We start from the raw sequence: 230,686 nt of genomic DNA on the forward strand, positions 1-230,686 counted from the left end.
TGCGGTGATCAGCAAGCGGGTAAAAGAAGCTGGCCTTATCCATTATTCTGAAGCACTTGAGAACGGCCGTCCGACACTGGGTGACGGCATGCGTATTCGCCGGAACGCGGACGTTCCGATGGCGGCTATGTGGTCTTTTGATACTGATGACCAGGTTGGTCCTCAACCACAATACTGGGCGGACATCCGGGAAGCCGCCTCTGTAGCGCACGTGTACGGGCAAAACCTGGTCGCCGCTGAGTCACTGACATCGGCCTCTTCTCCCTGGGCGTTCGCACCCCGGGATTTGCAGCCCATGATCGACATGGAATTTGCGCTGGGTGTAAACCGCCCCATTATTCACACATCGGTTCACCAACCCAAAGATGAAGGCCCGGGTCTGAGTTTATTTGTGTTTGGTCAGTACTTTAACCGCCTGGAGACCTGGGCTGATTATGCTAAACCCTGGGTAACTTATATCAGCCGCAATGCCTACATGTTACAGCAAGGTCATTTCAAAGCAGATGTGGCCTATTTTTATGGTGAAGATGCTCCTCCAACATCCCTGTATCTGGATAAGCCATCTGAAGATGTGCCACTGGAGAATGCTTATGACTATGTGAACAATGATGTCATAACGGATTTACTGCAGAACTGCGGGGCAGAGCTGTGCACAGATTCCGGCCAGCGCTATGCCGTGTTGTATCTTGGCGGCACCTCGCAATACATGACGCTGCCGGTTCTTGAACGCATTGCTGAACTGGTAGCGAATGGTGCCACCGTTATCGGCAAAAAACCACTGGCCAGCCCGTCGCTGGCAGACGATGTCGCCCGGTTTACCGATCTTGCCAATAAACTGTGGAGCGGCAATACCGGTAAAGGCCGTGTGATCAATGCCGACGACGTAGAGAGCGGTATTAAAGAAGCCGGTGTCACACCGGATTTTCGCTATGCAGGTAGGCATAATGATACCACCTTGTTCTTCGTTCACCGTCAGACAGACAGCGAAGAAATTTACTACTACACCAACCGTAAAAACCGTGAAGAGCCGGCCACCCTGTCGTTCAATGTGTCTGACAAGAAACCGTATCACTACAACGCCGTTACCGGTGCCATTACTGCATTAAACAGCACAGTAAAAGACGGGCGCACCGTGATTGAAAAGACGCTGGCGCCTTACGAGTCTGGATATGTGGTGTTCGGTGATTCGCCGGCGAACGTGGATAAAGTGGCCTCATCATTCAGTAATACAAAAACGCTGAAAGACCAATGGCAGGTGACCTTCCAGAAAGACCGGGGCGCGCCAGCCAAAGCCACTTTGTCTGCCGGGAACTGGGCTGAGTCTGACGACACCGGTATCCGTTACTTCTCCGGCACCGCCAGTTACACCCAATCTTTCAACATCGATAAGGCTATGCGGGGCAAACCTGTACAGCTGCATATTGAAGATGTGCGCGATGTGGTGGAAGTGGTAGTGAACGGACAGGTGGTGAATACGCTGTGGAAGCCGCCCTTTGAAGTAGATGTATCGGACCACCTGACAGCCGGTGAGAATACGGTAACGCTGAATATCACGAACCTGTGGGTGAACCGCTTAATCGGTGACGCCCAGCCGGATGTGAAGCAAAAGTACACCTTCACCACCCTGCCCGCCTACGTGCCGGATGCACCGCTTCGACCTTCTGGCCTGTTGGGCGATGTGTCGCTGAAGTGGTAAATGTTTTTGAACTTAAAAAGCCCCGGCCTTCACCGGGGCAACACCACTGACACATGGGTGCAAAGACGTTTTTAAACTCAATGTGCGTAATCGTTCAGGGCCAGGCGAATGGTAATGGCAGCAACAAGCCCCCCCAAACAAATCCCCCAGACTGTTTTCACTACAGCGGCTGTACTGAAAGCGAGGGCTTCGATATTTGCAGCAAAAGTGAGCAATGCAAAAAAGCTTAATGACAGTGCCGCACCAAAAACAGCAAATACCAGTGCGCGAAGCACGGGATGAGACGGTAGCCAGGATGTGTGACCGGATTGTCCATTGATGTGCAACTGGCCGTTGCGGATACGCTTGCGGGTAAGAAATGAGGGAAAGAACGCCCCCATAAAGCCGATTGCCAGCCCCTGAGGAATGCTGTCAATGAACAGACCGCTGTCGCCCTGCATGGGCACCACGTCCAGCCCGCCAAAGATCAGGAAAACAAAAAACAAACTGAATAAGCCGTTGATGACCGCTCCTACCACGGTTTCAAGGCTTTTGTAGCGGTTCAGGGTCATATCGCTCATTTTGTTATTATCCTTTTCAAGTTTTTAACAAAATGTAACTTACGTAATTTCTTCAATACGAACAAATTATTTATTTGATGCCATGTATTGATAAAAACTATAGATAAAAAATCCCCGAACCGTTCGCCCTGCTTGCTGAATGTGTCAGGTTTAACCATTAACCCAAACTATACAACCGCCAAAAATGATTATTATTCCTGAAAGTTGATTCACGTTATTTTTACAGTTGAGAAATTAATTTTTGACATCAGGACGTAACATGATCAACCGCAGACAATTCCTTGCCATGGCCTCTGCCACAATGAGCGCCCCGCTTTTTGCCAAAGCTGCCTCTTCATCTTTACCGGCTGGCGGTCAGTTTCCCGACAATTTTCTATGGGGTGCAGCCAGTGCGGGTCATCAGGTTGAAGGTAATAACGTTAATTCAGATATCTGGTTACTGGAGAACGTAAAACCCACGCTTTTTAAGGAGCAGTCCGGTGATGCCTGTAACAGTTTTGAGTTGTGGGAAACCGATTTGGATTTGTGCAGCAATCTGGGATTCAGCGCTTACCGTTTTTCCATTGAGTGGGCACGCATTGAGCCGGAACCGGGCCTGTTCAGCCAGGCAATGATTGACCATTACAAACGCATTATCGACGGCTGCCACAAGCGCAACATGGTACCTCTGGTAAGCTTTAATCACTTTGCCAGCCCGATATGGTTTGCAGCCCGTGGCGGCTGGACCAAGCCGGAAGCGCCAGCCCTGTTCGCCAACTATTGCAGTAAAGTTGCCGCACAGCTGGCTGATGGTATTGGCTACGCAGTTACTTTTAACGAACCTAACTTACTTCGCCTGCTAAAAGTGCTCGGCGTCCCGCCTTTCGTGTGGGATATGCAGGAAAAAATGCTGGCAGCGGCAGGCAAAGCCACGCAATCAGAGCATTTTACCGGCCTGAATGCTGCGCGCTTACAAGATTTAGATGTAATGAACCCTATTCTTATTGAAGGACACAAAGCCGCGCGTCAGGCCATTAAAGCAGAACGAAGTAACCTCGACGTGGGTTTTACCCTCGCGATGCTGGATGATCAGTCTACAGGACCGGATTCTGTGCGTAATGAGATGCGTAAATATAATTACGGCGACTGGCTGAAAGTTAAAGAGACTGACTTCATCGGCGTACAAAACTACGAGAGAGTAGTGTGGGACAAGAACGGTCATGTCCCTACCCCCGACGATGCTGAGAAGAACTATTCAGGCAGTTGGATAGACGCAACTTCTCTGGCCAACTGTGTTGCCTACACATACGCGGAAACGGGCAAGCCAATCATTGTTACTGAACATGGGATCGGCACAGATGATGACAGTCAGCGTGAACGCTTTATCTCTAACTCACTTAAACATCTGCAGAGTGTGATTGATAAGGGCGTGCCGGTAAAAGGTTACATTCACTGGACGCTGCTGGATAACTTCGAGTGGGTTTCTGGCTACGAACCGAAGTTCGGCCTGCACACTGTGGACAGAAAAACCTTTGAGCGGAAGCCAAAGCCCAGCGCGCTGGCTTATTCCAAAATTCTCAAGCAGAACCGTGTGTAATCCGGCATGCTGACTCTATGCGCCTCGCCAGGCGCCTGCTCTCAAATATCCATCGTTATGCTGGAAAAAGCGCAGACAAATTATGCCCTGCGTGCGGTACATCTTGCTAAAGGCGACCATAAAACGGCGGAGTATTTAGCTGTAAATCCTAAGGGAAAAGTACCGGCTCTGCTGACAGATACAGGCGTGATTACAGAAACCCCGGCCATATTGCTGTTTCTGCACGCACACTATCCGGATGCAGGGATACTGCCCGCTGACATCAACAACGTGGAAGCAGTGAGCGATCTGGCCTGGTTTGCCAGCTTCGTTCACCCGCTGATCACGCGATATTGCAAGCCTGATTTACTGGGTGTGACAACTGACGTTGATGCAGTAAAACATGTAGCAGCATCGCAGTTAAAACCGGCATATCAAACCGCAGAGAAGCGGCTGAAAGCCACGCCTTACTGGTATGGTGACGACTGGAGTGCTACAGACGCTTACCTGTTCTGGACGGTAAACCGGCTGAAACGTGCTGGCTTTGATTTTTCAGAGTTTGAATACGTTATTCAGCACTATCAGCAAATGCTGGCAAGCCCGGTGGTTAAACGGGCACTGCTGAAGGAAAAAGCGCTTTAGCTTAACGTATACCGGAAATAAAAACGGGACGCCTGATTAGCGTCCCGTTTTCGTTTTATACGATATCAGTAACCTGTCACTGAGGAGACAAACGAACTGATTTCATCCCGCAAACGGGTATCGGACGTACCCAGATGGCCGGCCACTGAATAGTGATTGTGGCCTGACAGGAGCATGCTTCTGTCGAGAATATGATTTACCTGCAACCGCTCTTGCAATAAACCGATGCATTCCTTCTGAAAGCGTTCGGGGTCGAGCTCTGTACAGGCAATGAATAAGGGCACAGTCGTTGAAATAAGTGCAGGTAAAGGCTTACGTGAGTCATATCCGGCTGCATCACCATAGTACAGGGTGTCGCGGTCATCCAGCGGGGTAATACCGTACAAACCTGACAGTAACACCGCACCGGTGATGTCTGCTTTACCCGGGTTCAGTTGAAGATACGTCGCCACATGACACGCGCCGGCGGAGGTACCGCACAGTATGATGTTATCAGCATCACCGCCATACTGAGCTAAATTGGATTTAAGCCAGCTGACCACGCGGGTAACGTCTTCACCACCGGCAGGCCAGGTAAAATCAGGGGCAAGGCGATAGTTGATGACGATACCCAGCCAGCCCTGCTCTGCTGCCATACGGCCTACGCAGGCGTTATACCAGCGCTCGCTATCGCCCTTATCACCTTTCAGAAAACCGCCACCGTGAACAAAAGCAAACACCGGCTTTGACACACCGTTTTGGCTGCCTGCGCCATAAATATCCAGCACATGACGCTCGTGGTCGCCATATGCCACATCAACAGCACTGGCGGGCTGTTTTGCCACCAGCTGACGTTGCTCGTCACCCAGAATGGCCAACAGACCTTCCATCACGGGCGGGCCGAGTTCACGACCCAGACGGCGGATTTGTTCACTTACCGCGGTGTTTTCCATGGTTTATTTTCCTGCCTGATGCTTAACAACTATTCAGCGGTGATGGTATTCACCAGCTTGCCCATAGGACCAATTTCCACCGACACCGTGTCGCCCGGCTTCATCCACAGTGGCGGATTGCGTTTCGCGCCAACACCGCCCGGTGTGCCGCTGGCAATCACGTCACCGGGTTTAAGCGGTGTGAAGCTGGAGATATATGCAATTACCGTTGCGATTGGGAAAATCATATCGCCGATGGGCTGTTGTTGCACGATATCGTCGTTCAGACGCGTAGTGACCTGGACCTCAGAAAGGTCGCCGGCTTCGTCCGGCGTTACCATATAAGGACCGAAGGGACCGGTAGTCGGGAAATTTTTGCCCGGTGTAAACTGGCGGGTATGCCACTGCCAGTCACGTACAGACGCATCATTGAAACAGGCATAGCCGGCAACGTGAGACATGGCATCCTGCTCAGAAATATAACGGCCACCTTTGCCGATGATCACAGCCAGTTCACCTTCGAAATCCAGCTGCGTTGACACCTTTGGCATCACGATGGGCTGATTGTGACCAGACAGGGAATCTGCAAAGCGCACGAAAATTGACGGATGCTCAGTGGCAGCGCGGCCTGTTTCCTGTCTGTGAGTCTCGTAGTTATGACCCACACAGAACACTTTATCAGGATTCGGCACAACCGGACCTAATGTGACATCAGCCAGGCTGAGCGTCGTTTCGCTGTTCAGCGATGTCAGGGTGCCTTCAGTAATGGCCGTTTTTAAATCAGCTGCCTGTGCAGATAAATCGGTGATCACATCACCGTCAAGCCGGCCAAAGCCCTGTTGGCCACTGGCAGTAGTAAAACTTACGTATTTCATAAAATAAAATTCCTGAGTCGGTTAATTCAGCGGCGAGGGTTGCCATGTACGGTGAAAGCGGAATGTTTCTTCAGCCACTTTCAGCCCGGCGAAATCTTTGTCAGACATGCCCCATTGATCGATGCGGTTTTCCGGCCAGGTCCAGTCTTCCGGCGCACCCACTTTGTAATCTTCCGGCACTTTCTCAACGGCGGTAGAAAACTCTACAACCGCACCGAAAGGCGCGATGTAATAGGCAAACACATTATCACCCGGTCCGTGACGGCCCGGGCCCCAGGCAGGAGTGCGATTATCGTCACGCAACCGGCCGACACCGCGCATCACCGCGTCCATATCCTGCATCTCAAATGCAATGTGGTTCAGAGAGCTGAACCCTGCGCGGGCAAAAGCCGTGCTGTGATGGGAATCGTTGCAGCGGACGAATACCATCCCTTTTGTGCGGTCTGACACGCGGAAGTTAAGCACTTCTTCCACAATGTCAGCCGTGCGTTCTGCATCGGTGGCATTGAATACCACATGCGTCAGTTTTACCGGCAAATCGTGATCGTCCAGCGCATCAACTTCTTCTGCATTCACCAGAAAACGTAATAACTCACCTTCAGGCAGCTCAACAACAATGCCCTCACCACCGCCTAAATCGGTGCACGCTTCAGGCCGGCAAGGGAAACCGGACTGAGCGACACGTTCTTTCAGGGCAGTCAGTTCATCGCTTTCACACACAAAGGTGACGCTGCGTACATACTTGCTGTCGCCTTCTTCCAGCGCAACCAGATAGGGGAATGTGCCGGAGCCGCGAATGTAATGTGTGTTGTTTTGCACAGCTGCAAGTCTGGTGCCCCACACATTCACAAGGAAATCTGCGGCTTTATCTGCTTCCGGCAGCACCATTTCTATACTGCGTAGTTTCATGCTTTACTCTCCAGTTCTCCGGCAACGGCATCTATGCCGGCAAGAGCGCAGTGCTCATCGACTTCACCGGTGTCACCGCTTATTCCCACAGCACCAAGGATATTGCCCTGACTGTCTTTAATCAGATTACCGCCCGGTGATAACGCCAGCTCAACCCCGCTGATAGCGGTGACACTGGCAAAAAATACCGGATTATTCTTCGCTTTCTCTGCAATGCCACGGGTGTTGAATCCCATGCCGAGAGCACCTTTTGCTTTCGCCATGGCGATGTCGAAGCGGTATAAACTGGCCTTATCTTCACGCTTGAAAGCGACCGGATGCGCACCGGCATCAAGTACAACAACCGCCAGCGGGTTCACGTTATTTTCTCTGGCATAACGCAGGGTGCCATCAATGATCTTATCAGCGAGGGCTAATGTTAATGTCATGCTATGGATTCCTGTTGTGGAGTGGCAGCGCAGGCACCATCAAGCTGGTGTTTCAGCTGCTGTAAAAGAGAGGCACAGCATTCACTGGCTGTACCGTAAACGTAGTAGTCAGGGCGCAGCAGTACCGCTCCCACACCGGCTTCTTCAAACCAGGCGGTCAGTTGCGGGTCGCGCCACTGGCTTAAATCGACCACTTCGATGTTCAGGTCCGGCAGGATACTCTTAACCTGAGTTAACGCTTTGCCCGCCACTTCCAGTCCCGAAACCAGTAGTCGCCAGTCGCCATGGGTTAAATCATCAAATAACTGTTCCGAGCCGTTAATATTCAAACGGGGCTGAATGAAGCGGCGGCCGGCCTGCGAAGTCTCTGCTGCAATAATGCCGTCTGTAACTGGCGGGATAAGATCGGCGGCCGTTGTAGGCAACTCACCTTTTTTCACCTTTTCCCGTATGTCGATATCTCGCTGCGCGGCCTTTTCCCGGTCCAGCATGCAGATATAACGACCTGCACCGACTGCGGCAGAGATAACAGCCCGCACATGAGGGTCACGCTCAGGCTGATATGTTTTAAGCAGGGATTCATTTGCCAGGCCTTTAGATACCAGGTCCAGTTTCCACGCCAGGTTGGCGACATCACGGAAACCATGGCACATGCCTTGCCCAAAAAACGGCGGAGTCTGATGGGCTGCATCACCGGCTAAAAAGACATTGCCGCATTTCCATTGTTCCGCCACGAGGCCGTGGAAACGGTAGGTCGCAGCCCGCACAATGTTATGCGGAACGCCGTTAAGATAAGGCGCAAGTAACTCTGCGACTTTTTCCGGCTGCATCATTTCCTGATCATCTTCACCGGGCAGCAACATTAATTCCCAGCGGCGGTGGTTACCCCTGCCGGGCACAACAGTCGCCGGACGTTCGGGATCACACATCATCACAGACAACTGCTGAATATTGGCATCGTCAGGTAAACCGGTCAGCGGCGGGAACTGGATCTCCCCTTCCACTTCAGCATCCACCACCAGCCAGGGCTCTTCAAACTGCAAATCGTCCAGCTTTATACCCAGCGATTTCCTGACCACGCTGCGGGCACCGTCACAGGCAATGACCCAGCGGGCCTGAACAGTTTCCGCTTTATCGCCGGTGCGGGTTTCCAGCGTTACGCTGCGTTTACCGGCGGTATCAGTCTGCTGACTGATCGAAATACATTCCGTGCCCAGACGCAGCGATACGTTGCTGAAACGGGACAGCGCATTTCGCAAGTGATCTTCCAGCTCAGGCTGATAAAAGAAGTAATCATTCGACCAGCCGTAAGGACGGGGCTTGCCCACTGTGCCCATATACCGGATGACACCGTGATCAGCGCCGATATGCAGATGACCGTCGGTGTCGCGCATATCTTTTAGAATGGTGTCGTGTAAGCCGACAGACTGGAATAAACGCACCATCTCATGGTCGAGGTGAACGGCGCGGGGTAACGGATACGGGTTCGCCTCTTTCTCCAGAACGACGACATTAAGCCCCCGTTTTCCCAGAAAATTGGCCGCAAGAGCCCCTACCGGCCCGCAGCCAATAATTGCTACATCATACATTGTAAATTTCCTTATGGCGGGCTAGCTGTCGCGGGCTGGCGTTTTGTACAAACGGCCTTCTTGCATAATCATCGCGATATTTTGCTTGTTCTGCATAATGGTGACGTCTTTGGTGGGGTCGCCGTCAATCAGCAGTAAGTCAGCCAGGTAACCTTCTTTTACCAGACCAAGCTCGTCACCCATCCCCATCAGCTGACCACCTAATTGTGTGGCTGCGTGCAGGGTTTCGGCAGGGGTATAACCGAAGTGCTCAACCCATAATTCCAGGTCGCGGGCATTGCGGCCGTTTGGGTTGAAAGGGAATCCGTAATCGCCGCCGGGCAGCATTCTTACACCTTTCGCTTTCAGCTCAGGTACCAATGCTTTAAGCTTAGACAGCACAATGGCAGCATCTTCCTTCATATGGGTCATGTCCATATGCGGCGGCGGGTTTGCATCCAGCGTGGCCTGAATAATACCGATAGTAGGTGCAACGAACATTTCGTCTTTCTTCGCCACCAGCATATCAATGGCTTCATCATCGGCGTAGGTACAGTGATACAGAATGCGGAAGCCGGCTTTAATCCCGAATTTCACCGCATCGCAGGCATGAGCATGACCGGTAAGCCACACATTGCTTTCTTTGGCCTGCTCACCGGCTGCCATTAATTCTTCTTCGGTATACAGCAACTCCAACGATGCACCGGGTTTCAGTGCGCTTTCGCCGCTAATAAGAAACTTGATGGCTTTCGCACCAATATCCGCACAGTCTTTGACGAACTCTTTGACACCTTCCGGACCACGGGAATGCAGTTCAACATGACCGGGATCGAGTTCAGAATCGTTGGGCGGCTCGCGCTCTACAGAGGAAGGAATTAAACGTGGACCGGGCAATCCACCGGTCACCAGGTGTTCATTTAATGAAATTTCCAGGGTTTTGCTCAAAGCGCCTGCAGAATAAGCACTGGTAAAGCCATGGTCGAGAAGAATACGGGCATTACGGGCTGCTGTCAGCGCCAGTTCCTCAGGGGGAAGGAACATGCCCGGTACAAATTTTTCCACCGACGTTGGCCAGGTAAGGTGAGCATGGGCTTCAACCATACCAGGCATGAGCGTTTTGCCCTTTGCGTCGATAACAATATCGTCTTCCTGAGCAGGAATGGCTGCGTCACTGATTTGAACAATACGTTTGTCTTCAATGGCAACAGAGCCGGAAACCAGGTCACTACCGCTGCCGTCGAAGATATTGGCGTTATTAATTATTGTACGCATAAGCGTCACCTATTCTTCTGGATATACGCTTATGTTGGCACTCTCAGTTATTTGTTCAAATATTTATTTTTTTGTTAAATATAGGTAAAAACTATACATCCAGGCACTGCACGGTATGGTCGATGAATGCCTGTGCTATTGCCGGTAACTTTCGTTCTGCCAGCCATAACAGGCCCACCTTGCGCTGGAAGGCAATTCCTTCAATTTTAATGGCCCGTAAAGAGCCGTTTTCCAGCTCAGATTTCACCACTTCATTAGGCAATATGGTGATGTAATCTGACGAGCGCACAATGGATTTTGTAGTAAGCAGCGAGTCACAGGAAATAGCATTGCCCGGCAGTGCTGCATTACTGTTGATAAACAAGGCATCAATTTGCCTGCGAAACCCGCCAACCTTGTCTGGTAATACCCAGCGCGCTGCTGCCAGTTGCTTCAGATTCATCATATCGGGAAGATCTTTATTCGCCTGCCCGACGATAATCGAAAACGGATCAGTCATCACCGGCAGTTCACAGAAATCTTCCGGCGAGTCCGTCATACCTGACGTCAGAATGGCCACATCCAGTTCGTAACTTTTCAGCAGACGCTGGGCTTTAGCGTCGTGACACTCAATAATTCGCAGATTAAATTTCGGATATTGCTCGCTGAAACTGTTAATCACCTTCCCCATCACAGACGCCAGCGCGCCTGGTGTTCCGCCAATATTCAGGGGACCGCCGATATCTTCCGCCAGCAGTTTGATTTCTTCCTGCGCAGAGATCAGCAGGCTGTCTACCGCCTGCGCTTTTATCTTCAAGGCTTCCCCTGCCGGGGTGAGCAGAATTCCCTGCCGGTTACGTTCAAAAAGCTTGGTTGCAAGAACACGTTCCAGCTGATTAATCGCTACGGAAACGGATGGTTGGGAAAGGTGCTCCGCCCGGGCAGCACCACTGATGGTGCCCTCCCGGCAAACCGCCAGGAAAAGACGCAATGTGCGGGGATCGATACGCATGACTCACTCCTATGCATTAAGTGCACTTATACTTTTTTATATTCAGGCAATAAAAAGCAATAGATGTAGTGTCGGCGATCACGCTTAAAAAAACAACGGTAATGAAAAAGGCCACGGTGCTGCCACCGTGGCCTTCCTCTCAACAATCAGGACGATTACTTAACAGTAAGCGTGCCTTTCATTACGCCGATGTGGCCGGGGAACGAGCAGAAGAACGTGTAGTCTTCGCCTGCTGCCAGAGCCTTAACATCAAAAGTAACGGCTGTTTCTTCGCCACCACCGATTACATCGGTCATTGCGATAACACGCTCGTCACCTGCTTTAACGTAGTTGTTTGCCAGACCAGCAGCAACACCGTCTCCGGCAACTGCCTGGGCATCTGCAGTTTTAGATAAAACCCAGTTGTGACCCATGACTTCTTTAGGCAATGTACCCGTGTGCTTCAGCGTTACTGTGTAGCTGTCGCAAGAAGCTGGTACTGTCATTTCAGATTTATTGAATTGCATCATATCAGTGCTGTCGATAGTGGTCGCACATTCTTCGCCAAAAGCGAAGCCACTAAACAAAACTGAGATCGCAACAATCGTTTTTTTCATCATTTATTTCCCATTGTATTAATCAATTACGTTTTACCAGACATTAACTTTTTTGTATAGATCTGGCATCACAACAAAATGATAATGAAAACAATTATCATTTATGATTTAATGAATTTGTTTGGTTATGTGTACGGTTTTGTTATGCAAAAAGGTTTACTGGAACTGGAGAGTCATATCCGCAAAGGCGACGAGCCGGACAGCCCCCTGCTTGTCGATACCTACTTGCGCCGCATTGAACATGCATCTTCTTTATTGCTTTCCACGTATGAGAAAGTGAGTTTGTACATCCACGCAGCCAGGTTGTTACTCGACACCGTATGCGACTGTTTTGTGGTGACGCACTGGCGGCACCACTGCCTTAACCAGATATACCGGCCGTTGTTAGCAGCACAACGTATGGTGACCTGCGACGACGAAGACCAGTTAATCCGTCAGTTCCGGCGGGAATTGAACATCCTGGCTCAATATTTTTTGTGAAGGACACAACATGTCAGAATATCGTATCGAAAAAGACAGTATGGGTGAACTTGAGGTACCTGCAAAAGCACTTTACGGCGCGCAGACTCAACGGGCAGTAAATAATTTTCCGGTGAGCGGCCAGCCAATGCCCCGCCCTTTTATTGAAGCGCTGGTGACCATTAAAAAAGCCGCCGCCAAAGCAAACTTATCTTTAGACTGTATAAACGCATCCACCAGCCACAACATCGTTAAAGCCTGTGATACTTTGCTGAACGATGATCAGATGATGCAGCATTTCCCGGTGGATGTGTTTCAGACCGGTTCCGGCACCAGCTCTAACATGAATGCCAACGAAGTGATTGCCACTCTGGCGAATAAGGCCGGCAGTGTTAATGTGCACCCCAACGACCACGTGAATTATGGTCAGAGCAGCAACGATGTGATCCCTACCTCTATCCACGTCAGCGCAGCAATTCAGGTACACCGCGTATTGCTTCCGGCGCTGACGCATCTGTCAGAAACCATCGGTGAAAAAGCGCAAACCCTGAAGGGTTATTGTAAAACCGGCAGAACTCACCTGATGGATGCCATGCCGGTTCGCATGGATCAGAGCCTGGGTGGCTGGAAAGCGCAGATTGACGCGCAAATCAATGCAATTCAGAACCTGCAGCCTGCCCTGCAAACCCTTGCTCTGGGCGGAACTGCGGTAGGTACCGGTGTGAATGCTCATCCCGATTTTTCTTTTGCATTTAACCGTGAATTGTCTGCTCTTACGGATATTGACTTTCAACCCGGCGACAACTTCTTCGCGCTGATTGGCTCCCAGGACACCGCCGTTTCACTTTCAGGCCAGTTGAAGGCCACCGCCGTGACAATGATGAAAATAGCCAACGATCTGCGCTGGATGAACTCAGGCCCGCTGGCCGGACTGGGTGAAATCGCGTTGCCTGCTCTGCAACCGGGCTCATCTATCATGCCGGGCAAAGTTAACCCGGTTATTCCGGAAGCTGTTGCAATGGCGGCAGCACAGGTCATTGGCAACGATGCGGCAATCACCATTGGTGGCCAATCAGGTAATTTCGAACTGAATGTGATGCTGCCTGTGATTGCGTCCAACCTGCTGAACAGCCTGACACTCATCGCAAACAGCGCCACCATTCTGGCTGACAAAGCCATCGCCGGTTTCACAGTAAATCAGGAAACGCTGGAAAAAGCCCTGCACCGCAATCCGATTCTGGTGACCGCTCTGAACCCGGTCATCGGTTACGCCAACGCCGCAGAAATTGCCAAGAAGGCATACAAAGAGCAGCGTCCTGTGGTAGATGTCGCTGAGGAAATGACAGACATTCCCCGCGAGGAACTGATGAAGCTTATGGATCCGATGAAGCTGACAGAAAATACCGGAGAATAAAATGCACAGCGCCCGTTACGGGCGCTGTCTATTAAAGCTGTGGTCAGGATGGAACCTGAGCAAGGTTGTCTTTAAGAAACTCGGGAGCCAAATCTGCTCCGTTGGGCCAGGCAACGGTTTCCAATTCCTGATCGACAAATACTTTTGCGAAATAGGCTTCTTGCTTTAGGGGATCGAAAACCGGACCACTAAGCTTTCCCCGAAGATCCACTTCTCCTGCAGTTCCGTCGTTAAAACATACCCACAATTTAAAATCTTCCAGATATTTCGCACTTACTACATGAAGCATAACGTTACTCCAGCGGTTTGATTTTATTGAGCGGCTTACCACACTGTGCCCGGTGCCAGTTTTCAAGTAACTCCACCCGGTGAGCGGAAATCCACTCGTTAATTATATTTACCGCACGAACCGGCAACTTGCCACTTATTATAGTACCGTCAAACGCAAAAGGGATTTCTGTTAAACCTGTCCTTATTTAATCCTTTCGTACAGCAATACTCAGCGGCTGCGCCACAGAACTTTGCCAATGATATCTGCCGGTTTTACCCAGCCTATTTGTTCAGAAGTGATTGATTCAGCAATATTGTCGCCACCGAGATAGAGCCCGAGTTCAGGTTCCACAGAAATAACCCTTTTGATAAGCAGGCCGCGGGACTGACAACGAAAAGCGACAATGTCGTTAATGCGGGGGAGTCGCCAGAAAAGATGGCGCACCAGCACGAACGTACCGGCACTCAGTGCCGGCTCCATGCTGCGGCCATCGACGACGAGAAGTTTCAGCATCAGGAAAGTTTAGGATAGACCACTTGCTCTGCAGGCGGATACGGGCACGTAGCTGTGTAGGTTGCAATATCTTTGGAAGCCCAGAAGTATTCCGCAAACTGATTGACCAGATTAAGCAGCTCCACACCTTTGTCGCGACTGGTATGTTGCTTACAGGCAGAACCGGCCATCATGATTTTGTGTGCCAGTTCATGAACATCAGGAAATTTTTCAATTTGTGGTGCTTTAAAATAGTCACCCCAGATCACTCTGATTTCCTGTTTTACCTTTTCCGCATGTATTTCTTTTTCACGTACAAGTCGAACAAGCTGAGCCGGATTTTCACCGTTTAACTCTTCAATCAGATCAGCAAAGCGGATAACACTCAGCGCAGCCAGCTGTGCGCTGACGGGATCATAAATTTTGCAGGGAATATCACAGTGGGCACTGGCGCGCTCAAAATTGACCAGAGCATCCACTTTTTCAAGCAACTTATGGAACATGATTAATCTCCCTGCGTTAACGACTGGCGCTTGACGACTTTGTAAATCGCAAAGGCACATGCTGCGGCCGCTGCGGCAATGGAAGCATAAAACAGAACATGAAGAACTGTACTCGTCCAGTGGGCGTGATCATGGCCGGGGTGTGCCCATAAAAAAGGGCTGAACAGAACCAGCGATAACGCCAGTTGAAGCTTAAAAGACAGGTGTCTTAACATGCGGATGCTCCTTGTTAATTAATGTAGAGACCTTTGGTGGGTACTGATGTCGTCAGGTTTTATGGCGATGAAAGCAGGTCTCTGAAATTCTTCCGCTTCGCCGTGTCGCTTTTTAAACAGGTAGAGTTGTTCTGAGGCAATGCGCTTGCCCCAGACGGGCGCTGTTTCTGCAGGATTCGCCCTTTGAAGATATTCAACATGCTGAAACACGCTGGTCAGCGAATTCAACGCAAAGAGCGGATAGCCGTGCCGCTCGTAAAGATCGGCCAGATTGTGATAACTCACCAGCAATGCACCGATGGTAGGCCGGATGCTGGGTTCGCTTTCGACCATGGCAACGGCTAATTCGACTGCGCGTAAATACTTAAGCCGCGCGCCTTCGAAAACATCCGCGTCAAAGTCTCTGTTTCCGTCTTTAATGACACGCTCCCAGATAACGTAATGAGCATGACATTCCTTATTCATAACCTCGCCATCAGGCATGCAGCACCGCCACATTGTAATAAGGCATAGTTGAAAGCAATCCGGCAGCCCGTATTTCAATGGCGCTCTTATAATGAACTAATCCGAGCTTGAAATATGCATCGCTAAGTAAGTCACCGAGCGACTCCAGCTTCAGTCGCATAGCGTCATTATCTCCCCCGTCGACTTCCAGCAAAATGGCTGCAATATCAAACGCACACCCAAGATAGGCAATGGCCTCTCTGTACTGGCCGTCGGCATATAACATTGAGCCCTGATATTCATCTCTTGCCAGAAAGTGGACAGCCTGTTCCGGGTGGCTGTACACCCATTCAGTGTGTTTTGGACACAGGAAGGTAATATCCATAATGACATCCTCTACGGTGAACAAGATTAGGTGATTTCCCGTTTTCTTAAGTCTACCTTAGATGTGAATGGATAATAATGCAAATGATAATTGTTATTATTTGATGGTAAATTTTGCACCCCTCCTGAGCGCCTGGGATCAGAGCTCAAACAGGAAGTAATATCCGAAACCAACCAGGAAGGCCGGAATGCCAGAATAGAGCGTTGCCAATAGCGCTGCGCGGGGTGAAAGCGCAATAGCAGGAAACAGCGCGTCTCCGTCGTTACTGATTGCGTTACCCAGTTGCGCAGAAAACGGCAGTGCGCCATTGAGGTACAGCGTGGTAACAAGTATTTGCGGACCACAACCGGGTAAGAAGCCGATGAGAATAGCCAGTGCCACGGCACTTGCTCCCATAGACTGAAATACATCGACTAAATCTACACCGAAGACCAGCATACTGATCTCAAAAAGCATGAACGCCATGATCACCCACACCAGCACGAACTGAGTGTCCAGGGCAGCCTTTCGTTTCCAGTCTGGTGGCTGTGACCCCGGATCTTCACTGGTTAATGAGGAATACCCCGTACCCACACTTCCCGTAGCCCAAAGCGTAACACTCACGATTGCGAGAACAGCGCCTGACAGGGTAAGCTGTTGCTCAGAAACAGGTAAATAGTCAGCAGGACTAATTTGCAGAGCCAAAGCCATGGCGATAAGCAGTACAGGAATACTGATCACCAGCCAGAAACGTGTTGCCAGGCCGGTCAGTGCTTTGCTTACTCTCATGGTCGCAGAAGTGTGACTGTCGTCCTGAGGACTGCTGAACTCATCTTCAATAAGTTTAGGCCGGTAGTTGTGAAAACGGTTCACAATGATTCCGGTAAGTGACCCCACCACCATGCCGACGGCCATCACTGTGAGACCATCTGCCGGCTGCCGCGCCAACAGTAAAAATGCCGCATCCCCCATTGTACTGGTGAGCACCGCCACAACGGAACCGAAGCTTGCTACTCCTCTTGTGTATTGAGTAACAACAATGATTGCGCCACCGCAGCCGGGTAAAGCTCCCAGAAAAGCGGCAATGAAGACTTCATAAAACGGATGGCGGGCAATGAACCGGCTGATGGTCTCTGCGGGCACCCGTAATGTACACAGATAATACAACGCCAGAGATGCGTAAACAAAAGCCCCCACCTGAAAGAACGCGTCAGCAAGAACCTGCTGAGTCGTCTCACGGCTGAAAGGCCACCATAAAAAAGAAAGCAGAATAACAGGCAGAAACAGACGCTTGTTCACAAGCCAACCGTGTGATTTCAGTGCAATACGCATCGTTTGCATTGTAGAAACAGATTCATTCATTTTGCTTCTCAAAAGCCTGCCCGCAATTTAACCCATTGATATGGATTACCCCTGAATAGAATCATAGGATCAGCTGAGATAAAACTCAAATAAAAATCATTATCATTAGCATGAATTCAACCTGTACTAGATGAGTGAAAATCATTATCATTACAAATTAGGCTTTAGTTTATTTTGCATAAGATTTCAGGGACCGACATTCATGCTTTTCTCCTTAGTTGCCTTTCTCACTGCGCTGGCGGGAATGGCCTTACTGTACTTTTCCAATAAAAACCAGCGGTTTGCGTCTTCGCAGGGAGGTCCCGCTTTCAGGTACGCCGGCTATATTTTCCTCGGCGCTTCCCTGGTGATCTGGTTACAAATCATGACTGTCGCCGCAGCCATATTTACCTGGGCTCTTCTGCTGGCGGTGCTGTCCGTCATTGTGCCTGTTATGACGTTATTTAAAGCGGGAAAGGTAACGTGATATGAGCAGGCTTAAGCAAGAACAAAAAATCCGTACCGACTGGTGGAGTAAGAGTATTGCCTGCTGCTTACTTGGCCTGACTTTATCCTTCGTAATTATGGGACTATTCGCCTGGTATGGCCCGGGCGGGATCGGTGCCGTTAATAAGGACCAGTTTACCATGTGGATGGTCCCCTTCATCTGGTTGATAATCGTGGCATTTGGTTTTCTGTTTAAATCTGGCCGCAGTGCCTTTCTTTGGCTCGGAGCAGCAAACCTGGCTTGCTGGGGTCTTTTTGCCTTACTCAGGAGCGCAGTATGAAAATCCGCAGCGACATTATCCGTATCTATCAATCTGTACATACCTGGACAGGCATAACATCGGGCCTTGTACTCTTTATTGCCTTTTTCGCCGGTGCACTGACCATGTTCAAAGCCCCCATTACAGAATGGGCTATACCCGCTGATACGCATTTACCTCAGGTAGAACTGAACGAATATGATACGTTGATTCAACAGGCCGCCCAGGCGCATGAAAATGTTATCAAAGGTTTTACTGTCAGCCTGGAAGAAAATCAATCTCCGCTTTTCTGGTATGAACAAGGTGGTGGAAGGGGTGTCTCTCTGACCAGTGTGATTCGCAGTGCCTCGTTAAACGAACATGGTGAAGTGTACTCCAGCGTCAGCGAACAAAATGTGCTGGGAGATCTCATCGATCAACTGCACAGAACCGCAGGCATTCCCGGCAAAGTCGGACATGAAGATCTCGGCGTGGTGATAATGGGCATTGCCTCTGCACTCTACTTTGTTGCGCTGGTATCAGGGGTTATCTTTCTGCTGCCGACACTGGTGAAAAGCTTCTTCTCGCTTCGCCAGAAAAAAGGCGCCAGCCGTTTCTGGCTCGACACCCATAATCTGCTCGGCATCACCAGCCTGCCCTTCCACCTGATCATTGCCTGGACTGTGGTTGTATTCGCTTTTCATGACGTCATCTATGACGGACTGGACTATATTTACGGCGATGAGCCCATGTTTCAGCGCGGCGGCCAGTCTTCTGACGTCTACCCGCTTTCTGCCTTACCGCCGATGTCCAGTTTCATACAGAAGGTGAATGAAACCACAACAGGGTACCGGGTCAAACAACTCAGCTTTTCAAATCTGGATACAGAAAGAGCATCTGTACGCATTGATGTTGCAGGGGAAGGTGTGCTCCAGCGTACTGCCGATTCTGACGTGATCTTAATGCACCCTTTCACACAACAAGTTACCTACTCCACACTCAGCAGTGATGAAAATGGCGGATACTGGCCGCTGGTAAAAAGCTTATTTGCGCTGCATTTTGGTAACTTTGCAGGTACGTTTGGCCGCTGGGTATACTTCTTTTTAGGCCTGATGGGTGCAGCATTGTTCTACACAGGAAATTTACTGTGGCTGGAAAAGAGACGAAAGAAGCAGGCAGTGCAATCCACATCTAACGCGGTCATGGCAAACCTCACTGTTGGTGTGTGCGTGGGGTCAATGCTGGGCGTGGCAGCAACATTACTTTCTTCAAAATGGATGTACATATTCGGACAGCCGGTAAATCAGTCATACCTTTGGGTTTATTTCACTGTGTTCCTGCTGGCGTTGGCCTACAGCTTCCTGAAAGGTGCTGCACGCAGCGCCATTCATTTGCAACTCTTGTTGAGTTTATGTTGTGCTTGTATTCCTGTCACTACGCTTATCAGTCTCGTTTTACCCGCAGTATCGTGGCGGCTCACAGCCAGTAACCTGTGGATTGAAGCGACAGCCTGTATCTTCGCTTATGTATTTTTTAAAGGTGCTTTGAAGACCCGTGCGCGGGCTTTACGGGGAGAGAAAAATAGCATCTGGTATATAAAAGACGCTTCCGTTGATTCGCCTTCCGCGTCTGGCAAAATAGTGACGGAATGATAGCCATGACTATTGAAAAACAGCGGCAATTCGGGTCACGCCCCCAAACCATGAAAACGGCTCATACAACCATTAATTAATATCAATATTCATCATAGTTAACTCGCCCTACAATCAGCTCAACACATTAAATGTTGGTTTTGTTTTGAGCATGGGGCACCAGACTATTATGAGTAGCGATTTCACTTATTCCATTAAGACCGTTCGCTTTGATGAGCACTACTCTCCTGCGGACGATACACGTCTTACCACGAACTTTGCAAACCTGGCCCGTGGTGAAGCCCGCCGGGAAAACCTGCGCAAAGCAATTAACATGATCAATAACAACTTCAATAGTCTGGCACACTGGGATAACCCTAAAAAAGACCGATATTCCGTTGAACTCGATATCGTGCATGTCGACGTTGATGTTGAAGGCAATGGTGAGACCTTCCCGACGATTGAAGTATTGAAAACCAGCGTTGTCGATCATTATACGAATAAACGTATTGAAGGCATTGTGGGTAACAATTTCTCGTCTTATGTGCGCGACTACGATTTCAGTGTGGTGTTACGCAAGCACAATGAGGGAAAAGACCATTTCTCTGTACCGGATAACTATGGTGAACTACACGGAAAAATGTTTCAGGACTTCATCAGTTCCGGCGCTTACAAAGAGAACTTCAGTAAACCGCCAGTGATCTGCCTGAGTGTTTCAGACAACAAAACCTATCACCGTACCAGTAATCAGCACCCGGTGTTAGGCACGGAATATAAACCTGATGAAACATCGTTAACGGAGCAGTATTTCAGAACCATGGGTATGAAAGTTCGTTATTTTATGCCTGTTAACAGCTCGGCGCCCTATGCGTTCTTTTTCTTCGGCGATCTGTTGAACGACTACAGCTTGCTGGAGCTCATCAGCACGCTGAGCACCATGGAAACCTTCCAGAAGATTTATCGCCCGGAGATTTACAACACGAACTCTGTCGCCGGTGAAGTGTACAAGCCAAGCCTAAGAAATCACGATTATTCAGTTACTCAGGTGGTGTACGACAAGGAAGAACGTGCCCGCCTTGCCATCGAGCAGGGCAAATGGTGCGAAGAGAACTTCATTCAGAAACATCAAAATACGCTTCAGCAATGGGCCTCTGGCGTTACTGCGTCCGCATTCTGATTTTAAGGTACAGGTAGTATTACAATGACAAAATTATTCCCGACCTCCACCGCCGGAAGTCTGCCAAAACCATCGTGGCTGGCGCAACCTGAACAGCTCTGGTCTCCATGGAAACTTGAGGGAGAAGCCCTCGCTGCAGGTAAAAACGATGCCCTTCGGGTGACGCTGCAAGAACAGGAAAAATCAGGTATCGATATTGTCAGTGACGGTGAACAGACCCGTCAGCACTTTGTCACAACCTTTATTGAAAACTTAAGCGGCGTTGACTTTGAAAATAAAAAGACAGTCAGAATTCGTAACCGCTACGATGCCAGCGTGCCCGGTATCGTCAGCCCGGTAAGCCGCCAGAAACCTGTGTTCACTGACGATGCTAAGTTCCTGCGGGCGCAAACCGATCGCCCCATCAAGTGGGCACTTCCCGGTCCGATGACCATGGTTGATACGCTCTATGATGATTATTATAAAGATCGTAAAACGTTAGCTTTCGAATTCGCAAAAGCGTTGAATGAAGAAGCTAAAGAGCTTGAAGCCGCAGGCGTGAATATTATTCAGTTTGATGAGCCTGCCTTTAACGTGTTCCTCGATGAAGTTAATGAGTGGGGAATCGAAGCGCTGGAAAAAGCCTGTGAAGGTTTAAAATGCGAGACTGCCGTTCACATTTGTTATGGCTACGGGATTAAAGCCAATACAGACTGGAAAAAAACTCTCGGTGCAGAGTGGCGTCATTATGAAAAAACGTTCCCTGCCATTCAGCAATCAAGCATCGACATTATTTCACTGGAGTGCCACAACGGGCGTGTGCCATTTGAAGTCCTTGAGTTACTTAAGGGTAAGAAAGTTATGGTTGGCGCCATTGATGTGGCTACCCCGGAAATTGAAACGGCAGAAGAAGTGGCAGCGACTATCCGGGAAGCACTGAAATACGTTGATGCGGACAAGCTTTATCCTTGTACCAACTGCGGCATGGCTCCTCTTTCCCGGGACATTGCGAGGGGTAAGCTTGAGGCCCTGGCAGCGGGCGCTGATATTGTCAGAAAAGAGCTATCTGCTTAATATCTGTTTTCTTGGGGATTGAAGCACATTAACCGGTAATGTGCTTCCGATATATTTTTTGCCCGGCCGGCGAGACTTATAAATTAAATGCTGATAACGGGTGGGCGGATTGCAAGGTGAGTAATACCCGCTGCTCCGGCATTACTTTCAATTCATGAGACACTCTTACACTCACAGTTTCCCCCGAATCCAGCGCAGCGAACAATAATCTGCTGCCACCTTCAAAGCGGCTGCGTAACACCGTCGCGTTTGCCTGCTCCGGCTTTTCGGTAATAATCACATCGTCGGGCCTTACCAGCAATTCCACTAATTCTTGCTGATTGTCAGCAGAATAAACCGGTGCGCTGCCGATAGCGGTTTCTACTTCATTGCCGGAAATACGCCCTTTGAGAAAACTGGCTTCACCAAGAAAACGTGCAACAAATTTACTGGCAGGCTTTTCAAAACACTGTTCTGGTGTATCCAGTTGTTCAAGCACACCTTTATTTAAGATCCCCACTCTGTCACCGACCGACAGGGCTTCATCCTGATCGTGGGTTACCCAAATTGCCGGTACACCCGCCTTTTTGAGGGCATCACGAATATCCCATCGTAAGCTGTCTTTTAATGCTGCATCCAAATTGGAGAGCGGTTCGTCGAGTAATACATAAGCAGGCTCATGTGCCAGCGTTCTGGCCAATGCTACCCGCTGCTTTTGTCCACCGGATAACCGTGCTGGCTTAGCGTGCCGGAAGTCACTCAGTCCCAGTAATTCCAACCAGTGATCAGCCAACATATTGTCTTTCAATCTGAACTGAACATTTTGCTCTACGGTGAGATGGGGAAAGAGTGCAAAGTCCTGGAACACCATCCCCACGTTGCGTTTTTCCGGTGGTACCGATTTTTCTGGCGTGGAAACCCATCCACCCTGAGCAATTTTCCCTTCAGTTACGGGGATCAAACCCGCGAGTGCTTGTAAAACTGTCGTTTTTCCACAACCGGTGGGCCCGACTAACATTAAGATCTCGCTTTCGTTAAGCTTAAGATCTAAATTTCGCACTACCCGATTAGATCCATAATCGACTGATAAACCATTAACTTCTAGCATCAGGAATGTTGACTCTCATTAACTGAAAATTCTGCTTTTCGCTCGCCGGTAAGCATCAGGATTAACCCGAGCCCGGAAATAAACACCAGACATAAACCAGGTACGGCTGCACGTCCGAAATAGCCAGCTTCATAAACACGCCACAGGTACGTTGCTAACGTTTCAAAACCTGTAGGCCCGAGCATCAATGTTGCCGGTAATTCACGCATCACTTCAAGGAAAACCAATGCGGCACCTGCAATCATGCCCCGCGCAGTCAGAGGTAAGGTAATACGGAAAAACGCTTCTCTGGGCGAAGCCCCCAGTACCCGCGCAGCGTTTACCAGGCCACCATCCTGATTCTCAGTAGTACTGCGAACTGTACTCACAGCCAGCGGCAAAAAGCGCAATACATAGGCAATCACCAGCAAGCCCAGCGTCTGATACAGTACCGGAATTTGTAATCCGAGATAAACCAGCGCTGTGCCCATTACAATGCCGGGGACACCGAATCCAAAATACGTTATTCGCTCAAAGAATCGCCCTACCCGGCCGGCAATAGCGGCATGGGCAACGGGAATCGCCAGAATGACTGCGACAACCGCGGCCATCATGGAGGCGTAGGCGGAATTCCATGCATAGGTAATATCAAAGCCTTCAGCTCCCTCCCGGGCCAGCCACAGCACAAAAATACCAAGAGGCAGAACCAGAGACAACAGAATAACCGGTGAGAACAGACTCACAAAACCAAGACTTTTCGCCGGATGAACATGTATTTGAATGTGTTTGCCCGGTCGTTCTTTAGCACCACGGATTTGAGATTCGATGAAGAGAATAAGCACGACTATCAGCATTAACTGCAGCGATAGCATGGCTGCCTGACTGAGACCAAAGGCGTTGTATTCCACGAATATTACCCGGGTAAATGTATCCAGCCCCATGATTGCCGGCGTCCCGAAATCCGATAGCGCATACAGCGCCGCCAGCAATGCCCCGGCGGCAATACTGTTTACGACCCGTGGCAAAACGATGCGCCAGATACTGGCAGTTAATGATAATCCTAATGTACGGGCAGCGTTTATCTGGCTGGCATCAAGGCTGAGCAGCGCGGAACGGGTGGTCATCATCACAAACGGATAAGTGTACAACGTCATGACCAGCCCTGCCCCCCACAGTCCTTCCAGGGATGGCATGGTCAAACCGGTAAAGCTCTCGATTTCGCCGCCCCGGCCGAAAGAAAAATAGAGGGTAAATGCGCCGAGGTAACTTGGCATAGCCAGCGGTGCTGCAAATAAAATTAGCCACAACCGCTTTAAAGGCAAACTGACATATGCTGTGAGTAACGCCAGGGGCACCCCGACCATCACAGCCCCTGCCACCGTGAGCCCCATCAATGCCAGCGTATTCATTAATACAGTGATATTTCTGGTATCAAAAAACGCAGCATCATCAGAGGCAAGGGAAAATAAAACCCCGACGGGTAAAATTGCAATCACCGCAATGATGATTGCAAAGGGGTACGATTTAGGCAGGTTTTTCACAGAACGCCAACATTCCTCATTAAGTCTAATGTCGGTCTTATATCAGCTAACTTACGAAGATCCAAATCAGGAGGAGAAATACTGCTCAGAGGCGTGAGACCATCAGGCGGCGCTACGCCGCCGACCAGTGGAATTTCATAGGCTTCAGACGCCAGATAAGATTGCACTTCTCTGGTCAGCAGGTAACGGATAAAGTTTACCGGTAAATCACCTTCAGTGAGCGAAATAATGCCGGAGGCATTCACCAGGGACCCCGCATCACCTTTTGTGTAGGCAATATCTACGGTGGCATCCGGCTTGCCGGACTTAAGCCTTAACGTGTAGTAGTGATTGGCAAAGCCCAGGTCCACCTCACCACGCTCAACCCCCATCACCACACCGAGTTCACCGGCATATTTCTTCGCCCGGCTATTCACACCTTTCAGCCAGTTGGCCGTTGCTTTCTCACCTTCGAGAATGCGCATTGCGGTGACAAAAGACTGAAAAGAGGCATATGCAGGTGCCCAGCCCAGTTTCAAATCTGTGTCGGCAAGGGCCATCACACTGTCAGGGATCTGGTCTGCACTCACCCGCTCAGTGTTATAAGGTAAAGTGCGGATACGTCCGGTTACCGGCGACCACATAGGGTACTGAAAACCCGGTTTCAGCTGATTAACTATGTCGTCTGGCAGGGGCTTTGCCATCCCCTGATCAGTAATCATACCTATAGAACCGGTATCTACTGCCCAGAACAAATCCGCCCGTTTCACGCCGGCTTTAGCTTCGGCGACCAGCATATTGGCCAGCTCTGCCGTCGCACCGCGACGAATTTGTAAATTCAGTTCCGGGTTCTTTTTCTTGATCGCTTCAAGGACATTTTCGTAAAGTCCGCCCTCGCCTCTGCCAAGATAAAGCGTGAGGTCGCCTTTCAATTTTGGCAGTGAATCAACAGATACCGCGGTTGCCGGATTAGCGAAGGACATGCCGGGTAACAGCCCGAGACCGCCAGCTAAACCAGCCAGTCCCAGGCCCCGGACGAATGTTCTGCGTTGCATAGTGATTCCTTAAAACACGCTCTTACGATTTTTTTCTGCTTCTGCCAGCAACGCATAGGCTTTATCTAACTTAACCTGCATGGCGTTGACAACTTCACGCACTGCATCCACGCCTTTGTCTTGCTCGATAGCTTGCGGTAAAGATACGTTAAAATCTTTCTCAAGATCTTCAACCAGTGGCGCATCCAATTCAATTAGCGCACCTTCAATACCTTCAAAACGTTGCAGGTAGGTATCAAACACCAGTGTGGTTGCCACTTCAGACAACTGTTCTGCATACTTTGCTACTACGCGGTCAAGACGTACTTTGATGTCATCAATGACTTCTGTTGGCGTTGTCGGTTCAGCTTCGGTGGTCTGAACCTGCTCGATAAGCCCTTTTTTCTGATATTGAGAGGCCAGTTTTACCGCCCCCAGGCCCTGCCAGAGGGCATGTACCAGTTTTGCCTCTTCAGCACGGACGGCTGTCGTAGCGGCCCCGCTATCGATGGCTGTTTTTACACCGTAAATGCCTTGCCAGATTGTGGCGTAAACAGGCACATACTGTGTCTCAATGGCTGAATGGAAATCTACTTCTTCCCAGTACTCAATCATTACGTCAGTATCGACTTTTCCTTTGCCCTGCTTTTCGTAGGCATCAACGACGGCACCAAATTTATCTTCCAGCCACTGCACTTCTTCTGAGTATTCGCCCAGGTGCGCGTGAAGGTTATTTACGTGATCACCGATAGCACCATTTGCTGATACCTGAGAAGAAAAACTGCCGGTAGAAAGTGCCAGCACTAAGGCAATTTTACAACGGGTTGATCCTGAGAAAGTCATGATTAATCCTTAAATGTTCATTTTTTTGAAAATGATACTTATTATCAATTGGCAAGTAAAGCCATAGACGTTATGTGTTATAACAGTCAAACATACTCTGTCGCAGAAGAAAATCCCATGAATGCAAACACAAGTGAATGCCGCAATGAACGCAGCAGATGGGTGAAAGTAGCAACAGGTGCGGCGGTGTGCGTGGCTTCCCTGCTCTGCCTGCTAAAAATCGGCGGCTGGTTTATCACTGGTTCTGCTGCCATTCTCGGCTCACTTGCCGACAGTGGTATCGATTTACTGATCAGTGTTGCAGCCGCAGGTGTGGCCTCATATGCCGCCCTTCAACCTGATACCAATCACAAATTCGGACACCATAAAGCAGAAGCGTTATTCGCTCTTGGCCAGGTCGCCCTGATAAGTGCTTCGGCATCGCTGGTATTGTGGGAGTCGGTGCATCATCTTGTGGATCCGGAACCGGTTACCCGACCTGACATTGCGGTTGGCGTACTTCTGTTTTCGCTGATTGCAACCATTCTGCTGGTATCATTCCAGACGCTGGCATTAAAGCGAACCCGTTCATTAATCATTCAGTCTGACCGGGCTCATTACATTGGCGACATCTTTGCTATTACCGGTGCGCTGCTGGCAGTATTCACAGGTAGTTACTACGATATTCCAAGACTGGATGCCGTGGCCGGTTTGACAATGGGATTAGTTCTCACACATTCCGCCTGGCAGGTAACAAAAATAGCCATTCCCCAACTCATGGACGAAGAGTTGCCTGCCGAAGATAAAGAAACCATAAAACAAATTCTTGAAGCCAATTCCAATGTTCTGAGCTATCACGCTTTGCGTACCCGCCGCGCCGGTGATAAGAGCTTTATACAGCTCGACATTCAGCTTGATGCCGGACTGTCTTTCCGCGAAGCCCACGACATCACCGATGAAGTTGAATTGCAGATAGAAGGTGCATTTACCGACGCCGACGTAATTATTCATGCTGATCCCGAGGGCGAAGCCAGACTTGAACGCAGGGTCATCGAGGATGTAGAGGATTATCCGGCGTCCGGTTCACAGTGATCAGGACACATCACGAAAATAAAAACAATTATCATTTGGATTTAACTTAAGATAGAATTAGGCGCTTTCATACTTGCTGCCTCTGGCGATCCACGGTAGTCACTCTTCTAAAACCAAGTATTAAGATTATGTTTTCACGCTTCAGAGACAGTATGACCTGGCTGCACACTTGGACAGGCCTGATATTGGGCTGGTTGCTGTTCGCTGTGTTTGTTGCCGGTACGCTGGCTTTCTTCCAGTTTGAAATATGCCGGATTTCTGTTTTTAACCCTCTCGCTAATCCTTTCCTGTGAAAGTAAAGGCATTGCTGAGGGCATCGTTTACTGGTGCTACGAAATGACCGTTGGCGCATTACTGGTAGCCCTTTACATATCAAATAATCAGAGGCGCAAAGCCCGGAAATAACTACAACACTTTGGAGACATTATGAAAACACCTGAAAACCGCTTAGCACCCGTGGCAACGGCTGTAATGCTGTCACTCACTCCCGCTCTGGCGATGGCGCAGGAAGCTGCTCCTTCCGATGACACCCTGGAACACGTTGAAGTGACCGGTAAATATACCGTAACAGAACGAATCGATACGGCCACAGGTCTGGGCCTGACGCTGCAGGAAACGCCGCAATCAGTGAGCGTTATCACTAAAGAGCGTATTCGTGACCAGGCGCTGGATACCGTCATTGACGTAGTACAAAACACAACAGGTGTGTCTTTCCGCATGTTGGATAATGTGCGGAACACCCTGCAGTCCCGTGGTTTCGATATCACCACTTACCAGATTGACGGCGTACCGTTACCCTGGAGTCTGGCGGCGGATTCCGGTGAAACTGTCGCAGATGTGGCGATTTTTGAGCGGGTTGAATTTGTACGGGGTTCTACCGGCCTGCTAACCGGTGTGGGCGATCCTTCCGGTTCTATAAACCTGGTGCGCAAGCATGCAGACAGCACTGATTTAGCGGGTGACGTGAGCTTTGCACTGGGCACATGGAACAATTTTGAAGTCATGGCAGACGTATCAACCGGACTGAATGACGAAGGCACTATTCGTGGCCGTGTAGTGGCCAAGTATGAAGACAGTGAATCTTACCTGGACATCTTCACAAACGAATCTACCGTACTGTACGGTGTTGTTGAAGGTGACATCACCGACAGAACGCTGGTGCGCGTAGGCATGAGCTACCAGAATAACGTACCAAAAGGTAACTTCTGGGGTGGTCTGGTAGGTTTATACAGTGACGGCACGCCGACAGACTGGGACGTATCAACCACCACGTCTGCTGACTGGACCCGCTGGGAAACGAAAAACACCAACATCTTTGCCAACGTAGAGCACACCTTTAACAACGGCTGGGAACTGCGTGTTAACTATAACCGCATGGATTACAAAAAGCCGGATGTCAGATTGCTATACGTGTACGGTTCACTGGATAAAGAAACCGGGGCCGGCCTTATTGCATGGCCCTACCGTGCAGAGGGCGAAAGCTCACTGGACAGCCTGGATATTCAGTTAAAGGGTGACTACAAGCTGTTTGATACCATGCATGAATTCGTTATTGGCGGTTTGTACAGTGACCAGTCTGCCATCGCTGAAACCTACTCTGTTGTGAGCAGCGACCCTCTTGCCATCTCTGATTTCTACACCTGGGGCAATGAGTGGAGCGAGCCGGTATGGACTGACGCGCCGGACACTGTTGCTCAGGACATGGATACCGAACAGAAAGGCTTTTACGCTGCCACCCGTCTTAACCTGACTGAGCAGTTAAAAGTGATTGCCGGTGGACGGATTGCCAGTTGGGAACGTTCCGGTAACAGCTACGGCACACCTACAGATTTTGGTGAAACAGGTGTATTTATTCCTTACGCCGGCCTGTTGTATGACGTAACAGAGCAGCACCGCGTTTACGCAAGCTACACCGATATTTTCCAGCCTCAGAATGCGGTAAACCGTTACGGTGAATACCTGGATTCCCTGCAGGGCGTTACCTATGAAATAGGTCTGAAGAGCCGCTTCCTTGACGAGCGTTTAAACACTGCTATCTCGGTATTTAAAATTGATCAGGATAACCTGGCTCAGGACGACATCGCTGAAGACGGTACGCCTTATTATGTTCCTGACTCGCCGGCCACCATTGCCCAGCGGGAAGCACAGGGTACTGAAAGTACCGGTTTTGAAGTGGAAGTGGTGGGTCAGCCCGTGGATGGCTGGAACATCAATGTGGGCTGGTCACAGTTTGAAGCCGAAGATGCGGAAGGTAACGACGTTAACCCAAGCTATCCCCGTAAGCAGTTCAAACTGTTCACTACCTACAACTTTATCGACAGCATGCCGGGCCTCACCATTGGTGGTGGTGTGAACTGGATGGACGAAGTGTCGCAAAGCGGTGTTACCCAGGAAGCCGTTGCCATTACAAACCTGATGGCAAAATACAGCTTCAGCGACCGGGTCGACGTTCAGCTTAACGTAAACAATCTGTTTGACGAAGAGTACTACAACTACATCTCAAGCAACGCGCAAATCCAGTATGGTCAACCGCGTTTCACACAAGTGAGATTTAACTACTCGTTCTGATAACAGGACAGATACGCCCGGCACATGCCGGGCGTTTTATTTATTCTGCTGACTGGCTCTGCTGAGAACTGTTTTCTAATAATCGGGTAGCGGTATATTCGTTTGTGATGAGACCGTTTAGCAGCCCTGATTTTAACGCGCCGTTTATGGCTGCGATTTTTTCTTCTCCGGCCGCAATGCCAATAATGGTAGTTCCGGCGAGATCCTGCAGCGACATACTGGTGACACACCGGTTAATAGGACTGTCGATTAATTGCCCCTGACCATCAAATATCCAGCTTATCATTTCACCTGCCGCACCGGCAGTTTCCAGATTATCAAGCGTGTCCTTTGCTATAAACCCGTCGATATGTAGCGGTGACACGGTCCCCAAATGACCTATCCCGACGAAAGCAACGTCAGCTTTTAATGCCAGCGCTCTGACATTACTGACATGGGGCAAATTATGCCATTGCTGCTTGTCCTCCTCAGAGGGCGCAATAACCGGCAATGGCATGGGAAAGTGTCTGGCTCCTGCCCGTTCTGCGACGTGCACGGCGACATCATAACGGCTGGCAGATCCATCATGTGCAATATTGCCCACCAGCGAAACAATGTTGTGCTGAGGGCATTGCAGTGCTGTTAACTCGTCGGCGCAGGCCCGCAGAATTCTTCCGGTACCAAGAGCGACAGTTCTCGGGTGCTGACCTTTAAGATACCGTTCCAGTTCGGCTGCGCCTGCCTGAGCCAGACCTGCTGTTGAGTGCGGATTATCCGCATCACTGGGCACAACTTCGCACTGGTGTAACCCGAAAACCTCTTTCAACTGACTTGCCAGTTCCATACACCGCTTCACAGGGTGCTGGAGGCGTACCTTGATCAATCCCTCTGACACAGCAAGCGCGACAAGCCGCTGAGCAGATTGTCTGGATGTATGTAACTGTCTGGCTATTTCATCCTGTGTTTTTCCGGCGACATAATAGAGCCAGCCAGCTCTGGCAGCATCTTCGTATTTTTGTTGAGCTGCAGATAAAGTAGATGACATGGGCGCCTCTAATCTTTAATCAGTTCCGGGAACTGAGCTTTAAAATCGTGCCAGTTTGCCAGCGTCTCAGATGGTTTACCATCGGTTTGTTGCAAGTGACTGCCGCCGGTGAAATGCCGCCAGTGCATGCCGGCCGAAACCGCAGCTTGTAATCCCGGAGCAGAATCCTCAATGACCAGACAATGCGCGGGAGCCTGACCGGCACTGGCCGCTACATGTAAAAATAAGTCCGGTGCAGGCTTGCCCCGTGCAACGTCTCCGGCAGTAAAAATCTGAGGTTCGCTGAAGTACCGGTTAAGCCCTGTCGCTGCCAACGCCACAGCCGTCCGCGTCCGGCTGCTGCTGGTCGCCAGTGCATAAGGTACTGATAAATTTGACAACACTGTTTCCACACCGCTCACCGGTTGCAGACGCTCAGTGAACGCAATTTTCAGCTTCTCATCAAAATCAGCCTTGATTTGTTCTGTCACGGTTAACTGGAACTGCTCCGCCAGCATGTCTTTTACATGGCCAAAGCTGCGCCCCAGAAAGTGCTGCTGAAAAAACGCTGTCTCCAGAGAGATATTCTGCTTTGCAAGCAATTGCTGCCACACTTGCATGCTCAGGACTTCGCTGTCGATGAGCACTCCGTCACAATCAAAGATCACCATTGAAATACTTGCCACAGCACCTCCTTCGTAACAGCTTTCTAACCGGTAGTATGTTTCATCTGCACGCACGCTGCGCGCACTACGTTGTAACCTGCAGGTTACGGAATAGCAAAAAAATCGTATGTAAGACAGCCCCCTTTGTTAACGACATGTTGACTTAATCAGCACAATCTGGGAATATGCCCACACAGTTGGCATTTGCCAAAAAATATATAATGCGGCGACTTTGTCTATGACCAGAAGCAGTAACGAAGTAAATCTACATCAACTGGAAGAAGAACAGCTTCCGGTTGCAGAACATAGTCTGAAAGGCTGGCGACATTTTCTCGGCTTGTATGCCGGTGAACATGTTGCAGCCTCTGAATTCGTATTCGGCGCAACCTTTGTTGCTCTGGGTGCCTCAATGACAGATATCCTTATCGGTCTGTTGATAGGCAATATTCTGGCTGTACTCAGCTGGACATTCATCACCACGCCGATAGCAGTGGAAACCCGGCTCAGCTTGTATACATACCTGCAAAAGATCGCCGGCGACTCTATGACCAGACTCTATAACTGGGCAAACGTGATTATTTTTACTGTCATTTCAGCAGCTATGATTACGGTTTCTGCAACAGCAGTACGTTTTGCTCTGAATATACCGGCCCAACTTAACTGGTATCCCACTAACCCGTGGTTCGTTCTCGTTGTTCTGGCTGTGGGAATCATCGTAGTGCTGGTTGCCATGTATGGATTCAACGCAGTATCCAATTTTTCAGGGATCTGTGCCCCCTGGCTTTTTGTCATGTTTATCAGCGGACCGCTCGTCCTCATGCCGGAACTGGCCAATGCCGTTACCGGTGATACGCGGGTATCAGACTGGGCTGAATTCATGCACATCGGCAGCATTTCAGTATGGACAGGACTCGATGCCAACGGCAATCCCGGCATAGGCCTGATGGAAGTTATCGGGTTTTCATGGGCAGCCAATACGATAACGCATTTCGGCTTAATCGATATGGCACTGCTACGCTATGCAAAAAAGCGGAGCTACGGTCTGTGCACCTCGGCGGGCATGTTATTCGGTCATTATATCGCCTGGATTTCAGCCGGTATCATGGGCGCTGGTACAGCGGTACTGGTACAAAAATCAATCACAGAGCTGGACCCGGGAGACGTCGCATTTCATGCATTGGGCTTGTCAGGTCTGGTGATTGTTATCGTAGCCGGATGGACAACAGCGAATGCCAACCTTTACAGAGCAGGCCTGGCTGCCCAGGCGATTTTTAGCAATCACTCCCGGAATAAAACCACGTTTATGGTAGGAATAGTCACTGTCGTCATTGCCTGTTTCCCGTTTGTTTTCACCAAATTACTCCCGCTGTTAACTTACGCAGGTTTGTTAGTGGTGCCGGTCGGCGGCATTGTGTTTGCCGAGCATTTTGTCTTTCCCCGCCTGGGTTTGACTCGCTACTGGGCACACTACAGAAAAATAACCCACAGTAAACCCGCTGTTACCGCCTGGGCAGCAGGTCTGGTATTCGGTTTCGGACTTAATGCGCTGGATGTTATCTCTTTCTATTACCTGTTTTTGCCGACCTGGATTTTTACCATCTTGCTCTACACCGCAATGGCGAAACGTCATGGTGCAGCAGAAAAATACCCGCAGGAAGAAGCAGACTTACGCACCTACGATGAGCAGGTCGAAACCTTTCAGGCAAAACAAGCTGAACAACTGCCTGTACAGCAAGACGATAATTCGCTCTTCACGAATGTCCTCACTGTGCTTGCCCGGGGAAGCCTGCTAATCACGGTACTGCTTGCCGGCTATACCATGTTTTTCTCAGCCGGAATGGAGCAATACGTTACCAACCGTACTCTGTTTTTCAATGCAGGCTTTGCCTGCACTCTGGCCTACTTCACTTCTGCTTACTGGGCGATGAAACGCCGGCAGCGCACTTCTCTTTCTTCATCTGTGGAATAACTATGTCTGTTCAACCTGTAAATCTTAACAATGCGGCTCTCTCTTCATTGCCGCCCCACATTCTTCGTCCTGCCTATGACAGGGCAGCATTACGCACGGGCATTGTTCATGTAGGGGTCGGTGGTTTCCATCGCGCTCATCAGGCTTTTTATACCGATCAATTCATGGGCAAAAGTGGCAATACGAACTGGGGGATCTGTGGTATCGGCCTGAGAGAAGGTGACAGTAAAATCCGTGATGTGCTTAAGAAGCAGGACTATTTATATTCCTTATTAGTGAAAGATCCGGAAGGTTGCGCATCTTTACAGGTCATCGGGTGTATGACCGGTTTTCTGATGGCAAATGAAAACCCGCAGGCCGTTATTGATAAAATGGCCAGTCCGGACACGAAAATAGTCTCACTTACGATTACCGAAGGTGGATACAACTTTATCCCCTCTACCGGCGAATTCGATTTTTCCCAGGCTGATGTACAACATGATCTGGCCAATCCTGATTCTCCCAGGCTGGTATTCGGCTATCTTGCCAGCGCTCTGAAACAGCGCCGGGCATCCGGACTTGCTCCGTTTACTGTGCAGTCCTGCGACAATATTCAGCACAATGGTGATGTAACACGAAAAATGCTGACCAGCTATATCAGGTCTTACGATGAAGAAATGGCAGACTGGGTGTCAGAGAATGTCGCTTTTCCTAATGCCATGGTTGACCGCATTACGCCTGTCACCACAGCAGATGATATCGCTCAGGTAGCAGCGCTGGGTCTGATTGATGAGTGGCCTGTAACCTGCGAACCGTTTCATCAGTGGGTTATTGAAGAACGCTTCTCTGACGGCCGTCCCGGCTGGGAGAAAACAGGCGCTCAGTTTGTGGAAGATGTAACGCCTTATGAAACCATGAAAATCAGACTACTGAACGCCGGCCACACGGTATTAGGTATCCTTGGATCACTACATGGCTTTTCTACGATTGATGAAACTGTCGCTCACCCTGTGTTTGCCTCTTTTGTCCGTCGCTTCATGGACACGGAAGCCACACCGGTGCTTTCGCCGGTAGCAGGAATTAACCTAGATGAATATAAGAACACTCTGATCGCCCGCTTTGCAAATCCTTTTATTAAAGATAGCCTTACGCGGATTTGTTCCCAGAGTTCTTCTAAGATATCTACCTTTCTGGTACCCACGATTAAGGAAAACGTAGAGCAAAAAGGACAAACAGAATGCGCGGCACTGGTTATTGCAGCCTGGTGCTATTACAGCTACTACCGTGCAACACAGCAGGGAACAGCTTTAGAGGTGATTGATGATCACGCAGAAATCCTTCAAAGCGTTGCCGGAGGCTCTGAAAGTCAGGCCAGAGCATTTATCGGATTAACCGGTATCTTTGGAAATCTGGCAAAAGAGCCCGCTTTCGCGGCCCCTTATTTGCAGTATGTCAGTTCACTGTTTAACGGTGAACCGGTTCAGGCGCTGATTGAGAAGACAAACAACCATTTCAGCTAAGATAGGGCCCGGTGCTACGCTGTCCATAGCACCAGGCCAAACTTCACGCCAAATGACTCTCAAACGTGCTGCCATGGTACTGTTTTTTTGCCAACCCCTTTTTCTGTAGCGCCGGTATGAGTTCGCTGCACACTCTTTCGAAGCAATCCCGGCTCCCGCCCGGCAATGCGATGAAGCCATCAATGGCTCCGCTGTTGAACCATGCTTCAATTTCATCTGCAGCCTGCTGCGCTGTACCGATGATGATCCAGTGGCCTGAGCCTGCTACCTCCGGTCTTGCCATAAGAGCTTCGAGTGTAACCGGCCCGTTTTTTACCACGTTGCGGATTAGCTCACTGTGAGTTTTGCTTCTTACCTGTCTCACGGGTTGCAATACGGACTCATCCAGAACCGTCATACTGAGCAGTTCACCGACCTCTAAACCCAACGAAGAGGCCACCAGCTGATGATGGCGGTGGGTGAGCGTGTTGTCCCTGGTTTCGCGAAACAGCTTCAGCGCTTCTTCGTATGAACCGGCTAGAAACAGCGATAACCCCGGCAAAATCCCGATGTCATCAGCCTGTCTTCCGGCCTCCTCAGCCCGCTGCCGTAGATCTGCCCGTAACGCTTTCGCACTGTTCATATCCGGCGTTGCAGCGAATACTCCCCTGGCGATTTTAGCGGCGAAGTTTTTCCCGGTTTCCGATGCCCCGGCCTGAAATAAGGGCACGTCTCCGGCACTGTGACCGCTTAACGTCAGAGGACCTTTGCATGCCAACTGTTTACCCTCAAAATTGATTGCCTTAATTTGCGACGGTTCGGCATAGCGCCCGGCTTCTTTATCATGGAGCAGCGCCCGGGGCGGAAAGCTGTGCCATAACTGCTGCACCGCTGATACAAATTCATCCGCTCTTTCATACCGGCTTTCTGTACCGGGCATGGCCGGCAGACCAAAGTTCTCGTGTCCGTCGAGTGCGGTAACCACGTTCCACCCTGCCCGCCCGCCGCTGATATGATGTAACGACTGGAGTTGCCGGGCGATAACATAGGGAGAATGAAATGTTGTCGATGCCGTGGTCAGCAAACCAATTTTTGATGTGCCCATGGCTACTGCGGTGAGCAGAAGAGTCGGATCCAGTCCGCTAAAGCCCACCGAGCTGGCCAGCGCTGACGGGTCAATAAACAAAGAGTCCGGCCTGAAAACAAAGTCCATGCAGGCAGATTCGGCGAGTTGCGCCAGCCCTGTGTAATAAAGCGGGTCATACAGCCTTTCCACTTCACTGTCTGGCCTGCGCCAGGCATTGCCTGACATCCAGGTAACGGCCAGTGACATACCGGTGAGTAAAGTCCTGTTGTGACGGGTCATGCGGGCATCCTTTTAGCGGGGTAAAATTAAAGGGGAATAATGAACGGGATCTTCCATCACAAGCGCATCTATGCCGAACAATAGCTGCATGTTGCCTGACGTACATACTGATGCAGGTGCGCCGCTTGCCACTATCTCTCCGTCCTTCATCGCAACAATGTGATGGGCATACCGTGCCGCAAGATTGATGTCATGCAGCACCATTACGATGGTTGTGCCATCTTCCCGGTTGCGCTTTTCGCACACATTCAGCACGTCGATTTGATGACCGATATCTAAAAATGTTGTGGGTTCATCAAGCAAAATCAGCGGCGTTTGTTGGGCCAGTACCAGTCCGATCCAGGCGCGTTGACGCTGACCGCCGGACAAAGTAGCGATTTCCCGGTCTGCCAGGTCACTCAATCCGGTTTGCAAAAGTGCATCATTAACCGCTTTTTCATCATCTTCATGCCACTGGCTGAAGAGTGTTTGCCAGGCATACCGTCCCCGTGAAATCAGCCCTTTTACCGTCATGCCCTCAGGGGAAACATTGGTTTGTGGTAATAAACTCAGTTGTTTTGCACGGCTTTTCGGGGTGAATGATGACAGCGGCTGCCCCTGCAACGAAACCTCACCTGAAGAAGGCCGGTACAGGCCCGCAAGTAAGTGTAAGAGCGTTGATTTACCGCATCCGTTTGGCCCTATAATCACGCTGATTTTGCCGGCAGGAAACTGCACCGACACATCATGAATAATGGTGCTTTTCACATAGCTGAAGCTCAGCGATTTTGCAGCAAGCGCTGCCGCGGAAAATGTATGTGGTTCAGGAAGAGTCGACATCAAAACGCCCCTTTTTTATGTTGTCTGAGCAATAGCACAATGAGATATACGCCGCCGAGTATCGCGGTGACTCTGCCTGCCGGTAACTGGCTGGCTAAAGGCAATACGGCGCTTACTCTGTTCGCAGTCAGCAGTAAAACCGCCCCGCAGAGTGAGCTGGTGAATAGCGGTAAGGAAAGACCGGTAAGCGCCCTGGCAATATGGGGCGCACCTAAGGCAATAAACGCCATCGGGCCGGCGGCAGCGGTAGCCAGAGAAACCATCAGCACAGAAATAGCCAGACCGGCATGACGGCTTAGTTGCACATTAACTCCTAAGCCAAATGCCACCGCATCGCCCATTTCCGTTAAACGCAAAGATTTCGCCAGCAACATCAACACCGGCAAGCCAGTGAAAAGCCCGGCCATAACGGTGAATACATGCCCCCATTGCCTGCCATCCAGACTGCCCAGCAGCCACAAATTGGCCAGCATCGCGTTATCAATATCCCCTTTTACCAGCAATAATCCGGTAAACGCGGTAAGCGTTGCACCTGTGCCAATGCCCACTAAAACAAGCCTTCCCGTTTGCAGCACCTGTCCTTTAATGGCGAACAGATAAATCACCAGCGCAGTAAAGCAGCCCCCCAGAAAAGCAAAGCCCGCTACACCGGCGGGTGACTGACTGATAAACACCAGGTGATAAACAGCCCCTGTCGCAGCTCCGGACGTAAAGCCTAAAATATCAGGAGAGCCTAAGGAGTTTCTTGAAACAGACTGAAAGACCGCACCGGCAGCTCCTAAGCAACCACCTACACCCAGGGCGGTAAGGACAACGGGTAACCTGATATCGATAAGAATTTTAGCGGGCAACGGCGCGAGACCATTGCCAGCCATCCACCCCGTTACATCCTGCCATGTGAGCAGATTGCTGCCAGACATCAGGCCATGAAGACAAAGAGCAGCGAGTAAGAAGAACAGCAGACACTGCACCAGCAGAACACGCTGGTAAACGAAGAAAGAAAATGATCCGGCGCGCAGTAAAAACGGGGCCGTCATGAGGTTGCCCCCCGCACATTTCTGGCAAGTGCAATAAATACCGGACCGCCAAGAATAGCCATCATGATGCCGGTACTGACCTCACCCGGTGCAGCCACAACACGGCCCGACACATCGGCGAGCAACAACACTTCCCCGCCGATAACCGCGCATAGCAGTAGCTGCCGCCGGTGGGTAACAGGTGCAATACAACGGCACAAAAAAGGCACAACTAAGCCGGTAAAGAGTATCGGGCCCGCCGCCGCTGTAGACGCGCCGGCCAGTAACGTGATGACCGTCAAGCAGCCACGGCTGAGCCACTTTTCATTTACGCCTAATGCCGTCGCCAGATGGTTACCCAGCATAAGCACATCAATGCCGGGAGCAATATACAAAGCCAGCACAAGTGCCACCAGCCAGCACCCCATTAACGGCCAGAGTACATCAAACCCTTTGCCTGCCGTTGCCCCTACCATCCAGTGCCGGTATTGCTCAAACACGGAGAGATCGGCAGACGCAATCACTAACTGCCCTGCCGCCAGGCACACTGCCGAAAATGCCACGCCGGCCAGCACTAATTTATCCTGCGAGAAACGATATGGTCCGGTACCCAGCTTTACCACCAGTAAAGAGCAAAGCGCAGCCCCTGCCGCACCGGCAAGCATTTTGACGAATGCCGTTTCAGCCCCGAAAAATGCAATGGTGACAATAACAGCCAGACTCGCGCCGGCATTAACACCTAAAAGACCCGGTTCAGCAATGGGGTTTCGTGTCATGCTTTGCATGATGAGTCCGGCAATAGCCAGTGCACTGCCACAAAAGAAAGTGACGAGTGTGCGGGGAACACGTAATTCCCGTACCAGCAAATGCGCCGTGTTTGATGCATCGAACTGAGTAAATGCCGATATTGTCTCATGCAGTGGAAGCACCTCCGGGCCAATGGCGACACTGGCAAAAAGCAGCACTGCAAGCACAATAATCAAACATGGTAAATCAAAGTGTCGCGAATACACCTTCATGGGGAAGAAAACAAGTTTGCAATGATATCCACCGTCTCGGTGGCGCTGTAAAAGTCCATGCGGAATGAGTTTTCTCCCATACCCCACACTTGTTTGTGTTTCACTGCCGGTAAGTTTTGTAATACCGGGTCATTGAGCAGTCCGTTTACATCATCAACGCGGCGACGCAGTAAAAAAACAGAGGCTGCGTTCAATCTGATAAGTTGCTCATACTCGCTGCGAATAAAATCGCCCGCATCTTCGGGGCTACCCTTCATGATGCCAGGTGGTGTAACAACATCGAATCCAAGCGCCCGTAATAACTTACCGTGGGTACCGGTTGCCGTACCAACAGGATTGATAATGCCGGGCCCGTTGTAACTGACAATATTCACCTTTCCCTCTGGCAGATGAATATGCTGACGAACGTTTTCAACATACTGATTAAATGATGTAATACGTTGCTGCGCGGATTGCTCAAGCCCCAGAGCCCGGCCTAATGTTGTTGCCAGACCCTGCCAGTCAGTCACGGCATAATCCACAATGAGCACCGGTGCGATGGCACGAAGCATCTCCACATGGGCCATGGCCGAATCGGCGCCTCCGGCAGAGACAATGATGAGGTCGGGCCGGACGGCATAAGCAGCCTCCAGATTGATACGCCCTGCTGGCCATACATTGGTGACCTCTTTTACTTTCGCCACCTCCTGCCACTGCGCAAAATAGGCATTGGTTGTCGCCGATGCACTGGCGACAACCGGCGCATCAATCGCCAACAATGTACCGGTAACGGTTACTGTGGTAGACAAAATCCTTTCAGGCCTGGCGGGAATAACAACCCGGCTTCCATCACTGTTTACCAGCGTCTTTGGCCAGGCATCAGCTTGCTCCGCGCCGGCATAAACGGAGCAGGCGTAAACAACGCTTAACCATAAGCAGGTTATGTACACAAAGCGTCGCCGCCAGTGCTGCATTTTTATCATGATCATTTCCGGAGAAAGTACGGTTTACAACACATAAAAAAATGCATGAGCCCGAAAGGCTCACGCATCAGAGGTTTAAAAACGATAAGTGACCGATACACCCACATTGCGGGGATCAGCAATAGAAGCAAAGCCGGCAGGATAACGGGCACTTACCGGTTCCTGACTGACCAGCGCTGTCTCATCGAAAAGGTTGTCAATGTAAGCAGTAATGAGCCAGTTATCTGCGGTGTAATTAGCGTTAACTCTTACCAGCGTGTAATCGCCGGCAACGCGCTCTGCTGTATTGGTGAAATCACCATAGTACTCACCGATATAGCGGGCGGTGGCACCTGTACTCCACTTATCATTAAACCAGTATGTGGCGCCTAAGGTCGCATTAAATTCAGGGGCGTTATTTAACTCGTTGCCTTTCACCGTGGCATAACTTTCACCGGGGTCTTTAATGTCCGACTGCAACAAACCAATCCCGGCATTCAGTTCCAGATCTTCAGTAAGTAAAGTATGAAGCTCAAATTCTGCACCGTAAGTAACAACCTGAGGAAGGTTCTCAATCACCCGCGACGAGCTTACAGCCTGATACCCGTCGTAGTCGTTGTAGAATACATTAGCGCTGAAATACCCTTTCCCGTCAGCAAACTGAGTGCGGCTGCCCAGCTCGAAGGTATTCACTTTTTCATCGTCGAAATAATAGTATTCCTGCGCCGTGAAATTCAGTGCGCCGCCGGCTGCGTTATAGCCTTTACGGGCACTGGCAGAAACGGTGGTGGCATCAGTCCAGGCATACTGCAGTGCGACTTTGGGCAGGAATATATTTGTGTCCTGATCGAGAATGGCGTCGATTGCACCGTAAACAAAGTGTCTGTCCTGGGTTTCACGCTCTAAACGGACGCCGGTGATCAGCGTAAACTTGTCGTTCAACGGGAAGGTAGCTTCACCGTAAACAGCCACAGAGTCACTTGCATCATCACCGGTGTAGGCAGCAGAACCGGTGCTGAGTATGCCCTGATCTCTGTCAAAATAGTACACACCAACAAAGCCACTGATACCCTTTCTGCCAGACACGTAGTTCATCTTCGCATCAACAGTAATATTGGATTCATCAAACCCGAGCTGCTGTTCAGCCTCGGGGGTAGCCTCGTAACTGTCGAAGCCCCACTGGTAATCCATGTAGGACACCAGCATGTCGAAAGACCAGTTGTCATTGATGGTGTAGTCAGTATAAAGCGTCGTAGTAGACGCTTCAGTCTCGATATCACGGAAGTAGATGCGCTCACGGTCATCTAAATTTTCCAGCGCATAAAAAATCCGGCCAGTATCTCCCGCCTCATCATTGTAAGTGTGAGTGAGCATGAAGCTTAAGTCATCTGAGGGCGTCCACAGTAACTTACCGCGAATACGGGTGGTTTTGATTTTATCCAGATCATAGTCCGGCGGATTGGTTTCGTAGCCGGTGTCATCAGTAATGGTATCGGCATCGAGATGCTGCACACTCAGGCGGAACGCAAGGGTATCTTCAACCAGCGGGCCCGAAACAACACCGGATGTATCAATGTATTGATCCTGGTTTCGGTAGCCGACGCGGGCAGCGCCTTCCCAGTCTTGTGAAGGATCTTTGGTTTTGATGAACACAGAACCACCGATACTGTTCCGGCCGTTACTGGTAGATTGGGGACCGCGATAGACTTCAATTTGCTGCAGATCCCACATACCGCTGTCGCCGCCTAAATCGGCAACGAAGGGTTGCGCTACACCGTCAATTAACGTCATCACACGGCCTTTTGCACCGCCGGCGATAGAATTGAAGCCACCGGCTGCACCGTTACCGGACACACCGCGAATATCCGGCAGGCCACCAGTGGGAATAACCACGTTGGCAATTTCAGACAATGCATCCGATACCGATTTGTACTGCGTATCGTTTAATGCATCTTCAGAAATAACTGACACAGAAGAGGTGGCATCTTTCAGGCTGCGGTTGGCTTTTTCACCAATAACGACAATTTTCTCAATGTCCTTTGCATCCCTGTCCGGAGCCTGATTTACCTGTGCAGAGACAGCACTGGCGATACTTAATGCCATGGCAAGCAGTGATACTTTGAATACGGGTTCGCGCTTCATAACAACTTAGTCCTTGATTTGAATGTGTGATTAGAGTCATCAGGGACCATGAAGAGAAATTCGTCGTAAAAACTGCGCAGCACAATGTCTCAAAAGCAAGGGTGCCAAATGCAAGGCATTAGCCTGTGCCCGCCTGAAAGATGACGACATGTTGTAATTATTGTTATGCGGATATACGACAGTACGGTGAACAACTCAACGTTCATGATCGACCGTTTTGATAACGATTCTCATTATCTTTAATGCAGACCGTGTCGCTTTACTTAAAACGGCATTTTGTTTTGTTGAAACCGCATTTACGGTTGCATGACAAGGGAAGCAGCATGCCGGGTTCTGGCCTGAGAAGGCGTCATACCAAATTGCTTCTTGAATGCAGTACAAAAACTGGCGCTGCACCCGTAACCCACATCCATTGCGATACTGGTGATCGGCTGAGAACCGGTAAGCAGCTTCTTCATGCCAAGTTCAAGTCTGGCGCTGTGGATGCAATCAAATACCGTTTCGTTAAAAAAGACTTTGAATTTGCGTTGTAACGTACTGGGGGTGGTGCTCATGTGACCGGCTAAATAGTCGATGGTTAATGCACTGGCTGCGTGGGAGATGATCCATTCACGAAATAGCATCCACTTTTCAGGTACAGGCGTTTGCACGCAGGAAAAGCGCTCCTGATGTTCTGCGTTCACTTTATGACACTGACCAAATGCTTCGAGAAGCAGTGACAGTGCCCTGCTTTCACGCACAATACCGCCCAGCTCCGGTGGCCTTTCAGAGATATCGAGCATTTCCTCTGCCATCATTAAACTGGAAGCAGACGCCTGCCAGGCTGCCACATCCAGATGCCGCCAGCGTTTATTCAACAAACGCTCTTCCTGCACGCTGGAAAACGTGTGCGTTAACCATTCCCCGGAAACACCAATACTCAAACGACGGCAATAGTTACCGGCAATTGCATGACGGGAAAACGATTCTGAAGTTTCCAGAGAAACCAGTGCCATATTGGGGCCGGGTTCTGCATCGCTGCCTCTCCCGAGTATAAGCGTTTTATGCCCGAACCGTATTTCAAGATAGCCGTCGAGAACTAAAATCAAACGAAAACGGTCATGCACTTCACCGTGCCAGTGGCGGGTTTCCTTATCAGTGGTATCACCAAAATGAAAATTAAGGCCGGGCCGCAAACACACATCCCGCGGGGGATGATTAACGTGCCAGGGGACTAATGAATTATCGGGCACCTTTCGACCTTGAAGTAATAACCGTTCCTTATCCAAATGATAACAAAACTCATTTGCACCGCAACTATTTACCGTGTTGAATGAACCCAAACCGGCATATTCATAGTATGCTCGTTAAGCAATGTGTTACCCCTTACCCCGAACAAGGATAAAAACAATGTGCGACAACCATACAGAATCCGACATTCACGATTTTAAGAAAAACGGCGGGCAGTTAAACCGTCGTGACTTCAGTAAACTCGTAGGATTAGGCGCTTTGTCTTCCGCCTTTCCTCAATTTGCCATGGCCTCCGGCGAGGTACAAACGCAGCAGGTAATGGTGAACACACCCGATGGCGTGGCCGACTGTTTGTTGGCGAGCCCGAAAAGCGGCAAACATCCTGCGGTGGTAATGTGGCCGGACATTATGGGTCGCCGCGCGTCATACGATTTAATGGGTCAGCGTCTGGCTGCCGCCGGATATGCTGTGCTGGTGGTAAACCCCTTCTACCGGGATGTAAAAGGTGCAGCCCTGCCCGATGGCATCAGTTTTCCGGCTCCGGAAGCCCGCGAAATTTTAGGACCCATGCGCGCTAAACTCACGCCGGATAATACCAACTCTGACAATCGCGCCTTTTTCGACTTTTTAAACGAACAGTCTGTGGTGGATGCAAGCGCACCAAAAGGCGTGCTGGGTTATTGCATGAGCGGCACCTTTACGATGTACGCAGCCGCTGCTTTCCCTGAAGAAGTGGGCGCGATTGCTACCTTCCACGGCGGCGGCCTGGCCACGAAAGAAGACGACAGTCCCCATTTCACCGTTGCTGACTCAAATGCACTGGCACTACACGCCATCGCAGAAAATGACGCCCAACGCAGTCCGGAGATGGAACCTTTACTCGTTGAAGCTTATAAAGAAGCGGATTTGCAGGCAGACATTGCGGTGTATCCCGGCACGCTGCACGGCTGGACGCCACCGGATTCAAAGGTGTACAACGAGGAACAGGCCGATGCTGCCTGGAACAGAATGCTGAAGATCCTGGACAAAGGCCTTCACGCCTGAGGAAGGAATATGCCCAAAGGATGAGAGGCAATTAAAAAACAAAAAGCCGGCTGTTTTGATGAACAGCCGGCTTTTTTACAGCTGATTATCAGAACGTGTAGTTCGCCGACACCAGGTAGCTGCGACCGGGCTCGTTAAAGGTATTTGCACCGGCACTGGAAGCCTGTGTGCCTTCACGGCGGACTTCAGTATTAATGAAGTTCTTCACTGACAGGTTGAAGCTCAGATTATCATTAAACTGATAAACCGCATTCAGGTTAGCAATGGTATAGGCATCGCGATCTTCACCGGTAATTGCCTGACCTGAAGTCTGGCTCTGTTCCGGACTTTCAGTCTTACCATAGTGCTGACCACTCAGTACCAGTTGGATCTGCTCTGTTGCCTGCCAGGTCAGCATGGCATTAACCGTGTAGTCCGGCACGATTGACAGCGGTATGCCGGTTTCTTTGTCTTTCGTTTCCAGCATAACAGTAAGGTTTGTCGACCACTGAATACTGTCAGTCAGGTTAAACTGCAGGTTACCTTCCAGACCACGTATTACGGCTTCAGGAATGTTGTACCACTGGAAAACCTGAACATTGGCTTCACCACCCTCTTCACTTGGCAGGATGTATTCCGGTGCCACGTTACCGGTACCGATGCGATTCTTGTAATCGTTGTGGAAGTAAGTGATACCGGCGTTAACACCTTCGTCGTTGGTATAGTTAATACCAATTTCTTTGTTCACTGAGGTTTCGTGTTCAAGATCAGGGTTACCGATAATGTGACAGCCGCCCCCCAGGCTTGAGAAGTCCAGCGGACAGCCATTACCACGGGTGTAATACACGTAGTTAGGGTTCAGCTGATAGAGGTTAGGGGCTTTAAACGCACGGCTGATACCACCCTGTACAACAATATTCTTTGTTGCCTGCCAGGATGCATTCAGGCTGGGCGATAAATTGGTGCCGGCTTCGCTGTGATTGTCAAAACGGATACCCGGTGTAACTGTCACGGAATCAGAAAGCAAAATGTTATCTTCCACATACACACCAATCAGTGTGGCATCGGTTTCAGACGGACGGCTTTCAGGATCGGCAGTAGCCCCGGGAATTTCGCTCTCATCAGCCACGTTTAAAGTAAGCTGATTACTCACTGCATCATCCAGCGTTTCGCCGCGGAATTCTGCACCGAATGTTGCCGTTTGTGCAAAACCTCCCAGCTCTAATGGTACGTTCCATTCCGTTTTAGCGGTAATGTTAGACAACTTGATCGTAGTTTTCTCAAGGCTGTTGATAGCACCTTCACCACCACCGGCAGAACCTTCACCTAAGCGACTGTTTGTTGTACCTTCGTACTGAATATAGCTGAACGAGTCACCGAAATCGTACTGACCCGTGTGGGTAACACCCAGCGTGCGGCGGTACATCACCAGGGTTTCTTCACCAATCAGTGCCAGCGCATCGGTTTCGCCAAGCTCATCTTCCGTGGGAATAATCGGGTTGTCGTTTTCATCTACGCCGTAACGGATCCCCTGGAAGGCGTTATCACCGGCATATTCATTACCCTGGCGGCTGAAAGCACCTTCGAAATCCCAACGATGTTCTTTACTTTGCTGGAAACGAACCAGTGTACGGAAATCCATATTCTCCACACCTTCACGACCTGCACCAACCGCTTTGGCCGCGCCGCCACGACCTACGTTTGTGTCGGTGACTTCAAGGTTCAGTTGCGGATCATCCGCTTCCTGTTTGTTGTAGTTAACAATGGTGCGGTGAGAGAAGCGGTCTGACAAAGGCGCGCTGCTGACTACGTTGATACGGTAATTACCGCCTTCATATTCATTTTGCGGAATTTCCGTTTGCAAAGACACGGTGGTTGATGCCACTTCAGGGGATTTGGTGATGATATTAATCACACCACCCGATGCACCTGAGCCATATCGGGCAGCTGCCGGACCACGAATAACTTCGATACTCTCAATGGCTTCCGGCGGCACCCAGTTACTGTCACCACGGGTGTTCCGCTCCCCCGAGCGTCCCATTTTCACTGAGTTACGTGACAACACCGGCTTACCGTCAATCAGGATCAATGTATTCTCGGGTCCCATCCCGCGAATATCAATCTGACGCTTATTGCCGTACTGACCTGAAGATGAGTTACCGGTCAGGTTAATACCCGGCATGGTACGTACGATTTCTGAAATATCATTGGTGACCGGACGGCGCTTGAAGTCTTCTTCTGTGATAACGGATACACCCTGCGCCTGCTTCAGTTCCTCTGCAGCGGCTTTTACAACGGTGACATCCAGCGTTTCCGGCTCATCCTGTGCGAAGGCTGAAAGTGAAAAAAGAGAAGTGATAGCAGCGGACACAGCTGTGCACACAAACTTCCGGTTTGTTTTAAACATGCGAGATTCCTATTTAAGTATGGCCTTTTTATTAATGATAATGATTCTTATTATTTTTATTGAGCGCATTATACTTAAGTGAAGCTGTGTTTCTACCCCGCAAAATACTTTTCAGGGAAATTTGGGTCAAAGTTGAGTGAAAATTTTACGAAGAACAGGTGAAACGCACTCTGCATGAAACAGTCAGCGTTTAAGGAAAGCTAGCTGATAGCGGTTTTTAATGCAGAGCGGTAGTTGATTAATGTCGTCCGGCAGGCGTGTGCCACTGCCCCTTCCTCTTTGCCCTTCAGTTTCAGCAAATCGACAAGGTCAAACAGCGAATTTTGTTGCTGCCTGCTGTTTTTCTGTAGCAGATAAAAGAAGCGCCGGCTTTTACTGATGACTGCGCCGATAAACTTGTCCATTCGCCGCTGTTCACCTTCGTACACATCAGTAATAAGCTGGCTCGCCATCAGCCTGCCGATACAATCGGCGGCAGAACAGTCTTGTTTATTACATTCCGACACCCAGGGGCAACAGGCACATAAATCCTGAATATCTGCCCGCAAGCAATGCATAACTGGTAACTTACGATCTGACTCCAGCCATGCTGACAGCTCTTTGGGCACAGGTGTTGCTGCAAGGTCCATCAAAAACTGATAGTGATGAAGCAAAAGCGCACCGACCCGTGATTTGTTGTAGAACACTTTTTCTGTTTTGAGAAATTGCCTGAAGGTGGAAATTTCAACGGCCGATGCACTGCAGATCCGCCGGGATCTTGCATCGTCGTATAATAAAACGAGCGCCATGACTTTCTCCGTATACCACGTAAAGCGCCTGGATGTTTGGCTAGTTTGCGGAGGCTTACTCTGTTTCAGAGCGACCTAAAAAGCGAACCAGTAAACCACATGATGCAGCTGTGCCCGCAGACAACAGCAAAAAGATAATTGCTTCCATCGTTCGACTCCCACTGAATGTTAAGGTTATCCGGCAAGAAAACAGGCCCCTGTACCGGGGCAAATGCCTGAAATGTGATCATTATTATTATGATAGGGACAGTTTTAAGATACACCGCAAAACTCAATAACGCAAATGATAATTATTACCAATTAGAAATTAAAATCATTTAAATTGCTTTATCACATTGATATTTGTCACGAAGTCTCTAATACTAAAGTCGACAATTTGTTCTCAGTAGCATGCCCTGACAAAGACGTTTTACTTTTTTAGAAGGAGCACTGCGGCTTTGCCCAATGGCGGGCATCAGGCGTGTTTCTGACGATTCCTTTCTTTGTCTGTCAAAAATGTTGTTAATCCGTCACCGGAACTCGCTGTTCTTCGCAGTCTTACTATACTTTGCTTAAAAATCCATCAAGCAAATCGTGTTGTATTGCTCCGCTTTACTTTCTCAATTGAAATGCGAGGAACGCAACTTGAATTGGTTACATCGATTTTCTCTGGTTCAGCTCACGCTGATCAGTGCCGCACTATTGTTTGTCTTTGCTTTTTTCCTGGTTGGTAAAGATGTGAGTTATACCCTCGCACAGCGCTCAGGTGCCGGTGACGATACGGCTCTCATCCAGTTGCTCGACCGGCTGGAAAAAGTGGCCCATCATCATGCCGTTGAACGGGGACTAACAGCAGGCTTCTTGGGCTCAGGCAGTGATGACGCAAAAGCGAAAGTAGACGCCCAGCGCATTAAAGCTGATGCGGCAGAACAACAACTTATGGCACTGCTATCCGGCCAGTGGCCGGAAAGCTTCAATGTGCCGCGAAAAGTCGCTTTGTTGCATGAAACCTTGAAAGCTAAGCCTGCGATCAGAAAAGAAGTGGATGCCGGCAATGGCAAAAATGCCTTTGGCTTTTACAGCAAGCTGAACAAATCTGCTCTGGATGCAGCCTCAAACCTCACTCTGAATATTCATAGCAGCGAAGCGGCCACAGAACTTACCTATGCGATTCAATATGCGTGGCTAAAGGAGAGGCTTGGACAAGTACGGGGCAAAGTGAATGGCGTGCTTGCTAAACGCGCCGTAAATCCTGCCGCGCTTAACGAAATTTCTGCCTACGAGCAGGATATTGGGTACATCACAAAGCAATTGAATAATTTGCTCAGCGGGAATGACCTTTCAGCATTTAAGCAGGTTGCAGGCTCTACAGACGCCGGGTTAATGAAAAGCGTAGTGGACGCCTTACAATCTGACCCCGTTAATTTTTCCATTCTGCCGGCGCCGGCTGACTGGTTTCAGGCCTCCACACGGCAAATCGGTCAGGTCAAGCAACAGCTGGACAAGCAATGGCAGCGTATCAACAGTATGGCCATCAGCAATAGCGATATGGCTAACAGCCAGCTCATGTTGATAATCGGGTTTTCACTGGTTGTCGTGCTGGTCATTGGCCTGCTCTATTTCTTTATGATTTCTCTGTTGCGCCAGCAGTTACGCAGCCTTTCAACCAACCTTGACAAGGTATCCGGCAATGGCGATCTGACAGTCAATATAAGATTGCCGGACGATAACGAACTGGGGCAGATTTCCGGCTACATCGATAAGACCATTCTCACATTGCGGGATTTACTGCAAAGCGTGAAAGAGTCAGTGAGTATTTCAAACCGCATCAGTGACGACTTATATAAGTCGACTTCTGTGGTATTAAAAGACGCTGACGAGACATCCGGCAAAGCCATGACGATTTCTTCTGCGATAGAAGAAATGGCAACCACCAGCGAAGAGTTAGCCCGCTCAACAATGAAAACACTGGAAGCCAGCCAGTCATTGAAAGGTATTTCAGAACGCTCTCTGGCCGCAAACCGGGAAATTAAAGTCGCCATGCAGGCGTTAACCAAAGACATGGACAGCGTGGCTGCCGAGGCACAAACCATGGGTCAGCAGGTGTCTGAAATCAGTACGATTCTGAATACAATTAACACCTTGTCTGAGCAAACCAACTTGCTGGCTTTAAATGCAGCCATCGAAGCCGCACGGGCGGGCGAACACGGGCGCGGTTTTGCCGTAGTCGCCGATGAAGTAAGACAACTCGCCACTGCCAGCCGTGCTTCGACGGATAAAATTTCAGATTTACTGGAAAACCTCACGAATGTGAGTAATACGGTTATCAGTGGGATCAGCAGTAACAATGAGCGGGCCATGGAATCCCTGAATGTCACTGCTCAGGGTGAACAGGCGGCAGAAGAAGTGAAACAGGGTGCCGGCAACGTGGAACTGCTTGCTAACACCATGTCGGCAGCCACCGAAGAGCAGTCAGTTACTGCCCGTCAGATAGCTGAAAATATCCTTGGCGTACAGGATGCCGCTGCTCATGAACATACATTGGCGCAGGAACTGTATAAGCTGGCAGAGAAGCTCAAACAAAACAACGAGGTACTGCAATCGAAAATGCACAAGTTCCGTGTTAACTGATGGATAAAAATTGGCTTGACTAATTTACCTGTCTCCCTATGCTTTTACGGTTAAGCAGACAGAAAATCAGAATCAGGCCATGAAAGTAGAAGCGGTAAAAGTACGCAGACTTTATATCGAAGTCGCCACACAAATAGAAAGTCAGATCCGCAGCGGAAATATCAAACCGGGCGAGCGTTTACCCTCAGAGCGTGACCTGGCAGTACGGTTTGAAGTGAGCCGCCCCACTATTCGTGAAGCGATGATTGCCCTTGAAATTGCCGGCCTGGTGGAAATTCGCACCGGGTCAGGCATTTATGCTTTACCGCTGAATGAACTGGATGCAGAACAGCTGGATGATGTACCCGGCCCCTTTGAAGTTCTGGAGGCCCGCCTTCTGGTAGAGCCTGAAGCGGTTAGTCTTGCCGCCGCCAGAATAAACAAAGAACAGCTTGCGGTACTGGAAAACGCCCTTCGCATCATGGAAGACACCAAATCCAGTGAGAAAGCCAAAGAGCAGGCTGATGAACTCTTCCATTGCACCATCGCAGCAGCGACCGACAACAGCGCACTGGAATCTTACGTGAAATGGCTGTGGGGATTGCGCAACCAGTCAGTGCTCAGTTCCACATTTCACCAGCGGGTACGGGATTTAGGCGTTCACCCGTATGTAGATGAACACCGTAAAATCCTCAATGCACTGAAACTCCGCGATCCGTCCAGGGCCCGCAATGCCATGCACGCCCATATCTCCAACGCCATCGAACAGGATATGGATGTTTTGCAGCTTGACGGGCGTAGTTAATTTTTTACCTGTGTACTGATAGTACTTTCTGCAAAACCGTATCTTATTGCTTTTGCTGACAAGTGACTCTCATCATCAATAACAAGGTGACCAGTATACAGGTGCCAGTGTTTTTGTTCAGGGTCGGTAGAATAAGTGATCGACGCACCTTCGGTCTGACTGCTCAGAATCACTTTTTTCTTATTTCCGCTAACTTCTTCAAGTTTAATAACCGGAGCTGAAGTTTGTGGTTGATTGCCGCCGGGCCACATTGCATTAATTAACATGTCTTCCGATTCGTACTTGCCGTCATCAACAACATCCATCCAATTATCCAGTGCAGACTCCAGCTCACTTTGGATCTCCCAGACATCTGGCTGACCAGCGATGTTATTGATTTCATGCGGGTCGTTCAATGTGTCGTACAGTTCAATTTCAGCCCTCGGAGCCGAGAAATATGACTCCTGAAGAGGTGTCAGCAACCCGGCCTGATGACGTTCATTTAATTCCTGCATAGCCGGAAACCAGTCACGGAAAGGAAGCGGGCGGAAATAAGGTTTATCAGCTAAGTAGTTACGGATTAACTTATACCGTTTATTCCTGACAGCCCTGACTTTGTCTTCAACCTGGTCCATCCGATCTCTTGCTGCATAGATATAGTCCCTCTGATTACTCAGAAAGTTTCTCCCCTGCATGTAATCAGGTACCTCTACTCCGGCCATGGTCAATACGGCAGGTGCAATATCGACCATTGATACCAACCGGCTGTCGACAGTATTCGCGCTAACGCCGTCAGGAAACCTTAATATCATAGGTAACTTAATACCTGAGTCCAGTACGGCTCTTTTGGCACGCGGGAAACCATCACCGTTGTCAGTGGTCCAGAGTATAATCGTATTTTCCAGCAGACTGTCTTCTTCGAGATTGCTTATGATACTACCCACCTGAGCATCCATGTAATGGATCAGATCATACATTTGCGTTACAGATTCACGCACTTTAGGCGTATCAGGCAAATAAGGAGGCACAGTGACATCTTTTGATTGCGTCACCTCCTGTACATTCTGGCTAACCCACCCCCCCATTGCTTTTAAGAATCCTGCGTGAGGACCTTCAATAGTTTCCTGTGTCTTCCTTGGAGCCAGCCTGCTTTCGTGGGTTGAGAGCAGATTGATCATTGCGAAAAACGGCTTCCCGGAAGGCAGCTTTCTCCAAACCGCTAAATCCGGCTCATCCATGAAGCCATTTACGTCCACATCCCAGATACTAAAAGGTTCGCCAAACTGATAGTCACGCTTTGCCACATTCGCTGTCGCATATCCGGCACGTCTGAGCAACTCAGGATATGCTTTGACATGAGGAGGGGGCACAGCCCGGTAATTTTTATCCTCCGTGCGCATATGTTGCGCGCCGAAAGATATTGGATACATACCTGTAATATGAGCAGCCCGGCTGGGGGCACAAACACCGGCAACGGTGAAGAAATTCGTATAGCGGATGCCCCCGGCAGCTAATTTATCTAAGTTGGGAGTCTGCGCGATACTGTCACCAAAAGCGCCGACCTTGCTACTTACATCATCAGCCATGATGACAATAATATTAGGGTGTTCTGTTGCTGCAGTTGCAGGTTGAAAAATGAGGACGGTTAAAAGCAATAAGCTTAGAAGTAAAATTCTGTACATAGCAAATTCTTATGGAAAGATCATAGATTACCGTTAACATAATCTTTACTCATTCTATCCAGAAGCCCAGTTTATCAATATGAGCTATTGAGAAAATAGATTCCCGCCGGAAAAAAAGTGCCGATGTAATACAATGATATCGCCATTAGCGTAACGCTAATGTGACTGAAGAACAGGCGGGATGTTTCAGGTGAATCATTGACAGATAAATCAAAAGCAAGCGTCTGTCCGGACATACCAATAGCCTCGTAAAGGCGCTATTTAGTGTCCCGGCCCGTTGTGCAGACAACAATATTCAGAAGAAGATATTACTGACGAAAAATGACTTCGCCAGGGCGTTCAGGCTGTTTCAAAAACAGCCTGAACGTCCTCAGTATCCACCAATCGACACGAAACGGTCAACCATGAGTAGAGCGGCGATACCGGCCATATAACAATAAGGAATAGGATCGCGCACGACCTGCGATGTGTATTCTCTTGCACGACGAAAAGACTGATTCATAACCATCTCCTGCGTAACGTTTTTATTATTCTTTATTCAATTAGTGTATAGGGCGTTCCGGTCCAACCCGAAACTTACACTCAATATACAACTTATTAACACAGTGCAAAAATTAGTCTTTTGGATACAATGTATGGAGAAAATCGTTAGATAGCGTTACAGGTATCTGTGAGGAAATCGATGAAGGCCCGGGATTTGTTTAATATCCCACTTCTTCAACATTGGTTGATATTTCGGTAGTTATCGAGTCGCCGGATATGGACTGGAAAGTAGCACTGGGCATTAACAACGCCACCGATGAGATTTACCGCGTGTCTGGTAACTCGTCTTTAGGTTCAGGCAGTGGCTATGCAGAAACCACCTATGCCAGACCAAGAATGGTAATCGCTAATGTGAGTTACGAGTTCTGATAAGCGAATTTTTACCCGCAATGATCAAGGTGCGCTGATACAAAGCGCACCTTTTTTTATCGCTGAATAGCGCTTAAAGCGGCTGCGCCATCGCAATGGCAGAATCACGCATAATGCCGGCGTGCTCCATTTTGTCACCGCCCTCAATTTCGATTTCAGCAAGGCGACCGGAGTTTTCAACCACAAGGCGACAACGCTCCCACCGACGGGTCTGGAATGCGCTTAATGCCTGAGACAACGTGGCTTTGTCATCCAGTTCTTCTGCCAATACAATGGCATCTTCAAGTCCGATACAGGCACCGGATGCCAGGTGCGGCGTGGTCGCATGCACGGTATCACCGATTAACACTACGCGGTTTGAATACCAGGGTGCACGCATCAACATGCTTTCCAGCGGACGGTAGTGAATCATCGACTTGTCATGCAGCATGCCTTTCATTTGCTGTACAACCGGGGCCGGGAAAGACTCCAGCAACGCAATAAAGCGCTCTTTGAAAGTAGCCGGTTCAATAAACTCGTTGTCCGCCCGGTTTTCGGTAATGAACATGTACATTTCGTCTTTCGACATGGGGTTCACACCCACTTTCACATTCTTACCCATCCACATGTGAATGTTTTCAATTTCAGGAATACGGGGCAAAACTGCACGCCATACACCCTGGCCGATGTAAGATGGCTTGGGTGCATCAGGGAACAATGTGGTTCTTACCGATGACATCAGGCCGTCTGAACCAACCACCAGATCGTATTCGCCACTGGTGCCGTCGGTAAAGGTCACTTCTACGCTGTCGCCTCTATCGTTGATGTTCTCAAACGTAATGCCGAGGCGCACATTCACGTCGTATTCGCGGGTTTTGGCTGCAAGAATTTTTGCCAGTACCGGGCGCATAATGGCACCTTCACAGGGAGCTTCGTTGCCCGCCACTGGCGGCGCAGGAATATGCGCCAGATGGGTACCGTCGGGCGCATGAACATCCAAACCGGCGTGGGTAGCGCCCTGCGCTTTAAATTCATCCAGTACACCGATTTGACGCAGTGCCCTTATGGTGGCGCCGCCAATGCTGATCCCGGCACCGTCAGTACGCCAGTTCTTATCAATCTCAACGAGATCAACCTGTATACCGCGCTTACTCATTTCGATAGCGGCAGACATACCTGAGAAGCCACCACCAATAATTAATACTTTATTTACGCATGCGCTCATTGTTCTTTTCCTCGTGATTCACAGAGTAAAACGACATCCTGTTCAGCGGTTACCGTGATGTTCAGGGGCGTTAAGAAATCGCCCCTGCACGGCCCTTTCACACACTCTCCGGTGTCGGGTGTAAATAACGCGCCATGCGCCGCACAAACGATGTAGTCACCACCGGCATCCAGATAAACATCTTTCTTCCAGGGTAAGGCGGTATCGCCATAGTGCGGACAAATATCGCTGTAGCCATAAAGCTTGCTGCCACGGCGCACAATAAAAACGGTGTCCTGACCCCGGGCATCAGGCAAAAAACCCCGGGAACTATTGTCGGGTAGTTCATCTAATTTGCAGAGCAGGACACCTTGGTTCATCACAATCAGCCTTTTGGTGGCGGCGGGCCCATTGGTGCCCACTTTTCGCGGTACTGCAGCAGGAACACCTGCGAGTTATCCGCACCCGGCAAGGCTTCGCGTGCGTCCCAGTTGTCGTCGTGGAGATCCATGTCGGCATCGAATTCCATGTTGCAGCCAAACGGGCTCTTGAAGTACCAGAACCAGTTAGAACCGAAGATGTGACGGCCCGGCCCCCAGAAGCTCTGGTAACCTTTTTCCACCATGCGGTTACCGGCCTGCACCACCGCAGTCGGGCCAGACATGTGGAAGGTAAAGTGCTCAATACCTTTCATGTGCGGCGGCGTGTTCAGGAAGAACAGCGTATGGTGATCGGTGGTACCTGCAGGACGCATGAAAGGACCCACATGACTGAAGCGGTCGGTGGTGATAAAGCCCAGACGTTCGGCGTAAAACGCTTCCGCTTTTTTGTAATCCGGCACGAAGTACACCACGTGAGACAGAGTGCGCGGCTCCGGCGTAAAGTCTTTCGATACACCAATTTCATTAGCCGGACGCTGTGCAGGTGCACCCGGTGCATTAATTTTCTCTGCTGGCATATCCAGCAGCTTGCGCATAGTGACCTGGAAGCCCAGCACAAAACCCATGTCATCCACAGCTTCAATACTGCCGTCATCCAGACGTTTTACTTCACGGTCTTTCGACAGTTCGTCGTAAATGGCATCCACGGTTGCGGTATCTGCCACGCCGTAAATGGTTTTGCGGATACTTGAACCCGTTTCCAGCGGCGCAGGCAAACTGCTGTCGTCTTTGCTGTAAATCTCAATACCCGTGCCATCAAGGGCAACGAAGCGGTGTTCAGATGCCTGCGTTAAACCGTAATCCAGCGCAAACTGTTTACAGGCTTTCACATCATCAACACCAAAAATCAATAAATCCGGTCCAATAATATTCATGATTTTATCCTTCAATCGATGTGCGGGCGTTGAACGTTTCCGCTACCCAGTCAGCAATGTAGTGACCGGCGTTGATGCTGTTGTCGAAGCTGGAGTGTTGTACACCGCCTTCACGTTCGGTGAACACTTTCAGTTCACGCTTAGGACTGTTTACCAGTTGCTCGTAGGTGCGCTCTGCCCACTTAAGCGGGATTTGTGAGTCTTTCGAACCGTGGGTGACCAGGAAAGGCACTTTGATTTTTTCTACTTCACCGTCCAGGCACACGTTTTCAGCAATGGTCATGAACTCGTCGATGTCTTTTGCGCCCCATACCCAGCACACATGATTCCAGTAATGCGGTACCGGGAAGTCGCCTTCTTTTTCCAGGCGGCGCTTCTGCACATCACGCCAGTCATGGTTTGCCCCCCAGCACACACCCAGTGCCAGGCGCGGCTCGTTGGCCACCGCACGCGGGCAGTAATAGCCGCCTAACGACACCCCTTCCATACCAATGCGACTGTTATCCACTTCAGGGTGCTGCTCCAGCCAGTCAACCACCGGTGATGCCCAGTGTTCGCTGTCGAAACGGGCGTTAATGTTCTGCAGACGTAATGCTTCGCCGGTACCCGGCTGATCCAGTACCAGAGACGACACGCCGCGATCGGCCAGCCATTGTGGTAAGCCAACGAGGTATTTCATTTCTTTGGTGGAATCCAGGCCGTTTACCTGAATTAACAGCGGTGCCGGGCCGTCTACGTTTTTTGCTTTCACGTAAAGACCGGACAAGTGTTTGCCTTCATAAGGAATTTCAACGCGCTTACAGTTCGCACCTTTCAGCGCCATGCCACGTTCGAACAATTCCAGTTCGCGCTTGTACAGCTCAAGACGACCGGGGGCATTGTGAGCCTGCAAACGCTCACAGGTGATGAGGTACGAGGAAGCGCGCATGTACTTTTCACCGGCAGAAATCATGCGGCCAGCCTGCTCGTCTTCTTCGGCCAGCACACACAGCTTGTCTGCCATGTTTGCCCATGTATTGCGGAACGCTTCGGTACCCTCTTTGTCTTTTTTCTTTGCGGCTTCCTGCAGCGGTGCACACATCTCTTCGATTTCACCGATTCGGGCGCCCATTTCAATGGCGAGGTCGACTGACAGGTTCCACACATAGTTGGTGGGGAAATACTTAAACATGATAACTCCTCTTAAGAATTCGTCTTTTTAGGCACGAACGCGACGGCGCGAACAAAGCCCGCCGATGCCTTTTTAATTTTGTAAGGGAAACAGGAAATCCAGAATCCGGACGCTGGAAGTGACTCAAGGTTTGAAAGCTTTTCCATTTGCCCGTAGCCGATATCACGGCCGGCTTTATGGCCTTCCCAGATAATTGACGCATCGCCGGATTCAGCGAAGCGTTCGCGGGTATACTTGAAGGGTGCATCCCAGCTCCAGGCATCGGTGCCCACTACCCGCACACCTTTTTCAAGGAGGTACATGGTGGCTTCGCGGCCAAGGCCCACACCGGCTTCGAGGTAACCCGGCTCGCCGAAAATGGCACCGGCGCGGGTATTCACCACCACGATATCCAGTGGTTGCAGTTCATAGTTAATGCGCTTCAGCTCAGCTTCGATGTCTTCGGCGGTCACCACGTAGCCGTCTTCCATGTTGCGGAAATCCAGCTTCACACCCGGACGCATACACCAGTCGAGAGGCAGTTCATCAATACCAAAGGCCGGCTTGCCGCCGTCGGTAGTCGATGCGTAATGCCATGGTGCGTCCATGTGCGTGCCACTGTGAGTGGTGATTTGCAGGCGTTCTGCTGCCCAGGATTCGTTGCCCGGCAGTTGGTCCAGTGTGAGGCCCGGAAACATAGCCTCCATTTCCGGCCAGCCTTCCTGGTGATCCATATAATCAATCTTTGGCAACAGCGGCGGCGGATCGGTGTGGGGGTTATTGTCCAGCGTGACGGACAAATCTACGATGTCAAAATCATTGGGGCTGAACATGTTAGCCTCCTTTTACTGTTTGATTGATTTCGCCGAAAAGCGGCTGGCCCTGCTTGTCGCGGCACACCATGTGTACCGTTTCACCCTCGCTTAAAAACGGGGTTTGCGGCTTGCCAAGCCTTATCAGTTCTTTTGCGCGAAGCTCGGCGATACAGGCCTGACCGGCTTCCGGGTTTGTATTCGAGACCGTACCGGAGCCGAACACCGTACCGGCTTTGATAGGACGGGCTGTGGCGGCGTGGGCAATGAGCTCATGAAAGCCAAAATGCATTTCACTGCCCGACGGGTTGCCAAACCATTCACCGTTGCGGGTGATATTGAGGGTTAAATGGATTCTGCCGTCTGCCCAGCTGTCGCCAAGCTCATCCGGCGTTACCGCGAACGGCGCAAAAGCGGTTTCACCTTTGGCCTGCACAAAACCGAAGCCGGTTTTCATTTCACGGGGCGCGAGACCGCGATAGCTGATGTCATTCAGTTGCACCACCAGTTTGATGGCCTGCATGGCCTCACCGGGCGTAGCCCCCACTGGCACATCCGTGGTCAGAACACCGAACTCACCTTCGAAATCTACGCCATGGGCCGAGTTATACAGCGCGATGGTGTCATTACATCCGGTGAAGGCATCGCCGGCGCCCTGGTAGATCAGCGGATATTTGTCGGCGTCTTCGATGGGATCGAGATTAAACGCCTTTTGCATCAAATGGCCGTGATTCATAAACAACGAACCATCCAGCCACTGATACGTGCGGGGTAACGGTGCTAAGAAACAGGCACCGGCAACCGGCTCGGCCTGTTCACAGGTGCCGTTGTTCAGTGCGTTGCTGATATCCTGAAGTACCGGAAGCACACTTTGCCAGTCAGCCAGACACGCCGCCATGGTGCCTGCAGAACCGTGTACCCGACACATTTGCGCAGTATCTTTTGAGATAACAACCAGTTGGCCATCCGCACTACCGTTATCGATTGAGGCTAGTTTCATCGCCGCTCCACAAACCGAACAGAAATTCGATTTTTTATTGTTAAAAATATTTAAATTAATGGAGAAACAATGTTAAATGGGCGCTGACCAAACAAAAAATTGAATGTATAGATGGTTTGCATCAATTTCATAGATACCTAAACAGGCAACGAGGGCGTTATGCGGTTTGAACAGCTGGATCTGAATTTATTAGTAGCATTAGACATACTGCTGGAAGAACAAAATATCACCAGAACAGCTGACAAGCTGCACCTGTCACAGTCGGCCACCAGCAGTATTTTATCGCGGTTGCGGCATTATTTTGATGATGATTTGCTGGTGCAGATAGGCCGTAAAATGCAGCCCACGCCTTACGCACTGGAACTGCAGGAACCGGTAAGAGAAATGCTGAATATTGTGCGCGGTTCGATTACCAATAAACGTAAACTGGAGCCCGCCACCAGCCAGCGACATTTCCGCATTGTTGCGTCAGATTATATTATTCAGGTATTCCTTGCCGGTGTGCTGGCGAAAGTGCAGAAACTGGCGCCTGGCATGACTTTCGAATTTCTTTCACCTTTCACCGTTGAGGTGGAAACCATGGTGAAAAGCGGGATTGATATTGTGATTGCGCCGGAAAGTGAAACCGTGGACGGTTATCCTCACGCCTTTTTCGCCACTGACGAAATGGTTTGTATTGCCTGCAAAGACAATCCGGACACGCAGGGTGGCCTGACGCCGGAAATCTTCTCATCACTGGGACACGCTTCGGTGGGATTCGGCCGTGTCAGCCTTTTAAGTATTGAGCCATGGCTGGTTAAAGAGCGCAACATTGAACGTAAAGTCGAAGTGATCACCAACGACTTTACCTCACTGTGCACCACAGTGGTCAGCACCGGCAGACTGGCCATTATTCCCCGCCGTTTTGCTGAACTCATGGCCACTATCATGCCTATTGATATTCTATCTATGCCCTTTGATTTTCCCGATTTGCGGGAAGCGATGATGTGGCACCCGACCGTAGACAGCGACCCTATTCATCGCTGGCTGCGCACACTGATTTTAGAAGAAGCGGCCATGGTAAGTAGTTGATGTCGTGAGGTGATTAATCACCTCACATTTCTCATCCTACTTTCAGCAGCACCACTCCGGATATGATCAAAAATACGCCGATATAACGCAGCAGTGATGTAGGGTCGCCAAAGGCAAAAACGCCCACCAGAAACGTACCGGCAGCGCCAATGCCGGTCCATACAGCATAGGCTGTCCCCAGTGGAAAATCCCTTTGCGCCAGATACAGTAAGAAACCGCTGACACCCATAAATGTAATCGCCATGGCGATGCCACCCCATTTGTACTGGCCGCTTTGAGATAATTTCAGGCCCAGAGGCCAACCAATTTCGGTTAACCCTGCCAGCACCAGATAAACCCAACTCATCGTTTTCTGCCTGCGACCGCAAGACAGGGAAAGTGCAGCCGGCAGTAATTCAGGCAGTCAATAATCTTAAAAATGAAGCAAATAGACATGGTTTTTGACCATAAAACGCGGAGCGTGCCGGTAGACATCATTTCGCCAGGCGGCCGCCAGCACGGGCCCGTAGCGGAATAGTTTAGTAATGAGTTGAAAAGACGCTGGCGGAGGAATTCTGAGGATCAGATTATCCTCAACTCTTATCTTTTTCGCCCACTTCCGCCACGACCATCCAGTACAGCACCAGCATGACGACGACAAAAACAATTGTGAAAATCATACCCAATACCGTGCCTCCACCTGCATGAGCCGGCGCAGCAAGAAAGAAAGACAACAAGAGTAAATACAGTTTCATAACGTCCCCTTTGACATTGTGCGGATTTCGGGCCAGACCACGACTGGACGAAACTCTTAATTGGCAGAATCAAAAGTAAACCCGCAGAGGAACAATAAACAGGTACAGAAAGCGTACATTTTTCTATAACAGATCGTTTATTCGCTTGTTATAATCTGATGAAGCTTTGGCCGGAGTAAGCAATGGCGAAATATAAAATTTTAGCCGGGCAAATAAAAGAGCAGATCGAGCGGGGGATCTGGCTGGAACATGAAAAGCTTCCGTCGCTGCGCAAGCAGGCCCGCCAAACAGGTTACAGCCTGATGACCGTGCTCCATGCCTATCAGATGCTCGAAAGTCAGGGTTTGATCAGCTCCCATGAGCGCTCCGGCTTTACAGTTACATCAGCAGCCCGCCCGGCTGATGAGAACAAAGTACAAACAGCGGAAGCGGTCAGCATTAATGATTTTGTTTATGAAGTGCTTCAGGCATCCCGCGACCCGCATATGTTTAGCCTGGGGTTTGCTTATCCCGATCCTGCTCTGTATCCCAGACACCACCTGAATAAGTCCATCGCCGCAGCTGCACAACAAATTTCTCTGACCAGTGCAATGGACAATCTACCCCCTGGCAATCCCGAGCTCAGACAAATTATTGCAAAACGCTATGCTGCAAGGGGTATGAACATTTCCCCGGATGAAATTGTTATCACGGCAGGCGCACTCGAAGCACTCAGCCTGAGTTTGCAATCCTGTACCAGGCCGGGTGACTGGGTAGTGATTGAATCTCCTGTATTTTATGGCGCCATGCAGGCACTGGAACGGCTTGGGTTAAGGGCAATTACAGTGACAGTCTCGCCACGGAACGGGCTGGATATTAATGCACTGGAGCGGGCTTTTCAGAGTCACCCGGTGAAGGCGTGCTGGTTAATGAGCAGCTTTCAGAACCCGGTTGGCTACTCACTTGACGATGACAAAAAGCAGCAGATTGCGAGGTTACTCAAAACCTACGAGATCACCTTAATCGAAGACGATGTTTATGCTGAATTGTATGCAGGTCAAACACCACCGTTGCCCATCAAGCACTTTGTCGAAGACGGCAACAGTTTACTTTGTTCGTCTTTTTCCAAATCACTGGTAGCAGGCTACCGCATAGGCTGGGTGGCAGCCGGTCATAAGTCGCTGGACATTCAGAAACAACAGCTGATGAGTACATTGGCTACCAGTGCGCCTGTGCAGTTGTCGCTGGTTGACTATTTGTCTACCAAAAACTACGAGTCGCACTTAAAGCAACTTCGTAAGAAACTGATCACCAGGAAAAAAGCCATGCTGACCTGCCTTGAGACACTTTTGCAGGACGTTGCCACGATTCATGCGCAAGAGGGCGGATATTTTTTATGGATAGAATGTCAGCCCCATGTCAATGCGATGGAAATCTATCGTGAAGCGTTACGCCTGCACATTACGATTGCCCCCGGAAAGCTGTTCAGCCTGCATGATGAATTTAATCATTGCTTCCGGCTGAACGCCTCGTTGGAACTAAACGGGGCGCGTCGTACGTTACTTAAGAAACTGGCGAGCTATATAATTGATATCACTCAGTCAGGGAAATAGCTGCTAAGAAGCAATCTTCCTATAGGTACTTATATTCTCAGTAAAACGCCGGTAAAAGGGAACGTAAAAACCTAGCTTACAATTAACCCAAGAGGACTGAGCAGGGATTCCTGCTGCCAATCACAAATTTTCACGCCAGTTAAATCCATTCTGCGGATGTCGAGTCCATGTAAGTCCACATGCCGGAGATCACAGTTTTTCAAGCTGAACGTGCCCCAGTGGTCTGAAGAAAAATCGCCACGGCTGAGATCTGCGTCGTCCATACTCACGCCGCTGAGGTTCGCGCCGCGCCAGATGTTTTCTGATAATTCGCACTTCTCAAGCAGCTGTCCTTCGAAATCCGCATAACTCAAATTACAACCGGTTATCACTACAGAGCAAAAGAAAGACTTCGTAGTGATAAAGTTCGCAAAAGAAGCTTGTCTGAAATCAGCACCTTTTAAATCACAATCTCTGAATTCAGCACCAAATCCGTCGGCACCACGGAAACTGGCCAGTGCCAGACGACAATTACGGAAGCTGGTATCGCGAATGTCAGCAAAAGAAAAGTTGCAACCTTTTTCGCCGTCTGAAGTGGTAAAGGCACAACCTGATAATTCTGCGCCTGACAATTTTGCGCGGGTAAAGTCGCAATCGATAAACCGGCAATTTTCGAATTTTACAGCTTCGAGATCTTCATCAAAATGTTTTCCCTCAAACTGCTCGCCTTTGTAATGCATATTAAAACTCCACGAATATTTCTTTGCCAGGTAACCATGAATCCGCAACAAGCGAGAGAACAGCCCTGTTTTCAGCCAACGTCAGGCACAATCACATAGGTGAAGCGCCTGAATGTCAATACGAAGTTAGTAGCAGGCTCATTTTCAATCCATAAAAAAACCGCACCTGCTCAACTATCAGGTGCGGTTTCAACGGTTGTTACAACTTCAATCAGAAGCTATAACGGGCACTCAGTACAAAACGTCTGTCCAGTTCCTGAACAAAGAACGTGTTGTTTTGTGTACGGCCATACTGACGCTGACCTTCTTCCAGCAAGTTGATGACATCGAGGCTCATGGTGAAGTCATCTGTGAAGTCGTAACTGACGTTCAAATCTAACTGCTTGTATTCATCAATGAACAGCGGGTTACGCTGTGACGATACAGAACGGTTAACTTCTGCCAGGAACGCGTCACGCCAGTTGTAAGCGATACGGGTAGACAGGCCATTCTTCTCGTAAATTAATACGAGGTTAGCACTGTCACTTAAGCCTTCCAGAGCGAACTGCTCGATAGCTGGGCTCGCACCTACATCGTAACCGATATCACCGTCTACGATGGTGAAGTTAGCCTGGTAACCGAAGCCACTGTCGCCAAAGAAATGCTGCCATGCGAACTCGTAACCTGAGATACGTGCACTCTGGTTGTTCACAGGTTGAGTCACCTCAAACTGCATTTCCGGGTCTCCGGCTTGCGGCTCAACGTTGTTATTGGCAAATACTGCATCAGCGAATGCCTGACCTTCTTCGAACTCATCAGCACCACCAGGGAAATTATCCGGGTTGGTTAACAGAGCTGTCATGGTAAAGAAGTTACGCTCTGTCACCTCTACACCACGGGCTTCCAGTTCAGCAATCGCTTCAGCAGATACCGTACCGGCAGCACCTGATGTAGGGTCAAGCAGACCGAACAGACCTTGAGAAACCTGCTGTGTACCTACGAAGTTGTCTACGTCTTTTCGGTAGTAACCCACAGACACCATAGACGCATCACCGTAGTAATACTCTAATGACAGGTCGAAGTTATTTGATTCCAGCGGATCCAGCGCGGCGTTACCACGGCTACCGGAACCCTGGCCACCTAAATAGGTAGGACGACCCGGCGCCCCCACTGTGGTAGCAGTGTACATCTGGTTGTAGGCCGGACGGGCCAGCGTCATGCTGTAAGAAGCACGGGCTTTTAAATCGTCAGTCAGGTTGATCGAGAAGTCAATATTCGGCAGGAACGCTTCATAAGAGTGTTTCTGCGACAGTGCCTGTGTTTCGTCACCCAGTACAGTACGGAAGTCGTTGTCTGATACCCAGTTGATTTGCAGTGGGACGGTTTGTAAAGAAATCGACTCGACGTCTGTTTTTTCATAGCGTGCACCGACTACCAGGTTAGTCTCGAAACCACCCAGTTCGCCGTCCATTGACGCCATACCGTATAAAGACAGAATGTCTTCTTTCACTGTGTTATCAGCTGAAGAAATCGCATTGAACGTATCCAGAGTGTAACCGTACATAGGCGCGATGCTGTTAACCAGCTCTACTGCATTACCCTTGAACGACACGCTACCCAACGGAATAGTTGATGAGCCGGCCGGAACAGCCATGGCGTCAGCACCAGCTACGCCAGTGATATTCGTATCTTCAAACGCACAGGCAGTACAAGTGACTTCCAGCAGACCTTCCGGAATATTACCTACATCAGCGACACCCCAGCCACCAAGCTGCGCTTCGGATTCGAAACGGTTCTGGTTCATCTCGGTTGAAATATAGCCAACACCAAAGTCGATTTTCACGTCTGCGCCCTGATCCCAGGTACCGTCAAAACGGACCTGATCAACAGTTTGCTTCTGATTGGATTCAATGGCGCGTGCAACCTGAGGGCCTACATCCGGCATATCGAAAATACCGTTATCGTTACCCTTAATGGAGTCGTCTACCACGATACTCACTTGCGGGAACCCTGAAGACATGTCAACTGTCTGCCAGCCTGCAGTTGCACCGGCAACGTTCATTCGCACAACGTTTTTACCGGAAGGGCCGTCACCACCACTTTTTGCTTCTGATGACGCAACGTCAAAGCGCAGGTTTAGTTCATCAGACACCCACCAGTTCGCATTTAAGCCGAAGGAGTGCAATTCATCTTTCGCGGCCAGCGCCAGGTTCTGGAAGAAAAAGTCTTTACCACCGTCGATGTCTTCGCTGAAACGGATAGGTGTGGCAACAACAGGGTTACCATCGAACTCCATATCAGTGAACTGACGGGCAAACCAGACACCGTCCGTGATAGACGTGGCCTCCATGGTGTTACTTGCGTACGTCGCATCAGCAGTAATGGTTAACGTATCTGACGGTGCATATTGCAACGTAACCATACCGTTTAAACGCTCACGGTTGTTTTCGTTAACACCGTAACCTACGTTAGTTGGCATCGCTACCAGCTGACCTTCTTCCGGTGGATTGGTCACATTCGCACCATCGACCAGACCAAAGGTACCCGGTGAAGTGGAATCCCAGTTAAACAGCTGATACTGAGACACGTTCATCACGCGGCTACCGGAATTACGTTCCTGATAAGAACCAAATACTGCTACACCCAGGGTATTGTCGTCGTTAGACCAGTTACCCATACCACTCAGTTCCGGCGTTACGCCATCACCACTTTCGTCTTTCATTGCCTTAGCACCGAAAGACATGCGGTTTTCACCCTGAGACAGTGGTTTAATGGTGTTAATGTTAATTGTTGCACCGATACCACCTGACGGTACTGCTGCACGGCCGGTTTTGTATACTTCAATACCGCTTACACCTTCAGAGGCAAGGTTAGAGAAGTCGAATGAACGGGTAGAGCCGGAGGCCCCCTGGTCATCTGAGTTACCGGTAATTGATGCTACGTTTGCAGCCGGCATCTGACGGCCGTTTAACGTGATTAAGTTGAAGTTACCACCAAAACCACGCACGGTAACTTCAGAACCTTCACCGTTTACACGGTTAATTGATACACCGGTAATCCGTTGAAGTGATTCTGCCAGGTTAGTATCAGGGAATTTACCCATGTCTTCTGCCGAAATGGCATCAACAACACCTGATGACTGACGCTTCACGTTCATAGATTGAGACAGTGATCCCCTAACACCACGGACTTCAATCTGTTCCATTTCTTCAGGCGCTTGCTGAGCAAAGGCCTGAGACGCAACCACAACGCTTAGAGTACCTGCCACCGCGCATGACAGTTTTGATTTTTTAAACATTATTTGGTTTCCAATTGAGTTTTTGTGACACAAATGAAATGCATGTCCCTTACTGAGCGCCCGTGATATCGATGTCATTATGGTTTCACGCTTTGGCTCTCAGACCCCATCACACATTTCGCGTATCGGGCTATTTCTCTCTTCATCGCCCTTTTTGTTGCATTAAACGACTGAAAGGTTAATTTAATGTAACAGGTAGGTTATATATTAAACATGCGTTTGATTGCAAGCATTTTGTAAAGGCGCTTAACAAATGATATCGATAGCCAATTTTATTTTTAGGGAGAAAAAGCCGGAAGGAGATATGGCGGACAACATGTCCGCCAGGAATGAGAATTGATTGAGTTAATGGTTTCGAAATTACGAGGATACAGTCAGTTTGATGATACCTTCGTATTTACCTGGCTTGACTGGCGTAACTTTTCCGTCAACAGTCATTGATAACTTACCGTTTTTAGCTTTCATTTCCGCGCCTTCTGCAATAGTCAGGGAGGTGATAATACTCTCCCCTGTTACCAGCCAAACTCCCGTGTCTTCAAGCACAACTTCGATATCGTTGACACCATTGAAAAAAGGCTTGTTTTTAACATGTCCGAGATAATAGTACTCAGCATCAGTGAATTGAGTGTTCTGGTCCCCATGTTCATCGATATGAATAGCGCTCGTACTACTGATAGCACCAATGATGATGGACCTGTTACCCATAGTAACTGTGAGTTTATCGCCCGGTTGGTTTCCAAAATAACCTGTCGCGTTGTAAAGGTCACCTTCAAGCTTAATGCCTTCTGCTTTTAACGTCACATTGGCGCGTTTTTCATCAGTCACAGACTCAAGTGAATAGTCGATACCGGGATAGCCAGCTTTCTCGGTGAACGTAGTATTAAAGTGAAGTGCAACCTGAGACTCAGGATCGATACCCACCAGCATGTCATCGTTGTCCATCATTTGAAGTAATACCCCGTTCCCCGGAGTGAGTTCAGACCGATCTTTTACTGTTATATCAACATTACCGTCTTTAAGCAGGAAGGTACTTTTGCCGGTCTTCACTTCTGTACCTTCGGCTATCACCAATTTGCCATCGCCATGAGACATCCAGCCAAAATTGTCTGAATAGATGTAAGACTTTTTACCTTTCCCGGTGATCTTTGAAAACGCGGGCGTTTCATCAATCTGAATATCAAATACCTGTTGTTCGTTGCCGAAAAAATCAATGAATGTTTCACCCGTTGGAATTTGTAAACGGGGATAGATATTTAATGGCTCGTCAAACGTCGAGTCACCGTAGTAAGCCTCACCTTCCCGCACAATTCCACCGTAGGTACCGGCGTGAATGGTTACACCGTAATAGAAGTGCTCAGATCCCAGAATATAACTGCCATAACCGCTGCCATAACGGGTACTAAAGAGGTCTTTTTCACCATTTAATGTCAATGAGGAATCTACAATAGTCATCAACATTGCAGCGCCCATATCAGTAGACAACACCCCCCAGTTTGCAGCTTCAGCTTCACTACGCACCATGGTAAACGTCGTACGGTTTCCCATCATGTTAGTGCCACGTGCGCTACCTTTGATACCCAACACCCAGGGAGGAGCAAGCATCGCAGAGAAGTCAGCCGAGTTAGGGTACCCTTCATAAAGTTCCCCACCATCTACTTTGAATGTTGAGTCTGTGATCAATAAGTCTGCATCTTCATATGCATACAGGGCCAGACGTGCCACACCCGACACATCAATGTTGCTGTTTGAGATAGCCAACCGGGCGCCGTTATAAGCTGCAAATGCTGCACCATAGCCGGAAAAATCGCTGTTATCACTGCCATCGGCATCAGAGCGGAAATCAACGTTTGCACCGTCAACACGATAACTCACGTTGCCATCGACCATCACACCATTGAAATTTCCGCTATCAGATACCAATGTGATGTCTTTCGCCTCCGACGCAGAATATTCGCCGCCCTGAATGGCTTGAATGACTGAACGTTTTTCATCAATCCCTTTCCCGGTAATTAGCAAAGCTGTGCGAAAATTGTCGACTCCACGGTCATTTTTACCTGTAGGGCTTTGGTAGAACTTATCAGTAATGACCAGTTCCACATTATTATATTTACCCGGCAACATGGCGGTTTCCTTGCCGTCAACCAACATCGTAACGGATTTGCCAGGTCGCTGAATAGCCGCGCCTTTTTCCAGAATGAGTGTGTTAACGCGAGTATCCTGGAAAATCTTCCACGGCTCGCCGGCCTTCACGTGCTGCTCATTTACTGAAACATCGAAAGCGTGTGTCGCTCCCGCGAAAGCAATAAGGGTCGCTAAACAGGTTTTTCTAAAAACTGAAGGTAGAGTCATACATATTTCCTGATAAATTAAATAGTTTCGATTATGAGATTGCCGCCAGAGGGCTGATTGATTTTCCCGGGCTTCAGATGAGATGAAAGAATAGTTACCGTTACTCCCGGGTTGGTTTGTATTTGCTTGAGGCCCATTGCATTGTCCAGCTCAATAACGCTGTTACCTGTTGCATGCCAGGCGCTCGTTTCATCAATGCTCAATGTCACATTGGATAACGCACCATTTAGTACCGATCGTTTATTCAATGAAACTACGAGTCCTCTTTCGCTGTCCTGATTGACGACATCACCCGATAGCTTGCTGTTTTCAATCGACAGAGCTGTTCCGGGTACGCGGGCTCCGTTTACCTGGGTACGGAATTTGTCCTCATTGACTTCGGCCAACAAAAGCACACCAGATTCAGACACAATAGAGGTGTTTTTTAAGGTGATGACTGCGTTCGCGCTTTTCACCCAAAATGCAGCATCTTCTGCATTGTGTTTCCCGCCATCAACAACTAACCGCCCTTTTTCCTGCGGATTGCCCATGACTGAGTGAATCATGACTACGTTGCGACCCGAGCTGGATTCGCTATTAAAAAAGGCCATTTCAGCCTCTCCCGCAATCACGCCAGCGTACGTTGCCACATCAAATACAGTACGGTTTGCCACCACTTTTGCACCAAAATCTGCATAGGCGCCATATCCGCTATTATTAACAGTGACCTGACTGTCGTTCACTTCAAGGTAAGCTTCTCCGCCAGCGGCATCCGTAGACAATGCACCCCACCCATCAGCAATGAATTCACAGTTGTAGAAATAGCTCCGGGCATTACTCATGGTAAGCAATGTTCTGGCGGTACCGGTAATACCCAGCGGGGCCGGAGGCTCTTTCATACCGGGACCAATGACCGGCACGTAATCTTCAGGCAGCTGTCCGCCATGAGAAACGAACTTACTATTAAACCCTTTAAGCGTTGCACGCTCCGCAGCCACAAGTGCACTGGATACCACACCCGACGTTATAATTTCACTGTCATACACATAAGCCACGCCACCGGTAACAAGTAAGCCCGCCCCTTTGCCCAGAAAGTCGTTGCTGCCGTCTCCACTCAGGTTGACAGATGTATCGCTGATTTTGACTAATGCGCCCGGTTCCTCAATGATGATGGCATTGAAGTCATCTTCATGTGATTTTAGCGTTAGTCTATTGATTGCAGATTTGCCTACTTCACCGCTAACAGTTACTTCTGCAGTTTCGCTTCTTTGAACCGCTTCACCTGCGATTGTTATATAGCTTTTATACTGCGTGTCTTGAATACGCGGCATGGCCGGTGGAGGGCCAGGAGGCCCGTTTGGCACCTGTTGCGCCAGGGCACTTCCTATCATCACGACGCCTGCCAGCAGCGCGAAAACGCTACTGGCAGATTGTTTGAGCTTACTACCCGTTAAAGTATTCATCTTCGTTCCTGAAAAATTTAAAAGCGATAGTTTAGTGACACACCAGTAGTTCTTGGTGCTCCGCCGACCACATACCCTGTGAAGAAACCAGTCTTGACAGCTTCATCAGTAAAGTTTTTCACATAGCCTGAAACACTTAATTTATCTTGTGCATCATGCCAGGTTACGGTTATATCTCCTGTGAAGTAATCACCTTGCAAGGCAATATCCTGATTGCTTGGAGCAACGTATTGCTCAGTGACGTACCTCATTTCGATTCTGGGGATCAACAGCCAGCCACCGTTACCTTCATAAATGTATTCGTAACCTGCTTTGATAGTCAGATCCGGTGAATGTGGTAGCCGTTCCCCCTTAAAGTTAATCGCATTGGCCCCTAACCCGTCACATTCTGCGTCTGCCGCGCCGGTGTACCCGCTTGGATTAAGACAAAGGTCTGACTCAATTTCAGAGTTTAAGTAAGCGAGAGAGAAGTTGATTCGGTGGGCGTCAGAGGGAATTGCCAACATTTCCAGTTCAGCTCCCCAGTTCACCGCGTCAGCATTGTAGAAACTTAGATTAGGTCCCGTGGCTGTGATAAAGAAATCAACGATTTGAAAATCGGAATAATCGTAATAGAACGAACTGGCATTAAGCTGTAATGCACCATCCCATAATCTGGATTTGATACCTGCCTCATAGGATAAAAGCTCCTCGGGGATGATGGTATTACCGTCAAACGGATTTACGCCACCGGGACGGAAACCGGTTGCAGCCTGTACATAGACCAGTGCATTATCAGAAAGGTCATGCTCAAGTCCCAGCTTCCAGTCGAAAAAGTTATCGTCCCTCGTACCTGCGTACCCATAAATTGGAGCTGGCGCAGTTCCTTCTGATTCTCTCTCGTCCCAGGTATAGCGCGCACCTGCAGTTATCCTCCAGTCTTCTGCGACAGGGAAGGTTACCTGACCAAACAACGCATCGGAATCACCACTGGTAAAACTTGAATCTTCAACACCACTGGTTGTACCGTCTGCATATAATTCCTCGGCGACCAGGCTCTGCTCATAATCGTAATGGAAAAAACCCACAATCCATTCAATGTCTTCGCCAGGAAGACTGCCATAGCGCACCTCCAGAGCATTTTGTTCTACATTTTTAGGATCGTAACCGGCAGTCCCCCTCCCGGCAAAAATTGCCTCATTCGTACCATCTCCAGTCTGATATGAAGGCAGAATAGTGAGTTGTCCGGGCCCCACATTCCATTGCAACTTGGCATAATACTTATCCGACGTATAATCCTGCCCATCACCAATTCCCGAATCATCAGTGGTGTAGTAGTCACCACTCTCCCAGTAGGCACTTTCAGTGGCACCCGCTCCCATGCCATCCAGATGGATCCGGTCATACCCCAACAATAAACTAAAATCGTCACTGGGCTGATATAGCGCCTTGATACGCTGACCATCACCTTCTAAATCGTTATGCCCGTTTGATAAAAAACCATCTCTTTTTACGATTGTACCCGCCACGCGCACCGCAAAGTCCTCAGACACCGGTATATTGACGGCCCCCTCTCCCCGGCGAAAATTGTAATCGCCGGCGCTTACTCCAACATGGCCACCAAACTCTCCCAATACCGGAGAGTGTGATATAAAGTTAATCACCCCGGCTGTAGCGTTTCTTCCATAAAGTGTCCCCTGGGGGCCGCGCATGACTTCGACTCGTTCTAAATCATAAAACCCTAGCTGACCAGCTTCCGCACGAATGGAGTACACCTCATCGTAATTGGTAGATACCGAACTTTCGCCAACACCCGGGGGTAAATCGGAGCCCAGGCCGCGAATAGCAAACACTTTACCTCTGGCTGCTCCCTGCACTTCGACCCCTGCTACATTGGCAAGCACGTCATCTGCTGACACGCGGGCAGCCTGAGCCAGACGCTCGCCATCCACTACAGAAATAGCAGCAGGGACTTTTTGCAGAGGTTTGTTCGTTTTCGAAGATGTAACCATAATTATTTCGAGGTCTTCTTTTTGTTCTGCAGATTCTTGCGCTGTGGCGGTTGCACAAGTTGCAGATAAAACCGAAATAGCTACAGCACTCAGAAAGAAGCGATATTGCTGTTTTTTCATCTCAGACGTTCCTTTATTTATTCGAAGATCACTGACGCAGAATGATTAAAATTAAACCACTGCACATATGTATTTTTTTATTTAATTATTTGTTAATAACCGCATTTTTATTTTGCTAAATTGAAACGAAATTTAGAATTCGAATTAACAAATAGAGAGATTTTGCGGAACGAATAAAGGGGATTGATAAAATAGAAATAAAAAAGGGCGACCTTTTATTGAGATCGCCCAAGGTAAAGTTAATTTTACTTGCTAGTGAGGAGAACCCAGTGACCGTGTTTTCCCATCAGATGTATATGTAAAATCCAAATAAGATACCGTTAGCTTTTTAATTTTCCCGAGATGATTAATTTTATAAATAATGGACCCGTAGTAATCAAAGGCATCACCTTTTTTAATCTTACCGAACGGTGAATTTTCATCATCCCGGATAACGGTAAAATGAGCATGCAGATCAACAGCAAGGGTATCGCCGTCAAAAACAAATTCATTCACAGTTAAGTCTTCTTTCATCAATGACCAAAGGCCGTGATAGTGTTTTTTTACCGCGGGTATACCTTCTAATACCAGGCCTCCATTTATATACACAATATCATCAGAAAAATAAGCTTCGAATGCCTGAGGGTTTTTCTCATTGAACAGTTTTATGTAATGCATATAACTGGCTTTGTTTCTTATACCGAACGTAGGTAAATCTTCGTCATTAATCGTTTCCATAGCACTGGCAGAAACAGGAAACATTGAGAATACTGCAAGAAAAAATACTACTTTAATTTTATTAAACATTATTACTTCCTTTATATTATCGAGTCTGATCACGCGCCATTTTTAATGACAGAGTTAATACCACTATTATTTTTTGGTAGCGTTACTATAGAGATAACAAACATGGCCAGCGCTACACCGGCAAAAACTCTAAAGCTTTCAAGGTGACTACCATTTGCCAGGTTCGCGAGCACCCAGGCAAAAACGAGCGTTGTTACGAACTGGCCGGTGGCAAACGTGGATTGCCAAATACCAGCGCCCCGCGCCCGAACAGCATGACTCAGCGGTTTAACGGCCCAGGTAAGCATGGTGGGAAGCAGCATGCCGGCGCCAAACTGGTTCAGGAACCCGGCAGCTACGAAAATTTTGTAGTCAGGTGCACTGGCCATCGAGAAGAAACCCAGCGCCAGAATGCCAAATTCGAGTGCGATAAGATTTTTAAGACCCAGCCACTGATGTATGTAACGATATGCAATTGCTCCCATAGGCACGCCGATACTGGCGAATGACAGTAACCACCCGGTGATAGCTGAATTGTCTATATCGAACTCACCCAGAGCTGCAGCCATTTGAAATTGAAGCAGGTAAAAAAGAATACCGCCGATTAAAGTAAAACCGCACACTGTGCCCATGTGCCCCCAAGGAAACCTATTTACATGCTTAGTAACGCGGGCTTCAGATTGGACTTCCTCATCTGACTGAGAGCCAGTTTCCCACGTAAACAAAATAGTCATTACCGCTAATGGCAAGCTAAGCGCGTACAGTGCGAAAGGCCCTTTCCAACCATAGGTGGCACCAAGATATCCTGCGAGAGGAAACAGACACATAGCAGTGAGAGAGGCAACGGCAGCCTGACTTCCTAACCATTTATTCCTGTCATCGCCCTTGAAATAGTCCCCGATTAACGTTGTGGAACACGTCATCAAAAAGGCTTCACAGACTCCAACCAGTAACCTGGAGCCAAAAACCATCCAGTAACTATCAAGAAATAAGGGAGATACGCCACAAACCGCGTAAACAAACATACTCGCAATCAGCAATTGACGGCGTCCGACTTTATCAGCGATATAACCGGCCAGAGGAGCACCGAGTGCGATGCACAACGCTGGCAGAGAAAGAAGTAGAGGTACCCAATAGTTTGCATTTTCAATATGCCCAAATGCCTGCATGAGCTGCGGCACAATAGGAGCGAGAAGCACGGAACCCATGGTACTGAGGGTAATAGGTAATATTAGCACGATGCCCTGAAGGGTACCGGCTCTGCGATCTTTAATCATGGATTTGCCTTTTGTAGCTTTAAGTTATTAATTACCAGCCAGTCGGAAAAATGCGCGACAGTATTCTGCTATAGCATTTGAGCAGGCGAACTATTCAGGACAAGACTAACTGCAGTATCAGTGTGCCGACAAATTCGCCTTACGAATAAGGTTCATATAAATAACAAATTGATAACAAATAAAACCGAAAGAACAGAATATTTACAATACTGATAATGTCATTCCGAACAATCGATAGGGTCTTAATTGTGTTTGTAAGATTCGATGAGTAATCATAGTGCAGATAACTACTGACTAATTAGCCACGACACGCACAAATCGCTGTCGATACAGGAGCACGACATGTTTGAACCGTTCAAAGGAAATTACGTCTGGAATCTTCAGGTTAATCTCGCCCTTGCATGCGGAGGGAATCACGGCGAAGTAGATGCCGCCTGTCGCCCTATTTTTGAGGCCGCCGCCAACGGTGAAGATGCGGGTACAGAGTTACTTTTTGACAGCTGGATTGCCGTCGCAAAGCAAGTAGAAGAGAACGCCCGCAAAGATGAAGAACAAGGCTATTTTTTGTCTGCCGGAACAAAGTACGCCCGTGCATCCGGTTACTATCTGTCTGCCGAACGCATGCAATCCAGAGATTATGCTCCGCGTTGGGAAGCCTACGACAAAGGCCTGGCGCTGTACCGTAAGCACGTAGAGTGCAGCGGTTTGCATGTGGATTTTTTGGATATTCCTTATGAAGGCACGTCTTACCCCGCTATTTTCGTTCACGATGGCAGCGGCATTAAGCGCCCGGCGCTGGTTTCGGTAAATGGCCTGGACTCAATGAAAGAACAGGTGAACATGGCCGGTCATGGTAAATCTAACCTGGACCGGGGCATGTACACTTTGTTTGTCGATCAACCAGGTACCGGTGAAGCACTGCGTAAACGTGGCCTGACTGCAGTGTACGATACAGAAAAATGGGCAACACCGGCATTCGACTATCTGGCATCCCGTGATGATGTGGATGAGAATCGAATAGGTATTTTTGGCCTTTCTCTGGGTGGCTATTATGCGCCACGCGCGGCTGCGAACGAACCCCGATTTGCACTGTGCGCAGTAATGGGCGCTAACCATGTTTGGGGCCAGAGACAAAAAGAGCGTATGGAGCGTGAAGGCGAGAATCCGGTGCCACACTACTGGGATCATGTACTGTGGGTATGGGGGAAGGAAAACCTTGATGACTTTATGGCCTATATGCCAAAAGTCACTTTGGATGGCCAGATCGAAAAAATGAAAATGCCGTTTCTTATTACGCATGGTGAAGGTGATCGCCAGATACCAGTAAGCAACGCTTATCGATCCTACGAGCAGGCAGTATATTCAGTTAACCGTCATCTGCGAATATTCACCACCAAAGACTTTGAAATAGAACACTGTGGCGCAGACAACGGCACCGGTATGCGGGATTATGTTGCCGACTGGTGCGCAGCGGAATTTGAGAAAATGAAGTAACTTCTTTTAAACTGAGCATCAAAAAGCACACTGGAATCCTCGCCGGTGTGCGCGTTCTATCTGTCTCACCAATTGTTTATTTCCTGTATCTGAGTTGTAAATAACCTTCATCCAATCAAGCAATTTCAAACCTGCCGCCCATCTCTCTACACTGCTTTTAAGTTTAAGAAATAATGGATTTACCATGAATATAGTTGGTTTAGACGAACTGGTATTCGGTGTTGACGACGTACAGGCCTGTTGCCAGTACCTCACCGATTACGGCCTTGTTCCTGTGGGTGTATCTGATAAGGGTGGCCGCTTCGAAGGACAGGATGGCACCGCTGTTATCATCAGGCACAAAGATAATGAAAATTTGCCTGCCCCCTTACCTACTGCATCAATGCTGAGACAAACCGTGTATGGCGTAGATAACCAGGCCACACTGGATGCTATCAAAGCGGAACTGAGCACTGACCGTGAAGTGATCACCGGTGAAGACGGTAGCCTGTCTACCGTGGACAACAGCGGTTTTGCACTGAAGTTTCAAATCACTTGCCGTAAAGCGTTTACCGGTAAAAATGAGCAGATCAATTCTCCGGGTTTTGCACCACAGCGTCCGGTTAATGAACCCGGCGCAGATGACAGCTACGACATCATTCCTGCCAGCTTGTCCCACGTCGTTTATTTCGTTCCGAATATTAAAGAGGCAGAGTCTTTTTACATCGACAGGCTCGGTTTCCGGGTTGCCGATCGTTTCACCCGGTTAGGGCCGTTTCTGCGCCCGCAGGGCACCCTTGACCACCACTCACTGTTTCTCATCGATACCCCGCCACATATGCAGGGTTGTGAGCATTTCACTTTCCACCTGGCCGGGCCTAACGAGCTGCTTCTGGCGGGCAAACGTTTTCAGGATAAAGGTTACGAAACCTTCTGGGGTCCGGGCCGGCATATCTTCGGTTCAAACTACTTCTGGTACTTCAACAGCCCCATGGGTGTGCACGTTGAATACGATGCAGACATGGATCTGCATGATGACAGCTGGACACCACGGGAAGCCATGGCCAGCGCAGATGCCTCGCAAATTTTCAATTTCACCCTGGTGAAAAAATGGATGCCCGGTGGCGATCCGCACTGATGGCATCACCCTGTGTGCGCTGGACGATATTCCGCTGAATACCAGTAAAGGCTTCAGCACCGGCGCACAGCAGGCAGCGTCTATTTTTGTTGTGAGAACCGGCCATAGCAGTATTGCTGCTTTTCGTAACAGTTGTCCGCACAAGGGCTACGAACATGCATCCATGGCCTGGAAAAAAGATGCTTTTCTGGACGGGTCTGGCCAGTTCATTAAATGCGGTTCACATGGCGCACTGTTCGAACGCAACACCGGTTTATGTATTTCCGGCCCCTGTAAAGGGAGTCACTTAACGCCGGTAAAGGTAGAAATAAACAGTCACGGGGATCTGGTCTGGTACCCGGACTCAGAAACAAAAAGAGCATGAACATGACATCATCAGTAAATAAAGTGCTAATTGTCGGTGGCGGCTTCACCGGCATGTCTACAGCCATCCTGCTAAGTAAACAGGGAATAGAAGTACACCTTGTTGAGCTGGATGAAAAATGGAAAACAGACGGTGCCGGTATCACCGTAAGCGGTCCGTCGCTGCGAGCCATAGAGCAGATTGGCCTGATTGACGAATTCCGCCGCCACGGTGCTATTTGCCAGAACGTCGACATGCTCACTGCAGACGGTACATTCCTGCGTCAAATTGTTACCCCTGCGGTGCCCGGCTCAAGTATTACCGGAGGCGGTGGCATCATGCGCCCGGTACTTGCCGGTATTCTGGCTGAAAAAGTGCAGCAAAGCGGCGTGCATGTACACCTTGGCTGCACCTACGAAACACTGACAGAGCAGGAAGACGGCATTAAAGCCATGCTGACAGATGGCTCTGAGCATGTGTTTGACATGGTACTGGCCGCAGATGGCGTATTTTCTAAAACACGAGAGCAGTACTTTAAAGGTGCACCCGTGCCTCAGTATACCGGTCAGGTGGTGTGGCGCGCGGTGGTGGAACGTCACGGTCTGGAACGTCCGGCATTGTTTTACGGCAGCAATGGTAAACTCGGTTTTACCCCGGTGTCATCCACCCACATGTACCTGAACTACACCGAACAACGGCCACAAAAGTCCCGCATCGCTGATGACGAACTGCTGCCTTACCTGCAGAACCTGATTGCGCCTTTTACTGCACCGGTGATTGAAGCTGTGAAAGCAGAACTCTCTGAGTCATCCAGTATTCTGGCACGCCCGCTGGAAGGGATGATCATGCCCCGTTCCTGGTTTAAAGGCCGGATATTGCTGATGGGGGATGCAGTTCATGCCACAACACCCCATCTCGCCTCGGGTGCAGGTATGGGCCATGAAGATGCTGTGGTTATAGCCGATGAAATTGCATCAGGTGGCACGGTAGAAGAGATCTTCACCCGCTTCGAGAATCGCCGCTGGCCCCGATGCAGCATGATTGTGACTAACTCAAAGCGCTTAGGTGAAATTGAGCAAACCGGCGGTTCAAAAGTAGAGCATATTCAGGTTATGGCGTTGACCATGAGCGCATTAATGGCGCCCATTTAACACCTGCTTATCAGTAATACGAAAGCCTTAAGTAAAATAATGTTTTCTTTGTTGTAATCATATAGTTAAAAAATGATACTAGTGCTTTAGGGCTTTCATGCAGGTTTTCTCATGCGTTTAAACAGACTCGACCTCAATTTACTGGTGGCACTGGATGCCTTGCTGACCGAACGAAGTATTACGCTGGCGGCTGAACGTATTTGTTTAAGTCAGCCTGCCACCAGTGGTGCACTGGCGCGGTTGCGGGAGTTTTTCAATGACGATTTACTGGTACGGGTGGGTGCAAAAATGCAACCGACGCCATTAGGTGAGAGCCTCGCAGAGCCAGTTCACAATATCCTTTTACAAATTCAAGCCACCGTCGATCGCGGTGTAACCTTTGATCCGTACACCTGTAACAGAAAATTCAAATTTATCGCTGGCGACTACAGTAGTACGGTATTGCTTACCGCGGTAGCTAAGCAGATTAATTCACTTGCCCCGGGGATTCAGTTTGAATTTTTTATTCCGAGCAATAAGCCTGCAGAAGTATTAGACCGGGCAGAAGTAGACTTCATGATAATGCCGATGTCGATAAAGGTTGATCATCATCCATGTGAGGAATTATTTTCTGAAAAATTTGTATGTATTGCATGTGAACAGAACGATGCAGTTCATGAAAATATAACACTGGACGATTTTTTGAACCTTGGCCACGTCACTGTAAAATTTGGTACGAGTCGCGTAACCAGTCAGGATCAAGTACTCATGAGGGATAAGTGGGGAAAAGAGCCAAAAGTAGAAATTATCACATCGACTTTTAATGCAATTCCTCAATTTTTACCCGGCACAGCACGCGTGGCAACTGTTTATCAACATCTTGCTGAGCACTGGCAGGCACTCATCCCCATCAAAACCGTTCCGCTTCCGGAGCCTTTACCTGAGATATCGTGGGCATTGCAATGGCATAAATACCGGGACCAGGATCCGGCGCTAATCTGGTTAAGAGAACAGATAATAGCTACTGCCCGTAAGACCTTTGCCTGACACCACTGCCGGATTATTGGCAAAACAAATAGTCCGGCTTTACCGAATCAAATATTCCGCCTCAGGTGTGCCTGTTACACTTTATTCACAATTTTTTGTGGAGAAAGAAAATGCCGGGACATCAAAACAGAATTGCAGTTATTACGGGCGCCGCCGGTGCGTTAGGACGGGAATTCGCTCTGGCTCTGGCATCACGGGGATGCGATATCGCTATAGCGGACATTCAGGATGCCTCCGCCGTGGTGGCAGAAATTCGTGCCACCGGTCAGCGGGCTTACAGTGAAATTGTTGACTTGTCAGACGCAGAACGGGTTTCGCAGTTTGCTGATAACGTACTCAGTGAATTCGGTCAGGTAGACATTCTTGTTAATAACGCGGCTTTTATGCCGGTAATACCGCTGGCTGAACTTGATTTAGCAACGTTCAGAAAATTTGAAGCCATTAATGTTGAAGCGGCATTCATTCTGGGCAAAACCTTCGGCATGGGTATGGCAGAAAGGGGTTACGGACGCATCGTTCAAATCGCTTCCAGCACCACCGGCACGGCTATGCCCGGGTTTTCAGCTTACGTGACAACCAAAATGGCGGGGATCGGTCTGACCCGCGCACTGGCAGCGGAATTCAGTTCCTCAGGGATCAGAGTCAATGCCCTTTCGCCCGGACTTACCCGTACGCCGGAATCAGCGAAAAACCTGCCCCCGCAGTTATTCGATAACGTGAAAAATAACCTGCAACTGATTAAACAAACCGAAGAGCCTCAGGATTTAACCGGCGCACTGTTGTTCCTGACATCCGAAGAATGCGGCTTTGTTACCGGACAAACGATTAACTGCGATGGCGGTGTTAACTTTTAAGGAGAATGCGATGAAACTGGCAACACTGAAAAACGGCACCCGCGACGGAACCCTTGTAGTGGTATCCCGTGATTTAACCCGGACAGCAGACGTTTCCCATATTGCTAAAACCATGCAACTGGCACTGGAAAACTGGGATGCGGTGCTTGCTGATCTCACCGCCGTTTACGACAAGCTCAACGATAATGCGGTTTCAGACGCATTCACGTTTAACCCTCAGGATGCTATGGCTCCCCTGCCCCGCTGCCACCAGTTCATTGATGCTTCGGCATTTCTAAACCATGGCAACATTATGGAAAAGGCCTTTGATCTGGATGTGAAGAAAGATCCGAACATCCCTATTCTTATTCAGCGTCAGAGCGATGACTTTATGGGCCCCTGTGAAGATTATGCTTTCCCTTCTGAAGAAGATAACGCCGATTTTGAAGGGGAATTTGCGGTGATTACCGGCGATATTCCTATGGGGGCGTCCGCCTCTGAAGCGCTGGATAGGGTAAAACTGGTCACCATTTTAAATGACATGAGCATGCGTAAGCATCTTTTCCGTGAATTACAAATGGGCTTCGGCTTTATATTGGCAAAGCCGGCGACGGTGTTTGCACCGGTGGCGGTTACCCCGGATGAACTGGGTGATGACTGGAAAGAAGGACGTGTGCACCTGAACATGGAAGTGAGACGCAACGGGGAATGGTTTGGTCACCCTAATGGCGGCGAAATGGACTTTTCTTTCGGGCAAATCCTTCAGCACATCACGTACAACCGCAACATCAAAGCCGGTATGATTTTAGGTTCGGGAACGGTATCCAGTAAAGACTGGAAAGAAACAGGATCGGCCTGTCTGGCAGAGCGTCGTGCACTGGACATACTGGAATTTGGTGAAGTGAAAACCGATTTTCTAAAATACGGTGAATCCCTCAGCTTCGACGTGAAAGATCACCTGGGTCAGAGCGTATTCGGCAAAATTGACCACACCATGGTAAAACCATGACCGCTAATGTCCCTTCCCTGTTCAGCGTTGAGAACAAACGCGTGGTGGTGACAGGTGCACTGGGCGGGATTGGCAGTGCCGTTGCCCGCCTTTTTCTTGAGGCTGGTGCAAAGCTTATTCTGGCCGACCGTGAGCACAGTTTCCCGGACACGCCGCCCGGCACAGTGTATATTCCTGCGGATTTCAGTGCTGAAGGCGGTGCTAATTCACTCATTCAGCATATTCAGAATGCGCCTGTAGATATTGTTATTCACACTGCCGGCATAGAAGGTCATGTGGGAAGCATGGACGACTGCGCTGAGGCCGACTGGTTGCGCACCATGAGAATTAATCTGCTGTCAGCCCAGTTGCTGTCTGCTGCCGCTGTAAAAGGTATGCAGCAACGGGGGGGCGGCCGGCTGATCTACGTGGGCAGTATTGCAGGCAAACGGGGTACATCGGCCTTGGGGCTGTATTCGGTCACAAAGGCCGGGCTGTCTCAACTTGCCCGCAACTACGCAGTACAACAAGGTAAATATGGCATTACTGCCAATTGTATTTGCCCTGGCCTGATAGATACGCCGTTATCAAAACATCTGCAGGCCGACGCGGCGTTTATGACCAAACGTATGCAGCAAACACCCCTTAAGCGCCTTGGCACAACAGATGAAATCGCCGCTACCGCACTTTATCTGGCCAGTGCTGCCGGTGGCTTTACAACAGGTCAGGATATTGTGGTGGACGGGGGAACGCTGATCTCAGATTGTTAGCTGTTACCTGCCGGAAATAACGGTATAGCCATACTGTTATCATATGAAGCTAATTAAAAACCCCGCTACAGTAAGTCTGTCGCGGGGTTTTAAGTGTTGTACTACGGATAATGTGCATGCTCAATATGCCCGAAGGCCTGCAAAAGCAACGGCATGATTGGCGCTAACAACCCGGCCCTCATCACGGCGATGTGTAACAGAAAGGATCAGAATAATTTCCTGTATCGTACCAGCCTTTCTGGTGACCATGTTGCGTCTTCCGGAGCCTATCCGTAGTAGAATTATCATTGTTTAGTCTTTGCTGAACAGCATTTTTACGATTGTCATGAACTTCGCCGGAGACAGCGCCATCTTAGCGGCTCTGCGTAAATCTCCGGGCCCCAGGCGGGCAGTCAATGGCATGGTACCGAAGGTTTTTCCCCGCACCACCAGCTCATCATCTTGTGTGTCAATGCTGTCCACCGTCATCAGTTCAGCATCGTTTTCGTCAAACAGTCGTACCGCACCATCATTTGGTGCCTGTGTTCTGGCTTTCGTAGTATTTGTAGATTTACTTTCGCCGGTCTGGAACGTGCTGTCGAAGTCCATACCCAAATCTTCGAACATCACCATGGCAGCGGCGCGCCCAGCGCCCACAACACCACCTGCAGGCGGCATTGACGGGCCAACCAAATACAGTGAATCGATTCCCGGTACTTTAAACTGACCAAGATCCGGCGTAGGACGATGTCCTACACTTTGGTAGAAGTACGGTGCCACACCGTGAACATCACCTTCCACCATGGAGTTCGGCGAGTTTCTTTCCAAATCCAGTGGCGTGTAGAATTTGTGGGCGATGATATTATCGCTGTTAAGGTTCGACACGAACTTACCTTGTTGCTTCTGGCGTTCTTCACCATAAGCTTCACGTATTTCATCCCAGCGGCTGCTGCCACCTTCAAGAAGATTAAACGGAGCAAAGCCGGTGCTGTGCCACATGCCGGCGCCTTCCGGTACGCGAGAGGGATCCGTTTTGGACTCATCGTTGCCCGCAGAAAACATCATGTCGGTCAGCTCCCCCCGCTTTACAGCATCAAAGTCACGCTGCATATCCGCCATGGATTCATGCTGACAAAGGGTAAGCATAATGGCTTTTTCCACATCTTTTTCTGCAGTACGGAATTGCACGGGTTCGCGAAGATCGTAGTGGGCAACAAACAAACTGAACGCCGCCAGACTGGCATTTTCAGCACGCTTGAGTACGGGTTCAGACACGCCATCAACAAACTGACGAATTTTATGGGGGTGCATGGAGCCGATGACAGCGTCACGGGCCATGATTTTCTCGCCGGTAACCAGCTCAACGCCTTTGGCTTTACCGCCTGACACCAGGATGCGCTTGATTTCGCTGTTGTAGCGAATTTCGCCCCCGGTAGCTTCGATAGCTCTCACCATAGATTCTGACAATTTACCTGAGCCACCCCAGGGTTGGGCTACGCCGTAGGTGTGCATGAGCGCCGTAAACATCACAGTCCCCATACCAGTGCCCAGCTCATCAGGTAATTGCAGGTTTTCAGACACCGCACGGGCAATGTGCATTTTGATTTTATCGTGAGTAAACCAAGTATTGATAATATCCATGCTGCTGCGTTGCATCATGTCCATCATCACGCGGCCTTCTTCACTGCTGTCCAGCATTGCCATCAGCGCGCCCAGAGGAGGCTGAGGTTTGTACATACCCGGCATAATCATCGGCAGCATGCTTTGGCCCAGTTCCACGAAACGGCGGTACGCTTCAGCATCACGCTGAGAAATTTTAGCCATGCCTTCGCAGGTTTTATCCAGGTCTTTATAGGTCATCAGCGCCGTCTGGTCAGCAAAAATAGTGGCGTGGGGTACGTCTGAATATTTGTAGTCCATGCCATATTTTTTGAACAAATCCAGTTCATCATTGGTGATAAGCGGGTTCGCCTGAATCATAATATGCACACTGGAGTGCAAATCGTGGTGGTAACCCGGCGTCAGGATTTGCTGTGTGGCTGCACCGCCACCGGCGTAGTCATGACGCTCCAGCAGCAGTACTTTCTTTCCGGCTTTTGCCAGATATCCGCATGTTGTCAGACTGTTATGGCCTGCGCCCATTGCGATTACGTCAAAATCAGCCATTTTTTATTCCTTCTAAGGGTGGATTTCCGGCAAAGGTTCACCGTTAATTTCGACCGGCGTTGCTTCTGTGAGTACAAAAACAATACGGCATACTTCGTTCTCAGAAGGATTCCGCCATAAATGGATAGTGCCCCGCTGTACTACGATATCACCGGCATTAAGCAGGGTTGTATTGCCATCATCCAATTCAAGTTCCAACTGGCCCTGCATCACAATGCCATAGTCCAGACTGTTGGTGCGATGAAAGGGCGACGCCGATTGCGGCAGCATATCCACCACACGGATCACAGAACCGCCGTTCAATGTGAGTCCGGCATCACGGTTGCGACCGTCAGTTTCATCATTGTTTTCCACCGGTAAATCAGGTGCTGTCCAAACAAGTGTAAACTCGGCATCACCACTGGGAATTAGTCTTGTTTCAAAAGCCTGATCGTCTTTGAAAATCGATCTGCCATTCTCATCGTGCCCCGTTACCACACGGCGTACATCTTTAAGTCGTCCCATCGCTAACCTTCATCTGAACATTTATATATTATGACTCAAAGTGTACTTACAGGCTGTATGCGCACAAATCGGTTATGCAGATATCGCACATTCCAATAACAAATGATTCACAAAACCGGCCCAGTTTGCCTGTGACATCACACTATCTGTAATGGGAATTCAGCTCATCAGCAACGCAAATTTTCAAATTTTCGCAACATTTTTTACACTTAGTTTAACTATTACAGGGGAAAGTATATGCATAACGAAAGTACCAGCATTTCTGAACAAAACGGCCGTCTGGCAGGGAAAACTGCACTTGTTACAGGCATCGGCGATGGCATCGGTAAAGGTTGCGCTCTCATGTTCGCCAGACAGGGCGCAACGGTTATTGGCACAGATATAAATGAAGAAGCGGCCTTGCGCACTGTAGAGGAAGCGCAGTCACAAGGCCTGTCTTTGCAGTTCGCCTGTGCCGCTGACCTCACCGATGAAGATGACATCACCAATTTGCGTGAAAGAGTGACGACGCTAACCGGATCCCTAAATATCATCGTCAATGCTGCGGCTACTGCTGTGTTTAAATGGATTGAGGATATGACCTATGCAGACTGGCAACTAACCTTAAAAGCAGAGTTGGACTCGGTATATCTGGTCACCCGGGCATTCTGGCCACATTTGAAAGCATCCGGATCCGGTTCTGTGATTAATTTTGCTTCGGCCAACGCTTACCAGGCATTAAAAGGCTCTGCCGCACTGGCGCACTGTGCGGGCAAAGGAGGTGTGTTGGCAATGACCCGCCAACTGGCGATGGAGGGTGGCCCTCATGGTGTTCGGGCAAATACTATATCACCCGGGCTCATTGTAACCGGCGCCACAGCTCCGGTGATTGACGATGAAGAGTTCCTCAGTAATGTCATGGCAAAAAACATGCTGGGCCGCTTAGGCAAGCCGGAAGACATTGCCTGGTGCGCCACCTATCTTGCCAGTAACGAAGCCAGCTTTGTCACCGGCGCAGATTTTTCTATTGATGCCGGGGCCATTGCCTGGTAAGTGTCGTCTGGCGAATAGCGGGCAAAACATTGCCCGTATAACCCGCTAATAAAAAACCCCGCTGCCAGTTAACTGTCAGCGGGGTTTTCTCTTATCTGTATATCAGAAGTTGTACTTAGCTCTGACACCGTAAGTACGTGGTGCTTTTAGTGCTGCATAAGTAGCGGTTGATGCCGGGCGATGTATTGCGGCAGTCAGTACCGTTTCGTCAGTAATATTGTTTCCGTACACAGTCACTGTCCAGGCCCCGCCGTTGTCTAGTGTAAATGATAGATCTGTGACACCAACAGCATCCTGTTTTTGTGAATCTTCGTAACCAATATCTAGATAGCGTTCTGTTTCGTAGTGATGCCAGACTGAGCCCACCAGATAAAGCCCGTCACTGAGTTCGAATGTGTGTTCGTACCCCAGATTCAATGTCCATTCAGGACTATTGAGTGCCGGTTTACCGGAACAATCAACCACCAGAGTAGTACCGTCATCATCGGGAGTAGTTGCACACGTGGTTACTGTTGTGTCTGCTCCTGCTCCGTCATAAATGAACTCATCGTAACCGGCATCCAGATACTGAATATTCGCTTTCAGCAAACCGTAATCGCTGACAGCATACTGAATATCTACCTCTGCCCCCTGCATGGTGGCAGCACCGGCATTACGGGTGAGAGAACCAAATGCGCCAGACGGTAAGTAACCCAGATAAGTCACCTGCTGATCTTTATAGTCCCAGTAAAAAGCTTCAATGTTCAGCTGTAGCTGATTATTCATAAAGCGATTTTTACTACCGGCCACCAGCGCGCCGATTTCTTCCGGTTCATAGGAGTTATCGACAGAGTCAGCAAAGAAGCCGCCCGATTTAAAGCCGGTTGTGTGGTTTACATACAGCATGGAATCTGCATTCACATCGTATTCAATTCCCGCACGGTAGGTGAAGTTGCTGAAAGAGCGCTCGTCTTCAGCCTGCACAGTGTCGGGCGTATTGTTAAAGTCGTATAAGTTATACGTTTCCAGCGTCAGCGGGGACTGACGCACCTGCATCTCTTTTTCTTCTTCTGTGAAACGGGCACCTAAAGTAAAGCGAAGGTCATCAGTGGCAGACCAGGTCATTTGTCCGAACACCGCCTGACTGTCTGTGCCTAGATCAGAGTAAACATACTCACCAGCCGGCCCCCATAATGAAGCAGCAAAGGAAAAAGGCGCCGCCCAGGACAAAGATTTTTGATCTTCAGCGTAAATGAATGCACCGGCAACGTACTTAATTGCGCCGGTATCGTTTGAGGCGAAGCGCACTTCCAGTGAACTTTGCTTATTCTCGTCCTGATTGATAACCGGAAAGCCAGGCAAGTAGAAGGTTGTGTCAGGCTCAGCCACGCGGTAAGAAGGAATAACCGTCAGCGTGCCACTGTCAAAGTGAGCGTTGATAGTGGCGGACACCCCCCAGAAAGTACTGTCCTGATAGCCTTCGTAATCAACGCCCTCGTCAGCGTCATAGAAATTGAAGGTCTCAAAATCCATGTAAGTACTGACAAACTCAGGGCGGCTGAGGAAAAAGGAGGTGGGTTGGGCTGCTTCAAATGCCGCTATACTTACCGGATCGGCACCACCAATCCGCTCATCAATTGCCGGCGCGCCGTCAGAGATCAGCACACTACCCGCACCTGTGCCGCCAGCCTTGTAGTAGTCACCGCTCAGCAATACGTCATATTTATCATTGGGGGCATACAGGTAGTGCACCCGCAACGCTTTTCCGTCTTCGTCATCATAACCGTCTGATAAATACCCGTCGCGGCTGACCCACTGCCCGGAAATGCGCAAAGCTGAGTTGTCACTGACAGCAACATTTACCGCGCCCGCCAACTGACGTGAATTATAATTTCCAACACTGCCGCTAATGTAGCCCTCTGTGTAGCCCAACTCAGGCTTGCGGGAAATAACATTGATAGCACCGCCGGTAGCATTACGGCCGTAAAGCGTTCCCTGAGGTCCTTTCAGCAGCTCAAGTCGCTCAAGGTCGAAAAAAGTTCCCACCACAGAGCCCGGACGGCCAATGTAAACACCGTCGTAGTTGAAGGCCACCGCGTTTTCAGCAAACGCGTTCGTTCCCTGTGTACCCACGCCCCGTACATAAAAACTGTTTCCTGTACCGCCGGTTTTGTTGATTTGCAGTGCAGGCACTAAAAATGACAATTGATCAGGCTGCGTGATACCGCTCTTTTCCAACTGCTTTGTGGAAATGGCCGATACCGCCAGTGCTGCTTTCTGGACATTCTCAGTACGGTGTTGGGAAGTGATTTCAATGACTTCCAGGCCGGACTGAACGTTTTCATTGTCTGACTGGGCGTAAGCCGGGGTCACGGCAGCAGCTACAGCCAGGGCGAGCATGGTAGGGATTCGCGTTTTGTTCACAGGTTTTTACTCCAGGTTCTCTCATCCGTTTGTGAAACGCCATACGATTTTTATTTTCCTGGCGACGAGATAGTGCGCCGGTTAACCGCTTGAAGCATTCACAACCCTTTAACAACTCAACAACAATAGAGAAACGGGAGAATTAAATTAAATCGCCATTTCGGATGACATATATCCGTAATTGCAATAGTGAATTCCGGGCGAAAAAAAACGGCAGTGTAACAATCACACTGCCGTTAGGGTCAACAGAAACGCAGGCAGTCAGCTTCTGTTTTCTTCTACAAATTCAATAAGGTTTCCTGCACAATCGCGAATAAAGCAACCTTTACCAAACTTCTCTCTGACCACGAATGCAACATCCGCCCCCCGAGCTTCCACGGCTTCGAGAAAGCGTTCCAGATCAGGTACTTTAAACGCCACATGCTTATTGCCGTGGGTCTTTACATCTTGCGGTGGATGTCGCCTTTCTTCAGGTAATGAAGCCGCCCCTTCCACTTCAAATATTTCGAAGCGCAAATCGCCCCGTCGTACCATGGCCACTTTCGCCTTTGCAGCCTCAATGTAAAATTCCCGCTCGGTGGCGAAGTCCAGCACACTGGCATACCATGCTTTTGCCTGCTCAAGATCAGGTACACTTACACCGCCATGATGAAATATAAATTCCGGTAATACGTTATCAGTCATATTTACTCCGCTGTCCAGCCACCATCAACTACCAGGCTGGTGCCAGTCATTAATGCGGATGCGTCTGATGCCAGAAACAATGCCGCGCCCATAAGATCCTGTACTTTCCCCAGCCTGCCGATTTTGATTTTCTCAAGCACAGAAGCCAGAAAGGCTTTATCTTCAAAGAAAGGTTTGGTCAGCGGTGTTTCAATAAACGTGGGAGCAATTGTGTTAGTGCGGATCCCGTGCGGAGCAAGATCAAGGGCCATGGCTTTATTCATGCCTTCCAGTGCCCATTTCGATGCACAGTACAATGAGCGGTTGACGCCGCCCACATGGCCCATCTGTGAACCGATATGAATTAGTGACCCTTTGATGCCACCTTCAATCATGCGCTGAATACAGGACTGTGCGACAAAATAAGCGCTTTTCACATTCAGATTGAGTACCGCATCGTAATCGTCTTCTGTGACTTCAGTGACCGGTTTTGGCCGGTTTGTGCCGGCGTTATTGACCAGTACATGAAACGGATCGCTCCGTTTAAAGAACTCTCGTACCGCGTTGAGATCGCTGACATCCAGTACCTCAGCCTGCGCCTTATCTCCCCGCGCACAAATTGACTCTGCCGCAGTTTGAATTTCGCCAGCCGAACGGGCAACCAGTGTTACCGATGCCCCTGCTTCCGCCAGACCGGCAGCAATGGCCAGGCCAATGCCCCGCCCTGCGCCGGTAACCAGCGCCCGTTTACCGTCCAGACGAAAGTCCGGTAGTGCCGGTAAAGTACTGTTTGTCATAATGACTCCTAAACCTTCGTTTTTGCGGTGGGTGTAACCGTTCCGGCATACGGCACATCAATATTGCCGTAACGACGCACCCGCAGATTTGCCTGTTCACCATGACCGGCAAAACCTTCCAGACCACACAAGCGGGAGCAATATTCTCCGATTAATGCAGAAGCATCATCAGTAACCACTTTCTGGTAAGTACAGGTTTTAATGAATTTGCCGACCCACAACCCGCCAGTATACCGGGCCGCTTTCTTCGTTGGCAGCGTGTGGTTGGTGCCAATGGCTTTGTCGCCATACGCCACATTGGTACGCGGACCAAGGAACAGCGCGCCGTAGTTAGTCATGTTCTTGAGGAAGTAATCCGGATCAGCCGTCATCACCTGCACGTGCTCACTGGCAATCTCGTCAGCAATCTGCACCATTTCTTCGTAGCTTTCTGCCACGATAACTTCACCGAACGTTTCCCACGCTTTACGGGCATGGTCAGCAGTAGGCAGAATTTCCAGCAAACGCTCAATTTCTGCCATGGTTTCTCTTGCCAGTTTTTCTGAATTGGTCAGCAGTACACCCGGGCTGTCCGGTCCGTGCTCTACCTGACCGAGAATGTCAGTAGCGCACATTTCACCGTCTACCGACTCATCAGCAATGATCAGGGTCTCTGTAGGACCGGCAAATAAATCGATACCCACGCGGCCAAATAACTGACGCTTCGCCTCAGCAACGAACGCATTCCCCGGGCCAACCAGAATATCCACACCACTGATGGTTTCTGTGCCCAATGCCATTGCGCCGATAGCCTGAATACCACCCAGCGCATAAATTTCATCCGCACCGGCCAGTGCCTGCGCCGCAACAATGGCAGGAGCAGGTTTGCCTTTAAAAGGTGGGGCGCAAGTTATTACACGGGGAACACCGGCCACTTTTGCTGTGATAACCGACATGTGAGCGGAAGCCAGCAGCGGATATTTACCACCCGGCACATAACAACCGGCAGCGTTTACCGGTAAATTCTTGTGTCCCAGAATCACTCCGGGCAGAGTTTCTACTTCTACATCTTTCATGGAGTCGCGCTGAATTTGCGCGAAATTACGCACCTGCGTCTGGGCGAATTCAATATCTTTCAGATCTTGCGGGGACAGCGAGTCCATACACGCCTGAATTTCTTCCTTTGTCAGGCGGTAGTCTTCTCTGTCCCAGTTATCAAACTTAACGGATAAGTCGCGGATAGCCGCATTGCCCCGCTTTTCAATGTCTTCAAGTGTCGCTTCTACAATCTCGCGTACTTTGCGGTCAGCATCTGCTTTAACCTGCGCTTCCGCGCCCCGCTTTAACCAAATAGCCATGGTGGTCTCCGTTACAAATAGGGTAATTAAAAGCCGTCTATCACTGTTCTGGTGTGAACCACCGACGGCGGGGCAATAAAGAACTCAGACACCAGCGACCGCCAGGCAGCAAAGCCTTCAGACTGCCGGAAAGTTTCCATATGTGCTTCGACAGAGTCCCAGCGCACCAGCAAAACATATTCGCCTTCGTTCTCAATCACTGCATCCAGAGCAAAGCTGTGGCAACCTTCGGCTTGTTTGAAGTGCTCCATAGCCAGAGAGACCGCTTTTTCAAAACGACTCTTGCTCTCAGGAGAAACGACCAGTCGCGCCATTTCTGTCACCATATTTTCACTCCAAAATTCCCAGGTTAATTGCTTTGTTAATTCCAGACATATTTGCCTGATAAACAAATTCACGCAGTCAACAGTTATAAATCAGTGAGTGTATTTATAAGAAATTAAGGCATGAAATCCGAATCCGAATTATTAATAAAATGTATCTGGAAAACGAATATTTAACCTTTGAAAGGTGTTTTACTATTTGTATCCACAATGAGGAGAAGGTGAATGAAAATGAAAAAAGTGGTGGTAACCGGTGCTGGCGGTTTCGTAGGGCAAAAGTTGTGTGACGCTATTCTGGCAAAGCCCGACTGGCAGCTGACTGCCATTGATATGGTATTGCCCGATTTCCTGAAAAATAATAGCCGTGTTGCGGCGTTTGAAACCCCTTTTTCTGATGAAACCATGCTGTCAGAAGTGTTCTCATCGCCCTGTGATATTCTGTTCCACCTTGCAGCCGTTCCCGGCGGTGCAGCAGAACAGAACCCTGCACTCTCCAAAACGGTAAATCTGGATGGCACACTGACCCTGTTTTCAAAAGCGTGCGAAAATGGTCACCGTCCGCGTATAGTGTATACCAGTACGATAGCAGTCCTCGGCGCTCCTATGCCTGACGTGGTAGACGACAATGCCCCGATTGTACCGGCCATGACCTACGGTACTCACAAAGCCATGATTGAATTGGCACTAGCTGATTTTTCCCGCCGCAAACTGGCCGATACGGTCACGGTAAGACTGCCTGGCATTGTTGCCCGTCCACTTGCCAAAAGTGGCCTCAAATCGGCATTTCTAAGTGATGTTTTCCATTTGCTGAAAGCAGGCCAGCCTTATGTTTCCCCGGTGTCTGAACAGGCAACTATGTGGCTGATGTCGGTAAACCAGTGTGTAAATAACCTTATGAATGCCGCCGTGCTGGACAGCTCAAAAATGCCGGTATGCCGAGTGGTTACGCTGCCTGCAGTAAGAACCAGTATGCGTGAATTGGTGAAGGAAATTGCCACGCAGACAGGCGCTTCAGAAAAACTGGTCAGCTGGAAGCCGGATGCAGCGCTGGAAGAAGGGTTTGGAAAACAGCCTCCCTTGTTTACGCCAGCCGCAGAGCATGCCGGATTCAGTCACGACGGTGACATTACGGCACTGGTAAAAAACACACTCCTGTAAATTTTTTGTTTTACTCTTGTAAAGCTATTGGTGCAGCGGTATATTCGGTACATCTTACAGACGGGAGACATTCCAAATGATGTATTTTCTTTGCGATATTTTAACGATGTGCAATCCGGAAATTATTGAAAAAAATGAAGATGCGGAATCACCGGAAATTTCAGAATCGCCGTCATCATAAATGCGAAAAGAATTAAAAAAAGCAGCTTTATAAAGCTGCTTTTTTTTGATTTAAAATTCACTCAACACATATACAAGAGATTTTTATCGAAAAAGCCAACTCCCGGCGAGTTGGCTAAGGATGAGATTAAAACGCCCAGGAGGCTGCCAGGCCAAGAGAGCGCACTGAGTTGAGCCCCCATGTTTGCTGAATTGAAGTTAAGCCACGGTTATTTTCACCGGCATCAAAGGCCATAGAGACGGGGTATTTCTCATCAGTACAGTTATTACAGAATACCCACACTCGTAAGCCCTCATCGGTTTCAAAACCAGCGCTAATATTAAATGTAGTGATGGCATCCAGTTCAGTTGAAGGCGATGCAATACCGTAATTAATATCAGACCGGTAATATACGCTGGCATTCAGGAATCCGTAGACCGTAGCCGTGATTTCCTGCTCGTATTGCGCTTTCAGCGTGGAAGTGAAATCTGCCGCCAGTGGTGTGGAATATCCGGATGCATCGAAGAAAGCATCGTCGGGACCACACTCTGTTGAGTCCGGTGTACAGGATGCCTGTGCAAATTCATCGAAGGTTGAATCTAACAGGGCTGCGTCCCAGTAAAAGGTCAGGTTATCACTGGCCAGTGCTCTTACTGAAATTTCAGCGCCCCGCGAGGTTACAGTAGCAGCATTCTGTATGATAAACGCCTGGGCATCGAGATTAAACGACTGCGCCTGGTAATTATCAAAATCGGTATTAAACACAGACACATTGAAGATCACCTTGTCATCAAGCACTTTGCTCTTAAAGCCCGCCTCAATGGTTGTCGAAATTTCATCTTCTACTGCGAACGGAATCGCTTCGTTATCCTGATTGTCGGTATTGAAGCCCGGCGCTTTGTAGCCTTGTCCTACAGAAACATACATCATCAGGTCCGCGTCGTACTGATACTGAGCGCCAAGCTTCCAGCTCAGATTAGTGTTATCTACCGATTCGTAGAATTGACCACGGGGTCCACCGATACCTACAAAATAGTCTTTCTGCATTTGCAGCACATCAGATGAGACCTCATCCTGCGTAACCCGTGCACCTGCGGTAGCAGTAAGCTTATCCGAAAGATAAAAATCGAATTGCCCGAATGCGGCATAACTGGTTTGCGTCAATGTAGTAACAGAGTCATTTCCCAAAAAGACATCGTTGCTATAAGGACAGCCCGGCGGCGGACCAGAAATCTCAGCTTCCACACAGAATGGGAAACCAACGGCCACAAACGGTGGCGGCCCCTGCACTTCCAGACTGTTTGTCATGTTCGATTCTGAATCAAAATAGAATAAGCCCACCTGACCGGAATAGTTTTCAGTGGCAGGTAACACCAGACGCAACTCGTTAGAGAACTGTTCATACTCGTTTGTGTTCGGGTTATTTACGATATCAGGCAATGATGAAAAGTCGTTATGTAAGTTAGCGTCACTGTCGAAGTAACGCCATGCAGCAATGTTGATAAGCTCCATACCGTTATCAAATGCGTAAACCACCTCTCCCTGCAGACCACCGGTTTCTACGTCCAGAAACATTTCACCATCGGAATTGTTGGTCATGTTTTCCGGTCCCGCTACAATATTATCTGCCTCCAGCAGCGCAACGATCTCACTGTCAGGATCAACTGCACGGAACGTTCTGGCATAGCGCTCTCCGGTGCCTTCATTCTTATTGTAATCACCAATAAAATAGAGGCTCAGCGGACCATCTTCATACAGATACTTCACCTTAATCCCAGACTTTTCCTGATCTAAATCCGTGCGTTCAGTATTGGGATAAACGTTGTCAATAATACTGTCTTGCATCGAGTACAAGGCGTTAATACGCAGAGCAGAATTTTCGGATACCGGCAGATTAATAGTGCCCTTGGCAATTTTACCCGTAGCATCTGTTGGCGTGGTATCTCTTAAATTGTATTCAAACGAAATATTGCCAGAGGTTTCATCAATTACAGGGCGCTTTGTCGCAATATTGACAAGACCTGCAGACGCATTTTTACCAAACAGTAACCCTTGCGGTCCGTTCAGTACTTCCACTGAGGCGATGTCGTTGAAGGGCTGGCCGGCCAGCGCATTTCGGCCCAGGCTTACACCGTCAATTGCCAGCGCTACACTGGGGTCGATAGTCTCGGCAAAAACCTGGGAACCTATGCCACGAATGGCGTAGGTGTTATCCTGCCCCACCTGCAGCGTGGGCGCCAGAGCCGAGAGTTGTGTCAGTTCATTGATATTCTGTTCTGCCAGATCAGAGCCATAGAGCACCTGCACACTCACCGGGACTTCCTGCAGATTTTGTGTGGTTCGCTGCGCTTCCACAAGGATAACTTCAAACCCCTCAGACTCTTCCGCTTCAACAGCATCCTGGGCGTAAAGCACCGGACTGGCGATCGCTGCTGCCAGCGCCGTTACTTTGAAAATTTGCGTGTTTTTCATTTTGGTTTCCTGTTTGTCTTCACCTGCAAATGCCATTAGCCGGGTTACCGCGATCTTTGCTGCGTTTCACCATGCCACCGGACATTACTCACATCGCCTTTGTTAAACCCGTGTTCCTAATGACACATTCGATTAACAAAAAAACAAAATACAGGATTTCCCGCTATCTAAAACGCGAATTTAATGATGAGAGGTATCAATGAAATTAATACCATCATAGATAAAAAGAATTTTAAAAATCTAAGAAAGAAGAAACGGCACTCAGATTGTACCCTCTTGCAGCGCTTTCACTGCTTAACCTGCGGAACTGGCTGTATGTCCCATCCAGGTATGAACAGAGTAGAATCCGGGGGCTCTCTGAAATACTTGCTTCAGGCCGAAGACAATAATTGAAACTCAGGGGAAACGGTTGCGAAAGTGAACATAAGGGAAGTCCGTTTTCGCAACCGCTATGGGTGACACGCAGGTCTGACGACCTTCAAGACTCAACTGGAATGATAATCTTATAGTCACTGTGATAATATGACTAAAATGCTGGCTGATTAGAAATTGATTCTTTAAATAGTATCAATTAAAAAGTGCAATGCTGATTTCATTTTTTAACTTTCTTAAAGTGACACCGCTTTTAATGCCAGTAAGATCAACACCCCGCCAGTGACTTTATCAATAATGCCTGCTTTGGCCTGAATCCGTTGTACTACCACCTGACTCGACATCACCACGGCAATCAGCGTGTACCAAAGCCCGTCAATTAATGCAGGGGTTGCAACGATAACCGCTGTTTCCGCCATGTTGCCGGCCACACCGATAAACTGACTGAACAGGGCAATGAAAAAGAGTGCTATCTTAGGATTGAACAATGATATTGCCAGGCCATCCCCCGCTGCTGCCAGCGCAGAGACTTTTTTGCCAGACTGCATTTGCGCCTGAATGCCGCCTTTCGACATCAGCGATTTTACACCAAGCCAGGCCAGATACCCGGCTCCCAGCCAGGTGAGTGCTTTAAACAACACCGGTGAATGTTGCAGTAACACGGCCAACCCTGAACTGGTTAATAACGCATAGAAGAAAACGCCCGACGCATGAGCCCATGCAGTACAAAGCCCGTTAAAGCGCCCGCCGGACAGCGCATGTTTAGTCACAACCGCCAGACTCGGACCAGGAGACATGGCTCCCAACAAACAAACAGAAAATAAAGTGAAAAATACAACGATGGTCATGATGCCCCTCCAATTTCCGGCATTGTAGAAGCATCATAAGCATAACTGGAAATCATAAGATATCATTACAGTTATGATTTAGAGTAATACCAAAAGCGGTCAAAGTTGGATTGAGCTTTCGCAATGGGCAATAGCGTCTTTTACCTGCTCCCGCGCCCATTTATGTCTGATGTCGTTATCATATTTTGGATGCCAGATAAGCCAGTACTGGTTTTCGTCAACGTCGAAAGGCAGTGGCTTGTGCACAATTTGCCAAGTGTCAGCAAGGCTCTCAGCAATGTGCTCTGGCATCACCATCAGCCCGTCGAATACTTGTAAATGGCTTAATGCCGCATTGAAGAAGGGTACCCGCAAATGAACCCGACGCTGTAAATCATGCTGCCGTAGCATGTCATCAACAAAGGTATCTTTGTCAGCCCCACCAGTAATTTTAATATGCGGATAAGCAATCAATTCATTCACGGTGACATGCTTTTTTGAAGCCAGTGGATGTGACTGGTGCATCACCAGCACCGAATGGTCCGCGCCAATGCGGATACCAGAAATGCCATCCGGCTTTTGCGGCAACATGGTGGAGGCGATATCGATATTGAGTTCGTGGAGCCGGTGAATGTATTCGGGCTCCCATAGTCGCAAACTCACCGCCAGATTTGGCGCCTGCGTATTGAGCCGCTTGCATACGTCCGGCATGACATACTGGGCGACATAATCACTCGACGACAGCACCAGCTCGCCAAACCAATTTTCAGGGTCGAATACGGTTTCAGCCAACAGCAAATCGAAATCGTCCATCAGCGTGTCGAGCTTCGCTTTGAGCATTTCGGCTTTGGGCGTGAGGATCAGCTGGTTGCCATTTCGCACCAGCAACTCGTCCTGCCAGATATCCCGAAGCTGTGCTAACTGCCTGCTCACCGCTGACTGGGTGATATGAAGACGTTGCGCTGCTTTGCTCACATGGGCTTCCTGCAATAATACATGTAACGTACGAAGCAAGTTGAGGTTGGTATTTCTGAGCATGATAACGGGCTCTGGTGCGACATTATGTCGCATTGTAGCAGACCCTGTGAGAAGGAATAATCCGCGCTGATTTTTAAACTTTCGGTCAGAGATTTTATGCCTTTCAAAAACGCCCGCTTTCTTCCTGTTTCTCCCGTTTTGCTTTTTCCGCTTTCCACTTTGTTTATCGCATTATCGCTGAACGCTCAGGAAACGGATGCGACAAATGCAGACAATAGCCGCAAAGGCGACATAAGCTTTTCTGTTGGTGAACGGATTAAAGTTATAGCGAAAGCATCTGCAGACGCCAGCCGGATGCTTACCTCTGTAGACCGTTTATCCGGAGATGCGGTTCGTCAGCCAGATATTGATTATGCCTGGCAGCTGGCGGGCAGAATGCCCGGCGTGGTACTGACCGAATTTAACCAGGGCACCACCAGCGGAAAGCTCTCATTTCGTGGATTTAACGGCGAGGGCGAAGTGAATGCGGCCAAACTATTAATCGATGATATTCCGTCAAACGCAAACAGTGGCAACATGCCCTATCTCGATATGATCCTGCCCATCGAGATTTCCACCCTGGAGCTGGTGCGGGGCACGACTGACCCACGCTACGGTCTGCACAACATTGCAGGCAATGTGAACTTCATTACCCGCACCGGTGGCGATTACACCGACGCAAGACTGTCTGCAGGTAGCTTTGGCAAATGGGCTCAGGCGCTTATCTTATCCCGCCTCGCCAGACCAATCTGGAACCTTCAGTAAACCGCGGCTGGGAAGCGGGTATCGCTTACAAACCTGATGCCAGCACGAGTGCCCGCCTTACGCTTTGGAATCAAACGGCCAGCGGCGAACTGAAACGTCGACTGAACGATCCAAATGGTGATTTTGAAAACCTGGGGGCCACTGAACGGCAAGGTATTGATTTGCAGGGTGCATGGTCGCCATCGAAAGATTCTTCTCTGTGGGCAACACTCGCCTGGCAGCAAGCCGAAATTGAGACGCCCTCTCCGGATCAACCCGAACTGGAGGGCAACGATATTGATCATGTTCCTGAGTGGGTTTACTCTGCCGGTGCCGATTATTATCTGAATGAAGAAATCATGCTGTCAGCGGTATTCCGCGGCCAGACAGATTACGAACTGAACTCTGCCAATAACGCCGGAACATTTGGTGATTTCACTCTGCTGAATCTGCTTGCCCGATACCGCGTGTCAGAGAACACCGATGTGATGCTGGAGTTGAAGAACGTAACTGATGAATATTATGAGTATGTTTGGTGGGATGGTAGCCAGAGTCTGCATAGTCTGGGTGAAGGGCGCGCCGTCGCAGTTTCAGTCATGCTGAAGTTCTGACGACATGGGCATCAACTGGCGAAAGGTTCACAGACGAATCCACCTGTGGTTGGGTTTGTCTGTGGGAACACTATTTACCATCATCGCGCTATCCGGCGCGATACTCGTTTTTTATAACGAACTCGACAGCGCTATAAATTTGCCCGCCAGGCAGCCACAACAAGCAGCAGCCTCGCCAGACTATGACACCGCGCTTAAAACACTGCGTGCAGCCTACCCTGATAAAACCCGTTCATGGCGCTTTGAAGTCACGAACGACGCTGATGTTATTCCGGCCCGCTATTACAATCCCAAAGAGACGGCAGGAGAAGACTTTGCACCTATGATGGTGTGGCTAACCGCCGACGGGACCACCGTTTTACGGCGTGACTTCTGGGGGCAGTATTTCGTTACCTGGATTTACAATCTGCACTTTCGTTTATTGCTGGGTAAAACCGGCGGCATCATAGTGGGATACCTGGGGCTTGCATGCACATACTTGCTGATAAGTGGCTTGATTGCCTGGTGGCCCAAACGGGGACAATGGGCGAGGCAACTGCGTTTTAAGCGCAAGGCGAATAAAATCGGGCTGCTATACGACTGGCACAAAACCCTGGGTTTATTCAGTGCTATTCCGCTTCTACTACTCTGTGTGACCGGCGTCATGCTGGCACTACCTGAAGAATCCCGCTTTGTGCTGGAACCTGTTTTTGGCCAGTCGCAGTACGCCAACTTTGCCTCTGAGAATGCCACGTCTGCACCACCCGTTATCTCTCCGGCACAGGCATTGGCTATCGCAAAGCAGGTATTGCCTGACAGTAAAGGCGCCTGGATTGAGACACCGGATGCCGAAGGCTCCCGCGCCCACTACCGCATTCGTTTGCAAGTATCAGGCGACCCTTCCCGCCGCTTTCCTCACAGTTATGTATATATCGATGGTGCGTCCGGAAAGGTACTGGAGGTGTTTGACTATCAGCTACAAGGCGCGACAAATACCATCATGAACTGGCTGCATCCGTTACACGACGGTACCTATTTCACTCTGGCAGGCCGGATATTGTGGTTACTCACCGGCATGCTGACACTGGCGCTTTTTGTGCTGGGTACCTGGCGCTGGATGCTGCGCGCCCGCCGCTGACATATTGATAATAATTATCATTTAACTTAAATTGATGCTTTGTTCAGGTTAATTGGATAAGTATGTCTACTCCCCCCGAAACTATTTCCTATTCTGATGGCAGACCCGGCATACTCGTTATTGAAGATGACCAGTCTCTGAATGATCAATTATGCGAATTTCTGAACAACCATGGCTATCTGACGACACCCTGCTTTCGCGGGGATGAAGGTCTCAATCTTGCAGTCTCCCGTACATTCAACCTGATCCTTCTCGATATCATGCTACCAGGCCAGGATGGCCTCACTGTATTGAGCATTCTGCGTAGCTGTAATGACACGCCAGTGATGGTTTTATCCGCCAAACATGCAGAAGAAGAACGTATTCGTGGCCTGAGCGCCGGCGCTGACGACTACCTGTCAAAGCCATTTAATACAGAAGAATTGTTATTACGGGTAGATGCCATACTGCGACGCTCTATGAAAGGAAATTCGCTACAACATGGTGAGTTGCAAATCGATGATTTAAAAACCGTTAGCAGGCAACAGGAAATTTTTGCAAACGGGCAAGCATTGCAGCTTACACCCACTGAATATGGCCTTTTGACTACCTTAATGCGAAATCATACTCAGGTGCTCAGTAAGGTATTTCTTTATCAAACCATTTTGCACCGCGCATTCAGTCAGTACGACCGGAGTTTAGATATGCACATGAGCAGAGTCAGAAAAAAGCTAAGCGGGGCCGGATGGGATGGTAGCCGCCTGCAAACCGTCCACGGCAAAGGATATTGCCTGAGATGAACCGGATATTGTTCTGGAAGTTATTTCTTATTGTCGGCACGGGAGTGGTCGCGCTTTTCTATCTTATTGATATCGCAGTGACGCAAATTGAAAGTGACATGAGCATGTTGCAGGAAAGTGATGTCACCCGGCTCAATGCGTGGCGTGACAGCGCTGAAAAGCTCCTTGAGGCCGGGAATGATGAAGCACTTGAAAAATGGCTTTCTGAACTGCAGCGAAAGGAAAATATCTGGGCTGCTGTCACGCGGGCGGAAATTACACACCTTGCAGGAAATACGTCCCGCAGAGATGAATACACTGGCTACAATATGGGCCGGAGTACCGAATGGCAAATTCACCTGTATTTAGATTACTTTCCCATTATGGAGCTTCCATTCTCGGACGAAAAAACCAGTCTTTTGGTTGAACTGCCTGAGCGGATGAGGCCGGGCTCATACTGGACAATCACGCGGGTCTCCTTGCAGGTATTTTTGCCTCTCATTTTACTGATTACGCTGAGTTATGTGCTTTACAGACATATTATGTCTCCCCTGAAAACGCTGGAGAAAGCCACCCGCGCATTCAGTGCCGGAAAATTTGATGTCAGAGTAAGAGAGCATTTAGGTAAGCGTGATGATGAGCTGGCGCACTTATCCACGACTTTCGATAAGATGGCAGACAGAATTGGTGACTTAATTATTCACCAACGGCAGCTAATTACGGATTTATCACATGAACTGCGTACACCGTTGACGCGGCTCGACATTGCCATCGAAAACCTGCTTACCAACACCCCCCGTTCTCCACAAGAAATGCAAACCAAACTGACACGGGTTCATAGAGAGTCTCAGCACATACGCAAGCTGGTCGACGATACGCTAACGTTGTCCTGGCTAGAAAACGAAGCGCCGGAATTACGTAATGAATCTATCGACTTAGTATCTTTGCTCGATGTGCTCATCGAAGATGCCAGATTTGAATTCCCTGATCGCCAGATAATTGGCTCACTGCCAGAAGAAGCAACGATTTATAATAGTAACCATCGTGCACTGGGTCAGGCCGTAGAGAACATTTTACGAAATGCTCTGCGCTACACGCCGGCCGGAAAAAGCGTACATCTTAGCCTGGAAAAAGCAGTGGATGGTTACCGCATTACAATCATCGACGAAGGACCGGGCGTGCCCACCGAATTCCTGAATGCCATTTTTCGCCCGTTTTTTCGTGTAGATAAATCAAGGCCTGCAGAGAGCAACAGCTTCGGACTAGGTTTATCACTTGCTGAGCGACAATTAAAAGCCATATCGGCCGCAGTATCAGCATCTAATGGCGCTGGTTCAGGTCTTATAATGACTGTGGATTTACCGCAAATGTAACAAATGTAAAAGTCCTGTCTCTTGCCCTTAAGGTTAATGATAATAATTCTTATTCATAAAAGAAAAGGACTCAACCGTGAACAAAATCGCGCTTGCCGGCTTCATTTGTGCGACATCAGCCCCTACATATCATCTCTATGCGCAAGCACTCCCTGAACAGCAATCCGTTGAAAAAATAACGGTTGTCGGAGCGGCTACCAATCTGAGCATAACGGCTGAAGACATTGAGCATTATCAGGCAAACGATTTGGAAGATATTTTCCGCTATTCGCCCTCAGTAAGCGTTGGCGGCTCGGTGGGAGTAGCGCAAAAAATCTACATTCGCGGCCTGGAAGATGCGCTGCTGAACGTGACAGTGGACGGCGCACAACAGACTTCTACTTTATTCCACCATATTGGACGTGTAACGCTCGACCCGGATTTACTCCAACAAATCGATATTCAGGCCGGAGCCGGTGAAGCGACGAGCGGTCCGGGGGCTATTGGTGGTTCTATTCGTTTTAAGACGAATGATGCGAATGATCTTCTCGCTACAGGTGAACAGTTTGGCGGCAGGCTGAAAGCCAACTATTTTACGAATGACGGGCGCAGATTAAGTGGCACCGTCTATGGCAAGCTAAGTGATTCCTGGGGCGTACTTGGTTATTACAGTGATATTGATCGTAACGATATGGAAGATGGCGAACGCAACGCGATCCGCGGGTCATCAGCGGATCAAAGCATGCTTTTCATCAAAGCCAGCGGCAATATTTCGGCAAACCAGTATCTTTCCCTCAGTGTTGAACAACGTGACGAAGAAGGGTTGTTCTCTGCCCGTCCTAACTGGATAGTTCAACCAGAGGACCCGCTTTATTCCAGTGAAGCAAAACGTGACACCTACGTCGCAAACTACCGCGTGAATGTGAATACACTGGTGAATATAGAAGCGACTGCTTACTCGACCAGTTCCTCTTTCCGTGGCGGGCGCTTCGACTGGCTGGCTGAAATTGACACCTATGGGTTCGATATCCGCAACACCAGTGATGTTCAGGCCCACCGGTTTATTTATGGTGTTGATTACCGCAATGATGAAGTAGACAGTGGCTATGCCGTTGCACAACCTGAAGAAGATCACGGAGAAACAGGAAGTGTCACAGGCATTTACTTTCAGGGCTACAGCGACATAACCAGCGACTTACTTTTGAGCTACGGCGTGCGTTATGACAACTACCGCTATGAGCAAAAGATCTTGCTTGACGATTATTACGGAACACCGATAACAGAACCTGCAGCAAAACTTAACGACACAGAAATGAGTTACAATGCGGGACTGGCCTATTCGCTCACAAAGGCATGGACACTGGGGCTCAGCTATGCCGAAGCGGCAAGAGGCAAACAAATCGGTGACGGCTTTACCATCGACAGCTATTTGTACGATCGCTCTGAGAACCCGGTCGTCAACGACGGGTTAAAACCAGAAACGGCAGAGAATATTGAGGCGTCCGTAGAATATCAGGCGAATAACTTACATGCCCGTGCAGCCGTTTATCACTCTGCGATTAATGATGTCATCTATGACGGAGCCAACAGCACCTCTGTCTACAACAATATCGGCACCATCGATTCAAAAGGCTTTGAATTCGATTTAGCTTACCGCTGGTCTGACTTTGACTTCTTCGTTGGCTTTTCTTCTATGGATGCAGAGTTATCGCCGAGGAGTTCGCTGTACTCAACAGATTACGGCAGTATTGATATCAATGGTTATGAGTTTTTAGGTTTAGGTAATAGCCGTGGCAATACCTGGGTAGCGGGCGTCGAATATTTAATCAATGCCGACGCGACTATAGGGGCAACGGTGACCAGAGTAGACAGTTTAACCATTGACACTCTGCATGCCGATTTAGATAACGGTTGGGTTGATGCATTGTACGCATTAGAGAAACCAGGCTATACCACTTTAGATCTTTTTGCCCAATGGCAGATATCTGACAGCTTCATCGCCAATGTTGCTCTTACTAATCTGTTCGACAAATTGTATCGCGATCACTCCAGTGTCGGTGATTACAGTGGCGTTGCAGGATACGAACTAGTGGTTGGCCCCTACGAAGCGGGGCGCGATATTCGCCTCACGGTCACGTACGATTTTTAATATCAGTACGCTTTACCAAAATTAGTCCTGAATAAGGCTGCACTAAGATATGCAGCCTTCTTTGTTTTCACTCTTTACCCCAACCACTGATTCAGCACCACGTGGGTTTTGATTTTGATAATGTCGTCGATGGTATCGATATGTTCGCGGATTTCATGTAGCCGGCGCATGGTTTCTGCTTTTATCAGCACAATCAGGTCGCACTCGCCGGTAACACCGTAGCACGACACTACCTCAGGAATGGCGCGAAAATAGGGCACCACATCCGCGCACCGTGCCCGCTTGTGTTGGATTTCCAGATAGGCTGCAACGCCTTCTTTTTGCGATTCTGACAACATAACCTGATAGCCGCGGATCACATTGTTCGATTCCAGCTTCTTAATTCGTTCTGTGACAGCGGAACGTGACAGGCCCACTTCATCAGCAATAGCTGAAATACTGGCCCGGGCATTTTGCCGGAGCTGAGCAAGAATAGCCTGATCGAATTTGTCCATCGTGATTCCGTCATTTTGCAGGTAAAAAGTCTTTCTGCCGTCAAAGTGACGGCAACAACGCGCTGAATGCACGCAAAGTAACACGTTATGAAGCGCAAAAACGCAGTATATTACGCAATTGAAATTAACGCAGTACGATTGGGTTTGTTTATCACCATGCACGATGCAAATAACAAAATTGGACGCTGGCAGGGCGCAGGGCTGCTGACCACCACTTTGCTGGGTACCAGCGTATTTATTCTGCCACAGATGACCATCAACACCGCTGGCCACTGGGCGATGATCAGCTGGCTTGTGCTGACAGTGGCAATACTGCCCGTTGCCATGGTGTTTGCTAAGCTCTCCTCCCGCTACCCTCATGCGGGCGGCCCGGCCTATTTTGTTGAAAAAGCGTTTGGCAAATCTGCAGGCAGAACTATCGGTTTGCTTTTCTTATTTGTGGTACCTATTGGCGCGCCCGCGGCCATCATTATGACGTACTGGTTTATCGAAACGCTGTTTGGTCTCTCACCATACTGGGCGCTGCCCGTTCAACTGGGCATCATCGCGCTGCTGTTTGCGCTTAATTATCGGGGTATTCAGTTTTCTTCGACCCTACAGCTCATGCTCACGCTCGTTATTACTCTGGTAGTTATTGCCATGCTGGCAGGTCAGCCTGTGGCGTCGGGCGAACAGCTCCATGAGGCAACGACGACGCCCTTTGATATGAATCCTATGCTGGCTGCCATGGGTATCGCGTTCTGGAGTTTTCTGGGCATAGAAGCCATTTCCCATCTGGCCGACGATTTTAAAAACCCGGGGCGGGATTTAGTCCCCGCAATTATGACCGGCACATTACTGGTGGGGTTAATTTACCTGGGCTGTACCTGGCTGCTCATCGACACGCCAGTGTCTGATGCTTTGAGCATGGTCATCGTATTTGATCAAATTTTCTCCGGTGGCGGTGCGGCGGTTATCGGTGCACTCGGTGTGGCTGGGGGTCTGGCAACCGTGAACGTATACACAGCCAGTCTGGCCCGGTTAACCTGGAGTTTAAGCAACGATAAAGTTTTTCCGGGTTACTTCCAAAGCCTCAACCAGTACAACGTGCCTCAACGGGCGCTGCAATGCGTACTTGTCGTCATGACACTCACCCTGGTTATCACGCATTACGGTGCGTACAACCTGGAAGACCTGATTGGTTGGGTAAACGGCGTATTTGTACTGATTTATCTGGCAAGTATGCTGGCGGCCGTCCGCCTTTTATCAGCAAAGCACCGTCCACTGGTAATGCTAAGCTGCCTGTTCTGCGCCACCATCGCCGTGGGACTGGGCACAAAGATGCTCTATGCACTGGGATTGTTCTGCGTGTGCGCGCCACTGCTTTGGTATCAGCAGCGCCACCTGCAAACGAAGCTCAACAGTTGTCAGTGAAAACAAAAAGAAAAGGCCGCCTGTGGGTTTGGGCGGCCATTGTTATCGTTAGTTGCTCTTTTCAGGCGCAAAAACAGGCATTTTACTCAGCTCGCTTCTGTCGAAGGCCGGCGCTTTAAATAAGTACGGATAAAAGTATTTCCGTAATGATTCATGGTAATCGCGCACTTGCTGTTCGTAATGCCATGCCGCTACCGGATCGGTTTCCGCTAGCCGGGTAACACTTCTTGAAACCCAGCTTGCTGGCGACAATACCGACAACCAGGATGCTGCCTCGTACTTCTGTTTCGCCACTTCGCGGTATGCGAGAGACAAAGGCTCTGCGGCCTGATCACCGGTCTGCTGAAATGCGTAATACCATTTCCAGTCCCACAATGAATCCATCTTTGTATAAGGCTTCCACTCGGGGTGACGGGCGGTAAAAGCATCCATTGTAGTTTCAAACGGGAGCTCCCATGCACCGTTTACCGCTTCCCTTTGAGTCATCAAGATTTCGCCGCCCTGTGGTCCTGTAAACATACGCTCAATGGCCACACTTCCCAGCGCCGGCAAAACGAAGCTGCTGACCAACCATAAGCCCAGAAGTGCAGACGCCAGATGAGGTGCTGAGGAGTCTTTCTTACCAAACCAGTAACAGAGTGCTGCCCATAATGCGATGTGCAATATGGTGATCAGCGACACCAGAACAATATGGATAGCCAGCGCCCCGTTCCACACCGCGCCAATCCAGAACGGGATCAGCAGCGCCAGAGACAGGAACGACACCATGGAAACGGTTCTTGGCAACCACAAACCAAACTTGCGGCGGGCTGACACCACCAGCAATGCATACCGGCCGGACGCACGTTCGGCGGCGCGGATATCATGCAATAACAAGATGGTGATCAACGGGGCAAGAATACTAATGACGAACGTGAAATCGATACGCCCTGCCATAGCCATTTCGGGATTACCGGTATCAGACTCGTAAATTTGCCCTTCCAGTGCAAGCGCGCGGATGCGGTGCTTCCATGGATAAGAATCACGGCTTCCCAACCCGGCGAATGCGAGGTTTGAAGGCGGATCGTAAGTCAGACTAAAGGCATAGTATGCCACACTGCCATAACCGGTTTTCTGTTCCAGCACTTCAGCGCGGTCGATGCGGTCGGCGTCGATAAGCCGTGATATTGTCTCACGCTGTTTTTCTACTTCCTGCGTGCCTGTCCACACCGAAAATGCCGACAGAGCAAACGCAACAAACAGCAAGAAAACCACACTCTTTTTAGTCAGGATAAGCCCTGATTCACGCTTTAAATCCGTCCAGTTCATGCGCGTCTCCCTGCAAAAAATACGGCACCAAATAAAACAACAATCAACACACCTAACTGAAAAAATGCCGTACTGCCAGAGGCCAGTCTCTGTGTCACGGATTCGGGCTCAAACGTATAGGCTTCCAGCATTTTCCAGTTTGCAGAGTCGACTTTTGCTTTCTGACGGTTTGCTTCACTCTGGTACTTATTCGCGTCATCCGCATAAGACAAAGCTTCGGCATGGAGTTTGTTCAATGACTGCACAAAATCGTAACGCACGGCTTCTGCTTCTTTCAGGAACCGGTGATAGTTTTCCAGATCGGTTGCTGCAAGTTTCATCGATAAGGTCTGGATAGCAATGGTAGGAGAAATCCAGCCAAACTGGCGGGCAACATTAGCCTGCGCCTGCTCCTCATTCATGCTTTGCGACGCAAACCGGTTAATCACTGCGGTGAGGTCTGCTTCTGACTTTTGTGCTACAACGCCTTTGAAGTTAACCGGCAAGTCCTCAATACTTTCTACATTGTATTTAGCCAGCAAATCACTTTTAAACTTCTTAAAAGCAGGATCACTGTCGTCGTGAGCGTCGCCTAATGTACGTAATTCCTCGAGAACAGCAAAATCAGTCTCCAGCTTCCCGGGCGACGAGACGGCCATTGTGGCTGCACTTACAGAAACTCTTGGCAGAACAAGACAAATAGCGATCCAACTGAAAATCAGAACACCAAAACTGCTCCGGTTGGTTGTGGCAAGCACGGAAACCAGCATAACTAACGCCACCCAGACCATCAGATAGAGTGCGTAACCCGCTAAGAATGAAAGTGCAGCAACGATACCCGCGCCCTGAAATGCAGCGTAAAGCGCGCCAAGGGCCAGCGGTAACAGTACCACCCCGGCGGCCATGAACAAGGCCAGGGTCTTACCGGCAATCAAAGTGAGTGGTGATACACCCTGCACTTTGAGGAATGTGAACGTACCCGCCTCTTTTTCGCGGGTAATCACGCTGTAGCCCATGACAATAAGTAACAGAGGCGCAAGTATTTGTAAGACGGTTGCGGGCGATAGTTTACCCAGCCAGTTAAGTCCGGTACTTTGCTGCTGGCCCGAAAATGTCGCGCCGTTCTGACGGTGACCTTCTAAAAAGATGGCAGTACCTGTGTATGTATCGATGCCCGGGTCAATGCGGCCAAGAGGTGTTGGCGTACGAAACAAATAGTGACCGAAATGCACCATCCGGTGAGGATGGCGGTCTGGCTGGTCTTCAAAAGCGTGCTCTGACTCAGACTGCAGAATATGGCGGCTATGGTTATCTGCGTCCACCGTCATTGCAGTAATCACCACTGATGCCAGCGTAAGAATAACCGTAAAAATTAATACAGTAATCGCCAGTTTCGTCCGGAACCAGTATCGCCATTCATCTTTTGCGATAGTAATTATTTGCCTGCTCATGCTGCAACCTGTCCCTTCGCGAAAGCTGCGTGTACCGCTTCAGTATCAATACTCTCGCCGGGGTTAGCAGTGAACGTTCCTACGATTTCGCCGTCACGTAACAGGCCAATCCGGTGTGCCACATGGCAGGCACCATATACATCGTGAGTAACCATCAGGATGGACTTACCTTCACTGGCAAGCTGGCTGATAAGGCGGTTCAGTTCATCGATAGCAACGGGATCTAAGCCAGATGTGGGCTCATCCAGAAACAAAATGGGCGTATCGCGCAGCAGCGCAAGGGCGATAGCTGTCTTCTGACGCATCCCCTTCGAATAATGGCTCATCTTCTTGTGCCATGCGGTACTTTGCAGTGCCACACGTTTCAGGGCTGACTCTATATCGCCGGTACTGCGTGTCAGACCTGCCAGAGAAATGAAGTACTTGATGTTCTCAATAGCACTCAGGTGCTCATAGAGCATGACTGATTCCGGCAAATAAGCCACTTTCTCGCGGATGATCTCCGGATGTTGTGCCACTTCTTTACCCTGCACTTTCGCAGAGCCGGAAGAGGGTGAAATAAGACCCAGAAAGGTTTTCAAGGTTGTCGATTTTCCCGCACCGTTCCCGCCTAACAGCGCCAGCACTTCGCCCTTTTCAATATGAAAAGCGATATTTTTTAATATTTGTTGCGTGCCGAGCGTGACACACAGATTATCTGCCTGTAACGCATATGCTGTTTGTTCCATTTTCTCTGTTCCGTTATCACACTAAAAAGAAAATGTTATAACGTAACGAGTTGTAACCACAAGCAGCTTATCGCACATCTCGCTATATTAGACGCGCGAGGCTTAGCTAAAGCCTCGAATGAATAGCACTGCGATAGGCGTCAATTGCGGGCAACAACGAGGTAATAAGCGTCGCTACTACCACAGCACCAATAACCATTGCGCTGTGCGTATTAAACACATTGGCAGATAAAAACAGGCCGTACTCACTGGCCAGCCAGCCTTTCGCGCCGGCAAAAATGGATGTGACTAACCCCAGTGACACCACACTGGCACCGACAGCAATGACAATGGCTTCGGTTAAAATAAGTAAAAACACCACGCCGGCTCCGGCACCTAATATACGGAGCACTGCAATCTCTTTTTCCCGCTGCTGCATGGAAGCCAGCAGCATGGTAGACAGCCCGAATAATGAAGACACCAGGATCAGTACGCTGATCACACGCAGAATATTCTCTACCGTGCCCATCATTTTCCATAACTCAGCCATGGCTACGCCGGGCAGAATGGCCATGAGTCTGTCATCTTCATAATTGTTCAGCGCCCGCTGTAAAGTGAACGTGGCAAATTTCGATTTTAGTCCCAACAACACGGCGGTTACGCTGTCTGGCTGAACCAGTGGATTGGAAAAATCATCGGGGTTTGCGAGGATGTCTTTCAGTTGGGAAGGCGCCAGATGCATGGCCTCGATACCCGCTAAACTCACATGTACGGTTTTATCAACCGGTGTGCCGGTAGGCGCGAGAATACCGGTAATAGTAAACGGCGACTGCTCATGATTGGTAAAGCTTACGGCTCCGGTACCATGGGCAATAACAATCTTATCGCCGACCTTATAGCCCAGCTTCTTTGCCACGTCCGCACCAATGACTGTGTCGAATATGCCTTTGAACGATTCGCCGTCAGCAAAGGCCAAATGCTGCTTATTGCCGTACTTATACTGATCGAAGTAGGTTTGATTGGTACCTAACACGCGGTAACCGTGATGAGAGTCTCCCAGTGCGACTGGAATTGCCCAGCTTACCTGTTCGTTATTTTCGAGCATTTCAAAACTGTCGTATTCCACGTTATTGGTGGGGCTGCCCATGCGGAAAATACTGTAGAGCATGAGGTTCATCTGTCCGCTTGGCGCACCGACAATTAAGTCCACACCGGACACCGTGCGGTTGAAGCTGGCCTCTGCCTGCAAACGGATGTGCTCAACACTGAGTAATACACTGATACTGATGAGCAACGAAAGAAAAGTAAGCAGCACTGACTTCGCGCGGCTTCGTAAACTGCTTACTGCAAAAGATAACAACATTATGCCACCTCACTGAATGAGCATAACGACTGCAAAGACACTGATGACGACAGATACTGCGCGAGGCTTTTGTCATGACTGACGAAGATAAGCGTAGTGTGATGTTGTTTACACAGATCAATCAGCAGAGTCATAAATGCATCACGGGCATCGGTATCCAGCGCAGAAGTCGGCTCATCCACCAGCAGAATTTCAGGTTCATTGATGAGCGCGCGGGCAATGGCCACACGTTGCTGCTGTCCCACACTTAAGCTTTTAGCTGACTGGGTTAACACTTCTTCAGACAGTTTAAGGGCGTTAATTAAGCCCGCTGCTTTGCTTTTGATATTGCCATTGTTGCCACCGAAATAAGCGGCCAGTTCGATGTTCTTCAATACACTGAGATGAGGCACCAGGTTAAATTGCTGGAATACCACCCCGATGTGCCGGGCACGGAACCCGTCGCGCTTACCGGATGACAGTGAAGAGAAATCCTCGCCCAGCAAGGTAATATCACCGCTGTCTGCGTTCAGTACACCGGCCAGCATATTCAATAACGTGGTTTTCCCCGAGCCCGACGGGCCATGCAAAAAGATGCGGTCACCTTTTTCCACTGTCCATTCCGGCAGTGTCATGCGGGTTTTACTTTTCGGGTACTGATGAATCACATCTTTGAGATGTATCGCGACAGAAGCCGACGAAGTGCTTGTATGCTGACTATTCAAACTGAACTCTTATCGTTATTATAGAATCTGGTGATGTTATAACATCGGATATTTTATCTAACCAATAGCGACGCTTTTAATGAAACGAATCCTGAGACAAACCGCAATTTTAATGTGTATAAGTGCGTGTCCCTTCAGCGCGTCACTATCTGCTGCCGAATATGAAGAAATAGAGTGGACTGCGTTGATGCCGGCAAGTGATTTGGCGGCGCTGCTGGACCCACCTGACTATCTAAGCAATGTTAAGGACGGATCTCAACAAGATTCTGTAAAGGCATTCACACAGAACTCGTTTGAAGATGAGAAAGTAGAGCGTTTCAAGCAGGCGTTAAGCTCTGTGCAGGTCATTCCTGAATTTGACGGCCGTTCAATTAAAATTCCGGGCTACGTGGTCCCCCTTCAACAAAATGAAGAAAAGTTGGTGACCGAATTTTTCATCGTTCCCTACTTTGGTGCCTGTCTGCATATGCCACCGCCACCGCCTAATCAGATTATTTATGTGAGCTACGAGCAGGGACTGGAGTTAGAGGATTTACAGCAGCCTTTCTGGTTCGAGGGCGAAGTGGATATTCAAACCCGTCAGCATGAATTAGGCACTGCAGCTTACACACTGAAAGTGGACAATTATGAACTATTTGAATAAAGCGCTGCTGATTCCGGCAGGAGTGATGAGCATTGTTTGCACCTCCGGCGCATCAGCCTGTGATTTTCACGGAGAAGGTATGGCAGGTTTTGCTGCTTACCACCCTATGATGCAGCAACACATGCAACAGACGCGATTCGACAATATCAGTGTGACTGTACCCGGCAAGGCAAGTACCTCAACAGGGGTAGAAACAAACAGCGAATTAGCCTTCTTTGTGCCAACATCTTTCTACGATGTCAGTGTCAATATCAAAGGCAGCGAACATATAAAATTACTGTCGGAAGAATCAATTCGCATTGCCGGGATAACAAAAAAATCAACGATGATTTTCCGTGCCATGGAAAAAGGAGAGCATACAATAACCGTGATCCTCACGGCTAAACGGGGCTCAACACCGGTGGAAATTGAGAAGACGCTTAAAATTCAGTCGGTGTAGGCAGGCCTGAAATGCACGCTAAAGCAGGATTAATCGTTGGCCTGGCTTTACTGGCAGGCGTAGTTGCCGGGTTTCTCCTGACCGGCGGTTCACCATTTCCGGCTGAGTCATCCGGCCTCAGCAAAAATGCCATTTTTGTAAGCAGCAATGAAGATTTGCGAAGTCAGTTTGAAAATGAAAAGCCATGGCATGCAGGTTGGAAAGACTTACTGCCGGAAAACGAAGCATCCCTCATAAAGCAGTACCAGCCCGACAAAACAAAGCCAATGAATGAACAGGTTTTCACATCCATTCAGGCGTCTTTCGATGCTGACTACCAGGCAACGCTGACATCTACAACTACCGTGAAAACGTTGCACAACAGAGCCGTTACAATCAACGGCTTCATCGTACCGTTAGAGGTGAATGACCAGCGTGAAATCCTGTCTTTTTTTCTTGTCCCTTATTTCGGCGCCTGTATTCACTTCCCTCCCCCGGCACCTAATCAAATGATTTATGTCCGCTCACCTGAGGGCTTTACCATGGACGGCAGCAGCGATGCGTATACCATTAGCGGAATTCTGCAGGTGGCCATGTTTGAAGACCCTGTGGGGACGTCTGCTTACCTGATGGACGCTGTAAGTATTCAACCTTTTTCAGGTAAACCCGACGACGTAAGGGATCACGAGTTTCAGACTTACTGAAATGCCTTACATAAAATCCAGTGTCATGATCAGGCGTTTTTCACCGCTTTCCAGCAACGGTGATCGGTGCACAATGGCTCCGTGCTCATTGCCTTCCCATGCGGAACCTTTCAACAGCGCGATGTCGCCTGCCTGCATGGTTTGAACATCCAGCGCAGATTTCATTAGCCCTGACTGATCGTCCGGCAACCCTTTACTGGCATGCCCCAGCATGGCGCGGTTAACCGCATGATTCGCTAACCATTGTGTGCCTTTGCCAGCGTAGGTCGTGATAAAACGGCAGGGCACACGGTCGATATGAAACCGGGGACACATGGCACTGTCCAGTGTCCGGATCCGCAGGCCAACCCGTTCAATGTCAAAGAGATAGGCAAACATCTCTGTCATCCGGGCGATATCGTCTGATAAGGCACTCCCCCAGGCTTTCAGCTGGTCAATTTCATCAAGCTGCTCTGGTATCTTGCTGGTTATAATTTCTTCGGTTACGTTGAGCTTTTCACCCTGTGCCAGCCGCGCTTCTAAAAACTTAAGCAATTGCGTATTAAGGCTGCGCTCCCAAATTACAAGGTTATTGTGATCCCGGTATATTTCCGCCAGTACCTCCGGCACCTCGCCGGTAACACACTGGCGGATGTCGTCAAATTGCAATGCTGCACTCATGATGCTGCCTCCCATTTTGGAAACGGATCATCGAGCATTTGCCAGACGGCTTTTCCCTGCACCATCATTTCATCTTCCAGCAAACAGTCATTCAGTGCACAGGTAATCGCCTGCTCATCAAGATCCTGCCCGATAAAAACCAGCTCCTGTCTCATATCGCCGAAAGGCTCTTCCCATTGCTCAGCAATACTTTTCAGGTAATCTTCATCATCCGGCCACTGGCTTTTATCAATGGCTTTCCAGAACATGCCGCCGAAACCATAACGGGCAATGCCTCCTGCCTGACTCCACTGTCCTGCAAACTCCGGGCGGCTGGCAAGCCAGAAAAATCCTTTCGAGCGCAATAACTTCCCGTAATTTTCACTGCCATGTAAAAATTGATAGAACTTGTCCGGGTAGAAAGGCCGGCGCGCTTTATAGGTAAAGCTGCTTATGCCATATTCTTCGGTTTCAGGTACGTGCTCTCCGCGTAGTTCTTTGAGCCAGCCCGGCGCTTGTTGCGCTTTGGCGAAATCAAATAAACCTGTTCCCAACACCTCACGAATATCAGTCTGACCATTTGCAATGGGCAAAATCTTTGCCGATGTATTCAGCGTTCTGAGGATAGCAGTGAGCTTCTCTGTTGCCTGCGGCTCAACCAGATCGGTCTTACTGATCAAAATGACATCAGCGAACTCCACCTGATCGATAAGCAAATCTGATACGCTTCGCTCATCATCATCGCCCAGTGATTCTCCTGCTTCCTGCAAGTACTTCGCTTCATCGAAGTCACGTACAAAATTCACCGCATCCACCACCGTCACCATGGTGTCTAGGGTGGCGACATCAGACAAAGACACGCCGTCTTCGTCGGCAAATGTAAAGGTTTCAGCTACCGGCAATGGCTCTGAAATGCCCGTAGACTCAATCACGAGGTAATCGTACTTGCCGCTTTGCGAGAGCTCTCTTACCTCAATCAGCAAGTCTTCACGCAGCGTGCAGCAAATACAGCCATTGCTCATTTCAACCAGCTTTTCTTCGCTGTGATTCAGTGATACGTCACTTTTAAGCAGCGAGGCGTCGATGTTGATTTCACTCATATCATTCACAATCACCGCCACGCGCAAACCATCGCGGTTATTAAGAATATGAGTTAAAAGAGTCGTTTTTCCTGCTCCCAGGAAACCCGACAGTACAGTAACGGGTAACTTATTGTGGTGCATGGTGGTGGTGCCTGTTCTGAGAGTTTAACAATTGGTATTTCAGGAGTGCTCACAGCGGGTGAGGTTTCGCTTTCGGAAGTTCTGAATATGTGCGATGACGATAAATAATGAGGCGATTATGGTTAACACCGTCTCCCCCGCCTCCCCGACAGTGTCATGAGCAACCGTGCCGGCGAGGGTAAGCAGTAACAAACCTGCCAGTCCGCAGGAAAGTACTTTGCCATTCTTGTGGTGCCGGTAACCGGCAAGTAACGCCACAAGACCTACCGGTATAACAAAAAACAGCAGGACCTGATGGAAGACTTCGTGGTCGAGGATTGCCAGCCCGCCGAAAGTGGGTAAGGCGATGATTAATAATGGTGTGAGTACGCAGTGAACAACGCATAAAGATGAAAGTGCGATAGCGATTTTATCGCCCACTTCCTGAATCCGCGGCATAGTATTTCCGTTGTAGAGAGGAGTATTTTGCATGTGATATTTACCAGCTTACTGTTGCGCTCTGAGGTGTAGCGTCAGCCATCCCCTGACCTTTGTCGTTTACCCACTGAACTTCCAGGGCTGACAATGATGGCGCCAGACGAAAAAGGGTTATCGTCATTTCAGAAATGTCGTCACTACAAGATAATTGATAGGCTAACGTAACATCTTCGTGATGGTGCGCATCATGATGATCCTCGTCGTGATGATCCTCGTCGTGATGCTCCCCGTCATGGTGTTGCTCATCTTCATGCTGCAGGCCATGAGTTTCATGGCCGACGTCGTGTTCAGGAGAGTCGTGGTCGGGAAAGTCGACCTCCTGACTGACCAGCTGGCAATTTCCGTCTACAGAGAAAACGTTGCTGTACTCACTTATTTGTTTTTCGATTTGATGTACCTGCTGCATCTGTTCATCACTTTCCGGTGCATGCTCGAAACCCAGTAAATCCGCTGCAGGAATTGAAAATTGAAGCTGCCAGTTACTCTCATCCTGGGCAACGAGTAACTGTCCGTGTCCGTGAACATGCTTGCCTGCCAGAGCATAGGCTGCAGAAAAAGGAGCTAAACATAAAAGAGCGGCTGCGGATGTGGCTGCAAGCCCTGGTGTATGACACAAAGAAAACATAATTTTGCTCCTGAGAGTTAGTTTGAAGGAATACGTCGCATTCCATTTGGTTTTACCGGTAATGCGACGCCCGGGGGTTACAACATGTTACTCGTGCTCAGCGGCAATCCCGAGCCAGCTTAGAGAAGCAGGAACGAAACCAGGTTCAATTTCTCCGCTTACAGCAGCAGATTCGATATCTACAATCACAATATGAGAAGCAATCGGGTCAGCGACATAAACCGTCCCCGCGCTCTGAGAAACTGTCATCGAGAAGTTAAGGCCGTCAGGCATGGTGGAAATATCCGCGTCACTGATATCCACCCGCGCCTCAAGCTCCCAGTGCATATGGTCATCATGGGCGTGGGCTGCCATTACCGACAAATAACCCTGACTATCTAAGATAAGAAAATGCACACCATCATAGGAAAAGCCGTAAGAAACCGGGGTGGCGTCCGTTTCCGGCTCCCAGTCAATCTCTTCCATCTCATCGTCATCAGCATGAATGGCCGTAATAACGGCGGCACCGCCACCGTGACCGGAAGCAATACCAACAAAAGACGCGGCGTCATGGTGGGTGTATACAGACCCGATGCGCATGTCACCCACGGCCTCAATGTTGGCAATTTTCGATGATGAATACACTTCATCAGTTGCCGAAAGAACAAGTACACCATCATTGCATCCGAAAACAGCAAAACTGTCATTCATTGCTGCACCATGCAGATCAGGACATTCACCGGCAAACAGTTGCTCCTGCTCATAAACACCGTCATGCAAGTGATAAACGCCAACACTGTCTGGCAGCACCGGGTTCGCTGAAGTGGTTTCGCTGTCATCCCGTCGAACCGTACTTATCAGCATGTCACCTGTTGGTTCAGCAACACCGTGCATATTAACATCGTAAGTCAGGGTATTAACGGAACTTGCTTCAGCTGCAATGTTGGTATCTGTTACCACCTGAACGGATGCAGGTGAACTGCTGTCAGCATCACCGTCAAAAAACACTGCAAGCTGGCCGTCGTGACCCACTACATGGGTAGGACGACTGCCTGTCAGCGCAAAAGTCGTCATCGCCGGTGCTTCTTCATAGTCATGCAGGTGCTCAACATGATCTTCCCGCCAGAGGCCGCCATCCACGAATTCAACGAGGTCATTGGTGCGGCTGGTGATAACAGCAAACCGGCCTCCAGCTGACGTAGCCAGCGCACTGTCGCTGTAGGTTGTTGAAAAGGTGTCAAGAAGGCTGTTGTCGTCGAGATCAAATATTGCCAGCGTGTTTGATTCTGCATCAAGAACGGATAACCGGCCGGCACTAACAATTGTATACCCGTCATCATGATCGTGATCGTCATCGGACTCATCCACTATAGGATCCTGCTCAATGATGGTGGTTTCTGCGTCACCGCAACCGGTAAGAAATAAGGCACTGATCACGCTTGCAAGAAAGCTGAGCTTTTTCGTTGTATTCATTTTCGATTCCATTGATGAATTCAGGTTTAACATTAGAAGTAACCTCTCAGACCAACACCAAAGCTGCGGCCTGGACGGGGAGCAAGATCTTTAAGAAATGATGAGTGGACTCTTGCTTCCGTATCGGTAAGGTTGCTGCCTTTCAGGTACAAAGACACGTCCTGAGACAAGACTTGCATGTCGTAAGACACAAAGGCGTCCACAAGGGTGTAACCGTCAGTAACGGTTTCATAGTCTGCAATGCGGTCTTGCTCAGCGTAACGGGTAATATCGAGGTTTGCGGTAATCACTTCCGACTGATAGCTGAATTGTGCTCCGAATCTCAACGGTGGCGTTCGGGGTAAATCACCGCCATCTTTCAGGCGGGCGCGTACATAATCCGAAAATACCTGCGCCTTGAACTCGTCAGTCACCTGCCAGGCAACCTGCGCCTCAAAACCATGTAAAATCGCATCATCTGATTCAAACAGGTAAACCGGCAACTCACTGCTATGATCGTGAGCCTCCTCTGCCTCTTCTTCACCATGATCATGACTGTGACCACTTTCGGCAAACAGCCCCGTATCGATTTGATAGTAGTAATTATCTATCTGGTTATAGAAAGCATTAAAAATGAAGCCAATGTCACCATCAGTTTTTCTGAAGGTCACATCGATGTTGTTTGCCGTTTCTAAATCGATGGCTTTTGAAGCCAGACCTAACGCACTTTCTTCATCACCGGTCAATTCAAACAACGCACCGATCTCATAAGTACGGGTACCGATATGAGGACCAAATGACAATAACTCTGATGCAGAAGGTGCACGCTGAGAGCGGGATACTGAAATACCAATGTTATAGCCGGGTGTAAAATCCCACACTAAACCCGCTGAAAGTGAGACTGGCGTGAATTTCTGATCCACACTAAACACACGGGTAACCGTTGTTTCACTCTCGTGATCATGGTCATGTTCGTCTTCAGCTTCTTCTTCATCATGAGCATGAGCAGAAAGCTGAGGCAACTGCACCTGAGCAGCGTCGAGAGTAACCCGTTCAATCCGCGCACCGAGTTGTAACAGGAAGTCGCCAAAGTGCCTTTCTTCCATCAGGCCCAGAGCAATCATTTCCGCTTCAGACGGAGGAGTAAATGCTTCCTCCCCCTGCGCGGCCACTTCACTGTTTTTATAGTGAAGACTTAAGCCACCCTGCCATTCAGAAAATGGCGAGTGCATAATATCGAAACGGATTTCGTCGGTAGTGTTTTCAAAAATTGTACCGGCAGCGCCGTTTTCAATTTCGGCATGTTCGTAATCGGTATGGCCCGCGCGAAACTGAACGCGGTCAATCCATTCTCCTTTTAGCCGGTACTCACCAAGAACCTGTACCTTTGTTTGCTCAAGATCAGCAAACACATTTTCTTCGGCTTCTTCGCCACCATGAGAATGTCCGGGAATACCGTATTCACGGTTAAACCGTTCTACCGCCACACCCACGTAGCCGTTATCCATCAGATAGCTGCCGCCGAGGGTCAGCCCGTCAGACTTTTCAGCACTGTTTTTAACAACATGTTCAGCATCCTGGCCGTCTTCATCCATGTCCGGCGCAACGGGCGTGTCGTAGTCGTCAGACTCCCGCCAGTAGCCATCTGCATAAACGGCAAATTTATCAACGCCGGTGGTAACATTAAAAGAGCCCAGTTTCTGGTTATTCACCGAGTCAGTTTCGAGCAACCATTCGCCCCGGGTATCATTGTCTGTCGGGATCCGGCCGTCTACCACATTCACTACACCGCCGATTGCACCGCTGCCATAAAATAATGTTGCCGGCCCCCGTAACACTTCTATCTGCTGAGAAGTAGACGCTTCAGAGGCAACGGAATGATCAGGCCCCACGCGGGATACATCACTGACATCCAGACCATTTTGAGCAATCAAAACCCGTGGCCCGCTTAATCCGCGGATGATGGGTGTACTGGCTACATTGCCATGAAAATTCGACTGTACGCCCGGCAGGTTCTCCAGTGTATCGCCCAAAGTAGCTGCCTGTTGACGTCGCAATGACTCTCCGGAAAGAACACTGACCGGCGCCGCCGACTCCATGGATGAAAGATGCATGGGCGTTGCAGTCACATCAATAACTTCGATGGCACTTCTTGTCAGCGCCAGTTGAATATTTGCTGGTGACTGCTCTCCTACCGATATGGTTTTGTGCAAATGAGCATATCCGGGAGCAGAAGCATGGATGACATACTCACCGGGTTCGATTTCCGGAAACACAAAGCTTCCGTTCGCATCAGCGACAACCTCAAGCCCTAATGCTTCAATCTCAATGGTTGCCTTAGCCAGCGTCTGCCCTGACGCATTTTTAACTGAACCCTGTACCCCTTGCGCATTCACGACAAAGGGAATGACTGTCGCGATGGCCGCAGCGACATAACTTAGCTTAAACATCCACTCTCCAAAGAAATGTTATATTATAACAATTAATAGAATGTTATAATGTAACAAGTGCAATTACAACAGGAAAAGGATGATACGCCGTGACCTCACCACTCATACCACAAAGCTATCAGGAATGGGTGCACTGCATTACCGTTGAATGTGGTCTGCAACTCGACAGTCAATTTATAGCTGCCCGTATCGGGGCACTGAGCAATGAAAAATCTGAACACACACGACAATTCATACAGTTGTATGGAAGAAGTCATCACACCCGGATTTTAGGTTGGTTCCGGCAAGCTGGTCAGGAGGAAAAATGAGGGAACTCACAAAAGAGCAAATACTGTCCGCGTCCGAAGATGAGTATATGAACGATGCGCAGCTCGCCTTTTTCAAATCGTTACTGCTCGAACTTAAAGACAAGACCATGCTTCACATTGAAGATGTAAAAGAGTCATTAAGCTCTCCTCCCGAATTCAGTGATGATGTAGACCGCGCACAGTATGAAGAGGAATCCAGACTGGCCCTGAGAATTCTGGACAGAGAACGCATGCTTCTGGGCAAGATAGCCAAATCATTAAAGCAAATTGAAAACAAAAGTTACGGCTATTGCCTGGAAAGTGGCGATCCCATTGGTATACCCCGTTTATTGATCAGGCCAGTTTCAGAATATTGTGCTGACATCAAGCAGATAAACGAAGGCAAAGAGCAACACTTTTACTCAGGCAGGAAATAATGCGTATTAACCGGATATCGGCGGCGGTACCCACCAACATCATTACCGGTTTTCTGGGTGTGGGGAAAACGTCCGCTATTCTGAACTTACTCAAACAGAAGCCCGGACATGAGCGCTGGGCGGTACTGGTTAACGAATTCGGCGAGGTAGGTATTGATGGCAGTTTAATGCGTGGACAATATTCTGAAGAGAAAGGCGTGTATGTTAAAGAAGTGCCCGGCGGGTGCATGTGCTGTTCAGCAAAGCTGCCAATGCAAATTGCTTTAAATCAGCTGCTGGCGAAAGCCAATCCTCACAGGTTGATTATTGAACCTACCGGGCTCGGACACCCGAAAGAGGTGATTGATATTCTCAGCGAACCTCACTATCACGATGTCATTTCACTGCAAAAAACAATTACGCTGGTTGATGCCAGAAAACTGTGTGACAGGCGGTATACAGAACATGACACGTTTAACCAGCAAATTGATATTGCGGACCTTATTCTCGCTAACAAGCAGGCGCTTTACTCTGATGCCGACAGGAATGCACTCAGAGGATATATAAAACAGCGAAAAGGAGATATGTTCACTACGCTGTTTACTGACTTTGGCGAAATAGCCGTGAATATCCTCGAAGGAAAAACACAGATATCACAAAGGTGGGGTCACATTTCGGGCCAAACTAAATTTCCGCTGCCGGACACTCAGGGTGCTCCGGACGTCCTTCTTCCTGAAAACGGGATCCTCAAATCTGAAAATAGCGGCGAAGGATACCGGTCTGTGGGCTGGCAATTTGACGTCCGCTATACCTTCAGGCGTAAAGCATTCAGAGATTGGGCTGTGACGTTTAAAAGTAGCCGGATTAAAGCTGTGGTAATCACAGATGAGGGTGTTTTGGGGCTCAACATTGAAGGCGATGAAATGACGGAAATGTTTCTTGATGACTGCACTGAGAGTCGTATTGAAATCATTGCTCCGCAGACAGATGACTGCCGGGAGCAACGATTACTGGACTGTATTAAAGCTTAGCGACATCCTGGGTTTTCACACCGCATGCACCATGACTGCGTTTTTCATGGAAGGCCACTTCCAGTGACTGCATCATCGGAGCATGATGGTCGATAGTCAGCAGATGTTTTTCTACCCGTCTGGCATCAAATGCTGTAAAGAATGATTTCAGGAATACTTCGTTGGTATCGTCCTGCACCAGCACCCGGGCACCGGTCTGCACGATAATAATGTCATCGTCTTTTAAGTTGTAGCGTTTCGCCAGAGACTCGATTTTACTCAGATACGCTTCGGCTTTTTCCGGTGAGTTAGCAAGGATAGCCGGAATTTTAGCGGCTTCAGACAAAGGGATTTTTTCTTTCCCTAAGATGTACATATTGTCCTGCGTGAAGTGTACCCAGTTTTTTGAAGCTTTTTCTACAATCGCAATTTGTGCAGCGTTTTGCGCCTGTTCAAGATAACTCAGTCCTGTTTCAGGATAGTCTGCCAGTAATTCCAGATTCAGTTGCACCTGCGACTGAGAGTTATTGCCGATAACGGTAAGCAGCTTGTTCTGGCTCACATTTTCGGAACTGGCGGTTTCACAAAGATCACTTGGAAGATAATAATACTCACCCTCGCTGATGGCGCTGACGGGTGAAGACACGGCGGCGAACGCCAATACTGCTGCACTACATAACTTTTTCATAATCTGTCCTGAATGGGTATCTGCATCGACTGATTAAAAATGTAGCACAACAATATCGTTTTTATGGTTCTGGAAAAAGATACCTTTGGATGGGATTTGAAAACTTTCAGGTATGAAATTTTATTCGTTTAGGTTCTGCCACTCTCGTTCAGACGGCGTACCATTTCATCATCCAACCGCAGCAAAGCCGCTAATTCTCTGAGGTAGACCTTCTCCATATGGTTCTGTTCATCGATTACCAACAATGATGCCAGGTATATTTCTGCGGCCATTGCGGGTGAAGTTGCCATTGCCGCCACGAAGGTAATTAAGTTTTGTCACTTAACCGGCTGACAATACAGCTCAGCGTACCGGAGAGAGATTAAGCGCGCCAACCTACTGGAAACCATACCAAGGCCGGCGCCAGGGACTGTTACGTTATTGCAGAGAGTTACCTACGCCGATCACCAGCGTGGCAAGAACAAGTAAAGAGATACCGGTCAGCAGCAGCATACGACTCTTTTTATTGCTGCCTTTCCATTCCATCAACGCTAATCCCCACAGCGTGGAGAAAATGATGATACTGGCCATATGAATGGTCCAGCTGGAGAACTCGTACTTACCCATGTTGCTTTCGCCCATGGTGTAAAAGAAGAACTGGAAGTACCAGAATGCACCGCCTAATGCAGCCAGCAGATAGTTTTTCACCATCGTGTTGCCCTGCAGACGCTCAGTGCCTTTGGCGACCTGACCAAAAAACTCTTTGGCAGAACCATTTTTCGCAATCAGATAAATACACCAGACGGCGTTAGTCGTTAAACCACCCAGCAATACAACACACAGTACAGGCAAACCCTGCCAGAGATGATCGGTGCCGGCTTCAAGAGTCAGTTCACGGATGGGTTTACCCGCCGCAATACCGAAAGCAAAACAGGCAGACATGACGCCGGAAAACGCGGCGATGGCTAAGCCTTTTTTCATATCAATGGTTTCGGCTTCTTCTGTGGTGCCGAGACTGCGGTTCTTTTCAGCTGTCGCCCTGGCAACAACAATAACTCCGACGAGGGTCATCAACGTACCGCCTACAGCAAACTGGCCACTGGTGGTCGCCAGTACGGCACCGATAGTGCCATCAAATATAGGTGGGCCTAACGTCCCTAATACTGTGGTAAGACCCAACACAATAGCCATGCCGGACGAGATCCCCATGTAGCGTACAGCCAGACCAAAGGTTAAACCGCCAAAGCCCCAGCCCAGACCCCAAAGGAAACATTGCTGCAATGTGCTTGCCGGCGTACTGCCCAGTACACCAAATAAATCTTCGGTCTGGACCATCGCGAAAAACCACGGGCACAGGAACCAGCTGAAAATACCACCGGTCAGCCAGAAGATTTCCCATGACCACTTTTGAATGCGTTTGTACGGAACATAGAAACTGGCAGAGAACAAACCGCCCAGCCAGTGAAACAATACCCCTAGTAATGGATTTGGTGTCATGCCTTTACTCCCGGTACACCACCCGCATGTAATTTTTAAGTAACGGGTTTACATCATTTAAACAATACAATTGCCAGCATACACAATAATTTTATGTAAATCACACACTTTTAATCATTTCCAATCACAAATATTCAAAAGTAGTAATCATGAGGTGCAGGGATACGCATACAGTGATGTATTTAAAGGAGATCCGTAGAACTGTTAACGGATTGGGTCGGGCTTAAAGAAGAGAGGGAGAACAACATAAAGATTGCACACAAGCTAGCCTGCATGCGTGCTTCATTTTACAAAGCGTACAAAACGCTTATCTGAATCGCACGTGGTCGCGGTTCAGCTCGCTGATTTTGCTGCAGCCCATCAGGCGCATGTCCCGTTCGATTTCAGCCACCATTTGCTGCATCGCACGCTCTACGCCCTTCTGACCTGCCGCTGCCAGAGCATAAAGATAGTAGCGCCCCAGTCCGACTGCTTTCGCACCCAGCGCTAATGCCTTGAGTACGTGCGTACCGCGCTGAATACCACTGTCGAACATAACATCAATCTGGTCACCGACGGCATCAACAATTTCAGCCAGGTGATCGAAAGAACTTCGGGAACCATCAAGCTGACGGCCACCGTGGTTTGAAATCACAATGCCGGTACAGCCGATATCAACGGCACGTTTAGCATCGTCGGCACTCATAATGCCTTTGAGACAGAACTGGCCGTCCCAGAATTTCACCATCTCTGCCACGTCTTTCCAGTTCATCGACGGGTCGAGCATATTTGTAAAGTAGTCACCGATAGAGCTGGTTGAACCGCCCATATTAATGTGGGCATCAAGTTGCGGCAGCGAAAATTTTTCATGGGTGACATAGTTAATGCCCCACGCCGGCTTAGTCGCAAACTGCCACAAGCCCGCCAGATTCAACCGGAAAGGAATGGAGAAACCGGTACGTAAATCCCTCTCGCGGTTACCGCCGGTAATGGAATCGACGGTAAGCATCATCACTTCAATACCGGACTCTTTCGCCCGCTCCATCATGGCTCTGTTGAGACCGCGATCTTTATGGAAATAGAACTGATATACCTGAGGCGTATCGTATTGCTTAGCAATTTCCTCCATGCTGACTGTGCCGAGGGACGACACACCAAACATGGTGCCGAATTGCTCAGCGACCGCTGCTACAGCCCGTTCACCCTGATGATGAAACAAACGTTGCAGTGCGGTTGGTGACAAATAAACCGGCAACTGCAGTTTTTGCCCCATCACTTCAACGCTTAAATCAATATCTTTCACGCCGGTGAGCACGCGGGGGATCAGATCACACTCACGGAAAGCCGACGTGTTGCGGCGTAACGTGGTTTCATCGTCAGCACCGCCATCGATGTAGTTAAAAATTGGCCCGGGCAAACGCTTCTGCGCCAACTTACGAAAATCATGAAAATTATGACACTGGCTTAATCGCATTATTGTTTTCCGTTCTCATGCTACAGATCCACAGCCCTCAGATACAAAACAGCCCGCAAACGCGAGCTGTATCTTCAGGCCAGATTCACAGTCCGTCTGAATCAGACGATACCAGAACCGGTGGCATTAGGGTCGCGTGGACGCTCTTTTGCCATGGTTTCACGATAACCAACACCGCGGTAAACACCTAGAGGATTGATAGGTGAACCTTTGCGGTAACGCGCCATCGCCAGAATAGGTGATACATCCAGGTTGAACGCGTTTTTCAGCTCAAGTGACGCCATCAGTGCATCATTGTCTTCCTGAAAACCATACAGGGCTTCACGGTTAACCAGCAATGCTTTGACGTAAGAGCGCTGTACCTCAATGGCTGAATTGATCAGGCTTTCTGCCGGGTCGGTCACGTTGTGTGACTGATCAAGCATGTACGCCGGCCCAAACTCGTCCTGCTGACGATATTCAGCATCAACCAGTTCATTGAAGATCAGGAACTGCTGATACGGATGCAGTGAACCACTGTCCAGGTCATCGTCGCCATATTTGCTGTCATTGAAGTGGAAACCGCCCAGCTTCTTGAACTGAATTAAGCGGGACACAATCATTTCAATGTTGGTATTCGGTGCATGGTGACCCAAATCAACCAGAGACTTACACTTAGGTCCCAGGTGCATAGCAGCCAGCAGGTTTGAACCCCAGTCCTGAATGATAGTGGAGTAGAATGCAGGCTCGAACATTTTGTGTTCAATGTGCATTTCCCAGTCATCCGGCAGGCCTTTATACACTTCTTCCATGCTGGCAAGGTAACGCTCGAATGCACGTTGGAAATGCTGCTGACCGGGATGGTTTGAACCGTCGCCAACCCATACTGTCAGGCTTTTAGCACCGAGTTGCTGACCGTAGCCAATGACATCAAGGTTGTGCTGAATCGCCTGGTCACGGGATTCTTTTTTGGTGTTACTCAAACTGCCATATTTATAAGAGTGTTCCTGACCACGCTGGTCCTGGAACGTGTTTGAGTTCACCGATACCCACTTCAAACCATACTCATCTGCTTTTTGCTTCAGCTCAGAGAAATCGTCAACCACGTCCCAGGGGAAGTGAGGCGATACGCTGTCAGTACACCCTGACATTTCGTTGATCACTGCACAGTCTTCCAGCTTTTCCCAGATATTGCGCGGCTCGCCTTCACCCGGGAAGCGGGCAAAACGGGTGCCGCCGGTACCTGTACCCCATGAAGGTACGGCAACCTGGAATTCGCCGGCCAGCTCAGTGATTTTCTCAATATCGATATCCTGGCGTGCCAGTTTGTCTGCAAGTGCAGCGTAATCTGCTTCTAAGTGCCCTTTCAGCTTTTCGTTGTCATCGCTGATAATGGATGCATCAATTCTTCTTAACATAAGTCACCTCTTATCTCAGGAAAGCTTCATGCAGACCGCCGTCTACACTGATCACTTGCCCGGTTGTTTTGCTCAGTTGACCGGATACAAGAAGATAGGCCGCCTCGGCTTGATCATCCGGTGTGATAGGTTGTTTGGTTAACGTGCGCTGTGCATAGAATTGCGCCAGCTTGTTACGTAATTCTTCCGTGCTTTCACTTTCATCATGAGCAATATCGTACTTGGTCAGTGATGAAATCACGCGGTCTCTCGGGAACATGTTACTGCCCTGCACAACTGTTGCCGGTGCCAGTGCATTCACGTTGACCAGCGGTGACAAGGTAACCGCCAGTTCACGAACCAGATGGTTTGCCGCAGCTTTACTGGTGTCGTACGCCAGAGAACCTTTCTTCGATACGGCTGCATTCACGCTGGTAGTCAGTACCAGTGCGCCTTTCAGGCCCTGCGCTTCCCAGATTTTCTGAGCCGTTGAGCCAACGACATAACCGCCTTTCACATTCACGCCGAAGCTCAGGTCGAAGATTTGATCATTCTTCGCCATGTCTGCGCCTTCTGCGATGAATACACCGGCAGTCACAATCACTTTATCCAGACCGCCATACGCCAGCAGTACCTGTGTGAACAGCGCTTCAACGGTTTCACGTTTAGTGATGTCAGCCTGAAGTGCCACAGCCGGGCCACAGGCAGAAATTCCAGTACCGGCTACACCAATTCCCTGACCATACTTGTCGGTAAGTTCTTTGGCGGTGCGCTGTGCATTCTCAAGATTAAGGTCTGCACACACTACGTGGGCACCTTCTTTAGCAACACGGTGCGCTGTCGCTTTACCGATACCGTCACCGGCACCAATCACCACAACCACGTCGCGGGCCAGTGGCGCTTCTGCCGGCATACGCTGAAGTTTTGCTTCTTCTAACGCCCAGTATTCAATATCAAACGCTTCCTGAGCTGGCAGCGCGGTATATTCAGAAATCGCTTCTGCACCACGCATTACTTCAATAGCACAGTTATAGAATTCTGCAGTAACGCGGGATTCACTCTTGTTCTTGCCCCAGGCAATCATACCTACACCCGGGATCAGTACAACAGTCGGGCTCGGGTCACGCATAGCCGGAGAATCTTCACGTTTACAGGCTTCGTAATATGCCGTGTAATCTTCACGATACTTTTCCAGACCAGCTTTAAACTTAGTGATCAGGGTATCGAAGTCATCATTCTGCGGATCGAAATCGACAAACAGTGGCTTAATCTTGGTGCGCAGGAAATGGTCAGGACACGATGTACCTAACTCAGCCAGACGGGGCGCATCTACGCTGTTTACGAACCGCAGTGTGGCATCGTCAGTTTGTACAGTACCGATGAACTTCACTTTATTAGAAAGCAGACCACGGGCAACCGGTAAAAAGTCTTTTAACAGACCTGTACGGGCCGCATCGTCCAGAGACTGATACTTCTGACCGCCAAAGGTCATTTCGCCTTTGTCATGCTCTTCAATGTAACGTGCCGCTGTTTCGATAACCCATAAAGAGGTCTCGTAACAGCTTTTACTTTCAGATGACCAGTTTGTGTGACCGTGCTGACCTAACAGAATACCCCAGATGTCAGGGCTCGCAGCGTAAGTGTCTTCACACAGTTTCGCCGCTTCCCAACCGGGACGCATCCACGGCACATAGGCCAGCTTGCCGCCCCAGATCACTTCAGTCAGTTCTTTCTGCGCCTTACAGGATGCAACGGAGATAACTGCATTCGGGTGCAGGTGATCAACGTGCTTTTCGTCAATCATTGAATGCAGAGGCGTATCGATAGACGAGGCCCGTGGATTCAGGCAAAAGTTACAGTGCTTGAACATGCCGACCATGCGGTCTTCACCGGCAGACTTATAGCCTTTATCTGAATAGTCCTGATACACGCCGTCAAGTGCGTTCAGTTTGTCCTGGTATAAAGAAGAGAAGTTTTCTTTCTTTGATGTACGCAGGTCGCCACCGGAACCTTTTACCCACAGCACTTCAGTTTCTTCACCTGTTAACGGATCTTTTTCCATTAACTTAGCCGAAGTATTACCGCCGCCGGTATTGGTAATACGCTGGTCTTCGCCCAGCTTATTCGAGCGGTAAACCAGGTTTTCTACGGGATCGAGTTTATCTGCAACCTCGTCTTCCCACAGATATTTAACGTGTTTGTATTCATCTGGCTGATAAGGCATTTATAGGCATCCTGTGAAGTTAATTAATTGAAACTGGTCTTTTGTGAGACTCATTAATTCATTAATGATTCAATATACATCCAATACAATCTTTGTCAATCATTTCCAATCACAATATAACAGAATTGTTACAAGTATTTTAAGGGTTGTATAAATCTATTCAGGAATGACGCTTTGCGGATGTTTAGCAGTTGTTAATGAAGGCAGGGCTGATTCAGAGACAGAAGCTGAAAAGAACGCGGAAGGATACCGCGCTCAGTTTGTACGAGTGGTAAATCCTAATCGCAGGCCTCGACCACAATCACATTCACACCGAATTCGCGGATTTTATCCAGTGCTTCCGGTGCTGCATTGCTGTCGGTGATGACCGTATCGACTTCAGACAATCCGCAGAAAATCAGATTACCTTTCACACCAATTTTACTGCTGTCAGCCAGTACGATAAGTTTATCGGCCCGCTTACGGAGTTTTTGCTCCGCCAGAATTAACAACGGATCGGTTTCCATGACGCCGAATTCACTGACACCGGGTGAACCCATGAACATTTTACTGCCACGGTAGTTTTGTGTTGTATCGTTTTCAAATGAGCTGAGAATGATACTTTGCTTGCGGTACACTTCCCCGCCGGGTAGGGTTACCTGATTCTGACTGTTTTCCAGTAGCTCATGTGCAAGTACGAAGGAGTTCGTCAGAATGTTCATGCGTCTTTCGGCGAGAAACTCAGACATCATGAACGTGGAGGTACCGCCATTGATGATAATAGATTCGCCGTCTTCACACATGTCAGTGGCCGCTTTGGCAATGAGTTGCTTGGTACTGGTATTGCGCTCTCTGTCCACCAGAAAAGCATTACCGGAAAGGCGGATATTAGACACGGTCTTACTGTCTAACACCTGCGCGCCGCCGCGAATTTTTTTAATTTTCTTCGCATCAGCCAGTTTGTTTAAGTCTCGACGAATGGTCGCTTCAGACGAGTTAAGTTGCGCGCACAAGTCGCGCACACTCACAAAGGTGCTCTCATCAAGGATATCCAGAATGAGCTGGTGACGTTGCTTCTCCAGCATGGTGTTGCCTGTATAATTGTTATTCGTGTAAGCGATAATATAGTCACCTGTTCAAGCACAATCAATCAAAAAACCAAGTTTTTGATTGAATATGATAGATTCATCCCATCGATTTGTACCACTTTTCCCGGTACGCTTCCAATTTATCAAACGCAGAAGGTTCACAGGGCACTAAGTCCAGTTCAGCTGCAGCCTGCTTATCAAAGTGAATTAAACTTGCCGCGCCCATTACTGTTCCCGTGTTATCACGGGAGAGCATGACAGTCTGGTCCGGACGCAGCTGTGCGACTAACTTGCATAACATGGGGTTCTTCAGGAAAGCCCCTTCTATATATATTGTGCCGGTTGAATGCAGATCAGTTAACCGTTGATCAATCATCAGCGCACAGTACAGCGTCGCAATAGTCTGAGGAGCAGGCGGCGCATCCGGACATAATTGTTTCGCAGTAAGGCCACCGAAGGGGCCATTCCCCTGACTGTAATCCGGCGTCACCATCCAGCCTTTATCCAGCGCCTGCTGAATATCCCCGGCTTCAGCACTCATGCGAATGTTGCCGCCCAGAGAAGTACAGATGCTTTCGTATTCCCGTCCGCCCATGAAACGTGCGCAACTGACCGGGTTAGAGAAAATATCCACGTTGGCCAGGGTATCTTTATAGCTGGCAAGTTTGCCGGTGTTACCGTTTGCCTGCATCAGAATGGTCCAGGTTCCGGTAGAAATCACGTTGAAACTCTCGCCGCTTTTCGCCAGTGACAAATAGCGCAGCAGGCTGGCATTGCTGTCGTGGATACCGGCAAAAATCTCGCACTGTTCAGATAATCCGGTTTCCTTTGCAACCTTCGCTGACACGGTGCCAAGACAATCCCATGCGTTTTTAAGTGCCGGCATTTTTTCCCGCCAGCCACACTTATCAATCAGCGAAGAGTAGTCTTTTTTCTGAGGTTGCCACATATCAGTATGACACCCCAAAGATGTTACTTCTGCAGCCGGTGAGCCGCCGAGACGCCAGGCCCAGTACTGCGGGTAAAGCAAAATGGTTGAGGCTGAGTCGAACGCCTCTTTATACTTCTGCTGTAACCAGAACAATTGTTTACCCAGATTCAAACCTGCAGGCAATGCGGGGGATAAGGTTTCTGAAAAGTCAGGATGCACACTTTCATAAGCATCAGAGCAACTCTCTACGCCCTGAAATTCATAATCAAGGACCGGCAGTGCCAGTTGATCCCCTTCAGGGGCGTTCGTATTCACTAACGCAGCCGTCGCTCCGTGAGTGGTGACGACAAAAGCGTTGATATCAGGCGTAAGTGTGCATGAGCGTAAGGTTTCTGCCAGCCAGTTCCATATGCCTTCCACATCTGCCTGAGGATACATGCCGGCAATGGGCGCATTCTTACAGCTGAAGCTGGCGCATTCTTTACCGTTATCTACCAACAGCAATTTAATGTGGGTTTTGCCTATATCCAGAACGGCTTTAAGCATGATTTTTCTCCTGCATTTATTGTGTTCCGTCATGTTGCTTTCGTCAGTACTCAGGCCATTATTAAGCCTTACTTTGAACGACAAAAGGCGGAGTCTGCAGACTCCGCTTTCAGTTCATGCACTGAATTACATCTTCAGATTCAGCCCCAGATAAATAACACGGCCCAGTGTTGAACCACTGATAAAGCCGTTTGCATCATCATAGTAAACTGCATCTTCGTCGAACAGGTTGTCTACGTTTACAGTAACAGATGCTTCTTCCACAAACTCATATTCGCCTAAATCGTACTTACCGAACAGATTTACTGTGGTCAGAGAGTCTGCTGAAGCAACCGCGTTTTCCCAGCCATCGGTGTGAAGAATACGCACAGTACCCAGCATGTTTTCGTAAGTCGCACCTACCTGAGCTAGCAGATTGTAGTCACCACGCTCATCGGTACCTTTTTCATCCTGATACGCCGCGCCCTGTACAGGCTGGAATGTTCTGTCCAGTGTATAAGAGCCGGCAACGCTGGCATTCACGCTACCAAAGCTGGTTTGCCATTCTTTAGCGATGTCGAAATCGATACCCGACAGTTTTGTGGCCGTCATATTTTTACGGCGGGCATCGAAAAGGACGTAGGCTGAATTGCCGTCAGCGTAAAGACTTTCGATTGACTGACCGTCAATGCGCATGCCGTCAGCCGCTGCCAGCGCCTCATCCAGTGTTGGATTGATTGTGTAGTAATCCGAGTAACCTTCCGTACTGAACAGTACGCTTGGCGTATAGAACGGCGCAAGGCTGATAGCACTTGAATAGTCCACATCGAAATAGGTCATGCTGACTTTCAAACCCTCAGAGAACTCTGGTGTCCAGTCGAAACCTACGCTGTATGACTCAGATTCTTCAGGCTGCAGCCCGTCGCTACCACCGGCCAGAATAATAGTACCGCGATAGAAATCGCTGGCTTCGCTATCTGGTGCCGTCCAGGGGCTCACACCCAGAGTAATAGCGCGGGTATCAACGGCTGCACCGGAGTCTGCCAGACTTGGCGCCTGGAATGAGGTACCCCATTGTGCACGCAGACGTAAGTTGTCAGTAGGAGAATAATCCACACCAATCTTCGGATTAGTTGTACTGCCCACATCGTTGTAACTGTCGTAACGGATGGATGCAGTAAAGTCGATAGTACCGGCATCGATGTCATCCATCACCGGCACAACCACTTCACTGAAAACAGACTTCACGTTACGTGATGCGGATGTTTCTGTCATTTGCAGGGCATCTGCTGCGCCACCGCCGAACGACACGTCGTAGTTTTGCTTAAAGTATTCGGTACCCACAGCCAGCATCACATCACCGGCCGGTAAAGAATAAATAGCACCATCCAGTGTCAGACGGATCTGATGGTGAGTTTGCTTGGCATCGCCCAGTGTACCGTAGTAAGAAAGGATACTGCTCAGTACCGCAGGATCTGTTGAAGCTACATCGTACGGGTTCAGCGCTGTAGATACATCCGTTCCGGCCAGCGCAGTAGCAACGGCAGTCGCATTTACGCCGGTTTCTTCGCCGTGGGTTTCCGCCCAGCCGTAACTGTATGCGGCTTTCAGACGCCAGTAGTTCGGTAATTCTACGGTCAGCTCCGGCATGAAAGAGAATGCTTTAAAGTCGCTGCTGTTTTTCGCGCCCGGGCCAACTACGTCAGAAAAATTGAAGTCGACAGTTTGCGAAGTTTCATCACCGATAGCAGTAAAATAAGGGTTATCTGATGTAATTGTGCCTGAAGCACCCAGATCCGTTAACGCGTTGGTCGCATCGCCGGTAATATCCACGCCCCAGTCACTGTAGTACGTGTTCAGATTAAGGAAAACGTTGTCAGAAAATTCCTGCTCCAGAGCCAGGAAAATGGTGTCCTGCTTTTGCTCCGGTACATAAGAAATACCATCGTTAGGATCACATAAGTTACTGCCTTCGGTCAGCGTGTCCATGCGGTAACTGGTCCCGTTTGCCGTGATATTGCCCGGGCTGCACTGACGGGTACGGTAGTCACCGCCGCCGTTGCTTGTACTGTCAGCAGTAATAAAATCACGCTCAGAGCCCATCACATCACCGTTTTCCGCATGATAGAAAGACAACATCGCCGCACCGGAATCCCATGAAGTGCCGGCAGTCAGGTTAAGGGAACCTGCGGTATAACTGTCACCGAATCCACCTTCGAGGTTTACGGTCACACCATCTTTCGGACGCTGGGTGATAAAGTTAACCACCCCGGCAATGGCATCAGAACCGTAAATGGAAGAACCACCATCCATTACCACTTCTACCGTGCTTAATACTGATGGAGGAATGGCCGCAGCATTTGGTACGGTTTGGATAATACCGGAACCCGGTAAACGTAAACCGTTCAGCAGTACCAGTGTCGTGCTACCACCACCGGTACCGATATCCCGCAGTTTCGGCATTGGCATGCCCTGACCAATATCAGTCGCCATAGTAGGACGGCTGTTGAAGGTGCTGGTCATTTGCGGAATTTGTGCAAGAAGTTCGTTACTGTCAGGCACACCAATTTCAGCGACATCTTCTTCTGAAATCCCTACAACGTTGGTACCTACCGGTGTTGCACCGCGGATAAGGGTACCGGTTGCTGAACCACGAACTTCAATGGTTTCTACCATTGGATCCGGTTCAGATTGTGCAGACTCTGCTTCCTGTGCAACTGCACATTGAGAAAAAGAAGCAGTGATAAGTGCCGCGAGTACAGAACGGCGGAAAACTGGTGTGGTTGTCAGTCCTGAAAATGAAGCCATTTTCAACTCCTTGCGTGGTTGTGTCAGTGATTTATCTAATTTTTGGCAGCGTGTTATTTTTATTAAAACTGCTCGATATTAATTAACATCGAGTCAACAAAGTACATCGACAATCATATGCAGTCAATAACAATCACAAGCAAATATGATTAATACCAGCTATTGATAAAATTTGTGAATAAAAAACAACCAATTTTTTATGGACTGACAGATTGACGCAGAACTGAATGTAAAGTTGATAAAACACGCTTTGCAGCGGACCTAAAATGCGCTAATCACTCTACAGAGCACTACACCGGCGCGGGTTATTCAGTCCGGTTGGTACCACTCACACGCCTCCAAAACCTTTCGTTTCCGGTGACCCGCCGTTAACACATTGACAACATCTATGTGCTTAGGGCAACATGCCAATCACTTTCAATCATAAGGTTTCAGAAAAACTGAAGAAGAATTCAGTTTCACCTGAACAGATTGCCATCAGGTATGTACCGGAGATTTGCATGCGCAAACTTATTCTCACCCTTGCTGTTGCAGCACCCGCCACGTTACTTTCAGCTTGCGGAGGAACTGGCAGCGTTGGAAGTGTTACTGATCAGTTTTATCTTGCAGCACTGGAAACTGAATATCGCACTCAGCCCATTGGCATTGACGTCACCGCGCCCCGTTTCAGTTGGCAGATGTCTGCTAAAGGCGGAGCTAAAGGCCTTAGCCAGTCTGCTTACCGGATCCGCGTAACAGATGAAAACGGCGCGCAGGTATGGGACTCCGGCAAACAAAACTCCTCAGAAGCACTGCATATTACCTATAAAGGCAAACCTTTAAGCCCCCGTACACAGTACACCTGGCAGCTGACGGTATGGGACAGCGAAGGCGATGCGAGTGAGGCCACGTCTACTTTTGAAACAGGCTTACTCGATACATCTCTGAATGCCTGGAATGGTGCGACCTGGATTGGTGGCGATGACAACGCCCTCCCCCTGTATGGCGATTATCTGCCTCTCTTCCGTATCGGCGCAGACATCACCATTGCAGAAGGTGGCACAGCCGGCGGTATTGTTTATGCGGCTAATGACCCGAGAATGATGGATAAGTATAAGAACATCTATCAGGTAGAAAGCGGTGAAGACGAGAGTTATTTTAAGATTGAGCTGGACGTGGAAGGTGTTGAAAACGGTGCACCGGCAAAATTAAACTTTTACCGTGCAGGTTACACGCCGGATGACAACGCAGATACGCCGGTAAAATCTTTCGATATTAAGCAATCATTGATCAATGCTTACAACCGTTTTAAACCTCACCACCTGCTTATCAATAATGAATTCGGCAATGTTACCGTTCAGTTAGATGGCAGCCCTGCATTCTGGGTGGGTGCAGATTCTGAAGAAAAATCAGGATTCCAGATGATGTTTCCGCCACTGGTGGAAGGGGCAACGGTACAGCTGAATCCTCTGGGTCACAACCACGACTACGTCACCTATGGCATGCTTAACGATATCGGTGTAGCGGCAGATGCTGGTACAACCGTCACAGTAAGCAACCTGACGGTGAGCAACATGCATACGCCGCACAGCGTGCTGTTTAATGGCGCTGAGCATGGCGCTGAATTCGCAGAAAAATCTACGCAGGTCAGCGATACCAAGGCAGGGATTACTTTCACCGGTTCTGATGACAGCCAGCTGGTTGTTGTTGATACCCAAAGTAACGGTATGCCGCAACTGCGTACTGAGTTTGATGTGGCAGAAAAGGCCGTCAGCAAAGCCCGTTTGTATGTGACCGCGCGGGGCATTTACGAATACTACGTAAACGGTGAAAAGGTCAGTAACGATTATTACAACCCGGGCCTTACCCAATACAACCTGACCCACCTTTATCAGTCTTATGATGTCACCAGTGCCATTCAAAAAGGTGAAAACGCCATGGGCGCACGGCTGGGCGAAGGTTGGTGGAGCGGTATGCTGGGCTTCGGCAACACCTGGAATGGCTTCGGCGATCGTCAGTCATTGCTCGCGCAACTGGTCATTACCTATGAAGACGGTTCTGAGAGTATTGTGGTTACCCAACCGGGCAGCTGGCAGTTCAGCGACACGTCACCGGTAGTGTACGGCAGTTTGTCTATGGGTGAAGTGTACGATGCCCGAATCGCAGAAGCGCAGGCAGGCTGGGCGACCCCGTCGTTTGAAGGCGAATGGGAACCGGCAGCCGAAATTTCTCTTGAAGAAACAAAAGCGCAGAATGTGCAGCCAAATATGATGCGCCCTGCACAAACGCTGTCGTACGACAATATGAAGCTTATCGGGCAAATCGGTGAACCGGCCCGTGAATTTACCACCGTTCAGGCAAAAAGTGTGGAAGAGGTGCGACCCGGCGTGTTTGTCTATGACCTTGGACAAAATATCGTTGGCGTACCTCGTCTGCATTTCCAAAACGGCAAATCAGGCGAAGCCGTTACCGTACGCTTTGCCGAAATGCTCTATCCGGACTTACCGGAATCAGGCCCGAACGTGGGCATGATCATGACAGAAAATTATCGTGCCGCACTCAGTCAGGATATCTATATCATGGCGGACGGCGAACAAACCTTTGAGCCGCATTTCACTTCTCATGGTTTCCAGTACATTGAAGTAACAGGCATTGAAAAACCTCTGCCCCTTGAAGCGGTTAACGGCGTTGTAGTGAGTTCTGTGCAGGCGCTGACTGCCAGTTACGAATGTTCAGACGACAAGGTTAATCAGCTATGGTCAAACCTGACATGGTCTAACGTAGATAACTTTCTGTCTGTACCGACTGACTGTCCCCAGCGAAACGAGCGTATGGGCTGGTCCGGCGACATCAACGTGTTTGCCCCTACCGCAACGTATGTGAGTGATGCCTCACAGTTTATGCGTCGCCATTTGCAAGCCATGCGGGATACTCAGGCTGACAGTGGCCGGTATGCAGACGTTGCTCCTGTTGGCGGCGGCTTCGGAGGTGTGCTGTGGGGCGTAGCCGGAATTACCGTCCCGTGGGAAACCTACTATCAATATGGTGATAAAGGCTTACTCGCTGAACACTATGCGTCTATGAATGAATACATGACATTCCTGCATGACTCCATCGACAGCGAAACCGGCTTAAGCACTGACTCAGGTTTAGGAGACTGGTTAGGCCCGCAGAACAATCAGTTAGGTGCAGATTATCTGGCTACTGCTTATCACATTTATGCGCTGGATATTATGGCGCAGGTAGCAGCGGTACTGGGCGATGATGCGCAGGCCCGCGAGTACCGCAAACAGTATGATGAACGTAAAGCCTTCTTTAACGATAAGTTCGTTAATGATGAACAGCAAACCGTTGGTCTGGTAGGCGGCCCAAGTATGTTTAATCCGGTGGCTCCACCGGCAGAATGGGCAGTAGCAGACACCCAAACCTCCTTTGCGGTTGGTCTGGCAATGAACGCATTCAACGAAGACAACGCTGCAGCGATGGCAGAGAAGCTGACCCGTTCGGTATCGTCACAAAACGTTGACGATGCAGGGAAAACCCGCCCCGCTTACTCCCTGATGACCGGCTTTATCGGCACGGCCTGGATCAGCAAAGCGCTGTCTGAGAATGGCTATACCGGTGATGCATACCGCTTATTACTCAACGACCAGTATCCGTCGTGGTTGTATCCTATCGACCAGGGTGCGACAACAATTTGGGAACGCCTGAACGGTTACACGGTTGAAGACGGATTCGGTGGCAATAACAGCATGAACTCCTTCAATCACTATTCATTCGGTGCTATCGGTGAATGGTTAATCAGTCACTCAGGCGGTATTCAGCGACTGAGCCCCGGTTTTAAAACCTTCGCGTTGAAGCCGGAGTTTGATCCGCAGAATGAAATTGACTGGGTAAAAGCAGAATATGATTCACCTTATGGAAAAATTTCGAGCCACTGGCAAGTAAAAGATGGTAAGTTTAACTACCGGGTAACCATTCCTGCTAACACGACAGCAACAATTTCGTTACCCGGCGCGCAACAAGCATTGAAGATTGATGGCGAGAGTGTGAATGCCAGTAAGTTCGTAACTAACGTTTCCCGTGCCGATGAAATGAACATCTTTTCATTAGGCTCTGGTACTTACCAAATCACAGGCGCCGTGAACGAATAATTATCCGGTCAAGGACACGATTAATGAAAAAGCATACAGCAACATTGGGTAGTGCCTGCCTTATCACTACCGCTATGCTTACTGGTTGTGGCGAGAAACCCTCGCCCGGCCAGGTTGAGCAACCGAAGAAAGATAGCGCCCCCGTAAGCCAGGTGGCGGTTAAAACCACCAGCAAAGCGGTTATCGAACAGGACGGCCAAACCTTCCGCGATTTGAATGCCGATGGCAAACTTACCCCGTATGAAGACTGGCGTTTGCCGGTTGAAGAACGTGTGGCCGACCTGGTTGCCCGCATGACGCTGGAAGAAAAAGCCGGTGAAATGGTGCATGGCACCCTTCCGGGTAAAAACGGATTTGCCGGTTTTTCTCAGGACGGCTATGACATCGATGTCGCCACTTCCCTGTTCAAAGACAAACATATCGGCAGTTACATCAGCCGCCTGAACATGTCTCCATCAGATCTGGCCGTCGAGAACAACAAAGTCCAGGCGCTGGCAGAAACCACCCGGTTGGGTATTCCAGCGATTATCAGTACCGACCCGCGTAACCACTTCCAGTACGTGTTAGGTGCTGCTGAGTCTACCGATGGTTTCACGCAATGGCCTGAGCCTCTTGGTTTTGGTGCGCTGAACGATCCTGAAGTGACCGAACAGTTTGGTGACATTACCCGTCAGGAATATCGTGCAACCGGTTTCACCATGGCGTTATCACCGCAGGCTGATTTAGCCTCCGAGCCCCGCTGGCCCCGTATCATTGCCACCTTTGGTAGTGACGCTGGTGAAGTGAGTAAGCAGGTGGGCGCGTACATTCGTGGTTTCCAGGGCAGTTCTGATGGTATCACGCCGGAAGGCGTATCAACCGTTACCAAACACTGGGTGGGTTACGGTGCAGCGGTAGATGGTTTTGATGGCCATAACTACTACGGCCGCAATGCACAGCTGGACGATACCAGCTTTGAAGATCATATCCGTGCATTTGACGGTGCTTTCGAAGCAAAAACCACCGGCATTATGCCCGCGTACCCTATCTTACACGGCATCACTGTAGACGGTGAACCGGTAGAAGCTGTAAGCCCGGGCTTCAATAAACAAATACTGCAAAACCTGCTGCGCGGCGATGCCGGCTTTAAAGGCGTTGTGGTTTCAGACTGGGCGGTAACCCGGGACTGTAGTGAAGAATGTAAGGCACCGACGAAACCACAAGGCGTGCGGGAAATTGCGACGCCGTGGGGGGTGGAGGATCTGACTATTCCTGAGCGTTTCGTGAAAGGTATTACTGCAGGTATCGACCAGTTTGGCGGTGAAGACCAGCCTGAGATCATCGTTAACGCGGTACATGAAGGCAAACTGACAGAAGCGCGCATCGATGAGTCGGCCACGCGTATTCTCACGCTGAAGTTTGAGCTTGGTTTATTCGACAACCCCTACGTGGATGAAGCTACTGCAGCATCGAATGTGGGTAAACCGGAATGGCGGGCACTGGCACGGGAAGTTCAGGCAAAATCTCAGGTGCTACTGAAAAATGCAGATAAGCTGCTTCCACTGGCAGACTCGATGAAGAAAGTGTTCGTTGATGGCTTAAATGCAGAGGCACTCACCGCTCGTGGCTTTGAAGTTGTGACCGATCCGGCCCAGGCCGACTTCGCGATTTTCCGTTTCTCAACGCCAAGTGAAAAACTGCATCCGAACCACTTCTTCGGCAGCCGCCAGAATGAAGGCCGCGTGTCATTCCGCGAAGATGATGAGAAGTATCAGCAAATGTTGGCCGTTAGCCAGCAAGTGCCAACTATTTTATCCGTCTTCCTGGAACGCCCCATGGTCATGGGTGAATTGAACAATACCGCAGGCGCTATTCTGGCTAACTTCGGTAGTGCTGACGATGCCGTGATTGATGTGCTTACCGGCAAGGTATCACCCACCGGCACCCTGCCACTGGAACTGCCGTCTTCTGATGAAGCTGTAGAAGCACAGAAACCCGGTTACGCAGACGACAGCGAAAACCCGCTGTACAAGCGCCGCGCGGGACTGACGTTCTAATCCTGATGTTTAAGCGCTAATGAAAAGGCAGCTTCGGCTGCCTTTGTTATTTTTAGTGTTCTTCATCTCATTGATGAAGTCAGCTTTGATATCAATGAAATAATAAAAGCAGTCCGCCTACTTCTTCTCGTAGTATCGCTTAAGTACGTCGAAGGCCTGTTTTTTCTCGCCTTTTTCAGACATGAGGCCTTTGCGATTAAAGTCGTCCTGTATTTCGGGAAGCAATCGACGAGGAGAGCGAAAATCGGTCAAAATCCAAGGGGACATACCACTTAACCCGTCAATTTTATCCAACATGGTGACAGTTTTATCGTAAAGATCTGCTTGATATTCTTCTGTCCATCGCTCGTCTTTCTCTCCATGCAGACCATATTTCGCGCCAGCACCAAATTCGCTTACAAACACGGGTTTGTCATAAGGAATACGCCACGAAACTTTCGTAAGTAATTCAGGTGTACCACCATACCAACCAATATATTGATTGAAACTAACAATATCGACTGCTTCCGCCAGCGGATCTTCAACCACTGTCAGGTTTTCAACTTCACTGTCCCAATGGTTCTCCATAGCTGCAGAAATCAGGCGAGTACCATCGAGTTCACGAGCAGTATCAATCAAATCGGTAAGAAATTTAGTCCGCTCAGCTTTAACCGGCGTCTCGTTAGCAATGGACCAGATGATGACATTAGCGCGATTGCGGTCGCGAATAATCATGTCAGACAGTTGAGTCTCCGCATTTTCATACGTCTCTTTGTTAGTCCACGCGATTGTCCAGTAAACCGGAATTTCAGACCACACCATGATGCCGCGCTCTTCAGCCAAACGCACCATATCTTCGCTATGAGGATAGTGAGCTAACCGAATGAAGTTCACTCCCAAAGATTTTGCCCAATCTAGTTGAGTTTTTCTGTCCTCGTGAGAGCTTACTCGTCCCCCGCCATTCTTAGCGAACTCCTCGTGCAGGCTTATTCCTTTTAGAAACACCGGCTCACCATTCAGTAAAATCTGCTTACCTTTTGTCTCAATGGTTCTAAAACCCATTTTGTCAGTGATACTGTCGGTTTCACTCTTTATTTCAACTTCATAAAGCTTAGGTGATTCAGGAGACCACAGTGAAAGCTGTGGTGCCGAAATACTAAACGAAGCTAAACCCTGCTTGTCAGTTTTCACTTTAACCGACTTGTTTAACTCAGGAATAGAGACCGTAATAGCCTGCTTTAATTTCTTACCTGACAGCTGGACCTCACCCTTTATGCTGCCTGACTTATGATCTGTAAGCTTTATCTGGTGGCCTGAAATAAAAGTATCAGGCACAGAAATGAGATCGACATCACGAGTCAAACCACCGTAATTCCACCAATCTGTGTTCAGGGTAGGAATTGCTTCTTTGTAGCGTTTATTATCAACCCTCACAATGAGTGAGTTCTCGCCGTTGCGAAGATGCTCTGTAGCTTCAAAAGCAAAAGGTGTAAAGCCGCCTTCATGCATGCCTAGTTTTTTCCCGTTCAGATAAACATCAGCACGATAATTGGCCGCTCCAAAGCGGAGGAAAGTGCGGTCACTATTCGTTTCTGCGGTGAAAATTTTGCGATACCACAGCGTACCTTCATAGTAATAGAGCTTCTCACTTTGTGTGTTCCAGTCACTGGGAACGGTAATTTCTTCTGCTTTGTCGAAACTATACTCTATAAGGTCAGATTTATTCTGCGGCTTTGAATCCAGGAAGAACGCATCTCGAGTAGGGCTCTCTTTTCGATCCCGCTGCTGCCAGCGATAGTCATAAAACCCCAGTTCGTAAGGATCGACATGATATTTCCATTTCCCGTTCAGACTTTGTTTGTCGTGCAGGTAAAGATCAGGAATTACATCTGCCAGTATTTTTGTGCTGCTGAAAACAGCTATTCCCATAACGATCCAGCGCATCATAATTTTAAATTGCCTTTTTTCCATGATTACATCCTTTAATAAGCATTGTGTTGCTAGCGAGGCGAAACTACGTACTTCCCACCGCTAAGCACAAAAATTTCAGAAGCCTTCTGATTCGTTAAAATAGTACCCTTGTTCAATTCAGCTATAGATATCGTCGCTGAGTTACCCCAGCCCAACTTACTCAAATCAACTTCTGCCAAGACATTGGGTGGAACTGAAAACGTAAGTGGCGAGGCAATACGGGCGGAGTTGTAACTCATTTCAACGATCCCTCTAATCGTCGGCACTGTTATGTCAAACGAGGAAACAGAAGCTGGTGCTGGAGATACCGATATCCTGGCAGCTCCCGCGGACAACACTCGAATACCGGCAAGGAATCTGGGTATGATATTGGCCGGTGCCGAGCCCCACGCATGTGAGAAGGTCGTGTTCGGTTTAATCTCCGGGTCCCAGGCCTCCATGACAATAGTCGCATCGTGTTTATTGATCATATTTAGCCAACTGAATGTGGCATCGCTGGTCATTACGCTAAGAGCCGTTTCATATTGCCCCGTCAGATACAGCCCCTCCAGAAGAAATTGCGCTGCATAGGCACTCACTTGAACGCCGCGCTTTTTAATATCTTTAGTTAGCGCTTCGCCGATGGCAGGAAGCTTTGATTTTTCAGCGACACCTAACGCGAGCGCGAAGATAGTGGCATGCTGTGAAGCGTGTATCGATAAATGCCCGTCAAGATATCGGCTGGCAGCGTCATCGAATAGATACTGATTAATTGCCTGTCGCATTCTCTCTGCAATCTGATTAAACCGACGTTGATCTTCTGTTTTACCTAGCACGCCAGCAATGTTCGCAATTGCGATAAGAGACGCATACTGCCAACAATTAACAACAGTATTCACTTCTTTAAAATCAAAGCTGTCACGGTTAGACATTGGCCAATCCACGAGATCGCCATTAACCTCGCTGGATTCCCCAGGCGGCTTTTGCACGAGTCCAACTGGATTGATGTTCTCTAATAACTGATTCTCTAACATCAACGGATAATCTTCGGCGAGTTGATGCCCGTCACCAGAATGAAGATAGTCTTGCCACGCTAGCGTAGACGTCAGTAAACGGTATTCCGTTGGCCAGGTAGGATTACGAATCAGGTAAGAGACAGAGTATTTAGCCAACCCGAATGAACGCTGAGTATAGTATTCGGATAGCTGGTTAATAATTGCATCCCCCTCATAAGGGCCGCGTTCCCGGGTTGGTGTATCCTGATATAAATCTTGTCGGGTGGCTTTTATTGAGTAATGACAGAGATCCCAGACTTTATTCAGCGATGCCAGGTTGCTAATGAACGACGACTGCGTATCGTCCCACGGCATCTCTAGTACTTCAGCGGTGAGGGATGATGAAATCTCTAAAGGAGCAGTACTGATGACTTCTGCCCAACGAAAGGCCCGGTATCCCCAATGAGAGAGTGACTGATGCCCATCCCGAAGAGTCCACACATCCCGATAAATCGGGAAAGCCCGCAACTTGTAGCGGACAGTACCGTCAGGGTTTAGTTCTTCACCTAAACGAATTTCAACAATTTGTCCTGCAGTTCCATGCCCTGAAAATGCTATTCCTCCAACAACCTCCTTACCGAAATCAAGGATCCAGTGGTGCTTTCCCACCTGCTCGATAGAAGCTGGTAGCCGCTTTGTAAGCTGAGCAGAATCTACCTTAGCCGGACGCATATCTGACAATGCAATATCAGTAACAGCCGCTGAATTCCACTCTCCACTTTGCTTGCCCGCACTTTTCCAATTCTTTGGTTCGTATCGCGCGTCGATAAATTCATTAGGGCCGTGGTAATACATATCAGTAAAGGTGCCAGCATCCGGCATCCATCTTTCAGCCCCCATCACCATCCAGCTTTCATCAGATAAAACTTGCAGGCGAGAACCATTTTTGAACTGAACTATGAGCTCTGCGGTGAAAAATTGCTCATCAATACTGAAACACTGCGCAGCGAGTGTATTGTCGCCTTCTACAATTAAACCCGTGACATCATAGGTATGGAATCGATGTTCCGATGACATTGGTCGGACAGGTCCAACCCCGACAATTTCGCCATTGAGCCAGCATTTGTAAACGTATTGCCTGGAGGGCTTAGTGCTGCCTCCAGACAACTTTAGCCACGCATGCGCTATGCCAATATCGGAGATAGCGAACGTTTTACGAAAGAATGCCCAGTCACTTTGCTTATGTGTCGCCGGCAGCCAAATTGGTTTTGCTGGCCACTGCCCAGTTTGGGGAGCAGTAATAATTTTATATGGTGCCGACCACTGAGATACATTTTTCTCATCCCATGTACGTACACGCCAAAAATAGACAGCATCAGGCTGCAACAGAATATCTTGGCTAAACTCGACCGAGGATGATTGCGCCGAGATACTTTTACCGCTATCCCATAACGTGTTACCAAGCTCTAGCGCTTCTTCTGATGAAGCTATCTGCACCTGGCTAGCTATCTGGATAGCTTGTGATTCTGGTAAAAGCCAACTAAAGCGTAAAGTCTCAGAGTCGATACCGAGAGCTTCATCTCTTAGTGCCAACATCAGCTTACAAGGACGCTCAGCGATAGAACTAGCAGTAGAATTAGACGCACAGCCGACTTGATGTAACACCAGCGCGCCGCCACCGATAGCTAATCCCGCTTTAAGTACGTGGCGTCGCCCATTATCAATTTGCTGTTTAGAACGCATATCGAGCCCCGACGATAACAGTTCTGCCGTCAAAATCAGTTCTTCTGGGACGATTCATATTCCCTTCGAATTCTACCAGCGGCTCTTCCGTTAAATTAAATGCTTCAAAAGTGAGTACTGCATTTTCTGTAAGGTTATAGGATGCTGAGGCGTCTAGCTGTCCTCTGGCATCAACAGAACGTGCAGCTCCCGAGAATGTGCCGCCAGCAGCCATCTGATACTCATCTCGCCAATTGTATGCAAAACGAATGGCATAACTATCAGCCTCGTAAAACACAACAGCGTTGTAGTTTCTTTCAGATACGCCTGCTAATACGGCATCCGTTCCGTTAATTTGCCCACTGACATCAATAAAAGTAAAGTTGAAAAGACCTCCGAAACCACTCCAAAATCCGTCCAGGAAATCTAAATTTTGCTGTATTGATAACTCGGCGCCAGTGACATCAATAGTGTCAGCCGTATTTTGCTGTTGTGAAACAATAATGCCTGTGCCATCTGGCGTGTAACAATCGAATACACCCTCACTATCCAGTACGCCTGTGCCCGTAAGAGAACTAAACGGAAGTCCACCACCATCTGCCGGGCACAAATTCACCGATGTAATAAAGCCGTCAATTTCTTTTTTGAACAGCGCCACGGTAATCGCACCGCCAGGTCGGTTGTACCATTCCAATGACATGTCGTAGGAATTTGCGCTATAGGGTTCCAGATTTGAGTTACCCAGAGTAGCACTAATTGGATTTGGATTAGTCGTGTCTGTTGATACCGAGACAGTCTGAGCTGGCGAGTTATCGCGATTCAGCGGTCTCACAATAGTGTTGCTATAGGCAAGTCGAAGAATAAGGTCTTCATTTAGGTTTATCGCAACATTAGCTGAGGGCAGAAGGTCATCGTAATCATTGGAAGTCGAAATTTGCTCAATGACACCATTGTTATTCCGCAAGGACTGTAGATCGGTGGTGTAATCAACATAACGAGCGCCAAAATTGCCCCGGTATTCAAAACCAGAAATTACGCCATCGAATAATAACTTAGCGTAAACATCCGTGGATTTTGTTTTCGCTTCATAGTTGCCATTGAGTACAGCCCCATCGAACGGATTTATAACCCAGCCAGCGGTGCCTGGCGCATACCCTTCTGGCACAGTTACAGGTTGCAAGCGGCTTTCTAAGACAGACGGATCAATTGATGTCCAGTTATTCAGAGTAGAGAGTTCTCCTCCCATAAAAGAAGCGCCACCAAGATAATGAACGTCATTGACAAAATCGTTATTGATAAATTCTGACGACAGGTTATCGATGCCTAGAACAGTATGTCGCTGACGCATACTTTCTTCTGTTCCATCGGTGTATAAAGCGCCAATCTCCAGTCCATTCACCGCACCGAAATCCAAGTAACGTTTGGCATTAACGCTAAGTACATTCATGTCTGTTTCTATATCACTGTCGGTGTCGGCAATGATGATTCGATTGTATCCGCCAATAGCTGCAGGTGCTTCCAGTACATGCGGAGGTGAAGCAACGTAATCCCCCAGAACATTACCGAGATCCCCTACATCTGCGAAACCAACCCCCGCTCCATCTGTAACATCCATAGAAAACCCTTTCCAGTCGGCGCCGCCTGTAAAGAGATCTGCTACAAGCCCGTTTTCGCCGCCATAACGGTAATCATATTGAATAGTCCGGGTTTCATTTTTACCCCTGGAGTGCGCAATAGCTGCATCAATATTCCAATTGTCCAGCATCCAGTTCCAAGCCCAGTTGATGTTCAAAACTTCGTCTTTCATCGAACCAGGGCGTGGGCCCTGCGTTGTATCAACATTTGTCAGGCGGACATCAGTTACCACATACTCAGGATCTCCGCTTGCGTTATTACCAGCGAAAACAGGATCGCTTAGCGCCTCTACATTTGTCGTGCTTCCCTGATCTGATACAACCCATATGTCAAAAGGGCGATCCATATCTCTGCCCGAATACAAAATTGAAAGCTGAGTTTCTACTTTGTCGGACAATTTATATTGAAGGGCCGTTGAAACGCCAAGATTGTTACCGTCATAACTAGATACGATTTGACGAGCTTGACCTGGATAATAAACGTTTCCGCCGTCAGCCATTGTAACCGGGTTGCCACTCGCATCATTGAGCTGGGAATATCGTGTTACCAGTGTGGTATCGCGACGGTAATTGTCCTGTGATGCTACAACGGCAAAAGTAACACCAAGATCATCATTAATATGCTGGGTTGTAGAAAGGAAACCTGACGGGTTAGTCGATTCCGTCAGTGATTCATATGTCCCTTTCACACCGATTGTTGTCGCACCATCCTTCAAGTCCAGTGGCTTAGAAGTCTTCAAGTTAATTACACCGCTTAGCCCCCCTGCAGGAGTGCTGGCCGTGGGTGATTTCATCACTTCGAGTCCGGAAAATAGGTCAGACTGGAATACCCCAAATGATGTACCACCCTCATCAACGGGATCAGCAAACGGAAGTCCATTTATTAAAGTTCTGGAAAAGTCATCGGGTAACCCCCGGAGATTAATACTTGCATCCCTTGGACTGTTATTGGGGTTCGAATTACTGCGATTAATCTGCACGCCTGTAATTCGCTGTAGTGATTCCCCTAAATTTAAGTCGGGAAATGTCCCCATTGAATTGGCAGAAATTCCATCAACAATAGAGTCGGAATTGCGTTTGTTTTGAAGTGCATCCTGCAGGTTTCGGCTGTATGCACCTCGCACCTCAATAGTTTCGATGTCCTCGTCTGTGACTTCTGCTTCCTGAGCATTAACACTCATCGTAGATACGCTGAGAACCAAACCTACAGAAGCCGCCAAACTACAAATTTTAAATCCATTTTTTTTCAAATTAATCATGCCAAATCCCTCGAATTAAAGGAGCATTGCAGCAAATCAATTCATCAAATTGCTACAATTGTTAATTAAAATCACGCACAAGCAATCACTTTCCATCAAAATTAACTTTTAGTTAACAGTAAATCAAGTGGCTTGACCAATTTTATTTAATTTTTTTCAAATTTGACTGAAAGCGGGTATTGAAGTGACATTTTAGGCAGTTATTCACGAATATAATGCGAGAGGGAAAAATAGGCCTTACCAAAGTAGTAGGATGAAGGAAGTATGATAGGAGATGTTGTGCTCCCGGAATGCTTTTAAAATAAGTATACAGACGACAGCGAAAACCCGCTGTATAAGCGCCGTGAAGGTTAAACGTTCTGATCCTGATGTTTAAGCGCTAATGAAATAGGCAGCGTTCATTCGCTGCCTTTTGGTTTTTAGTGTTCTTCATCCCGCAACGTAAGCACTTCGAACCCGGTTTCAGTCACCAGAATGGTGTGCTCCCATTGTGCTGAGAGCTTTTTGTCGCGGGTCACCACTGTCCAGCCGTCTTTCTTTTGTTTCGTCTTATAGGTGCCCTGATTGATCATCGGCTCTATGGTAAATGTCATGCCCGGCACTAAATGCATGCCTGTGCCCTTGCGGCCATAATGCACAACTTGCGGTTCTTCATGCATTTCACGGCCAATACCGTGCCCGCAGTAATCCCGCACTACACTGAAGCCTTCTTTTTCCACATGTGACTGAATGGCATGACCAATATCCCCCAGCGTCGCGCCTGGTTTTACGGTTTCGATGCCTTTCCACATGGCTTCGTAAGTCGTATCTACCAGCTTTTTCGCAATGGGTGATACTTTACCGATGCAATACATTTTGCTGCTGTCGGCAATAAAGCCATTTTTCTCCAGCGTGATGTCCACATTCACGATATCACCTTCCCGCAGCTTCTTTGCCACCGACGGCACGCCGTGACAGACCACTTCGTTTACCGATGAATTAAGCACATATTCATAGCCATACTGCCCTTTGCTGGCCGGTCTTGCCTGCAAAGTATCAGTGATGAATGCATCGACGAAATCGTTCACTTCCATGGTGGTCATGCCGGCCTGAATTTCTTTGTTCAGTGCATGAAATACGCTCGCCAGGAGCCGGCCGGATTCGCGCATCAGTTCGATTTCCTGCGCATTTTTTATCGATACATTACTCATGAACCAGTCTCACTGTTGATACGTTTTGCTGACGTTTTTCCTGTTCCAGAATTTGTTCATACGTAAGCGTGGGATTCTGCTCTGCAAGTCTCCCGATTTTCATCCAGAACTCTGCCTGTGAATTGATAGAACGCTCCATCACCACACTGTTTTTACGCACTTCTTCATGAAGTTGGTCGGAGATTTTGACAATGCCCATGCCTACACCAATAAAGTATGATTTGCTACATATTGCTACACATTATAAAAAGAGTCAAAAGGAAGTCTGCTTAGTCATTCAAAGCCGTATTTCACGATACCTGCATTCGTCGAACCAGTAGTCATCCGGGTTCAACACTCTCTTCCCCCCAGCCTTGCTTTACCAGCCGGAAAACCGGCATAGTACTGACTTGAACGCAGAAAGATTGCGTCCCTGCCGCGATTTAGCTGATAATTTTTGAACGCACTAAATGACGGTGAAAAAGTCGCTGGAGTACCTGCTTTGGGTGTTATGAAGAAACTACTGGTCTGGTCGCTGGCCATTGTGTCGCTGCTGTTTGTCAGCGGTTTTTTATTTGTGAAGTTGTCGCCGTTATTTGGTGGTAAGCCTGATGATCAGACCCGGACGCGGATGCTGGCTTCCGATAACTTTAAAGACGACATTTTTGTTAACCGCCACCCTGTTTCCGACGATCCCGACAGCCCGAAGCCTCCCATGGGAAAGTGGCTGAATTCGGTTATCTTCCCGCCGGCGGGTAAGCACCCTTCCGGCTTGTTGCCGGCGAAATTGCCGGATTTTGCTGCACAGCAAACACCGTCGTTTACCTGGTTCGGACACTCCACCATTCTTATCAATACCGGTTCAATGACTGTGCTGACGGATCCTGTATTTTACCGCGCTTCACCTGTGTGGCTGATTGGCACACCGTATCCGGCGGATAAAGAGCTCACTATCGACGGTCTTCCGTATATCGATGCGGTGCTGATTTCTCATGACCACTATGATCATCTGGATGCGAAAGCCATCGCAGAGCTTGATAGTAAAACGGGTCACTTCTATGTACCTCTTGCTGTGCGTGCTCATTTACTGAAATGGGGTATCGACGACAGTAAAATTACTGAGCTGGACTGGTTCGGGGATGCCATGCTGAAAGACACGCGGTTTGTTTTTACGCCGTCGAAACATTTCAGCGGCCGCAAACCCGGACAACGCAATGACACATTGTGGGGTTCGTGGGTTGTTCAGGCACCTGAAGTGTCGGTATATTTCAGTGGTGACGGTGGCTACAGCCCCGATTTTGCCGAAATAGGAAAGCAGTTTGGTCCTTTCGATATGGCATTTATGGAAGACGGTGCTTACAGCCCCTACTGGCCGGAAATCCACATGTTGCCGGAAGAGTCCGTGCAGGCATCGCTGGATGTAAAGGCTGAAAACGTGATGCCAATTCACTGGGGTAAGTTTGACCTCGCTTTTCATGACTGGAACGAGCCGGTGATCCGGTTCACCAGGGCCGCCGAAAGCAAGAACCTGAATGTAGCAACACCGCACATTGGCGAAACTTTCACGCTGGACTCGCTGCCGCAGCAAAAATGGTGGTAATGACTAGTTGCTTACACTGGAAAAACATGTCATTAAATATTTTAAATGAACAAAACTATTGCGATATCGTTAGTCGATCTGCACCTGTACCCGAGACAAAATAATGCCACACTCCCCGGATGTTTCAGTTTCCATTATTAAATCAATTGATTCCGTACCCCATATTTTAAAACTTGTGGCTGAAAGTACCGGGGTTGGCTTTGTCTGTATCGCGCACGTAACGCCAGATAGCTGGACCGTTTGCGCCATACATGATGAAGTGGACTTTGGCCTTACAGTAGGCGGCAAACTGGATGTGACCTATACACTTTGCAACAGTGTAAGAGCAATGGAAAAAGAAATTGTTATTGAGCATGCGGACGAGGATCCGTTATATGCAGATCATCCTGTTCCAAAGATGTTTAACTTTCAAAGCTATTTTTCCTTTCCACTTCATGATGAACAGGGAAGATTTTTTGGCACTCTTTGTGGATTAGATAAAAAAGCTCTTGCTTTAAACAATGACAAAGTTTTAAGCCTGCTAAGTTCATTTTCAGCCCTAATCACCAGACAAATCGAGTATGCTGCAGCATTTTCTGAAGCAAAATACCAGTGGCAGCACCAAAAAGAAGCTGTTCAATTGCGCGAACAAAACATAGCGATACTTGGTCATGATCTACGAACACCGCTCTCTACTATTTCCGTTGGATTAGATGTAATAGAAAATATTACGAACGAACCACAGACTGCGAAAGTAGTTAAAATGATGAGAGCGAGTACATTTCGCATAGAAAGATTAATTAGCGATGTAATGGATTTCGCTCATACCCGGGCTAGCCAGGGCGTTATCGTGCAACGAAGAAAGACGGATGAATTGGGAGACAAGCTTTCTCATGTAGTGGCCGAATTATCGAATAATTATCCCGCCGCGAAAATTACCGGCGACATTGTCATTAATGATGTGATCTACTGCGATCCGGATCGACTTTCGCAACTCTTATCCAACCTTCTGATTAATGCATTGATTCATGGTGAAGATGGCCGCCCCGTAACTGTTAGCGCTCAAGCTGAAAAATCAATGCTTTGTATTGAGGTGGCAAATTATGGCCCTACAATCCCGGTGGAAGCCATTGACAGATTGTTTCAACCTTTTTGGCGGCAAGAAGCCGGACGGGAAAGTGAAGGTCTGGGGTTAGGTTTGTTTATAGCCTCAGAAATTAGTAAAGCGCATGATGCAAAACTATTCGTGAGCTCTGAATCTTCTCACACAGTATTCTCTTTTCATATGCCGGTACTACCAGCTTCAATGACCACCACAAACGATAATCACTAAGTCTCACACAGCGTTATTAGTAAAACTCATTAATGCACAGTAATCCTTCGGGTCGATTTACCAGAGCAAAAATGTCACACTAGACGTTTTGCAATGAAAGCCTCACAGCCATGAAAATACATCGAATTAATCCCACCCGACGCTGGTCTGAAGTCACTGTTTTTAACGGTATTGCGAACTTCGTTGAAGTACCGGAAGACGAAAGCGCCACCACTATCGAAGCACAGGTAAAAGCCGTGTTTTCCCAGGCTGAAGCCATGCTGGCACTGGTGGGCAGCGACAAGTCCCGTATTCTTACTGTCACTATTTACATTACCGACTTTGCCAATGTTGACCGCCTCAATGCCGTATGGGACGAATGGTTTGACGAAGGGACAGCCCCCAGCCGCGCCTGTGTGAAAGTGGAACTGGCTGATCCGGACTGGCTGGTAGAAATGGCGTTTACGGCTGCAGCCGGTGAAGACTACCTGTAAATCCGCCACCCGTTTACCCTCTGAGTGGTGCAAATATGTACCACTTTCTTCCACAACTGACCCGTCACTTTTTTTGCAGTTCTGCTTTTTAGCCACTACGCTTTTATCAGGTACAGCAGGCGACCTATGCTCCCCTGCTTTTTGGTTCTGAGCACTGAAACTGATTTGACGTACATGAACAAAGCATTTGAAAATTCATCCTCTCAAACAGATCAGGAAAAGCAGTTTGAATCTGAAAAAATGGATGCAGTGGGCGGACTGGTCGCCGGTGTTTCCCACGAAATCAACACGCCCCTGGGTGTTAATATTGCAAACTGCACGCTGTTGATGGAACTGCTTGACGAACTCAAAAAGGACTTTGACAACGGCGAGCTTGATACCGATAAATTCGCAGAGTTCCTGGAGACTTCTCAGGACATCACTTCCAGTATGCTGAAGAACATGCAGCGCGCATCGAAGCTGCTGACCAGCTTTAAGAAAGTTGCGGTTAAAAAGTCTGAAGAAGCCAGTCAGCTGGAGCAAGTAAACGTATCAGAACTGGTCACAGAATTTATCGCCTCCTATGAGCATCATTCTCAGAATAAAACCATTACTTTTATTCCAAGATTTCCACCGAAAATCATCGTTACCACCTACCCGGCCGTGCTTATTCAGATCCTGACGGCACTCACATCCAATGTGATGATCCACGCCTCAGGCCCGTGTCATGAGCATTGCAAAATTACCATCACCATTGCCCCCGCCGGCGACGGGTATCAGTTTACTTTTGCCGATGACGGTGTGGGGATCACCGAAGAAGAGCTCAAAAAAGTGTTTGAGCCTTTCTACACCACCAAACGGGGTGCCGGAAACGCGGGCTTGGGACTAAGTGTGGTGTACAACCTGGTAAAAGTAACTCTGGCCAGCGACATTTATAATGAAAGCAAACCGGAAGGCGGTTTTGTTGTGTCGTTCAAACTGCATAACCTGATGGCGGAGTAATCACTCCGCCTGAGGCTTTTTAATTCTTTTCCCGCTGCCGACCAGAATTAATGACAATACAGAGAAAAGAACACTACCTGCAAATGTCACCCTGATACCAAAATTGTCGAGCAACACCCCTCCCGCTGCAGCACCCAACAATATAGCGGCCTGAATAGCAGCAACAATAATACTACCCGCTGCCTCTGGCGCATCATCCACATTATGAGTCAGCCAGGTCATCCATCCTATCGAAAGGGCCGTATTGGCAGCGCCCCATAGTGCAAGCAAAAGCCCCACGAAAAGTACCGGTGCTTCAGGCAGAAGCAACCCGGTTGTAACCAGAGCCATAACCATTGGCACGCCCTGCAGAAAACGGACAGTGCTTGTTTGAGCATACCGGCCCCCGAGCCACGTACCTGCAAAACCCGCTATTCCAAGAACCAGCAACAGTTCAGTGAGCAACATTACATCAGCTTTGATGACAGTCTCTACGTAAGGGCGCAGATAGGTAAACATTGAAAATGCACCACACCATGCGCAAACTATTGCGCCGGTTGCCCACAAAAAATATCGGCGTCTGAACAGAGCGAACAGCTCCGAAAGGCGTTGCTTCTGACCGGCAGGCATTGAGGGTAATGAAATCATCTGCCATAAAAGATTTACAGCAACTAGTGGCACCATTGCCCAAAATACGCCTCGCCAGCCAATGATATCACCAAGAAAACTGCCTAACGGTGCAGCAAAAGCAGCGGCAACGGCCTGTCCGGTGTACATGATTGCCAAAGCCTCAGATACGCTGTCTGCCGGAACAAGTCGCATAATGACTGCGGTCGCCAGCGACCAGAACCCGCCGACACAGATTCCCAGTAACGCTCTGGCCACCATCAGAGTAAGAAAGTCAGGCGCCAGAGCAATTAACATCAGTGAAAGCAGCATACACCCTGTCATCGCCAGCAATACCCATTTCCGGTTCAGTGTTCCTGCTACAGTACTGGTTAACAGACTGGCGACAACGGCAAAAAAACCGCTGACTGAAATTGCCTGACCGGCTTGCCCTTTGGTTGCATGTAATCCGTCCGCGATAGGGGTCAACAAGCTGACCGGCATAAACTCAGAGGCAATCAGCATGGCAACACACAGTGTCATTGAGAACACTGCACTCCAGTAACCGGCTTTGTTACTGTTATCGCTTTGATGATTTCTATTCATTACAACCTGCTCGATAAAATACATGTTAATTATATTTGTGTTATTTAGAGGGAACAATTGGCTCACCGTCATCTAAACCATGAATTAATTTCATCAAAGAAGATGTTTTTTATGTTGGCACTGCGTACACTGGATGGCAGATTAGCGAAAGAGATAATGTGATGATCAGAGACGAGCTGGGCGATTTGTCACTTTTTATGGTGGTCGCAGAAGAAAAGAGTTTTACCCGTGCTGCTGTAACACTGGGCGTATCACAGTCGGCAGTAAGCCACGCGGTGAGAAGACTGGAGGCTTCGGTGGGGATCCGCCTGTTACACAGAACCTCTCGAAAAGTGTCGGTAACCGATGCCGGTGAGAAGTTACTGGCTGCACTGAAACCCGGTATCAGCCAGATAACTGCCAGAATAGAAGAACTGCGGATGCTTGGCGATGCGCCCAAAGGAACAGTGCGGATTTCAGCCAGTAAACCTGCCGCCCGTTTTCTCTTGTGGCCGAAGATATCGGGTATTGTCCGGGATTACCCCGAAGTAAATATTGAACTGAACCTCGACAGCCGCCTGAATGACCTTGCTGAAGAACGGTTTGATGCCGGAGTCAGGCTGCGTGAATTTGTCAGCCCGGACATGATTGCAATAAAAATTGGCCCCGCTGTATCACTGGCAGCAGTCGCTACGCCGGACTACTTCCGAAAACATGGTGTCCCCGAACATCCCGACGAACTGGATCATCACGCCTGCCTGTCTTTGCGGTTTAATGCGCTGGCACCGGCCTATGACTGGGAGTTTGAAAAGGACGGTATTGAGATCGTGAAAAAAGTATCTGGCCCGTTCATTTTCAGTGAAAGCGATATGTGTATTGATGCGGCACGTGAGGGCCACGGCATTGCCTTTGTTACTGAACAGGAAGTAGAAAATGAAATAGAAAGCGGTGCATTACGCCGTGTACTTGCGGACTGGTGCCCGCCTTTCGACGGCTACCATTTGTGTATTTCCAGCAACCGGCAGATTAGTTCCGCCATGCGACTGGTTATCGACCGGTTGAAATATCAGGAATAAAGGCGCGGTGATATTCACTGTCACCCCGCCTGCAGAGCGTCTTTTTCACCTTCGATCATTCGCCATTGCGCTTCCACATCCCGCTTCGGAGAGTTACCAAAATACCGCGAATATTCTCGGGAAAACTGGGAAGGACTTTCATAGCCCACACGGTATGCAGCGTCCGAAGCGTCAATTTGTTCGCCTATCATAAGGCGTCTGGCTTCCATCAGTTTAAGGCTTTTCTGATATTGCAGCGGGCTCATAGAGGTGAGCAGTCTGAAATGATGATGGAAGGTGGATTTACTCATTTGCGCACGTTCCGCCAGCTCTTCCACGGTGTAAGATTGCGTAAAATGAGTTTTCAACCAGTCGATGGCTTTCGCTATCCTTAAGCCCTGGCTTCCTGCTGAAATAATATGACGGAGCCTGTCCCCCTGCTCCGAATTCAGAACCCGCCAGTAAATCTCTTTTTTAATCAGCGGAGCCAGCACTGAAAGCGATGCCTTATCGTCCAGCAGACTAACCAGACGGTCGCATGCATCCAGCAACTCCGGCGTAGTATTACCAACGGACATACCACTGTTAGAAGAGGCCAGGGTTTTGGTATCTGCAGACGCTTGCATGAGCAGTTCGCTCATTGTGGTGAAATCCAGCCGCAGCGCCAGACCGAGATACGGTTCAGCACGCTCTGCTTTTAAAATTTGCGCCTGCGCCGGTAAGTCCAGTGAGGTAATTAAAAAGCGGTAGCGGTTATAATGAAAGATATCATTACCCAGCGCCATCCGTTTTTCACCCTGCACCACCAGCGCGATACTTGGTTCAACAAAGCAGGTTGTACACTCCGTCGGCGCATCTTTGCGATAAAAACTGAGTCCGGCAATGTCCGTGATCACATTTGACTGACCGGCGGTGTGCCGGCCAATCCGGTCAGCAAGTTTATCGCTGATAATATCGATGGCTGCAGAGTGAAGCATATTCCTGATCCCGGGTGATAAAAAAACGCTGTTTATAACGTTATTTTTAGCACAACGCAGCCAGAAACGGATAACGTAATTGTCCGGTTTTATTGCCTGATTGTCCGGGGTTCCGGATTTTAGTTACTTTTAATTTCTGCAGTTGCTACCGATTATACTCTGAAAAGCATCAGTTCTATCGCCAGTAAAATACTGAGTGCTATCAAAAAGCAATATACATTCGGGTCGCGAACAACATTGCGAAACCACTGATGCAAACCTGAATATCTGGATTTTTTTATAGCCACGAGCATCATTTGCCTCCGCATTTGTCAGGTGAGAATGAATAAGCGCGAACAAATTGTCGCTTTTTCATACTAAGAAGCTAAATAACTTCCTGTCCTTGACATTTATCAATGCTGAAACAAAAAAATTACGCGCAATCACTAACCCTTTGTATTTAAAGGTACAGAATTATTTCCAGTCAGGATTTAACGTAGAAAGTTCTCTGCGGGTCTGCTCTTCGAGGATTTCCAGCGTTTTACCATGGGGAGCCGGACGACGGGTTTCTTTGTCTATTCGTACGAAAACGATATCGTCAGCCTGGCAAATTGACGTTTTGGTCGCTTTGTTCCTGACAAGGCAGCTCACGGTAATTGAACTGCGGCCTACGGCAGTTGTTTTAAGGCCAAACTCAACAACATCACCTTGTAATGCCGGACTGTCAAAGCTGATTGCGCCAATATGCTTGGTCACCAAGCTGTTTGTCTCTAGCTGACAAGCCGCGTAAATAGCGGCTTCTTCGTCAATCCATTCAAGAATACGACCGCCAAATAACGCGTTGGCATAGTTAAGGTCATTGGGCATGACCAGTCTGCGGGAAAGAAATCTCATTACTACCTCTTGATCTATTGCTATATTTTTATAGCATAAAGATCATCTCAGGTTTTGGCAATGTCAGAACCCGGGGATTTATCCTGCTCCAAAATAGTGCACAACGCCCCAATTAAAAACATTGACATATCATTATGTTTTAACATATTAATAACAAACATGGTGTGCAGGCGCGATTATTACGCGATTTTTGTGCGGTTATTCAGACTGGCGTAAATTATGCTGTAACCGGTCTATGTAAAGTTGGTGAGTTTGACAATTTCGAGCTCAACCTGAATGAGGTTTACAAGATGTCGACGATATTTATTCCCAAACACATCCGGCCGGTTCACTCGCAGCCAGCATACAGTGGCAGCGTGTTGTTCAATGATATGACACCAAACGAACTTGAACAACTAGACATGTGTGCAGAACAAACAAAATGTGGTTCAGGTGAGTACCTGTTCAGGCAACATGATCGTTCGGTTAATGTATTCAACGTTATCAGCGGCACAGTTTCCATAGAACGGGTTTCCAATAATGGCCGCAGACAAATTCTGGGATTTCTCTTCCCCGGCGACTTTGTTGGTGTAACCAGCTCACCGTGCTACGACTACGCAGTCCGCAGTCTGACCAAAGCTGAATTCTATCGCTTTAACCGCAAGAAGCTGTACGATCTGGCAGAAGAAATGCCGCACCTGAAAACGAATCTGACCGAGATTAACTCCCGAATTCTGAACCGTACTATTGATCAGTTATATATCCTGGGGCAGAAGAAAGCCCATGAAAGACTGTGTTTTCTGTTTATGCATCTGCTCGAAAGGCTGCCGGGCGCAAGACCTGACCGCATCGAATTGTATATGACCCGTCAGGATATTGCTGACTTCCTTGGCCTGACAACAGAAACAGTGAGCCGCTCACTGGCAAAGCTGAAGCAGGATAAGCTGATTGCAGTACCTTCGTTAAACCACTTGCAGATCCTGGATATGGAAGCGGTGAGCGAAATGGCCTCAACCTGATATTTCATTCCCTTTAAGCAGATGCAGTGTAAAAGCACCGCTCTGCTGCCCGCCTCTTTTTTGATAATAGTCATAGAGTCTGACGGACGGTCTTCATACTATCTAATACAGAAGACACCACTGATTTTTCAATTATTGTCGTTCAGGTTTTCCTGACCTGTGGTTAAAAATAAAAGACTGACAATGAATGACCCCGAAGACTGGAGTAACCTATGAAACAAGCTAAGCATGCCCTGCTTGCAGCCGTTCTGTCTTGCACGATGAGTGTATCTGCTATTGCTGCGGATGCTGAAAAAGGAAAAGCCAAAGCCACCATTTGCGCCAGCTGTCATGGTGCTCAAGGGATCAGCCCGAGCCCTTTATGGCCGAACCTGGCGGGTCAAAAGGCCCCGTATCTGGAGAAGCAACTGAAAGCCTTTCGTGACGGAACACGTAAAGATCCCATGATGGGCCCCATGGCGAAGCCATTGTCAGATGAAGACATCGCCAATATTTCTGCCTACTTCGCGGCTATGAAATAACACTGTACACTGCCGGGTCAGCAACAGACCCGGCATATTTATAAGCACTTATTTTTTCTATTTCACCAACGCGATCCGCGATTTTCCGCTCATTATCAGCAATATAACCGTAGCTAACAGAAACGGGCCCGCACGTTGTAATAGATCCCCGGGCGTATGCGGCATCATGCTGAACACAAAAGTAGAAAGGCAGCCTGCCAGCATTGCGCCCACTACACCGTTTTTCGCAATTTGTCTGCCCATGAGAGAGATAATAATAACCGGACCAAAGGCAGCACCAATCATATTCCACGCAAAAATAACCCGGTCAAAAATGCTGCTTGGCAGCGAGATGGCCAGCATAACTGCGGCCGTTGCCAGCACAGTCATGGTAATTCTGGACATAAGAAGCGGTTTGTTTTTAATAAACCTTCCGGCACCGAGATCATGTACAACGCAAGCGGCCGCAACCAACAACATGCTGTCTACCGTCGACATAATGGCTGACAGCACGGCTGCCACCACAATGGCACCTGTGACACCTGGCAGAAGATCAGAGGTAAGCGCAAAGAAAAGGGTTTCAGGGTTATCCAGCTCTGGCAGAAGTGTTCGCCCTGCCAGTCCCAGCATACACATACCGCCAAATACCAGCGCAAACCAGAACACACTCAATACGCTAGCCTGACGAAGAGCCTTTTTACTTTTTAATGCCATAAAACGGTTGAGTAAATGAGGTTGACCAAACGTACCAAGTCCCACTGCAATGCTACCTGCAATCGTACCCAGTGCCATCCATCCCGCGTTGGCTCCTGTAAATGAAAGCCAGTCTTCAGAAGGCGGGGAAGCAAGGATTGCCTGAAAACCCTCTGCGCCGCCTATGGCAATCCACGACATCACCGGAAGCAGAATGGCAGCAAACAACATGAGAATTCCCTGAATAGTATCTGTCAGACTTACCGCCCAGAAGCCACCTAGCAGGGTGTAAATCAGTATGATTGTGCCGCCCAGTAAGATACTGCCTGAAGAGGACATGGCAAACGTACTTTCAAACACATTACCCGCCCCCTGAAATTGCGATGACATATAAATGATAAAGCAGAAGAGGATGATCAGGGTGGCAATAGCCTTTATGCGGCTGGCATCGCTTTTTGAGGCACCGTCAGCCATAAAGTCAACGACCGTGAGATGACCTTTTCTGGCGGTGACCTCCATCAGACGCGGAGCAATCCAGAACCAGGCAATGGCTGCACCGGCGACGGCACCTGCAGCAACCCATACAGCGGTCAGTCCTATTGCATAAGCCAGACCGCTCATGCCAAGTAACGTCCACGCAGAAGCAGAACTGGAACCGTAGCTGATTGCCGCAACAACAGGGCCGAGTTGACGGCCACCCAGAAAGTAGTCTTCCTGGTCCTGATTCAGGTGCTGTGCCCACAGACCCACAGCAAGCAGGACGCACTTGTAAACAATTAAAGTGATAAGGATAGTTGTGCTCATGATGTTCACTCCCTGATGTGCACAAGGAAAAAGGAAGAAAGCGAGGCTTCCCCATCATGCTATTGCTGCGCGTCCTTCAGCGCTTTGATAATTGTCAGTTCTCCCGGCAACCCCTCCTTCAATAGTTAGGCGGAGGAGTAAAACGCGACTGCCGCGTCATCCAGTCAGGCAAGACCGGCTGGTAGGCCTGATTGTAATTAAATCCGTGCTGGACTTCAGACCACTGATTCACGTGCTCACCGCCTACAAACCGGATAAGAGACAAACTACCGCCCCGTGTACCAAACGGACCGTGAGGGATATGTGGCGGCCGCCAGAAGTAAGCGCCCGGATACATGGTCCCCACATGGCCGGTAAGGTCACCATGTAATTGATAAGCTTCTTCCGGCGTGGGATGCGACTCCTGCGCACCGTGAAAATTAACCGGGTGCGACTGGGGAGACGTCATAAATAAAAAAGTACGCTGACCTGTGACCGGGTCAATACGCAAATTCTTACGGGCAAACCCGAGGTGGGTCAGTTTGATGTCGTGCACGCTGCTGTCCCAGGACATCCGGTAAGTGTCGAGACAAGGTATCGCTTCACGTCCCTCTGCCCGTTCTTTTGCCCCGCCGGCATCCTCTGCCAGGGGTACCGGAGCGTGATCGAAGAAACGCAAAATCACTGCATCTTCAGGTACGTATAGCTTATTGCGTTCGAATCCGGCAGGAAAGAAGCCATAACACCCCGGAGAATAAACAAAGTGATTAAGGTAAAAGCAACCATGTAATACATAAAACTCTTCGTTACAGGCCAGCGCATGCGGAGCCGGATTCTGATAGCCGGCAGGATACTTTTGCAGTTGTGTTCTGCCACCGCTGTCTGTGTCGATACTCAGCAACTTGCGCTCGGTACCTTCAAAGCATTCATCGTATTCCCAGGCTAATTCCTGAGTCTGTATAAATTCCACGTAGTCTCTTGCCATCACTTAATAACCTTATTTTTATACTTCATCAGTACTGTGCCACGGTCATTAACAGGCTGATTTGCGCCAAATCAAAAGTTATATTGATAACACATTAATAATTTTACTTGTTGATTAAGATATATTGTTATAGCATTTACAATTATTATCAGAAAACGGAAAAGACTGTGAGTGAAACTGCCGGAACAACGATGCCTTTAAAAGACTTAGTCGTCGTTGAATTTACGCACATGGTAATGGGGCCGACAACGGGCCTTGTATTAGCAGATCTAGGCGCAAAAGTGACTAAGATTGAGCCTCCCGGCGGAGATAAAACCCGTCGCCTGAAAGGCTCCGGCGCCGGCTATTTTCCGATGTACAACAGAAACAAGCGCAGTCTGTGTATTGACCTTAAATCTGATGAAGGCAAAGCCGTAGCGCAAACACTGATCAGCAAGGCCGATATTCTCATTGAGAATTTCAGACCCGGCGCAATGGACAAGCTGGGCTTTGGTTACGAAGCCATGAAAGTGCTTAATCCGGGACTGATCTACTGCTCTTTGAAAGGCTTTCTGAAAGGCCCTTACGAAAACCGCACCGCGCTGGACGAAGTGACCCAGATGATGGGCGGACTGGCTTACATGACAGGTCTGCCTGACCGGCCAATGCGGGCCGGTTCATCAGTTATTGATATAACCGGCGGCATGTTCGGCGTCATTGGTGTACTTTCGGCTTTGCATGAACGGGAAAAAACTGGCAAAGGCCGGCACATCACCAGCTCATTGTTTGAAACCACTGCCTTCATGGTAGGCCAGCACATGGCGCAACAAACCGTGCTGGGAGAAGAGCCGCCTCCTATGTCAGTGCGACGCAGTGCCTGGTCGGTATACGACATTTTCCATTGCAAAAATAATGAACGGATATTCATAGGCGTCGTCAGCGACACCTTATGGCAAAAGTTCTGCGAAGAATTCGAACTGCATGATTTTGCTGCCGATGAAAGGCTGAGCAAGAACAACGACCGGGTTAAATACCGCGATGAGATTTTGCCTGTGATCAGTGCCATGTTCGCTGAACTGGATAAAACCACTTTGATGGCAAGACTGGAGCGGGCTGGCATTCCCTTCTCACCCATTAATAAGCCATCAGATCTGTTTGAAGATCCTCATCTGAACTGTGGCGGTTTACTTGAAGTAACGACCACACAAGGTAAGGCCAAACTCCCTGCATTGCCTGTTGAATTCGACGGCGAACGCACAGCACTGCACCACGATTTGCCTGCTGAGGGCAAAGACACGGTAGAAGTGTTAAGTGAAGCCGGATTCAGTAAAGAGGAAATAGAAAGATTATTGAAACAGGAAGTCGTCATTAATTAACTGTACAGCGTTCCCAAGCTTAGTCAGCCTTGCTGAAACAAGCACTCCCGAACAACAGATTCTGTTGTTCTCCGTTCAGGGGCATGAATAATGCCCCTGTTTTTTAACGCTAGTCGTTGATTTCCATACTCATCTGATACTGGAATATGGCGGGGTTATAACTGCCCTGCATAATATCCACCAGCTTTCCGTTTGCATCGTACGAGCGTCTTGATACCACAAGCAGCGGACTGAACTCTTTGAGATTTAATTCTTTCGCCACATCAGCGGGAGCGGCTTCTGCACTGATGAATTGATCGATACGGGACAATACTGTGCCCTGCTTTTTCAGCAGTTCAACACGGGTGTGCTTTTGCAGCGCCTTTTCAGAGAACGTATCACTGTTTGTCAGTGTCCAGCTGACGTAGTAAGCAAACGGAAGCTTTTCATCTTCGGTGAGTCTTACCCGCACCAGACGACAGGCCGTTTCACCTTCCGTTAAGCCAAGATCATCACGGACATCAGCTGGCGGTACACGGTCAGCAATGTGGATCACTTTTGCAATCGTGTGGCGACCCATGGTTTCAATGGACTCAAGCATGCCCGTCAGCGGCGCTTTTACCGGCTTGGGTTTGTATTTATACGTGACCGTTGTGCCACGGCCACGACGACGCTCTACCAGCTTTTCTGAGGCCAGTTCGTCCATGGCCCGTTTTACGGTGATTCTCGACAGACCGAAGGCTTCACCCAGTTCGTGTTCCGTTGGCAATTGCGCGCCATAACTGATGGTGCCGTCTACAATTTGTTCTTTCAGTAAGCTGTACAACTTATGATACAGAGGCGTAGGACCGTCCCACTCTAACCCCTGCTGTACCTCAAACTGCTTCAGTATTTCAATAATGGAAGATTTATCCAAAGTGAATCTCCTGTCCGTGCCGTTCATATACCACGTGTTTCAGCACTGTTTTCTATCTTAACCGCGTGTCATCTGTGACCGCGATTGTACATGTGAGCTGACGGATAACCTATATCCGGCTGCAACCTGACGTTTATAACGGATAGTTTCGGCCTGAATACTATCATGACATCTCTACAAGAGCATAATGATAGGTCATTCAAACTTAAGAGGACACAAAGACAACCTTAAATCACAGCGCATCCTGCGCTAAATAACGGATTTAACAACAATCAGAATGGTTATTTGACTTAAAAACAGATGTTTAGCCAGATCAGCATAAACGATGATGCCTGCTAAATATACTTTTATATCATTTAGCAGGCGTATGTATATTTGCAGGATCAGGCAAGCTGAGGTTTTTTCACCGCAAGGACTTTTGCCACTACACTCAGCACTAAATAGCTGATCATAGACATGAGTAATCCGTACAGCGACGGAAACAGCACGTCTGACAAAGGCAATACCACCTGATAAGTAATGGCTGTCGCACAGGCTGCACCGATAAGATAGGCCATGACCGCCAGCGGATTCCATTTGTGCAAATGTGCTAATTTTTCAGGATTAAAACGCTTCCGGTTAACCAGATAATAGTCGACGATAACGGGGCCAATTACGGGCGGAACCAGCGCTGCCAGCAAATTAATCCACTCGAGGAAGTACTGATAAACCCCCAGTCCGAGTATGGTTCCGGCCAGCCCGCACAGTAATGTTGTTACCCGCTTAGGACGTTTAAATACACTGGCTGTTTGCACGGCCGGCAAATACAGATTGGTGTCGCCTGTGGTCCACAGCGCAAGACTCATGGCAATCAGACCGAAAAAGCCAATCCAGGGACCCTGCTGGAGCATGTAGGTGGTGAATTCGTAAGTACCGGAAACTATCCCGCCCATGGAGCCGATGATTTGCAGAAACCACTGTGAAATAATTAAAACTACAAACGGAATAGCAATCGCCACCCATGCCTTTCGGGCAAACCGGGTGTAATCTGCCATCACGATAGCGCCAACTATCCAGGAACCCACCACCAGATTCACAGCATCATACATACTCATGGGCGACTTTGCGGCCTGCTGTTCAGAAAGCGCAAAAAATGCCTGCCAGCCACCGGTAGTATCAATATTCAGCCACGTCGCATAAATGCCCACTGCCACCAGCATCAGCACAGACGGCATACTGACCTTTTCAAGCGCCGCAACACCCATGTAGGTTGTACCGGTAAATAAAATACCAGCGCCAATCGCAACAATATAGAAGGTGACAGAGTCGAATGACTGCGCCCAGGCAAATCCGAACGCGCCCACGGTAATACCCTGCCAGCCGATGGTTAACAGTGCGACAAAGAGCACAGGAATGTATGCGCCAATATTGCCGTAAGTAAAACGGTATAACAGCCCCGAGTTACACGCAGTTTTGTAGCCGATATAACCTACCAGTGCACCAATGACAAAGTTCATCCCGTTACCCAGAAACGAAGCGGTGAGCAAATCGGGGGTAAACGCCAGACCTTTCCCCAGTGCGCCGCCGGTCAGCAAACCGGTAACCAGAAATCCCCAGCCGAAAGCCAGTGCCAGCAAAGGCATAGCGTTGCGTCTTTGTGACGGAGTTAAGGGCAGATGAGGATTGTCATCACTTTGAGCTTCTTCTGTGGCATCCAGCGTCCACCACTGTTTTAGTTTATTTAGCATTTTTGGTCTCCGGAACGGGTCGCCAGATTAAGGCGACATGCTCATAAGCTAATCAAAAGCCTTCGCACCGGGCATTAACAAATGTCAAAGAGCCCGCAAGAGTTTTGTGCTTATTGTTTCTGGACTGCCAGCCCCTGCTGTTAATTGATAATTGTCATAGGCACTGCGGGTTAACCACGTAATATGAGGCAGTCGACAAACCTGTTCCGGAGTCCCCTATGAAGTCACCCGTGCAACCCGCCAAGTTGATCCACTTCGCTTATTTACTTGTGTTGCTGATCACATCCAATGCTTTCGCAGCGGCAAAGCCTGAAACCCTGACTCTGCAAACTCACGGACGTGACGTACAAATCTGGCACTGGACACCTGCGGCAAAGGCAAAAGGTATCATTCTGTTTTCCCATGGAGCTGCCTCCGCACCGCTTCAATATGTGAGAATAATCGAACCCTGGGTCGATGCAGGTTATGAAGTCTATGCACCGCTGCATGTGGATTCTGTGGAGCATCCCCGCACCAGTGAGTTTCAGGGTCTGGCGTCGTGGAGCGCAAGATTACAGGACATGCAAATGCTGGCAGACGAGTTCGGCAGCGAGGGCTATATTGCCGCCGGCCACAGTTACGGCGCGCTGACCGCACTGGTAAAAGGTGGCGCTACCGGACTGCTACCTGAGGGCACGGATAATCCTGACGATCCGCGGGTGTCTGTGGTGCTGGCATTCTCGCCCCCTGCTGCTATTCCGGGGTTCATTGAAAAAACCGGTTATGCCACGCTGAGCAAACCAGCACTTATTCAAACAGGCACAAAGGATATTCTCAGTGAGAATATGTCCTGGGAAACCCACCTTGATGCCTGGCATGCCGCTCCGGCATCAGGCGACCACTACGCGCTGGTTTTGGACGATGTGGATCACTACTTCGGCGGAGCAATTTGCCGTTCCGATTTACCCGGCCCCATGCAACTTGAACAACTGCAACTTGCGGTAGATACCAGCCTTAACATGCTGACGGCTTATAACAGCAGCAATAAACCGGCAGATGCAGCGCTGAATAAATCGCTGGGTGAACATCCGCCAATGCAACTCTCCCGAAAGTAATACTTGAAACAGAAATACGCAACCAAGTATGCCGGAATGGGACAACAGTGTAATGCCGAACCTGATTGCCGCCGGACTGTAGTAATTCTTAATTAAACGGACACGAATATGAAACTGACTGATATCGCCATTTTTAAGCAAGCTTGCCTGATCAACGGTGCATGGATAACCACTGAGGAATCCCTCTCAGTAAATAATCCCGCAACCGGTGAAGAAGCCGGACGCGTACCTTTGTTAAACGCTGATCAGGTAAATGATGCAATCACGTCAGCCAGCGAAGCATGGAAGACATGGAAAAAGGTTCCTGCATCCACCCGCGGAGATATCGTGCGTAAATGGTATGAACTCATCGTTGAACATACTGATGAGCTTGCCACCATAATGACTACAGAACAGGGCAAGCCCCTGGCCGAAGCCAAAGGCGAAATTGCCTATGCCGCCAGCTATGTTAAATGGTTTGCCGAAGAAGCCATGCGTATTCAGGGTGAGATCCTGCCCGCTGCGGCGGCCAATACCCATATCCGTGTTTCACGGGATCCGGTAGGCGTGTGTGCAGCAGTCACCCCGTGGAACTTCCCGGCAGCAATGATCACCCGCAAAGTAGCACCCGCGCTTGCAGCCGGCTGTACGATTCTGGTGAAACCTGCCAGTCAGACCCCGCTGACTGCATTGGCACTGGCGGAACTGGCCGTGCAAGCCGGTGTTCCTGATGGCGTATTCCAGGTATTAACCGGCAAAGCCAGCGTTATCGGCGATGCTTTCTGCACGAATCCGCTGGTCAGAAAGCTCACTTTCACCGGCTCAACTGAAATCGGCGCACAACTGATGGCGCAATGCGCCGGCGATGTGAAAAAGCTTTCACTGGAACTTGGCGGTAATGCGCCTTTCATCGTGTTCGAAGATGCCAATATAGAGAAAGCCGTTGAGGGCCTGCTAAAAGCTAAATTCCGCAATGCCGGCCAAACCTGTATTTCGCCGAACCGGGTATATGTTCACAATAGCGTGAAAGATGCATTCCAGACTCAACTCAGTGAAAAAGTGGCAGCCCTTAAAATTGGTAACGGCCTGGAAAAAGGTACCGAAATAGGCCCGCTAATTGACAGCAAAGGCGTGGATAAAGTGGAAGAACACGTGAAGCAGGCCGTTGCAGCCGGTGCTAAAGTACTCACCGGCGGAGAACGCTTACCCTTTGGTAACAACTGGTACGCACCTACGGTACTCACCGGAGTTCCCCGTGATGCCCAGTGCGCCTGCGAAGAAACCTTCGGACCACTGGTTCCAATCATCAGCTTTGATACAGAAGACGAAGTGCTGGGTTACGCCAATGACACACCGTTTGGTCTGGCAGCGTATTTCTATACCGATAACCTGCACCGCGCACAACGTGTGGCAGATGCTATTGAGTCTGGCATGGTGGGCATTAACACCGGCGTTATTTCAGCCGCCAATGCGCCATTTGGCGGGATTAAAGCCAGCGGGATTGGCCGTGAAGGTGCCCACACCGGCCTGGAAGAATATCTGGAAATGAAATACCAGTGTTATGTTATTGAAGAGTAGCCCGGGCCAGTTCTGAATTACCGGCGCCTGCCCATAAGGCAGGCGCAACATTTTGACTATTATCAATGCCCGCAACACCCTGAACACCTACTGTAAAGCAACGTTTTTTCTGCAGGAAATGACATTGCCAGAGATACTAAACCACTACATTAATATTCCCGCCGGTCAGATCCATTATCGCGAGACCAAACCGCTTAAAGTACCTGAACACAGGTTGCCGGTGATACTTTTGCACCGCACACCGGCCTGTTCTTCGTCATTTGAAAAGGTGATGCAGATTGCCGGTGAGCACTTGCATATGATTGCCTTTGATACACCGGGTTTTGGGAACTCTTTCGTACCTGATATGGCATCGCCGGAGACAACTGATTACGCGAACTGGTTTCTGACTGCTCTGTCGATGTTAAATATCGACCGGTTTCATCTGGCGGCACATCATACCGGTACCCACTTCGCCACAGAAATGTCTGTTCTTGCACCGCAAAAAGTCGCCTCGCTGTTACTCTCCGGCGTCATGTACGAACCGGATGCAGCAAAGCGCAAAAAAATGCGTGCAGACATTGGTGATGCGCCTGAAATCGACAACGCCGGACACTACATCTCAGACAGCTTTACACTGATGAAAGCCCTGTGTCCGGCCTATGATGCACATCTGGTCCATACCGAAACGCTGGGTGCCATTACACATCTGAAAGGCCGCAATCAGGCATTTGATGCCATTTACAATCAGGACTTTCCTGCGGTATTCAGCAAGGTTACCTGCCCCGTCATGATTGCTCAGGCCTGCGATGATCCGTTAACCCTGAACGGCATGCTTGAGACCATTAAAAAAGATCACCCTCAGGTAAAAACCCGCATCACCGGCGCTGCATTTCTCGCTGCGCCGGAAAAGCAACCCGGCGATTTTTGCCGTGCACTTTTTGAATTAACTCACACTACCGGACACACCATGAATTACACAAAATATTTATACCAAAGGCAGGATGACAGCTTCACGCTTTCTGCTGTGGAATCTCCCCTCCCTTCACCGGGTCCGGGCGAAGTACTGGTTAAGATCAGCGCCGTATCACTGAACCGCCGCGACGCCTCCATTCGCGATCTCTCGTACCCCGTACAGGCCGACGAATTCGTACCATTTTCTGATGCTGCAGGTGTTATTGTGGAAACCGGCAGTGACGTCACCCAATGGAAAGCGGGAGACCGGGTCACCTCCAGTTTCTTTCAGCAATGGTCAGGTGGCAGATTAAACCTCACCGCCATGTTTTCCGCACTGGGCGCTGGTGCCAATGGCGTACTTGCTCAATACGCACTGCTGAGTGAAGAGGGAGTGGTAGCCACACCTGCACGCTGGAGTGATGAGCAGGCTGCCTGTACGCCCTGTGCTGCCACTACCGCCTGGCGGGCACTGGTAACCCTTGGCAACATTCAGGAAGGTGACACCGTGCTCATCATCGGCACCGGCGGCGTGGCAACGTTTGCCGTACAAATCGCAGCAGCAAAAGGCGCGGTACCCATTGTCATTTCATCCTCAGACGAAAAGCTGGCACAGGTGAAACAGCTGGGGGCAGCCCACGGCATTAACTACAAATCCACGCCGGAATGGTCTGAAGAAGTCAGAAAAATCACTAAAGGTGCCGGCGTCAATCACGTGGTAGAACTGGGTGGTGCAGGCACCATGGCACAATCGGTTGCCAGCCTTGCTATCGACGGTCATCTTGCTGTTATCGGTGCACTGGACGGTTTTGGCGGAACCATTGATGTGCAACCTCTCATCTTTGGCGCTCTGAAGGTCAGTGCGGTCATGGTAGGTTCAAGAGCAGACCACGAAGCGGTGCTGAATTTCATGTCAGAACAGGGGGTACTGCCTCTCATCGACAGCCAGTTCGACATCACTGATATTGAAGCGGCGTTTGCCAAAATGAATACCGGCGCCTTCGGAAAAATCGTTATCCGTCTCTGAGCTACCCGCGCCTCCGGGGCGCAGAAATAAAAATGCCGGTGGGAAACCCCCACCGGCAAGAGGCTCAAATAACAAATGTTATTTGACGGGAAACCTTCATAAAACGGTTGTCATAAACACACTGAATCGCTGTGCGCTTACAGGTTATACGCTACACGAAACTGTCCGTTTGCTTCGCGGACAACTGTAACGGTTGCGTTGTATACCGTCTCTAATTGCTTTAAAAGCGCCTGCTTTTCACTGCCCGGTAATTTAACGCCGTTAAACACTGACAGCCCGCGCAGTGCGCCTGCCGCATTTCCGGGTTCAACGGGTTGCAAACCCATATTCACAACAATCCTGGCATTATTTTGCGGGTAACTGATGAGCATCCGGTAAGAGGTATCGCCGGTTATTTTGTCACTCACAGTGTAGAACGCAGAACTCCCGTCCAGAGGTGTGGTAATGGTTCTTACCGGTGCCCCGGCGGCTGCCTGCTCTTCTGCAATACCCTTGCTGTCAAGGGACGCACGGGTTGTCTGAACCAGGTGCACACCGCTCTTCGCAGGGATGTCCAGCCCGATAGCGGCACCGTTAAAATAGCCGGCAGGATAGAACTTATCTTCGGTGGTGATCACCTCATCATCCTTTACAGCGATGGTCACAACGCTTTCATAGTCCGGAATTTTGACAGCAAATTTTCCGTCCATGTACATGTTATGACTATGCCAAACACCTTCACTGAGTTGCCAGAATGCAGGCAGCTCTGCCTTAGCCTGTAAGGTCAGGCAAAACATGCTACCGGCGATGGCAGTGATAACTTGCACTGCTTTTTTCATAGTAATCGACCCTGTGAACGGAACAACGCTGTCCGGATGCACCTGACGGTACATCCGGACATGTCATTATCAGAATTCGTAACCCGCGCGGATCCCCACTTCTCTTGGCATAATAGGGTCAACCACTGCACCCTGTGTGGCAAAGAAGTTTGGCATGGCGCTGAAGTCGGTAAGACGACGACCTGTTGCCCATCCCTCTTTGTCAGTACAGTTATTACAGTAAAGCTCTACGGATACGCCATTGTCAGTACCAATCAGTTTTGCCCGCAGATTCAGCAAGGTATAGCCCTCAATGGTGGTAAGGTTCAGCTCATCCGTATAAGTTTTGCTTCTGAAGGTGGTATCTGCACGCAGGGCATAATCCCACTCTGCATTCAGTCCGTCCTGCCAGGTGATACCTACAGCACCGCTGTGCGCCGGAGACCGTGGCAGCGTATTTCCGTCTGCTTTGTAGAATGTGCCGTAAGGCAGACCCAGCGCACTTCTGAAAGAGTTACTGTTGTAACTGTCGTACTCAGAGCTGGTGTAACCGTAAGCGAACTGAATGTTGAGGTTGTCACTGGCTGACCAGCGACCTTCAAGCTCAATACCTGTCTGCGTACTTGAGCCGGTCATAGTAGGCGTCAGAAAGTAAGATGTTCCTGTGCTGGTTCCGGTAAAGGTATAGAGGCCGGTAGACTTCATGCCTTCCCATTGCTGATGGAAACCAACCAGAGAGTACCATAAAGCGCCATCCAGAACAGACTGTTTCCAACCCAGTTCATATGACTTAATCGTTTCTTCTTCCGTCTCTGTTTCGATATTAGGATTTGCAGCTAAAAACTCCGCGGCATCATTTGCATCCATAGAATCAAACATACTGTTGTAAGCACCCGGCAACATGGCTTCTGAGTAGGTCAGGAACACATTCGCGTCATCCATTGGCGAAAGCAGCAGACTGATACGTGGCAGGAAGCCGTCGAAAGACAATTCAGCAGAAGGCGATAAGGTGCCTTCGGTGAAACCGGAGCGGTTGTCTGTAGTGTCATCCTGATAGCGCGCTTCGACTACCAGCGTGGCCCAGTCGGTAAAATCGTATTCAGCTGAACCGAAGATACCCAGCGTTTCAATTTTAGTTGCGTCGAGGTAACTGGTACCGAATCCGAACAGCATACCGCCATAGTAGCCATTAAATACGTTCCAGCCACCGTCAACATCACCCATCTGATCGATCACTGAGTAGTTAACCCCGGCCATAGCACGGAAATTATCGTTGTTGTCGTAGTTCAGACGACCTTCCGCAGACCAGGATTCCAGTTCCAGATAGGTTTGTACGATCCACGCCTGTGCATCTGTCTGGTCAGCATCTCTGATCTGCGTGGTGGATTTATGGCTGTAACCCGCCAGACCATCAAAGGAGAAGTTTTCATCTATAAAGTAGGATGCTTCGGTAGAGAACACCAGCATGTCAGAACGCAGTCCGATATGGTCCAGAGAAGGGGTATCTCCTCCTTCCGGACGCATTGCGAGTAATTCGCTCATGCTATAGGTACCGTCCTCCAGTGCATCGCCATACTGAGTTTGTCCGGCGACAGTTACGTCATAAAAACGGGTGTTGCTGCTTACTGTGGTGTACGGCAACGAGCCGGATAACCATGGCGTCGCCCACGTAGCTTCAACAATACCGTTGTTTGTTTGTGCGCTGAACGTGTCACCGACGGAAATATTATTATTTTCTGAATACTTTACGAACGTTGATGCTGGCGCACCGTCATCGTCCTGAGAATAAGCGATACGGCTTTTTACCGATAAGTTTTCTGTGGGCGTCATGGCCAGAATTAACGACACACTCGCAGTCTTTTCAGCACCCAGATCACCGCCGTCAGTGGCAGTAAAAGGCGCACCCTGCTCGCGGTTAAACACAGTCAGGCGGGAAGACACATTCTCCGACAACGCACCTTCAACATAAGCATTAAATTCGTTGCTGCCGAATGTCGGGCTGAAGCCTGCGGAAATCTGGCCGCTGAACTCGTCGCCGGGCGTTACCGTGGTATAGTTGATGGCACCGCCGAAAGTGCCGCGTCCAAAGTAGACTGGCTGCGGGCCGCGTAACACCTCAACTTGAGCGATATCGGAGAATGACACTGAGCTTTCGCCCCCCAGCACAGCAACACCGTCAACAAAAAAGCCACCTGTCTGGTTTGTCGGGGTAGATATGGCAATGTCCATACCACGGAAACGGATGCCGGGGTTAAAGCGGCCGGGTTGAGAGTTACCCACATTCTGGAAATCCAGGTTGGGTGTAAAGTTTGCCAGCGATTCCAGCTCGGTTAATCCTGACTCCTGCAAATCTTTACTGGTAAACGCTTTAACAGACAGCGGTACTTCGATGATGGTTTCATCCCGTTTTCTCGCTTTAACAACAACCTGCTCGTATTTATTATCGTCGGCTTTCTTTTCTTCTGTTTGCGCAATGGCTGATGCCACCGGCGACAGTGCAAAAACCATCCCCGCTGCACTTAAAGCGTATTTTTTGTTCCATGAATACATGTTTCCCACCTCACTTGGTACCTGTTGTTATTTGGCTTTTTACACGGCCAATCATTATTTTTGGCGGTACTTTTTTTAAACGGTCAAAGCACCTTATTGAACAGATTATCGCCAGCAAAACGGGGACTCATTAACAAATATCAAAAAACAGCAAGATTATGAAATTGACTAATAAACATCATTAAATCAGTTCATTACAAAGATTGTGGACACAAAAAAGTCACCGTAAACCTGCGCTTCCGGTGACACGTTCAGATGAAAAATTACGCTCAGACTTTTGTCAAAATCTCGTTTGCTGCCCGCTCGCCGGATTCCAGCGCACCTTCCATACCACTTGCCCATTGTGCAGTATGTTCACCGCAGAAATGCAGCCTTGATGTAGGTGTAGCCATTACGTTTGCATAACGGGCAACCTGACCGGGTTTCCAGGTAGCAAAAGATCCCCGTGACATGGGTGAATCCTGCCAGTTAAACAGGCGAACAAATTTCACCGCACCTTTTGCCTCCGGCAAGGCTTCGTAGAGTGATTTTTGGATCAGTGCTGCGGCGTCTTTTTCAGAGAGTTTTTCAACGGCTTCCACGCCTTTGCCGTTAATCCACACGGTCAGATTAGTGATCTTACCGCTTTGTGAAGGATCACTGGCGAAGACTCTCTCGATGACAGAGTCTGACCACACATTCGGCAGAAAACCTTTACCTTTCCAGAAAGGAGAAACCACCTCGAAATGTGCCTGATACACTTTGCCATATTCCAGTTCGTTGATGGCTTCCCGTTGCATAACATGTAAAGGCGCATCAATCTCAACATGACGCAAGGTGGAGAAAGGTACCGACGACAGCACGTATTGTGACTCGTATTCACTTCCGTCATCACAACGCACGGTAATACCGCTGTCGCGCTCTTTAATTTTTGCTGCTACTTTGCCTGTCAGCACTTCACCGCTGAGGTGTTTTGCCATGGCTTCAGGCACCCGCTGATTTCCGCCCTGCGCCATCTTCACACCACCGGGCGTTTGCATAGATTGCATAACAAAATAATTATTGCGATAGAGGAACAGTAAGGACGACTCATCCAGGGTTCTGCCGTAGTTATTAGCAGCCCCCAGCATTTCTATTGCTTTTGCAGAAAGCCCTTTCTCGCGGAGTAACTGACTGACAGGAATGTCCAGATTAAAGTTCGAATCGCTCAGCCAGTCATTCCCTTGTGAAAAAGGTGGTTTGCCGAGCAGCACCGGCAACAGTTGGTCCGGCGTCATGGCTTTAAATTGATCAGGGAACGGGTTGCCGGCACATGTAGCCCAGTCAGCTGGCAATACACGCTGCCCTGCTACCTGCATGACCTGTCTGACAGGTTCATTACCAAGACCAAAATCGACCTGGTTCAGTGGTACACCCACCCGCGATGCATTAAAAATCATACGACCATAGTTGGGACCAATTGTCTGGCCGCCAGCCTCCGGTGCCCCCGGTACATCATCCAGTGTATACAGTCTGCCGCCAATGCGGTTTCGTCCTTCCAGCACGCGTACGGTCAGACCTGACTGCTCAAGAAGGCTTGCTGCATAAAGACCGGACAGACCTGCGCCGATGATTGTGACATCTGTTTTGCCTGACGCGCGGGCGAAGGCAGGGAACAATGCCGAACCCATTACCAGAGCGCTACCTTTAAGAAAGCCCCGGCGGGAGAAACGCGGATCAAATGAATTTGACATAAGTACCAACCTGTTCACTTTTTTTGATTATTGTTAATAGGCTTTTAGGCTATGAGTCCACCGGTATCACCGCATTGATTATTATCAAAAACAGGCTTCTGGTCCTGCAGGTGATTGTTACAAAATATGATTTAGCCGGAGGTCAGGTTGCTGCCAGCTTCCTGACTGCCGGAACATTAAGAATCTGCAGATGATTGATGGAAGGAAAGTGAATGAGACCATCGGTTTTCAACTTAGCCAGAGAACGGCTTACCGTTTCAATGGTAAGACCAAGATAGTCTGCAATATCCTGACGGGACATATAAAGCTGGATGTGTTCCGGCGTGGCACCGGGCATACGCTCAAGCAAGTGAACAAAAAGGAAGCACAACCTTTCGTGCGCTTTTTTCTGACCGAGAATAAACAGTTGTTCCATCAGCCGGTAAAATACGTTCGACATGATGTGTTCAATGTTTCTGCGTAACTGATGATTATGCAGAGAAAAATCCACCAGCTTTTTTCTGCCGAAGCGGTAAAGGGTAGACTTTGTGAGGCTGCGGGCAGCCACCTCATAGCGCGCGGAGTTAACAATGCCCAGATAGTCTCCGGGAAACAAAAAGCCGATGATTTGCCGTCTGCCGTCATCAGCAAACCGTTCGACAACAATCGCACCGCTGATCACATTAAACACACTGGTACAGGGAGAGAACTGGTCGAAGATTGGCTCGTCGGCCCCCAGTTCAATCTGCGTGCCGCAACGACGCAGCTCAAAAAGCTGCTTCACAGATAAGTCACGAAACAGCGGGCAGTCACTGAACGGGTTATATCCGTATACAGGCTCCATACTTCTGGGCAAAAACAACTGAGACATCAAATACCTCCTGCACGCCGTAAGGCTGTGACACCAGATCAGTTACTCACAAGACGATTTACACGCATCAACTTCAGGCAGACCTTGTAAAAATGCCAGCGCGGCTTTCGCAGTCGGAGCCGGCCGCTCCACATTGATGTAATGCCCGCCATCATCAAAGGTGACCAGCTTCTTAAAACAGGAAGCGGTCAGCGCATCAATAAAAGCCTGCGCCGTTTCTGTATCCAGCGCCTGGTTCGCCGTTCCCCAGATAACCAGCGACGGTGCAGTGACATGAGAAAGCACACGTTGAGGATTACCTTTTTCGTACAGCTTGTACGCTTTAATTGAATTGGTATCGCGGTTAACAATGTTCAGATAGTCCAGCTTGCGCTGAATAAACGCACTGGTCACATAGGTGTGGTCATTGATGTAGTCATCATAGAACTGAGCAACATCTTCACGGTTAACCACCGGATCGATAAACATGTTTTTACGGGGCTTGTCTTTGGTATCCGTGTCACGCTTAACCGCTTTGCCAAACTGAATACCCGCAGAATTCACCAGGATCATGGACGTAATACGGTTTACACGGGTTGCGGCGTAACGGAACGACACCATACCGCCGTAAGAAATGCCGGCAATACCGAACTGCTCAATACCCAGCGCATCCATCAGGCCGTCAATCAGAACATGGCTGCGGTCGACTGAATAGTTACCATTCGGGATATCTCCGGTGATGCCGAAGCCAGGTAAATCAAAGCGAATCACACGATAATGTTTGCTCAGCACCTCTGCCCAAGTATCCCAGTCTTGCAGGTCGCCGAGCGTACCATGCACTAACAGGATTGCTGGACCGGTGCCCTGATCTTTGTAGTGCACGTTGATGCCATCTACGTCCATGAACTTTGAATCAGCATCCGCGTATTTTTTTCGCATGTCTTCCAGCGTCAATGTTCTCGTTGTCTCCGCATTTTTGCCTTCTTCAGCACTTAGTGATGCTGAGGCAGAACACATCAGGATAGACAGCATTAAAACGAACAAATGATTCTTCATATTCAAAGATCCCGGTAAAGGCAGAGTAATTTGCAACTGACTGTTTTAACCAACCTAACGGGCACATGACAAGCCCGCCTTAACAATTATCAATCCACCCGAAAAATACGATAAAAAAGCCCCTGAAGGCATCACGCCGGCAGAGGCTTTCCGTTGAGGATCGTTATCTCACTCCATTATGCTTTGGCTATATCATCAATGGTCGCGTTATAAGATTTTTTGGTTTCACCCATTTGCGCTTCTTCCGCTTCTTTCCGGGTAAGGTAGAACAGGCGGGAGAAAAATCCCTGGCGCCATGCTTCACGGCTTTCCAGTGCCTCATCGTCCAGTTCCAGCGCTTCGATGCCTGCTGCCAAATCAATACCGTGTTGTTTCGCGACGCGTTCCTGTGCGTCCATGCGATCACGCATGACATTTAATTCGCTGGCCAGCACCATCACCATAGACATTAATTGATCCGACGCGGCATCTTCATAAAACGACGGACGCTTACCTTTAGCGCTGTGTTGCATCTGCGGATTGTTATGTGACTCAGACATCACGCTACCTCCTGGTTAACTAAAGGTTTCTGTGCAATCAGCACTTCCCAGCCACCACCCGGGGCAAATTCGCCGGCAGTAAAATCGCGTTCGGCGACGGCTTCTTTTGACTCATCGCTATAACCTTTCGACCCTTCCGTGGTTTCCATAATTGCCATTGGCGCAGTATCAAAACGCACCGCATCACGGGGGAAGCCTGCATCTTCAGCCAGCTGGATCTGATCAAGGTCACGCATCGCTCCCCAGAACGGTTCGTTGTTGTACCAGGTTTCATTATCAAGAATGAACTGGGTGAACGGGTCCATGAGATCGAATGGAGGCAAGTCGGCATGAATCATCAGGCCGCCGGGAGCCAGTACCCGTTCGCTTTCTTTGAATATTTTTGGCATTGCTTTGCCGCTGGTTTCGTGCAGCAGAATGTGGCTGACAACCAGATCAAAATAGCCATCTTCGAAAGTGGTTTCTTCGGCGTTCATCTGCGCAAAGTTAACTTCTTTACCCATTGCAACGCCACGGGCATGGGCATAACGCACACAGCCACCACCGACATCGATACCCCAGATTTCTGCATCCGGAAACGCTTCTTTGTATGGCAATGTGGAATGTCCTACCGTGCAACCCATATCGAGGATGCGGCGGGGTTTGAAATCAGGGTTGTTACGCTTCAGGTAGTTGCAGACTGAGCGTCCCATATCGTCGTTATCAGGACCGGTATATCCCATGGTGTACAGATACACACCACGGTCGTAAACCACACCGGCAGAAACGTCATCGGCGGTCACTTCGGTACAGTAGCCACCAGGCATACAGTGAATATCGATGGCGCTCACGTATTTGGGCGGCACAAAGCCTTCCGGGATCACCAGTTTCGTCTCAGATTTAGCTGACAGTGCTTTGGCCCTTTCAATCAGTTGCGGCAATTGACGCTCTACACTCATTACCGTGGATTCCCAGAGCAACTCCTGGGCAATACGGTTAGTCGATGCGTACAGCTGAAAATAACTGTTTTTCACCATGGCGCGACGAATATCCTGACGGTTTTCAGGCTCACGGCCGTTTTCCCGTTTGAATTTAGGCACCACTTTCTTTTCATATACCGGCTGAAGCCCCGGCAACGTGGCGTGCTGGATATAGCCCCGCAAGCTTTTGGCGAACTCCTGGCGCGACGCTTCGTCGTGTGTTGCCTCTGGCAGCATGTCGTGCTTGCCCTGTTGGAAACAATTAAGCATGTCTGACCTCGTTTATTTGTGAAACAGAAACTTTGTCATCCCGCAGGCAATCCTTGCAGACGGTACTGACCTGATGTTCCGGACTATAGAAATCCTCACCGTGAGCTGCATTGATAATTGTCATGGCAGCAACCTTTCCAATGTTTAGGCTTAAAACGAAATTAACCGAGCTGAATTTGCCTGAAATGAGGGGAATGAAATATGAGTTATCGTCTTGGCGTTGACGTCGGCGGAACATTTACTGACCTGCTGCTGATTAACGAAGAAAACGGTCAGACCTTTACAGCCAAAGTACCGTCCACCCCCCATGATTCCTCAGAAGGGGTACTCAATGGTATTGCCCGTATCTGTGAAGAGTCTGGTGTTGATCCAACACAAATCCACCGTGTAATGCACGGTACAACGGTTGCCACCAATGCGGTATTAACCGGTAAAGGCGCCAAAGTCGGTCTGGTCACCACAAAAGGTTACGAGCACACCTTGCAGGTTGCCCGCTCATTTTGCCCGGGCGGTCTTGGCGGCTGGGTCAGCTACGTGAAAAACCCGTTGCTGGCACCTCTTGAACTGACCATCGGCGCAGCTGAGCGGATGGACGCAAAAGGGAAAGTGGTATCAGACCTCGATGAAGCAGCGCTTAAAGCCGATCTCGAGACGCTCAAAGCCAAAGGTGAAGTAGAAGCACTCACCATCTGTTTCATCAATGCGTACGTCAATGATGAACACGAAAAACGTGCAAAAGTGATTGCTCAGGAAGTCTTCGGTGATATGCCGATTTCTCTGTCCAGCGAAGTCGTACCTGAAATGCAGGAATACGAGCGCACAGAGACCACGGTTGTGAACTCCTATGTACGTCCGGAAGTTGCCCGTTATGTGAATAACCTGCAGGCTGCACTGAAAGACCGTATGGGAGAAAACGTACAGCTTTCCATTCTGCGTTCTGACGGCGGTCTGGCTTCTGGCCGCGCTTCTGCAGAATCACCGGTAAACCTGCTGATGTCAGGCCCTGCCGGTGGCGTAACCGGTGCTATCTACTTCTGTAGCCGCGCCGGTTATGACGACATTCTGACCTTCGACATGGGCGGTACCTCAACAGACGTTGCCCTGATACAGGGCTCTAAAGCTAAAGTTCGCCGCGAGACCATTGTCGGTGATGTTCGCGTACGTGCACCATCAGTAGACGTTCGCACTGTAGGTGCAGGTGGCGGCTCGATTGCTTTCGTACCGGAATTAACCAAAGCACTGCGCGTCGGCCCTGAATCTGCCGGTGCCGTTCCCGGTCCTGCCGCCTACATGAAAGGTGGTACGGAACCGACAGTATGTGACGCCAACGTGGTATTAGGCTACCTGCCATCTGATGTGCAACTGGGTGGTGCCATGGCCATCGATCGCGAAGCGGCTGTTGCTGCGGTACAAAAAGTGGCAGACGCCATGGGCATCGACCTGATGGAAGCCGCTGAAGGTATCATCAAAATTGCCAACGAAGCCATGTTCGGTGCGCTGCGTCTGGTATCAGTAGAACAAGGTTACGACCCCCGTGATTTCGCGCTGGTGGGCTTTGGTGGTGCGGGTCCTCTGCATGCCAATGCACTGGGTATTCTGACTGATGCCTGGCCTGTTATCGTGCCGCCGGGTCCCGGCGTATTGTGTGCATACGGTGATGCCACCACAGAAGTACAGGACGAAGCAGCCCGTACCTATCTGACACTGGCACAGGAAACCACCAAAGAAGTCCTGATGGCAGATTTGGAAGAACTTCGCAGTAAAGCCTCTGAATCACTGATTGCTGATGGTCTTGCTCCTGAGTCTCTGGAAGTCACTTATCAGGCCGATCTGCGCTATACCGGTCAGGCATTTGAAATTTCTGTCGACTTCACCCGTGATGACATTGAAGCCAACGGCCTTGCCGTGTTGACTGATTACTTCGATCAGGAGCACGAAAAACTGTTTACCTTCAAGCTGGGCGACGGCCATGAAATTCTGATGATCCGTGCCGTGGTCAAAGCCAAATCCGGCGATATTGCTGAACGCAAACTGGGTGAAGACACACTGACGCTGGCTGACTGTAAAGTACAGGATACCCGTTTCTTCTACGACGGCGCATGGCATGACGGTGCCATCTATGACCGCAGCAAGCTGCACCCTGCCATCGCAGTACCGGGCCCGGCCATTGTCAGCGAAATGGATTCGACCACCGTAGTTCTGCCCGGTTATCAGGCCAACATCGACCACGTTGGCAACCTCCTCATTAATCCCGTGAAATAACTAAGGGGTATCACTATGACTGCACAAATTATTGAAACCAACAGCACCCCGCTGAAACGGGTAGATGTAGACGGTGTGACTGTCGATATTATTGAAAACGCCCTGCGGAACGCCCGTGAAGAAATGGACGCTGTACTGTTCCGTACCGCGATGTCTCCGGGGATCCGTGAACAGGGTGACTGCTTCCCGCTTATCGCAGACCGTCACGGCAAAATGGTTGTCGGCCAGATGGGCTCTTTTATCACAGGTTTTACCAATGCGTATTCAGGCACGCTGGAAGAAGGCGACATTATTCTTACCAACGACCCGTACATGTGTAACGCAGCGATTTCGCACCTGAACGACTGGCTGGTACTGGTGCCGGTATTCAAAGACGGTCGTCATATTGCCTGGTCTGCCATGTTTGGTCACATGTCAGATAACGGCGGTATGGTACCCGGCTCCATGCCGATTCAGGCATCCACCATCTTCCAGGAAGGTGTGCGTATACCACCGGTGAAACTGTACAAGAAAGGCGTGCTGCAGGAAGAAGTACTGGAGCTTATTCTGCACAACGTACGAACCCCGCAGTGGAACCGTTTCGACCTCAACGCCCTGGTCGCGGCCTGTAAAACCGCCGCTAAACGTTGTAACGAACTGGCAGTGCGCTTCGGTGATGATGTATTCGATTCCACGCTGGACATCATGCTGGAGCGGAACAAAAAAGCCATGGGCGAAATCATCAAGATGTTCATCCCTGAAGAGCCCCGCGAATTTGCCGACTATATTTGTGATGACGGTAAAGGCATGGGTCCTTACAAAATTAACTGTAAGATGTGGCGTGAAGGCGAGAAAGTTATCTTCGACTTCGACGGCACTGATCCCCAGGCACAGAGCTCTATCAACTTCTACCTGAACGAAGAAATGTTCAAAATGTTCTTCGGCTCATTCACCATTAACGTGGTAGATCCGCAAATCATTTTTAATGACGGTTTCTATGACCTGGTAGACGTACGCATTCCTGAGGGCACCCTGCTTAAACCTAAATATCCGGCGGCATTGTCTGGCCGTACCCACGCCCTGGGTCGTATCTTCGATATTCTGGGTGCATTGCTGGGTATGGGCGCACCGCAGGAACTGCTGAATGCAGCGGGTTTCTCTGACTCCCCTCACCTGTTCTACTCAGGTTATGACGACAAAGGCGAATGGTTCCAGCTATTCCAGATCGGCTTCGGTGGTATCCCGGGTCGTCCGGTAGGTGACGGACCGGACGGTCACTCTCTGTGGCCGGGCTTCACTAACGTACCTAATGAATTCATTGAGTCTTACTTCCCTATGCGTATTGAGACCTATGAAGTCATTCCTGATTCAGGCGGTGCTGGTCTGCATCGTGGTGGTCACGGTCTGTCTGTTGCTTACCGCTTCCTGTGTGACGGCCAGATCGCGATTCACGATGATCGCTGGCTGGTACACCCCTGGGGTGTTAACGGTGGCGAGCCTGGCATGCGTTCTACCAAGCGTATGGTTCGTGCCGACGGCACTGAAGAATGGCTGCCGTCTAAATGCGAAGATTTGAAAGTGAAAGCCGGAGACTTGCTGTACTTCAACACCTGGGGTGGCGGCGGCTGGGGCGACCCGTATCTGCGCGACCCTGCCATGGTTCTCACTGATTTCAATCGCGGTCTGGTAACTGTTGAAGGTGCAAAAGCCTACGGCGTAATCATCGAAAATGGTGCAGTTAATGAAGCAGCAACCACTGATTTGCGTGCCACTCTTACTGCAACCCGTGGTGAGGTAAGCATGTTCAACCACGGTGGCACCATTGAAGAAATCAAAGCACGTTGCCTGGAGGAAACCCATATTCCTGCGCCGGTAACGCCCACGTTCCAAAACGTGAAATAAGCCATTTTATTCCGCAGTTACACGCGGAGAAATGCAACAACTCATCGCCGGCTTTACGCCGGCGATGTTGCCTGATGGCAAACATCAGTTTCAGGAGATACACCACATGAGTTCCCCCAAAACCCTTTACGATAAACTTTGGGAAAGACGCTGCGTCAAACAAAATGACGACGGCACAGCATTAATTTACATCGACCGTCATATCGTACACGAAGTATCGTCTGCACAAGCCTTCGAAGGCCTTGTGGTTGCAGACAGAAAGCCATGGCGTACCAGTTCGGTTATCGCCACACCGGACCACAATGTACCGACCACAGACCGTGAAAAAGGTATAGACGGCATTGAAGATTCCACATCACGAATTCAGGTTAAAACCCTGGATGACAATTGCTCACGGTTCAACATTCCCGAATTTTCCCTCAACGATAAACGTCAGGGTATCGTGCACGTTATCGCTCCTGAACAGGGGTTGACTTTACCCGGTATGACCGTGGTGTGCGGTGACTCCCATACTGCGACTCATGGCGCTTTTGCTGCTCTTGGCGTGGGTATCGGCACCTCGGAAGTAGAACACGTTCTGGCTACCCAATGTCTGATTCAGCGCAAAGCGAAGAACTTCCTGATTAAGATTAACGGCACGTTGTCACCGGGTGTGACTGCCAAAGACATGGTGCTGTATGTGATCGGGAAAATCGGTACTGCAGCAGGTACCGGTTGTACCATCGAATTTGCCGGTACAGCCGTTCAGAACCTGACCATGGAAGGCCGTATGACCTTGTGTAACATGGCCATTGAAGCCGGTGCCCGTGCTGGTCTGGTGGCCTTTGATGCCACTACAGAAGCCTACGTGAAAAATAAACGTTATGCGCCCAAAGGTGAGCAATGGGATCAGGCAGTCGCGGTCTGGCAAGCTCTGCACAGTGACGAAGGTGCAGTATTTGATATTGAGCGTCACTTCGACGCAGCCGATATCCAACCGCAAATCAGTTGGGGCACCTCACCTGAAATGGTGACCGGCGTGAACAACCCTGTACCGGACCCAGCGTCTTTTCCGCCGAACAAGTCTGAAGATTACCAGAAAGCGCTCAACTATATGGGTCTGAAGGCCGGTCAGCCCATGACAGATATTAAACTCGACCGTGTTTTTGTGGGTTCCTGCACCAATTCACGCATTGAAGACATCCGGGAAGTAGCGCGGGTAGTAAAAGGCCGCAAAGTGGCTGACACAATAAAGCAGGCACTGGTTGTGCCGGGGTCCGGACTGGTAAAAGCCCAGGCAGAAGCAGAAGGCCTGGATAAAATTATCACTGCGGCAGGATTTGAATGGCGCGAGCCCGGGTGCTCCATGTGTCTGGCCATGAACGCCGATCGCTTAATGCCAAAAGAACACTGTGCATCCACCTCGAACCGCAACTTTGAAGGTCGCCAGGGCATTGGCGGCCGCACACACCTGGTGAGTCCTGCAATGGCAGCTGCGGCGGCGATTGCCGGTCACTTCGTCGATGTAACACGGGAGGAATTTTAATATGCAGGCGTTTACCACTCATACCGGCACCGTGTTGCCGTTCGACAGAGCCAATGTGGATACCGATGCCATTTTGCCTAAACAATATCTCAAGTCGATAAAGAAATTTGGCTACGGAGACTGGCTGTTTGATGATTTGCGTTATCTCGATGAAGGTGATGCAGAAACCGAAACATCAACGCGCAGGAAGAATCCGGACTTTATCCTTAACAAACCGGGCTGTGGCGACAGCAGTATTTTGCTGGCGCAGGACAACTTTGGTTGCGGCTCAAGCCGTGAACATGCTGTGTGGGCGTTACGTGATTACGGCTTCCGCGTTGTGATTGCCCCCTCATTCGCCGACATCTTTTACAACAACTGTTTTAAGAACGGCATTTTGCCTGTCACCCTCCCACAGTCTGTTGTGGATTGCCTGTTTGCACTACGTAAAGACAGCAATTTCTCAATGACGGTTGATTTGGAGAAATGTGAAATCCGCACGGGAACCGGCGCAATATGGGAATTTAAAATCGACCCGTCACGCCGGCAGAACCTGCTGTCGGGTGATGATGAAATTTCTCTGACACTTCGGGAGTCTTCCCGTATTGCAGCTTTCGAGGCCACACTGAAAGCCAGTGAACCCTGGCTGTTTGCAGAGATTGACTGACAAAATTAAAACGCAGCAGAAAGATATCTGCTGCGTTTAATCTGTCAGAGATTATTGCCTGTAGGCAGCGATCCGCTTTGCAATATTGTCGCGGATATCGGCGTAAAAGAGACCGAACTCGTGATAGTGCATACTGCCCCCGAAGGATGGTGATAAATCCAGTGCAGGGTCGTAATCAACTATCAGGTAGCCACGCTCGCATCGCGCCGCTACTGCGCCTTTTACCAGTGCGTTCACCTTACCTTCTCCGGGGGCTCCGGGTACCGCACCTTTTGACGCACCCGCCGGCGCTTCAGGCTTGCTGGTGTCGAACGTTAACGGGTTTACGCATACAGCGTCCCGTCCTTCCTGAGTGTTGTAGGTATACGCATACCGCGACCCCGCGAACTGCGACATTTTATCAATATCCAGGTCTTTTGTGCCGGCGTTCCAGGCAAGCACACAGCCGGTCTGCTCAGGGGTACTGCACAGTGACAATGTTTTGTACGTGCGGCCGAAATCTCCCTGCATTAAATCAATCCCGATAATATATGCAGCAACCATTTTTTGTTGTACAGGCTTACCGTCGATGCGATCTTTCAGCAGCCAGTATGTCATTAGCGCGCCCTGGCTGTGCCCCGCAATGATAAAGGGCTTCCCCTTGTTCATGTGAGTCATGTAATAGTCAAACGCAGCAAGCACATCACTGTACGCCAGCCGGTAGGCTTTTCCGCCATCACCGGAAAGCGTAGGATCGCCCCCTGATTTGAAACTTGCCTGCCGGTACCTGGGTGCAATCACTGTGCAACAGTCGTTAAATACTGACGCCTGCCTTGCCATCACACTTACATCAGTCCAGTGATTTGTTGTCTCATCCGACAAGGTTTGATTCCAGACGCTTTTATCTTTTAAGGTCGTCGGGTGAATGTAAAATACATCAGTATTTTTTATTTCCGGATCAAAAGACAGCCCTTCAGGCACAGCCGCCGTAGCGCCTGGAGCACCGGGAAGTGCAGCCCAGTATGCCGGTTTAGCATAATCCGGAGCAGGTGGCGCATCAGCAGCGCTGAAAGCATTGCTGTCCTGCGCATTTAAAGCAGGTGCTATGAATAAAAATAAAACCGGAAGTACACACCGGATAGAAAAAGTTGCCATGTTGACTCCGTGAAATAAAAGCTATTTATACATAACAATAAAACAAAAAAATATGCAACGGCTGACAGTGAAAGAATCCCTTAGCCCCTTAAAATTACGGGATAACGGTGTCCTTTTTAGCAAATGTCAAATTTGCAAATAACGTTTTTGAGGAGTAACGATCTGGTTGAACGGGCAAAAATAAAAACCCAACCTTCTGATAAATTTGAATAAATATAAAAAAAAGTATGTATCTTTATTTTAAATAAGTGGTCAGGACACACTAATTTGAGAAAATCGCTTGCACAAAAGATAATCTCTATGCTTAATAGCCATAACAATATGTCATTAGCGTTAAAATAATAATCACACCGCTTATTAGGCCGTATTGTTGGAATTAAAACAGGCGTGTATTCCAATTGGAGTCACCCGAAAGAAAACCAATAAAAAGCAAGTGATACAGGGAAAAATTTAATGAGGCTCAATAAACTGACAGTAGCGGTTGCTCTGGCAACCAGCTCACTACATTCCATCGCGTCTGCGAACGAGACCATAGAAAAAATCACCGTTACATCACGGCAAGTTGAAGAAAGTATCCAGGAAATTCCGCTGGCAGTAACTGCACTGACTGGTGCTGATATTGAACAGGCAGGACTGGAAGATCTGCGGGATATTACCCATATGATTGCAGGGCTGCAGATGGACGGATATCCTGGCAAAGTATACACCACGCCGACCATTCGTGGTCTGGCACAGGTTTCCCGGAGTGATGACGAAAACAATACATCTATATTCATTGACGGCGTTTATGTATCCGGTCGTGACGGTCTGGATTCGAGCTTATTAGATCTGGAACGTATTGAGGTTGTTAAGGGACCTCAGGGTGCACTGTACGGTCGCAACAGCTATGCAGGTGCTATAAACTTTATCACCCGCAAAGCCAGTGATATTTTTGAATCTAAAGTCAGTGCTACGGTGGGCAATTACGGCAAAGTAAAGACCTCTCTGATGGTTACAGGTCCTATTGCCGACGGGTTATACTACCGTGCTAACATGACCTATGATGACTGGGACGGGGGTTACGAAAACAGTAACGACGGCTCTGACATTGGCGGCTACAAGTCTAACTTCTACAGCGGTTCATTACGGTACGATGGAACCGAGAATTTCGAAGCCAATCTGAATACCTATTACTCGGTAGATAAAATCGATGTGAATGCACAGGCCATTATAGATGGTAACTGTCAGTCGCCAACTTCTGCCATCTTCCCTGAAGGTTATACATTCCAACGTTACTGTGGTGAGGTACCCTCATTGGACCGTGACGACCCGGAAATCTGGACATTTACCACTGTAGCACCGCGCGGGGATCGGATGTTGAGCCGAACTAGCTTGAATATGACTTACGATTTTGCGACAACCCGCCTGACATCCATTACCGGTTACAACTATATGGAAATGTCAGCCGTTACCGATCAGGACCGTCAGCTTGAAGGTACTAACTACTGGCTGCCGGATTTCTCCGGTTTCGTTACACTGCCCTCTTATGTAGCTTTTGGTAATCAGCGCCATGCCGAATGGAGCCAGGAACTACGCCTGCACAATACTGATAAAAGTCAATTGCAATGGCTAGTCGGCGCTAGTTATTACGAACTTAAACGCGAGGTGCGTTCCTGGTTCGGTATTGACGACTCCAGCCTTGAAGAGGGTCAAACCGCGGTTTCATACTTCGCACCATTCACCGATTTATCCGACGGCTTTCCTTCAAACCTGTTTGATGAGCTGGCTAATTACGGCGGACTCACAGGCGACGGCACTAACCGCACTAAAACAGCAGCTGTTTACGGCTCTTTAACCTATGCAATTAACGACGAATGGACCGTTCGCGGCGAACTGCGCTTAACAGAAGAAACGAAAAGCCTGGTTGATCCGGTAACAGTAAGAGACCAGGAACAGGACTGGACCTTTGTTACACCACGGGCCTCAGTGGATTATCAGATGACACCGGATATTCTGTTCTATGGGTCTGTTGCACAAGGCGTAAAATCAGGAGGCTTTAATGCCCCTAACGCTTCTCTGCCAGAAGAATTCGAATCCTATGACGAAGAGAGCAACTGGACATACGAGATTGGTATGAAGTCAGACTGGCTAGATCAACGTTTACGGGTGAATACAGCTATCTTTGATGTGGAGATGGAAGGCATTCAAACCTCTTCTCAGATTGAAGGCACTACCATTTTCACCGTGCAGAATGCGGGTGAAGGACGCTCCAGAGGTTTTGAACTGGAAGTTGCCGGCGTACTCAATGAGCACCTTGAAGCAGGATTCGGGTATGCACTGGCAGATGCCAAATTTACTGATGCTGAAGACGGTAACCTTGCCTCACTGGTAGGCGTGATCGACGGCATTGATTCTGTATCCCTGGATGGTCAGCAATTGCCGCGTATGTCTAAGCATACTTTCAATGCGCAGATGATTTACCGTACGCAAGTTACTGCGGAAATGGAAGGTTATGCGCGTATCGACGGCCGCTATGAGTCGAAAAAGAAAGGTTCTAACCATGATGCCCTCGACTACGTCGGTGCACGTACTGTTGTGAATGCCAGCATTGGCGTGAACTCAGAACAATGGGAGGCGTCTTTGTGGGTAAGAAACCTGTTTGATAACGATACCCCGCTTATTGCCGGCAGTACACTGTTCCTCGGTGACTTTAACCGCTTACCTACAGTTGCCATGGGCGAACCAAGAACTTTCGGTATAACCGGTACTTACCACTTCTAATCTACTTTTCGAACGCCCCGTTCAAGGGGCGTTTTTCATTCTGCCTAAGCCTTTCACCTGCCTGAAAATCGAACACATTCGCTCATCTGCCAACAATCAGCGCTACAGGGGCGAAGTCGAAGGCGTCCTGATTGATGACAAACTGTCACTCAGAGTATCTGCCGAACATTACGATAAAGAAGGTGCATGGGATAACGCCGGAGAAGATGGCGGGCGTATGGGCGATCAGCAAACAACCATGGCAAACGTTTATGTTCTTGCCCGCCCCACCGATGATCTGACTATAAAGCTGTTTGGCTTCATGTCAGAAGATAACGATGGCCCTGCTGCTTCAGCGTTTATTTCTGCCTACGATATCAATGATTTTACCGGCAACGTGGTTGTGCAGGGACAATCAAATTGCCTGATAAACGGCAACCCGTATTTCTGTTCTGTACCGGATAAAGCTGACCCGATCAGTTACAACACCTCAGCTTCTGAAGCATCCAAATTTAATACACTCACCACCTTACTTTATGTGGTACCGGATTCAGTCACGCCCGGCGGCGAGTTCAGCGATGCCTTATATTACTTCATGCGTGCCGATTATGTTTTTAAATCAGGTCAGTGGGTCAATCAGGCCAACTTCCTGAAAACAGGTGCAATTCAGAAAGTAAATCTCAGAGCAGGTATTACTGTGGACAATATCGACATTCAGGTATTTGTTAACAATGCCTTTGAAGATACCGATTACACGACGGGTTACGATTAATTCGCATTCCAGTACGACTTTGCGTATTTCGGAAACAATTCCGGACTTGTCATGGGCCTGCCTGAACTCCGGACTTTCGGGTTGCAGGCGAAGTGGTCATTTTATTAAACCGCAGGTTTATCTCTACCAAAAGCCATCCCTGCCCCGGCAAGGATGGCTTTCTTTCTTGTTCAATCTATAAACCCCCTTCACTCGCCTTATTAATTTAATTCATAAGTCACTGATTTAAAGAACAACTCTTGAATCACCTTCACATAAATGTCATAAAAGCATATCATTTTTTGACAATAGTCATATTTAATTCTTGCTCCTGATGGTGAGATGAACAAAAGAAAAGCGATCAAAGAATCGCGATTTGCCACAACACGTTTTGAACAGGTAAGTAGGAAAAACATAATGACTCCAAGTACTCCACGCCAACTGGCTAAGTTCAGTCTGGTTGCTATCGCACTGAGCGCCGCTTTTTCTCCCGTTTCCGCTCAGGAAGCTGTCAGTGAAGACAGTATGCTAATCGAAAAAATAGAAGTGACCGCCAGGAAGCGTTCAGAAAGTTTACAGGAAGTGCCTATTGCCGTATCAGCAATGACATCTGAAAACATTGATAAGCAGGGCATCATTTCCGTTGGCGATTTACAGAATTTCACCCCGGGCCTGGTAATTTCCAATAACTATTCGGGCAAAGCAGACCGCTCAGTACAAATCTTCACCTTACGTGGCTTCACCCCTAGCAACGGTAATGAAGCCACTGCATCCATGTTTATTGATGGCGTACCGGTTTCTTCTACCACAGCTATTTCCTCTATCGGCAGTCCTGAACGGGTAGAGATCCTGCGCGGTCCTCAGGCTGCGTATTTCGGCCGTAATACCTTTGCCGGTGCTGTTAACATCGTCAACAAAACGCCTAATGAAGAATGGGCCGGGTCTGTGGATCTGACAGTAGGAAATTACGACTACTCACGCCTGCGCGGTGAAATTGAAGGTGTGATTGTTGAAGACAAATTATCCTTCCGCGCCACTGCAGAAACTTACGAGCGTGAAGGTGCCTGGGATAACAGTTACAGTGACGGCGGTACCCTTGGCGATCAGAAAACTACGATGGCAAATCTGTATCTCTACGCAACTCCTACAGACGACCTGACTCTTAAAGCTTTCGGATTTTATTCCAGGGATGAAGATGGTCCCTCGGCTTCTGCGCTTATTTCTGCCTATTCACTTGATGAGTACAATTTAACTGGCCAGTCTAACTGCACCATGAACGGCAATCCCTATTTCTGTTCGGTACCTCAAAAAGCAGATCCTCTGGCTTATAACACGGCAGCCAGTGACAGCTTACAAGCACTGTTAAGTAACCCTGAGAACCGGCTGTCTTCCACCAGCCTGCTTGATGGCTATGGCCTGGGTCGTGAGTTCTACCACGCTCATCTGGTGGCGGACTGGGATGTCACCGACACCATCACGTTATCTTCACTGACCGGCTACAACAATGAAGAATGGATAGGCGTCAACGACATCGATCATTTTGCTTCTGACAGCTATTTCTACACCTACGTAGTCGACAAGAAAAATGAAGATGTATCCCAGGAATTCCGTTTAAGCTACGCAGGTGACGGCAAGCTTAACGGCTCTGTAGGCGTAAGCTATCTGGATGCCAGTAAACAAAGTGCAACAGCGGGTGTTGTGGCAGGCTACACGCCGGCCAGTATCAATCCGCCGTCTGAAACCAAAGCGGAAACCACGGGCGTATTCTTCGGCCTGACCTACGATTTATCAGACGATACCACACTGAGCATGGAAGGCCGCTACCAGACTGATGAGTTGTCATCGCTGGACAATACCGGGACCGAACTGGCAAACGAAAAATTCACTAATTTCATGCCACGGATCATCGTTGATCATAAACTCAGCGACGATACCATGGCCTATGTCAGCTATTCAAAAGGTGTCAACCCGGGTTCTTTCAATTCCTATATTACCGGCTACAGTGCGTACATTCAGGAGCAACTTGCTGCTGAAGGCGTGGGCTTTGTCGTTCAGCCTGAAACGGTAAACAACTATGAAGTCGGGTTAAAAGGCTCACTCATCGACGGCTCAATGAATTACGCGCTGGCAGCTTATTACGCACAGTGGAACGATCAGATAAATCAGGCCGGCTATGTGTTCCAGGAAGATTCTGACGCACAGGCAGAAAACGTCGCCGTTTCTGTGAATGCCGGTGACGTAGACCTGTACGGTATCGAATTTGAATCCTACTGGATGGTTACCAGCGACCTGCGGGTTAATGCTTCTGCGGCGTATATCGGCTCAGACATTAACAGCTTCAAATCGAATAACCTGACCAATCTCACTGGGATCAGCGACTTCAGCGGTAAAGAGCAACCGGGTGTATCCAAGTATTCAGGAAACATCGGCTTACAGTACAACGGTGTAGTTGCTAATGAATATGAGTACTTCCTGCGTGGTGACTATATCTACAAATCCGGTATGTGGAGTAACGCTGCGAATATCGTAAAAACAGAGGCGATTCACAAAATGAATCTTCGCGCCGGTGTTTATATCGGTGATCTCGAACTGCAGGCCTATGCGGATAACCTGTTCGATAACGATGAATATACCTTTGCGTTCGACTATTACACTTTCAGCCCGACCTACCAGTACACCGGTGTGCAGTCGGCAATGCTGATGTCGTTACAGCAACCACGGACATTTGGTCTAAGAGCTAAATATTCGTTCTATTAATCAATCGCTCCGGGCAGGTAGCTTTGCCTGCCTTTCTGGCCTGGCCCCCCGTGGCTGATATTCAGCGAAAACACAAAAACATGATAATTCTCAATGCAGCCTTTCATTATCAGAGGCAGATTGGGATACATGACATCCGGATCCATCATCATTGCATTCAAAGCAATTACAACGAGGAAGTGTGAATGATCACTTATAAGAAGTGGGTTAAGCCCGCTAAAACCGGGCAGAAAGCCGCATTAATTGCGACTTTTGTTGCCTCTTTGTTTACAGCGCAGGCTTCTGTGGCTGCCACCGGCACAAAATCAGATCAGACACCTGAATTTCTGACCACACTGGACTATAAAAATCCGGAATGGAACCGCGATACATACGCCCGCCTTGATGCCGATTTAGATCCAACAAAAGAAAAGGTTGGCTGGTTAAAAGGTAAAGTCTTCGGTGTACGCCCCAACGAGCAGATCCGTGAACTGTTTATCATGGAAGGCTTTAGCGTAACCCGCACCAAGCAACTGGAGGATGGCAGCATTCGTCGAATGCTCCGCGAGGTGGTGTTCTACAAAGACATCAAAACCGGTGAAATACTGAAAACATGGCACAATCCTTACACAGATGAAGATGTTCGTGTTGTTCCTATTGCGAACGACCCTTACAACTTCACCATCAGTTCCTATGTGAATATCCCCAATGCCTACGAAGGCACAGACATGGGCAACAAGGCTAAACCCCCTTTCCTGCTGGACTGGACTGAAGGCCCGAATGACACCATTATTTTGAACACCGGCATCAATCTGTTCTACCCGAACCGCCTGCAACCCGAAAAATGGGTACGTGAGTCTGCGGGTAAATTTAACCGTGTGTCAGAACAGTTCATTTATGTATTCAAGAAATCTGACGTGCAGGACCCGAACAAAACCCACATTCCTGCTGTCGGCTCCTGGTCACGCATTACACCATGGCTTCCGTGGATGCTGATGGGTCAGGCTGAAGGTCACATCAGCTACTTCTCAACGTTTACCACGTTACCGGGCGGTATTGATGAATTACCTGAAGATATCCGTGAAGCGGCCCGTGCTATCGATCCTAAGTTCTTAAGTGCGCCCACCGAAGACTACGGTCCGAATGAGTCAAGCCTCGAAGCCTATGCTACCGAGCAGAAACCGGCACCGGTTCCTGAAGGCTGGACACCGCCTGAAGCACCTGCTGAACCTGTATTTCCGCCAAAGCGTTGAGATAATAAGAGGCGGTAATATTAAGTTACCGCTTCTGAATCAAAAAAGCCCTGCTGTCTCGCAGGGCTTTCAGATGCAGCACTTAGTCCTGAATCACAACACCGCACATACGGTCTTCCACTCCAGATAATTATCCAGCGCCTGTTTACCGCTGTCCCGGCCATAGCCAGACATTTTCATACCGCCGATGGGAAGTGCAGCATCAAACATCGAATGACAGTTTATCCATACAGTGCCAGCATCGATTTGACGGGATAAACGATGAGCAGCAGATAAATCCTGTGTCCACACACTGGCAGCCAGACCGTAGTCGTTGTCGTTACACCAGGCCAGTGCTTCCTCAATGTCATCGTAAGGTTCTGCCACCAGCACAGGGCCAAATACTTCTTCACAATGAATGGGCATATCCGGTGTGGTATTAGTGATGACCGTTGGCGTGATGTAAGTGCCATTTTCACCGGTGCGAACGCCGCCGGTGATCACTTTTGCTCCACTGGCTTTGGCCTGTTCAATGAACTGCTCTATCTTCTTCGCCTGCTCAACAGACACAACTGGCCCCATTTGGGTTGCCTGATCAAGACCATGCCCAAGCTGCATGCCTGCGCCGTATTGCGCAATGCCTTCAACCACTTTGTCGAAAATTGAGCGGTGAATATAAGTACGTGAATTGGCTACACATACCTGACCACCATTGAAGAAGATGCCATTGGCAATGCCGGGGATAGCCAGCTCAAGGTCAGCATCCGGCAATACCAACGCCGGAGACTTCCCGCCTAACTCAAGGGTTACCCTGGTCAGGTGCTTTTTGCTGGCATCCACAATGGCACGGCCAGTGGCAGTGGAACCTGTGAAGGCAATTTTATCAACGCCTTTATGGCCGGTGAGTGCAGCACCGCAATTTGCGCCGTCACCGGTCACCACATTCAATACACCGGCAGGTACACCAGCCTCTGTAATCAGTTCGGCAAGGCGCAAGGCACTTAACGAAGTCAGTTCAGCAGGCTTATGTACAATAGTACACCCCGCGGCCAGTGCCGGAGCAAGTTTCATTGCCGTGAGAATAAGAGGAGAATTCCATGGCGTTACCGCAGCAACCACACCCACCGGCTGACGTTCAGTCCAGGCGTGCACCTGTTTACCCTCGGGCTGGTAATTGATGGAGGTATTGACGGTATTGCCATCAAGTGACAATGCCTGACCGGCAAAAAAGCGGAACTGATTAGCCGTTGCCGGAATTTCGGCCCAGCGGGCAACATAGTATGGCTTACCCTGGTCCAGCACTTCCAGCTCGCACAACTCATCCATATTCGCCTCAATTAGATCAGCAATACGGTTAAGTACGGCGCTTCTTTCAAGCGGTGTATAGGCTGCCCACGCACCTTTCAGTGCTGCACGGGCGGCATCCACTGCGGCATCAACGTCTTCTTCCGTAGCATTAGCAATGCGGGCCAGTAACTTGCCTGTGGCCGGATCGGTTGTTTCCAGATAACCTGATTTTGCAGGAGCCTGATAAGCCCCGTTGATATAGAGCTGTTTGTCCTGCACACAAGACAGCAACGCTTTAACATTTTCCGTTTGCGGTGCCGGCGTGGCACCGTCATTCACGACGATTTGTGACATGGTTGACTCCTCTGTTTTCATACAGATTAAAGTTGACCGGGAATGTGTGACGCCTGCTGTTCTGTGTACCAGTCAGCAATTTCTTCCCGGGTTGCCCACCATACGCCGGGCAGGGTTTTGGCAAATTCAATGAATTCGCGGATAGCGCGGATGCGGTATGCACGGCCGGTGACGTGAGGATGCAAACCTACGTTCATGATCCGCGCTTGTTTCTCGCCTTCTTTATAGAGCTCATTCAGCTCTTCAATCAGAATGTCGCGATATTCATCTGTGGTGTGTCCACGGCGGGTAATGATGGTGAAGTCATTAATTTCATTGCTGTAAGGCACAGAAACAATAGGGCCACTGTCTGTTTTTATCATGTAGGGCTGGTCATCGTTCATGATATCGCAATAGAACTTATAGCCCTCTTCCGCCAGAATCTTCGGCGTATTCAACGTACCGCGCAGTGACGACGACAACCAGCCTTTCGGACGGCGGCCAACATGCTTTTCGTACATGTCGATGGAGCGGGAAATCACTTCCCGTTCTTTGGCTTCGTCATGAGCAAAGTTAGTCAGCAACTCACCTTGTTCATAGTTGTGGGTAATCAGCTCCCAACCGCGGTCAAGACAGGCTTGTACCATGGGGTTACGACGCTCAAATGTGACCGCATTGGTGGTACAGCTGGCTTTCACACCAAGCTCATCAAACAGGTCGTACATGCGCCAGATCCCAACGCGCTGACCGTATTCACGCCAGGTGAAATTCGGGTAATCAGGAATATTACCGGGCAGTGTATCCGGTAATACAGCCGGGCCGCCGGCATAGTAAGGTGCATCGGTATCTTTAATCAGATCCCAGGTTTCCAGGTTAAAAGTCAGGATCAGCGCAACACGCTTGTCCTCAGGCCATTTTAACTGCCCACGCTGGCTAATCGGTACATAATCGTATTGCATCAAAGTTCCTCCAGTAGACGACCAAAACCGGACACTTTGTCGGTAATGCCGTTTGCACGCAGAGCATGCCAGTAAGTTGCCGTATTGATTGCGACAACCGGCTTATTGAGTTCCTGTTCAAGGCGACCTGCCAGACGGGCCATACACAGGTTGGTTCCTACCTGCAAAATGGCATCAACGTTATCGTCGTTCATCTGCTCCACCACCTCGCGAACCTGCTTATGGGTAATTTCAGCAATGGCTGTCCAGGTAGGCGCGCGGAAAGGATGGTCGGCAACGGTTTCAAAGCCGTAATCACTGAGGAAGTTACGTACTTCTGTGTTTGCAACAGGGTAGTAAGGTGACAGGAAAGCGACTTTCTTAATGCCACCAATGGCTTTAAAGGCTTCCACAACAGAAACCGAACCAATAGACGACTTCACACCGGCAACTTCTTCAATGTTGCTCTGCCATTGTTCAGCACCTTTGGCACCGCCATAAAATGTAATGGCAGACATGCCCATAACCAGATAATCCGGTGCGCAGGTCATCACACCGCGAACCGCATCTACGGTGCCTTGATCAATCAGCGCCGTCCCTTTAAGAAAGGTCTCGTCAGACAGTGCGTTTGCATTATCAACGATAATGCGGCTGTAGTGATTGGTTACACCAGCAGGACGCATTTCATCCATTTCCGGCTGTACGGTGGTGTTGGTCGACGGTCCTAAAACACCAAATTTTGCGCGGTAACCTAATACGTCAGTCATTATTGCCTCCTACACAATGCTTTTTTCAAGCTCAAGGCTTTGGTACATGGCCTGGCGGCGCAGGAAGGCCTTACGTTTAATATCGTCGTCGCGGGTATCTTTCATTTCCTGTAAACGCATGGCATGGTTTTCTTCAGGGCTGTGTTCCAGCAACTTTTTGTTCTGCATGGTCTGCGCCTGGATGAAGCTGTGCGTTACCGGGCGGCGCTGGCGATCATACAGTTCAAAGCGTTCGTCATCGTGACCTTCGGTGAGGTTGGCAGCAATTTTGTCGCACAGATTCCATGCATCATGAATACCGCTGTTCATACCGAAGCCGCCTAAAGGGTTGTTCATGTGGCAGGCATCGCCCACCAGGCACACGCGGCCAAAGTTAAACTGCTTCGCCACCCGCTGATGCACACGGTAAATGGTGCGGTGTTCTGTTTTAATGTCTTCACGGCCAATAAGGTCGCGGAACACCTGATTTTTCTTTTCATCCGACAACAGGTATTCGTCTGGCTGATCTTCCGGTGCGGGCACCAGAATGCGCCAGACACTGGGCACACGCAGCAGTACCATCCACTCTTTAGGATCTGAAACGTAGTTCACGTACTCAAGATCAGGGATGTAGTCTTTAAGCTCTGTTTTGGTAGACAGCGTGAGGAATTTCTCCGGGTAGGTGAAACCTTCAAACTCGACGCCCAGCCATTTGCGAATAATAGAGTTACCACCATCGGCCGCCACCAGATATTTGGCCTGCACTTTCTCAATGGCAAACGGGCCTTCCAGCGCCACTTCCACGCCATCTTCTGTCTGTTCAAAGTGAACCAGCCGGTGGTTAAATTTCACCTCGGCTTTCGGGTGGGCATCCAGCTTTTCTGCAATCATGCTGGCCAGCACATGCTGTTCGCATTGCAGCCGATATGGGAATTTTTCTTCCCCTTCCAGTTCAGACAAATCAAACTCAACGGTTTCGCCGCTTTCACGCTCACGGAAATGATATTTGGGCGCTTTCAGGCCTTTCTCGATGAGAGTTTCAGCAATACCAATTTCGTCCAGCATCTCCAGTGTTGGCGGGTGAAAGGTGGAAGCCCGCAAGTCGATGGCACAATTCGGACCCGCTTCACACAGCATCACATCAAATCCCATGGTTGCCAGACGATACGCTGCTACTGTACCTACCGGTCCGGCACCGGCTACGATTACCTGAGTTTTTTTCATAGTTTTTTTACCTTATTTCTTCTGCACTACCGGGACTTTCCGTGCAATGCATTTTCAGGGTTCACTGACGCGCAGACAGTCGGGCTGTTACTGCTTTTGTTTCCAGATAAGCATCAAGTCCTTCACGTCCAAATTCCCGGCCCCAGCCGGATTGTCCGTAACCTCCGAACGGAATATTGGTTCCGATGGCGCCGTGGCAGTTCACCGATACCTGACCTGCGCGAATACGCGCGACCAGAGCGTGAGCAGTACTGAGACTTTCAGTCCAGACACTGCCCGACAGGCCATACTCGGTGTCGTTTGCCATGGCGGCGATCTCGTCAAGATTGGTAGTACTGAATGACTGAATAGCCATGACCGGGCCAAAGATTTCTTCTCTGACAATGGCCATGTCTCTGTGGCATCCGGTGAAAATCGCGGGCTCAACAAAATGTCCGTTACCCGCCAGCGGGCGGCCGCCGTAAACCAGCTTCGCGCCTTCTTCCTGACCTTTGCTGATATAGCCGAGCACCTTTTCTTTGTGGCCGGCAGAGATGAGTGGGCCGAGGAAGGTTTCCTGCTCCAGACCATGACCAATTTTGAGCGATGAGGTAAATGCAATAAGCTTCTCTACCACCTCATCATGCAGACTTTCATGGATAAAAATGCGGGTGCCGGCCATGCAGTTTTGTCCCTGCAGGAAGAATGTCGCCAGGGCAATGCCAGGGACGACAAGCTCCACATCGGCGTCGGGCATCACCACCACCGGGGATTTTCCGCCCAGCTCCAGCGACACCTTTTTAAGGTTACCCATAGCGGCAGATATCACCTTGCGGCCTGTGGCGGTAGAGCCGGTAAATGATACTTTGTCCACATCAGGATGAGCTGACAACCGAGCACCGGCATCGTGGCCATAACCATTTACAATATTCACAACACCATCAGGGAAGCCGGTTTCTTTGAGTAACTGCCCGAGCAATAAAATGGAAAGAGGCGTTTCTTCCGATGGCTTCACAACAACCGTGCACCCTGCTGCAAGGGCAGGCGCCAGTTTTAAAACGGCGGTAGAAATGGGTACGTTCCACGGCACAATGAGTCCGGCAACACCTACCGGCTCTTTCAGCGTATAGGTAAGCGCTTCGGCTTCCATGGCAACATGTCTGGGAGGCTGGGTCGTGGTGCCTTCGATGTGTTGAGCACAACCGGCGTAGTAGTCGAACATCTCACTGATATTTTCAACAGTCAGTGCAGCAATGAAACGGGGCATACCGTTGTCCAGCACTTCCAGCTCGGTAAATACTTCTGCATGTTCAGCAATGGCAACAGCCAGCTTTTTCAATAGTTTTGCGCGCTCAAAATGCGACAATGCCGACCAGGGACCGTTAAACGCCGCTCTTGCCGCCTTTACTGCATTATCAATATCTTCTTCCGTACCGGTACATACCGTAGCCAACTTCTCACCGGTAGCAGGGTCGTAGCTGTTCAGCGTATTACCCTTCACGCCTTCTGTATGTTCGCCATTAATGAGCAGTTTATGGGGTTGAGCTAAAAATGCCTTCGTTGCGTCTGATACATGTGCAATACCTGACCAGGAAGGATCTACAATGTCGCTTTGCATGGCTGTCTCCAAATCCGGTGCAAAAGCGCGGGTCTGAGTAGTGCTTTTGCTCGTGGGATTCACCTTATAGCCAATGTCTGTGCCCCTCTATGACAAATATCAATCGCCCGGTCTGAACTGTTTTTTACTCGTCTGCGCCCCACCAGCCACGTGAAACCCGGCACTTGTTTTTGATTTATGTCATTGCAGAACAAATTGTTATATACCTAACTAAATACAATGAAATCGCGTGCTGGCTGTTTTTCTGTACCTCAGGTTGTCCAGAAAAAGACTTTACACATATCACCTTAAACTAGGTCAAATGCTCTGGTGTGGACGAAAACGATGACTACTATGACCCCGCCGCCTGTTTCGGCACTAATCCGCAGCGCTTTATTTGTTCGCGACCGGAAGCGCTCAAAACAGTTTTATCAGGCGCTGGGTTTAACAAACTTGTATTTCGAAGGCGTGTTATCTCACCCTTCAGCCAGTGAAGTACTGGGGCTTAGTGAACACCGGCCTTACGAAGTCAGCATTGTTAAAAGTGAAGGCCCGAATTTCGGCATGGTGGGCCTTTTCGAAATAGCCCGCTCAAACACGGATGAACCGGTGCGAAGTGGCCCTGCCCGGTGCGGAGAAAGTGCGCTGGTTTTCTATGTGGACGATTTAGATATTGTTTTGCCGGCGCTCCGTGATGCTGGCGCCATCTGGACTGGCACAGCGGTCACATTCGAACTGGGACACTTTTGTCAGCGTGAAATATGCTTGCGGGATCCTGACGGTTTTCTGCTTAATCTGGTGGAAAGACCGCCCTCCGGGCAATTGCAAAGCGGCCCTGAAATGGAATTTACGCCACTGGATTGAACTGCGGCTTACGCGGCATTAACGCACGGCATCCAGCAACAGGTTACCACTCTTCCAGCCAGCCATGAGATCCAGCAGCGCAATTTGCAGTTCAGAGACTGTGAGCTCGCCACGTCCCTGACTAATACATGCTTCTTCCCTGCGATACCAGGGGGAGAATAAATAGCTGTCCCGCAAGTAATACCAGGCGGTCTGAAAATGGGCGCCTGAGGATTCCGGCGTGAGGTCCGGCGCTTTCGCCAGAGCAACATCCGTATCATCATCGAAGTGCAGCTTACCCAGTGCAATACCGGCATGGTCAGGTACAAACAATACGTCTGTCTGCACTCCTTGTGGCTTACAGCGGGCAAATTCACCGGCCAGATAGCCACTGCGCCCAACAAACACCAGTTCGATATGCGGTGTTTTCAAAGTCTCAATCAATGTAACCAGTGTCTTCGCCGTTTCTGCAGCTGACAGCGGTTCGCCGGCCGTGTAACCGTGCCCGGGTAGATCCGGGGCAATGACGAAATGATTTTCAGATAAATCACTGATTAACTCTCTGCATTGCCGGACACTCTGAAAAAGATCATGCACCACCAGCACGGGGGTAGCTTGCGGGTCTCCGCTGAATTCACAATACAGCCCGGTCTTTCCGGCGCGGATAAACTGACGTTCGGGATGAGAGTTTTTTGCCACAGGGTCTGCCGGCAGGCTCACATTCGCACAACGCTCGTAAATGAACGCAATGGTCTCTTGCGGAATCGCCGGGTAGTCTTCAGTTATCGTCACAGAAACGTTTGCCGGAAGCGGCGGGTAATGGGGCACGTAATGCACCAGTGCGTCCGGTTTGGCCACAATCAGCATTGCCGGTACAGATAAGGCGCTGACGTCCGGCGATATATCGTAATCCAGAACAGCACGATAACCGGTTTGATAATGCTCGCCCGCCATAAGAATTTCCAGCGCACTTTCATGCATTTCTTCCACACTGGCGGGCCAGTGAATACGATGCTCCGGTGACTGTTTATACCAGGGATAGTAACAATGCTGATCGCGAATTCTGGACCACACCCCGGCAAGGTGTTCACCCGTCCGGGAAGGCGGAAATTGCGGAAAATAATGCGCGACCAGTTCGTCTCTTGTGGCCTGATCGTTAATTAAAATACCGTTTGCCACCAGTCCGCTTACGCGATCAGGATAGCGGGCGGCCAGCCTGACTCCGAATATCGCCCCGGAATGGCTGCCAAATACCACCGGCGCATCCAGAGACAAGGCATCAAATAAGGCAATGAGCGCATCAACAAAATCATCGATGGTTGCCTTCGTGTCTGCAAGAGGTACAGACAAGCCGTAGCCTGGCGTGTCGGGGGCGAAAACACTGAAGTGGGGCGCAAGCTGACGCATAAACGGCTCAAGTTCAGCAGAACTCTTTGGCGACTGATGTATTAACACCACAGGCTGACCTTTGCCTGCAAGCCGGTAATGCACAGTGCGATCTGCAACCTGCACAAAATGACGGGTAATCACTTCCCTGTCAGCCACCGTCATGCTTTATCACCGAATCCCAGATTAGCCGGTGCCAGAATACCTTTATCATCCACATGGGCCTTCAGTGCGTCGACCATATTTAATGTGACCGGTTGCAACCGGTCACGATAAGGGTAAGCCTTACCCAACTGGAAGTTAATCGCGCCGTGTTTCACAAATAAATCCGTCAGCGCGCTTTTAAGTTCATGCACATATTTGCGGGCAATGTGATTTGCCGGATAGACAGGCAATTTACTCAGGTAGTCCGCTGGCACAACCTGTCTGTGATAATCAGTAATTTCATCTGGCCAGTACAGCGCTATTTCGTACAGAAAGCCCGAAGACGCTACGGTAGCAAACATACCACCGTACCAGATCCCCAGTTCGTTCATCTTATTTTTGCGGGCCGCATAAAAAGCTTCCAGCTCTTTGTGAAAAGTCGCAACGGCAGAATGGGGAAGAATACCGTGAAGGGGGACCCAGCGCTCACCGGCAGGCCCCAGGGTGTTATAAAACGGTGCGAAGGGCATGCCTCTGACTACCGCAGGCACTGTGGCCGGAATTTCCTGACCGAATGACTGGTTAATTTCACGGATACGATGGATACGACTTTTCGCTTCCGCATCATTCACCCCTTCAACAATGTAGTGCGTCATGTAAGGTGACTGACTGATGACCTTGCGGGCAGATACCGCAGACGTGACCAGTTGTTTTATACCTGACCACAACGACGGCGAACTTTTCAGGATCGACAGTGCCATTTTAACGACCTGTCCCGCGTTATCCTGTCGTGCAATTTGGCCCTGAGATAATGCGCCATCAAGGGAAAAATGCGTGTCTTCCAGTCTTTCCAGCGAAATGCGTCGCATGGACTCATGCATGGTTTCAAAATCGTTAAAAGCAAAGGAAACAGTCTGGTGCGCAGGACGTGGCCTTATCAGCGGGAGTGTAACGGTGGCTTTTACACCAAGGGCGCTACAGTCGCCGGTAAACAATCCGGTCAGATCCGGGCCGAAATGACGGCAAAATGGCGTGCTGCCTGCACCTGCAGAACCTGTATCCAGTAAATCACCGTTAGCCAGTACCACTTTAACCGCCTGCACACTTTGTGCAGAAATGCCGTATGCGCCTGAACCGTGACTAATTGTATTTTGTGACACTGAACCACCCACGGTAGCGTGCATTCCTGAAAATGGTCCCCAGAATGGGGTCCGCCAGCCTTTTTCCGCCAGTGTGTCTTTCAGTACTGCCCAGGTCACCCCTGCTTCTACAGTGACGTAAGCGTCCTGTTCATTGATTTCGAGGATCCGGTCCATCTTGCTCATATCCAGCAAAATCTGCGGGCCATTTTCAATCAGATAACCGTCGGTATAAGAAGCACCACCACCGCGTATGGACACCCCAACTTGCTCTTTGTAGCACACGCGCATGACCGCCTGCAGCTGCTCTGTACCACGGATGGTAACCACTGCAACCGGAGATGCTTTCTGACGATAAACGTCGGTATATAAATGTCTCGCCCGGGATGCATCCATGACATTCTCAGCCCCTGCCGCATGACGTATTTCATCGACAAAATTGTCCGATTTCAGAGTTTGCGCAGGCGCTTCTGCAGGCGTAGTGATCGTCATAAAAAACCTTGTTTGCTGATTCTGTATTTCTCGTTTGCGGGTGCCGGAGCATCTGCGTGTATGCCAGCAAACATACTACTTTGCGGCGCGCGGCGTCTTTGACAATTGTCATGGCTGGCGGCCTGTGAATATGGAGACTAGAAGCACAGTTAATACGCTCCCAAAGCGAATACGCTACGGTCACGAAGGAATAGAATTATGCAAACGTTAAACATTGCTGTGGTTGGTGCAGGTATTGCCGGTTTGACGGCTGTCATCGCTCTAGCCAGAGCAGGTCATACTGTTCAGTTGTTTGAATCAGCACCGCAACTGGGAGACGTGGGTGCAGGTATCACTCTGGCGCCGAATGCAATGCGCGGACTGGACTACATCGGTGTTGGCGATACTATTGTTGAAACTGGTATGGAGCCGTCTACACAGACCATCGATCACTGGTCTGGCGGAAATAACCTGCTGACCGTGGACCGCTCGGGTACAAAGCAACAGTACAACGCAGCCTATGTGTACATTCACCGTGCAGATCTGCACAAAATCCTGGTCGCTGCAGCCGAAAAAGAAGGTGCTCAATTGCATCTTGGTAAGCACTTGAAAACCATCGACAGCCGTGAAGGTGGTGCAACCTTATATTTTGCCGACGATACACAATACGATGCCGATCTGGTCATTGGTGCTGACGGCCTTAAGTCGGTAACCCGCCAGCTGTTCAACCCGCAGCCACCTCACTTTACCGGCCACATTGCATACCGTGCACTGGCGCCGGCGTCACCGGCTATTCAGAAACTTATTGATCAGCCCGGCATGCATATCGGCCCTGGTAAAATGGTGGTTCGCTATCCCCTTCGCAAAGGCGACATTCTGAACCTGGTGTTTTTCGTTCGCCAAAGTGGCTGGGAAGAAGATGGCTGGTCGATTCCTGCTGATCTTGACGAACTAAAGCAACACTTTGACGGCTGGTGCCCTGACGTACAAACCCTGCTGAATGAAATCAAGCCCGGCACGGTTTTCAAATGGGCTATCAACGCTCATAAATCGCTGTCAGACGGCTGGTCAAAAAATGATTCCGTCACCCTTATCGGAGATGCGGCCCATGCCATGACGCCATTTCTTGGGCAGGGTGCAGCTACCGGCATCGAGGATGCCATCATGCTAACACGTGCCATTAACGACGCTGATTCGATGAAAGAAGCCCTTGAAAGGTATGAGACCTCACGCTTTGACCGCACCAGTTTCATTCAACAGGAATCTAACGAGAACGCAGATCGCTTACAAGGAAATGAAGCTGAGATGTATGGTCTGGGTAATCTTCGCAATGAAGAAACCCTGGGCCTGTTTAACTATGACTGTGTAAGCGAGCCAGTATGACCGCGACACTCTTTTTACACGTGGCCGCGAGGAACACATAATGACACAAGCCGTCGAAAGTACAGCTGATCAGGCTGTTATCAGTACTTCAAAAGTACCGCTTATCACGAAACTGCTCTACGGGAGCGGTCAGATTGGCGGCCAACTTTTCCGTGATGCCCCGGCAGCGCTGTTACCTCTTTTCATGACCACGATGCTGGGCGTTTCTGCCTGGGTTGCCGGTATAGTTGTTCTCATCCCTAAACTGTGGGTGATTATTTGCGACCCGGCAATGGGCGTGTGGTCAGACAAACTGAAGCCACATCATTCCCGTCGCCCTTTCCTGGCGGTCGGTGGCCTGCTTACCGGCCTGAGTTTTATGGCGCTGTTCAGTTTCAGTGAATTTTCCTCGCCAACTATGGCAGCGGTATTTATCGGCATATTGTTCCTGATTGCATCCACAGCATTCAGTGCGTTTTCAGTGCCTTACCTCGCCATGGCATCCGAGCTTTCATCTGATGCCCATGAACGGACCAAGGTACTGTCTGTGCGTATGATTTTCGTCATCATTGGCGTAATTATGGGCATAGGGCTGGCTCAGCCGCTGGTTTATAAACTCGGTGGTGATGCCGCCGCATGGCGAACAATGGCCATTCTGTTCGGTGGCATTTGTGTGGTTGCCATGCTCGCAACAGCCTTTGGTGTACCCCGTAATTTCGGACAGATTTCACAGGATGATCCGCGCAAATTACTCAGCAGATTTGCATCCGTGAAAGAAAATAAGCCCTTCATGGTACTGGCTGCCACTTATCTTGTACAAACCATTGCTCAGGCATGTGGCTACGCCGTTGTCGGTTTCATTTTCTTATATGCGGTTGCTGATATTTCGCTTCTGTTTCCTTTTGTCATCGTGATGTGTACAGGTTCGATACTGAGTCAGCCAATGTGGGTGAAGTTGTCCGGCAAATGGGGCAAAGAAGCTGCCTTCTGGGTAGCCTGCATTGGCTGGATGCTGATCACCATTACCTGGCTCTGGGTTAAACCCGGCGACGACGTGCTGATGACATTACCCGGCTGGGGTGAGATGTCGACAGAGCATTTCCTTGTGCTTTGCCGCGCGGTGCTTATCGGCTGTACCAATTCAGGCTTTGCCCTGCTTGTCTTCTCACTGCTTACCGATGTCATCGACAAACAACGTCAAAACAAAGGAACGGTGGATGAAGGTCTGTTCTCAGGCTTTTTCTCCGCCACAGAAAAGCTGGCGTTCGCCCTCGGTCCGGTCCTGGCAGGTGCATTTTTAAGCTACACAGGATTTCAATCTTCAACAGGCGGAGCCACTGAACAGGCGCCGGAAGCCATTCACGGCATGGTACTGCTTTATTCGGTTGTACCTGCAGCGATTATGGCCATCAGCCTTTTGATTTTCACGCGCTACAAACGCGCGATGCAGAGCATGTAATTAGCAGTTTCAGGAATAACAGGATACCCCATGACAAGCATTAATTTTGAGTTTATGTCAGTCCCGAAAATCGTGTGTTCCCCCGGCGCAGCCGGCACACTGGCTGAACATTGCCGCGCACTCGCAATAACACGTCCCATGCTGGTTACCGACAAAGGTTTGCTGGCAACCGGCATCCTGGAGCCGGTCATCAGCAAACTGGAAGCTGAAGGCTTGGCCCCCTTTGTGTACAGTGATATTCAGGCCGATCCTCCTGAGCATATTGTGTTGTCAGCAAAGCAGGCGGCGGTAGACGCCGGCACTGACGGTATTATCGCGGTAGGGGGTGGCAGCAGTCTGGATGTGGCAAAGCTGATAGCAGCACTGGTGCCCGGCGACCAGCCTCTGCAGGAAATGTACGGCATTGATCAAATAAAGCAAAAGCGCTTGCCATTGATTCTGGTGCCTACCACGGCGGGGACGGGCTCTGAAGTGACGCCTATCTCTATTATCACCACCGGTGAAACCACAAAGTCCGGTGTAGTTTCTCATCAACTGTTACCGGATATTGCGCTACTGGATGCAGAACTGACACTTGGTTTACCACCGTCTATTACAGCCGCTACGGGCATTGATGCCATGGTGCACGCCATCGAAGCCTTCACCAGCAAGAAAAAGAAAAATCCGTATTCGGATATGCTGGCGAAAGAAGCTTTACGACTCATTTCGTCAAACCTGCTTACCGCTGTGCGTCAGGGCCATAATGTGGAAGCCCGTTCGAAAGTGCTGCTTGGCGCGATGCTGGCGGGACAAGCCTTTGCCAATGCGCCGGTGGCTGCAGTGCACGCCCTCGCCTATCCGCTGGGAGGCAATTATCACATTCCACACGGACTCAGTAATGCGCTGGTGTTACCCCATGTGCTGCGCTTCAATGCCAGCGATGACTGGGCCATAGAACAGTATGCGCAACTGATGACCTGTGTTACCACCGACAACTCCTGTGGCGACGCCCAGCTCGACTGCGCTCATTTCATTGAGCTGGTAGAAGCCCTGCTGATTGACGTGGCTATTCCACGTACCTTGTCGGCGCTGAATATACCCGAATCCGATCTGCCAAAACTGGCAAACGAAGCCATGCAACAACAACGTCTTCTGGTAAATAACCCGCGTTATTTAAGTGAAGCCGATGCACTGGCCATTTATCAGGCGGCCTGGTAGGCCACCCAACCCACATTGACTCACCTGGAATTCAATATGTCTAAATCAATTTTGCGAGAAAAAATCAGTAAGGGAGAGTTTGTTTTTGCTCCCGGTATTCAGGATATGATCACTGCCGTTGTTGCTAATAAAGTCGGCTTCGATGTTGTTTATGGCAGTGGCTACTGGCTGACTGCATCAGGCTATGGTTTGCCGGATGCAGGGATTGTGAGTTACACCCAGATGCTGGATCGCATGGCGACACTGGTTAAAACCAGTAACGCAGCTGTTATGGCAGATGCCGACACCGGCTTTGGCGGACTGCTGAATGTTCACCATACGGTGAAAGGCTATCAGGAAGCGGGTGTCGCAGCCATTCAGATGGAAGACCAGGAGTTTCCTAAAAAATGCGGCCATACTCCGGGTCGCCGTGTCATTCCGGTAGATGACATGGTTGAAAAAATTAAAGTGGCGGTGGATGCCCGTACTGACGAAGATATGATGATCATTGCCCGTACCGATGCTCTGCATGCGGAAGGACTTGAAGCATCAATAAAACGCTGTAACGCTTACCGCCGCGCTGGTGCTGACATCATCTTCCTCGAAGCACTTACCAACGAAGAAGAAATGCGTAAAGCCTGTGAGGCCGTCGATGCGCCGATGATGGCTAACATGTCAAACGGTGGCTTTACCCCGATGTACAGCGCAGAAAAAATGCAAGACATTGGCTTCAGTGTCGCTATTGCCCCTTCTCTGCCCGCCCTTGCAGCAGCCAACGCCGTTGAAAAAGCCCTGATTGCCATGAAAGAGCAAGGCAGCCCTGAACCAACAGGCGTGCCGATTAATAACTTTAAAGAGTTCTGTTCACTCATTGGTTTTGAAGATGTATGGGCATTTGAGAAGAAGTGGGCGAAATAAGCCACGCTGTAAGGATTGAAAAATGAGTGAAAATTTAGACGCTAACTATGCAAGCGTATATAACAACCGCATCGGCTTCGGTAAGAAACCGGCGCTGGTACTGATAGACTTCGTTGAAGCTTACTATGATAAGTCCTGCGATCTGTACGCCGATGTTGAAGATGCACTGGCATCTGCAATCCGTGTGCTTGAAGCTGCCCGTGAAGCCGGTATTCCGGTGATCTATACCAATGTGGTTTATCATCCTTCAGGCTTTAACGGCGGCACCTTCTTTAAGAAGGCAAAGCCGCTGCGCTACCTAACAGAAGGCTCCCCCATGGGCGCCTGGGCAAAAGGCCTGGCACCAAAAGAAAACGAACTGGTTATCTCAAAGCAGTATCCCAGTGCGTTTTTCGGCACATCACTGGCCTCAACGCTGACATCAGCGGGTATTGATTCGGTATTGCTTACCGGCCTCACAACCAGTGGTTGTGTTCGCGCCAGCTGTGTAGACGCCTGCTCCCACGGGTTTATTCCCATTGTTGTAGAAGAAGCCTGCGGAGACCGTCACGAAGCACCGCATCAGGCAAACCTGTTCGATATGAACGCGAAGTACGCCGATGTAGTTAAAGAATTGGAAGTCATTGATTACCTGAAATCGCTTTCAGCGTAATTGTTCCAGAGCAGCTCAAAGCAGAACGCGGCATAGGTTTTTCCTTTGCCGCGTTTTTTATTCAGGCCAGTTGCTGCGGGGTGACCATATCGAAGCCCTTAGGCAAACCGGCATCCGGGGTAAAGCCATATAACTCAACCTCTGCCGGTAAGCTCTGGCGCAGAATTTTTCTCGCCTGCAACAGCTTCCCGAACTGCACACCGGTTTTAAGCCCCATCCCTTCCAGCAAAAAAACCAGATCTTCGGTCACAATGTTGCCGGAAGCGCCGGGCGCAAACGGGCAGCCGCCGATCCCTGCCATCGACGAGTCAATCGTCCGTAAGCCGACCTCCAGCGCCATCATCACATTTGCAAAGCCCTGACCACGGGTATTATGAAGATGAATGCCGGTAAGCTTATCTTTGCCTACTGCAGCCCATACACCTTTCGTCAGGTTTTTCACCTGCAACGGCGTGCCATAACCTGTTGTATCAGACAGACCAACTTCATCACAACCTGCTTCGATAAGTTGCTCTGCCAGACCAAAAACCTTGCTTTGGGGCACCTTACCTTCAAGGGTGCAACCAAATGCGGTAGACAAGCCGCCCTCAAACACAGGACGCTCAACTTCGGGCAAGGTATTAATCAGTTCGCGGATTTGTCTGACTTCTTCGAGCATTTGTACATGGGTACGGCGCACGTTTCTGAGACTATGCGTTTCAGACACAGACAACGGAATCGTGATCTTGTGCGCGCCAGCTTTTACAGCATTTTCGGCACCACGGTAGTTCGGTACAAGTACCGCAACATTAAGATTAGCGAGAGTTCTGGCGTGGGCCACCAACTCTGCAGTGTCAGCCAGTTGCGGCAGTATTTTTGCCGGCACAAATGAACCGATTTCGATTTCAGGAATACCGGCGGCTGCCAGAGCCGAAATCCAGCGTTTTTTATCTTCTGTGGCCATAATTGGTGCAATACTTTGCAATCCGTCTCTGGGGCCTACTTCACTAATTTCTACATCAAACTGCATAGTCATGCTTTCAATCCATAGATTATTGTAATATCTATATGTCATAATAACATTCAATTTCATTACTGGCGATAGCCTGACCGGCTTTCTAATAAATTCATGGATAACCAACACGCCCGTGCAGGGAATGCTGTAAAGGTCGATTTCAGACAAATGATATCGCTGGCAGGATCTGCCGGCGGTGTGCAGGCAATGACGGCAGTGGTGGGGATCCTCACAATAAAAGTCGTCGCAACACTGGGCAGTTCAGCCATTGCCGCAGTCACTTCCGGTCAGCGCCTGTTCTTTCTTATTCAGTCAATTCTGTTTGGCCTGAACATTGGTGCCATGGCACTCATCGCCCAGAGTCAGGGGCGGGGTGAGCATGGTGAAGCTTCTCACTGGCTCCGCGTAACACTGGTGCTTGGCGTAGCAATTACCATCGGGCTGTCTGTGTGTTTCTGGTGGCTTGCAGAGCCTATTATGTACAGTCTCGGTCTGACTGATCCTGAAGCACTTTATGAAGGCGCCAGTTACATCCGTGAACTCAGCCTGTACTGCTGGTTCATTGCCATTTATTTCATTATCGCCAGCGCATTAAGAGCACTCAGCATTGCCTGGCTGCCGCTGGCTTCCGGTATCTTTTTAAACGGCACAACACTGGTACTGACGTATTTACTTGCAGGCAACTGGCAATACTATACCGACAGTGGTTCTGCAGCCGTGGCTAAAGCTGCGGGGATTGGCAATCTGCTCGGCCTGATTTTAATGCTTGGTTTGCTGTATCCCCGCTGGCGGGAGTTTTTTATTGCCAGGTGGTCTCTTTCCGGCGGACGCCGGTTGTGGCGTATCAGTTACCCCGCCATCATGGAGCAATTGTTCAGGCAGGTAGCGGTATTGTCGTTCCTGTGGGTAGTCGCCCGTTACGGCACAGCACCGTATGCAGCCTATGGCGCAGGCATTATGCTTATTTCCGTTTCCTTTGTTGTGGGTTACGGGTTCTCTGTGAGTGCCAATGTAATGATAGGTCAGGCAGTGGGGAAAAATGATCTGGCGATGGCAAAGCGCATTCTTCACATTGCCCTTGGCTTTTCACTGACCGTAATGACAATTATGGGACTGCTACTGGGCATATTCTGCGAGCCGCTTTCTTTGTGGTTAATTGGTGAGAGCGACGTTACCTATTACACCAGTGTGTTTATTTATCTCTTTGCCGTTGCCCAACCGGTCATGGCCATCGACTTTGTTTTGACAGGTGCCTGTCAGGGCACAGGGGATACCCGCTGGCCCATGTTTACTGTGCTGTTAAGCAATTTTGTCATCCGCTTCGGCGGCGCGTTTATTCTCATGCTGTTGGATGCACCGGTAGAGTGGATTTTTGGCATGATTGTACTGGACTACGTAGTAAAAACGGGGCTCATGTGCTGGCGGGTGTTCCGCCAGCCATGGCCGCGGGTGGTATTAAATGAGGTGGAGGCCAAAAGCTGATATCACCAGCAGCAGTATCCAGATACCTTTTACATGCCAGGCTGCACCGCCGATAGTGTTCTGAATAATTGCATTTGTATTTGCATCCCCCTGACCACTTGCCAGTTTTGCAAAAGCGGGGCCGAAAGGCTTCAGCTTAAAGCGGATAAGAATACCCAGAAGCACAACCACACCGAATAAAGCCAGCTTCCAGGCTGCCCAGTAAACAACTACCGGTCCGGCGGTAAAAACACTGAAAAAGCCGGTCAATATTGCGCCGGCACAAACGGTCACCCGTATCACCCAGTCACATTTTATAATGAGCGCTTTTGCGGTACCTGAATACCAGTGCAATGCGGCAACACATGCCAGCCAGGCCAGGCCTGTAGCCCAGATAACCGCCAGCCATCCTGACAAGAACGGCGTTAACCCCAGCGTAGTACTCAAATGCAATCCGCTCGCAAACATCAGTGGCATTGCCAGTCTGGGTCCCTGATCGGCAGCATTCAGTATTTTTGCAGCCACCACTCTGCTTTCGTGGCCCAGATCCGTTTTCAGTACATACCGGCTTGCGATGAAAGTACCGAGGTCGCCCCCTAACCAGTAAACCAGCCCCATGACATGCAGGAATTTTATTACCAGAAAATCCATTGTTTTTTCACCCTGATTTAATAACAAGATTTGCTATAAACACAACTTTATGAATTATTGTTATAACAATATTTAAAGTTAATTGACAGTAATTCATGAAAGGGATTAGTCTGGTTAAGAAATAGCCGGCCCTGCAGCCTCATCCCGTTTGTTGAGCAGGTAGCCGGTTTAATTTCCAAAAATTGCGTTTTGTCATATTCAACGGTCGATAGTCGGGGCAAAATCAGACAGGCTGGGGTGATTTCAAATGAGTGATTTTCACTTTTTTTCTTGCTGGCTAACGATTGCAAACAGCTGAACATCACCAGCTACATTTTCAAAATTATTATAAATAATCAGCCTTTAAGAGTTCATGCCAGACAATTTTCCCGTTTTCTGTCTGCCGGCTTTTTAAAAAAGGTTTGTTTTCAACGAAAACAATTTTACGTGTTGGATGAGTTATGAATAGAAGCTACCCATGGATGATCGCCGTGCTGGCAAGCGTGGTGCTGATCATCAGTAACGGAATGAGTATTTCCGGCCTGTCTGTCTTTGATGAATCACTAATATCAGAATTTGGCTGGAGTCGCGGCGAATTAAAATTCCGCGACATGATTACCTTCGGCACCAGCGCACTGCTGGCTCCCTTCGGCGGTATAATCATCGATAAGCTGGGCGTTAAACGCTGCATGCTGGCCGGGTGGGTCATGCTTGCTGTAGCTTATTTCTTATATAGCGGTGTTGAGTCACTGGCTAATCTCTATTTTGCCCATGCGCTGCTTGGCGTTGTACTGGTGTTTTGTGGCCTGAACCCGGCCATCATTCTGGTTTCCAGCTGGTTTCAGAAAAAACGGGGCGTCGCCATTGGTATCACTCTTGTAGGCACCAGTCTGGGCGGCATGATCTTTCCCCAGTACGGCACCTATATGAGTGAACTGGTGGGATGGCGCATGGCAATGACTTACGCCATGTTTTTTCCTGCCTTTATGTTTGCGATGGTTGCGCTATTTGTCAGAAACGGGCCGGAAGCTGAAGCCAGCACGAAACCACAGGATGTAGCGCTCTCGCAGGGTCTCGGTTATGTGGAGGCACTGAAAACAAAAGCATTCTGGGCCATTTCTGTGGTCGCTATGACGACGTTCTACACGGTGCTGGCGGTGCAGGCGCATCTGTTCCTTTACTTGCGGGATCTCGACTTTACGCCGGCTTCCGCCACTAACGCTATCAGTCTGTTTTTCCTCTGCGCAGTGATCGGTAAATTCGTTTTCGGTCTGCTGTCAGACTACCTGAATTACAAACTGGTCTTCATCGGCAACATTATTGTTATGCTCACCGGCTCGGCGTGCCTTGCGATGATGAACAGCAGCCTGATTTGGATTGCTATTGTTCTGTTTGGCCTTGGCTGGGGCGGTGTGTACACTACAATACAATTATCCGCTGTGAATTGTTTCGGACTGGTTTCTGCAGGCAAAATCCTCGGCACCATCGCCGTGCTGGATTGTCTTGGTGGTGGTCTGGGCATCTGGTTAACCGGTGTTTTCTATTCCATGTACGGTGACTACCAGGTCGCATTCATGATTTTCGTTGTGTTAATCATTACAGCTTTAATTTTTGTAACGCAAATTGCCACACCGGCAAAACAAAATCATGACATGCTTGCCGGAGCAGCAAAGTAGTTCTGCTTCCCTTCCGGCCTCAACGGCATGTCGCTACCCGGTGAAACTATGACTTTTATCATAGTTTCACCGCGCATCTTCCCTTACTCTGCCAGTCAACGTTTCCCTTAACAGGCATGAATACAGGCTATGAGCGACTTAAAAAACACGCAAATTGTACTGGCTAAAACGCCGGAAGGTACGCCCGTACCATCAGACTTTACGACCCGTTCTGTCGAAGTAACGCCCCCCAAAGCCGGCGAAGTGCTGGTAAAAAACCTTTACCTTTCTCTCGACCCGTACATGCGTAGTCAGATTGCCGGCAGGCACTTATCCGGTGCGATCACGCCGGGCGATTTAATGAAAGGCGAAACCATAGCTGAAGTGGTTCAAAGTGAAGATCCGGCTTTCAGTGCCGGCGATATTGTCAGAGGCTTCGGCGGCTGGCAGGAATACGCCGTGATGGACGGGAAAACCTTGTCTGCCGTTCATGCCCCCGTAGACAACAATGCAGCCTATCTTTCCGCGCTGGGCACCACAGGGCTTACCGCCTGGGCGGGCATTGTCTGCACTGCAAAACCAGCCCCGGGCGATGTGGTTGTCATTCCCGCTGCAACGGGGGGCGTAGGTGCTACAGCTGCCCAGCTGGCTAAACTCTACGGCTGTAAGGTTGTGGGTATTGCCGGCGGCAAAGAGAAATGCGACAAGGCCGTTAAAGAAATCGGCTACGATATCTGTCTGGATCGCAAAGCCGGTGACATTGCTGAGCAACTTAAAGCAGCCTGCCCTGACGGTATTAACGTCTATTTTGATTTAGTTGGCGGAGAACTGTTAAACACTGTCTCTTCTCAACTTGCTGTTGGTGCCAGAGTGGTGCTGTGCGGCATTATGTCTGAACTTAACAGTACCAGCCGTGCCGGCGGCCCTCATCCTGCGATGTGGATCAAATCCCGGGCACAGGTTACCGGCCTTGTAGTCTATGACTACGAACCCCGGAGAGCAGAATTTGTGGAGTATTGCCTGCCCCATTATCTGAACGGCAAACTGAAAACCTTCGAAGATGTTTCTCAGGGTCTCGCCAGTGCTCCGGACGCTTTCTGTCGCTTAATGCGCGGTGAAAACACCGGGAAAGTTATTGTAAAGATTTAACGTTGTCACTTTACCCGGATTCAGGACACGACCGGGTAAAGTTTCCTCACGGAATGGTTATGAAAAAATACTATCTGGACTTGCCTGCAGGGCAAATTCACTATATCAAAGCCGGACAGGGCGACCCCTTGTTACTGTTGCATCAGGCACCAATGAGCAGCATTGAGTGGGAAAATATTATTCCCGTTCTGGCACAGCATTTTACTGTGTATGCACCGGATATGGCCGGACATGGTCAATCCTACGAGCCATCTGCCGCCATGAACATTCCGGATTTTGCGCAAGACACCATCGCTTTTATGGACGCCCATGGCATTGATAAAGCCTTTGTTGCCGGCAACCATTCAGGTGCAGCACTGGCAACCTGTCTTGCGGTTAACTGGTCTGAGAGAGTGAAGAAGCTGGTGATTTCCTGCGAAATGCTGATTTCTAAAGCGCAAATTGTTCAGTTTGTGGCTGCGATTAGAGCAAAGCCGCTATCCAGGGATATTCCTTTCGATGCGGACGGCAAGTTCATATCCGATGCCTGGCTGCGATATGCCGCACTGGCACCGACAGCTTCACTGGATACACGTTATAAGCCGTTCATTCACGGCCAGCTGGCAAGACTCCGGAAGTTTGATATTCACGAACCGGTGCTGGACTGGATGGGCGCTGAAGACTGGATGTCACAAATCCCCTGTCCCACCCTGGTATTCGGCGCTGAAAACGATTTGTTTTTTGACGAAGATAAACTGGAAGAAGCCAAATCACGGATTGCGGATGCTCAAACCCGGGTGATTCAAGACGCAGGGGCTCTGAGCACTTTTGAACAACCTGCCGCCATTGCAGATATGCTGCTGACCTTCTTTAAGCAGTAAAACGGGGCCGGTTGCGGCCCTGCTATTTATTCCGCTCAGTCAGCTCGAACAGCTTCGCTTCTTTTAAAAACGCATACATAGATTCAATGTACGCGTGGGTCAGTCCCCGCTTGCCAGATAAAAAGTGCCGTTTGAACAGGTAAGTTTTTAAAAAAGTCAGCGGGAAAACCAGCAACAATTTCAGTAAAGACGGCTTTTTGTTGCTGTTAAATTTCTGCTGCGCTTTCAGCGATGAATAACTGTTCTGTTTATTCATCAGCAGCTCGGTACTGCCATAGCCATAGTGCATGACCAGCCCTTTAATATCGCCGGTGGTGGTCCCCTTTTCCAGGTTCACATTCTCATGCACCATGCGATCTTCAGGGTAACGGGCAGTGCCCTTTCTGAACAACCGCACAATATGGCGCTTTGCCGCTTTAGATGACATGGGTCTGCCCCAGAAAATATCTTCGAAGTGCAGACGGTATGCACCGTGCGACGGGTTTTCGCCGGAAACTACCGTTTGAATGTGTACTGCGGATTCTTCACTCAGCACCTCGTCACCATCAAGGTTCAGTAACCAGGGCTGAGTACACTGACTCATCGCAAAGGCCTTTTGCTTAGCAAAGCCGGGCCAGTTCCGGTGGATCACTCTGGCCCCGTGACGCTCTGCAATCATGATGGTGTCATCGGTACTGCCGGAGTCCACCACAATAATTTCTGCAGCAAAGCTGACAGCAGAAAGTACCTCGTCCAGCCTCTCGGCTTCATTGAACGTAATCAGATAAACACTCAGTGGACACGGGTTACTCACCGGCACTTCCTTCTCTGTTCATGGCCCACAGTGCGGCGTATTTATGAAACCCGTACTGGGCAAGAATAATGGCCATCATCAATCCGGCTCTGCCATCCAGAAAGCCACCGCGAAGCACATACTGTTGCAGAAAATCGGTAAAGAAACGCAGACAGGCATAACCCAACGACGCCTTTTTTCCACGGGCAAATTTGTCTTTTGCAGACAATACCGCGTACTGCACATGCTTATCGATAGCGTGTTTATAGTTACGCCAGCTGTAATGCAATAAAGGCGATTTAAGCACCAGTACCTGCTCTTTTTCCAGGATCAGCGATTCATGCACGCTGGCTTCTTTGAACTTCGCACCATGCTTTAAGAACAATTTACCCTGCGGCGTGCTGTAACGTCCGTGCTTCAGCACCGAACCCAAAAAAACAGTATGCCATGGGCATTTTATGAAATTTGCAGACAGGTGCTCTGAAGACAACACCGCCACAATCTCATCTCTGAGAGCAGGCGTGACTTCTTCATCGGCATCGATGTTCAGTACCCAGTCATGTTTACAATAAGTAAGGGCACGGTTTCGTTGTACACCGTAACCCGGCCAGTCTGTTTCGATGACCTCGTCTGCATACTTTTTGGCGATACCGACGGTATCATCCGTACTTCCTGAGTCCAGCACAATGAGTTGATCGACCCAGCCATGCAGTGATTTCAGGCAACGCTCAATTCTGTCGCCTTCATTTTTGGCAATAACAAAACAGGATAACTGCCGTTTAGCTGGCATGAAGCTTCCTCTCAGGACCCGGGATGAAAGGCGCTATTTTGTCCCATACAAGATTATTGTCAAACCGCATACTGCTGTTTACGACACAAAATAAACCGTGTCCGTTCGGGGCGAAGCTTTGCTCTGCCTGCCAGGCTTCAAAAGGGTGTGAATCGTGAATTAACAGCGCCTGAGGATTTTCAGCTGTGCAGGCATCCACGTGGTATTGCTCCAACATATTGCGCTTGTGCGCCGTCAGATAATACAGAGAATATTCGGTCCATCTGCCACGGCGATGCCGGTAGAGGGTCCAGTTCGTTGGCGATTTAGGATTATGCAGACCGCATAATTTATCCACCCAAGACCCCTTACCACGCAGGTTAGCGGCAATTTCTTCGCCGGTAGCTTCGCTGATGTCACTGGCCATCAGCGCCGGAGTTACTGTCATGCCCAGCTCAGGATTCCCCGCATCGCCGGACATTTTTAAGATGCGGGCGGAAGACTTCCACCATTTGGGATGCTGCGCCCGCTGCTCGTACTGGATAAGCGCTTTGCCGCCGGGTAATAAAAGCGATTCAGTTAACGGACGCAGGCAAATCGCATCGGCATCCAGTGTCAGATAATAAGGCGTAGTAATCGCTCTCGGTGCTGCCAGCTTAACGATTTGCTGCTTACGCCAGCCGCGGACCTGACGGTGCTTTTCAAATTCCGGAATAAGCGCTTCTTCGGACATCACGCGGATAGAAAATTCTGACCATTTCGCGGTGCGCCGGCGAATAATATCCACTTCATCCGGTGGACAGACAATCAGAAACTCACTGAATACCTCAGCGGCATTAAACGCACTGAACGTGGAAAATAAAATTTCCGTGCGGCCCAGATCATCAACACCGTAACTTCCCTGTATACATAATGGCAAAACTGCTGTGATAGCCATAGTGATGAAAACCTCCTGTTTATGAAATATCTTAAATCTTTATGTCTTTGTTCTGCTTTGTGACGGAGTACAAAGATGGGTTTAAAAGAGTTTAAAAGAGAAAACACCATCAAACGCAAACAAAAAGACACGGTTACCATTGCCCAGTTCATATTTTTACGCTTCTTTTTACAGTATTTATATTTTCTGAAAAGAATCGTCAGTCAAGTGTATGTGTTTGTACATATTACGATGAGAGACTCTGTATGCTCAGAGTATATGGAAAGGCTGCGATACCATATTCGACGAACGTAGGAGTGGGTCGGGTAACTTAAAGAAGAAACGCTTAAAATCGTGAATATACTGACGCACATTCACGATTGAGTTTTTCAGCATTCTACAGATCCAGCACTAAGCGTCCGCTTCTGGCCCGCGAACAGCAAGGGGTGATCAGTTTCATCTGTTGTTTTTCTTCGTCGGTGAGAAAGACATCGCGGTGATCGGCTTCGCCATCCAGCAAGCCGGTGACACAGGTGCCGCACACCCCTTCTTCACACGAAACCGGCACAAACACGTCATTTTCTTCCAGTACCGAGAGGATTGTGCTGTCTTTATTTACGGTGAAGATGTCACCACTGGATTTGAGTTCAATCTCAAATGCTTTATCTGATGAGGTATCTGTTTCTGCTGCGGTGAAAAACTCGCGGTGCAGTTGTGAAGGCGATAACCCGGCGTTCTTTGCCGCATTAAGCACATCTTGTATGAACGCGCCCGGCCCGCACACATACACCTTTGCTTTATCAGGAACACCGTAAAAACAACTGTTCAGATCAACCCGCTTACCGGCGAATGCAGCTTTACTGATAACGTGTACACAGGATGCCGGCCCGAGCCGGTCTGCATACACGGCTCGTTTGTCGTCAGCAACTGCATAGAAAACACGGAACGGCCGCTCTGCTTTCTGACAGACTTCAGCCATGGTCACAATGGGCGTAATACCAATACCCGCAGCAAACAGGTAGCAGGGCGCTTCGCTGTTATCGAGAGCAAAGTGATTGCGGGGTTCACTGATGATCAGCGTATCGCCTTTCTGCACAGTTTCGTGCACGCTCACAGAGCCGCCACGACTTTGTTTGTCTTTTAAAACGGCGATGGTGTAATGATTATCTTGCGGCTGACCGCACAGGGAATACTGACGGGTGAAATCACCCGGCAACTGCACATCAATGTGTGCACCGGCTTGCCACTCAGGCAACCGGAGGCCATTTTCAGCCACCAGCTTTAACTCACATACCGAATCATTGAGTAATATTTTAGAGACGACTGTCGCTTTAATCATGCCACCTGCTCCGCAACAGAAGACTCCGATTCAAGCTTGATAGCTTTTGTGATGATGCGTCTTGCTTGCACACCGCCAGCATCGATATCCAGTTTCAGTAGATGACGTTCAGGATAGCGGCTGAGGTTCCGTTGCTGCCGTTCCAGCATTTCCTGATCTTCGGCAAAAATTTTACCCTGCCCCTCGCGAATCTTATCGGTCAGCGCAGGATCCTGCGGTTTGAATTTTCTGGCCATACCCCAGAAATACAGAATAGAAGTGTCGGTCGCCGGCGTGATGAAATCCACCACAATACTGCTGGCTTTCACCTCATCGGGTGCGTGATACCCGCCTTTACCGGCCAGAGCTACGCCCACTTCAATCATCACGTGACTGGGTAAGTCGAAACGGCAAATTTGCCAGCGATCTACCGGCGCATTCTTATCCAGCCCGTTCATCTCCATTGCAGCCTGCCAGAATGGCGGAGGCATAATATTTTCCATAAACCGGCTGGTCACCACCTGCTTACCTTCCATAGTGGTTTTTACCGGTGTTTCATCAATTTCCTTTTGTCCGATACTGGTGGCATGTACGTAAGTTTCGTGCGTTAAATCCATGAGATTGTCTATCATCAGCCGGTAATCACAGGCGATTTCATACAGCCCGCCGCCGTACGCCCACTCAGGACTTTCTGCCCACTCGAGATGAGGAATGTCAGACACACAGGCTTTTTCTTTGTCGCCGGGCCATATCCAGATATAGCCATACTTTTCCTCAACAGGAATAGCGCGAATGCAGGGAAAACGTTCCGTTCTCTGATTGGGCATAGAGTGGGTTTTACCGGTTTTGTCCATTTGCAAACCGTGATAACCGCATACCAGCTTGCCATCTTCCACATAACCCAGCGACAAGGGAGCTCCCCGGTGAGGGCAGAAATCTTCAACGGCCTGAATTGCCCCTGTTTCATCACGATAAAAAGCAATATCGATATTGCATACGGTTCTGCCAAGTGGCGCAGTGGCATTGACCTCGTCAGCCGCTGCCGCCACATACCAGGTATTTTTCATAAACGTCGTCATAGGAACACCCTGAAATTGGATCCAATGTTAAAGCAAAGTAACGGTATTAACTCTACACTAACTTTGATATTGGATCCAATAGATCATTATTCGGACTAAAGAATAGCGATAATCCGGTTTCACAAACAAGAATGGATCCAAAGAATGAAATGCGCGTTGTCTCACGGAGTACATGATGTTTTTCGCGGGGGCGTGTATGCTTGTGTCAGTTTGTACAGCATAAACAACAGGTTCATTGTGGTTACAGGTAAACACGCTGTTATCAGTATTCTGAGAAACAAAATCCTTTCCGGTGATTTTGCTCCGGGTGAGCGACTGGCGGAAATCCCCACCGCAGAAGCGCTGGGTGTATCACGCACCCCGGTACGTATTGCATTCAGACAGTTAGCGCAGGAAGGACTGCTTACCAAACTCCCGCGACGTGGTTATCAGGTTCGTCATCTTAATCAGGAAGATATAAACGGCTCTGTGGAAGTGCGTGGCGTGCTGGAAGGACTGGCCGCGCGGCTGGCGGCAGAGAAAGGCCTTAGCGAAGCGCATCAGGCACAGTTAGCAGAATGCCTGCATGAGGGCGATGAGATTTTTGCTGACGGCGAACTCACCGATGATGATGTTCAGCGTTATGTAGAGATGAACAACACCTTCCACTCGGTGATCCTTGAAGCCAGCTGCAATCCTGCCATTGCGGCGGCATTACAGCCCAACGAGTTTTTACCCATGGCCTCGGTCAGCGCCATGGTATTTGATCCGAAAGACAGCGCCAGGGAATACCGGCGCCTGCTTTACGCACACCAGCAGCACTATGCCATTGTTGATGCGTTGCTAAACCGTCAGGGAGCGCGTGCCGAAGCCTTAATGAAAGAACACGCCCATGCTGCACTGGTGCGGTTTGATGCTGTGCGGGACTCTTCATCCGTGAAAGTGTACCGGTTAGCCGGGCAAAAGTGAGCAAAGAGGGGCCGGCAGAGAATTGATGCCGACGCCGGCAACAGTACATGGCACCTGAGAAACAACCCGGGAGCGATGTCCTTTCCCCGTTGTGTCGTTAGCGAATAGCATATCGCCCGGTTTCATCAGGAATGTAGCGCCGGACTCAACTTCCACTTCCCATTCACCGGTTAATACAATCGACAATAACGGCGATGTCACGGTATGCCAGTCACCAAAATCTCCCCGGGTTCCGGTGATCACACACCAGCTCTCTGCTGCATCATGATAGAACGGAGAGTGGGGAAAGACGTGCGGCAACGATGATTCCATCGCTGCCGAAAGTCCGTTCTCGTCACAGTAAACGGTAATAATCCGTGCCATCAGGCAGCATGGCCCTTCGCGGAGGGCTTTTCCCAGATAACGGGAAAGTACTCGCCTTCCGGTGCTTTCCCTTCCGGTAAGTCGGTGACATCCGGAATAGGCGCTTTATAGGGCGTGTTCCACCAGGTCACATCACTGCCAAATACGCGTACAGCTAGCCCGCTTCTGGGCAACGTTTCTGAAAAGTTACCTTTCGAGAAGTGTGGTGTCATAGGATGAAAAATCACCGCATCACCCGGCTGCATGTCAAAGCCCACGAACTCAAAAGGGAAATCAGGATTGTTCCGTTCTTCTTCAAAATTGGGGCACAAACCTGCCCCCTGATCCGGAGCAAAGCCATAGTGAATATCGTTTTCAATACAATGTTTATGATAGCCGGCAAGGAACTCTACCCGACCGTTTTCACTGCTGACCGGGTCAAGTGCAACCCAGATATTCGGCGCCATTTCACCTTTAACCGGCCATGCGGATTCATCGTTGTGCCAGGGCATGATTTTAGGAGACTGAGGCGGCTTGACGAACAAATGATCGTGGTAGATTCGGATGAAATCAGCACCGATGGTTTCGCCAACAATCTGACCTAACGGGGACTGCATAATAAAATCCCGCACCGGACCGGGCTTGCGCCACATGTAACACACAGAGATCATTCCTGCACTGTGAGAGGGCCCTGTCACGCCAAAATCTTCCGGCGCTTTTCGCACATCTTCAATATGTGACTTCAATAATTGGATCCATTCGCTGTCGAACATCTGACGAAGACACACCACGCCATCCCGTTGATAGACCGCTTTATCCTCTTCAGTCACCGCGTTAAGAGGTTCAGAATTCATGACTTACTCCTTTTCCATAATCGTAGTTTTGTCACGCAGTGCCGCCAGGTCATCTGCTGTCAGGCGGTAGCGGGACATAAAGAAAATACTCAGTAACTGAATGAGAGCGGGCAGGATTGCAATACAGAAATACAATGCCGTTTTGGCAGATTCAGGCTGTGCTACCGCAACGCCATCGGTAGACTCCAGATAGCCCATTATTCCCAGGAACATCCCGACAAAGGCCACGCCCAGTGCGCCGGATAATTTCTCCGTCAGAATGTACAACCCAGTGAACATGCCTGCCCTGTCTGTACCATTTTTCAACGCGTCATATTCCAGCGTATCCGGCAGCATGGACTGGCTGAGCAAAAAAGTACCACCACCGGCTATCCCAATAACAACCGCTCTCACAGCGATGGACCAGGCCGCTTCACCGGGTCCTGCCAACAGCCAACTTAGATGGGTCAGGCCGAACAACAGACAGGCCAGCATGAAACCATGTTGCTTGCCCCACCGCTTAGCTACAAATAACCAAACGGGCTGCGAACAAATCAGCGCAACCGACTGAATGCCCATGTAAAAACCAATCATTGCATCTGACACCTGCAACACGTGTTTGGTGAAAAATGCAAAAGTTGAAAGCGTTAAGGTGAGTACAAAGAAGTAGCTTAGTTTGGCACTCATCAGCCACATGAAAGGCTTATTCGCCAACGCAGATTTAAGTTGTTCAAAGAATGGCGGATAATTGGTTTGGCGAACTACTTTTCGTTCCGGCGCGATACGCAGGCACCACACGCTGGCTAAAACGGTCACTCCGGCAACCAGTCCCAAAAATAGCGATATTTTCATGTGACCGGCTTTATCTGCGCCCCAGTAAGCCAGAAGTGCCGGGGCAAGCGACAGCCCGATCATTGTGCCTACCGAAGAAAAGATAACCCGGTAAGACATCAGTTCTGTCCGCTCGTTATAGTTGGCGGTAAGACTTGCCGGCATGGTCATATATGGCACCATATACATGGTATAGGTAGTCGCATAGAGCAGCTTTCCGGCAAGCAGGTAGATAATCAGGGCGGTCATGCTTAATGACGGTGCCGCAAACAGGTAAATTATCACCAGCGCGCTCAGCAGCCCGCCTCCCAGCAACCAGGGAAGCCGCTGGCCCCAGGGCGTCCGGATACGGTCGGACAGAATTCCCATCAGTGGATCACTGAACGCATCCCAGACTTTCGCCACGGCAAAGATCGTGGCTGCGACCGAAGCCGCTACGCCCAGCGAGTCGGTCATAAAGCGCAGCAGCAATACACTGATTGCCATGTTGAGCACGGTTAACGGCAGAGAACCCAGACCCCAGCCCAGCTTTATGCGCCATGGCAAACTTTGTTTAGCAGGCGTTTCTCCGGCGGTAACCTGTGGCTGAGCCGTCTGTGTAGCTTCCATAATTACTGATCCCGCAGAAGAGAAGAAAGATAGGAGTCACCGGCAGCCGGGCAAAAAGATTTGTCCAGTTGTACGGAGATACCGAACTGCCCGTCCGGGCCTGCTCCGGATTTATGACCGCTGCCGGTGCAATCTTCGGCAAACAGAATGTCGCCCTGCACCAGTTCGAAGCGCCGGCCATCCCGCAATACAACCACCAGCGTACCAAACATGGGAATGATCAGGTTAGGCTGGTTGGCAACGTGCCAGTCCATTAGCAAATTGGGCTCCATGCCGCCTATGGTGACCCGCGCAGCATCATGTCGGATAAGGTAATGGGAGACCCGTTTTGTCGCGCTGTTCAGCGGAATTTCCCGCATGTCAGCGAGCCCGTCCTCGTTGGTGAACAAATTGAAGAAGCGGTTTGGCCACTTTTCACCGGCAGTCACCGCAGAAAGTGTATCTGCCTGTACTTTCATGGCAGGGAGCATCATTGCAGACGCCGCACCGGCTACAGCTGTGCTCAGAAAGTGTCGACGGGTGTTATTGTTTTTTTCCATTTCAGCGTCCTCGTGGCTGTTCTCTATACATTTTGATTATTTAATGGCATGGTTAATTTGTCTAACTCATAATGAGCATGCAAATAATGAACTCAATTCATAACGGAAAGTTCGATCTCAATCTGTTAGTTGTTTTCGATGCTATTTATCGTACAGGCAGTATTACCCGGGCTGCACAGTCGCTTCATCTGAGCCAGTCTGCGGTCAGCCATGCGCTTAACCGCCTGCGGGATATTGTTGAAGACCCCTTGTTTATTAAAGTCCCCAAAGGCGTTGTACCATCAGACTATGCCCACAGAATCGCGCCGTCTTTGCAATTCAGTCTGGAGTCGCTCTCGACGGTACTGGTGAACGAGAAAGACTTTGATCCTGCCAGTGCCAGCAGCACCGTAACCATCGGTGTGTCACAAATGGATCAGTTACTGTTCCTGGCACCGCTCTTCAAAAAGATGGGCTCTCAGGCTCCGGGGATGAACCTTCGTGTTCATCCGGTGTTGCCTGATTTGTTTCTGGATGCACTGGATAAAAAGCATGTGGATATGCTTTGTGTTATTCAGTCACTGTCCTCACTGGATTTACCCAACCGTATTCGTAAAACATGCTTATTTGAAGACGACCTGGTATGTGTAATGTCTGCCCGTCATCCTCTTGCCGGAAAAACATTGACCCTGGAAGGTTATGTCTCAACGCCTCATCTCATCATGGCAACCGGCCATGTTGAGAAAACCTGGATTGATGATTTACTGACAGGAAAAGGCTTAAAGCGCCGTGTCGGGCTGGTCGCCCCCCACCCGTCTGCCGTAGCCCATGTTGTGCCGCAAAGCGACCTGGTGTGCACGCTGGCGAGAAGCATTGCTTTACCCTATGTGAACCATCCTGATTTTTATGTGACCGCCGCCCCTTTCAGCTGGAATGAACCTCATGAAGGACTGCTCATGTGGCACGGGCGCAGTGATAATGACCCTGCCCAGCGGTGGGCCAGAAAGTTGATTGAAGAGGTGTGGCAGGAAAGCTATCAGCCCACCTGACAAGCTGTCAGGTGGCTGGTTCAGCAGAGATCAGACATTCACAAACGTGTCGGGATGCGGCCCCAGACGGCGATTTTCATTCAGCGCATCCATGGCTTTCATATCCTGCTTGCTTAATGAAAAGTCGTAAATATCAATATTTTCACGTATCCGCTCAGGTGTTACCGATTTAGGGATCACGCACACATTGCGCTGTAAATGCCAACGCAGCACTATCTGAGCCGGAGTTTTTCCGTATCCACGGGAAAGCGTACTGACCGTTTTTGAATTAAATACATCCGCCCCCCCCTGCGCCAGCGGGCTCCATGCCTGCACGGCAATGTTTTCCTTCTGACACCAGTCCACCAGCTCCGGCTGGGATAGCAGAGGATGTAACTCGATCTGATTCACAACCGGCGTAATACCCGTTTCCTGCTGCAATCGTTGAATATGTTCAGGTTGAAAATTACTCACCCCCACCGACTTCACCAGCCCCTGCTCCTTCGCAGCCAGCAGTCCTTTCCAGGCATCAATAAACTGCCCTTGAGACGGCGCCGGCCAGTGGATTAAATATAAATCCACATGGTCCAGTTGCAGCTTAGTCAGACTTTCTTCCAACGCCTGCTGTACCCGCATCTGGTCGGTATTCCACAATTTCGTGGTGATATAAAAAGCTTCCCTGGGCAACCCGCTGTTTTTGAGGGCATGACCCACTCCGGCCTCGTTCTCATAAATACTGGCAGTATCGATCAGGCGGTAACCGTGACCGAAAGCGCAGTCGACGGCGCTTTCCACTTCTTTATTGCTGGCCTGCCACACACCCAGTCCCACAGGAGGCAGTGTGTTGCCATCATGCAAACTATATTTCAACATACGCGTTCAGCTCTTTTCAACGGTTATCAGGTGTGAAGCCCAGTGCGCCCGGGTTGAGCAGGTTTTTCGGATCCAGATAAGACTTGATCGCCTGAATAAGTCCAAAAGACTCGGGTTTCATACCTGTCGCATAGTGATAGGACTTTCCGAGTTGAAAATGTGAGCTACCCAAATCACTGTACAAATCTACTAACTCACTTTTTACCTTATCAACATAAGCTCGAATTTCGAGATTCTCAGGATATTTTGTCAACTTAGCGAAATGCGATGGTACGACAGTTTTCTCATGTAACTCTTTTAATTCGTCCTGCCAAAAAAATACCGGTTCAAGCACAAAAGCGTTGGTCGCAATAGTTGCAAACAAATAGCCTGTAATCACCTTATACTCAGTCAATTTTTCGCGGTGACGTTCAAAAACTGCTTCAGACGCTTTCCAGGCATCAACAATCTTAGAATGTGGAAATAAACCATGAACAGGCACCCAACGCTCGCCACTAGGTCCGACAGAATTATTGAGCGGCCCAAAAGGGTTTGCTCTCAAGACTTTTGGAATTGTGCTTTCAATTTCACGACCATTGAACTTTTTTATAATCTGCCGGACTTTATCGGCTTTCAAATTGGCAGACTGCTCACTACTTTCTTCAATAATGACCTGAATAGTAAAGCCCAGATCGTCCATATAGCTCCTTCCGGCCAGCGCAATTTTTGCACCGCCAACAAGTGCCTTTTTAAAAGAACCAGCCGACTTCATAAAACCCGCCAACGCTTTTGCGTCGGTTAACAGACTTTCCCGCTTCTTGCGTTGTTCTTGTAGGGATGGGTCAAAACCAAAACACTCCATGGCAAGTCCCTGACGGGAAATCTCACTCATCGCTTCCAATGCGTCGCTACCAGAACTAAATTCCATAGACACATAGTCTTTTTCTTTTATCAACGGCATAAGGCGCAAGGTTACCGTCCCCTTCATTCCCAACGCCCCATTGTCACCGATAAAAATACCGGTTAGGTCCGGACCGAAATGGCGGAAAAATGGAGAGCCATTTTTTTGCGCGTCCGCGCCGGTTGATATGATAGTGCCATCAGCAATCACAACCTGCATACTGATGATAGAGTCACCGATAGGACCAAATTGACCTGAGCCCCAGAACATGCCATTTTGTGACGCACCGCCACCGGCCGTAGCGTGGATCCCTGACAAAGTTCCCCAAAATGGGGTTCTGAGATTGCGGGCCTCAAGCGCTTCGTGCAACGTCTTCCACGTACATCCAGCTTCAACCGTCACATACATATCCTGCTCATTGATTTCAAGCACCTTATCCATTCGACTGCCATCGATAATGACGGCACCTTCTGCAACGGGAACATAGCCAGAGGTATAAGACATGCCGCCCCCCCGGGGAATAACCACAATGCCGTTCTCAACCAGGGTCTTGATAACCTGACTCAGTTCATCAAGATTGCCGGGCTGAACAACTGCACCCGCGGGTATTGCTTTAGTATACACATCCTGAGCATAAAGCGCGCATGACGCAGGGTCAGTCAGCAGATATTGAGGGCCGGTAATATTCGTAACTGAATCAATCACAGCGGGCGAAATAACGGTATTCATAGGATAGAACTCTCCTGTTTACAGCAGTATCTTGCAATAAAAAAGCAGTACAAACGCACTGCCACTAACTCAGAATGGTTTCGTTGCACCGAGGAAGGCAACGGTAAGAATGCCAATCCAGTAAAGATACGCAAGATAACGGGACATTCTGATTTGTTGCTCCAGACGGGCTTCCAGTACCTCATCTTCTTTTTGTGCCAGTTGCCTGAAAATCACAGTCCACTCACGCATGATAAAACGCAGTTTCAGACCAATCACCAGCAGCCAGGCAAAAATAAATATTTTTGTTGGATACCACATTTGCCCTTCACCGGTGGCAAACGGGCCGTAACCCAGGAAGGTACCGATTGCACAAATCATCATGACTGGAATAAGCACAAAGCGCACACTTTCATCCATTTTGGTCAACCGGATACCCTTATCGGTTTCACGGAAGAAGAATGCCGCCCAGCATAGGCTCAGCCAGATTGCTACCGCAATCCACATTACCACCAGAGTAGTTCCGCCATAGGGTTGCACCCCCCAAATATGACCCATGTGTAAGCCCAGTGGTAATAACAAAATAATACCAGTGCGGGCAAGGATATCGATACGGTATGCGGTTTCTAAATGTCGACGCCTTTCTTCCATCGAAAGCTTACGGTTAACAATGTTGTAAGCCGTCTGAAAGACGCCCCATTCACCACCCAGCCAGTACACCATGGCAACGATGTGAATCCACCGCAATATACTCAGTTCGTACATAATTTCCCCTAAATCCAGAACAATGATGCTATGCGGCAAGTTTATGAGACAGGGGAATCTGGCTGCCTTAACAATTATCAATTCGTGATTAATTGATAAGTAATACAGTGCGTACATGCAAATAAGTAACAACAGCATTTGAATCTAACCCAATTAATGTTTATTGTCATACCTTTAATACATTAAGTGATATTCCGGAGCGTAAGTTATGTATTTAATTAGTCTGCCACACTCGCCCTATGCAGCGCGCTTACGCATGCAAATTCTGGCAAAGGGTCTGGATATTGATATCCGCAAACCGGAAAGCAGCCCTGCCGGCGATGCATTTTCCCGCCTTAATCCTTTAGCCAAAATTCCGGTACTGGTGCTTGATGACGGCCGCACCATTTCAGAATCGGCGGCGATTGCGGAATACATCGAAGACGAATTTGACGGTACACCCTGTTTACCGAAAACCCCGTTTGATAAAGCCAGCGTGCGGACCACAGTCAGCATGGCCAATACCCATATTGCACCGGCGCTGTTTGCACTTTTCAAACAAGCCGGCAAGCCCTTATCCAATGAAGACAGCGCCATCCTGTGGCAACCACTGGAGCTGTTACTTTCACGCTGGCAGAGCTGGCGTATCAGCCGTGGTGAAAGTACGACGCCCTGGCACACCGGCGATTTCGCGATGGCGACCAATGCCTGGTACATCGAAACCCTGGCACTCAAATTTAACCGCCCGTCTCCACTGATGTTTCACGCTGAATTACACAAGTGGTGGCAGGCCTGTCAGGCGTCTTCCTGCATCGCCCCCGTGTTAGAGGAAAT

The 230,686-nt window shown here is 49.3% G+C and carries 200 protein-coding genes (2 of these 200 only partly in view); 79 read left to right on the forward strand and 121 right to left on the reverse strand.

Annotation, left to right across the window (positions count from 1 at the left end):
- Positions 1 to 1,696, forward strand: the 3' portion of a protein-coding gene (locus ACXAH4_RS04160) for a glycosyl hydrolase (protein WP_474880862.1). The gene continues 1,643 nt to the left of window position 1, outside the view; 1,696 of the gene's 3,339 nt are visible here — the last part of the coding sequence; the start codon falls outside the window, past its left edge; the stop codon is at positions 1,694 to 1,696.
- Positions 1,697 to 1,773: 77 nt separating this feature from the next.
- Here ACXAH4_RS04160 and ACXAH4_RS04165 read toward each other — a convergent pair whose 3' ends face one another.
- Positions 1,774 to 2,256, reverse strand: a complete 483-nt coding sequence (locus ACXAH4_RS04165) for a hypothetical protein (protein ID WP_474880863.1) — start codon at positions 2,254 to 2,256, stop codon at positions 1,774 to 1,776.
- Between the two features lie 259 nt (positions 2,257 to 2,515).
- On the opposite strand from ACXAH4_RS04165, the gene ACXAH4_RS04170 reads away from it, so the two are divergent.
- Complete coding sequence (locus tag ACXAH4_RS04170; protein ID WP_474880865.1) at positions 2,516 to 3,832, forward strand: glycoside hydrolase family 1 protein; 1,317 nt, start codon at positions 2,516 to 2,518, stop codon at positions 3,830 to 3,832.
- 6 nt (positions 3,833 to 3,838) lie between these two features.
- A complete protein-coding gene (locus ACXAH4_RS04175; protein ID WP_474880866.1) occupies positions 3,839 to 4,453 on the forward strand; it encodes a glutathione S-transferase family protein in 615 nt (204 codons plus the stop codon).
- A 65-nt stretch (positions 4,454 to 4,518) separates the two neighbouring features.
- Here ACXAH4_RS04175 and ACXAH4_RS04180 read toward each other — a convergent pair whose 3' ends face one another.
- The 8 genes from ACXAH4_RS04180 to azu all read right to left on the reverse strand — a co-directional run bounded on the left by ACXAH4_RS04180 (position 4,519) and on the right by azu (position 12,006).
- Entirely contained in the window at positions 4,519 to 5,385 is an 867-nt protein-coding gene (locus tag ACXAH4_RS04180; protein WP_474880868.1) for an alpha/beta hydrolase, read from the reverse strand.
- Between the two features lie 29 nt (positions 5,386 to 5,414).
- The gene (locus tag ACXAH4_RS04185; protein WP_474880869.1) at positions 5,415 to 6,239 is read right to left on the reverse strand and encodes a fumarylacetoacetate hydrolase family protein; all 825 of its coding nucleotides are present in this window, start codon (positions 6,237 to 6,239) and stop codon (positions 5,415 to 5,417) included.
- Between the two features lie 21 nt (positions 6,240 to 6,260).
- Positions 6,261 to 7,148 carry a VOC family protein gene (locus tag ACXAH4_RS04190; protein ID WP_474880870.1) on the reverse strand — a complete coding sequence of 296 codons (888 nt, stop codon included), beginning with the start codon at positions 7,146 to 7,148 and terminating at the stop codon, positions 6,261 to 6,263.
- On the reverse strand, positions 7,145 to 7,576 hold the full coding sequence (locus tag ACXAH4_RS04195; protein WP_474880872.1) for a GlcG/HbpS family heme-binding protein: 432 nt from the start codon (positions 7,574 to 7,576) through the stop codon (positions 7,145 to 7,147). Before ACXAH4_RS04195 ends, ACXAH4_RS04190 begins: the two co-directional genes overlap by 4 nt.
- Entirely contained in the window at positions 7,573 to 9,165 is a 1,593-nt protein-coding gene (gene mhpA / locus ACXAH4_RS04200; RefSeq protein WP_474880874.1) for a bifunctional 3-(3-hydroxy-phenyl)propionate/3-hydroxycinnamic acid hydroxylase MhpA, read from the reverse strand. Before mhpA ends, ACXAH4_RS04195 begins: the two co-directional genes overlap by 4 nt.
- Before the next feature lie 21 nt (positions 9,166 to 9,186).
- Positions 9,187 to 10,416: an amidohydrolase family protein gene (locus ACXAH4_RS04205; protein ID WP_474849173.1), complete on the reverse strand. Its 1,230-nt coding sequence runs from the start codon at positions 10,414 to 10,416 to the stop codon at positions 9,187 to 9,189.
- A 91-nt stretch (positions 10,417 to 10,507) separates the two neighbouring features.
- A complete protein-coding gene (locus ACXAH4_RS04210; protein WP_474843899.1) occupies positions 10,508 to 11,407 on the reverse strand; it encodes a LysR family transcriptional regulator in 900 nt (299 codons plus the stop codon).
- 155 nt (positions 11,408 to 11,562) lie between these two features.
- A complete protein-coding gene (azu, locus tag ACXAH4_RS04215) occupies positions 11,563 to 12,006 on the reverse strand; it encodes an azurin (RefSeq protein ID WP_119499654.1) in 444 nt (147 codons plus the stop codon).
- Positions 12,007 to 12,147: 141 nt separating this feature from the next.
- Here azu and ACXAH4_RS04220 point away from each other — a divergent pair, with 141 nt between their 5' ends.
- Together ACXAH4_RS04220 and ACXAH4_RS04225 are read left to right on the forward strand one after the other, a co-directional pair.
- Entirely contained in the window at positions 12,148 to 12,483 is a 336-nt protein-coding gene (locus ACXAH4_RS04220) for a hypothetical protein (RefSeq protein ID WP_303573418.1), read from the forward strand.
- 10 nt (positions 12,484 to 12,493) lie between these two features.
- The gene (locus ACXAH4_RS04225; protein WP_474880876.1) at positions 12,494 to 13,876 is read left to right on the forward strand and encodes a class II fumarate hydratase; all 1,383 of its coding nucleotides are present in this window, start codon (positions 12,494 to 12,496) and stop codon (positions 13,874 to 13,876) included.
- Positions 13,877 to 13,919: 43 nt separating this feature from the next.
- Here ACXAH4_RS04225 and ACXAH4_RS04230 read toward each other — a convergent pair whose 3' ends face one another.
- From ACXAH4_RS04230 to ACXAH4_RS04265, 8 genes are all read right to left on the reverse strand, one after another.
- Positions 13,920 to 14,165 (reverse strand): DUF2442 domain-containing protein, encoded by a 246-nt coding sequence (locus ACXAH4_RS04230; RefSeq protein ID WP_474843903.1) that lies wholly within the window; start codon positions 14,163 to 14,165, stop codon positions 13,920 to 13,922.
- A gap of 4 nt (positions 14,166 to 14,169) precedes the next feature.
- The gene (locus ACXAH4_RS04235; RefSeq protein WP_474881085.1) at positions 14,170 to 14,352 is read right to left on the reverse strand and encodes a DUF4160 domain-containing protein; all 183 of its coding nucleotides are present in this window, start codon (positions 14,350 to 14,352) and stop codon (positions 14,170 to 14,172) included.
- A gap of 23 nt (positions 14,353 to 14,375) precedes the next feature.
- The gene (locus tag ACXAH4_RS04240; protein ID WP_474843905.1) at positions 14,376 to 14,660 is read right to left on the reverse strand and encodes a S26 family signal peptidase; all 285 of its coding nucleotides are present in this window, start codon (positions 14,658 to 14,660) and stop codon (positions 14,376 to 14,378) included.
- Positions 14,660 to 15,142, reverse strand: coding sequence for a superoxide dismutase, Ni (gene sodN, locus ACXAH4_RS04245; RefSeq protein ID WP_474880878.1), 483 nt, complete (start codon positions 15,140 to 15,142; stop codon positions 14,660 to 14,662). The genes ACXAH4_RS04240 and sodN overlap by 1 nt, the downstream gene beginning before the upstream one ends.
- Positions 15,143 to 15,144: 2 nt before the next feature.
- Positions 15,145 to 15,357, reverse strand: a complete 213-nt coding sequence (locus ACXAH4_RS04250; RefSeq protein WP_474843909.1) for a hypothetical protein — start codon at positions 15,355 to 15,357, stop codon at positions 15,145 to 15,147.
- 18 nt (positions 15,358 to 15,375) lie between these two features.
- Positions 15,376 to 15,822 carry a hypothetical protein gene (locus tag ACXAH4_RS04255; RefSeq protein WP_474880880.1) on the reverse strand — a complete coding sequence of 149 codons (447 nt, stop codon included), beginning with the start codon at positions 15,820 to 15,822 and terminating at the stop codon, positions 15,376 to 15,378.
- Between the two features lie 10 nt (positions 15,823 to 15,832).
- Positions 15,833 to 16,186: a hypothetical protein gene (locus ACXAH4_RS04260; RefSeq protein WP_119499646.1), complete on the reverse strand. Its 354-nt coding sequence runs from the start codon at positions 16,184 to 16,186 to the stop codon at positions 15,833 to 15,835.
- Between the two features lie 138 nt (positions 16,187 to 16,324).
- Entirely contained in the window at positions 16,325 to 17,527 is a 1,203-nt protein-coding gene (locus ACXAH4_RS04265) for a putative manganese transporter (protein WP_474880881.1), read from the reverse strand.
- A 202-nt stretch (positions 17,528 to 17,729) separates the two neighbouring features.
- On the opposite strand from ACXAH4_RS04265, the gene ACXAH4_RS04270 reads away from it, so the two are divergent.
- From ACXAH4_RS04270 to ACXAH4_RS04290, 5 genes are all read left to right on the forward strand, one after another.
- Positions 17,730 to 17,993, forward strand: coding sequence for a hypothetical protein (locus ACXAH4_RS04270; RefSeq protein ID WP_474843915.1), 264 nt, complete (start codon positions 17,730 to 17,732; stop codon positions 17,991 to 17,993).
- A 1-nt stretch (position 17,994) separates the two neighbouring features.
- A complete protein-coding gene (locus ACXAH4_RS04275) occupies positions 17,995 to 18,294 on the forward strand; it encodes a hypothetical protein (RefSeq protein ID WP_474880883.1) in 300 nt (99 codons plus the stop codon).
- Entirely contained in the window at positions 18,291 to 19,904 is a 1,614-nt protein-coding gene (locus ACXAH4_RS04280; protein WP_474880885.1) for a PepSY-associated TM helix domain-containing protein, read from the forward strand. The genes ACXAH4_RS04275 and ACXAH4_RS04280 overlap by 4 nt, the downstream gene beginning before the upstream one ends.
- Before the next feature lie 169 nt (positions 19,905 to 20,073).
- Positions 20,074 to 21,060 carry a DUF1852 domain-containing protein gene (locus tag ACXAH4_RS04285; RefSeq protein WP_474880887.1) on the forward strand — a complete coding sequence of 329 codons (987 nt, stop codon included), beginning with the start codon at positions 20,074 to 20,076 and terminating at the stop codon, positions 21,058 to 21,060.
- 24 nt (positions 21,061 to 21,084) lie between these two features.
- The gene (locus ACXAH4_RS04290) at positions 21,085 to 22,113 is read left to right on the forward strand and encodes a methionine synthase (RefSeq protein WP_474880889.1); all 1,029 of its coding nucleotides are present in this window, start codon (positions 21,085 to 21,087) and stop codon (positions 22,111 to 22,113) included.
- Between the two features lie 76 nt (positions 22,114 to 22,189).
- On the opposite strand, the gene ACXAH4_RS04295 is transcribed toward ACXAH4_RS04290, so the two are convergent.
- Genes ACXAH4_RS04295 through ACXAH4_RS04310 form a run of 4 tightly spaced genes read right to left on the reverse strand, consistent with a single transcriptional unit; the run spans position 22,190 to position 26,576 of the window.
- Positions 22,190 to 23,200: an ABC transporter ATP-binding protein gene (locus tag ACXAH4_RS04295; protein WP_474880890.1), complete on the reverse strand. Its 1,011-nt coding sequence runs from the start codon at positions 23,198 to 23,200 to the stop codon at positions 22,190 to 22,192.
- Positions 23,200 to 24,720 carry an ABC transporter permease gene (locus ACXAH4_RS04300; RefSeq protein ID WP_474843926.1) on the reverse strand — a complete coding sequence of 507 codons (1,521 nt, stop codon included), beginning with the start codon at positions 24,718 to 24,720 and terminating at the stop codon, positions 23,200 to 23,202. The genes ACXAH4_RS04295 and ACXAH4_RS04300 overlap by 1 nt, the downstream gene beginning before the upstream one ends.
- Complete coding sequence (locus ACXAH4_RS04305) at positions 24,717 to 25,754, reverse strand: extracellular solute-binding protein (RefSeq protein WP_474880892.1); 1,038 nt, start codon at positions 25,752 to 25,754, stop codon at positions 24,717 to 24,719. Before ACXAH4_RS04305 ends, ACXAH4_RS04300 begins: the two co-directional genes overlap by 4 nt.
- Positions 25,755 to 25,763: 9 nt before the next feature.
- On the reverse strand, positions 25,764 to 26,576 hold the full coding sequence (locus ACXAH4_RS04310) for a hypothetical protein (RefSeq protein WP_474843928.1): 813 nt from the start codon (positions 26,574 to 26,576) through the stop codon (positions 25,764 to 25,766).
- Between the two features lie 117 nt (positions 26,577 to 26,693).
- Between ACXAH4_RS04310 and ACXAH4_RS04315 the strand changes: the two genes are divergently transcribed.
- From ACXAH4_RS04315 to ACXAH4_RS04330, 4 genes are all read left to right on the forward strand, one after another.
- The gene (locus tag ACXAH4_RS04315) at positions 26,694 to 27,647 is read left to right on the forward strand and encodes a cation diffusion facilitator family transporter (RefSeq protein WP_474880894.1); all 954 of its coding nucleotides are present in this window, start codon (positions 26,694 to 26,696) and stop codon (positions 27,645 to 27,647) included.
- Between the two features lie 128 nt (positions 27,648 to 27,775).
- Positions 27,776 to 27,940, forward strand: coding sequence for a PepSY domain-containing protein (locus ACXAH4_RS04320; protein WP_474880895.1), 165 nt, complete (start codon positions 27,776 to 27,778; stop codon positions 27,938 to 27,940).
- On the forward strand, positions 27,888 to 28,052 hold the full coding sequence (locus tag ACXAH4_RS04325) for a DUF3325 family protein (RefSeq protein WP_474881087.1): 165 nt from the start codon (positions 27,888 to 27,890) through the stop codon (positions 28,050 to 28,052). The genes ACXAH4_RS04320 and ACXAH4_RS04325 overlap by 53 nt, the downstream gene beginning before the upstream one ends.
- 21 nt (positions 28,053 to 28,073) lie before the next feature.
- Positions 28,074 to 30,215 (forward strand): TonB-dependent siderophore receptor, encoded by a 2,142-nt coding sequence (locus tag ACXAH4_RS04330; protein ID WP_474880897.1) that lies wholly within the window; start codon positions 28,074 to 28,076, stop codon positions 30,213 to 30,215.
- A 40-nt stretch (positions 30,216 to 30,255) separates the two neighbouring features.
- Here the strand turns inward: ACXAH4_RS04330 and ACXAH4_RS04335 are convergent, their stop codons facing one another.
- Together ACXAH4_RS04335 and ACXAH4_RS04340 are read right to left on the reverse strand one after the other, a co-directional pair.
- Complete coding sequence (locus ACXAH4_RS04335) at positions 30,256 to 31,239, reverse strand: sugar-binding transcriptional regulator (RefSeq protein ID WP_474843931.1); 984 nt, start codon at positions 31,237 to 31,239, stop codon at positions 30,256 to 30,258.
- 8 nt (positions 31,240 to 31,247) lie between these two features.
- Positions 31,248 to 31,904, reverse strand: a complete 657-nt coding sequence (locus ACXAH4_RS04340) for an HAD family hydrolase (RefSeq protein WP_474843932.1) — start codon at positions 31,902 to 31,904, stop codon at positions 31,248 to 31,250.
- A 217-nt stretch (positions 31,905 to 32,121) separates the two neighbouring features.
- On the opposite strand from ACXAH4_RS04340, the gene ACXAH4_RS04345 reads away from it, so the two are divergent.
- The gene (locus ACXAH4_RS04345; RefSeq protein ID WP_474880898.1) at positions 32,122 to 33,852 is read left to right on the forward strand and encodes a purine-cytosine permease family protein; all 1,731 of its coding nucleotides are present in this window, start codon (positions 32,122 to 32,124) and stop codon (positions 33,850 to 33,852) included.
- A 2-nt stretch (positions 33,853 to 33,854) separates the two neighbouring features.
- A complete protein-coding gene (locus tag ACXAH4_RS04350; RefSeq protein WP_474880899.1) occupies positions 33,855 to 35,351 on the forward strand; it encodes a mannitol dehydrogenase family protein in 1,497 nt (498 codons plus the stop codon).
- A gap of 43 nt (positions 35,352 to 35,394) precedes the next feature.
- Here ACXAH4_RS04350 and ACXAH4_RS04355 read toward each other — a convergent pair whose 3' ends face one another.
- The 7 genes from ACXAH4_RS04355 to ACXAH4_RS04385 all read right to left on the reverse strand — a co-directional run bounded on the left by ACXAH4_RS04355 (position 35,395) and on the right by ACXAH4_RS04385 (position 43,865).
- Positions 35,395 to 36,696 carry an NtaA/DmoA family FMN-dependent monooxygenase gene (locus tag ACXAH4_RS04355; RefSeq protein ID WP_474880901.1) on the reverse strand — a complete coding sequence of 434 codons (1,302 nt, stop codon included), beginning with the start codon at positions 36,694 to 36,696 and terminating at the stop codon, positions 35,395 to 35,397.
- A 12-nt stretch (positions 36,697 to 36,708) separates the two neighbouring features.
- A complete protein-coding gene (locus ACXAH4_RS04360) occupies positions 36,709 to 37,515 on the reverse strand; it encodes an ABC transporter ATP-binding protein (RefSeq protein WP_474843936.1) in 807 nt (268 codons plus the stop codon).
- Positions 37,515 to 38,552, reverse strand: coding sequence for a FecCD family ABC transporter permease (locus ACXAH4_RS04365; RefSeq protein WP_474880903.1), 1,038 nt, complete (start codon positions 38,550 to 38,552; stop codon positions 37,515 to 37,517). Before ACXAH4_RS04365 ends, ACXAH4_RS04360 begins: the two co-directional genes overlap by 1 nt.
- Positions 38,549 to 39,505 carry a FecCD family ABC transporter permease gene (locus ACXAH4_RS04370; RefSeq protein ID WP_474843938.1) on the reverse strand — a complete coding sequence of 319 codons (957 nt, stop codon included), beginning with the start codon at positions 39,503 to 39,505 and terminating at the stop codon, positions 38,549 to 38,551. Before ACXAH4_RS04370 ends, ACXAH4_RS04365 begins: the two co-directional genes overlap by 4 nt.
- A gap of 41 nt (positions 39,506 to 39,546) precedes the next feature.
- Positions 39,547 to 40,512 carry a Fe2+-enterobactin ABC transporter substrate-binding protein gene (gene fepB / locus ACXAH4_RS04375; protein WP_474880905.1) on the reverse strand — a complete coding sequence of 322 codons (966 nt, stop codon included), beginning with the start codon at positions 40,510 to 40,512 and terminating at the stop codon, positions 39,547 to 39,549.
- 75 nt (positions 40,513 to 40,587) lie between these two features.
- Complete coding sequence (locus ACXAH4_RS04380) at positions 40,588 to 42,633, reverse strand: TonB-dependent receptor (protein ID WP_474880907.1); 2,046 nt, start codon at positions 42,631 to 42,633, stop codon at positions 40,588 to 40,590.
- A 296-nt stretch (positions 42,634 to 42,929) separates the two neighbouring features.
- Complete coding sequence (locus ACXAH4_RS04385) at positions 42,930 to 43,865, reverse strand: helix-turn-helix transcriptional regulator (protein WP_474880908.1); 936 nt, start codon at positions 43,863 to 43,865, stop codon at positions 42,930 to 42,932.
- A 157-nt stretch (positions 43,866 to 44,022) separates the two neighbouring features.
- Between ACXAH4_RS04385 and ACXAH4_RS04390 the strand changes: the two genes are divergently transcribed.
- The gene (locus ACXAH4_RS04390; RefSeq protein WP_474843942.1) at positions 44,023 to 44,907 is read left to right on the forward strand and encodes a dienelactone hydrolase family protein; all 885 of its coding nucleotides are present in this window, start codon (positions 44,023 to 44,025) and stop codon (positions 44,905 to 44,907) included.
- 88 nt (positions 44,908 to 44,995) lie between these two features.
- Here ACXAH4_RS04390 and ACXAH4_RS04395 read toward each other — a convergent pair whose 3' ends face one another.
- Complete coding sequence (locus ACXAH4_RS04395) at positions 44,996 to 47,293, reverse strand: FepA family TonB-dependent siderophore receptor (protein WP_474843943.1); 2,298 nt, start codon at positions 47,291 to 47,293, stop codon at positions 44,996 to 44,998.
- Positions 47,294 to 47,493: 200 nt separating this feature from the next.
- Positions 47,494 to 48,081, reverse strand: coding sequence for a hypothetical protein (locus ACXAH4_RS04400; protein WP_474843944.1), 588 nt, complete (start codon positions 48,079 to 48,081; stop codon positions 47,494 to 47,496).
- Positions 48,082 to 48,705: 624 nt separating this feature from the next.
- Here ACXAH4_RS04400 and ACXAH4_RS04405 point away from each other — a divergent pair.
- Together ACXAH4_RS04405 and ACXAH4_RS04410 are read left to right on the forward strand one after the other, a co-directional pair.
- A complete protein-coding gene (locus ACXAH4_RS04405) occupies positions 48,706 to 50,691 on the forward strand; it encodes a methyl-accepting chemotaxis protein (RefSeq protein WP_474880910.1) in 1,986 nt (661 codons plus the stop codon).
- A gap of 79 nt (positions 50,692 to 50,770) precedes the next feature.
- Positions 50,771 to 51,475, forward strand: coding sequence for a FadR/GntR family transcriptional regulator (locus ACXAH4_RS04410; RefSeq protein WP_474843946.1), 705 nt, complete (start codon positions 50,771 to 50,773; stop codon positions 51,473 to 51,475).
- On the opposite strand, the gene ACXAH4_RS04415 is transcribed toward ACXAH4_RS04410, so the two are convergent.
- Positions 51,472 to 53,136, reverse strand: coding sequence for a sulfatase family protein (locus ACXAH4_RS04415; protein WP_474880912.1), 1,665 nt, complete (start codon positions 53,134 to 53,136; stop codon positions 51,472 to 51,474). The two genes, ACXAH4_RS04410 and ACXAH4_RS04415, sit on opposite strands and share 4 nt — an antisense overlap.
- 370 nt (positions 53,137 to 53,506) lie before the next feature.
- Positions 53,507 to 53,638, reverse strand: coding sequence for a hypothetical protein (locus ACXAH4_RS04420; RefSeq protein ID WP_269748657.1), 132 nt, complete (start codon positions 53,636 to 53,638; stop codon positions 53,507 to 53,509).
- A gap of 257 nt (positions 53,639 to 53,895) precedes the next feature.
- Here ACXAH4_RS04420 and ACXAH4_RS04425 point away from each other — a divergent pair, with 257 nt between their 5' ends.
- Positions 53,896 to 54,048: a hypothetical protein gene (locus ACXAH4_RS04425; RefSeq protein WP_474880914.1), complete on the forward strand. Its 153-nt coding sequence runs from the start codon at positions 53,896 to 53,898 to the stop codon at positions 54,046 to 54,048.
- Between the two features lie 73 nt (positions 54,049 to 54,121).
- Here ACXAH4_RS04425 and ACXAH4_RS04430 read toward each other — a convergent pair whose 3' ends face one another.
- Genes ACXAH4_RS04430 through ACXAH4_RS04455 form a run of 6 tightly spaced genes read right to left on the reverse strand, consistent with a single transcriptional unit; the run spans position 54,122 to position 59,508 of the window.
- Entirely contained in the window at positions 54,122 to 55,252 is a 1,131-nt protein-coding gene (locus ACXAH4_RS04430; protein ID WP_474843949.1) for an FAD-dependent oxidoreductase, read from the reverse strand.
- On the reverse strand, positions 55,249 to 55,611 hold the full coding sequence (locus ACXAH4_RS04435) for a Rieske (2Fe-2S) protein (protein ID WP_303573376.1): 363 nt from the start codon (positions 55,609 to 55,611) through the stop codon (positions 55,249 to 55,251). The genes ACXAH4_RS04430 and ACXAH4_RS04435 overlap by 4 nt, the downstream gene beginning before the upstream one ends.
- Positions 55,612 to 55,616: 5 nt before the next feature.
- A complete protein-coding gene (locus tag ACXAH4_RS04440; protein WP_474880916.1) occupies positions 55,617 to 56,546 on the reverse strand; it encodes a VOC family protein in 930 nt (309 codons plus the stop codon).
- 4 nt (positions 56,547 to 56,550) lie between these two features.
- Positions 56,551 to 57,717, reverse strand: a complete 1,167-nt coding sequence (locus ACXAH4_RS04445; protein WP_303573374.1) for an alpha/beta hydrolase family protein — start codon at positions 57,715 to 57,717, stop codon at positions 56,551 to 56,553.
- Positions 57,718 to 57,728: 11 nt separating this feature from the next.
- Complete coding sequence (locus ACXAH4_RS04450; protein WP_070125966.1) at positions 57,729 to 58,529, reverse strand: cyclase family protein; 801 nt, start codon at positions 58,527 to 58,529, stop codon at positions 57,729 to 57,731.
- 1 nt (position 58,530) lies between these two features.
- Positions 58,531 to 59,508 carry a fumarylacetoacetate hydrolase family protein gene (locus ACXAH4_RS04455; RefSeq protein ID WP_474880920.1) on the reverse strand — a complete coding sequence of 326 codons (978 nt, stop codon included), beginning with the start codon at positions 59,506 to 59,508 and terminating at the stop codon, positions 58,531 to 58,533.
- 159 nt (positions 59,509 to 59,667) lie between these two features.
- Here ACXAH4_RS04455 and ACXAH4_RS04460 point away from each other — a divergent pair, with 159 nt between their 5' ends.
- A complete protein-coding gene (locus ACXAH4_RS04460; protein WP_474843952.1) occupies positions 59,668 to 60,579 on the forward strand; it encodes a LysR substrate-binding domain-containing protein in 912 nt (303 codons plus the stop codon).
- A 31-nt stretch (positions 60,580 to 60,610) separates the two neighbouring features.
- Here the strand turns inward: ACXAH4_RS04460 and ACXAH4_RS04465 are convergent, their stop codons facing one another.
- Entirely contained in the window at positions 60,611 to 60,925 is a 315-nt protein-coding gene (locus ACXAH4_RS04465; protein WP_474880921.1) for a DMT family transporter, read from the reverse strand.
- Between the two features lie 226 nt (positions 60,926 to 61,151).
- On the reverse strand, positions 61,152 to 61,313 hold the full coding sequence (locus ACXAH4_RS04470; protein ID WP_474843954.1) for a hypothetical protein: 162 nt from the start codon (positions 61,311 to 61,313) through the stop codon (positions 61,152 to 61,154).
- Positions 61,314 to 61,495: 182 nt separating this feature from the next.
- Between ACXAH4_RS04470 and ACXAH4_RS04475 the strand changes: the two genes are divergently transcribed.
- On the forward strand, positions 61,496 to 62,905 hold the full coding sequence (locus tag ACXAH4_RS04475; protein ID WP_474880923.1) for an aminotransferase-like domain-containing protein: 1,410 nt from the start codon (positions 61,496 to 61,498) through the stop codon (positions 62,903 to 62,905).
- Positions 62,906 to 62,976: 71 nt separating this feature from the next.
- Here ACXAH4_RS04475 and ACXAH4_RS04480 read toward each other — a convergent pair whose 3' ends face one another.
- The 7 genes from ACXAH4_RS04480 to ACXAH4_RS04510 form a co-directional block, all read right to left on the reverse strand.
- Complete coding sequence (locus tag ACXAH4_RS04480) at positions 62,977 to 63,624, reverse strand: Qnr family pentapeptide repeat protein (RefSeq protein ID WP_474866629.1); 648 nt, start codon at positions 63,622 to 63,624, stop codon at positions 62,977 to 62,979.
- Between the two features lie 211 nt (positions 63,625 to 63,835).
- A complete protein-coding gene (locus ACXAH4_RS04485) occupies positions 63,836 to 66,901 on the reverse strand; it encodes a TonB-dependent receptor (protein WP_474880925.1) in 3,066 nt (1,021 codons plus the stop codon).
- A gap of 360 nt (positions 66,902 to 67,261) precedes the next feature.
- Positions 67,262 to 69,250 (reverse strand): hypothetical protein, encoded by a 1,989-nt coding sequence (locus ACXAH4_RS04490; protein ID WP_474880927.1) that lies wholly within the window; start codon positions 69,248 to 69,250, stop codon positions 67,262 to 67,264.
- A 17-nt stretch (positions 69,251 to 69,267) separates the two neighbouring features.
- Complete coding sequence (locus ACXAH4_RS04495) at positions 69,268 to 70,692, reverse strand: hypothetical protein (RefSeq protein WP_474880929.1); 1,425 nt, start codon at positions 70,690 to 70,692, stop codon at positions 69,268 to 69,270.
- Between the two features lie 17 nt (positions 70,693 to 70,709).
- A complete protein-coding gene (locus ACXAH4_RS04500; protein ID WP_474880931.1) occupies positions 70,710 to 72,803 on the reverse strand; it encodes a TonB-dependent receptor in 2,094 nt (697 codons plus the stop codon).
- A gap of 252 nt (positions 72,804 to 73,055) precedes the next feature.
- Entirely contained in the window at positions 73,056 to 73,589 is a 534-nt protein-coding gene (locus ACXAH4_RS04505; protein ID WP_474843961.1) for a nuclear transport factor 2 family protein, read from the reverse strand.
- 29 nt (positions 73,590 to 73,618) lie between these two features.
- Positions 73,619 to 74,845 carry an MFS transporter gene (locus tag ACXAH4_RS04510; protein WP_474880933.1) on the reverse strand — a complete coding sequence of 409 codons (1,227 nt, stop codon included), beginning with the start codon at positions 74,843 to 74,845 and terminating at the stop codon, positions 73,619 to 73,621.
- 342 nt (positions 74,846 to 75,187) lie between these two features.
- Here ACXAH4_RS04510 and ACXAH4_RS04515 point away from each other — a divergent pair, with 342 nt between their 5' ends.
- The 8 genes from ACXAH4_RS04515 (at position 75,188) to ACXAH4_RS04550 (ending at position 82,567) form a co-directional block, all read left to right on the forward strand.
- Positions 75,188 to 76,339 carry an alpha/beta hydrolase family protein gene (locus ACXAH4_RS04515; protein WP_474843963.1) on the forward strand — a complete coding sequence of 384 codons (1,152 nt, stop codon included), beginning with the start codon at positions 75,188 to 75,190 and terminating at the stop codon, positions 76,337 to 76,339.
- Positions 76,340 to 76,523: 184 nt separating this feature from the next.
- Positions 76,524 to 77,456: a VOC family protein gene (locus tag ACXAH4_RS04520; protein ID WP_474880934.1), complete on the forward strand. Its 933-nt coding sequence runs from the start codon at positions 76,524 to 76,526 to the stop codon at positions 77,454 to 77,456.
- A complete protein-coding gene (locus tag ACXAH4_RS04525; protein ID WP_474880936.1) occupies positions 77,440 to 77,820 on the forward strand; it encodes a Rieske (2Fe-2S) protein in 381 nt (126 codons plus the stop codon). Before ACXAH4_RS04520 ends, ACXAH4_RS04525 begins: the two co-directional genes overlap by 17 nt.
- 2 nt (positions 77,821 to 77,822) lie before the next feature.
- A complete protein-coding gene (locus tag ACXAH4_RS04530; RefSeq protein ID WP_474880938.1) occupies positions 77,823 to 78,950 on the forward strand; it encodes an FAD-dependent oxidoreductase in 1,128 nt (375 codons plus the stop codon).
- A gap of 111 nt (positions 78,951 to 79,061) precedes the next feature.
- A complete protein-coding gene (locus ACXAH4_RS04535) occupies positions 79,062 to 79,976 on the forward strand; it encodes a LysR family transcriptional regulator (RefSeq protein ID WP_474843967.1) in 915 nt (304 codons plus the stop codon).
- 110 nt (positions 79,977 to 80,086) lie between these two features.
- Positions 80,087 to 80,830, forward strand: coding sequence for an SDR family NAD(P)-dependent oxidoreductase (locus tag ACXAH4_RS04540; protein WP_474880939.1), 744 nt, complete (start codon positions 80,087 to 80,089; stop codon positions 80,828 to 80,830).
- Positions 80,831 to 80,840: 10 nt separating this feature from the next.
- Entirely contained in the window at positions 80,841 to 81,818 is a 978-nt protein-coding gene (locus tag ACXAH4_RS04545) for a fumarylacetoacetate hydrolase family protein (protein ID WP_474880941.1), read from the forward strand.
- On the forward strand, positions 81,815 to 82,567 hold the full coding sequence (locus ACXAH4_RS04550; RefSeq protein ID WP_474880943.1) for an SDR family NAD(P)-dependent oxidoreductase: 753 nt from the start codon (positions 81,815 to 81,817) through the stop codon (positions 82,565 to 82,567). The genes ACXAH4_RS04545 and ACXAH4_RS04550 overlap by 4 nt, the downstream gene beginning before the upstream one ends.
- Before the next feature lie 291 nt (positions 82,568 to 82,858).
- Here the strand turns inward: ACXAH4_RS04550 and ACXAH4_RS04555 are convergent, their stop codons facing one another.
- Both ACXAH4_RS04555 and ACXAH4_RS04560 read right to left on the reverse strand, forming a co-directional pair.
- Complete coding sequence (locus ACXAH4_RS04555; protein WP_474880945.1) at positions 82,859 to 84,712, reverse strand: phytoene desaturase family protein; 1,854 nt, start codon at positions 84,710 to 84,712, stop codon at positions 82,859 to 82,861.
- Positions 84,713 to 84,724: 12 nt separating this feature from the next.
- A complete protein-coding gene (locus ACXAH4_RS04560) occupies positions 84,725 to 85,216 on the reverse strand; it encodes a cupin domain-containing protein (protein WP_474880947.1) in 492 nt (163 codons plus the stop codon).
- Positions 85,217 to 85,453: 237 nt separating this feature from the next.
- On the opposite strand from ACXAH4_RS04560, the gene ACXAH4_RS04565 reads away from it, so the two are divergent.
- Positions 85,454 to 86,248, forward strand: a complete 795-nt coding sequence (locus tag ACXAH4_RS04565) for an SDR family NAD(P)-dependent oxidoreductase (protein ID WP_474880949.1) — start codon at positions 85,454 to 85,456, stop codon at positions 86,246 to 86,248.
- Between the two features lie 102 nt (positions 86,249 to 86,350).
- On the opposite strand, the gene ACXAH4_RS04570 is transcribed toward ACXAH4_RS04565, so the two are convergent.
- From ACXAH4_RS04570 to ACXAH4_RS04590, 5 genes are all read right to left on the reverse strand, one after another.
- Positions 86,351 to 88,651, reverse strand: a complete 2,301-nt coding sequence (locus ACXAH4_RS04570) for a TonB-dependent receptor (RefSeq protein ID WP_474880951.1) — start codon at positions 88,649 to 88,651, stop codon at positions 86,351 to 86,353.
- Between the two features lie 261 nt (positions 88,652 to 88,912).
- Positions 88,913 to 89,335, reverse strand: coding sequence for a VOC family protein (locus ACXAH4_RS04575; protein WP_474880953.1), 423 nt, complete (start codon positions 89,333 to 89,335; stop codon positions 88,913 to 88,915).
- Between the two features lie 2 nt (positions 89,336 to 89,337).
- Positions 89,338 to 90,111 (reverse strand): SDR family NAD(P)-dependent oxidoreductase, encoded by a 774-nt coding sequence (locus ACXAH4_RS04580; protein WP_474849271.1) that lies wholly within the window; start codon positions 90,109 to 90,111, stop codon positions 89,338 to 89,340.
- Positions 90,112 to 90,119: 8 nt separating this feature from the next.
- Positions 90,120 to 91,448 (reverse strand): histidinol dehydrogenase, encoded by a 1,329-nt coding sequence (gene hisD, locus ACXAH4_RS04585; RefSeq protein WP_474880955.1) that lies wholly within the window; start codon positions 91,446 to 91,448, stop codon positions 90,120 to 90,122.
- 26 nt (positions 91,449 to 91,474) lie between these two features.
- The gene (locus tag ACXAH4_RS04590; RefSeq protein ID WP_474880957.1) at positions 91,475 to 91,774 is read right to left on the reverse strand and encodes an antibiotic biosynthesis monooxygenase family protein; all 300 of its coding nucleotides are present in this window, start codon (positions 91,772 to 91,774) and stop codon (positions 91,475 to 91,477) included.
- Positions 91,775 to 91,996: 222 nt separating this feature from the next.
- On the opposite strand from ACXAH4_RS04590, the gene ACXAH4_RS04595 reads away from it, so the two are divergent.
- Entirely contained in the window at positions 91,997 to 92,929 is a 933-nt protein-coding gene (locus tag ACXAH4_RS04595; RefSeq protein WP_474880959.1) for an NAD-dependent epimerase/dehydratase family protein, read from the forward strand.
- 307 nt (positions 92,930 to 93,236) lie between these two features.
- On the opposite strand, the gene ACXAH4_RS04600 is transcribed toward ACXAH4_RS04595, so the two are convergent.
- The 3 genes from ACXAH4_RS04600 to ACXAH4_RS04610 all read right to left on the reverse strand — a co-directional run bounded on the left by ACXAH4_RS04600 (position 93,237) and on the right by ACXAH4_RS04610 (position 97,831).
- Complete coding sequence (locus tag ACXAH4_RS04600; RefSeq protein ID WP_474880961.1) at positions 93,237 to 95,561, reverse strand: TonB-dependent receptor; 2,325 nt, start codon at positions 95,559 to 95,561, stop codon at positions 93,237 to 93,239.
- A gap of 608 nt (positions 95,562 to 96,169) precedes the next feature.
- Positions 96,170 to 96,781: a LysE family translocator gene (locus ACXAH4_RS04605; RefSeq protein WP_474843980.1), complete on the reverse strand. Its 612-nt coding sequence runs from the start codon at positions 96,779 to 96,781 to the stop codon at positions 96,170 to 96,172.
- A 99-nt stretch (positions 96,782 to 96,880) separates the two neighbouring features.
- Positions 96,881 to 97,831 (reverse strand): LysR family transcriptional regulator, encoded by a 951-nt coding sequence (locus tag ACXAH4_RS04610; protein WP_474843981.1) that lies wholly within the window; start codon positions 97,829 to 97,831, stop codon positions 96,881 to 96,883.
- Between the two features lie 63 nt (positions 97,832 to 97,894).
- On the opposite strand from ACXAH4_RS04610, the gene ACXAH4_RS04615 reads away from it, so the two are divergent.
- The 6 genes from ACXAH4_RS04615 (at position 97,895) to ACXAH4_RS04640 (ending at position 104,508) form a co-directional block, all read left to right on the forward strand.
- On the forward strand, positions 97,895 to 98,542 hold the full coding sequence (locus tag ACXAH4_RS04615) for a TonB-dependent receptor plug domain-containing protein (protein WP_474880962.1): 648 nt from the start codon (positions 97,895 to 97,897) through the stop codon (positions 98,540 to 98,542).
- Positions 98,485 to 99,132: a TonB-dependent receptor domain-containing protein gene (locus tag ACXAH4_RS04620; protein ID WP_474880964.1), complete on the forward strand. Its 648-nt coding sequence runs from the start codon at positions 98,485 to 98,487 to the stop codon at positions 99,130 to 99,132. The genes ACXAH4_RS04615 and ACXAH4_RS04620 overlap by 58 nt, the downstream gene beginning before the upstream one ends.
- A 4-nt stretch (positions 99,133 to 99,136) precedes the next feature.
- On the forward strand, positions 99,137 to 100,249 hold the full coding sequence (locus ACXAH4_RS04625) for a PepSY-associated TM helix domain-containing protein (RefSeq protein ID WP_474880965.1): 1,113 nt from the start codon (positions 99,137 to 99,139) through the stop codon (positions 100,247 to 100,249).
- A gap of 62 nt (positions 100,250 to 100,311) precedes the next feature.
- Positions 100,312 to 101,028 carry a response regulator transcription factor gene (locus ACXAH4_RS04630; RefSeq protein WP_474843986.1) on the forward strand — a complete coding sequence of 239 codons (717 nt, stop codon included), beginning with the start codon at positions 100,312 to 100,314 and terminating at the stop codon, positions 101,026 to 101,028.
- Entirely contained in the window at positions 101,025 to 102,380 is a 1,356-nt protein-coding gene (locus ACXAH4_RS04635; RefSeq protein WP_474843987.1) for a histidine kinase sensor domain-containing protein, read from the forward strand. The genes ACXAH4_RS04630 and ACXAH4_RS04635 overlap by 4 nt, the downstream gene beginning before the upstream one ends.
- 76 nt (positions 102,381 to 102,456) lie before the next feature.
- Complete coding sequence (locus tag ACXAH4_RS04640) at positions 102,457 to 104,508, forward strand: TonB-dependent receptor (protein ID WP_474880967.1); 2,052 nt, start codon at positions 102,457 to 102,459, stop codon at positions 104,506 to 104,508.
- Between the two features lie 74 nt (positions 104,509 to 104,582).
- Here ACXAH4_RS04640 and ACXAH4_RS04645 read toward each other — a convergent pair whose 3' ends face one another.
- Complete coding sequence (locus ACXAH4_RS04645; RefSeq protein WP_474843989.1) at positions 104,583 to 105,002, reverse strand: Lrp/AsnC family transcriptional regulator; 420 nt, start codon at positions 105,000 to 105,002, stop codon at positions 104,583 to 104,585.
- A gap of 156 nt (positions 105,003 to 105,158) precedes the next feature.
- Between ACXAH4_RS04645 and yjeH the strand changes: the two genes are divergently transcribed.
- Positions 105,159 to 106,415, forward strand: a complete 1,257-nt coding sequence (yjeH, locus tag ACXAH4_RS04650; protein ID WP_474881089.1) for an L-methionine/branched-chain amino acid transporter — start codon at positions 105,159 to 105,161, stop codon at positions 106,413 to 106,415.
- 48 nt (positions 106,416 to 106,463) lie between these two features.
- Here yjeH and ACXAH4_RS04655 read toward each other — a convergent pair whose 3' ends face one another.
- From ACXAH4_RS04655 to ACXAH4_RS04675, 5 genes are all read right to left on the reverse strand, one after another.
- The gene (locus tag ACXAH4_RS04655) at positions 106,464 to 107,723 is read right to left on the reverse strand and encodes a DUF3526 domain-containing protein (RefSeq protein WP_474843990.1); all 1,260 of its coding nucleotides are present in this window, start codon (positions 107,721 to 107,723) and stop codon (positions 106,464 to 106,466) included.
- Positions 107,720 to 109,153 (reverse strand): ABC transporter permease, encoded by a 1,434-nt coding sequence (locus ACXAH4_RS04660; protein WP_474880969.1) that lies wholly within the window; start codon positions 109,151 to 109,153, stop codon positions 107,720 to 107,722. The genes ACXAH4_RS04655 and ACXAH4_RS04660 overlap by 4 nt, the downstream gene beginning before the upstream one ends.
- A complete protein-coding gene (locus ACXAH4_RS04665; RefSeq protein WP_474849291.1) occupies positions 109,150 to 109,881 on the reverse strand; it encodes an ABC transporter ATP-binding protein in 732 nt (243 codons plus the stop codon). The genes ACXAH4_RS04660 and ACXAH4_RS04665 overlap by 4 nt, the downstream gene beginning before the upstream one ends.
- A 106-nt stretch (positions 109,882 to 109,987) precedes the next feature.
- Positions 109,988 to 111,223 carry an ABC transporter permease gene (locus tag ACXAH4_RS04670; RefSeq protein WP_474849293.1) on the reverse strand — a complete coding sequence of 412 codons (1,236 nt, stop codon included), beginning with the start codon at positions 111,221 to 111,223 and terminating at the stop codon, positions 109,988 to 109,990.
- Positions 111,223 to 111,927: an ABC transporter ATP-binding protein gene (locus tag ACXAH4_RS04675; protein ID WP_474843994.1), complete on the reverse strand. Its 705-nt coding sequence runs from the start codon at positions 111,925 to 111,927 to the stop codon at positions 111,223 to 111,225. Before ACXAH4_RS04675 ends, ACXAH4_RS04670 begins: the two co-directional genes overlap by 1 nt.
- Before the next feature lie 112 nt (positions 111,928 to 112,039).
- Between ACXAH4_RS04675 and ACXAH4_RS04680 the strand changes: the two genes are divergently transcribed.
- Genes ACXAH4_RS04680 through ACXAH4_RS04690 form a run of 3 tightly spaced genes read left to right on the forward strand, consistent with a single transcriptional unit; the run spans position 112,040 to position 113,692 of the window.
- The gene (locus tag ACXAH4_RS04680; protein ID WP_474843995.1) at positions 112,040 to 112,570 is read left to right on the forward strand and encodes a DUF3299 domain-containing protein; all 531 of its coding nucleotides are present in this window, start codon (positions 112,040 to 112,042) and stop codon (positions 112,568 to 112,570) included.
- A complete protein-coding gene (locus ACXAH4_RS04685; protein WP_474880970.1) occupies positions 112,554 to 113,009 on the forward strand; it encodes a hypothetical protein in 456 nt (151 codons plus the stop codon). The genes ACXAH4_RS04680 and ACXAH4_RS04685 overlap by 17 nt, the downstream gene beginning before the upstream one ends.
- Before the next feature lie 11 nt (positions 113,010 to 113,020).
- Positions 113,021 to 113,692 (forward strand): DUF3299 domain-containing protein, encoded by a 672-nt coding sequence (locus ACXAH4_RS04690; RefSeq protein ID WP_474843997.1) that lies wholly within the window; start codon positions 113,021 to 113,023, stop codon positions 113,690 to 113,692.
- 6 nt (positions 113,693 to 113,698) lie between these two features.
- Here the strand turns inward: ACXAH4_RS04690 and ACXAH4_RS04695 are convergent, their stop codons facing one another.
- The 6 genes from ACXAH4_RS04695 to ACXAH4_RS04720 all read right to left on the reverse strand — a co-directional run bounded on the left by ACXAH4_RS04695 (position 113,699) and on the right by ACXAH4_RS04720 (position 120,537).
- Positions 113,699 to 114,352 (reverse strand): DUF1826 domain-containing protein, encoded by a 654-nt coding sequence (locus tag ACXAH4_RS04695; RefSeq protein ID WP_474880972.1) that lies wholly within the window; start codon positions 114,350 to 114,352, stop codon positions 113,699 to 113,701.
- Positions 114,349 to 115,554, reverse strand: coding sequence for a zinc metallochaperone GTPase ZigA (gene zigA / locus ACXAH4_RS04700; RefSeq protein WP_474880973.1), 1,206 nt, complete (start codon positions 115,552 to 115,554; stop codon positions 114,349 to 114,351). Before zigA ends, ACXAH4_RS04695 begins: the two co-directional genes overlap by 4 nt.
- A gap of 39 nt (positions 115,555 to 115,593) precedes the next feature.
- Complete coding sequence (locus tag ACXAH4_RS04705) at positions 115,594 to 116,025, reverse strand: MerC domain-containing protein (RefSeq protein ID WP_474849301.1); 432 nt, start codon at positions 116,023 to 116,025, stop codon at positions 115,594 to 115,596.
- A 7-nt stretch (positions 116,026 to 116,032) separates the two neighbouring features.
- The gene (locus tag ACXAH4_RS04710) at positions 116,033 to 116,656 is read right to left on the reverse strand and encodes a ZrgA family zinc uptake protein (protein WP_474844001.1); all 624 of its coding nucleotides are present in this window, start codon (positions 116,654 to 116,656) and stop codon (positions 116,033 to 116,035) included.
- 87 nt (positions 116,657 to 116,743) lie between these two features.
- The gene (locus ACXAH4_RS04715) at positions 116,744 to 118,108 is read right to left on the reverse strand and encodes a 5-methyltetrahydrofolate--homocysteine methyltransferase (protein WP_474880975.1); all 1,365 of its coding nucleotides are present in this window, start codon (positions 118,106 to 118,108) and stop codon (positions 116,744 to 116,746) included.
- Between the two features lie 32 nt (positions 118,109 to 118,140).
- Positions 118,141 to 120,537, reverse strand: coding sequence for a TonB-dependent receptor (locus tag ACXAH4_RS04720; protein WP_474844003.1), 2,397 nt, complete (start codon positions 120,535 to 120,537; stop codon positions 118,141 to 118,143).
- An 89-nt stretch (positions 120,538 to 120,626) separates the two neighbouring features.
- On the opposite strand from ACXAH4_RS04720, the gene ACXAH4_RS04725 reads away from it, so the two are divergent.
- The 3 genes from ACXAH4_RS04725 to ACXAH4_RS04735 are packed head-to-tail and all read left to right on the forward strand — an operon-like array spanning position 120,627 to position 122,271.
- Positions 120,627 to 120,845, forward strand: a complete 219-nt coding sequence (locus ACXAH4_RS04725) for a hypothetical protein (RefSeq protein ID WP_474844004.1) — start codon at positions 120,627 to 120,629, stop codon at positions 120,843 to 120,845.
- Positions 120,842 to 121,261: a TraR/DksA C4-type zinc finger protein gene (locus ACXAH4_RS04730; protein ID WP_474844005.1), complete on the forward strand. Its 420-nt coding sequence runs from the start codon at positions 120,842 to 120,844 to the stop codon at positions 121,259 to 121,261. Before ACXAH4_RS04725 ends, ACXAH4_RS04730 begins: the two co-directional genes overlap by 4 nt.
- Entirely contained in the window at positions 121,261 to 122,271 is a 1,011-nt protein-coding gene (locus ACXAH4_RS04735; protein WP_474849305.1) for a CobW family GTP-binding protein, read from the forward strand. The genes ACXAH4_RS04730 and ACXAH4_RS04735 overlap by 1 nt, the downstream gene beginning before the upstream one ends.
- Here ACXAH4_RS04735 and ACXAH4_RS04740 read toward each other — a convergent pair.
- The 9 genes from ACXAH4_RS04740 to ACXAH4_RS04780 all read right to left on the reverse strand — a co-directional run bounded on the left by ACXAH4_RS04740 (position 122,261) and on the right by ACXAH4_RS04780 (position 134,798).
- Positions 122,261 to 122,938 (reverse strand): hypothetical protein, encoded by a 678-nt coding sequence (locus tag ACXAH4_RS04740; RefSeq protein ID WP_474844007.1) that lies wholly within the window; start codon positions 122,936 to 122,938, stop codon positions 122,261 to 122,263. The two genes, ACXAH4_RS04735 and ACXAH4_RS04740, sit on opposite strands and share 11 nt — an antisense overlap.
- A gap of 128 nt (positions 122,939 to 123,066) precedes the next feature.
- Complete coding sequence (locus ACXAH4_RS04745) at positions 123,067 to 123,228, reverse strand: DUF533 domain-containing protein (protein ID WP_474844008.1); 162 nt, start codon at positions 123,226 to 123,228, stop codon at positions 123,067 to 123,069.
- Positions 123,229 to 123,355: 127 nt separating this feature from the next.
- Complete coding sequence (rhaT, locus tag ACXAH4_RS04750; RefSeq protein WP_119499531.1) at positions 123,356 to 124,414, reverse strand: L-rhamnose/proton symporter RhaT; 1,059 nt, start codon at positions 124,412 to 124,414, stop codon at positions 123,356 to 123,358.
- Positions 124,415 to 124,721: 307 nt separating this feature from the next.
- Positions 124,722 to 125,867 carry an alpha-hydroxy acid oxidase gene (locus ACXAH4_RS04755; protein WP_119499530.1) on the reverse strand — a complete coding sequence of 382 codons (1,146 nt, stop codon included), beginning with the start codon at positions 125,865 to 125,867 and terminating at the stop codon, positions 124,722 to 124,724.
- A gap of 101 nt (positions 125,868 to 125,968) precedes the next feature.
- Entirely contained in the window at positions 125,969 to 127,264 is a 1,296-nt protein-coding gene (locus ACXAH4_RS04760) for a sugar isomerase (protein ID WP_474880977.1), read from the reverse strand.
- Between the two features lie 10 nt (positions 127,265 to 127,274).
- Positions 127,275 to 129,467, reverse strand: a complete 2,193-nt coding sequence (locus ACXAH4_RS04765; protein ID WP_474880979.1) for a bifunctional rhamnulose-1-phosphate aldolase/short-chain dehydrogenase — start codon at positions 129,465 to 129,467, stop codon at positions 127,275 to 127,277.
- A 278-nt stretch (positions 129,468 to 129,745) separates the two neighbouring features.
- Positions 129,746 to 130,531, reverse strand: coding sequence for a DeoR/GlpR family DNA-binding transcription regulator (locus ACXAH4_RS04770; RefSeq protein ID WP_119499527.1), 786 nt, complete (start codon positions 130,529 to 130,531; stop codon positions 129,746 to 129,748).
- Positions 130,532 to 130,631: 100 nt separating this feature from the next.
- On the reverse strand, positions 130,632 to 132,011 hold the full coding sequence (locus tag ACXAH4_RS04775) for an FGGY-family carbohydrate kinase (RefSeq protein WP_474880981.1): 1,380 nt from the start codon (positions 132,009 to 132,011) through the stop codon (positions 130,632 to 130,634).
- A 126-nt stretch (positions 132,012 to 132,137) separates the two neighbouring features.
- Entirely contained in the window at positions 132,138 to 134,798 is a 2,661-nt protein-coding gene (locus ACXAH4_RS04780; RefSeq protein WP_474844012.1) for a TonB-dependent receptor plug domain-containing protein, read from the reverse strand.
- 500 nt (positions 134,799 to 135,298) lie between these two features.
- On the opposite strand from ACXAH4_RS04780, the gene ACXAH4_RS04785 reads away from it, so the two are divergent.
- Positions 135,299 to 138,931 carry a family 78 glycoside hydrolase catalytic domain gene (locus tag ACXAH4_RS04785; RefSeq protein WP_474880983.1) on the forward strand — a complete coding sequence of 1,211 codons (3,633 nt, stop codon included), beginning with the start codon at positions 135,299 to 135,301 and terminating at the stop codon, positions 138,929 to 138,931.
- Positions 138,932 to 138,954: 23 nt separating this feature from the next.
- Positions 138,955 to 140,967: a glycoside hydrolase family 3 protein gene (locus ACXAH4_RS04790; RefSeq protein WP_474880985.1), complete on the forward strand. Its 2,013-nt coding sequence runs from the start codon at positions 138,955 to 138,957 to the stop codon at positions 140,965 to 140,967.
- A 117-nt stretch (positions 140,968 to 141,084) separates the two neighbouring features.
- Here the strand turns inward: ACXAH4_RS04790 and ACXAH4_RS04795 are convergent, their stop codons facing one another.
- The 5 genes from ACXAH4_RS04795 to ACXAH4_RS04815 form a co-directional block, all read right to left on the reverse strand.
- A complete protein-coding gene (locus ACXAH4_RS04795) occupies positions 141,085 to 142,917 on the reverse strand; it encodes a glycoside hydrolase family 2 protein (RefSeq protein ID WP_474844015.1) in 1,833 nt (610 codons plus the stop codon).
- A gap of 29 nt (positions 142,918 to 142,946) precedes the next feature.
- On the reverse strand, positions 142,947 to 145,634 hold the full coding sequence (locus ACXAH4_RS04800; protein WP_474880987.1) for a family 78 glycoside hydrolase catalytic domain: 2,688 nt from the start codon (positions 145,632 to 145,634) through the stop codon (positions 142,947 to 142,949).
- Entirely contained in the window at positions 145,624 to 148,506 is a 2,883-nt protein-coding gene (locus ACXAH4_RS04805; RefSeq protein WP_474880989.1) for a TonB-dependent receptor, read from the reverse strand. Before ACXAH4_RS04805 ends, ACXAH4_RS04800 begins: the two co-directional genes overlap by 11 nt.
- 419 nt (positions 148,507 to 148,925) lie before the next feature.
- On the reverse strand, positions 148,926 to 149,696 hold the full coding sequence (map, locus tag ACXAH4_RS04810; protein WP_474880991.1) for a type I methionyl aminopeptidase: 771 nt from the start codon (positions 149,694 to 149,696) through the stop codon (positions 148,926 to 148,928).
- The gene (locus ACXAH4_RS04815; protein ID WP_303573285.1) at positions 149,689 to 149,895 is read right to left on the reverse strand and encodes a ParD-like family protein; all 207 of its coding nucleotides are present in this window, start codon (positions 149,893 to 149,895) and stop codon (positions 149,689 to 149,691) included. The genes map and ACXAH4_RS04815 overlap by 8 nt, the downstream gene beginning before the upstream one ends.
- Positions 149,896 to 150,132: 237 nt before the next feature.
- On the opposite strand from ACXAH4_RS04815, the gene ACXAH4_RS04820 reads away from it, so the two are divergent.
- The 4 genes from ACXAH4_RS04820 (at position 150,133) to ACXAH4_RS04835 (ending at position 154,041) form a co-directional block, all read left to right on the forward strand.
- Positions 150,133 to 151,275, forward strand: coding sequence for an MBL fold metallo-hydrolase (locus ACXAH4_RS04820; protein ID WP_474844019.1), 1,143 nt, complete (start codon positions 150,133 to 150,135; stop codon positions 151,273 to 151,275).
- Between the two features lie 103 nt (positions 151,276 to 151,378).
- On the forward strand, positions 151,379 to 152,587 hold the full coding sequence (locus ACXAH4_RS04825; RefSeq protein WP_474844020.1) for a sensor histidine kinase: 1,209 nt from the start codon (positions 151,379 to 151,381) through the stop codon (positions 152,585 to 152,587).
- 110 nt (positions 152,588 to 152,697) lie between these two features.
- Positions 152,698 to 153,060, forward strand: coding sequence for a RidA family protein (locus tag ACXAH4_RS04830; RefSeq protein ID WP_303573281.1), 363 nt, complete (start codon positions 152,698 to 152,700; stop codon positions 153,058 to 153,060).
- Between the two features lie 174 nt (positions 153,061 to 153,234).
- Positions 153,235 to 154,041, forward strand: coding sequence for a sensor histidine kinase (locus ACXAH4_RS04835; RefSeq protein WP_474880993.1), 807 nt, complete (start codon positions 153,235 to 153,237; stop codon positions 154,039 to 154,041).
- On the opposite strand, the gene ACXAH4_RS04840 is transcribed toward ACXAH4_RS04835, so the two are convergent.
- Entirely contained in the window at positions 154,042 to 155,232 is a 1,191-nt protein-coding gene (locus ACXAH4_RS04840) for an MFS transporter (RefSeq protein WP_474849317.1), read from the reverse strand.
- A gap of 161 nt (positions 155,233 to 155,393) precedes the next feature.
- On the opposite strand from ACXAH4_RS04840, the gene ACXAH4_RS04845 reads away from it, so the two are divergent.
- Positions 155,394 to 156,287: a LysR family transcriptional regulator gene (locus ACXAH4_RS04845; protein WP_474881091.1), complete on the forward strand. Its 894-nt coding sequence runs from the start codon at positions 155,394 to 155,396 to the stop codon at positions 156,285 to 156,287.
- A 20-nt stretch (positions 156,288 to 156,307) separates the two neighbouring features.
- On the opposite strand, the gene ACXAH4_RS04850 is transcribed toward ACXAH4_RS04845, so the two are convergent.
- Together ACXAH4_RS04850 and ACXAH4_RS04855 are read right to left on the reverse strand one after the other, a co-directional pair.
- Positions 156,308 to 157,243 (reverse strand): AraC family transcriptional regulator, encoded by a 936-nt coding sequence (locus ACXAH4_RS04850; RefSeq protein WP_474849319.1) that lies wholly within the window; start codon positions 157,241 to 157,243, stop codon positions 156,308 to 156,310.
- Positions 157,244 to 157,696: 453 nt separating this feature from the next.
- Complete coding sequence (locus ACXAH4_RS04855) at positions 157,697 to 158,116, reverse strand: acyl-CoA thioesterase (protein ID WP_474844025.1); 420 nt, start codon at positions 158,114 to 158,116, stop codon at positions 157,697 to 157,699.
- Between the two features lie 290 nt (positions 158,117 to 158,406).
- Here ACXAH4_RS04855 and ACXAH4_RS04860 point away from each other — a divergent pair, with 290 nt between their 5' ends.
- Positions 158,407 to 159,114, forward strand: coding sequence for a Crp/Fnr family transcriptional regulator (locus ACXAH4_RS04860; protein ID WP_303573276.1), 708 nt, complete (start codon positions 158,407 to 158,409; stop codon positions 159,112 to 159,114).
- Between the two features lie 212 nt (positions 159,115 to 159,326).
- Positions 159,327 to 159,635, forward strand: a complete 309-nt coding sequence (locus ACXAH4_RS04865; protein WP_474844026.1) for a c-type cytochrome — start codon at positions 159,327 to 159,329, stop codon at positions 159,633 to 159,635.
- 57 nt (positions 159,636 to 159,692) lie between these two features.
- Here the strand turns inward: ACXAH4_RS04865 and ACXAH4_RS04870 are convergent, their stop codons facing one another.
- Together ACXAH4_RS04870 and ACXAH4_RS04875 are read right to left on the reverse strand one after the other, a co-directional pair.
- Complete coding sequence (locus tag ACXAH4_RS04870; protein ID WP_474844027.1) at positions 159,693 to 161,111, reverse strand: sodium/proline symporter; 1,419 nt, start codon at positions 161,109 to 161,111, stop codon at positions 159,693 to 159,695.
- 118 nt (positions 161,112 to 161,229) lie between these two features.
- Positions 161,230 to 162,075, reverse strand: coding sequence for a cupin domain-containing protein (locus tag ACXAH4_RS04875; RefSeq protein WP_474849325.1), 846 nt, complete (start codon positions 162,073 to 162,075; stop codon positions 161,230 to 161,232).
- 167 nt (positions 162,076 to 162,242) lie between these two features.
- Here ACXAH4_RS04875 and ACXAH4_RS04880 point away from each other — a divergent pair, with 167 nt between their 5' ends.
- Entirely contained in the window at positions 162,243 to 163,430 is a 1,188-nt protein-coding gene (locus tag ACXAH4_RS04880; protein ID WP_474880994.1) for a CaiB/BaiF CoA transferase family protein, read from the forward strand.
- Between the two features lie 109 nt (positions 163,431 to 163,539).
- Here ACXAH4_RS04880 and ACXAH4_RS04885 read toward each other — a convergent pair whose 3' ends face one another.
- Positions 163,540 to 164,325, reverse strand: coding sequence for a GntR family transcriptional regulator (locus ACXAH4_RS04885; RefSeq protein ID WP_474844030.1), 786 nt, complete (start codon positions 164,323 to 164,325; stop codon positions 163,540 to 163,542).
- Positions 164,326 to 164,708: 383 nt separating this feature from the next.
- Positions 164,709 to 166,052, reverse strand: coding sequence for a cytosine permease (locus ACXAH4_RS04890; RefSeq protein WP_474844031.1), 1,344 nt, complete (start codon positions 166,050 to 166,052; stop codon positions 164,709 to 164,711).
- 218 nt (positions 166,053 to 166,270) lie between these two features.
- Between ACXAH4_RS04890 and ACXAH4_RS04895 the strand changes: the two genes are divergently transcribed.
- The 3 genes from ACXAH4_RS04895 (at position 166,271) to ACXAH4_RS04905 (ending at position 170,663) form a co-directional block, all read left to right on the forward strand.
- Positions 166,271 to 167,146 carry an alpha/beta hydrolase family protein gene (locus tag ACXAH4_RS04895; RefSeq protein WP_474880996.1) on the forward strand — a complete coding sequence of 292 codons (876 nt, stop codon included), beginning with the start codon at positions 166,271 to 166,273 and terminating at the stop codon, positions 167,144 to 167,146.
- Positions 167,147 to 167,254: 108 nt separating this feature from the next.
- Positions 167,255 to 168,703, forward strand: a complete 1,449-nt coding sequence (locus tag ACXAH4_RS04900; protein ID WP_474844033.1) for an NAD-dependent succinate-semialdehyde dehydrogenase — start codon at positions 167,255 to 167,257, stop codon at positions 168,701 to 168,703.
- Between the two features lie 52 nt (positions 168,704 to 168,755).
- A complete protein-coding gene (locus ACXAH4_RS04905) occupies positions 168,756 to 170,663 on the forward strand; it encodes an alpha/beta fold hydrolase (protein ID WP_474880998.1) in 1,908 nt (635 codons plus the stop codon).
- Between the two features lie 137 nt (positions 170,664 to 170,800).
- On the opposite strand, the gene ACXAH4_RS04910 is transcribed toward ACXAH4_RS04905, so the two are convergent.
- The 7 genes from ACXAH4_RS04910 to ACXAH4_RS04940 all read right to left on the reverse strand — a co-directional run bounded on the left by ACXAH4_RS04910 (position 170,801) and on the right by ACXAH4_RS04940 (position 179,375).
- Positions 170,801 to 171,481: a hypothetical protein gene (locus tag ACXAH4_RS04910; protein ID WP_474844035.1), complete on the reverse strand. Its 681-nt coding sequence runs from the start codon at positions 171,479 to 171,481 to the stop codon at positions 170,801 to 170,803.
- 69 nt (positions 171,482 to 171,550) lie between these two features.
- Positions 171,551 to 174,010: a TonB-dependent receptor gene (locus tag ACXAH4_RS04915; RefSeq protein WP_474880999.1), complete on the reverse strand. Its 2,460-nt coding sequence runs from the start codon at positions 174,008 to 174,010 to the stop codon at positions 171,551 to 171,553.
- A gap of 269 nt (positions 174,011 to 174,279) precedes the next feature.
- Positions 174,280 to 175,722, reverse strand: coding sequence for a flavin monoamine oxidase family protein (locus ACXAH4_RS04920; RefSeq protein WP_474844038.1), 1,443 nt, complete (start codon positions 175,720 to 175,722; stop codon positions 174,280 to 174,282).
- Between the two features lie 142 nt (positions 175,723 to 175,864).
- Positions 175,865 to 176,572, reverse strand: a complete 708-nt coding sequence (locus ACXAH4_RS04925; protein ID WP_474844039.1) for a Crp/Fnr family transcriptional regulator — start codon at positions 176,570 to 176,572, stop codon at positions 175,865 to 175,867.
- 42 nt (positions 176,573 to 176,614) lie between these two features.
- The gene (locus ACXAH4_RS04930) at positions 176,615 to 177,607 is read right to left on the reverse strand and encodes an alpha/beta fold hydrolase (protein ID WP_474881000.1); all 993 of its coding nucleotides are present in this window, start codon (positions 177,605 to 177,607) and stop codon (positions 176,615 to 176,617) included.
- Positions 177,608 to 177,783: 176 nt separating this feature from the next.
- A complete protein-coding gene (locus tag ACXAH4_RS04935) occupies positions 177,784 to 178,146 on the reverse strand; it encodes a hypothetical protein (protein ID WP_303573261.1) in 363 nt (120 codons plus the stop codon).
- Positions 178,146 to 179,375, reverse strand: coding sequence for a class I SAM-dependent methyltransferase (locus ACXAH4_RS04940; RefSeq protein WP_474881002.1), 1,230 nt, complete (start codon positions 179,373 to 179,375; stop codon positions 178,146 to 178,148). The genes ACXAH4_RS04935 and ACXAH4_RS04940 overlap by 1 nt, the downstream gene beginning before the upstream one ends.
- A 201-nt stretch (positions 179,376 to 179,576) precedes the next feature.
- Between ACXAH4_RS04940 and ACXAH4_RS04945 the strand changes: the two genes are divergently transcribed.
- From ACXAH4_RS04945 to leuD, 4 genes are all read left to right on the forward strand, one after another.
- Complete coding sequence (locus ACXAH4_RS04945; RefSeq protein ID WP_474881004.1) at positions 179,577 to 181,637, forward strand: hydantoinase/oxoprolinase family protein; 2,061 nt, start codon at positions 179,577 to 179,579, stop codon at positions 181,635 to 181,637.
- Between the two features lie 15 nt (positions 181,638 to 181,652).
- Entirely contained in the window at positions 181,653 to 183,518 is a 1,866-nt protein-coding gene (locus ACXAH4_RS04950) for a hydantoinase B/oxoprolinase family protein (RefSeq protein ID WP_474844044.1), read from the forward strand.
- 106 nt (positions 183,519 to 183,624) lie between these two features.
- The gene (gene leuC, locus ACXAH4_RS04955) at positions 183,625 to 185,043 is read left to right on the forward strand and encodes a 3-isopropylmalate dehydratase large subunit (RefSeq protein ID WP_474844045.1); all 1,419 of its coding nucleotides are present in this window, start codon (positions 183,625 to 183,627) and stop codon (positions 185,041 to 185,043) included.
- Between the two features lies 1 nt (position 185,044).
- Entirely contained in the window at positions 185,045 to 185,689 is a 645-nt protein-coding gene (leuD, locus tag ACXAH4_RS04960) for a 3-isopropylmalate dehydratase small subunit (protein ID WP_474849341.1), read from the forward strand.
- 51 nt (positions 185,690 to 185,740) lie between these two features.
- Here leuD and ACXAH4_RS04965 read toward each other — a convergent pair whose 3' ends face one another.
- The gene (locus ACXAH4_RS04965; protein WP_474849343.1) at positions 185,741 to 186,823 is read right to left on the reverse strand and encodes a DUF3089 domain-containing protein; all 1,083 of its coding nucleotides are present in this window, start codon (positions 186,821 to 186,823) and stop codon (positions 185,741 to 185,743) included.
- Positions 186,824 to 187,276: 453 nt separating this feature from the next.
- Between ACXAH4_RS04965 and ACXAH4_RS04970 the strand changes: the two genes are divergently transcribed.
- The 4 genes from ACXAH4_RS04970 to ACXAH4_RS04985 all read left to right on the forward strand — a co-directional run bounded on the left by ACXAH4_RS04970 (position 187,277) and on the right by ACXAH4_RS04985 (position 194,302).
- Positions 187,277 to 189,583, forward strand: coding sequence for a TonB-dependent receptor (locus tag ACXAH4_RS04970; protein WP_474844048.1), 2,307 nt, complete (start codon positions 187,277 to 187,279; stop codon positions 189,581 to 189,583).
- A 217-nt stretch (positions 189,584 to 189,800) separates the two neighbouring features.
- Positions 189,801 to 190,334: a hypothetical protein gene (locus tag ACXAH4_RS04975; RefSeq protein ID WP_474881006.1), complete on the forward strand. Its 534-nt coding sequence runs from the start codon at positions 189,801 to 189,803 to the stop codon at positions 190,332 to 190,334.
- Positions 190,335 to 190,730: 396 nt separating this feature from the next.
- Positions 190,731 to 193,070, forward strand: coding sequence for a TonB-dependent receptor (locus tag ACXAH4_RS04980; RefSeq protein WP_474844050.1), 2,340 nt, complete (start codon positions 190,731 to 190,733; stop codon positions 193,068 to 193,070).
- Positions 193,071 to 193,255: 185 nt separating this feature from the next.
- Positions 193,256 to 194,302 (forward strand): DUF1838 family protein, encoded by a 1,047-nt coding sequence (locus tag ACXAH4_RS04985; protein WP_303573250.1) that lies wholly within the window; start codon positions 193,256 to 193,258, stop codon positions 194,300 to 194,302.
- Positions 194,303 to 194,395: 93 nt separating this feature from the next.
- Here ACXAH4_RS04985 and ACXAH4_RS04990 read toward each other — a convergent pair whose 3' ends face one another.
- The 5 genes from ACXAH4_RS04990 to ACXAH4_RS05010 form a co-directional block, all read right to left on the reverse strand.
- The gene (locus ACXAH4_RS04990; RefSeq protein WP_474844051.1) at positions 194,396 to 195,922 is read right to left on the reverse strand and encodes an aldehyde dehydrogenase family protein; all 1,527 of its coding nucleotides are present in this window, start codon (positions 195,920 to 195,922) and stop codon (positions 194,396 to 194,398) included.
- A 26-nt stretch (positions 195,923 to 195,948) separates the two neighbouring features.
- Positions 195,949 to 196,860 (reverse strand): polysaccharide deacetylase family protein, encoded by a 912-nt coding sequence (locus tag ACXAH4_RS04995; protein ID WP_474881008.1) that lies wholly within the window; start codon positions 196,858 to 196,860, stop codon positions 195,949 to 195,951.
- Positions 196,860 to 197,606 carry a maleate cis-trans isomerase family protein gene (locus ACXAH4_RS05000; protein WP_474823990.1) on the reverse strand — a complete coding sequence of 249 codons (747 nt, stop codon included), beginning with the start codon at positions 197,604 to 197,606 and terminating at the stop codon, positions 196,860 to 196,862. The genes ACXAH4_RS04995 and ACXAH4_RS05000 overlap by 1 nt, the downstream gene beginning before the upstream one ends.
- A gap of 9 nt (positions 197,607 to 197,615) precedes the next feature.
- Positions 197,616 to 198,809 carry an FAD-dependent oxidoreductase gene (locus ACXAH4_RS05005; RefSeq protein ID WP_474823992.1) on the reverse strand — a complete coding sequence of 398 codons (1,194 nt, stop codon included), beginning with the start codon at positions 198,807 to 198,809 and terminating at the stop codon, positions 197,616 to 197,618.
- Positions 198,810 to 198,870: 61 nt separating this feature from the next.
- Complete coding sequence (locus tag ACXAH4_RS05010; RefSeq protein ID WP_474881010.1) at positions 198,871 to 200,406, reverse strand: aldehyde dehydrogenase family protein; 1,536 nt, start codon at positions 200,404 to 200,406, stop codon at positions 198,871 to 198,873.
- A gap of 324 nt (positions 200,407 to 200,730) precedes the next feature.
- Here ACXAH4_RS05010 and ACXAH4_RS05015 point away from each other — a divergent pair, with 324 nt between their 5' ends.
- The gene (locus tag ACXAH4_RS05015; RefSeq protein WP_474844053.1) at positions 200,731 to 201,249 is read left to right on the forward strand and encodes a VOC family protein; all 519 of its coding nucleotides are present in this window, start codon (positions 200,731 to 200,733) and stop codon (positions 201,247 to 201,249) included.
- An 18-nt stretch (positions 201,250 to 201,267) separates the two neighbouring features.
- On the opposite strand, the gene ACXAH4_RS05020 is transcribed toward ACXAH4_RS05015, so the two are convergent.
- Positions 201,268 to 202,779, reverse strand: a complete 1,512-nt coding sequence (locus tag ACXAH4_RS05020) for an alpha/beta fold hydrolase (protein ID WP_474881012.1) — start codon at positions 202,777 to 202,779, stop codon at positions 201,268 to 201,270.
- Positions 202,776 to 204,389 carry an FAD-binding oxidoreductase gene (locus ACXAH4_RS05025; protein WP_474881014.1) on the reverse strand — a complete coding sequence of 538 codons (1,614 nt, stop codon included), beginning with the start codon at positions 204,387 to 204,389 and terminating at the stop codon, positions 202,776 to 202,778. Before ACXAH4_RS05025 ends, ACXAH4_RS05020 begins: the two co-directional genes overlap by 4 nt.
- A 198-nt stretch (positions 204,390 to 204,587) precedes the next feature.
- Here ACXAH4_RS05025 and ACXAH4_RS05030 point away from each other — a divergent pair, with 198 nt between their 5' ends.
- The 5 genes from ACXAH4_RS05030 to ACXAH4_RS05050 are packed head-to-tail and all read left to right on the forward strand — an operon-like array spanning position 204,588 to position 209,935.
- The gene (locus tag ACXAH4_RS05030; protein ID WP_474881016.1) at positions 204,588 to 205,751 is read left to right on the forward strand and encodes an FAD-dependent monooxygenase; all 1,164 of its coding nucleotides are present in this window, start codon (positions 204,588 to 204,590) and stop codon (positions 205,749 to 205,751) included.
- 40 nt (positions 205,752 to 205,791) lie between these two features.
- A complete protein-coding gene (locus ACXAH4_RS05035; RefSeq protein ID WP_474881018.1) occupies positions 205,792 to 207,189 on the forward strand; it encodes an MFS transporter in 1,398 nt (465 codons plus the stop codon).
- 30 nt (positions 207,190 to 207,219) lie between these two features.
- On the forward strand, positions 207,220 to 208,386 hold the full coding sequence (locus tag ACXAH4_RS05040) for an iron-containing alcohol dehydrogenase (protein ID WP_474881020.1): 1,167 nt from the start codon (positions 207,220 to 207,222) through the stop codon (positions 208,384 to 208,386).
- Positions 208,387 to 208,422: 36 nt separating this feature from the next.
- Positions 208,423 to 209,283 (forward strand): isocitrate lyase/PEP mutase family protein, encoded by an 861-nt coding sequence (locus ACXAH4_RS05045; RefSeq protein WP_303573235.1) that lies wholly within the window; start codon positions 208,423 to 208,425, stop codon positions 209,281 to 209,283.
- Between the two features lie 22 nt (positions 209,284 to 209,305).
- Positions 209,306 to 209,935, forward strand: a complete 630-nt coding sequence (locus tag ACXAH4_RS05050) for an isochorismatase family protein (RefSeq protein ID WP_474844059.1) — start codon at positions 209,306 to 209,308, stop codon at positions 209,933 to 209,935.
- A gap of 61 nt (positions 209,936 to 209,996) precedes the next feature.
- Here ACXAH4_RS05050 and ACXAH4_RS05055 read toward each other — a convergent pair whose 3' ends face one another.
- Positions 209,997 to 210,950, reverse strand: coding sequence for a hydroxymethylglutaryl-CoA lyase (locus tag ACXAH4_RS05055; RefSeq protein ID WP_474844060.1), 954 nt, complete (start codon positions 210,948 to 210,950; stop codon positions 209,997 to 209,999).
- 93 nt (positions 210,951 to 211,043) lie between these two features.
- Between ACXAH4_RS05055 and ACXAH4_RS05060 the strand changes: the two genes are divergently transcribed.
- Positions 211,044 to 212,411, forward strand: a complete 1,368-nt coding sequence (locus tag ACXAH4_RS05060) for an MATE family efflux transporter (RefSeq protein WP_474881021.1) — start codon at positions 211,044 to 211,046, stop codon at positions 212,409 to 212,411.
- Here ACXAH4_RS05060 and ACXAH4_RS05065 read toward each other — a convergent pair.
- Complete coding sequence (locus ACXAH4_RS05065; protein WP_474844062.1) at positions 212,385 to 213,041, reverse strand: hypothetical protein; 657 nt, start codon at positions 213,039 to 213,041, stop codon at positions 212,385 to 212,387. The genes ACXAH4_RS05060 and ACXAH4_RS05065 overlap by 27 nt on opposite strands.
- Before the next feature lie 440 nt (positions 213,042 to 213,481).
- Between ACXAH4_RS05065 and ACXAH4_RS05070 the strand changes: the two genes are divergently transcribed.
- From ACXAH4_RS05070 to ACXAH4_RS05080, 3 genes are all read left to right on the forward strand, one after another.
- Positions 213,482 to 214,696 carry an MFS transporter gene (locus ACXAH4_RS05070; protein WP_474844063.1) on the forward strand — a complete coding sequence of 405 codons (1,215 nt, stop codon included), beginning with the start codon at positions 213,482 to 213,484 and terminating at the stop codon, positions 214,694 to 214,696.
- A gap of 129 nt (positions 214,697 to 214,825) precedes the next feature.
- Entirely contained in the window at positions 214,826 to 215,824 is a 999-nt protein-coding gene (locus tag ACXAH4_RS05075) for an NADP-dependent oxidoreductase (RefSeq protein WP_474881023.1), read from the forward strand.
- A gap of 59 nt (positions 215,825 to 215,883) precedes the next feature.
- On the forward strand, positions 215,884 to 216,684 hold the full coding sequence (locus ACXAH4_RS05080; protein ID WP_474881024.1) for an alpha/beta fold hydrolase: 801 nt from the start codon (positions 215,884 to 215,886) through the stop codon (positions 216,682 to 216,684).
- A gap of 22 nt (positions 216,685 to 216,706) precedes the next feature.
- Here ACXAH4_RS05080 and ACXAH4_RS05085 read toward each other — a convergent pair whose 3' ends face one another.
- The 5 genes from ACXAH4_RS05085 to ACXAH4_RS05105 form a co-directional block, all read right to left on the reverse strand.
- Positions 216,707 to 217,477 carry a glycosyltransferase family 2 protein gene (locus ACXAH4_RS05085; RefSeq protein ID WP_474881026.1) on the reverse strand — a complete coding sequence of 257 codons (771 nt, stop codon included), beginning with the start codon at positions 217,475 to 217,477 and terminating at the stop codon, positions 216,707 to 216,709.
- Positions 217,470 to 218,246 carry a glycosyltransferase family 2 protein gene (locus ACXAH4_RS05090; protein WP_474849363.1) on the reverse strand — a complete coding sequence of 259 codons (777 nt, stop codon included), beginning with the start codon at positions 218,244 to 218,246 and terminating at the stop codon, positions 217,470 to 217,472. The genes ACXAH4_RS05085 and ACXAH4_RS05090 overlap by 8 nt, the downstream gene beginning before the upstream one ends.
- The gene (locus ACXAH4_RS05095; RefSeq protein ID WP_474881027.1) at positions 218,236 to 219,162 is read right to left on the reverse strand and encodes a DUF6492 family protein; all 927 of its coding nucleotides are present in this window, start codon (positions 219,160 to 219,162) and stop codon (positions 218,236 to 218,238) included. The genes ACXAH4_RS05090 and ACXAH4_RS05095 overlap by 11 nt, the downstream gene beginning before the upstream one ends.
- 376 nt (positions 219,163 to 219,538) lie before the next feature.
- Complete coding sequence (locus ACXAH4_RS05100; protein ID WP_474881029.1) at positions 219,539 to 220,480, reverse strand: PDR/VanB family oxidoreductase; 942 nt, start codon at positions 220,478 to 220,480, stop codon at positions 219,539 to 219,541.
- Positions 220,477 to 221,538, reverse strand: coding sequence for an aromatic ring-hydroxylating dioxygenase subunit alpha (locus tag ACXAH4_RS05105; protein ID WP_474881031.1), 1,062 nt, complete (start codon positions 221,536 to 221,538; stop codon positions 220,477 to 220,479). Before ACXAH4_RS05105 ends, ACXAH4_RS05100 begins: the two co-directional genes overlap by 4 nt.
- Before the next feature lie 237 nt (positions 221,539 to 221,775).
- Between ACXAH4_RS05105 and ACXAH4_RS05110 the strand changes: the two genes are divergently transcribed.
- Positions 221,776 to 222,486: a GntR family transcriptional regulator gene (locus ACXAH4_RS05110; RefSeq protein WP_474844071.1), complete on the forward strand. Its 711-nt coding sequence runs from the start codon at positions 221,776 to 221,778 to the stop codon at positions 222,484 to 222,486.
- On the opposite strand, the gene ACXAH4_RS05115 is transcribed toward ACXAH4_RS05110, so the two are convergent.
- The 4 genes from ACXAH4_RS05115 to ACXAH4_RS05130 are packed head-to-tail and all read right to left on the reverse strand — an operon-like array spanning position 222,469 to position 225,640.
- Positions 222,469 to 222,849: a cupin domain-containing protein gene (locus ACXAH4_RS05115; protein WP_474881033.1), complete on the reverse strand. Its 381-nt coding sequence runs from the start codon at positions 222,847 to 222,849 to the stop codon at positions 222,469 to 222,471. The genes ACXAH4_RS05110 and ACXAH4_RS05115 overlap by 18 nt on opposite strands.
- The gene (locus ACXAH4_RS05120) at positions 222,849 to 223,682 is read right to left on the reverse strand and encodes a phytanoyl-CoA dioxygenase family protein (RefSeq protein ID WP_474844073.1); all 834 of its coding nucleotides are present in this window, start codon (positions 223,680 to 223,682) and stop codon (positions 222,849 to 222,851) included. Before ACXAH4_RS05120 ends, ACXAH4_RS05115 begins: the two co-directional genes overlap by 1 nt.
- Positions 223,683 to 223,685: 3 nt before the next feature.
- On the reverse strand, positions 223,686 to 225,101 hold the full coding sequence (locus ACXAH4_RS05125) for an MFS transporter (RefSeq protein WP_474844074.1): 1,416 nt from the start codon (positions 225,099 to 225,101) through the stop codon (positions 223,686 to 223,688).
- A gap of 2 nt (positions 225,102 to 225,103) precedes the next feature.
- The gene (locus ACXAH4_RS05130) at positions 225,104 to 225,640 is read right to left on the reverse strand and encodes a cupin domain-containing protein (RefSeq protein WP_474844075.1); all 537 of its coding nucleotides are present in this window, start codon (positions 225,638 to 225,640) and stop codon (positions 225,104 to 225,106) included.
- An 86-nt stretch (positions 225,641 to 225,726) separates the two neighbouring features.
- On the opposite strand from ACXAH4_RS05130, the gene ACXAH4_RS05135 reads away from it, so the two are divergent.
- A complete protein-coding gene (locus ACXAH4_RS05135; RefSeq protein WP_474844076.1) occupies positions 225,727 to 226,668 on the forward strand; it encodes a LysR family transcriptional regulator in 942 nt (313 codons plus the stop codon).
- 30 nt (positions 226,669 to 226,698) lie between these two features.
- On the opposite strand, the gene ACXAH4_RS05140 is transcribed toward ACXAH4_RS05135, so the two are convergent.
- The 3 genes from ACXAH4_RS05140 to ACXAH4_RS05150 all read right to left on the reverse strand — a co-directional run bounded on the left by ACXAH4_RS05140 (position 226,699) and on the right by ACXAH4_RS05150 (position 229,873).
- Complete coding sequence (locus ACXAH4_RS05140) at positions 226,699 to 227,520, reverse strand: aldo/keto reductase (protein WP_474849385.1); 822 nt, start codon at positions 227,518 to 227,520, stop codon at positions 226,699 to 226,701.
- A gap of 16 nt (positions 227,521 to 227,536) precedes the next feature.
- On the reverse strand, positions 227,537 to 229,129 hold the full coding sequence (locus tag ACXAH4_RS05145) for an FAD-binding oxidoreductase (protein WP_474844078.1): 1,593 nt from the start codon (positions 229,127 to 229,129) through the stop codon (positions 227,537 to 227,539).
- Positions 229,130 to 229,198: 69 nt separating this feature from the next.
- Positions 229,199 to 229,873: a hypothetical protein gene (locus tag ACXAH4_RS05150; protein WP_474844079.1), complete on the reverse strand. Its 675-nt coding sequence runs from the start codon at positions 229,871 to 229,873 to the stop codon at positions 229,199 to 229,201.
- Positions 229,874 to 230,081: 208 nt separating this feature from the next.
- Between ACXAH4_RS05150 and ACXAH4_RS05155 the strand changes: the two genes are divergently transcribed.
- On the forward strand, positions 230,082 to 230,686 hold the 5' portion of the coding sequence (locus ACXAH4_RS05155; protein WP_474844080.1) for a glutathione S-transferase family protein. The gene runs 34 nt beyond the window's last position; the window shows 605 of its 639 coding nt (coding positions 1–605); its start codon is at positions 230,082 to 230,084; the stop codon falls past the right edge of the window.

The organism is Alteromonas sp. ABV2_168, from assembly GCF_056161165.1.

Excerpts from the sequence above, each read along its gene's own strand:
- ACXAH4_RS04165 (WP_474880863.1), bottom strand. The coding sequence starts at position 2,256 with ATGAGCGATATGACCCTGAACCGCTACAAAAGCCTTGAAACCGTGGTA.
- ACXAH4_RS04170 (WP_474880865.1), top strand. The coding sequence starts at position 2,516 with ATGATCAACCGCAGACAATTCCTTGCCATGGCCTCTGCCACAATGAGC.
- ACXAH4_RS04175 (WP_474880866.1), top strand. The coding sequence starts at position 3,839 with ATGCTGACTCTATGCGCCTCGCCAGGCGCCTGCTCTCAAATATCCATC.
- ACXAH4_RS04180 (WP_474880868.1), bottom strand. The coding sequence starts at position 5,385 with ATGGAAAACACCGCGGTAAGTGAACAAATCCGCCGTCTGGGTCGTGAA.
- ACXAH4_RS04185 (WP_474880869.1), bottom strand. The coding sequence starts at position 6,239 with ATGAAATACGTAAGTTTTACTACTGCCAGTGGCCAACAGGGCTTTGGC.
- ACXAH4_RS04190 (WP_474880870.1), bottom strand. The coding sequence starts at position 7,148 with ATGAAACTACGCAGTATAGAAATGGTGCTGCCGGAAGCAGATAAAGCC.
- ACXAH4_RS04195 (WP_474880872.1), bottom strand. The coding sequence starts at position 7,576 with ATGACATTAACATTAGCCCTCGCTGATAAGATCATTGATGGCACCCTG.
- mhpA (WP_474880874.1), bottom strand. The coding sequence starts at position 9,165 with ATGTATGATGTAGCAATTATTGGCTGCGGGCCGGTAGGGGCTCTTGCG.
- ACXAH4_RS04205 (WP_474849173.1), bottom strand. The coding sequence starts at position 10,416 with ATGCGTACAATAATTAATAACGCCAATATCTTCGACGGCAGCGGTAGT.
- ACXAH4_RS04210 (WP_474843899.1), bottom strand. The coding sequence starts at position 11,407 with ATGCGTATCGATCCCCGCACATTGCGTCTTTTCCTGGCGGTTTGCCGG.
- azu (WP_119499654.1), bottom strand. The coding sequence starts at position 12,006 with ATGATGAAAAAAACGATTGTTGCGATCTCAGTTTTGTTTAGTGGCTTC.
- ACXAH4_RS04220 (WP_303573418.1), top strand. The coding sequence starts at position 12,148 with ATGCAAAAAGGTTTACTGGAACTGGAGAGTCATATCCGCAAAGGCGAC.
- ACXAH4_RS04225 (WP_474880876.1), top strand. The coding sequence starts at position 12,494 with ATGTCAGAATATCGTATCGAAAAAGACAGTATGGGTGAACTTGAGGTA.
- ACXAH4_RS04230 (WP_474843903.1), bottom strand. The coding sequence starts at position 14,165 with ATGCTTCATGTAGTAAGTGCGAAATATCTGGAAGATTTTAAATTGTGG.
- ACXAH4_RS04240 (WP_474843905.1), bottom strand. The coding sequence starts at position 14,660 with ATGCTGAAACTTCTCGTCGTCGATGGCCGCAGCATGGAGCCGGCACTG.
- sodN (WP_474880878.1), bottom strand. The coding sequence starts at position 15,142 with ATGTTCCATAAGTTGCTTGAAAAAGTGGATGCTCTGGTCAATTTTGAG.
- ACXAH4_RS04250 (WP_474843909.1), bottom strand. The coding sequence starts at position 15,357 with ATGTTAAGACACCTGTCTTTTAAGCTTCAACTGGCGTTATCGCTGGTT.
- ACXAH4_RS04255 (WP_474880880.1), bottom strand. The coding sequence starts at position 15,822 with ATGAATAAGGAATGTCATGCTCATTACGTTATCTGGGAGCGTGTCATT.
- ACXAH4_RS04260 (WP_119499646.1), bottom strand. The coding sequence starts at position 16,186 with ATGGATATTACCTTCCTGTGTCCAAAACACACTGAATGGGTGTACAGC.
- ACXAH4_RS04265 (WP_474880881.1), bottom strand. The coding sequence starts at position 17,527 with ATGAATGAATCTGTTTCTACAATGCAAACGATGCGTATTGCACTGAAA.
- ACXAH4_RS04270 (WP_474843915.1), top strand. The coding sequence starts at position 17,730 with ATGCTTTTCTCCTTAGTTGCCTTTCTCACTGCGCTGGCGGGAATGGCC.
- ACXAH4_RS04275 (WP_474880883.1), top strand. The coding sequence starts at position 17,995 with ATGAGCAGGCTTAAGCAAGAACAAAAAATCCGTACCGACTGGTGGAGT.
- ACXAH4_RS04280 (WP_474880885.1), top strand. The coding sequence starts at position 18,291 with ATGAAAATCCGCAGCGACATTATCCGTATCTATCAATCTGTACATACC.
- ACXAH4_RS04285 (WP_474880887.1), top strand. The coding sequence starts at position 20,074 with ATGAGTAGCGATTTCACTTATTCCATTAAGACCGTTCGCTTTGATGAG.
- ACXAH4_RS04290 (WP_474880889.1), top strand. The coding sequence starts at position 21,085 with ATGACAAAATTATTCCCGACCTCCACCGCCGGAAGTCTGCCAAAACCA.
- ACXAH4_RS04295 (WP_474880890.1), bottom strand. The coding sequence starts at position 23,200 with ATGCTAGAAGTTAATGGTTTATCAGTCGATTATGGATCTAATCGGGTA.
- ACXAH4_RS04305 (WP_474880892.1), bottom strand. The coding sequence starts at position 25,754 with ATGCAACGCAGAACATTCGTCCGGGGCCTGGGACTGGCTGGTTTAGCT.
- ACXAH4_RS04310 (WP_474843928.1), bottom strand. The coding sequence starts at position 26,576 with ATGACTTTCTCAGGATCAACCCGTTGTAAAATTGCCTTAGTGCTGGCA.
- ACXAH4_RS04315 (WP_474880894.1), top strand. The coding sequence starts at position 26,694 with ATGAATGCAAACACAAGTGAATGCCGCAATGAACGCAGCAGATGGGTG.
- ACXAH4_RS04320 (WP_474880895.1), top strand. The coding sequence starts at position 27,776 with ATGTTTTCACGCTTCAGAGACAGTATGACCTGGCTGCACACTTGGACA.
- ACXAH4_RS04330 (WP_474880897.1), top strand. The coding sequence starts at position 28,074 with ATGAAAACACCTGAAAACCGCTTAGCACCCGTGGCAACGGCTGTAATG.
- ACXAH4_RS04335 (WP_474843931.1), bottom strand. The coding sequence starts at position 31,239 with ATGTCATCTACTTTATCTGCAGCTCAACAAAAATACGAAGATGCTGCC.
- ACXAH4_RS04345 (WP_474880898.1), top strand. The coding sequence starts at position 32,122 with ATGACCAGAAGCAGTAACGAAGTAAATCTACATCAACTGGAAGAAGAA.
- ACXAH4_RS04350 (WP_474880899.1), top strand. The coding sequence starts at position 33,855 with ATGTCTGTTCAACCTGTAAATCTTAACAATGCGGCTCTCTCTTCATTG.
- ACXAH4_RS04355 (WP_474880901.1), bottom strand. The coding sequence starts at position 36,696 with ATGACCCGTCACAACAGGACTTTACTCACCGGTATGTCACTGGCCGTT.
- ACXAH4_RS04360 (WP_474843936.1), bottom strand. The coding sequence starts at position 37,515 with ATGTCGACTCTTCCTGAACCACATACATTTTCCGCGGCAGCGCTTGCT.
- ACXAH4_RS04365 (WP_474880903.1), bottom strand. The coding sequence starts at position 38,552 with ATGACGGCCCCGTTTTTACTGCGCGCCGGATCATTTTCTTTCTTCGTT.
- fepB (WP_474880905.1), bottom strand. The coding sequence starts at position 40,512 with ATGATAAAAATGCAGCACTGGCGGCGACGCTTTGTGTACATAACCTGC.
- ACXAH4_RS04380 (WP_474880907.1), bottom strand. The coding sequence starts at position 42,633 with ATGAAGCGCGAACCCGTATTCAAAGTATCACTGCTTGCCATGGCATTA.
- ACXAH4_RS04390 (WP_474843942.1), top strand. The coding sequence starts at position 44,023 with ATGTGCGACAACCATACAGAATCCGACATTCACGATTTTAAGAAAAAC.
- ACXAH4_RS04395 (WP_474843943.1), bottom strand. The coding sequence starts at position 47,293 with ATGTTTAAAACAAACCGGAAGTTTGTGTGCACAGCTGTGTCCGCTGCT.
- ACXAH4_RS04400 (WP_474843944.1), bottom strand. The coding sequence starts at position 48,081 with ATGGCGCTCGTTTTATTATACGACGATGCAAGATCCCGGCGGATCTGC.
- ACXAH4_RS04410 (WP_474843946.1), top strand. The coding sequence starts at position 50,771 with ATGAAAGTAGAAGCGGTAAAAGTACGCAGACTTTATATCGAAGTCGCC.
- ACXAH4_RS04415 (WP_474880912.1), bottom strand. The coding sequence starts at position 53,136 with ATGTACAGAATTTTACTTCTAAGCTTATTGCTTTTAACCGTCCTCATT.
- ACXAH4_RS04420 (WP_269748657.1), bottom strand. The coding sequence starts at position 53,638 with ATGAATCAGTCTTTTCGTCGTGCAAGAGAATACACATCGCAGGTCGTG.
- ACXAH4_RS04425 (WP_474880914.1), top strand. The coding sequence starts at position 53,896 with ATGGACTGGAAAGTAGCACTGGGCATTAACAACGCCACCGATGAGATT.
- ACXAH4_RS04430 (WP_474843949.1), bottom strand. The coding sequence starts at position 55,252 with ATGAGCGCATGCGTAAATAAAGTATTAATTATTGGTGGTGGCTTCTCA.
- ACXAH4_RS04435 (WP_303573376.1), bottom strand. The coding sequence starts at position 55,611 with ATGAACCAAGGTGTCCTGCTCTGCAAATTAGATGAACTACCCGACAAT.
- ACXAH4_RS04440 (WP_474880916.1), bottom strand. The coding sequence starts at position 56,546 with ATGAATATTATTGGACCGGATTTATTGATTTTTGGTGTTGATGATGTG.
- ACXAH4_RS04445 (WP_303573374.1), bottom strand. The coding sequence starts at position 57,717 with ATGTTTAAGTATTTCCCCACCAACTATGTGTGGAACCTGTCAGTCGAC.
- ACXAH4_RS04450 (WP_070125966.1), bottom strand. The coding sequence starts at position 58,529 with ATGTTCAGCCCCAATGATTTTGACATCGTAGATTTGTCCGTCACGCTG.
- ACXAH4_RS04455 (WP_474880920.1), bottom strand. The coding sequence starts at position 59,508 with ATGAAACTAGCCTCAATCGATAACGGTAGTGCGGATGGCCAACTGGTT.
- ACXAH4_RS04460 (WP_474843952.1), top strand. The coding sequence starts at position 59,668 with ATGCGGTTTGAACAGCTGGATCTGAATTTATTAGTAGCATTAGACATA.
- ACXAH4_RS04465 (WP_474880921.1), bottom strand. The coding sequence starts at position 60,925 with ATGAGTTGGGTTTATCTGGTGCTGGCAGGGTTAACCGAAATTGGTTGG.
- ACXAH4_RS04470 (WP_474843954.1), bottom strand. The coding sequence starts at position 61,313 with ATGAAACTGTATTTACTCTTGTTGTCTTTCTTTCTTGCTGCGCCGGCT.
- ACXAH4_RS04475 (WP_474880923.1), top strand. The coding sequence starts at position 61,496 with ATGGCGAAATATAAAATTTTAGCCGGGCAAATAAAAGAGCAGATCGAG.
- ACXAH4_RS04480 (WP_474866629.1), bottom strand. The coding sequence starts at position 63,624 with ATGCATTACAAAGGCGAGCAGTTTGAGGGAAAACATTTTGATGAAGAT.
- ACXAH4_RS04485 (WP_474880925.1), bottom strand. The coding sequence starts at position 66,901 with ATGTTTAAAAAATCAAAACTGTCATGCGCGGTGGCAGGTACTCTAAGC.
- ACXAH4_RS04490 (WP_474880927.1), bottom strand. The coding sequence starts at position 69,250 with ATGACTCTACCTTCAGTTTTTAGAAAAACCTGTTTAGCGACCCTTATT.
- ACXAH4_RS04495 (WP_474880929.1), bottom strand. The coding sequence starts at position 70,692 with ATGAATACTTTAACGGGTAGTAAGCTCAAACAATCTGCCAGTAGCGTT.
- ACXAH4_RS04500 (WP_474880931.1), bottom strand. The coding sequence starts at position 72,803 with ATGAAAAAACAGCAATATCGCTTCTTTCTGAGTGCTGTAGCTATTTCG.
- ACXAH4_RS04505 (WP_474843961.1), bottom strand. The coding sequence starts at position 73,589 with ATGTTTAATAAAATTAAAGTAGTATTTTTTCTTGCAGTATTCTCAATG.
- ACXAH4_RS04510 (WP_474880933.1), bottom strand. The coding sequence starts at position 74,845 with ATGATTAAAGATCGCAGAGCCGGTACCCTTCAGGGCATCGTGCTAATA.
- ACXAH4_RS04515 (WP_474843963.1), top strand. The coding sequence starts at position 75,188 with ATGTTTGAACCGTTCAAAGGAAATTACGTCTGGAATCTTCAGGTTAAT.
- ACXAH4_RS04520 (WP_474880934.1), top strand. The coding sequence starts at position 76,524 with ATGAATATAGTTGGTTTAGACGAACTGGTATTCGGTGTTGACGACGTA.
- ACXAH4_RS04530 (WP_474880938.1), top strand. The coding sequence starts at position 77,823 with ATGACATCATCAGTAAATAAAGTGCTAATTGTCGGTGGCGGCTTCACC.
- ACXAH4_RS04535 (WP_474843967.1), top strand. The coding sequence starts at position 79,062 with ATGCGTTTAAACAGACTCGACCTCAATTTACTGGTGGCACTGGATGCC.
- ACXAH4_RS04540 (WP_474880939.1), top strand. The coding sequence starts at position 80,087 with ATGCCGGGACATCAAAACAGAATTGCAGTTATTACGGGCGCCGCCGGT.
- ACXAH4_RS04545 (WP_474880941.1), top strand. The coding sequence starts at position 80,841 with ATGAAACTGGCAACACTGAAAAACGGCACCCGCGACGGAACCCTTGTA.
- ACXAH4_RS04550 (WP_474880943.1), top strand. The coding sequence starts at position 81,815 with ATGACCGCTAATGTCCCTTCCCTGTTCAGCGTTGAGAACAAACGCGTG.
- ACXAH4_RS04555 (WP_474880945.1), bottom strand. The coding sequence starts at position 84,712 with ATGGCTGATTTTGACGTAATCGCAATGGGCGCAGGCCATAACAGTCTG.
- ACXAH4_RS04560 (WP_474880947.1), bottom strand. The coding sequence starts at position 85,216 with ATGGGACGACTTAAAGATGTACGCCGTGTGGTAACGGGGCACGATGAG.
- ACXAH4_RS04565 (WP_474880949.1), top strand. The coding sequence starts at position 85,454 with ATGCATAACGAAAGTACCAGCATTTCTGAACAAAACGGCCGTCTGGCA.
- ACXAH4_RS04575 (WP_474880953.1), bottom strand. The coding sequence starts at position 89,335 with ATGACTGATAACGTATTACCGGAATTTATATTTCATCATGGCGGTGTA.
- ACXAH4_RS04580 (WP_474849271.1), bottom strand. The coding sequence starts at position 90,111 with ATGACAAACAGTACTTTACCGGCACTACCGGACTTTCGTCTGGACGGT.
- hisD (WP_474880955.1), bottom strand. The coding sequence starts at position 91,448 with ATGGCTATTTGGTTAAAGCGGGGCGCGGAAGCGCAGGTTAAAGCAGAT.
- ACXAH4_RS04590 (WP_474880957.1), bottom strand. The coding sequence starts at position 91,774 with ATGGTGACAGAAATGGCGCGACTGGTCGTTTCTCCTGAGAGCAAGAGT.
- ACXAH4_RS04595 (WP_474880959.1), top strand. The coding sequence starts at position 91,997 with ATGAAAATGAAAAAAGTGGTGGTAACCGGTGCTGGCGGTTTCGTAGGG.
- ACXAH4_RS04600 (WP_474880961.1), bottom strand. The coding sequence starts at position 95,561 with ATGAAAAACACGCAAATTTTCAAAGTAACGGCGCTGGCAGCAGCGATC.
- ACXAH4_RS04605 (WP_474843980.1), bottom strand. The coding sequence starts at position 96,781 with ATGACCATCGTTGTATTTTTCACTTTATTTTCTGTTTGTTTGTTGGGA.
- ACXAH4_RS04610 (WP_474843981.1), bottom strand. The coding sequence starts at position 97,831 with ATGCGACATAATGTCGCACCAGAGCCCGTTATCATGCTCAGAAATACC.
- ACXAH4_RS04615 (WP_474880962.1), top strand. The coding sequence starts at position 97,895 with ATGCCTTTCAAAAACGCCCGCTTTCTTCCTGTTTCTCCCGTTTTGCTT.
- ACXAH4_RS04620 (WP_474880964.1), top strand. The coding sequence starts at position 98,485 with ATGGGCTCAGGCGCTTATCTTATCCCGCCTCGCCAGACCAATCTGGAA.
- ACXAH4_RS04625 (WP_474880965.1), top strand. The coding sequence starts at position 99,137 with ATGGGCATCAACTGGCGAAAGGTTCACAGACGAATCCACCTGTGGTTG.
- ACXAH4_RS04630 (WP_474843986.1), top strand. The coding sequence starts at position 100,312 with ATGTCTACTCCCCCCGAAACTATTTCCTATTCTGATGGCAGACCCGGC.
- ACXAH4_RS04635 (WP_474843987.1), top strand. The coding sequence starts at position 101,025 with ATGAACCGGATATTGTTCTGGAAGTTATTTCTTATTGTCGGCACGGGA.
- ACXAH4_RS04645 (WP_474843989.1), bottom strand. The coding sequence starts at position 105,002 with ATGGACAAATTCGATCAGGCTATTCTTGCTCAGCTCCGGCAAAATGCC.
- yjeH (WP_474881089.1), top strand. The coding sequence starts at position 105,159 with ATGCACGATGCAAATAACAAAATTGGACGCTGGCAGGGCGCAGGGCTG.
- ACXAH4_RS04655 (WP_474843990.1), bottom strand. The coding sequence starts at position 107,723 with ATGAACTGGACGGATTTAAAGCGTGAATCAGGGCTTATCCTGACTAAA.
- ACXAH4_RS04660 (WP_474880969.1), bottom strand. The coding sequence starts at position 109,153 with ATGAGCAGGCAAATAATTACTATCGCAAAAGATGAATGGCGATACTGG.
- ACXAH4_RS04665 (WP_474849291.1), bottom strand. The coding sequence starts at position 109,881 with ATGGAACAAACAGCATATGCGTTACAGGCAGATAATCTGTGTGTCACG.
- ACXAH4_RS04670 (WP_474849293.1), bottom strand. The coding sequence starts at position 111,223 with ATGTTGTTATCTTTTGCAGTAAGCAGTTTACGAAGCCGCGCGAAGTCA.
- ACXAH4_RS04680 (WP_474843995.1), top strand. The coding sequence starts at position 112,040 with ATGTGTATAAGTGCGTGTCCCTTCAGCGCGTCACTATCTGCTGCCGAA.
- ACXAH4_RS04685 (WP_474880970.1), top strand. The coding sequence starts at position 112,554 with ATGAACTATTTGAATAAAGCGCTGCTGATTCCGGCAGGAGTGATGAGC.
- ACXAH4_RS04690 (WP_474843997.1), top strand. The coding sequence starts at position 113,021 with ATGCACGCTAAAGCAGGATTAATCGTTGGCCTGGCTTTACTGGCAGGC.
- ACXAH4_RS04695 (WP_474880972.1), bottom strand. The coding sequence starts at position 114,352 with ATGAGTGCAGCATTGCAATTTGACGACATCCGCCAGTGTGTTACCGGC.
- zigA (WP_474880973.1), bottom strand. The coding sequence starts at position 115,554 with ATGCACCACAATAAGTTACCCGTTACTGTACTGTCGGGTTTCCTGGGA.
- ACXAH4_RS04705 (WP_474849301.1), bottom strand. The coding sequence starts at position 116,025 with ATGCAAAATACTCCTCTCTACAACGGAAATACTATGCCGCGGATTCAG.
- ACXAH4_RS04710 (WP_474844001.1), bottom strand. The coding sequence starts at position 116,656 with ATGTTTTCTTTGTGTCATACACCAGGGCTTGCAGCCACATCCGCAGCC.
- ACXAH4_RS04715 (WP_474880975.1), bottom strand. The coding sequence starts at position 118,108 with ATGAATACAACGAAAAAGCTCAGCTTTCTTGCAAGCGTGATCAGTGCC.
- ACXAH4_RS04720 (WP_474844003.1), bottom strand. The coding sequence starts at position 120,537 with ATGTTTAAGCTAAGTTATGTCGCTGCGGCCATCGCGACAGTCATTCCC.
- ACXAH4_RS04730 (WP_474844005.1), top strand. The coding sequence starts at position 120,842 with ATGAGGGAACTCACAAAAGAGCAAATACTGTCCGCGTCCGAAGATGAG.
- ACXAH4_RS04735 (WP_474849305.1), top strand. The coding sequence starts at position 121,261 with ATGCGTATTAACCGGATATCGGCGGCGGTACCCACCAACATCATTACC.
- ACXAH4_RS04740 (WP_474844007.1), bottom strand. The coding sequence starts at position 122,938 with ATGAAAAAGTTATGTAGTGCAGCAGTATTGGCGTTCGCCGCCGTGTCT.
- ACXAH4_RS04745 (WP_474844008.1), bottom strand. The coding sequence starts at position 123,228 with ATGGCAACTTCACCCGCAATGGCCGCAGAAATATACCTGGCATCATTG.
- rhaT (WP_119499531.1), bottom strand. The coding sequence starts at position 124,414 with ATGACACCAAATCCATTACTAGGGGTATTGTTTCACTGGCTGGGCGGT.
- ACXAH4_RS04755 (WP_119499530.1), bottom strand. The coding sequence starts at position 125,867 with ATGCGATTAAGCCAGTGTCATAATTTTCATGATTTTCGTAAGTTGGCG.
- ACXAH4_RS04760 (WP_474880977.1), bottom strand. The coding sequence starts at position 127,264 with ATGTTAAGAAGAATTGATGCATCCATTATCAGCGATGACAACGAAAAG.
- ACXAH4_RS04765 (WP_474880979.1), bottom strand. The coding sequence starts at position 129,467 with ATGCCTTATCAGCCAGATGAATACAAACACGTTAAATATCTGTGGGAA.
- ACXAH4_RS04770 (WP_119499527.1), bottom strand. The coding sequence starts at position 130,531 with ATGCTGGAGAAGCAACGTCACCAGCTCATTCTGGATATCCTTGATGAG.
- ACXAH4_RS04775 (WP_474880981.1), bottom strand. The coding sequence starts at position 132,011 with ATGCTTAAAGCCGTTCTGGATATAGGCAAAACCCACATTAAATTGCTG.
- ACXAH4_RS04780 (WP_474844012.1), bottom strand. The coding sequence starts at position 134,798 with ATGGCTTCATTTTCAGGACTGACAACCACACCAGTTTTCCGCCGTTCT.
- ACXAH4_RS04785 (WP_474880983.1), top strand. The coding sequence starts at position 135,299 with ATGCGCAAACTTATTCTCACCCTTGCTGTTGCAGCACCCGCCACGTTA.
- ACXAH4_RS04790 (WP_474880985.1), top strand. The coding sequence starts at position 138,955 with ATGAAAAAGCATACAGCAACATTGGGTAGTGCCTGCCTTATCACTACC.
- ACXAH4_RS04795 (WP_474844015.1), bottom strand. The coding sequence starts at position 142,917 with ATGGAAAAAAGGCAATTTAAAATTATGATGCGCTGGATCGTTATGGGA.
- ACXAH4_RS04800 (WP_474880987.1), bottom strand. The coding sequence starts at position 145,634 with ATGCGTTCTAAACAGCAAATTGATAATGGGCGACGCCACGTACTTAAA.
- ACXAH4_RS04805 (WP_474880989.1), bottom strand. The coding sequence starts at position 148,506 with ATGATTAATTTGAAAAAAAATGGATTTAAAATTTGTAGTTTGGCGGCT.
- map (WP_474880991.1), bottom strand. The coding sequence starts at position 149,696 with ATGAGTAATGTATCGATAAAAAATGCGCAGGAAATCGAACTGATGCGC.
- ACXAH4_RS04815 (WP_303573285.1), bottom strand. The coding sequence starts at position 149,895 with ATGGGCATTGTCAAAATCTCCGACCAACTTCATGAAGAAGTGCGTAAA.
- ACXAH4_RS04825 (WP_474844020.1), top strand. The coding sequence starts at position 151,379 with ATGCCACACTCCCCGGATGTTTCAGTTTCCATTATTAAATCAATTGAT.
- ACXAH4_RS04830 (WP_303573281.1), top strand. The coding sequence starts at position 152,698 with ATGAAAATACATCGAATTAATCCCACCCGACGCTGGTCTGAAGTCACT.
- ACXAH4_RS04835 (WP_474880993.1), top strand. The coding sequence starts at position 153,235 with ATGAACAAAGCATTTGAAAATTCATCCTCTCAAACAGATCAGGAAAAG.
- ACXAH4_RS04840 (WP_474849317.1), bottom strand. The coding sequence starts at position 155,232 with ATGAATAGAAATCATCAAAGCGATAACAGTAACAAAGCCGGTTACTGG.
- ACXAH4_RS04845 (WP_474881091.1), top strand. The coding sequence starts at position 155,394 with ATGATCAGAGACGAGCTGGGCGATTTGTCACTTTTTATGGTGGTCGCA.
- ACXAH4_RS04850 (WP_474849319.1), bottom strand. The coding sequence starts at position 157,243 with ATGCTTCACTCTGCAGCCATCGATATTATCAGCGATAAACTTGCTGAC.
- ACXAH4_RS04855 (WP_474844025.1), bottom strand. The coding sequence starts at position 158,116 with ATGAGATTTCTTTCCCGCAGACTGGTCATGCCCAATGACCTTAACTAT.
- ACXAH4_RS04860 (WP_303573276.1), top strand. The coding sequence starts at position 158,407 with ATGTCGACGATATTTATTCCCAAACACATCCGGCCGGTTCACTCGCAG.
- ACXAH4_RS04865 (WP_474844026.1), top strand. The coding sequence starts at position 159,327 with ATGAAACAAGCTAAGCATGCCCTGCTTGCAGCCGTTCTGTCTTGCACG.
- ACXAH4_RS04870 (WP_474844027.1), bottom strand. The coding sequence starts at position 161,111 with ATGAGCACAACTATCCTTATCACTTTAATTGTTTACAAGTGCGTCCTG.
- ACXAH4_RS04875 (WP_474849325.1), bottom strand. The coding sequence starts at position 162,075 with ATGGCAAGAGACTACGTGGAATTTATACAGACTCAGGAATTAGCCTGG.
- ACXAH4_RS04890 (WP_474844031.1), bottom strand. The coding sequence starts at position 166,052 with ATGCTAAATAAACTAAAACAGTGGTGGACGCTGGATGCCACAGAAGAA.
- ACXAH4_RS04895 (WP_474880996.1), top strand. The coding sequence starts at position 166,271 with ATGAAGTCACCCGTGCAACCCGCCAAGTTGATCCACTTCGCTTATTTA.
- ACXAH4_RS04900 (WP_474844033.1), top strand. The coding sequence starts at position 167,255 with ATGAAACTGACTGATATCGCCATTTTTAAGCAAGCTTGCCTGATCAAC.
- ACXAH4_RS04910 (WP_474844035.1), bottom strand. The coding sequence starts at position 171,481 with ATGAAAAAAGCAGTGCAAGTTATCACTGCCATCGCCGGTAGCATGTTT.
- ACXAH4_RS04915 (WP_474880999.1), bottom strand. The coding sequence starts at position 174,010 with ATGTATTCATGGAACAAAAAATACGCTTTAAGTGCAGCGGGGATGGTT.
- ACXAH4_RS04920 (WP_474844038.1), bottom strand. The coding sequence starts at position 175,722 with ATGTCAAATTCATTTGATCCGCGTTTCTCCCGCCGGGGCTTTCTTAAA.
- ACXAH4_RS04925 (WP_474844039.1), bottom strand. The coding sequence starts at position 176,572 with ATGTCTCAGTTGTTTTTGCCCAGAAGTATGGAGCCTGTATACGGATAT.
- ACXAH4_RS04930 (WP_474881000.1), bottom strand. The coding sequence starts at position 177,607 with ATGAAGAATCATTTGTTCGTTTTAATGCTGTCTATCCTGATGTGTTCT.
- ACXAH4_RS04935 (WP_303573261.1), bottom strand. The coding sequence starts at position 178,146 with ATGTCTGAGTCACATAACAATCCGCAGATGCAACACAGCGCTAAAGGT.
- ACXAH4_RS04940 (WP_474881002.1), bottom strand. The coding sequence starts at position 179,375 with ATGCTTAATTGTTTCCAACAGGGCAAGCACGACATGCTGCCAGAGGCA.
- ACXAH4_RS04945 (WP_474881004.1), top strand. The coding sequence starts at position 179,577 with ATGAGTTATCGTCTTGGCGTTGACGTCGGCGGAACATTTACTGACCTG.
- ACXAH4_RS04950 (WP_474844044.1), top strand. The coding sequence starts at position 181,653 with ATGACTGCACAAATTATTGAAACCAACAGCACCCCGCTGAAACGGGTA.
- leuC (WP_474844045.1), top strand. The coding sequence starts at position 183,625 with ATGAGTTCCCCCAAAACCCTTTACGATAAACTTTGGGAAAGACGCTGC.
- leuD (WP_474849341.1), top strand. The coding sequence starts at position 185,045 with ATGCAGGCGTTTACCACTCATACCGGCACCGTGTTGCCGTTCGACAGA.
- ACXAH4_RS04965 (WP_474849343.1), bottom strand. The coding sequence starts at position 186,823 with ATGGCAACTTTTTCTATCCGGTGTGTACTTCCGGTTTTATTTTTATTC.
- ACXAH4_RS04970 (WP_474844048.1), top strand. The coding sequence starts at position 187,277 with ATGAGGCTCAATAAACTGACAGTAGCGGTTGCTCTGGCAACCAGCTCA.
- ACXAH4_RS04975 (WP_474881006.1), top strand. The coding sequence starts at position 189,801 with ATGGGCGATCAGCAAACAACCATGGCAAACGTTTATGTTCTTGCCCGC.
- ACXAH4_RS04980 (WP_474844050.1), top strand. The coding sequence starts at position 190,731 with ATGACTCCAAGTACTCCACGCCAACTGGCTAAGTTCAGTCTGGTTGCT.
- ACXAH4_RS04985 (WP_303573250.1), top strand. The coding sequence starts at position 193,256 with ATGATCACTTATAAGAAGTGGGTTAAGCCCGCTAAAACCGGGCAGAAA.
- ACXAH4_RS04990 (WP_474844051.1), bottom strand. The coding sequence starts at position 195,922 with ATGTCACAAATCGTCGTGAATGACGGTGCCACGCCGGCACCGCAAACG.
- ACXAH4_RS04995 (WP_474881008.1), bottom strand. The coding sequence starts at position 196,860 with ATGCAATACGATTATGTACCGATTAGCCAGCGTGGGCAGTTAAAATGG.
- ACXAH4_RS05000 (WP_474823990.1), bottom strand. The coding sequence starts at position 197,606 with ATGACTGACGTATTAGGTTACCGCGCAAAATTTGGTGTTTTAGGACCG.
- ACXAH4_RS05005 (WP_474823992.1), bottom strand. The coding sequence starts at position 198,809 with ATGAAAAAAACTCAGGTAATCGTAGCCGGTGCCGGACCGGTAGGTACA.
- ACXAH4_RS05010 (WP_474881010.1), bottom strand. The coding sequence starts at position 200,406 with ATGCAAAGCGACATTGTAGATCCTTCCTGGTCAGGTATTGCACATGTA.
- ACXAH4_RS05015 (WP_474844053.1), top strand. The coding sequence starts at position 200,731 with ATGACTACTATGACCCCGCCGCCTGTTTCGGCACTAATCCGCAGCGCT.
- ACXAH4_RS05020 (WP_474881012.1), bottom strand. The coding sequence starts at position 202,779 with ATGACGGTGGCTGACAGGGAAGTGATTACCCGTCATTTTGTGCAGGTT.
- ACXAH4_RS05025 (WP_474881014.1), bottom strand. The coding sequence starts at position 204,389 with ATGACGATCACTACGCCTGCAGAAGCGCCTGCGCAAACTCTGAAATCG.
- ACXAH4_RS05030 (WP_474881016.1), top strand. The coding sequence starts at position 204,588 with ATGCAAACGTTAAACATTGCTGTGGTTGGTGCAGGTATTGCCGGTTTG.
- ACXAH4_RS05035 (WP_474881018.1), top strand. The coding sequence starts at position 205,792 with ATGACACAAGCCGTCGAAAGTACAGCTGATCAGGCTGTTATCAGTACT.
- ACXAH4_RS05040 (WP_474881020.1), top strand. The coding sequence starts at position 207,220 with ATGACAAGCATTAATTTTGAGTTTATGTCAGTCCCGAAAATCGTGTGT.
- ACXAH4_RS05045 (WP_303573235.1), top strand. The coding sequence starts at position 208,423 with ATGTCTAAATCAATTTTGCGAGAAAAAATCAGTAAGGGAGAGTTTGTT.
- ACXAH4_RS05050 (WP_474844059.1), top strand. The coding sequence starts at position 209,306 with ATGAGTGAAAATTTAGACGCTAACTATGCAAGCGTATATAACAACCGC.
- ACXAH4_RS05055 (WP_474844060.1), bottom strand. The coding sequence starts at position 210,950 with ATGACTATGCAGTTTGATGTAGAAATTAGTGAAGTAGGCCCCAGAGAC.
- ACXAH4_RS05060 (WP_474881021.1), top strand. The coding sequence starts at position 211,044 with ATGGATAACCAACACGCCCGTGCAGGGAATGCTGTAAAGGTCGATTTC.
- ACXAH4_RS05065 (WP_474844062.1), bottom strand. The coding sequence starts at position 213,041 with ATGGATTTTCTGGTAATAAAATTCCTGCATGTCATGGGGCTGGTTTAC.
- ACXAH4_RS05070 (WP_474844063.1), top strand. The coding sequence starts at position 213,482 with ATGAATAGAAGCTACCCATGGATGATCGCCGTGCTGGCAAGCGTGGTG.
- ACXAH4_RS05075 (WP_474881023.1), top strand. The coding sequence starts at position 214,826 with ATGAGCGACTTAAAAAACACGCAAATTGTACTGGCTAAAACGCCGGAA.
- ACXAH4_RS05080 (WP_474881024.1), top strand. The coding sequence starts at position 215,884 with ATGAAAAAATACTATCTGGACTTGCCTGCAGGGCAAATTCACTATATC.
- ACXAH4_RS05090 (WP_474849363.1), bottom strand. The coding sequence starts at position 218,246 with ATGCCAGCTAAACGGCAGTTATCCTGTTTTGTTATTGCCAAAAATGAA.
- ACXAH4_RS05095 (WP_474881027.1), bottom strand. The coding sequence starts at position 219,162 with ATGGCTATCACAGCAGTTTTGCCATTATGTATACAGGGAAGTTACGGT.
- ACXAH4_RS05100 (WP_474881029.1), bottom strand. The coding sequence starts at position 220,480 with ATGATTAAAGCGACAGTCGTCTCTAAAATATTACTCAATGATTCGGTA.
- ACXAH4_RS05105 (WP_474881031.1), bottom strand. The coding sequence starts at position 221,538 with ATGACGACGTTTATGAAAAATACCTGGTATGTGGCGGCAGCGGCTGAC.
- ACXAH4_RS05115 (WP_474881033.1), bottom strand. The coding sequence starts at position 222,849 with ATGGCACGGATTATTACCGTTTACTGTGACGAGAACGGACTTTCGGCA.
- ACXAH4_RS05120 (WP_474844073.1), bottom strand. The coding sequence starts at position 223,682 with ATGAATTCTGAACCTCTTAACGCGGTGACTGAAGAGGATAAAGCGGTC.
- ACXAH4_RS05125 (WP_474844074.1), bottom strand. The coding sequence starts at position 225,101 with ATGGAAGCTACACAGACGGCTCAGCCACAGGTTACCGCCGGAGAAACG.
- ACXAH4_RS05130 (WP_474844075.1), bottom strand. The coding sequence starts at position 225,640 with ATGGAAAAAAACAATAACACCCGTCGACACTTTCTGAGCACAGCTGTA.
- ACXAH4_RS05135 (WP_474844076.1), top strand. The coding sequence starts at position 225,727 with ATGAACTCAATTCATAACGGAAAGTTCGATCTCAATCTGTTAGTTGTT.
- ACXAH4_RS05140 (WP_474849385.1), bottom strand. The coding sequence starts at position 227,520 with ATGTTGAAATATAGTTTGCATGATGGCAACACACTGCCTCCTGTGGGA.
- ACXAH4_RS05145 (WP_474844078.1), bottom strand. The coding sequence starts at position 229,129 with ATGAATACCGTTATTTCGCCCGCTGTGATTGATTCAGTTACGAATATT.
- ACXAH4_RS05150 (WP_474844079.1), bottom strand. The coding sequence starts at position 229,873 with ATGTACGAACTGAGTATATTGCGGTGGATTCACATCGTTGCCATGGTG.